The sequence below is a fragment of the Mesorhizobium sp. genome, assembly GCF_965229135.1.
Taxonomy (GTDB): domain Bacteria; phylum Pseudomonadota; class Alphaproteobacteria; order Rhizobiales; family Rhizobiaceae; genus Mesorhizobium.
In genome coordinates this window covers 619759-846951 of sequence record NZ_OZ245860.1, presented here as the reverse complement: position 1 = coordinate 846951, position 227193 = coordinate 619759, and the positions used below count along the sequence as shown (strand labels likewise).

General features: G+C 62.1%; 216 protein-coding genes, 3 tRNA genes, 2 pseudogenes and 1 riboswitch (1 of these 222 only partly in view). Of the genes and pseudogenes, 105 read left to right on the top strand and 116 right to left on the bottom strand.

The window, feature by feature from the left end:
• Positions 1–38: 38 nt before the first annotated feature.
• Entirely contained in the window at positions 39–545 is a 507-nt protein-coding gene (gene ruvX / locus ACO07C_RS04075; protein WP_421912952.1) for a Holliday junction resolvase RuvX, read from the top strand.
• Here ruvX and ACO07C_RS04070 read toward each other — a convergent pair.
• The 3 genes from ACO07C_RS04070 to ACO07C_RS04060 all read right to left on the bottom strand — a co-directional run bounded on the left by ACO07C_RS04070 (position 463) and on the right by ACO07C_RS04060 (position 3140).
• Positions 463–804: a DUF6105 family protein gene (locus ACO07C_RS04070; protein ID WP_421912951.1), complete on the bottom strand. Its 342-nt coding sequence runs from the start codon at positions 802–804 to the stop codon at positions 463–465. The genes ruvX and ACO07C_RS04070 overlap by 83 nt on opposite strands.
• Positions 804–1358 (bottom strand): hypothetical protein, encoded by a 555-nt coding sequence (locus ACO07C_RS04065; RefSeq protein ID WP_421912950.1) that lies wholly within the window; start codon positions 1356–1358, stop codon positions 804–806. The genes ACO07C_RS04070 and ACO07C_RS04065 overlap by 1 nt, the downstream gene beginning before the upstream one ends.
• Positions 1359–1511: 153 nt before the next feature.
• Positions 1512–3140, bottom strand: a complete 1629-nt coding sequence (locus ACO07C_RS04060) for a DNA alkylation response protein (protein ID WP_421912949.1) — start codon at positions 3138–3140, stop codon at positions 1512–1514.
• Between the two features lie 157 nt (positions 3141–3297).
• Between ACO07C_RS04060 and ACO07C_RS04055 the strand changes: the two genes are divergently transcribed.
• The 4 genes from ACO07C_RS04055 to dprA all read left to right on the top strand — a co-directional run bounded on the left by ACO07C_RS04055 (position 3298) and on the right by dprA (position 7337).
• Complete coding sequence (locus tag ACO07C_RS04055) at positions 3298–4263, top strand: aspartate carbamoyltransferase catalytic subunit (RefSeq protein WP_421912948.1); 966 nt, start codon at positions 3298–3300, stop codon at positions 4261–4263.
• Complete coding sequence (locus tag ACO07C_RS04050; RefSeq protein ID WP_421912947.1) at positions 4260–5546, top strand: dihydroorotase; 1287 nt, start codon at positions 4260–4262, stop codon at positions 5544–5546. Before ACO07C_RS04055 ends, ACO07C_RS04050 begins: the two co-directional genes overlap by 4 nt.
• 73 nt (positions 5547–5619) lie before the next feature.
• On the top strand, positions 5620–6207 hold the full coding sequence (gene plsY / locus ACO07C_RS04045) for a glycerol-3-phosphate 1-O-acyltransferase PlsY (RefSeq protein WP_421912946.1): 588 nt from the start codon (positions 5620–5622) through the stop codon (positions 6205–6207).
• Positions 6204–7337 (top strand): DNA-processing protein DprA, encoded by a 1134-nt coding sequence (dprA, locus tag ACO07C_RS04040; RefSeq protein ID WP_421912945.1) that lies wholly within the window; start codon positions 6204–6206, stop codon positions 7335–7337. Before plsY ends, dprA begins: the two co-directional genes overlap by 4 nt.
• A gap of 4 nt (positions 7338–7341) precedes the next feature.
• On the opposite strand, the gene ACO07C_RS04035 is transcribed toward dprA, so the two are convergent.
• Positions 7342–7417, bottom strand: a tRNA-Lys gene (locus ACO07C_RS04035).
• 296 nt (positions 7418–7713) lie between these two features.
• On the opposite strand from ACO07C_RS04035, the gene ACO07C_RS04030 reads away from it, so the two are divergent.
• Complete coding sequence (locus ACO07C_RS04030) at positions 7714–8202, top strand: BA14K family protein (RefSeq protein WP_421912944.1); 489 nt, start codon at positions 7714–7716, stop codon at positions 8200–8202.
• Positions 8203–8273: 71 nt separating this feature from the next.
• Here ACO07C_RS04030 and glpK read toward each other — a convergent pair whose 3' ends face one another.
• The 10 genes from glpK to ACO07C_RS03980 all read right to left on the bottom strand — a co-directional run bounded on the left by glpK (position 8274) and on the right by ACO07C_RS03980 (position 19252).
• A complete protein-coding gene (gene glpK / locus ACO07C_RS04025) occupies positions 8274–9767 on the bottom strand; it encodes a glycerol kinase GlpK (protein ID WP_421912943.1) in 1494 nt (497 codons plus the stop codon).
• A gap of 122 nt (positions 9768–9889) precedes the next feature.
• Entirely contained in the window at positions 9890–11416 is a 1527-nt protein-coding gene (gene glpD, locus ACO07C_RS04020; RefSeq protein WP_421912942.1) for a glycerol-3-phosphate dehydrogenase, read from the bottom strand.
• Positions 11417–11538: 122 nt separating this feature from the next.
• Positions 11539–12306 (bottom strand): DeoR/GlpR family DNA-binding transcription regulator, encoded by a 768-nt coding sequence (locus tag ACO07C_RS04015; RefSeq protein ID WP_421912940.1) that lies wholly within the window; start codon positions 12304–12306, stop codon positions 11539–11541.
• 126 nt (positions 12307–12432) lie between these two features.
• On the bottom strand, positions 12433–13845 hold the full coding sequence (locus ACO07C_RS04010) for a pyridoxal phosphate-dependent decarboxylase family protein (protein ID WP_421912938.1): 1413 nt from the start codon (positions 13843–13845) through the stop codon (positions 12433–12435).
• A 105-nt stretch (positions 13846–13950) separates the two neighbouring features.
• The gene (locus tag ACO07C_RS04005; RefSeq protein ID WP_421912937.1) at positions 13951–14682 is read right to left on the bottom strand and encodes a peptidase; all 732 of its coding nucleotides are present in this window, start codon (positions 14680–14682) and stop codon (positions 13951–13953) included.
• Between the two features lie 28 nt (positions 14683–14710).
• On the bottom strand, positions 14711–15505 hold the full coding sequence (locus tag ACO07C_RS04000) for a transglutaminase family protein (RefSeq protein WP_421912936.1): 795 nt from the start codon (positions 15503–15505) through the stop codon (positions 14711–14713).
• Positions 15506–15569: 64 nt separating this feature from the next.
• Entirely contained in the window at positions 15570–16511 is a 942-nt protein-coding gene (locus ACO07C_RS03995; RefSeq protein ID WP_421912935.1) for an alpha-E domain-containing protein, read from the bottom strand.
• Positions 16512–16641: 130 nt separating this feature from the next.
• Positions 16642–18054, bottom strand: coding sequence for a circularly permuted type 2 ATP-grasp protein (locus ACO07C_RS03990; protein WP_421912934.1), 1413 nt, complete (start codon positions 18052–18054; stop codon positions 16642–16644).
• A 171-nt stretch (positions 18055–18225) separates the two neighbouring features.
• The gene (locus ACO07C_RS03985; protein ID WP_227347143.1) at positions 18226–18462 is read right to left on the bottom strand and encodes an Lrp/AsnC ligand binding domain-containing protein; all 237 of its coding nucleotides are present in this window, start codon (positions 18460–18462) and stop codon (positions 18226–18228) included.
• A gap of 193 nt (positions 18463–18655) precedes the next feature.
• Entirely contained in the window at positions 18656–19252 is a 597-nt protein-coding gene (locus tag ACO07C_RS03980; protein WP_421912932.1) for a DsbA family protein, read from the bottom strand.
• A gap of 232 nt (positions 19253–19484) precedes the next feature.
• Between ACO07C_RS03980 and ACO07C_RS03975 the strand changes: the two genes are divergently transcribed.
• Positions 19485–19904, top strand: a complete 420-nt coding sequence (locus ACO07C_RS03975; protein WP_421912931.1) for a DUF4864 domain-containing protein — start codon at positions 19485–19487, stop codon at positions 19902–19904.
• A 10-nt stretch (positions 19905–19914) separates the two neighbouring features.
• Here the strand turns inward: ACO07C_RS03975 and ACO07C_RS03970 are convergent, their stop codons facing one another.
• From ACO07C_RS03970 to coaD, 7 genes are all read right to left on the bottom strand, one after another.
• Positions 19915–21219: a hypothetical protein gene (locus tag ACO07C_RS03970; RefSeq protein ID WP_421912930.1), complete on the bottom strand. Its 1305-nt coding sequence runs from the start codon at positions 21217–21219 to the stop codon at positions 19915–19917.
• A gap of 255 nt (positions 21220–21474) precedes the next feature.
• On the bottom strand, positions 21475–22605 hold the full coding sequence (gene tgt, locus ACO07C_RS03965; protein WP_421912929.1) for a tRNA guanosine(34) transglycosylase Tgt: 1131 nt from the start codon (positions 22603–22605) through the stop codon (positions 21475–21477).
• The gene (gene queA, locus ACO07C_RS03960; RefSeq protein WP_421912928.1) at positions 22602–23708 is read right to left on the bottom strand and encodes a tRNA preQ1(34) S-adenosylmethionine ribosyltransferase-isomerase QueA; all 1107 of its coding nucleotides are present in this window, start codon (positions 23706–23708) and stop codon (positions 22602–22604) included. The genes tgt and queA overlap by 4 nt, the downstream gene beginning before the upstream one ends.
• A 4-nt stretch (positions 23709–23712) precedes the next feature.
• Entirely contained in the window at positions 23713–24162 is a 450-nt protein-coding gene (locus ACO07C_RS03955; RefSeq protein WP_421912927.1) for a DMT family transporter, read from the bottom strand.
• Positions 24163–24174: 12 nt separating this feature from the next.
• The gene (locus ACO07C_RS03950; RefSeq protein WP_354458722.1) at positions 24175–24687 is read right to left on the bottom strand and encodes a peptidylprolyl isomerase; all 513 of its coding nucleotides are present in this window, start codon (positions 24685–24687) and stop codon (positions 24175–24177) included.
• A 29-nt stretch (positions 24688–24716) separates the two neighbouring features.
• Positions 24717–25214 (bottom strand): peptidylprolyl isomerase, encoded by a 498-nt coding sequence (locus tag ACO07C_RS03945; protein WP_421917434.1) that lies wholly within the window; start codon positions 25212–25214, stop codon positions 24717–24719.
• 110 nt (positions 25215–25324) lie between these two features.
• Positions 25325–25825: a pantetheine-phosphate adenylyltransferase gene (gene coaD / locus ACO07C_RS03940; protein ID WP_421912926.1), complete on the bottom strand. Its 501-nt coding sequence runs from the start codon at positions 25823–25825 to the stop codon at positions 25325–25327.
• 194 nt (positions 25826–26019) lie between these two features.
• Here coaD and ACO07C_RS03935 point away from each other — a divergent pair, with 194 nt between their 5' ends.
• A complete protein-coding gene (locus tag ACO07C_RS03935; RefSeq protein ID WP_421912925.1) occupies positions 26020–26172 on the top strand; it encodes a hypothetical protein in 153 nt (50 codons plus the stop codon).
• A 97-nt stretch (positions 26173–26269) separates the two neighbouring features.
• On the opposite strand, the gene gyrA is transcribed toward ACO07C_RS03935, so the two are convergent.
• Positions 26270–29056, bottom strand: coding sequence for a DNA gyrase subunit A (gene gyrA / locus ACO07C_RS03930; RefSeq protein ID WP_421912924.1), 2787 nt, complete (start codon positions 29054–29056; stop codon positions 26270–26272).
• Between the two features lie 210 nt (positions 29057–29266).
• On the opposite strand from gyrA, the gene ACO07C_RS03925 reads away from it, so the two are divergent.
• The 3 genes from ACO07C_RS03925 to ACO07C_RS03915 all read left to right on the top strand — a co-directional run bounded on the left by ACO07C_RS03925 (position 29267) and on the right by ACO07C_RS03915 (position 32657).
• Positions 29267–30967 (top strand): SulP family inorganic anion transporter, encoded by a 1701-nt coding sequence (locus ACO07C_RS03925; protein ID WP_421912923.1) that lies wholly within the window; start codon positions 29267–29269, stop codon positions 30965–30967.
• The gene (locus ACO07C_RS03920) at positions 30964–31599 is read left to right on the top strand and encodes a ParB-like protein (protein ID WP_421912922.1); all 636 of its coding nucleotides are present in this window, start codon (positions 30964–30966) and stop codon (positions 31597–31599) included. Before ACO07C_RS03925 ends, ACO07C_RS03920 begins: the two co-directional genes overlap by 4 nt.
• Positions 31600–32027: 428 nt before the next feature.
• Positions 32028–32657 carry a MarC family protein gene (locus tag ACO07C_RS03915; RefSeq protein ID WP_421912921.1) on the top strand — a complete coding sequence of 210 codons (630 nt, stop codon included), beginning with the start codon at positions 32028–32030 and terminating at the stop codon, positions 32655–32657.
• A gap of 32 nt (positions 32658–32689) precedes the next feature.
• Here the strand turns inward: ACO07C_RS03915 and ACO07C_RS03910 are convergent, their stop codons facing one another.
• Positions 32690–33115, bottom strand: a complete 426-nt coding sequence (locus ACO07C_RS03910) for an OsmC family protein (protein WP_421912920.1) — start codon at positions 33113–33115, stop codon at positions 32690–32692.
• A 133-nt stretch (positions 33116–33248) separates the two neighbouring features.
• A complete protein-coding gene (locus ACO07C_RS03905) occupies positions 33249–33770 on the bottom strand; it encodes a single-stranded DNA-binding protein (RefSeq protein ID WP_421912919.1) in 522 nt (173 codons plus the stop codon).
• Between the two features lie 226 nt (positions 33771–33996).
• Here ACO07C_RS03905 and ACO07C_RS03900 point away from each other — a divergent pair, with 226 nt between their 5' ends.
• The 9 genes from ACO07C_RS03900 (at position 33997) to ACO07C_RS03860 (ending at position 42534) form a co-directional block, all read left to right on the top strand.
• Positions 33997–34311: an ArsR/SmtB family transcription factor gene (locus tag ACO07C_RS03900; protein ID WP_421912918.1), complete on the top strand. Its 315-nt coding sequence runs from the start codon at positions 33997–33999 to the stop codon at positions 34309–34311.
• Positions 34308–34802: an SRPBCC family protein gene (locus tag ACO07C_RS03895; protein WP_421912917.1), complete on the top strand. Its 495-nt coding sequence runs from the start codon at positions 34308–34310 to the stop codon at positions 34800–34802. Before ACO07C_RS03900 ends, ACO07C_RS03895 begins: the two co-directional genes overlap by 4 nt.
• Before the next feature lie 24 nt (positions 34803–34826).
• A complete protein-coding gene (locus tag ACO07C_RS03890) occupies positions 34827–35432 on the top strand; it encodes an ATP-dependent Clp protease proteolytic subunit (RefSeq protein WP_421912916.1) in 606 nt (201 codons plus the stop codon).
• A 166-nt stretch (positions 35433–35598) separates the two neighbouring features.
• On the top strand, positions 35599–35832 hold the full coding sequence (locus tag ACO07C_RS03885) for a hypothetical protein (RefSeq protein WP_421917433.1): 234 nt from the start codon (positions 35599–35601) through the stop codon (positions 35830–35832).
• A gap of 714 nt (positions 35833–36546) precedes the next feature.
• The gene (gene uvrA / locus ACO07C_RS03880; RefSeq protein WP_421912915.1) at positions 36547–39468 is read left to right on the top strand and encodes an excinuclease ABC subunit UvrA; all 2922 of its coding nucleotides are present in this window, start codon (positions 36547–36549) and stop codon (positions 39466–39468) included.
• Entirely contained in the window at positions 39465–39878 is a 414-nt protein-coding gene (locus ACO07C_RS03875; protein WP_421912914.1) for a DUF302 domain-containing protein, read from the top strand. The genes uvrA and ACO07C_RS03875 overlap by 4 nt, the downstream gene beginning before the upstream one ends.
• Before the next feature lie 13 nt (positions 39879–39891).
• Positions 39892–40362, top strand: a complete 471-nt coding sequence (locus ACO07C_RS03870) for a GNAT family N-acetyltransferase (protein WP_421912913.1) — start codon at positions 39892–39894, stop codon at positions 40360–40362.
• Between the two features lie 25 nt (positions 40363–40387).
• Positions 40388–41200 (top strand): DUF72 domain-containing protein, encoded by an 813-nt coding sequence (locus tag ACO07C_RS03865; RefSeq protein WP_421912912.1) that lies wholly within the window; start codon positions 40388–40390, stop codon positions 41198–41200.
• 185 nt (positions 41201–41385) lie between these two features.
• Positions 41386–42534 (top strand): GGDEF domain-containing protein, encoded by a 1149-nt coding sequence (locus ACO07C_RS03860; RefSeq protein WP_421912911.1) that lies wholly within the window; start codon positions 41386–41388, stop codon positions 42532–42534.
• Between the two features lie 24 nt (positions 42535–42558).
• Here ACO07C_RS03860 and ACO07C_RS03855 read toward each other — a convergent pair whose 3' ends face one another.
• The 6 genes from ACO07C_RS03855 to urtA all read right to left on the bottom strand — a co-directional run bounded on the left by ACO07C_RS03855 (position 42559) and on the right by urtA (position 48733).
• Entirely contained in the window at positions 42559–42732 is a 174-nt protein-coding gene (locus tag ACO07C_RS03855; RefSeq protein ID WP_421912910.1) for a hypothetical protein, read from the bottom strand.
• 225 nt (positions 42733–42957) lie between these two features.
• A complete protein-coding gene (gene urtE, locus ACO07C_RS03850; RefSeq protein ID WP_421912909.1) occupies positions 42958–43653 on the bottom strand; it encodes an urea ABC transporter ATP-binding subunit UrtE in 696 nt (231 codons plus the stop codon).
• A gap of 69 nt (positions 43654–43722) precedes the next feature.
• The gene (gene urtD, locus ACO07C_RS03845; protein WP_421912908.1) at positions 43723–44469 is read right to left on the bottom strand and encodes an urea ABC transporter ATP-binding protein UrtD; all 747 of its coding nucleotides are present in this window, start codon (positions 44467–44469) and stop codon (positions 43723–43725) included.
• Positions 44470–44475: 6 nt separating this feature from the next.
• A complete protein-coding gene (gene urtC, locus ACO07C_RS03840; RefSeq protein ID WP_421912907.1) occupies positions 44476–45705 on the bottom strand; it encodes an urea ABC transporter permease subunit UrtC in 1230 nt (409 codons plus the stop codon).
• Complete coding sequence (gene urtB / locus ACO07C_RS03835; protein WP_421912906.1) at positions 45702–47318, bottom strand: urea ABC transporter permease subunit UrtB; 1617 nt, start codon at positions 47316–47318, stop codon at positions 45702–45704. The genes urtC and urtB overlap by 4 nt, the downstream gene beginning before the upstream one ends.
• A gap of 104 nt (positions 47319–47422) precedes the next feature.
• Positions 47423–48733, bottom strand: coding sequence for an urea ABC transporter substrate-binding protein (gene urtA / locus ACO07C_RS03830; protein WP_421912905.1), 1311 nt, complete (start codon positions 48731–48733; stop codon positions 47423–47425).
• A 322-nt stretch (positions 48734–49055) separates the two neighbouring features.
• Between urtA and ACO07C_RS03825 the strand changes: the two genes are divergently transcribed.
• A complete protein-coding gene (locus ACO07C_RS03825) occupies positions 49056–49451 on the top strand; it encodes a hypothetical protein (RefSeq protein WP_421912904.1) in 396 nt (131 codons plus the stop codon).
• Positions 49452–49512: 61 nt separating this feature from the next.
• Here the strand turns inward: ACO07C_RS03825 and ACO07C_RS03820 are convergent, their stop codons facing one another.
• The 3 genes from ACO07C_RS03820 to ACO07C_RS03810 form a co-directional block, all read right to left on the bottom strand.
• A complete protein-coding gene (locus ACO07C_RS03820) occupies positions 49513–51084 on the bottom strand; it encodes a GMC family oxidoreductase (RefSeq protein WP_421912903.1) in 1572 nt (523 codons plus the stop codon).
• Positions 51085–51132: 48 nt separating this feature from the next.
• The gene (locus ACO07C_RS03815; protein ID WP_421912902.1) at positions 51133–51663 is read right to left on the bottom strand and encodes a gluconate 2-dehydrogenase subunit 3 family protein; all 531 of its coding nucleotides are present in this window, start codon (positions 51661–51663) and stop codon (positions 51133–51135) included.
• A 74-nt stretch (positions 51664–51737) separates the two neighbouring features.
• Positions 51738–52133 (bottom strand): VOC family protein, encoded by a 396-nt coding sequence (locus ACO07C_RS03810; RefSeq protein ID WP_421912901.1) that lies wholly within the window; start codon positions 52131–52133, stop codon positions 51738–51740.
• A 237-nt stretch (positions 52134–52370) separates the two neighbouring features.
• Here ACO07C_RS03810 and ACO07C_RS03805 point away from each other — a divergent pair, with 237 nt between their 5' ends.
• Positions 52371–52673, top strand: coding sequence for a ribbon-helix-helix domain-containing protein (locus ACO07C_RS03805; protein ID WP_421917432.1), 303 nt, complete (start codon positions 52371–52373; stop codon positions 52671–52673).
• Between the two features lie 9 nt (positions 52674–52682).
• Here ACO07C_RS03805 and cckA read toward each other — a convergent pair whose 3' ends face one another.
• On the bottom strand, positions 52683–55256 hold the full coding sequence (gene cckA, locus ACO07C_RS03800) for a cell cycle histidine kinase CckA (protein WP_421912900.1): 2574 nt from the start codon (positions 55254–55256) through the stop codon (positions 52683–52685).
• Between the two features lie 222 nt (positions 55257–55478).
• Between cckA and ACO07C_RS03795 the strand changes: the two genes are divergently transcribed.
• On the top strand, positions 55479–56255 hold the full coding sequence (locus tag ACO07C_RS03795; RefSeq protein WP_421912899.1) for a hypothetical protein: 777 nt from the start codon (positions 55479–55481) through the stop codon (positions 56253–56255).
• Positions 56256–56400: 145 nt separating this feature from the next.
• Here ACO07C_RS03795 and dksA read toward each other — a convergent pair whose 3' ends face one another.
• Complete coding sequence (dksA, locus tag ACO07C_RS03790; RefSeq protein ID WP_006202025.1) at positions 56401–56817, bottom strand: RNA polymerase-binding protein DksA; 417 nt, start codon at positions 56815–56817, stop codon at positions 56401–56403.
• Positions 56818–57068: 251 nt separating this feature from the next.
• Here dksA and ACO07C_RS03785 point away from each other — a divergent pair, with 251 nt between their 5' ends.
• The 4 genes from ACO07C_RS03785 (at position 57069) to ACO07C_RS03770 (ending at position 60895) form a co-directional block, all read left to right on the top strand.
• Positions 57069–57572, top strand: a complete 504-nt coding sequence (locus ACO07C_RS03785) for a SixA phosphatase family protein (protein ID WP_421912898.1) — start codon at positions 57069–57071, stop codon at positions 57570–57572.
• Between the two features lie 78 nt (positions 57573–57650).
• Positions 57651–59129, top strand: coding sequence for a YcjX family protein (locus ACO07C_RS03780; protein ID WP_421912897.1), 1479 nt, complete (start codon positions 57651–57653; stop codon positions 59127–59129).
• Positions 59126–60217 carry a YcjF family protein gene (locus ACO07C_RS03775; RefSeq protein ID WP_421912896.1) on the top strand — a complete coding sequence of 364 codons (1092 nt, stop codon included), beginning with the start codon at positions 59126–59128 and terminating at the stop codon, positions 60215–60217. The genes ACO07C_RS03780 and ACO07C_RS03775 overlap by 4 nt, the downstream gene beginning before the upstream one ends.
• 123 nt (positions 60218–60340) lie before the next feature.
• Positions 60341–60895, top strand: coding sequence for a hypothetical protein (locus ACO07C_RS03770; RefSeq protein WP_421912895.1), 555 nt, complete (start codon positions 60341–60343; stop codon positions 60893–60895).
• Between the two features lie 69 nt (positions 60896–60964).
• Here ACO07C_RS03770 and ACO07C_RS03765 read toward each other — a convergent pair whose 3' ends face one another.
• Complete coding sequence (locus tag ACO07C_RS03765) at positions 60965–61231, bottom strand: hypothetical protein (RefSeq protein ID WP_354458687.1); 267 nt, start codon at positions 61229–61231, stop codon at positions 60965–60967.
• 243 nt (positions 61232–61474) lie between these two features.
• Here ACO07C_RS03765 and ACO07C_RS03760 point away from each other — a divergent pair, with 243 nt between their 5' ends.
• Both ACO07C_RS03760 and ACO07C_RS03755 read left to right on the top strand, forming a co-directional pair.
• The gene (locus ACO07C_RS03760; protein WP_421912894.1) at positions 61475–63322 is read left to right on the top strand and encodes a monovalent cation:proton antiporter-2 (CPA2) family protein; all 1848 of its coding nucleotides are present in this window, start codon (positions 61475–61477) and stop codon (positions 63320–63322) included.
• A gap of 2 nt (positions 63323–63324) precedes the next feature.
• Complete coding sequence (locus tag ACO07C_RS03755) at positions 63325–63870, top strand: DUF924 family protein (RefSeq protein WP_421912893.1); 546 nt, start codon at positions 63325–63327, stop codon at positions 63868–63870.
• A 27-nt stretch (positions 63871–63897) separates the two neighbouring features.
• Here the strand turns inward: ACO07C_RS03755 and folK are convergent, their stop codons facing one another.
• Genes folK through folP form a run of 3 tightly spaced genes read right to left on the bottom strand, consistent with a single transcriptional unit; the run spans position 63898 to position 65616 of the window.
• Positions 63898–64416, bottom strand: a complete 519-nt coding sequence (gene folK / locus ACO07C_RS03750) for a 2-amino-4-hydroxy-6-hydroxymethyldihydropteridine diphosphokinase (RefSeq protein WP_421912892.1) — start codon at positions 64414–64416, stop codon at positions 63898–63900.
• Positions 64400–64759 (bottom strand): dihydroneopterin aldolase, encoded by a 360-nt coding sequence (folB, locus tag ACO07C_RS03745; RefSeq protein ID WP_421912891.1) that lies wholly within the window; start codon positions 64757–64759, stop codon positions 64400–64402. The genes folK and folB overlap by 17 nt, the downstream gene beginning before the upstream one ends.
• 5 nt (positions 64760–64764) lie before the next feature.
• Positions 64765–65616: a dihydropteroate synthase gene (gene folP, locus ACO07C_RS03740; RefSeq protein WP_421912890.1), complete on the bottom strand. Its 852-nt coding sequence runs from the start codon at positions 65614–65616 to the stop codon at positions 64765–64767.
• Between the two features lie 84 nt (positions 65617–65700).
• On the opposite strand from folP, the gene ACO07C_RS03735 reads away from it, so the two are divergent.
• Positions 65701–66321, top strand: coding sequence for a DUF922 domain-containing Zn-dependent protease (locus ACO07C_RS03735; protein ID WP_421912889.1), 621 nt, complete (start codon positions 65701–65703; stop codon positions 66319–66321).
• Positions 66322–66589: 268 nt separating this feature from the next.
• Positions 66590–68056: an MDR family MFS transporter gene (locus ACO07C_RS03730; RefSeq protein WP_421912888.1), complete on the top strand. Its 1467-nt coding sequence runs from the start codon at positions 66590–66592 to the stop codon at positions 68054–68056.
• A 39-nt stretch (positions 68057–68095) separates the two neighbouring features.
• Here ACO07C_RS03730 and ACO07C_RS03725 read toward each other — a convergent pair whose 3' ends face one another.
• From ACO07C_RS03725 to ACO07C_RS03715, 3 genes are all read right to left on the bottom strand, one after another.
• Positions 68096–69124 carry an NAD(P)/FAD-dependent oxidoreductase gene (locus tag ACO07C_RS03725; RefSeq protein WP_421912887.1) on the bottom strand — a complete coding sequence of 343 codons (1029 nt, stop codon included), beginning with the start codon at positions 69122–69124 and terminating at the stop codon, positions 68096–68098.
• A gap of 86 nt (positions 69125–69210) precedes the next feature.
• Positions 69211–69531, bottom strand: a complete 321-nt coding sequence (locus ACO07C_RS03720; protein ID WP_421912886.1) for a 2Fe-2S iron-sulfur cluster-binding protein — start codon at positions 69529–69531, stop codon at positions 69211–69213.
• Between the two features lie 100 nt (positions 69532–69631).
• Positions 69632–70000: an Hpt domain-containing protein gene (locus tag ACO07C_RS03715; protein ID WP_421912885.1), complete on the bottom strand. Its 369-nt coding sequence runs from the start codon at positions 69998–70000 to the stop codon at positions 69632–69634.
• A gap of 269 nt (positions 70001–70269) precedes the next feature.
• Here ACO07C_RS03715 and ACO07C_RS03710 point away from each other — a divergent pair, with 269 nt between their 5' ends.
• Both ACO07C_RS03710 and ACO07C_RS03705 read left to right on the top strand, forming a co-directional pair.
• Positions 70270–77109, top strand: a complete 6840-nt coding sequence (locus ACO07C_RS03710; protein WP_421912884.1) for a kinesin — start codon at positions 70270–70272, stop codon at positions 77107–77109.
• A 153-nt stretch (positions 77110–77262) separates the two neighbouring features.
• Positions 77263–77876 (top strand): annotated as a pseudogene (locus tag ACO07C_RS03705) (3'-5' exonuclease).
• 33 nt (positions 77877–77909) lie between these two features.
• Here ACO07C_RS03705 and ACO07C_RS03700 read toward each other — a convergent pair.
• The 4 genes from ACO07C_RS03700 to ACO07C_RS03685 all read right to left on the bottom strand — a co-directional run bounded on the left by ACO07C_RS03700 (position 77910) and on the right by ACO07C_RS03685 (position 81984).
• A complete protein-coding gene (locus ACO07C_RS03700) occupies positions 77910–78503 on the bottom strand; it encodes an ABC-type transport auxiliary lipoprotein family protein (RefSeq protein ID WP_421912883.1) in 594 nt (197 codons plus the stop codon).
• A gap of 85 nt (positions 78504–78588) precedes the next feature.
• Positions 78589–79962 carry an MlaD family protein gene (locus ACO07C_RS03695; protein ID WP_421912882.1) on the bottom strand — a complete coding sequence of 458 codons (1374 nt, stop codon included), beginning with the start codon at positions 79960–79962 and terminating at the stop codon, positions 78589–78591.
• A gap of 14 nt (positions 79963–79976) precedes the next feature.
• Positions 79977–80789 carry an ABC transporter ATP-binding protein gene (locus ACO07C_RS03690; protein ID WP_421912881.1) on the bottom strand — a complete coding sequence of 271 codons (813 nt, stop codon included), beginning with the start codon at positions 80787–80789 and terminating at the stop codon, positions 79977–79979.
• A gap of 7 nt (positions 80790–80796) precedes the next feature.
• A complete protein-coding gene (locus ACO07C_RS03685) occupies positions 80797–81984 on the bottom strand; it encodes an ABC transporter permease (protein ID WP_421912880.1) in 1188 nt (395 codons plus the stop codon).
• 78 nt (positions 81985–82062) lie between these two features.
• Between ACO07C_RS03685 and dgcA the strand changes: the two genes are divergently transcribed.
• Positions 82063–83046 (top strand): N-acetyl-D-Glu racemase DgcA, encoded by a 984-nt coding sequence (dgcA, locus tag ACO07C_RS03680; RefSeq protein WP_421912879.1) that lies wholly within the window; start codon positions 82063–82065, stop codon positions 83044–83046.
• On the opposite strand, the gene ACO07C_RS03675 is transcribed toward dgcA, so the two are convergent.
• Together ACO07C_RS03675 and ACO07C_RS03670 are read right to left on the bottom strand one after the other, a co-directional pair.
• Entirely contained in the window at positions 83017–84231 is a 1215-nt protein-coding gene (locus ACO07C_RS03675) for an MFS transporter (protein WP_421912878.1), read from the bottom strand. The two genes, dgcA and ACO07C_RS03675, sit on opposite strands and share 30 nt — an antisense overlap.
• A gap of 128 nt (positions 84232–84359) precedes the next feature.
• A complete protein-coding gene (locus tag ACO07C_RS03670; protein ID WP_421912877.1) occupies positions 84360–85175 on the bottom strand; it encodes a UDP-2,3-diacylglucosamine diphosphatase in 816 nt (271 codons plus the stop codon).
• A 120-nt stretch (positions 85176–85295) separates the two neighbouring features.
• On the opposite strand from ACO07C_RS03670, the gene ACO07C_RS03665 reads away from it, so the two are divergent.
• From ACO07C_RS03665 to ACO07C_RS03650, 4 genes are all read left to right on the top strand, one after another.
• Positions 85296–86075, top strand: a complete 780-nt coding sequence (locus tag ACO07C_RS03665) for an SDR family oxidoreductase (RefSeq protein ID WP_421912876.1) — start codon at positions 85296–85298, stop codon at positions 86073–86075.
• 187 nt (positions 86076–86262) lie between these two features.
• Entirely contained in the window at positions 86263–86751 is a 489-nt protein-coding gene (locus tag ACO07C_RS03660) for an AAA family ATPase (RefSeq protein WP_421912875.1), read from the top strand.
• Positions 86752–86990: 239 nt separating this feature from the next.
• Entirely contained in the window at positions 86991–89315 is a 2325-nt protein-coding gene (locus ACO07C_RS03655; RefSeq protein ID WP_421912874.1) for an NADP-dependent malic enzyme, read from the top strand.
• A gap of 109 nt (positions 89316–89424) precedes the next feature.
• Positions 89425–90621, top strand: coding sequence for a DUF2865 domain-containing protein (locus ACO07C_RS03650; RefSeq protein ID WP_421912873.1), 1197 nt, complete (start codon positions 89425–89427; stop codon positions 90619–90621).
• On the opposite strand, the gene gltX is transcribed toward ACO07C_RS03650, so the two are convergent.
• The 4 genes from gltX to ACO07C_RS03630 form a co-directional block, all read right to left on the bottom strand.
• Positions 90539–91912 carry a glutamate--tRNA ligase gene (gltX, locus tag ACO07C_RS03645; RefSeq protein ID WP_421912872.1) on the bottom strand — a complete coding sequence of 458 codons (1374 nt, stop codon included), beginning with the start codon at positions 91910–91912 and terminating at the stop codon, positions 90539–90541. The genes ACO07C_RS03650 and gltX overlap by 83 nt on opposite strands.
• A 132-nt stretch (positions 91913–92044) precedes the next feature.
• On the bottom strand, positions 92045–93850 hold the full coding sequence (locus ACO07C_RS03640) for an ABC transporter ATP-binding protein (RefSeq protein WP_421912871.1): 1806 nt from the start codon (positions 93848–93850) through the stop codon (positions 92045–92047).
• Positions 93851–94298: 448 nt separating this feature from the next.
• Positions 94299–95981: an NAD+ synthase gene (locus tag ACO07C_RS03635; RefSeq protein ID WP_421912870.1), complete on the bottom strand. Its 1683-nt coding sequence runs from the start codon at positions 95979–95981 to the stop codon at positions 94299–94301.
• An 86-nt stretch (positions 95982–96067) separates the two neighbouring features.
• On the bottom strand, positions 96068–96781 hold the full coding sequence (locus tag ACO07C_RS03630) for a DNA-3-methyladenine glycosylase I (protein WP_421912869.1): 714 nt from the start codon (positions 96779–96781) through the stop codon (positions 96068–96070).
• Between the two features lie 190 nt (positions 96782–96971).
• Here ACO07C_RS03630 and ACO07C_RS03625 point away from each other — a divergent pair, with 190 nt between their 5' ends.
• Positions 96972–97574 (top strand): DedA family protein, encoded by a 603-nt coding sequence (locus ACO07C_RS03625; RefSeq protein WP_421912868.1) that lies wholly within the window; start codon positions 96972–96974, stop codon positions 97572–97574.
• Here ACO07C_RS03625 and ACO07C_RS03620 read toward each other — a convergent pair.
• Both ACO07C_RS03620 and ACO07C_RS03615 read right to left on the bottom strand, forming a co-directional pair.
• Positions 97571–98158: a hemerythrin domain-containing protein gene (locus tag ACO07C_RS03620; RefSeq protein ID WP_421912867.1), complete on the bottom strand. Its 588-nt coding sequence runs from the start codon at positions 98156–98158 to the stop codon at positions 97571–97573. The genes ACO07C_RS03625 and ACO07C_RS03620 overlap by 4 nt on opposite strands.
• Positions 98159–98262: 104 nt before the next feature.
• Entirely contained in the window at positions 98263–98622 is a 360-nt protein-coding gene (locus ACO07C_RS03615; protein WP_421912866.1) for a diacylglycerol kinase, read from the bottom strand.
• 380 nt (positions 98623–99002) lie between these two features.
• Here ACO07C_RS03615 and ACO07C_RS03610 point away from each other — a divergent pair, with 380 nt between their 5' ends.
• The 3 genes from ACO07C_RS03610 to ACO07C_RS03600 all read left to right on the top strand — a co-directional run bounded on the left by ACO07C_RS03610 (position 99003) and on the right by ACO07C_RS03600 (position 101283).
• Positions 99003–100073, top strand: a complete 1071-nt coding sequence (locus ACO07C_RS03610; protein ID WP_421912865.1) for a diguanylate cyclase domain-containing protein — start codon at positions 99003–99005, stop codon at positions 100071–100073.
• Positions 100074–100181: 108 nt separating this feature from the next.
• Positions 100182–100556, top strand: a complete 375-nt coding sequence (locus ACO07C_RS03605; RefSeq protein ID WP_421912864.1) for an MbcA/ParS/Xre antitoxin family protein — start codon at positions 100182–100184, stop codon at positions 100554–100556.
• Positions 100516–101283, top strand: coding sequence for an RES family NAD+ phosphorylase (locus ACO07C_RS03600; RefSeq protein ID WP_421912863.1), 768 nt, complete (start codon positions 100516–100518; stop codon positions 101281–101283). Before ACO07C_RS03605 ends, ACO07C_RS03600 begins: the two co-directional genes overlap by 41 nt.
• Before the next feature lie 58 nt (positions 101284–101341).
• Here the strand turns inward: ACO07C_RS03600 and ACO07C_RS03595 are convergent, their stop codons facing one another.
• From ACO07C_RS03595 to ACO07C_RS03585, 3 genes are all read right to left on the bottom strand, one after another.
• A complete protein-coding gene (locus tag ACO07C_RS03595; protein WP_421917431.1) occupies positions 101342–102715 on the bottom strand; it encodes a class II 3-deoxy-7-phosphoheptulonate synthase in 1374 nt (457 codons plus the stop codon).
• Between the two features lie 177 nt (positions 102716–102892).
• Entirely contained in the window at positions 102893–106390 is a 3498-nt protein-coding gene (gene mfd, locus ACO07C_RS03590; protein ID WP_421912862.1) for a transcription-repair coupling factor, read from the bottom strand.
• A 71-nt stretch (positions 106391–106461) separates the two neighbouring features.
• Positions 106462–106749: a succinate dehydrogenase assembly factor 2 gene (locus ACO07C_RS03585; RefSeq protein ID WP_421912861.1), complete on the bottom strand. Its 288-nt coding sequence runs from the start codon at positions 106747–106749 to the stop codon at positions 106462–106464.
• Positions 106750–106841: 92 nt separating this feature from the next.
• Between ACO07C_RS03585 and recG the strand changes: the two genes are divergently transcribed.
• A complete protein-coding gene (gene recG / locus ACO07C_RS03580) occupies positions 106842–108950 on the top strand; it encodes an ATP-dependent DNA helicase RecG (protein ID WP_421912860.1) in 2109 nt (702 codons plus the stop codon).
• On the opposite strand, the gene ACO07C_RS03575 is transcribed toward recG, so the two are convergent.
• The gene (locus tag ACO07C_RS03575) at positions 108902–109660 is read right to left on the bottom strand and encodes a DUF502 domain-containing protein (RefSeq protein WP_421912859.1); all 759 of its coding nucleotides are present in this window, start codon (positions 109658–109660) and stop codon (positions 108902–108904) included. The two genes, recG and ACO07C_RS03575, sit on opposite strands and share 49 nt — an antisense overlap.
• A 93-nt stretch (positions 109661–109753) precedes the next feature.
• Positions 109754–111577 carry a glutamine--fructose-6-phosphate transaminase (isomerizing) gene (gene glmS / locus ACO07C_RS03570; RefSeq protein ID WP_421912858.1) on the bottom strand — a complete coding sequence of 608 codons (1824 nt, stop codon included), beginning with the start codon at positions 111575–111577 and terminating at the stop codon, positions 109754–109756.
• Positions 111578–111937: 360 nt separating this feature from the next.
• On the opposite strand from glmS, the gene ACO07C_RS03565 reads away from it, so the two are divergent.
• Positions 111938–112306 carry an ADP-ribosylation/crystallin J1 gene (locus tag ACO07C_RS03565; RefSeq protein WP_421912857.1) on the top strand — a complete coding sequence of 123 codons (369 nt, stop codon included), beginning with the start codon at positions 111938–111940 and terminating at the stop codon, positions 112304–112306.
• A gap of 3 nt (positions 112307–112309) precedes the next feature.
• Here the strand turns inward: ACO07C_RS03565 and glmU are convergent, their stop codons facing one another.
• A complete protein-coding gene (gene glmU / locus ACO07C_RS03560; RefSeq protein WP_421912856.1) occupies positions 112310–113686 on the bottom strand; it encodes a bifunctional UDP-N-acetylglucosamine diphosphorylase/glucosamine-1-phosphate N-acetyltransferase GlmU in 1377 nt (458 codons plus the stop codon).
• A 531-nt stretch (positions 113687–114217) separates the two neighbouring features.
• On the opposite strand from glmU, the gene ACO07C_RS03555 reads away from it, so the two are divergent.
• Both ACO07C_RS03555 and ACO07C_RS03550 read left to right on the top strand, forming a co-directional pair.
• Positions 114218–114754 carry a hypothetical protein gene (locus ACO07C_RS03555; RefSeq protein WP_421912855.1) on the top strand — a complete coding sequence of 179 codons (537 nt, stop codon included), beginning with the start codon at positions 114218–114220 and terminating at the stop codon, positions 114752–114754.
• Between the two features lie 189 nt (positions 114755–114943).
• Complete coding sequence (locus ACO07C_RS03550) at positions 114944–115267, top strand: hypothetical protein (RefSeq protein ID WP_421912854.1); 324 nt, start codon at positions 114944–114946, stop codon at positions 115265–115267.
• Between the two features lie 58 nt (positions 115268–115325).
• On the opposite strand, the gene ACO07C_RS03545 is transcribed toward ACO07C_RS03550, so the two are convergent.
• Positions 115326–116072 (bottom strand): cytochrome c biogenesis CcdA family protein, encoded by a 747-nt coding sequence (locus ACO07C_RS03545; protein WP_421912853.1) that lies wholly within the window; start codon positions 116070–116072, stop codon positions 115326–115328.
• 171 nt (positions 116073–116243) lie between these two features.
• Between ACO07C_RS03545 and ACO07C_RS03540 the strand changes: the two genes are divergently transcribed.
• The 8 genes and pseudogenes from ACO07C_RS03540 to rpmG all read left to right on the top strand — a co-directional run bounded on the left by ACO07C_RS03540 (position 116244) and on the right by rpmG (position 125374).
• A complete protein-coding gene (locus ACO07C_RS03540; RefSeq protein ID WP_421912852.1) occupies positions 116244–116621 on the top strand; it encodes a hypothetical protein in 378 nt (125 codons plus the stop codon).
• A gap of 440 nt (positions 116622–117061) precedes the next feature.
• Entirely contained in the window at positions 117062–119680 is a 2619-nt protein-coding gene (gene topA / locus ACO07C_RS03535) for a type I DNA topoisomerase (RefSeq protein ID WP_421912851.1), read from the top strand.
• Between the two features lie 6 nt (positions 119681–119686).
• A complete protein-coding gene (gene rnr / locus ACO07C_RS03530) occupies positions 119687–121993 on the top strand; it encodes a ribonuclease R (protein ID WP_421912850.1) in 2307 nt (768 codons plus the stop codon).
• Complete coding sequence (locus ACO07C_RS03525; RefSeq protein WP_421912849.1) at positions 121993–122421, top strand: DUF983 domain-containing protein; 429 nt, start codon at positions 121993–121995, stop codon at positions 122419–122421. The genes rnr and ACO07C_RS03525 overlap by 1 nt, the downstream gene beginning before the upstream one ends.
• 91 nt (positions 122422–122512) lie before the next feature.
• Positions 122513–123253, top strand: coding sequence for an NUDIX hydrolase (locus tag ACO07C_RS03520; RefSeq protein ID WP_421912848.1), 741 nt, complete (start codon positions 122513–122515; stop codon positions 123251–123253).
• Positions 123254–123275: 22 nt separating this feature from the next.
• Positions 123276–124451, top strand: coding sequence for an MFS transporter (locus ACO07C_RS03515; protein WP_421912847.1), 1176 nt, complete (start codon positions 123276–123278; stop codon positions 124449–124451).
• 109 nt (positions 124452–124560) lie between these two features.
• Positions 124561–125004: pseudogene (locus tag ACO07C_RS03510) on the top strand (hypothetical protein); the annotation flags it as partial.
• 202 nt (positions 125005–125206) lie between these two features.
• The gene (gene rpmG, locus ACO07C_RS03505; RefSeq protein ID WP_006201775.1) at positions 125207–125374 is read left to right on the top strand and encodes a 50S ribosomal protein L33; all 168 of its coding nucleotides are present in this window, start codon (positions 125207–125209) and stop codon (positions 125372–125374) included.
• Positions 125375–125461: 87 nt separating this feature from the next.
• Here rpmG and ACO07C_RS03500 read toward each other — a convergent pair whose 3' ends face one another.
• The 8 genes from ACO07C_RS03500 to ACO07C_RS03465 all read right to left on the bottom strand — a co-directional run bounded on the left by ACO07C_RS03500 (position 125462) and on the right by ACO07C_RS03465 (position 134065).
• Positions 125462–126529: an ABC transporter ATP-binding protein gene (locus tag ACO07C_RS03500; RefSeq protein WP_421912846.1), complete on the bottom strand. Its 1068-nt coding sequence runs from the start codon at positions 126527–126529 to the stop codon at positions 125462–125464.
• Between the two features lie 3 nt (positions 126530–126532).
• Positions 126533–127381: a carbohydrate ABC transporter permease gene (locus ACO07C_RS03495; RefSeq protein WP_421912845.1), complete on the bottom strand. Its 849-nt coding sequence runs from the start codon at positions 127379–127381 to the stop codon at positions 126533–126535.
• On the bottom strand, positions 127381–128307 hold the full coding sequence (locus tag ACO07C_RS03490; protein WP_421912843.1) for a carbohydrate ABC transporter permease: 927 nt from the start codon (positions 128305–128307) through the stop codon (positions 127381–127383). Before ACO07C_RS03490 ends, ACO07C_RS03495 begins: the two co-directional genes overlap by 1 nt.
• A gap of 244 nt (positions 128308–128551) precedes the next feature.
• Entirely contained in the window at positions 128552–129829 is a 1278-nt protein-coding gene (locus tag ACO07C_RS03485) for an ABC transporter substrate-binding protein (RefSeq protein WP_421912842.1), read from the bottom strand.
• Between the two features lie 33 nt (positions 129830–129862).
• Positions 129863–131050, bottom strand: a complete 1188-nt coding sequence (locus tag ACO07C_RS03480) for a PLP-dependent transferase (protein WP_421912841.1) — start codon at positions 131048–131050, stop codon at positions 129863–129865.
• Positions 131047–131781 (bottom strand): FadR/GntR family transcriptional regulator, encoded by a 735-nt coding sequence (locus ACO07C_RS03475; protein ID WP_421912840.1) that lies wholly within the window; start codon positions 131779–131781, stop codon positions 131047–131049. Before ACO07C_RS03475 ends, ACO07C_RS03480 begins: the two co-directional genes overlap by 4 nt.
• Before the next feature lie 505 nt (positions 131782–132286).
• Positions 132287–133660, bottom strand: coding sequence for a PleD family two-component system response regulator (locus tag ACO07C_RS03470; protein ID WP_421912839.1), 1374 nt, complete (start codon positions 133658–133660; stop codon positions 132287–132289).
• 33 nt (positions 133661–133693) lie between these two features.
• Positions 133694–134065: a response regulator gene (locus tag ACO07C_RS03465; RefSeq protein WP_421912838.1), complete on the bottom strand. Its 372-nt coding sequence runs from the start codon at positions 134063–134065 to the stop codon at positions 133694–133696.
• Between the two features lie 236 nt (positions 134066–134301).
• Between ACO07C_RS03465 and ACO07C_RS03460 the strand changes: the two genes are divergently transcribed.
• Both ACO07C_RS03460 and ACO07C_RS03455 read left to right on the top strand, forming a co-directional pair.
• Entirely contained in the window at positions 134302–134601 is a 300-nt protein-coding gene (locus ACO07C_RS03460) for a DUF3572 domain-containing protein (protein ID WP_421912837.1), read from the top strand.
• Positions 134598–135251: a hypothetical protein gene (locus tag ACO07C_RS03455; protein ID WP_421912836.1), complete on the top strand. Its 654-nt coding sequence runs from the start codon at positions 134598–134600 to the stop codon at positions 135249–135251. Before ACO07C_RS03460 ends, ACO07C_RS03455 begins: the two co-directional genes overlap by 4 nt.
• Positions 135252–135444: 193 nt before the next feature.
• Here ACO07C_RS03455 and ACO07C_RS03450 read toward each other — a convergent pair whose 3' ends face one another.
• Together ACO07C_RS03450 and ACO07C_RS03445 are read right to left on the bottom strand one after the other, a co-directional pair.
• On the bottom strand, positions 135445–136986 hold the full coding sequence (locus ACO07C_RS03450; RefSeq protein ID WP_421912835.1) for a hypothetical protein: 1542 nt from the start codon (positions 136984–136986) through the stop codon (positions 135445–135447).
• A 102-nt stretch (positions 136987–137088) separates the two neighbouring features.
• Positions 137089–137664 carry a GNAT family N-acetyltransferase gene (locus ACO07C_RS03445; protein ID WP_421912834.1) on the bottom strand — a complete coding sequence of 192 codons (576 nt, stop codon included), beginning with the start codon at positions 137662–137664 and terminating at the stop codon, positions 137089–137091.
• Between the two features lie 65 nt (positions 137665–137729).
• Here ACO07C_RS03445 and ACO07C_RS03440 point away from each other — a divergent pair, with 65 nt between their 5' ends.
• A complete protein-coding gene (locus ACO07C_RS03440; protein ID WP_421912833.1) occupies positions 137730–139058 on the top strand; it encodes a DNA polymerase IV in 1329 nt (442 codons plus the stop codon).
• On the opposite strand, the gene ACO07C_RS03435 is transcribed toward ACO07C_RS03440, so the two are convergent.
• Complete coding sequence (locus tag ACO07C_RS03435) at positions 139055–139558, bottom strand: hypothetical protein (protein ID WP_421912832.1); 504 nt, start codon at positions 139556–139558, stop codon at positions 139055–139057. The two genes, ACO07C_RS03440 and ACO07C_RS03435, sit on opposite strands and share 4 nt — an antisense overlap.
• A gap of 193 nt (positions 139559–139751) precedes the next feature.
• Here ACO07C_RS03435 and ACO07C_RS03430 point away from each other — a divergent pair, with 193 nt between their 5' ends.
• Positions 139752–140633, top strand: coding sequence for a DMT family transporter (locus ACO07C_RS03430; protein WP_421912830.1), 882 nt, complete (start codon positions 139752–139754; stop codon positions 140631–140633).
• A gap of 17 nt (positions 140634–140650) precedes the next feature.
• Here the strand turns inward: ACO07C_RS03430 and ACO07C_RS03425 are convergent, their stop codons facing one another.
• From ACO07C_RS03425 to ACO07C_RS03415, 3 genes are all read right to left on the bottom strand, one after another.
• Positions 140651–141454 carry a potassium channel family protein gene (locus ACO07C_RS03425; protein ID WP_421912829.1) on the bottom strand — a complete coding sequence of 268 codons (804 nt, stop codon included), beginning with the start codon at positions 141452–141454 and terminating at the stop codon, positions 140651–140653.
• A gap of 41 nt (positions 141455–141495) precedes the next feature.
• Positions 141496–145023 (bottom strand): DNA polymerase III subunit alpha, encoded by a 3528-nt coding sequence (gene dnaE, locus ACO07C_RS03420; protein ID WP_421912828.1) that lies wholly within the window; start codon positions 145021–145023, stop codon positions 141496–141498.
• Between the two features lie 153 nt (positions 145024–145176).
• Complete coding sequence (locus tag ACO07C_RS03415) at positions 145177–147189, bottom strand: acetyl-CoA carboxylase biotin carboxylase subunit (RefSeq protein ID WP_421912827.1); 2013 nt, start codon at positions 147187–147189, stop codon at positions 145177–145179.
• Positions 147190–147386: 197 nt separating this feature from the next.
• Between ACO07C_RS03415 and ACO07C_RS03410 the strand changes: the two genes are divergently transcribed.
• From ACO07C_RS03410 to ACO07C_RS03385, 6 genes are all read left to right on the top strand, one after another.
• A complete protein-coding gene (locus ACO07C_RS03410) occupies positions 147387–148514 on the top strand; it encodes an S-(hydroxymethyl)glutathione dehydrogenase/class III alcohol dehydrogenase (protein ID WP_421912826.1) in 1128 nt (375 codons plus the stop codon).
• 162 nt (positions 148515–148676) lie between these two features.
• Positions 148677–149246 (top strand): S-(hydroxymethyl)glutathione synthase, encoded by a 570-nt coding sequence (gene gfa, locus ACO07C_RS03405; protein ID WP_421912825.1) that lies wholly within the window; start codon positions 148677–148679, stop codon positions 149244–149246.
• A gap of 66 nt (positions 149247–149312) precedes the next feature.
• Complete coding sequence (locus ACO07C_RS03400; protein ID WP_421912824.1) at positions 149313–149780, top strand: YaiI/YqxD family protein; 468 nt, start codon at positions 149313–149315, stop codon at positions 149778–149780.
• A 34-nt stretch (positions 149781–149814) separates the two neighbouring features.
• A complete protein-coding gene (locus ACO07C_RS03395) occupies positions 149815–150462 on the top strand; it encodes a DUF1345 domain-containing protein (RefSeq protein ID WP_421917430.1) in 648 nt (215 codons plus the stop codon).
• Positions 150463–150559: 97 nt separating this feature from the next.
• On the top strand, positions 150560–151441 hold the full coding sequence (locus tag ACO07C_RS03390) for a cytochrome b/b6 domain-containing protein (RefSeq protein WP_421912823.1): 882 nt from the start codon (positions 150560–150562) through the stop codon (positions 151439–151441).
• Position 151442: 1 nt separating this feature from the next.
• Positions 151443–152234 (top strand): molybdopterin-binding protein, encoded by a 792-nt coding sequence (locus tag ACO07C_RS03385; protein WP_421912822.1) that lies wholly within the window; start codon positions 151443–151445, stop codon positions 152232–152234.
• 40 nt (positions 152235–152274) lie between these two features.
• On the opposite strand, the gene ACO07C_RS03380 is transcribed toward ACO07C_RS03385, so the two are convergent.
• Positions 152275–153276, bottom strand: a complete 1002-nt coding sequence (locus ACO07C_RS03380) for a hypothetical protein (RefSeq protein ID WP_421912821.1) — start codon at positions 153274–153276, stop codon at positions 152275–152277.
• Between the two features lie 181 nt (positions 153277–153457).
• Positions 153458–153544, top strand: a riboswitch (glycine riboswitch).
• Positions 153545–153693: 149 nt separating this feature from the next.
• Between ACO07C_RS03380 and gcvT the strand changes: the two genes are divergently transcribed.
• From gcvT to gcvP, 3 genes are read left to right on the top strand one after another with little or no spacing between them, the layout of a single operon-like run.
• Entirely contained in the window at positions 153694–154794 is a 1101-nt protein-coding gene (gcvT, locus tag ACO07C_RS03375; protein WP_421912820.1) for a glycine cleavage system aminomethyltransferase GcvT, read from the top strand.
• 5 nt (positions 154795–154799) lie between these two features.
• A complete protein-coding gene (gene gcvH, locus ACO07C_RS03370) occupies positions 154800–155168 on the top strand; it encodes a glycine cleavage system protein GcvH (protein ID WP_421912819.1) in 369 nt (122 codons plus the stop codon).
• An 18-nt stretch (positions 155169–155186) separates the two neighbouring features.
• Positions 155187–157997 (top strand): aminomethyl-transferring glycine dehydrogenase, encoded by a 2811-nt coding sequence (gcvP, locus tag ACO07C_RS03365; RefSeq protein ID WP_421912818.1) that lies wholly within the window; start codon positions 155187–155189, stop codon positions 157995–157997.
• Between the two features lie 61 nt (positions 157998–158058).
• Here gcvP and ACO07C_RS03360 read toward each other — a convergent pair whose 3' ends face one another.
• The 8 genes from ACO07C_RS03360 to cpaB form a co-directional block, all read right to left on the bottom strand.
• Positions 158059–158529, bottom strand: a complete 471-nt coding sequence (locus tag ACO07C_RS03360) for a tetratricopeptide repeat protein (RefSeq protein ID WP_421912817.1) — start codon at positions 158527–158529, stop codon at positions 158059–158061.
• A 226-nt stretch (positions 158530–158755) separates the two neighbouring features.
• Positions 158756–159718 (bottom strand): type II secretion system F family protein, encoded by a 963-nt coding sequence (locus ACO07C_RS03355; RefSeq protein ID WP_421912816.1) that lies wholly within the window; start codon positions 159716–159718, stop codon positions 158756–158758.
• Between the two features lies 1 nt (position 159719).
• The gene (locus ACO07C_RS03350; RefSeq protein ID WP_421912815.1) at positions 159720–160685 is read right to left on the bottom strand and encodes a type II secretion system F family protein; all 966 of its coding nucleotides are present in this window, start codon (positions 160683–160685) and stop codon (positions 159720–159722) included.
• A 2-nt stretch (positions 160686–160687) separates the two neighbouring features.
• Positions 160688–162109 carry a CpaF family protein gene (locus ACO07C_RS03345; RefSeq protein ID WP_421912814.1) on the bottom strand — a complete coding sequence of 474 codons (1422 nt, stop codon included), beginning with the start codon at positions 162107–162109 and terminating at the stop codon, positions 160688–160690.
• A complete protein-coding gene (locus ACO07C_RS03340) occupies positions 162106–163320 on the bottom strand; it encodes a response regulator (RefSeq protein ID WP_421912813.1) in 1215 nt (404 codons plus the stop codon). The genes ACO07C_RS03345 and ACO07C_RS03340 overlap by 4 nt, the downstream gene beginning before the upstream one ends.
• Before the next feature lie 49 nt (positions 163321–163369).
• Positions 163370–163639 (bottom strand): hypothetical protein, encoded by a 270-nt coding sequence (locus tag ACO07C_RS03335; protein ID WP_421912812.1) that lies wholly within the window; start codon positions 163637–163639, stop codon positions 163370–163372.
• A 4-nt stretch (positions 163640–163643) separates the two neighbouring features.
• A complete protein-coding gene (locus ACO07C_RS03330; RefSeq protein ID WP_421912811.1) occupies positions 163644–165089 on the bottom strand; it encodes a type II and III secretion system protein family protein in 1446 nt (481 codons plus the stop codon).
• A 31-nt stretch (positions 165090–165120) separates the two neighbouring features.
• A complete protein-coding gene (gene cpaB / locus ACO07C_RS03325) occupies positions 165121–166047 on the bottom strand; it encodes a Flp pilus assembly protein CpaB (RefSeq protein ID WP_421912810.1) in 927 nt (308 codons plus the stop codon).
• Between the two features lie 236 nt (positions 166048–166283).
• Between cpaB and parE the strand changes: the two genes are divergently transcribed.
• Positions 166284–168338 carry a DNA topoisomerase IV subunit B gene (gene parE, locus ACO07C_RS03320; RefSeq protein WP_421912809.1) on the top strand — a complete coding sequence of 685 codons (2055 nt, stop codon included), beginning with the start codon at positions 166284–166286 and terminating at the stop codon, positions 168336–168338.
• Between the two features lie 45 nt (positions 168339–168383).
• The gene (locus ACO07C_RS03315; RefSeq protein WP_421912808.1) at positions 168384–170450 is read left to right on the top strand and encodes an FUSC family protein; all 2067 of its coding nucleotides are present in this window, start codon (positions 168384–168386) and stop codon (positions 170448–170450) included.
• On the opposite strand, the gene ACO07C_RS03310 is transcribed toward ACO07C_RS03315, so the two are convergent.
• Positions 170447–171568, bottom strand: a complete 1122-nt coding sequence (locus ACO07C_RS03310) for a DUF2336 domain-containing protein (protein WP_421912807.1) — start codon at positions 171566–171568, stop codon at positions 170447–170449. The genes ACO07C_RS03315 and ACO07C_RS03310 overlap by 4 nt on opposite strands.
• 99 nt (positions 171569–171667) lie before the next feature.
• On the opposite strand from ACO07C_RS03310, the gene ACO07C_RS03305 reads away from it, so the two are divergent.
• Together ACO07C_RS03305 and ACO07C_RS03300 are read left to right on the top strand one after the other, a co-directional pair.
• On the top strand, positions 171668–172168 hold the full coding sequence (locus tag ACO07C_RS03305; RefSeq protein ID WP_421912806.1) for a MaoC family dehydratase: 501 nt from the start codon (positions 171668–171670) through the stop codon (positions 172166–172168).
• A 3-nt stretch (positions 172169–172171) separates the two neighbouring features.
• Positions 172172–173053: an HpcH/HpaI aldolase/citrate lyase family protein gene (locus tag ACO07C_RS03300; RefSeq protein ID WP_421912805.1), complete on the top strand. Its 882-nt coding sequence runs from the start codon at positions 172172–172174 to the stop codon at positions 173051–173053.
• A gap of 41 nt (positions 173054–173094) precedes the next feature.
• On the opposite strand, the gene ACO07C_RS03295 is transcribed toward ACO07C_RS03300, so the two are convergent.
• The gene (locus ACO07C_RS03295) at positions 173095–173703 is read right to left on the bottom strand and encodes a flavin reductase family protein (protein WP_421912804.1); all 609 of its coding nucleotides are present in this window, start codon (positions 173701–173703) and stop codon (positions 173095–173097) included.
• Positions 173704–174288 (bottom strand): nitroreductase family protein, encoded by a 585-nt coding sequence (locus ACO07C_RS03290; protein WP_421912803.1) that lies wholly within the window; start codon positions 174286–174288, stop codon positions 173704–173706.
• 167 nt (positions 174289–174455) lie between these two features.
• Between ACO07C_RS03290 and ACO07C_RS03285 the strand changes: the two genes are divergently transcribed.
• Positions 174456–175418: a hypothetical protein gene (locus ACO07C_RS03285; RefSeq protein ID WP_421912802.1), complete on the top strand. Its 963-nt coding sequence runs from the start codon at positions 174456–174458 to the stop codon at positions 175416–175418.
• Positions 175419–175493: 75 nt separating this feature from the next.
• Here the strand turns inward: ACO07C_RS03285 and ACO07C_RS03280 are convergent, their stop codons facing one another.
• From ACO07C_RS03280 to yidD, 4 genes are all read right to left on the bottom strand, one after another.
• The gene (locus ACO07C_RS03280; RefSeq protein WP_421912801.1) at positions 175494–176432 is read right to left on the bottom strand and encodes a lysophospholipid acyltransferase family protein; all 939 of its coding nucleotides are present in this window, start codon (positions 176430–176432) and stop codon (positions 175494–175496) included.
• 86 nt (positions 176433–176518) lie between these two features.
• Positions 176519–178495 (bottom strand): threonine--tRNA ligase, encoded by a 1977-nt coding sequence (gene thrS, locus ACO07C_RS03275; protein WP_421912800.1) that lies wholly within the window; start codon positions 178493–178495, stop codon positions 176519–176521.
• A gap of 167 nt (positions 178496–178662) precedes the next feature.
• Positions 178663–179490 (bottom strand): class D beta-lactamase, encoded by an 828-nt coding sequence (blaOXA, locus tag ACO07C_RS03270; protein WP_421912799.1) that lies wholly within the window; start codon positions 179488–179490, stop codon positions 178663–178665.
• Positions 179491–179644: 154 nt separating this feature from the next.
• Positions 179645–180019 carry a membrane protein insertion efficiency factor YidD gene (gene yidD, locus ACO07C_RS03265; protein ID WP_421912798.1) on the bottom strand — a complete coding sequence of 125 codons (375 nt, stop codon included), beginning with the start codon at positions 180017–180019 and terminating at the stop codon, positions 179645–179647.
• Positions 180020–180358: 339 nt separating this feature from the next.
• Here yidD and ACO07C_RS03260 point away from each other — a divergent pair, with 339 nt between their 5' ends.
• Positions 180359–181273 (top strand): LysR substrate-binding domain-containing protein, encoded by a 915-nt coding sequence (locus ACO07C_RS03260; protein WP_421912797.1) that lies wholly within the window; start codon positions 180359–180361, stop codon positions 181271–181273.
• Here ACO07C_RS03260 and ACO07C_RS03255 read toward each other — a convergent pair.
• Entirely contained in the window at positions 181270–181716 is a 447-nt protein-coding gene (locus ACO07C_RS03255; RefSeq protein ID WP_421912796.1) for an iron-sulfur cluster assembly scaffold protein, read from the bottom strand. The two genes, ACO07C_RS03260 and ACO07C_RS03255, sit on opposite strands and share 4 nt — an antisense overlap.
• A gap of 240 nt (positions 181717–181956) precedes the next feature.
• Between ACO07C_RS03255 and folE the strand changes: the two genes are divergently transcribed.
• From folE to ACO07C_RS03240, 3 genes are all read left to right on the top strand, one after another.
• Positions 181957–182592, top strand: a complete 636-nt coding sequence (folE, locus tag ACO07C_RS03250) for a GTP cyclohydrolase I FolE (protein ID WP_421912795.1) — start codon at positions 181957–181959, stop codon at positions 182590–182592.
• 112 nt (positions 182593–182704) lie between these two features.
• The gene (gene hisI, locus ACO07C_RS03245) at positions 182705–183163 is read left to right on the top strand and encodes a phosphoribosyl-AMP cyclohydrolase (RefSeq protein WP_421912794.1); all 459 of its coding nucleotides are present in this window, start codon (positions 182705–182707) and stop codon (positions 183161–183163) included.
• A gap of 84 nt (positions 183164–183247) precedes the next feature.
• Entirely contained in the window at positions 183248–184219 is a 972-nt protein-coding gene (locus ACO07C_RS03240; RefSeq protein WP_421917429.1) for a patatin family protein, read from the top strand.
• 78 nt (positions 184220–184297) lie between these two features.
• Here ACO07C_RS03240 and recJ read toward each other — a convergent pair whose 3' ends face one another.
• The 7 genes from recJ to ACO07C_RS03205 all read right to left on the bottom strand — a co-directional run bounded on the left by recJ (position 184298) and on the right by ACO07C_RS03205 (position 191101).
• Positions 184298–186082, bottom strand: coding sequence for a single-stranded-DNA-specific exonuclease RecJ (gene recJ, locus ACO07C_RS03235; protein WP_421912793.1), 1785 nt, complete (start codon positions 186080–186082; stop codon positions 184298–184300).
• Between the two features lie 60 nt (positions 186083–186142).
• The gene (glpX, locus tag ACO07C_RS03230) at positions 186143–187126 is read right to left on the bottom strand and encodes a class II fructose-bisphosphatase (RefSeq protein WP_421912792.1); all 984 of its coding nucleotides are present in this window, start codon (positions 187124–187126) and stop codon (positions 186143–186145) included.
• 214 nt (positions 187127–187340) lie between these two features.
• The gene (locus ACO07C_RS03225) at positions 187341–187508 is read right to left on the bottom strand and encodes a Thivi_2564 family membrane protein (RefSeq protein ID WP_421912790.1); all 168 of its coding nucleotides are present in this window, start codon (positions 187506–187508) and stop codon (positions 187341–187343) included.
• A gap of 63 nt (positions 187509–187571) precedes the next feature.
• The gene (locus tag ACO07C_RS03220; RefSeq protein ID WP_421912789.1) at positions 187572–187931 is read right to left on the bottom strand and encodes a hypothetical protein; all 360 of its coding nucleotides are present in this window, start codon (positions 187929–187931) and stop codon (positions 187572–187574) included.
• Positions 187932–188084: 153 nt separating this feature from the next.
• Positions 188085–189398 (bottom strand): homoserine dehydrogenase, encoded by a 1314-nt coding sequence (locus ACO07C_RS03215; protein WP_421912788.1) that lies wholly within the window; start codon positions 189396–189398, stop codon positions 188085–188087.
• 47 nt (positions 189399–189445) lie between these two features.
• Complete coding sequence (locus ACO07C_RS03210; RefSeq protein ID WP_421912787.1) at positions 189446–190663, bottom strand: LL-diaminopimelate aminotransferase; 1218 nt, start codon at positions 190661–190663, stop codon at positions 189446–189448.
• A 45-nt stretch (positions 190664–190708) separates the two neighbouring features.
• The gene (locus ACO07C_RS03205) at positions 190709–191101 is read right to left on the bottom strand and encodes a hypothetical protein (protein ID WP_421912786.1); all 393 of its coding nucleotides are present in this window, start codon (positions 191099–191101) and stop codon (positions 190709–190711) included.
• 97 nt (positions 191102–191198) lie between these two features.
• Here ACO07C_RS03205 and phaC point away from each other — a divergent pair, with 97 nt between their 5' ends.
• From phaC to ACO07C_RS03190, 3 genes are all read left to right on the top strand, one after another.
• Positions 191199–193034 carry a class I poly(R)-hydroxyalkanoic acid synthase gene (phaC, locus tag ACO07C_RS03200; RefSeq protein ID WP_421912785.1) on the top strand — a complete coding sequence of 612 codons (1836 nt, stop codon included), beginning with the start codon at positions 191199–191201 and terminating at the stop codon, positions 193032–193034.
• A gap of 213 nt (positions 193035–193247) precedes the next feature.
• On the top strand, positions 193248–194540 hold the full coding sequence (locus ACO07C_RS03195) for a D-Ala-D-Ala carboxypeptidase family metallohydrolase (RefSeq protein ID WP_421917428.1): 1293 nt from the start codon (positions 193248–193250) through the stop codon (positions 194538–194540).
• A gap of 159 nt (positions 194541–194699) precedes the next feature.
• Positions 194700–194774 (top strand) — tRNA-Glu (locus ACO07C_RS03190).
• 616 nt (positions 194775–195390) lie between these two features.
• Here the strand turns inward: ACO07C_RS03190 and ACO07C_RS03185 are convergent.
• On the bottom strand, positions 195391–195804 hold the full coding sequence (locus ACO07C_RS03185; protein WP_421912784.1) for a hypothetical protein: 414 nt from the start codon (positions 195802–195804) through the stop codon (positions 195391–195393).
• A 113-nt stretch (positions 195805–195917) separates the two neighbouring features.
• Here ACO07C_RS03185 and ACO07C_RS03180 point away from each other — a divergent pair, with 113 nt between their 5' ends.
• Positions 195918–196349, top strand: a complete 432-nt coding sequence (locus tag ACO07C_RS03180) for a hypothetical protein (RefSeq protein WP_421912783.1) — start codon at positions 195918–195920, stop codon at positions 196347–196349.
• A gap of 260 nt (positions 196350–196609) precedes the next feature.
• Here ACO07C_RS03180 and efeO (ACO07C_RS03175) read toward each other — a convergent pair whose 3' ends face one another.
• From efeO (ACO07C_RS03175) to ACO07C_RS03140, 8 genes are all read right to left on the bottom strand, one after another.
• Positions 196610–197431, bottom strand: a complete 822-nt coding sequence (efeO, locus tag ACO07C_RS03175; protein WP_421912782.1) for an iron uptake system protein EfeO — start codon at positions 197429–197431, stop codon at positions 196610–196612.
• A 3-nt stretch (positions 197432–197434) separates the two neighbouring features.
• Entirely contained in the window at positions 197435–198787 is a 1353-nt protein-coding gene (gene efeB, locus ACO07C_RS03170; protein WP_421912781.1) for an iron uptake transporter deferrochelatase/peroxidase subunit, read from the bottom strand.
• 10 nt (positions 198788–198797) lie between these two features.
• A complete protein-coding gene (gene efeO, locus ACO07C_RS03165; RefSeq protein WP_421912780.1) occupies positions 198798–199997 on the bottom strand; it encodes an iron uptake system protein EfeO in 1200 nt (399 codons plus the stop codon).
• 23 nt (positions 199998–200020) lie between these two features.
• Positions 200021–200884, bottom strand: a complete 864-nt coding sequence (gene efeU, locus ACO07C_RS03160; RefSeq protein ID WP_421912779.1) for an iron uptake transporter permease EfeU — start codon at positions 200882–200884, stop codon at positions 200021–200023.
• Positions 200885–201272: 388 nt separating this feature from the next.
• Entirely contained in the window at positions 201273–201596 is a 324-nt protein-coding gene (locus ACO07C_RS03155) for a DUF6074 family protein (protein ID WP_421912778.1), read from the bottom strand.
• A 156-nt stretch (positions 201597–201752) separates the two neighbouring features.
• Positions 201753–202049 carry a DUF982 domain-containing protein gene (locus ACO07C_RS03150; protein WP_421912777.1) on the bottom strand — a complete coding sequence of 99 codons (297 nt, stop codon included), beginning with the start codon at positions 202047–202049 and terminating at the stop codon, positions 201753–201755.
• Positions 202050–202239: 190 nt separating this feature from the next.
• Positions 202240–202476 (bottom strand): hypothetical protein, encoded by a 237-nt coding sequence (locus ACO07C_RS03145; protein ID WP_421912776.1) that lies wholly within the window; start codon positions 202474–202476, stop codon positions 202240–202242.
• Between the two features lie 104 nt (positions 202477–202580).
• Positions 202581–202973, bottom strand: a complete 393-nt coding sequence (locus ACO07C_RS03140) for a hypothetical protein (protein WP_421912775.1) — start codon at positions 202971–202973, stop codon at positions 202581–202583.
• A gap of 222 nt (positions 202974–203195) precedes the next feature.
• On the opposite strand from ACO07C_RS03140, the gene map reads away from it, so the two are divergent.
• Together map and radC are read left to right on the top strand one after the other, a co-directional pair.
• Positions 203196–204023, top strand: a complete 828-nt coding sequence (gene map, locus ACO07C_RS03135) for a type I methionyl aminopeptidase (protein ID WP_421912774.1) — start codon at positions 203196–203198, stop codon at positions 204021–204023.
• Between the two features lie 191 nt (positions 204024–204214).
• A complete protein-coding gene (radC, locus tag ACO07C_RS03130; RefSeq protein WP_421912772.1) occupies positions 204215–204961 on the top strand; it encodes a RadC family protein in 747 nt (248 codons plus the stop codon).
• On the opposite strand, the gene ACO07C_RS03125 is transcribed toward radC, so the two are convergent.
• Entirely contained in the window at positions 204962–205486 is a 525-nt protein-coding gene (locus tag ACO07C_RS03125; protein ID WP_421912771.1) for a hypothetical protein, read from the bottom strand.
• 160 nt (positions 205487–205646) lie between these two features.
• The gene (gene tig / locus ACO07C_RS03120; protein WP_421912769.1) at positions 205647–207137 is read right to left on the bottom strand and encodes a trigger factor; all 1491 of its coding nucleotides are present in this window, start codon (positions 207135–207137) and stop codon (positions 205647–205649) included.
• Between the two features lie 341 nt (positions 207138–207478).
• Between tig and ACO07C_RS03115 the strand changes: the two genes are divergently transcribed.
• Both ACO07C_RS03115 and ACO07C_RS03110 read left to right on the top strand, forming a co-directional pair.
• A tRNA-Leu gene (locus tag ACO07C_RS03115) sits at positions 207479–207563 on the top strand.
• Positions 207564–207708: 145 nt separating this feature from the next.
• Positions 207709–209085 (top strand): tyrosine-type recombinase/integrase, encoded by a 1377-nt coding sequence (locus tag ACO07C_RS03110; protein WP_421912768.1) that lies wholly within the window; start codon positions 207709–207711, stop codon positions 209083–209085.
• Here ACO07C_RS03110 and ACO07C_RS03105 read toward each other — a convergent pair.
• From ACO07C_RS03105 to ACO07C_RS03090, 4 genes are all read right to left on the bottom strand, one after another.
• Positions 209045–209296, bottom strand: a complete 252-nt coding sequence (locus tag ACO07C_RS03105) for a hypothetical protein (protein WP_421912767.1) — start codon at positions 209294–209296, stop codon at positions 209045–209047. The genes ACO07C_RS03110 and ACO07C_RS03105 overlap by 41 nt on opposite strands.
• Positions 209293–209514 (bottom strand): hypothetical protein, encoded by a 222-nt coding sequence (locus ACO07C_RS03100; protein WP_421912766.1) that lies wholly within the window; start codon positions 209512–209514, stop codon positions 209293–209295. Before ACO07C_RS03100 ends, ACO07C_RS03105 begins: the two co-directional genes overlap by 4 nt.
• A gap of 311 nt (positions 209515–209825) precedes the next feature.
• Complete coding sequence (locus tag ACO07C_RS03095) at positions 209826–210053, bottom strand: hypothetical protein (RefSeq protein WP_421912765.1); 228 nt, start codon at positions 210051–210053, stop codon at positions 209826–209828.
• A gap of 484 nt (positions 210054–210537) precedes the next feature.
• Positions 210538–211278 (bottom strand): XRE family transcriptional regulator, encoded by a 741-nt coding sequence (locus ACO07C_RS03090; RefSeq protein ID WP_421912764.1) that lies wholly within the window; start codon positions 211276–211278, stop codon positions 210538–210540.
• 38 nt (positions 211279–211316) lie between these two features.
• Here ACO07C_RS03090 and ACO07C_RS03085 point away from each other — a divergent pair, with 38 nt between their 5' ends.
• From ACO07C_RS03085 to ACO07C_RS03015, 15 genes are all read left to right on the top strand, one after another.
• Positions 211317–211544 carry a carph-isopro domain-containing protein gene (locus ACO07C_RS03085; protein WP_421912763.1) on the top strand — a complete coding sequence of 76 codons (228 nt, stop codon included), beginning with the start codon at positions 211317–211319 and terminating at the stop codon, positions 211542–211544.
• On the top strand, positions 211541–211984 hold the full coding sequence (locus ACO07C_RS03080) for a hypothetical protein (protein WP_421912762.1): 444 nt from the start codon (positions 211541–211543) through the stop codon (positions 211982–211984). Before ACO07C_RS03085 ends, ACO07C_RS03080 begins: the two co-directional genes overlap by 4 nt.
• Positions 211985–212107: 123 nt before the next feature.
• Positions 212108–212593, top strand: a complete 486-nt coding sequence (locus ACO07C_RS03075; protein WP_421912761.1) for a hypothetical protein — start codon at positions 212108–212110, stop codon at positions 212591–212593.
• Positions 212593–212847: a hypothetical protein gene (locus tag ACO07C_RS03070; protein ID WP_421912760.1), complete on the top strand. Its 255-nt coding sequence runs from the start codon at positions 212593–212595 to the stop codon at positions 212845–212847. The genes ACO07C_RS03075 and ACO07C_RS03070 overlap by 1 nt, the downstream gene beginning before the upstream one ends.
• On the top strand, positions 212847–213131 hold the full coding sequence (locus tag ACO07C_RS03065; RefSeq protein ID WP_421912759.1) for a hypothetical protein: 285 nt from the start codon (positions 212847–212849) through the stop codon (positions 213129–213131). Before ACO07C_RS03070 ends, ACO07C_RS03065 begins: the two co-directional genes overlap by 1 nt.
• Positions 213128–213490: an HNH endonuclease signature motif containing protein gene (locus ACO07C_RS03060; protein ID WP_421912758.1), complete on the top strand. Its 363-nt coding sequence runs from the start codon at positions 213128–213130 to the stop codon at positions 213488–213490. Before ACO07C_RS03065 ends, ACO07C_RS03060 begins: the two co-directional genes overlap by 4 nt.
• The gene (locus ACO07C_RS03055; RefSeq protein ID WP_421912757.1) at positions 213487–215148 is read left to right on the top strand and encodes an MT-A70 family methyltransferase; all 1662 of its coding nucleotides are present in this window, start codon (positions 213487–213489) and stop codon (positions 215146–215148) included. The genes ACO07C_RS03060 and ACO07C_RS03055 overlap by 4 nt, the downstream gene beginning before the upstream one ends.
• Positions 215145–215327, top strand: coding sequence for a hypothetical protein (locus ACO07C_RS03050; RefSeq protein ID WP_421912756.1), 183 nt, complete (start codon positions 215145–215147; stop codon positions 215325–215327). The genes ACO07C_RS03055 and ACO07C_RS03050 overlap by 4 nt, the downstream gene beginning before the upstream one ends.
• Positions 215328–215403: 76 nt before the next feature.
• Positions 215404–215601: a hypothetical protein gene (locus ACO07C_RS03045; protein ID WP_421912755.1), complete on the top strand. Its 198-nt coding sequence runs from the start codon at positions 215404–215406 to the stop codon at positions 215599–215601.
• Entirely contained in the window at positions 215594–215902 is a 309-nt protein-coding gene (locus ACO07C_RS03040) for a hypothetical protein (RefSeq protein WP_421912754.1), read from the top strand. Before ACO07C_RS03045 ends, ACO07C_RS03040 begins: the two co-directional genes overlap by 8 nt.
• On the top strand, positions 215899–216204 hold the full coding sequence (locus tag ACO07C_RS03035) for a hypothetical protein (protein WP_421912753.1): 306 nt from the start codon (positions 215899–215901) through the stop codon (positions 216202–216204). Before ACO07C_RS03040 ends, ACO07C_RS03035 begins: the two co-directional genes overlap by 4 nt.
• Positions 216201–216491 carry a hypothetical protein gene (locus tag ACO07C_RS03030; RefSeq protein ID WP_421912752.1) on the top strand — a complete coding sequence of 97 codons (291 nt, stop codon included), beginning with the start codon at positions 216201–216203 and terminating at the stop codon, positions 216489–216491. The genes ACO07C_RS03035 and ACO07C_RS03030 overlap by 4 nt, the downstream gene beginning before the upstream one ends.
• Positions 216488–216781 carry a hypothetical protein gene (locus tag ACO07C_RS03025; RefSeq protein WP_421912751.1) on the top strand — a complete coding sequence of 98 codons (294 nt, stop codon included), beginning with the start codon at positions 216488–216490 and terminating at the stop codon, positions 216779–216781. Before ACO07C_RS03030 ends, ACO07C_RS03025 begins: the two co-directional genes overlap by 4 nt.
• Positions 216778–217332: a hypothetical protein gene (locus ACO07C_RS03020; RefSeq protein ID WP_421912750.1), complete on the top strand. Its 555-nt coding sequence runs from the start codon at positions 216778–216780 to the stop codon at positions 217330–217332. The genes ACO07C_RS03025 and ACO07C_RS03020 overlap by 4 nt, the downstream gene beginning before the upstream one ends.
• Before the next feature lie 2 nt (positions 217333–217334).
• Positions 217335–219407, top strand: coding sequence for a DNA cytosine methyltransferase (locus tag ACO07C_RS03015; protein WP_421912749.1), 2073 nt, complete (start codon positions 217335–217337; stop codon positions 219405–219407).
• Between the two features lie 29 nt (positions 219408–219436).
• On the opposite strand, the gene ACO07C_RS03010 is transcribed toward ACO07C_RS03015, so the two are convergent.
• Positions 219437–220738 carry a hypothetical protein gene (locus tag ACO07C_RS03010; protein ID WP_421912748.1) on the bottom strand — a complete coding sequence of 434 codons (1302 nt, stop codon included), beginning with the start codon at positions 220736–220738 and terminating at the stop codon, positions 219437–219439.
• Between the two features lie 65 nt (positions 220739–220803).
• Between ACO07C_RS03010 and ACO07C_RS03005 the strand changes: the two genes are divergently transcribed.
• Both ACO07C_RS03005 and nusG read left to right on the top strand, forming a co-directional pair.
• The gene (locus tag ACO07C_RS03005) at positions 220804–221934 is read left to right on the top strand and encodes a helix-turn-helix domain-containing protein (protein WP_421912747.1); all 1131 of its coding nucleotides are present in this window, start codon (positions 220804–220806) and stop codon (positions 221932–221934) included.
• Entirely contained in the window at positions 221903–222583 is a 681-nt protein-coding gene (gene nusG, locus ACO07C_RS03000) for a transcription termination/antitermination protein NusG (protein WP_421912746.1), read from the top strand. The genes ACO07C_RS03005 and nusG overlap by 32 nt, the downstream gene beginning before the upstream one ends.
• Positions 222584–222762: 179 nt before the next feature.
• Here nusG and ACO07C_RS02995 read toward each other — a convergent pair whose 3' ends face one another.
• Positions 222763–223482: a hypothetical protein gene (locus tag ACO07C_RS02995; RefSeq protein WP_421912745.1), complete on the bottom strand. Its 720-nt coding sequence runs from the start codon at positions 223480–223482 to the stop codon at positions 222763–222765.
• A 148-nt stretch (positions 223483–223630) separates the two neighbouring features.
• Between ACO07C_RS02995 and ACO07C_RS02990 the strand changes: the two genes are divergently transcribed.
• The 4 genes from ACO07C_RS02990 to ACO07C_RS02975 form a co-directional block, all read left to right on the top strand.
• Positions 223631–223924 carry an HNH endonuclease gene (locus ACO07C_RS02990; protein WP_421912744.1) on the top strand — a complete coding sequence of 98 codons (294 nt, stop codon included), beginning with the start codon at positions 223631–223633 and terminating at the stop codon, positions 223922–223924.
• 89 nt (positions 223925–224013) lie between these two features.
• The gene (locus ACO07C_RS02985; protein WP_421912743.1) at positions 224014–224502 is read left to right on the top strand and encodes an AraC family transcriptional regulator; all 489 of its coding nucleotides are present in this window, start codon (positions 224014–224016) and stop codon (positions 224500–224502) included.
• A 61-nt stretch (positions 224503–224563) separates the two neighbouring features.
• Entirely contained in the window at positions 224564–226198 is a 1635-nt protein-coding gene (locus tag ACO07C_RS02980; protein WP_421912742.1) for a terminase TerL endonuclease subunit, read from the top strand.
• Positions 226195–227193, top strand: partial view of a phage portal protein gene (locus ACO07C_RS02975; RefSeq protein WP_421912741.1) — the 5' portion only. The gene runs 225 nt beyond the window's last position; the window shows 999 of its 1224 coding nt (coding positions 1–999); its start codon is at positions 226195–226197; its stop codon lies off the right edge, out of view. Before ACO07C_RS02980 ends, ACO07C_RS02975 begins: the two co-directional genes overlap by 4 nt.

Sequence of the window (227193 nt, the reverse complement as noted above, 5' to 3'; positions counted from 1 at the left end):
GCTTGAATGCGGGCGGCATCGCAGACGAGGGAAAGCCGTTGAGTATCATCGCGATCGAGGAGTTGCCGGCACGGCTCGGTAGCGGCAAGACGCTGGCCGGTCTTGACCTTGGCGACAAGACGATCGGCGTTGCGATTTCGGACAGGGGTTTTTCCTTTGCCCATCCGCGTCCAGTGATCATGCGCAGGAAATTCTCGCTTGATGCCGCCGCTCTCCTTGCCGTGCTGAACAAGGAGAATGCTGGCGCCATCGTGCTCGGCCTGCCCATCAACATGGATGGATCGGAAGGCCCTCGCGCGCAGAAATCGCGCGCTTTTGTCCGCAACATGGCTGGCATCACCGACCTGCCATTCATTTTGTGGGATGAACGGCTGTCTACGGTGGCGGCCGAACGGACGCTGATCGAGATGGATTTCTCGCGCAGGAAACGCGCCGGCAAGATCGATTCGGCCGCGGCCGCCTTCATCCTGCAGGGTGTTCTCGACCGCCTTCAGTCGCTCGATGCAGCCGCTCGGACGGAACCGGGCCCGTCCACTGCTTCTTGACCCAACCGGCAATGTTGCGACGGCGGCGGAACGCCCACAGCGCCATCAGCAGAAACCCATCGAAAATACACGCCTTGGCGACCATGCCGGGAATGATCGCCGGGTCGATGCCCAGCATCTGCCCATAAAGCTGGAACACCAGATCATGCAGTTGCCGGCTCAACATCACATAGCCGAAATTGATGTCGTTGAGCGACAGGAAGAACCATCCCCAGAACAAGACGAGCGGGGCCGCCCACAGCGCGAACAAATAGCGCATCAGCGACCATCCTTCCGATTCGTATCCGGGCGACCGGAAATGCGCGAGAGCAGCGAATCATGCGCGGCGCCCTTCGCCATCACATGCGCCGCGCGGGTTTCTCCCTTGCCGGGAACGGTGGCCGGGGATGTCGAACGCCGCTCGGCGAGCATGGCGACGTAGGACGCCAGCAGAGCCGCCATCTGGATGGCGATGACCATGAACAGCCCGTTGATGCCCTGCGCGGCGCCGCCCACCAAAATCACGGATAGCAAGCCGAAGGCCGAGATGAATGCGATGCGCATGACGCTGTCGGCGGCATCCAGGCTCATCGTGCTGATCAGTGTTTCGACGAACGCCCAGCAAAACAGCACGGCAACCACCATCAGCGCGGTCGCCAGTGGCGCCACGACAATCGCGTTCTCGAGATCGGCCAGGCCCGGGCTCTGTACGGTGACGCCCAGCATGCCGAGCGCGGCCGAGACACCACGGCTGCCATCGATGCAGATGAACGCCAGCAGGGCGAAAACGAGCGCCCAATGCAAAGCCAAAAGAGAGGTCAAGACGTGACGCATGCCGTTCCTGCTTCGGTATCCTGAGACAGTGGGCTTTGCGGATCACTCCTGCAATCTAAACCATTTGTTAAGGTTAACGGCAATTCACAGGGAGAATGACAGCGCTCGTCACGGGCGTTTCGCGACCTACTCGAGGCGCTGCCGACCTCCGGTTCAGTTCGTTGGCGGATAGAGCGTGTCGATGATCATGCGCGCGTCGTGGCGCGAATCGAGCATGCCATAGGTATTGCGCCATTGGCCGGCCAGCCGGGTCTCGACGAAAGCGTCGGCGATCCGCCCTGCCCCCAGCCGGCGCAGTTCCGCGGCGGCGGCCGACAGCGCCAGTTGCTCGGTGAGCAGCCGGGCCGAGCCCTCGTCAGTGCCCGCTACCTGCATTGCGGCCTTGAGCACGCCGATGGTGCCGCGTCCGCCTGCGCCGAGATCACGATCGATACCGGCCAGCACGTCCTCGAACAGCCCTGGCGCACGGCTGAGCACGCGCAGCACATCGAGCGCCATGACGTTGCCGGATCCCTCCCAGATCGCATTGACGGGCGCCTCGCGATAATAGCGGGCAAGCGGCGCCTCCTCGACATAGCCATTGCCGCCAAGGCACTCCATCGCCTCGAAGAGCAGCGGCGGCGCGATCTTGCAGACCCAGTACTTGACGACCGGCGTCATGGCGCGGGCAAACGCCGCCTCGCCACGGTCGCTCGCCGCCTCGTCGAAGGAACGCGCCAAGCGAAACGACAAGGCCGTGGCCGCGGCAACGTCGAGCGCCATGTCTGCCAGCACGCGCTGCATCAACGGCTGTTCGATCAGATTGGTGCCAAACACCTGCCGGTGACGTGTGTGATGCACCGCTTCGGCCAGCCCGGCGCGCATGATCGCCGATGAAGCGACGGCGCAATCGAGCCGGGTCAGCGTCACCATGTCCATGATCGTCTTCACGCCGGCGCCGGGTTCGCCGACCATTTCGCCAATGGTGTTGACGAATTCGACTTCGGAAGAAGCGTTGGAGCGATTGCCGAGCTTGTCCTTCAGCCGCTGGAAGCGGAAGCCATTGCCCGATCCGTCGCCAAGAACGCGAGGTACCAGGAAGCACGACAGCCCCTCCGGAGCCTGGCCGAGCACCAGGAACGCATCGGACATCGGCGCCGACATGAACCATTTGTGGCCGGTCAGGCGATAAAAACCGCCACCGGCGCGCTCGGCCCTGGTGACATTGGCCCGCACATCGGTGCCGCCCTGCTTTTCCGTCATGCCCATGCCCAGTGTCAGGCCGGTCTTTTCGACAGGCGGCTTCTGACTCTGGTCATATTTTCGGGTCGTCACGCGCGGCGCCCATTCGCGGAACAGTTTCGGGCTGGCCATCAGCGCCGCCAGCGACGCACTTGTCATGGTGATCGGGCACAGATGCCCGGTCTCCAACTCGGCTGTCAGGTAGAATCGGGCCGCCCGCACCTGATGGCGACGGCCGATCTCGGCATCGCCATTCTCCCAGATGGATGAATGCAGCCCATTCGCGACGGAACGGCGCATCAGCGCATGATAGGCGGGATGGAATTCGACCAGATCGATGCGCCGGCCCTGCCGGTCATGTGTCCTGAGCTTTGGCGTCTCGACATTGGCGAGGCGCGCAAGCTCCTGTGCTTCCTGGGTCAGCACGAAACGGCCGAGGCCGTCGAGGTCCTTGCGCACAGGATCGGAAAAGCGCTCGGCAAGCTGGATCAACAACGGATCGCCCCGCCAGGCATTCCCGCCTGTCAACGGCGGCGGCTGGTTCGTCACGTCGTCGGTCACGCCTTGTCCCTATCATCGCAGGCCACGAATCCGAAGCCATCGGCGGTTTATAGCTCAAGCTTTGCCGCGTGCGCGATGAAAATACCGGGGAGAAAGGCAGCAATCCAAAGCTGGCGCTTGCAGCCGCCGAATCCGCACCCTATAGCAGCGCCTTGAGATGACTGACGCTTCGTCCCTGCCGCTCTATCCTCACCGCCATCTACTGGGCATCCGCGACCTTTCCCCCGCCGACATAGAGCTTTTGCTCGATCGCGCGGATCGGGCGGTCGCCATCTCGCGGCAATCGGAAAAGAAGACCACGACGCTGCGCGGACGCACGCAGATCAACCTCTTCTACGAAGCCTCGACCCGCACGCAATCTTCCTTCGAGCTTGCCGGCAAACGGCTCGGCGCCGACGTCATGAACATGTCGGTGGCAAGCTCTTCGGTGAAGAAGGGCGAAACGCTGATCGACACGGCGATGACGCTGAACGCCATGCGCCCCGACATATTGATCATCCGCCATCAGTCGGCGGGTGCGGCGGCGCTGCTGGCACAAAAGGTCGGCTGCTCGGTGGTCAATGCCGGCGACGGCGCCCACGAGCACCCGACGCAGGCGCTGCTTGACGCTCTGACCATCCGGCGCGCCAAGGGTCCACTGTCGAAACTGATCGTTGCCATCTGCGGTGACATCCTGAATTCGCGCGTGGCGCGCTCGAACATCATGCTGCTCAACGCGCTCGGGGCGCAGGTGCGTGTCGTCGCTCCCTCGACGCTTCTGCCCACCGGCATCGAGAAGATGGGCGTCATTGTCACACGCTCGATGGCGGAAGGTCTGAAGGACGCGGACGTCGTGATGATGCTGCGCCTGCAGCGCGAGCGTATGGAAGGCGCCCTCGTGCCTTCGGTGCGCGAATATTTCCGATATTTCGGTCTCGACGCGGAAAAGCTGAAGGCCGCGAAGGACGATGCATTGGTGATGCATCCCGGCCCGATGAATCGCGGCGTCGAGATCGCCTCGGAAATTGCCGATGGTCCGCAAAGCGTCATCCAGGAACAGGTGGAGATGGGCGTTGCCGTGCGCATGGCGGTGATGGAAGCGCTTCTCGATCCGCGCCGCAACCTAGAGGGGCGCGGAGCATGAGCACGACAGTCCTCGAGCGCGCTCGCATCGTCGACCCGTCGCGCGGTATCGACGAAGTCGGCACCGTTATCGTTGATGGCAGCAGGATCGCGGCCGCCGGCAAGGCGGCACTGAACCAGGGCGCACCGGAAGGTGCGACCATCATCGATTGCGCCGGCAGTGCTGTCATCCCTGGCCTCGTCGATGGTCGCGTTTTCATAGGCGAACCCGGCGGAGAGCATCGCGAAACCATCGCTTCGGCCAGCATCGCGGCTGCCGCCGGCGGCGTCACCTCCATCGTCATGATGCCCGACACCGATCCGGTGATAGACAATGTGGCATTGGTCGAGTTCGTGCTGCGTACCGCCAAGGACACGGCAAGCGTCAATGTGTTCCCCGCGGCTGCGATCACCAAGGGTCTCGATGGGCGTGAGATCACCGAGTTCGGCCTGCTACGCGAGGCCGGCGCGGTGGCCTTCACCGACGGACGCCATACCATCGCCAGTGCGCTGGTAATGCGCCGTGCCCTGACCTATGCACGCGATTTCGGCGCTACCATCGTGCATGAAACGCAGGACGCCGCCCTTGCCTCCGCCGGCGTGATGAATGAAGGACTCTATGCGAGTTGGCTCGGCCTTGCCGGCATTCCGCGCGAAGCCGAATCCATCCCGCTGGAGCGCGACCTTGCACTGGCGCGGCTGACGCGCGGCTCCTATCACGCGGCAAAGATATCGACAGCCATGGCGGCCGCGGCGGTAGCGCGCGCGAAAGCCGACGGCGCGACGGTGACTGCCGGTGTATCGATCCACAATCTCTCGCTCAACGAAAATGACGTTGGCGAATACCGCACCTTCTTCCGCCTGACGCCGCCGTTGCGCGCCGAAGAGGACCGCCTAGCGATGATCGAGGCGGTCAAGGATGGCACCGTCGACATCATTGTGTCCTCGCACGATCCGCAGGATGTCGACACCAAACGCCTGCCCTTCGCCGACGCCGCGGCTGGCGCCATCGGACTTGAAACGCTGCTGGGCGCGGCACTGCGGCTCTACCACAATGAAGATTTGACGTTGCTGAGACTGGTCGAAACGCTGTCCACCGCGCCGGCAAAGTTGTTTGGACTGCCCGGCGGCACGCTGAAGCCGGGAGCATTGGCCGATCTGGCTGTCGTCGATCTGAACGAGCCATGGATCGTCAGCGAAAGCGGCATCCGCTCACGCTCGAAAAACACCTGTTTCGAAGGCGCGCGACTGCAAGGCAGGGTCTTGCAAACCATGGTTTCGGGTCGCACAGTATTTTCAGCCTAGTCCGGCAGACAGGAAGAATGGGGAGCAACTCGCGCTCCTTTCCGGTCAGCCGGGCGGGGTTCAGGGGGAAACAATGACCTACGGCCTCATCGTGGCACTGGTGTTCGGCTATCTGCTCGGCTCGATCCCGTTTGGGCTATTGATCACCCGGGCAGCCGGCCTAGGCGATGTGCGCAAGATAGGCTCCGGCAACATTGGCGCCACGAATGTGCTGCGCACCGGCAACAAGGGCTTGGCCGCCGCCACGCTGGTTCTCGATGCGCTGAAGGGCACCGCTGCTGTCCTGATCGCCGGTCATTACGCGCCGGAATTCGGCCTGTGGGCCGGCCTCGGCGCATTCCTCGGCCATCTTTTTCCGGTCTGGCTCGGCTTCAAGGGCGGCAAGGGCGTGGCAACGTATCTCGGCGTGCTGATCGGCCTCGCCTGGCAGGTTGCGCTGGTCTTCGCCGTGGTCTGGCTCGCCGTTGCCTTCCTCTTTCGGTACTCGTCACTGGCGGCACTCATTGCGGCGATCGTCGTGCCGATCGCAGTCTATTTCCTCAGCACGCCGCGGATTGCCGGATTGTTCGTGGTCATGAGCATCGTCGTCTTCATCAAGCACCGCGCCAACATTTCGCGGCTCCTCGCCGGTACCGAGGGCAAGATCGGAGCCAAGGGGTGAGCAACCGGCTCGTCGGGCCGCGCCTCAGCGACCGGCAACGGCTGAGCTGGCTTCGTTTGATCCGTACCCAGAATGTCGGTCCTGCCTCTTTTCGCGATCTGATCAACCGCTTCGGCTCCGCCGAGGCCGCGCTGGAAATATTGCCCGAACTGATGATCTCCGGCGGCGCCAACCGGATAGCCCGCATTCCATCAGTGGCTGAAGCCGAGGCCGAACTGGAAGCGGCCCGAAGGGCTGGCGCCCGCTTCGTGGGCATTGGTGAACCCGACTACCCCCCGCAGTTGAAGAACATGGACCACCCACCGCCGCTGCTCGCGGTCAAAGGCGAAGGCGCGGTGTTTCGGCTGCCGGCCCTAGCCATCGTCGGCGCCCGCAATGCCTCGCTCGCCGGCATCAAGATGGCGCGCACGCTTGCGACGGAGCTTGGCCGCGAAGGGTACAGTATCGTGTCCGGCCTTGCGCGCGGTATCGACACGGCGGCGCATCAGGGCAGCATCTCCACGGGCACGATCGGCGTTCTGGCGGGTGGCCTCGACATGCCCTACCCGCCGGAGAACGTCGGCCTCTGTGACGAGATAGCCGAGCGCGGCGGCGCCATCGTTTCCGAGATGCCGTTCGGTTGGCAGCCGCGTGCCCAGGACTTCCCGCGTCGCAACCGGCTCGTCGCAGGCATCGCGCTGGGACTTGTCGTGGTCGAGGCCGCAAATCGTTCCGGATCGCTGATCAGCGCGAGGCTTGCCGCCGAGATGGGCCGGCTGGTCTTCGCTGTTCCCGGCTCGCCGCTCGATCCGCGCGCGGCCGGCACCAACGGCCTGCTCAAGGACGGCGCCACCCTTGTCACCGAAGCCGCCGACATTTCCGGAGCCATCGCGCCGCTAACCGGCCTTCACGCGCCTAACAACACGCCGCTTGAAGACCCCATCGATTTCTCGGCACCGCCACCCGGCGAGGATGACCGCGCAAGGGTGATAGAGACATTAGGCCCGACGCCGGTGCCGGTCGACGAAATCATCCGCCACACCGGTCTGCATCCCGCGCAGGTTTTCATGGTGCTGCTGGAACTTGACCTCGCCGGCCGGCTGGAGCGACATGCCGGCGGAAATGTTTCGCTGCTGTTCGGAGAGTCCTGAAGGCTGGTGAGCGCGATGGGATTCGAACCCATGACCTACTGATTAAAAGTCAGTTGCTCTACCGGCTGAGCTACGCGCTCCCGCGGGCGCGAAAGGCTGCCCTCGAAATTGCGCGGAACATAGGGAGAGTGCCTCGACGGGTCAACCGGAAAAGATCGCCAGCACGTGGAGAATTCCAACGATTTCATGGAGAAGTTCGGAACGGTTCGCGAAACATGGAATCGCCTCCGCAAAAATCATGGGAAACCGGTTTCAAACAAAGATTCCGACAGGAGAAACATTACAGATCAGCAACTTGAGCATTTTTCTGGAACAATAGCGCCCCCTATCCGTTCTCCCGGCACAAGGGACGTAACCACCTCTCAAGGAGAATATAATGAACAAGGTCATGTCGGGCTTGCTGGCCGCCACTTTGTCAATTTCATTCGCGGCCACCGCCGCCATACCTGCCGAAGCCTCACCGATATATGTGCCTCAGGCTCCGGTCGTCGCTCCATCCGATATCCAGGCAGTAGATTTCAATCCGCAGTTGAAGAATCGCAATTTTCGCGGCAACCGCAATTTCGGTGGTCACCGGAACTTCAACGGCAATCGCAACTTCGGCAACAGGGGAAATGGTGGCTACTGGAACGGGCACCGTGGCTATAGCTATTACCGCCCCGGCTACCGTCGCCATGGTGACTTCTGGTTCCCGCTGGCCGCATTCGCCGCTGGCGCGGTCATCAGCGGAGCTATCGTAAACAGTGAGAATCGCGGAAATTCGCATGTTCAGTGGTGCTACGACCACTACAGGTCCTATCGCGCTTCGGACAACACGTTCCAGCCGAACAACGGCCCTCGTCAGCAGTGCCGTTCGCCCTACTGATAGACCGCCCTACTGATCGACTTTGCTGATCTAGCCGACCTGAAGACCCGCGCCGGACACGGCGCGGGTCTTCATTGTTTGCTTAAGGTTCTGCGCACCGCGTCGCGCCAACCGGCAATTTTTACTGCACGGGTGGGGGCATCCATTTCGGGTTGGAAACGACGCTCAAGCACCCACTTTTTCGCGAATGTCTCAGCCGCCGGCCAGACACCGGCTTGCGAACCGGCAAGCCACGCGGCACCCAGCGCCGTTGTCTCGAGAATTGTTGGTCGGTCGACCGGCGCGTCGAGAATGTCGGCCAGACGCTGCATGGTCCAGTCGGACGCAACCATCCCGCCATCGACGCGAAGCACAGTCCTCGCCGAGGCACCCTTCCAGTCCTTGCGCATCGCGTCGAGCAGATCGCGCGTCTGAAAGGCTACCGATTCCAGTGCAGCACGGGCAAACTCCGCCGGGCCGGAATTGCGGGTCAGCCCAAAAATGGCGCCCCTTGCATTAGCGTCCCAGTGTGGCGCGCCGAGCCCGACGAAGGCGGGCACCAGGTAGACGTTCTGGGTCGCATCCGCCGCCGCCGCCAATTTGCCGCTCTGCTCCGCCTTGCCCAGCACCTTCAGCCCGTCGCGCAGCCATTGTACAGCCGCACCCGCGATGAAGATCGACCCCTCCAGCGCATAGGTAGTCTTGCCGTTCAGCCTGTAGGCGATCGTCGTCAGCAATCGGTTTTTTGAGCGCACGAGATCGCTGCCCGTGTTCAGCAGCGCGAAGCACCCCGTGCCGTAGGTCGATTTCATCATGCCCGGTTCGAAGCAGGCCTGGCCGATTGTCGCGGCGTGCTGGTCGCCGGCCACGCCTAGAATTCTTATCTCGGCACCGAACAGGCTTTTTTCCGTGCGTCCAAAATCATCGGCGCAGTCCTTCACCTCCGGCAGCATTCTCGCCGGTATCTTGAGGACGGCCAGAAGCTCGTTATCCCAGGCATTCTCCTGGATATTATAGACCAATGTGCGCGACGCATTGGTGGCGTCGGTGGCATGAACCTTTCCACCGGTCAGCCGCCAGATGAGGAAGCTGTCGATCGTGCCGGCTAGCAGTTCGCCCTTCTCCGCACGCTTCCTGGCGCCCTTCACCCTGTCCAGCATCCAGGCGATCTTGGTGCCGGAAAAATACGGATCCAGCAGCAGCCCGGTTTTCCTGGTGAATGTCTTCTCCAGCCCCTGCTTCTTCAGTTTTTGGCAAAGCGGTGCGGTGCGCCGGTCCTGCCAGACGATCGCGTTGTGGATGGGCTTGCCAGTCGCCCTCTCCCAGATGACAACAGTTTCACGTTGATTGGTGATGCCGAGCGCTGCAACCTCCGAAGCGTTGCGTCCGGCCTTCTTCAGGGCTGCCTTCGCGGTCGTCACGACACTCGACCAGATCTCCTCTGGATCATGCTCGACCCAACCCGAAGCCGGATAGTGCTGGGCGAATTCCTTCTGTCCGCTGCCCGCTATCCTCATCTCGCCATTGAACAGGATCGCCCGCGTCGATGTCGTTCCTTGGTCGATTGCCAGGACAAAGCCACTCATTCCCACCCCCGCTGCACGAGCCCCCACAGGACCAATTCTTGCTGGGGTTCGGCCGGCCATGCAACCGGTAAGAACAACAACAGCCTGCCCTCGGGATTTTGCCGATGCAATATCGGCGTCCGCTACTCGACTGCCGCAATGTGCTGGCTGCTCATACCCCGCATGAAATCGTCGAGTGCCGCCGCCTGTTCACGGCTGAGATGCAGACCGCGCTTGGTCCTGCGCCACAAAACATCATCGGCGGTCACGGCCCATTCATTTTCGGCGAGATAACGCACCTCGGCCTCGTAGAGGTCCTCGCCAAAACCGCGGCCAAGGTCGGCATTCGATTTTGCGGATCCAAGCAGCGATCGTGCCCGGGTTCCGTAAAGCCGGGTCAGCCGGCGGGCAAGGCGGGCATCGAGAAACGGATAGGCCGTCTTCAGTTTCGTGACCTCGGCATCGAAACCGGTCGCCGGGAAATCGCCCCCTGGCAGCGGTGCGGTTGCCGTCCACGGTTCGCCGCGCTTGCCAAGAAAGCCCTCGATCTTCTCGAGCATCGATTCCGACAGCCGCCGGTAGGTGGTGATCTTGCCGCCGAAGGCATTGACGATTGGCGCGGCACCCCCACTGCCCTCGCCCTTCAGAACATAGTCCCGCGTCGCCTCCTGCGCCTTGGAGGCGCCATCATCATAAAGCGGCCGCACCGCCGAATAGGTCCAGACGATGTCCGAACGCTTGACCGGTTCGGCGAAATATTCGCTCGCAGCCGCGCAAAGATAGTCGATTTCAACATCGCTGATCTTCACGTCATGGGGATCGCCGGGATAATCCCGGTCGGTGGTGCCGATCAGCGTGAACTCTTCCTCGTAAGGAATGGCAAAGATGATGCGCCCGTCCCTGTTCTGGAAAAAGTAGGCGCGCGGGTCATCGAACTTCTTGTGAATGACGATGTGGCTGCCCTGCACCAGCCGGACATTGTGCACGTCATTCATGCCAACCGTGTCCGTCAGCACGTGATCGACCCACGGACCAGCCGCGTTGACCAGCAGCCGCGCCTTCACCTCCTCGGTCTCGCCGGTCGCCGTGTTCTTGAGGCTGACCCTCCAGACATCGCCCTCACGGCGGGCACTGACCACCTTGGTGCGGGTCCGGATGACAGCGCCACGGTCGGCCGCATCGCGCGCGTTCAGCGCAACCAGCCGCGCATCATTGACCCATCCGTCAGAGTATTCGAATGCCTTCCGGAACAGTGGCTTGAGCGGCCGCCCGGCTGGGTCGTTGGCCATGTCCAGCGTCCGCGTTGCCGGCAGCAATTTGCGCCCGCCGATATGATCATAGAGGAAGAGCCCAAGCCTGATCAGCCATGCAGGCCGCAGCCCCTTGGCGTAGGGCAGGACAAAGCGCATGGGCCAGATGATGTGCGGCGCGTTCCTCCATAGGATCTCACGCTCCATCAGCGCTTCGCGCACCAGGCGGAATTCGTAGAATTCGAGATAGCGCAGGCCGCCATGGATAAGCTTGGTCGAACCGGAGGAGGTTCCGCTGGCCAGATCGTTCATCTCCGCCAGGAAAACCGAAAAACCGCGTCCGACTGCATCACGGGCTATGCCGCAGCCGTTGATGCCGCCGCCTATGACGAAAATGTCATGGATGGGAGGTGCGTCCACGAGAGTCTCCACCGATTTCGCAATGCAATAGTCTTGAGTTGCAACGAAACCGTGGCGGAATTATTCGAAATGATAACGAATGTCAAACGAATACGAATGCCCTGCATCTGTCTCCGGGAGCATCAGACCGCGGAGGTTTCTATCAGTTGAACCTCGGCCTCCTGGCAGATCTTGCGCACCGACGGGATGTCACAGCGGTCGGTGATGAATGTGTTGACCTGCGACAGATGGCCAATGCGCACCGGCGCAGTGCGTTCGAACTTCGTCTGGTCGGAAACCAGGATGACATGGCGGGCATTGGCGATGATCGCCTGCGCCACTTTGACCTCGCGGAAATCGAAGTCGAGCAGCGCGCCGTCGTGGTCGATCGCCGATGCGCCAATGACAGCGTAGTCGACCTTGAACTGCCTGATGAAGTCGACCGCGGCCTCGCCGACAATGCCGCCATCGGAGCCACGCACGACACCGCCGGCAATTACCACCTCCATCGAAGGATATATACGCATCCTGTTGGCAACATTGATATTATTGGTAATGACCATCAGTCCGGTGTGATCGAGGAGCGCCGTGCTGACGGCCTCGGTCGTAGTGCCGATGTTGATGAACAGTGAGGCGTTGTCCGGAATGAGCCTGGCCGCCGCGCGGCCGATCGCATCTTTCTCCTCGGCTGCAATCTTGCGCCGCGCCTCATACTCCATGTTCTCGATGCCGGAAGGAAACAGCGCACCGCCGTGAATGCGCGACAGCAGCCGTTGGTCGCAGAGATCGTTCAGATCCTTGCGTATCGTCTGCGGCGTCACGCTGAAATGCGCTGCCAGTTCGTCAACCAGCACCCTGCCATTGTCCTTGGCCATCTGGATGATCTCGGAATGGCGCGGCGACAGGTACATTGGACAGGCTCCCGTTTTCGTTTTCCTTGTTCATACCCGAAAACGAAAGTTATGAAAAGGCAGGAGCCCTTGAACAGAAATGGATGATTGCAAAAGGAAACCGTGTCGCAGGTTCAGAAAATCGGTTCAGGTCAGGGTGCGTGCGATTTCGGTAATGATGCCGAATGCGGCATCGACGTCCGCCGCTGTCGTCTCGAACTGACCGACCTGAAAGCGGATCGCAACCCGCCCATTAACGCGCGTTTGCGTCAGATAGATACGGCCATCGTCATTGATGGCGTTGACCAGCCGCAGATTATGCTCATCCGGATCGACGCCTGGAGGCGCCTGATGCTGGAACGAAAACAGCGACAACATCGGCTCGGTGACAAGTTCGAAACCCGGCTCGCCTCCGATCCTCTCGGCGAGGCCTTCGCTCCATGCGACATGGTTGCGAATCATCGTGCGCAGATTGTCCAGCCCGTACGCACGCAGCAGGAACCAGAGTTTCAGAGCCCGGAAGCGCCGTCCGAGCGGCACCGACCATTCGGAATAGTTGATGATGCCGTCATGGCCATGGGTCTTCAGGTATTCAGGCTTGATGGCGAGAGTCCTCACATGGCTTTCCGGATCGCGCAGGAACTGGATCGAGCAGTCGAACTGCGCGCCCAGCCATTTGTGGGGATTGAAGACGATGGAATCCGCGAACGCCGCACCGGCCCAGAAATGTCGGTATTCCTCGCAGATCATGGCCGATCCCGCCCACGCCGCATCGACATGCAGATACAGACCATGCCGTTTCGCTATCGCGGCAACGCCAGCGATATCATCGGTTCCCCCCGTGCTGGTGCCGCCGACGCAAGCGATGATGCCAGCTGGCAGCAGCCCGGCTTTTTTGTCCGCGAGGATCGCCGCCTCGAGAGCCGTGGTGTCCATGGCGCGAAAGCGGCCAGACGCGGGAATCCGGACCAGATTATCCTCGCCAATGCCCGCGACCCAGATCGCCCGGTCGATGGAGGTGTGGACCTGATCGGAGGAGTAAATTCGCAGTCTTGCCTGCCCGCTTAGCCCCTTCTTGTTTCCTTGCCAATCGAGGGTGCGTTCACGCATGGTCAGCACGGCGGCAAGCGTGGCCGAGGACGCCGAATCCTGGATGACCCCCGAAAAGCCTTCCGGCAGGCCGAGCGCCTGCCGCATCCAGTCGACGACCCTCGTCTCCAGCTCGGTCGCGGCCGGCGAGGTCTGCCAGAGCATGCATTGCGCGGCCATCGCCGAAACGAGGTATTCGGCCACGACGGAAACGGGTGCTGCATTGGCCGGGAAATAGGCGAAAAAGCGCGGATGCTGCCAATGGGTCATGCCGGGCAGGATCTTTTCCTCGAAATCGGCGAAGATCGTATCCATCGGCTCCGCCCTCTCCGGCGGCGAAACCTCTATGCTCTTGAAGATGTCGCCCGGCTCGACAAGTGGCCGCACCGGCCTATCGGGAAGGCCGGCTCGGTAATCGGCGCCCCACTCAGCCGCGCGCAGCGACCATTGCCGGAATTCTTCGTTGTTCATCGCCCCCCCAGCCTTGTTCAGGCGCCGCCGTTTGAAAAAGGCGCTTCAAGCACGCTAATTAACAGGCGAAATATCGACCCGCAACCATCCACGAGGGTGCGGCAGCTATCCCGGAAAATCCGGCAGGCTGGCAAAGGCGGTCTTCAGGGCGTTCGACCATCCGTCGGAAATCGTGCGGTAATACTGATCGTCCTGGCCGATGCGCTTCTTCAATCCAACCTTGAAGGCGTCCTTCTCATAGAACAGCAGGTCAAGCGGCAAGCCGACCGACAGGTTCGACTTCAGCGTCGAGTCGAACGACACCAGCAGCAGCTTCACCGTCTCGGCAAGACTCATCGTCTTTTCATAGGCGCGAATGATGATCGGCTTGCCGTACTTGGTCTCACCGATCTGGAAGAACGGCGTATCGTCGGTCGACTCGATGAAATTGCCTTCGGGGTAGATCATGAACAGGCGGGGCTCGCTGCCCTTGATCTGGCCGCCGAGAATGAAGGAAGCATTGAAGTAGGAATCCGCCTTTTCACCGGCAGGAGACGAATGGGCGATGACCTCCTTGACGGTGTCGCCCACGAGCCGCACCGTTTGATACATGGAGGGCGTTTCCAACAAAGTCGCATGACGATCGGCAACCGCCTTGGTGCGCTCTTCCAGCAGGCTGACCACTGCCTGCGTCGTCGCCAGATTGCCGGCTGACATCAGCACGATGACGCGCTCGCCCGGCTGTTCCCAGACATGCATCTTCCTGAAGGTCGAGATCGAATCCATACCGGCATTGGTGCGCGTGTCCGACATGAACACGAGCCCGCGATCGATCTTCAGGCCAACGCAATAGGTCATGGAATCTTTTCCGGCGGCAATATGGGGATTACTGCTCCACCGTGACCGTGACCGCAAGCTGTTCTTCCGCCTGTCCCAGCCGAATTCCCGACACCGGCGTGGCATCGCGGTAGTCGCGGCCGGTTGCCACCTTCACATAGCGCTCATCTGGGGAAATGCCGTTGGCGGCATCGAAGGCAACCCACCCAAGGCCGGAAACATGCGCCTCTGCCCAGGCATGGCTTGCCGCCTGCTCGATCGCCGCGTCCATCATCAGATAGCCGCTGACATAGCGGGCCGGAAACCCCATGGCGCGCGCGGCGGTCGCAAAGATATGGCTGTGATCCTGGCAGACGCCGGATTGGAGCACCAGCGCCTCCTCTGCCGGCGTCGCGGCGCTGGTGGTGCCTGGCGTGTAGGCTACACGTTCACCGATCACAGCCATCAGCCGATGCAATCTTTCGATATCGGTGCCCTTGCCGATGGATGCCGCGAGCTCGCGAATGCTGCTGCCGATCGTTGTCAGGGTTGTTTCCTGGCTGAACAGCCAGAGCGGTGCAAAGCCTTGGTGCGGTCCGCAGACACCGGCGGTGTCGCGCGTCACCACTTCGCCGGCCGCCTCGACCGTGATGAAATCGCGTTCGCCCTCGACGCTTAGAAGGCGCGTGTCATTGCCGAAATGGTCGACAAAGCGAACCTCCTCGCGCGCACCTTCGATATTCAGCCCCCAGGACAACACGGTCTGCGTCGGTCCGCTGGCAGGAAGCAGCCGCAGCCGCTGCAACAGATACTGTACCGGCGTATCGTAGCGGTATTCGGTGCGGTGGGTGATCTTCAGCCGCATGCTTGTTGTCCGTTGGTGAGCATGATCTCGTCCGAAAACCGCGTTCCGCTTTCCGGGATCATGCTCAGTTGAACCGATAGTCTTGCGCGATCTCATCGCCGAGCTTGGTGTTGTCGAGTATGAAGCTGGCCAGGAACTCATGCAGGCCGGTATCGAATATGTCCTTGATCGAGCCGGTTCTCAACATGGCCTGCGTCTTCTCCGCCGTTGCGTGGCAGGCATGCCGCTCGCCGTAATCGTCGCCCAGGAATTTCAGATGCTCCGTAAGGAAGCGGTAGCAGAAGGTCAGGGAGCGCGGCATGCGGACGTTGAGGATCAGGTAATCAGCGATATTGGTCGGCTTGTACTCGGCATCATAGACCCAGCGATAGGACCGATGCGCCGATACCGAGCGCAGGATCGATTCCCACTGGTAATTGTCGAGCGTCGAGCCGACCCAGGAGATCGATGGCAGCAGGACATAGTACTTCACATCGAGAATGCGTGCCGTGTTGTCGGCCCGCTCGACATAGGTGCCGAGTTGGGAGAAGTCGAAAATCTCGTTGCGCAGCATGGTGCCGTAGAACGAACCGCGGATCAGGGCCGTCTCGCGCTTGATGGCATCGAGCACGCTGGGCAGGTCGCGTTCGTCGATCGGCCTGGCCAGCATGCGCTTCAGTGACATCCAGGCTTCGTTGATGCTTTCCCAGGTTTCGCGCGTCAACGCTGTCCGCACCATGCGGGCGTTGTTGCGGGCCGTCTCGATCGACGACATCGTGCTCGATGGGTTCGTCGTGTCACGCAGCAGGAAGTCGGCAACGTTGGCGGCCGTATAATCCGAGTATTTCTGCGTGAAGGCGACATCGGAGCCGGCGCTCAGCAGCACCGAATTCCATTCCTCCGACGCGCTCTGGGTACGGGTCAGTGCCATGCGCAAGCCGGCATCGACCAGCCGCGCCATGTTCTCGGCCCGCTCGATATAGCGGTTCATCCAGTATAGCCCGTTGGCGGTGCGGCCTAGAAGCATGAAATGGCCCTTCGGGCTAGTGAGTGGGGAATAGCGGGTAGGGAATAATAACTGATTGAATCTCAACGGAATATGGCATTTCCCTGTCCCTTTTGCTTCCCACTACTGCCTATTTCCCTACTCACTGGCCTCAATCATCCAGCACCCACGTATCCTTGGTGCCGCCACCTTGTGAGGAGTTGACGACCAGCGAGCCCTCCTTGAGCGCGACACGCGTCAGGCCGCCCGGTACGATCTGGATGCGGTCGGACACCAGCACATAGGGGCGGAGATCGACGTGACGGGGCGCCAGACCCTTGTCCGTCAGTATCGGACAAGTCGATAGCGCCAGGGTTGGCTGGGCGATGTAGTTCGAAGGTTTTGCCGCGAGTTTCTTGGAAAAATCGTCGCACTCCTTCCTGGTTGCCGCCGGTCCAACCAGCATGCCGTAGCCGCCGGACCCATGCACTTCCTTGATCACCAGTTCGTCTATGTGTTCGAGCACATATTTCAGGCTGTCCGGCTCCGAGCAGCGCCATGTCGGGATGTTGCCGAGGATCGCCTTGCGGCCTGTGTAGAATTCGACGATCTCGGGCATGTAGGAATAGATCGCCTTGTCGTCGGCGATGCCGGTGCCCGGCGCATTGGCGATGGTAATGTTGCCCGCGCGATAGACATCCATGATGCCGGGAATGCCCAGTGCGGAGTCCGGGCGGAAGGTCAGCGGATCGAGGAAGGAATCATCGACACGCCTGTAGAGCACGTCGATCTGCTTGTAGCCTTCGGTGGTACGCATGGCGACATGGCCGTCGACGACACGCAAATCCTGGCCCTCGACAAGCTGCACTCCCATCTGGTCGGCGAGGAAGGCGTGCTCGAAATAGGCGGAGTTGTAGCTGCCCGGCGTCAGCACGGCGATGGTCGGCGCGCCCTTTGTGCCTTGCGGCCGCACCGCCGCCAGCGACTGGCGCAGAAGCTGCGGATAGTTTTCGACCGGCCGGACCTTGATCTGCTGAAACAGCTCGGGAAAGAGCTGCATCATCGTCTCCCGGTTCTCCAGCATGTAGGAGACACCCGATGGCGTGCGCGCATTGTCCTCCAGCACATAGAATTCGTTCTCGCTGATGCGCACGATGTCGACGCCTATAATGTGCGTATAGACGCCCGCTGGCGGCCGCACACCAATCATCTCCGGCAGGAATGCTTCGTTCCTGGCGATCAGTTCCTTGGGAACGCGCCCCGCCCGCAGGATTTCCTGGCGATGGTAGATGTCATCTAGAAAGGCATTCAGCGCCTGCACCCGCTGCTCGATGCCTTGCGTCAGCCGCCGCCATTCCTGGCCGGAAATGATGCGGGGAACGATGTCGAACGGGATCAGTCTCTCTGACGCATCCTGCTCGCCATAGACGGCGAACGTGATGCCCGTCTTGCGAAAGACGCGCTCGGCGTCCTGCATCTTTTCGGTAAGCCTGGCCGGATCCTGCTCTTTCAGCCAGCGATCGTAAGCCGAATACGGTTTTCTCAATCCGGAAACTTCCGGAAGCATTTCGTCGAACGCTGCCAATCGCATACTCCCCTGTGACACCATTTCACTGACGTCTCTGGAGAAAATCAAGCGCAATCGGTGATTTGGGCGGGTTGGGCGGTCAGTATATTGCGACTGCCTAAAATTAAGGCAGTGCCAATATGGCCGGGATCAGCCTTTGCCTCGTCGTCGGGCATTTGGCGGAAGCGATCAGAACGCTCGGAAAGTGACGACGGTAAACGTGTCCTTGATGCCCGGAAGAATCTGCACCTTCTCATTGACGAAGTGACCAATGTCTTCTTCGTCATCGACGTAGAACTTGGCGAGCAGATCGTAGTTGCCGGCTGTCGAGTAGATCTCTGAAGCGATCTCGGCATCAGCGAGCGCGCTGGCCACCTGATAGGCCTTGCCGAGGTCGCATTTGATCTGCACGAAAAACGCTCTCATCGCTCCGTCCCGCCCAAGCTCGTACCGACAACGCCACGCGGCCTCAGAGGCGCGAAGGATGTCGTAGCACGTTGATTGCGCATGATCTCCGCCGAAAATCCAATCCGACTTTCGGGTCATGCGCTCGACGCGGCCCTTGTCGCAGACTGCCGCCCGGCTTTCAAGCTTAAGGACTGTCTCGGGCACCCCTTGCTCAGGCAGCCCGAGCCTTTGCAACCGCGACCTTGAGGTCCGCCACGGACATGCCGTGCCGGTACAAGGTACCGCCGATCACAAGCGCCGGCGTACCCCGCAATCCGAAGGCACTTGCTTGGGCCCCGTTGCGAGACAGGACCGCATCGATTTTCGGCTGACGGACAGCGAGGCCGGCACGCACCCTGGTCACATCAACGCCGGCCGACGCGAGAATCTCGTTCGTGCGGTGTTCGGAAAGTCCTTGCCCACTGGCCATGAGGGCATTCACCGCCCTGGCATAGTGTGGGCCGGCGGAGAGCGCCATGCGGGCCGCGTCGCGCGAGGCATCACCAAAAATCGGCCAATCCTTCATCACCAGCCGGATGCCATGATCCTCGGCGAGAAGCTTTTTCAACTGGACATAGGTGAGCTTGCAGATGGGGCACTGATAATCGACGAATTCAGCGATTGTCACATTGCCTCGGGGGTTGCCGAGTGCGGGGATCGCCGGATCAAAGGGCACTTCGGAAGCACCCGCCCATGCGGGCAAGGGAGCCAGAACCGCGAAGCTTGCGGCACCTTTCAGGAAGGTACGTCGATGAATCTGTCCAGACATTGTTCGTCCCGTGGGTTGTAGATTTAATCCCCCTCGCCCCGAGGATGAGCGCAGCCTCTTAAACTATGCTTAAACTCGCGCGTTTGGCCATTCTTTGGCCGTTCTGGGGCGAATGTTTGCGGGCACTGAAACCCTCGGGCGCCGAGATACGTAAGATATTGCGTATGTTATGATATGTGCCCGGACAGCAGTTTTTTGGGGATAACTTTTCGAGGAACAACGGAGACAGACCATGCGTCGCGCATTTCTCGCATTCGCGCTCGTTTCACTCCTCCTTGATTCGCCGGCAATGGCCGGGGATGCTGAAATCAAGGCAGCACAGACGGCAATCGACGGTCAGCTGAAGGCCTTCATCGCCAATGACGGCGCGCGCGCCTACAGTTTTGCCGCACCGAATGTGAAACAGACCTTTCCGACTGTCGACCTGTTCATGAACATGGTCACCAACGGCTATCCGCCGGTGCGCAAGCCGCAGACCTATTCCTTCGGCAAGGTGCAGGAGACCGGTCCGACATCGATTGTCCAGCAGGTTCTGATCGTGGGGCCTGACGGCAAGGACTACGAAGCGGTGTACACGCTCCAGCAGCAGCCCGACGGCTCCTTCCAGATCACCGGGTGCAGTCTGCGCGCGGCGAACTCATTGAGCACCTGATCAGGCTGGCTCAGTCCACTCGACGATACAGCGTCCAGCCCAAACCCGACAGGCCCCAGCTTGCCGACGCCGCGACGCGTTCATACGCCAAGGTACAATTTGCCTCTGGCGTTACATGCTGTGCTTGATTGTCGGGCGGCCCCTCGAGGATCAGCCATGCCGGGCGTTCGGCACACACTTTGCCCTGCGGGACCAGCGATGCCTGGCGATCCAGCCTTGCGGCAAAATGGTCAACAACCATGCCGGTTCGGAAATCATGATTGCTGGCGTAGGTGGCCGAGCCATCTCGTGTCATCCGCTCGACGATCGCTGAATAGGAGCCGCGGCCGTATTCGTAGAACGACAGCAGCGACACCGCCGTGCCCATCAAAACCGCAACGAGCCCTCCCGCCGCCAGCAGCCTGTGCTTTCCCCCGGCGTCCAAACCACGGCCAAGCACCTCTCCGGCCCACAGTAGCAGCAGCGTGGCGCTGACGAGAAAGTAGCGCGGGAATTCCAGGTTCGGAAGCCGTGCGGCCGCCATGAGCATGGGCAGGCCGACGATCCCGATGACATAGAGGCCGGACCGCCGATCACGCCAGATGACCGCCGAGACGCCGACAGGGACCCACGCGGCAAAAATGCAGGCCCAATTACCTATCCAGGACGGCAGGCCGAACAGATAGCGGATCATGCCGCCATACCCATCGGCAAAGGCTGGCAACGTGAAAGGCGAAACGCCACCGACACTGAAGCCGAACAGCTTGGCGCCGACAACCACTCCGATAGCCAGCGGCAGCACGGCGAGCCCGGCCGGTATGAAGATCCAGCCTACCTCAACGACAGTCCGCGCAAGGCGCCGGGTCCGCAACCAGACCATCCATGTCGCCCATACCGCAAGGACAACAGCTGCTTCGAGCATGGTGAGATGCGACAAGAATCCGAGCAGGATCGCCGCCGCGAAGGCGAGAGTGGAGCCGCGCCCGTCCAGGCGGCGCTCCAGCAGAAGTACGCAGGCCAGCGTGAACAACACAAGGCCTGCATAGCCACGCGCTTCCGAGCCGTAATGAACCATCGGATAGCTCACCGCGAACAGCAGGCTCGTCGCGATCATCGTCCATCGTCCGCGCGCGGCGGCCGTCATCGCGGCTACGGCGATCGTGGCCACGCCGAGTGCCACCGAGAGTCCTCGCTGGATCAACGGCGAAGCATCAGGGCCGACCAGATAGAGATAGATCGAGTTGAGAAAGTGGTTGTTGTCATGGTTGACCCGCCAGAATATCTGGTCGATCGAGGTCAGCGGCCTCAGTAGTTCAAGGCTCCAGATCTCGTCCAACCAGAGATCGCCGCGCGCACCCATCAACCGCAGGGCGAGACCGACCGCAACGATCAGCAGGATTGGCAGGTATGTGGCCCATCGCTTCGGGACCGCCACCGAATGGCGGGACCCTGCGACTTCTTGCGTCCGCGCCTCTATGGCCGGAATGGAAGCTTGCCCCGAGAGGAACAGGTTCTTGGCCCTTGCCTGAAAACACCAGGGGCATGGTTACCCTGCAGTCGTTTCAAAACAGTTCGCGAGCGAACCTCGGCCTCAAAGCGGCGGCAGGTCGCCCTTGGCCCAGGCCTCGGAGATTTCTCCGGCTCGCGCTTCGAACGCGCCGACCTCGAGCGCTGCACGAATGTCCTGCATAAGCGTCTGATAATACGAGAGATTGTTCCAGGTGAGAAGCATTGCGCCCAGCGCCTCCTGCGAACGCACCAGATGATGCAGGTAGGCACGCGAATAATCGCGCGCGGCCGGGCAGTCGCTTTCCTCGTCGAGCGGGCGCGGATCATCGGCATGGCGGGCGTTGCGCAGATTGACCTTGCCGCGCCTTGTGTAGGCAAGGCCATGGCGGCCGGCTCGCGTCGGCATCACGCAGTCGAACATGTCGATGCCGCGCGCCACCGATTTCAAAATGTCATCGGGCGTCCCGACGCCCATCAGATAGCGTGGCTTGTCCGCCGGCAGTTCGGGGCAGGTGATGTCGAGCATCTCGAGCATCACGGCTTGCGGCTCGCCCACGGCCAGGCCGCCGACAGCGTAACCTTTCAAATCCATCGCGCTCAAAGCTTGCGCCGAACGCACACGCAAATCGGCGTTGTCGCCGCCTTGCACGATGCCGAACATTGCCTTGCCGGGTTGATCGCCGAACGCCGCCTTGCAGCGCTCGGCCCAGCGCAGCGACAGCTCCATGGCACGCTGGATCTCTTTCGTCTCGGCCGGCAGCGCGGTGCATTCGTCGAGCTGCATCTGGATGTCGGAATCGAGCAGCCCTTGGATCTCGATCGAACGCTCCGGCGACATTTCGTAAGCGGCGCCATCAATATGCGAGCGGAAGGTCACGCCTTTTTCGGTGAGCTTTCTCAGCTTCGACAGCGACATGACCTGGAAACCGCCAGAGTCGGTCAGGATCGGATGCGGCCAGCGGGCGAACTCATGCAGGCCGCCGAGCCGCGCCACGCGCTCGGCACCGGGCCGCAGCATCAAATGGTAGGTGTTGCCCAGGATGATATCGGCGCCGACGCCGCGCACCTGGTCCATATACATCGCCTTGACGGTGCCGCCCGTACCGACGGGCATGAAAGCGGGCGTGCGGATTTCGCCGCGCGGCATGGTGATCGCACCGCGACGCGCTTTCCCATCGGTCGCCAGAACCTTGAAGGTGAACGCGTCGGTCATTGAATTCCTTGCAACGGCGGGTCTGGAGAGTCCTCCGCTCGATAAAGCAGGCTAGCGTCTCCATAGGAGTAGAATCTGTAGCGGTTCTCGATGGCATGCGCATACGCCGCGCGCATCGTCTTGAGGCTGCTGAACGCCGAGACCAGCATGAAGAGGGTCGAGCGCGGCAGATGGAAATTGGTCATCAGCATGTCGGCGGTGCGAAAGCGGTAGCCTGGCGTGATGAAAATATCCGTCGGGCCCGACCAGGCCGGCATGGTGCCATCTGGGCGTGCGGCACTCTCCAGCAGGCGCAGCGACGTCGTGCCGACGGCAATGACGCGCCCGCCCCTCGCCTTTGCCGCGTTCAGCGCATCGGCGGTTTCTTGGCCCACCGAACCCGTCTCGGCATGCATTTTGTGATCGGCGGTATCGTCGGCCTTCACGGGAAGGAACGTGCCGGCGCCGACATGCAGCGTCACGAAACGGCGCTCCACACCCTTTGCATCGAGCGCCGCGAAAAGCTCTGGCGTGAAATGCAGGCCCGCCGTGGGGGCGGCAACGGCCCCCTCCTCCCTTGCATAGATGGTCTGATAGTCGCTGCGGTCACGCTCGTCGTCGTGGCGCTTGGAGGCAATATAGGGCGGCAGCGGAATGTGCCCGACCGCATGCAGCGCCTCGTCGAGGAATGCACCGGAAAGGTCGAAGCCGAGCAGCACTTCGCCGCCCTCGCCCTTCTCGATCACCGTAGCGTCGAGCTGGCCGAGCAAGCATGAATTGCCGTCATGCCCGAAATGAATGCGATCGCCGGCGGCGATCCGCTTGCCCGGCCGCATGAAAGCCAGCCAGCGATCGCCAGCCATGCGCATATGCAGCGTGGCTTCGACCTGCGCGACGGCTTCCCCGCGACGCCTTATGCCCTTCAACTGGGCAGGAATGACCTTGGTGTCGTTGAAGACCAGCACATCACCGGCCCTCAGCAGCGAAGGCAGGTCGCGAACGATCCGATCTTCCAGTCCTTCACCCGGCCTGACGACAAGCATCCTGGCGCTGTCGCGCGGTTCCGCCGGTCGCAGCGCAATGCGCTCCTCCGGCAGTTCAAAGTCAAAGAGATCGACGCGCATGGAATTAAAACAACCGGACGAGCAGCGCTCCGGCTAAGAGCAGCACCGCGCCCGCGATACGGCCGAGTGACATCTCGCGCACGGCGACGCCGAGGAAGCCGACGCGGTCAATGAGCATGCCGGCCAGCAACTGGCCAGCAACGAGGAACGCCATCAGGGCGGCAGCGCCGATGCGCGGCGTCAGGATCGTGGACAGCGTGACGTAGAACCCGCCGAGCATGCCGCCGGCCACAAACAGCCAGGGCGCCGGCGCCTTCCAGTCGAGCGATATGCCCTGCAGCTTCACCACGGTGACGGAGATGATGCCGAGCACGACGGCCCCCGACAGGAACGAAAACGCAGCCGCTGCGACCGGGAGACCCAGACCGCGCGCCAGCTGCGAATTGATCGGTGCCTGAATGGCAATGAAGGCGCCGGATAGGATGCCGAGAAGCGACCAGACGACGCCCATCATTGTCGTTCCACCTTACTTGACGTCGGCCGCGACCTTCAGCGACACGATCTTGTCGGGGTCGACGACCGGTTCGCCGCGCTTGATCTTGTCGACATTGTCCATGCCTTCGATGACCTGGCCCCAGACCGTGTACTGGCGGTTGAGGAATGCGGCATCGTCGAAGCAGATGAAGAACTGCGAGTTAGCCGAGTTCGGGTTCTGCGAACGCGCCATCGAGCAGGTGCCACGGCCATGATTGGCGTTGGAGAATTCAGCCTTCAAGTCAGGCTTCTCCGAGCCGCCCATGCCGGCACGGGACGGAGCAAAAGTGGATTTGCTCGAATTGCCGAACTTCACGTCGCCGGTCTGCGCCATGAAACCCTCGATGACGCGGTGGAACACCACGCCGTCATAGGCGCCTTCGCGCGCCAGTTCCTTGATGCGGGCGACGTGGCCAGGCGCCAGATCGGGAAACAGTTCGATGACGACATTGCCCTTCGTCGTCTCCATGATGAGCGCGTTCTCGCGGTCCTTGATCTCAGCCATGTCAGATATCCTTTTGAAAATGAACAGATTTACTTGCCATCAGCGGCGATGCGCACCTTGATCATGCGATCGGGATCCGTGACGCTCCCATTGTTGGCCTCGTCGCCCTTCTTGATCTTGTCGACCAGATCCATGCCGCTGACGACATTGCCCACGATGGTATACTGGCCATCGAGGTTAGGCGCTGGCGCGAACATGATGAAGAATTGCGAATTGGCCGAGTTCGGATCCTGCGAACGGGCCATGCCGACCGCGCCGCGCTTGAAGTGCTCGGTGTTGGAGAATTCCGCCGGCAGGTCCGGAAGGTCGGAGCCGCCGGTGCCAACCGCATCGGCGCTGAAACCCTTCTTCATGTTGCCGAACTTGACGTCGCCGGTCTGCGCCATGAAGCCGTCGATGACACGGTGGAAGGCGACGTTGTCGTAAGCGCCCTGGCGCACCAGCTTCTTGATCTGCGCGACATGCTTCGGCGCGAGGTCGGGCCTGAGCGCGATGGTCACGTCACCGTCCTTCAGTGTGATGATCATGGTGTTCTCCGGCTCGGCGGCAAAGGCTGAGACGGACGCCGTCACGAGACCGGCGAACACGATAAGGAACGAGGCGAGCCTTTTGAGCTGCATTTGTTATCTCCGGGATCTTATTTCGCGAATTTTGCGGTGAGCGCGCCGGCAACCGCCACCGGCACGAAGGGGCGGATGTCGCCGCCCATCGAGGCTATCTGGCGGACAAGTGTGGCGGTAATGGTGCGCACCGAGGGACTGGCGGGCAGAAACACAGTCTGCAATTCCGGCGCCATGGTTTCGTTCATGCCGGCCATCTGCATCTCGTAGTCGAGGTCGGTGCCGTCCCGCAGGCCGCGGATCATGATCGATGCGCCCTCTTTTCTGGCTGCATCAATGACCAGGCCGTCGAAAGCGACCACCTTGATGCGCGCCCCGTCAGCGCCGAATTCCGCTTTTGTCGCTGCCTCGATCAGCCCGACACGTTCCTCGAAGGAAAACAGCGGCTTCTTGCCCGGGTGGATGCCGATCGCGGCATAGACGATGTCCGCCACGGCCAGCGACGCCTTGAGCACATCGAGATGGCCATTGGTGAGCGGGTCGAAGGAGCCAGCGTAAAGGGCGATGCGTTCAATCATGGGAGGTGCTTCTAGCGAGCCTCTCTCGCAAAGGCAAATCCGATTGGCGAGTAGGGCGTGAACCTTTTCGCCCGCATGAACGACAGATGAACGGGCTGATCACGAATGCTTCACGCAGCGTTCACTAGATTGCCGCTTCATAGGATGAAACCAAAGTCCCATCTAACCGTTATAGGCTGCAGGAGAACACGCAAATGCTGATCTACATGCTCGCCACCGCAATGACCGTCGCCATGCTGATCGCCACCGCATTCGGGCTGCATCAGGAAGCGCAGAGGGTCCGCGCCAGGGTTAACTCGAAGCGGTTCGAAGGGTTCGGCATACGCAAGCCGTATCGCCACTTCTGAACCATCAGAGTTTGTGCCGGTAGAGTTTTGTTGCCGTTAGAGTAAGTTGCCTTATTGCCGCGCCGGCCCCCTGGGGCCGGCGTTTCCGTATCCGGAATTATTGCGCGCCATCCGGCGCGGCACCGTCAGTCGGCCCACCTTCGGAAGCAGAGTTGTCTTCAACCTCTTCTTCCGATTGCGGCTCGGAAATCCGCTCCACCGACACGACCTTTTCACCTTCCGCCGTATTGAAGATGGTTACGCCCTTGGTGGCGCGGCTGGCGAACCGGATGCCGTTGACCGGCACGCGGATCACAGTACCACCATCCGAAACCAGCATGATCTGGTCATCATTGCCGACCGGGAAGGTCGCCACCAGCCTGCCGATCTCGGCTGTCTTGGACACGTCGGTGGCACGAATACCCTTGCCGCCGCGACCGGTCAGACGGAAGTCATAGGACGAAGACCGCTTGCCGTAGCCGTATTCGGTCACTGTCAGCACGTACTTCTCATGCTGCTTCAGGAACTCGTAGCGTTCGTCGGAAAGCTCCGTCTCCTCGCCAACCTCTTCGTTGGTCAGCGCGATCTCCTCCTCTTCGCCGGCGGCAAGCCGCCGTTCAGCCGCCGCCCGCTTGAGATAGGCGGCGCGTTCGGCTGGCGGGGCATCGACATTCTCGATCACCGCCATGGAAATCACCCTATCGGTGTCCGCCATGGCGATGCCACGAACGCCCACAGAGTTGCGGCTCTGGAAGACACGCACGTCGCCTACCGGGAACCGGATGCACTGGCCCGAGCTTGCGGTCAGCAGCACATCGTCATTGTCGGTGCAGGTCTCGACGCCGAGAATTTCGTCGCCTTCCTCCTCCAGCTTCATAGCGATCTTGCCATTGCGATTGACCTGGACAAAATCCGAAAGTTTGTTGCGGCGCACCGTGCCGCGCGTCGTGGCGAACATGACGTCGAGTTCGCCCCAGCTCGTCTCGTCCTCCGGCAGCGGCATGATCGTGGTGATGCGTTCGCCCTGTTCCAGGGGCAGCATGTTGATCAACGCCTTGCCGCGCGATTGCGGGTTGCCTATCGGCAGCCGCCAGACTTTTTCCTTGTAGACGATGCCGCGCGAGGAGAAGAACAGCACCGGCGTGTGCGTGTTGGCCACGAACAGGCGGGTAACGAAATCCTCCTCCTTGGTCGACATGCCCGAGCGACCCTTGCCGCCACGGCGCTGTGCGCGGTAGAGCGACAAAGGCACACGCTTGATGTAGCCGGAATGGCTCACCGTCACGACCATGTCCTCGCGCTGGATCAGGTCCTCGTCTTCCATGTCCGATCCACCGTCGGTGAGTTCGGTGCGGCGCGGCGTGCCGAACTCGTCGCGCACGGCGGCGAGTTCGTCCTTGACGATCTGCTGGACGCGGGCGCGGGACGACAGGATGTCGAGATAGTCGATGATCTCGGCGCCGATCGTGTTCAACTCGTCGGCGATCTCGTCGCGGCCAAGCGCGGTCAGGCGCTGCAGGCGCAGTTCGAGGATGGCGCGGGCCTGCTCCTCGGACAGATTGTAGGTGCCGTCCTCATTGATACGATGACGCGGATCGTCGATCAAAAGGATCAGCGATTCGACGTCGCCGGACGGCCAGCGCCGTTCCATCAACTGCTCGCGCGCCGTTTGCGGATCCGGCGCGGTGCGGATCAGTTTTATGACTTCATCGATATTGGCAACAGCGATCGCAAGGCCGACCAGCACATGGGCGCGGTCGCGGGCCTTGCGCAGCAGGAATTTCGTGCGCCGGGTGATCACCTCTTCGCGGAAGGACACAAACGCCTTCAGCATGTCGGTCAGCGTCATCAGTTCCGGCTTGCCACCGTTCAGCGCCACCATATTGGCGCCAAAGGACGTCTGCAGCGGTGTGAAGCGATAGAGCTGGTTCAAGATGACGTCGGCGACGGCGTCGCGCTTCAACTCGATGACGACGCGGTAGCCCTGGCGATCGCTCTCGTCGCGAATATCGGAAATGCCTTCGATGCGCTTGTCACGCACCAGTTCGGCCATCTTCTCGATCATCGACGACTTGTTCACCTGGTAGGGAACCTCGGTGATGATGATCGACTCGCGGTCATTGCCGCGTTGTTCGATGTTGACCTTGCCGCGCATGACGACGGAGCCGCGGCCGGTCGAATACGCGCTGTAGATGCCGGAGCGGCCAAGCACGATGCCGCCGGTCGGGAAATCGGGGCCCGGGATGATCTCCATCAGTGCCGGCAGGTCGATCGCCGGATTGTCGATGATGGCGATCGCGCCGTTGCAGATCTCGCTGAGATTGTGCGGCGGGATGTTGGTGGCCATGCCGACGGCAATGCCGCCCGAACCGTTGACCAGAAGGTTGGGAAACCGCGCCGGCAAAACCTTCGGCTCGGTGTCGGAAGCATCGTAAGTGTCTTGGAAATCGACGGTGTCCTTGTCGATATCCTCGAGCAGTTCATGCGCGACCTTGGTAAGCCGCGATTCCGTGTAGCGCATCGCCGCCGGCGGATCGCCGTCGATCGAGCCGAAATTGCCTTGCCCGTCGATCAGCGGCACTCGCAGCGACCAGTCCTGCGCCATGCGCACCAAGGCGTCATAGATCGAGGCGTCGCCATGCGGATGGTACTTACCCATCACGTCGGCGACCGGGCGCGCCGACTTCACATATTTGCGATTCCAGTGGTAGCCGCTCTCATGGGCGGCGTAGAGAATCCGGCGATGCACCGGCTTCAGTCCGTCGCGCACGTCCGGCAGCGCGCGGCTGACGATCACGCTCATCGCGTAATCGAGGTACGAGCGCTGCATCTCCTCGATGATGGATATCGGCTCGATGCCTGTGGGGCCGCCGTCGGCGCCGCGCGGTGTTTTTTGGTCGGTCAAATCGGATCACAATCTAATCAGGAATCACTTTCCGCTTATATAGGAAGCGACGCCGAAACTCCAACATTCCCGGCACTTTTCCAGTGTCCATTTCGGTGGTAAATTCAAAAGGATACCGCTCATTGCGACGATATGGCCAAGGCGTTTTTCATGGCTCTCGAAGCAAAGCATGGAATTGAGCGTGCTTCTCGAGTGAAAGCCAACAGCGCGATGACTCTATCCCCGTGGCTGCCGTTCCGATCGTTGAGCGGCTGGGTCCCGAAGGATATCAATGGCGACATCGTCGCGGGCATCACGCTGGCCGCCATAGCCATTCCCGAACAGATGGCGACAGCCCGTCTTGGCGGCTTCGCGCCGGAGATAGGCTTCTTCGCCTTTGTCGCCGGTTCGGTCGCCTTTGCCGTGTTCGGAGCCAACCGCCACCTGTCGGCGGGGGCGGATTCAACCATTACGCCGCTGTTCGCGGGTAGCCTCGCGCTGCTCGCCACGACCGGCTCCCCGCATTATCTGGCGCTTGCGGGAGTGCTGGCCCTGCTGGTCGGGCTGATCGTGGCGGTCAGCGGCGTCTTTCGTCTTGGCTGGGTTGCCGACCTCCTGTCGGTGCCGGTCACCACCGGCTTCCTGGCCGGCATCGCGATCCACATCATCGTTTCGCAGTTGCCGGGCTTGCTCGGCCTGCCGGCGGAGACCGGGGAAACCCTGCGGCGCGTCGGCGAGATCGCCGAAAACCTTCATCTCACCAATCCCTACAGTCTCGCGCTGGGCTTTGGCGTGTTCGCGATCGTGTTCGTCGCCGAGCGTATGAGTGCCCGCATACCCGGCGCCCTGATCGGCGTGGTGCTGGCGACCGCGGCCGTCATCGCCTTCGGTCTGGCAGATCGCGGCGTGGCGGTGCTCGGTGCCTTGCCGAACGGCCTGCCGCGGGCCGGCTTGCCGCTGGTCAGCCTTGACGACGCGCGGGCATTGATCCCCCTGGCATTGCTGATCGCCATCGTCGTCATGGTGCAGACAGCGGCCACTTCACGCTCTTTCGTCTCGCAACAGGGCGATGCCCCTGACGTCAACCGGGATTTCATTGGCGTTGGGGCAGGCAGCATCGCCGCGGGCCTGCTTGGCGCATTTCCGGTCAATGCCAGCCCGCCGCGCACCGCCATCGTCGCACAGACAGGCGGTCATTCGCAGTTGGCAAGTATCGTCGCGGCCGCAATCGTGCTCGCTCTCGGCGCCTTTGGCGGCAACCTGCTCGCCAATGTTCCGCAGGCGGCTCTTGCTGGCGTGCTGCTGTTCGTCGCCCAACGGATCCTGCGATGGCAGGTGTTTGCCAATGTCTACCGGCAGGCGCCGGTCGAGTTCGCCCTGATCATCGTGACCATGGTCGCCATCGTCGCATTGCCCATCCAGACCGGCGTGGCGATCGGCATCGGCCTTTCACTGCTGCACGGAATCTGGAGCGCAACGCGCACCCAGCCCATCGAATTGGCGAAGGTTCACGGCACGTCGATCTGGTGGCCACCGGCCGCCGCCAATATTGGCGACCAACTGCCTGGTGTCCTGGTCGCCGCATTTCAGGCGCCACTGTCCTTTGTCAATGCTGACCGCTTCAAACTAGGCGTGCGCGGCATGATCGACGCAAGGCGCGGTAGCCTGAAACTGGTCGTTCTGGAGGCCAGCAACGTCGTCGAAATCGACTATACCGCCGCGCAGGCACTGATCGAAACGATTGCCTACTGCCAAAGCGAAGGCGTGACCTTTGCCATCGCCCGGATGGAATCGCTGCGGGCCCAGGCTGCGCTGGCGCGGTTCGGCATCACCGACCTGATCGGCCCGCAGCACGTCTTTCACAGCGTTGATGACGCCGTCCGCACATTGCATTCCAGCCAATCGCCGGAAAAACAGGGAAGCCCGACATGACACCCTCCAGCACCGCAATCCAGAGGGAACCCCTGCTGAAACCCGTTCCGGTGAAAGAACTGCGACCGACGCAGATCACCGTGGGCATGCGCGAAGTGGCGCTGAAGCGGCAGATGATCCGGGCGCAGAGCGTCAGGAAGACCAGCACGTTCCTTGGCTCCCATATGGTGCCGGCAGTGATCGGGCCTAAGGGACGCCATTATGTCACCGACCATCACCATCTGGCCCGCGCCCTGCTTGAGGAGGGCGTCAGGGATGTGCTTGTGACGGTGATCAGTGATCTGTCGGCGCTCGACAAGGACGCCTTCCTTTTCGTGCTCGACAATCGCGGCTGGATGCACCCGTTCGATGAAAACGGACAGCGCCGCGACTACGCCGCCATTCCCAAGACCATCGCCGAGCTTGTCGATGATCCCTACCGAAGCATGGCTGGCGAATTACGCCGCCTCGGTGGCTACGCCAAGGACACGACACCGTTCGCCGAGTTCATCTGGGCCGATTTCCTGCGCCGGCGCATCACCAAGGACGAAGTGGCGAAAAACTTCGACAAGGCCATGAAGGGAGCTTTGACCCTGGCCAAGGGCAAGGACGCGGATTATCTGCCCGGCTGGTGCGGCCCGACATCGGATTGAGCTTCGTGCGAAACGACCACGGGCACCGTCTTCAACGCCATGACCGACGGTGGCCTCGATAGCCAGCTGATGTCTCCCCGTCAGTTGTCGGAAGCGGCGGTTGAAGATCGGCAGCCCGGTCAAGCCAGCATGCGGAGAGATCGACGAGGTCGCATCGTCCGAGGCACGCAAGCGAATGGCTGCCTTGTCCGGGCGTGTCCACAGCGGCAGTTGATAGGGCGTCATCCCCACGACCTGCCGGAATGTGCGCGGGGAATGGTAGCGGCTGGTCACGGCCTCACCCGCGCGTTCGGCAAGCGAGATCGGCCGGTCGCTATCAGTTCGGCGCCTATGAATTTCCGCCACGCTCACAGTTTCCCCTGAACCAGCTTTGCTCTACCAATAGGCTGGTTCGGGCCAGTTCTGGCGCGGCCCGGTGGGGAGATCAGATGCCGAGCTTCGACAGCCTGTTCAATGCCTTTGTCACCATTCTCGTGACCATCGATCCGCCCGGCCTGGCGCCTCTGTTCCTTGCCGTGACGCGCGGCATGAACCGCGAGGAGCGCCGGCAGGTTTCCGTCCGGGCCTCGATCATCGGCTTCCTGGTGATGGCGCTGTTCGCGGTCGCCGGTGCGTCGATCCTGTCGGTGTTCGGGATCACGCTGCCTGCCTTCCGCGTCGCCGGCGGCTTCCTGCTGTTCTTCATCGCCTTCGAAATGGTGTTCGAGCGCCGGCAGGACCGCAAGGAGAAGATCGGCGACGTCGCCATCACCAAGGATATGATCCACAACATCGCCGCCTTCCCTCTGGCGATCCCGCTGATCGCCGGCCCCGGCGCGATCTCGGCCACGGTCTTGTTGTCGGGCTCATTCCAGGGCTTCGCCGCCCAGGCGGCGCTGGTCGGCATCATCTTTGTATGCTTGGTCATCACCTATCTAGTGTTCGTGCTGTCGGAACGCATCGACCGCATCCTCGGACAGACCGGCCGCTCGATCCTGACGCGGCTGCTCGGCGTCATCTTGGCGGCTCTGGCCGTGCAGTTCGTCGCCGATGGGATCAAGGCGCTGATGGCAGGCTAGCGCACTGTCTTGTGGGCGAAGCTGCTGCCCAGCTACTTGGCCGTCGTGTCGATCACTTCGAAATCGTGGGTGAGCGTGGCGGTCTTCGCCATCATCGCCGAGGCCGAGCAATATTTCTCGATCGACAGGTCGATCGCCCGTTTCACCTTGTCGTGCGAAAGCGCCCGGCCCTTGACGACGAAATGCATGTGGATACGGGTGAACACCCTGGGCTCGGTCTCCGCCCGGCCGGCGTCGAGTTCGACGACGCAGTCCTCGACCGCCTCGCGGCCCTTTTCGAGGATATGAACGACGTCATAGGCCGAACAGCCGCCCGTGCCGATCAGCAGCAATTCCATCGGGCTCGGTCCCGGCGTCTTGCCGTCCGGTCCGACCGCCGTGCCAAGAACCAACTTGTGGCCGCTGCCGGACTCGCCGACAAAGGTACGCTCCTCGACCCATTTTACCCGTGCCTTCACCGAACTCGCCCTTCCCTCAATTTCCTTGATCGCTCAGACGCCGGTCATCAATGCAAAACCCCGAAAGTCCATAGGACTCTCGGGGCACCATGCTTAACCAAAGTTGCACTCGCCGTTCAGGATCGCATTGCGATCAGAACGGGATTTCGTCGTCCAGCTCGCGCGACGAACCGCCACCGCCGCCACCCCTGGGGGCGCCGCCGCCACGGTTGAAGCCCTCATTCGGGCTGGACTGGCCGAAGTCGGAACCACGGCTGCTGCCGCCACCGGAATACCCGCCGACCTGGCCGCCCTCGCCTTGTCCGCGCGCGTCGAGCATCTGCAGCTCGCCACGGAATTTCTGCAGCACGACTTCCGTCGTGTACTTGTCGGCACCGGTCTGGTCCTGCCATTTGCGTGTCTGCAACTGGCCCTCGACATACACCTTCATGCCCTTCTTCAAGTACTGCTCGGCCACCTTGGCGAGTTGGTCGTTGAAGATGACGACGTTGTGCCACTCGGTCTTTTCCTTGCGCTCGCCGGAATTCTTGTCGCGCCAGCTTTCGGACGTCGCAATGCGGATGTTGACCACCGGTTCGCCCGAGTTCAGGCGCCGGATCTCGGGGTCCGCGCCGAGATTGCCCACCAGAATGACCTTGTTGACGCTACCCGCCATGATACTTCTCCGCGCTCATCCGAAACACATTTTTGTTGGCGTACCTTACAGGCTGCGGACAATCCTCGCCTGCCGTGGCTGCCTTTTCCCACAAGGTTTTTGTTCTCTTTTCGTTCCTATATGCATAGCCGCTTATTGTCAAGGAATGGCGGCAGTGCCTGGCAAACTCATATGGGTTCGAAAAGAGCGCTTGCCAAATCGATAAGTATACACTTATGCTTTCATCATGATCGAAGCTGAGATTTTCCGGGCCCTGGCGGACCCCACACGCCGTGCCGTATTCGAGCGTCTCGCCACAAACGAGATGAGCGTGTCCGAGCTGCGCAACGGGCTGACGGTGTCGCAGCCGGCCGTGTCCCAGCATCTGGCTGTGCTAAGAGGCGCCGGCCTCGTGATCGAGCGGCGAGCCGGCCGCAACGCCTATTACCGCGCCGACCCGCGGGGGCTCGCTCCCCTGCTCTCCTGGATCGATCGCTACCGCGCCTTCTGGCCGGAGCGGATCGAAAAGCTGAAGACGGTTTTAAAGGACATGGATCAATGAGGGACACGAAATCAATGATCGCCGAAAGCCAGGACAAGAACGCCCAGGATGCGATCGAGTTCGAGTACGACCTTCCCGAGCCGCCGGAAAAGGTGTGGCGGGCGCTGACCGTGCCAGAACTGCTCGCAGCCTGGATGATGCCGAACGACATCAGGCCCCAGGCCGGCAGCCGGTTTTCCTTCGCCGGGCCAGAGGCAACGATAGAATGCGAAATCCTCGACGCCGAGCCCGGGCGGCTGTTGCGTTATTCCTGGCGGGAGCGGCACCGCGATGCCACGCGCCAGGACGCACTCGACAGCACCGTTACGTTCACACTCGCGCGCACCGTTACCGGCGGGACGCATCTGCGCATTGTCCATGACGGGTTTGGCCGCAAGGCGATGCCGGCTGTTGCCATGGCCGGCGCCAACTGCCGGCTTTCGCTGGGGTTGGGCAATTCCAGGAAGCCTATCGCCGCGAACACCCATCCGCCGATGCTGCGCGCGGCTTGAACAAGGACAATGGAGATGAAGGCCATGAGTGGTGTCGCCAGTCTGGTGCCGATGGTGATCGAGCAGTCGAGCCGCGGCGAACGCGCCTTCGACATTTTCTCGAGGCTTCTGCGCGAGCGCATCATCTTCATCAACGGAGAGGTCAACGACGACATGTCGGCGCTGGTCTGCGCCCAGCTGCTTTCACTCGAATCGGACAATCCCGACAAGGAGATATCGCTCTACATCAACTCGCCTGGCGGCGTGGTGACCAGCGGCTTCGCCATCTACGACACGATGCAATACATCAGCTGCCCGGTGTCGACGGTGTGCATGGGATTTGCCGCGTCGATGGGTTCATTCCTGCTCATGGCCGGTACACCAGGGCGCCGCATCTCACTGCCCAACGCCACCATCCTGCTGCACCAGCCGTTGGGCGGCTTCCAGGGCCAGGCCTCCGACATCCAGCGTCATGCCGAGCGCATTGGGCGGACAAAGCGCCACATGACCGAGCTCTACGCCCGGCATTGCGGGCGCACCTATGAAGAGGTCGAACGCACGCTGGACCGCGACCATTTCATGACCGCTCGCGAGGCCAGGGAATGGGGTATCGTCGACCATGTTTTTGACACGCGCAAACAGGCGGCATGACGACCGAGAGCTCGCGAGCTGAGCAGAAGTCGATCAGCTGGCTGCCTTTTTTGCCGACGCCGCTCTGGTTTCGCTCCGGTCACGGCACTATAGTTCGCCGATGCTCGGAAAAACGTCACACATTGGGTTGAACCGACTGATCGTTGGCATCGCCGTAACCGCAACCATGGCTTGCGGCGCGGCATATGCCGAAGACGGTCAGGCGCCGGCTCAGAACGGCGCCCTGCCCGGTGTGACCGGCGACTATCGTATCGCCAAACCCGCACCTCAGCCTGAACCCGACGACGCGCTCCCCGGCAGTGGGAACGGCCAGTTCAGGATCGGCAACACGGATGTCAGGATCTCCGGCAGCATCACCGTGGATGTCGGCGCCGGCGGAATCAAGCCTTCCAACCGGTAGGCCAAAGCCTGCGGCGCTTCGATCTCCCGCATCAAACAAAGCAAGCTTCAAACAAACGACCCCGCCGCTGCTTCCGCAAACGGTCGGGGCCTATTGGATATCGAATCCAATTTGTCGGAGGGAGTCCTTCCGACTTTCACTTCGGATGCTTCGCGGCGTTCAGCCGACGACCCGACTAGCAGTCTTTGATTTTCGTGGGGACCGGCAGGTCACGGTTTGTCGGGCGGCGCAAACGCTGAAGCCCTGACACTTATGCCTGCCGCGGTTCCAGTGATACCTGGAACCCATGGGGACTATCCGGTGGCGTCATGGCTCCGCTCCTCTGTCCGTTTCGACATTTGTCGTTCGAAGCGCAAATCGCGGATGCCTGCGGCGTCTCGCAGGCCGCCCCCTGGGCGGCGAGGCCATCGAAAGACGGCCGGCTTCGTTGACGTTCGGAGTCTGCTCCCCTGACGCGGGGACGTCAACCTTTCAATAGCCGGTTATGAAAAATGTGATCGTTGAGACGCTTAGAGAGGCCGTTTGACAAGCCGCTTTTGTCAGGAGCGTGTTCGGCCTTTGTTCTTTCCGCTTGCCCCTTCGCAGGAAAGACGGTTAAACGAATTCGTCGAGAACCGCGGTGTCCCTCGACGTTGCGGCAATAATACCTACATAGGGGATGGTCGGGAAAACCCGCCAATCCCACGAATTCAAAATTTGAGGCGGCGACCGGCGATGGCCGACCATAAATATCTTTCCATTCGCGGGGCGCGCGAACACAATCTGAAGAACGTCGATCTCGACCTGCCGCGTGACAGCCTTATCGTCATGACTGGCCTGTCGGGATCCGGCAAGTCATCGCTCGCCTTTGACACCATTTATGCCGAAGGTCAGCGGCGCTATGTCGAAAGCCTTTCGGCCTATGCGCGGCAATTCCTCGAAATGATGCAGAAGCCGGACGTCGACCAGATCGACGGCCTTTCTCCCGCCATCTCCATCGAGCAGAAGACCACCTCGAAGAACCCGCGATCGACGGTCGGCACCGTCACCGAGATCTACGACTATATGCGCCTCCTTTTCGCGCGTGTCGGCGTGCCCTATTCGCCGGCCACCGGCTTGCCGATCGAGAGCCAGACAGTCAGCCAGATGGTCGACCGCGTGCTGGCCGTCGAAGAAGGCACCCGCCTGTTCATCCTGGCGCCGATGGTGCGCGGCCGCAAAGGCGAATACCGCAAGGAACTGCTGGAGCTTCAGAAGAAGGGATTTCAGCGCGTCAAGGTCGATGGCGTATTCTACGAGATCGCCGACGTGCCGGCGCTGGACAAGAAATACAAGCATGACATCGACGTCGTCGTCGACCGCATTGTCGTGCGCGGAGACCTGGCGACGCGACTTGCCGATTCCATCGAAACCGCGCTGAAGCTGGCCGAAGGGCTGGCCGTGGCCGAGTTCGCCGACAAGCCGCTCGATGCCAGCCAGACCGGCGCGGACTCGGTCAACAAGTCCAAGAACGAGACGCATGAGCGCATCTTGTTCTCGGAAAAGTTCGCTTGTCCGGTATCCGGCTTCACCATTCCGGAAATCGAGCCGCGGCTTTTCTCTTTCAACAATCCGTTCGGCGCCTGCCCGACCTGCGATGGTCTCGGCAGCCAGCGAGCCATCGACGCCAGCCTGATCGTTCCCGACGAAAATGTCTCGCTGCGCGATGGCGCCGTCAGCCCTTGGGCAAAGTCGACCTCGCCCTATTATTCTCAAACGCTGGAAGCGCTTGGCAAGGCCTATGGCTTCAAGCTCGGCGACAAGTTCAAGGACCTGACCGCTGAGGCCCAGGAGGCCATCCTGCGTGGCACCGGCGAGCGTGAAGTCACTTTCCAGTATGATGACGGCTTGCGCTCCTACAAGACGACAAAGACCTTCGAGGGCGTCATTCCCAATCTGGAGAGGCGCTGGAAGGAGACCGAATCCGCATGGATGCGCGAGGAGATCGAGCGCTTCATGTCGGCCACGCCCTGCCCTGTCTGCAAGGGCTACCGGCTGAAGCCCGAGTCGCTGGCCGTGAAAATCGCAGGCAAGCACATTGGCGAGGTCACCGAGTTGTCGATCCGCAAGGCCGACCAGTGGTTCACCGACCTGCCCGGCGCTCTCAACGACAAGCAGAACGAGATCGCGGTGCGCGTGCTCAAGGAGATTCGCGAGCGGCTGCGCTTCCTCAACGATGTCGGGCTCGACTACCTGACCTTGTCGCGCAATTCCGGCACGCTCTCGGGTGGCGAAAGCCAGCGCATTCGCCTGGCGTCGCAGATCGGCTCTGGCCTCACCGGCGTGCTCTATGTGCTGGACGAGCCGTCGATCGGCCTGCACCAGCGCGACAACGCACGTTTGCTCGAGACGCTCAAACATTTGCGAGACATCGGCAACACGGTGATCGTGGTCGAGCATGACGAGGACGCCATCCTGCACGCCGACTATGTCGTCGACATGGGACCGGCAGCCGGCATCCATGGCGGCGAGATCATCGCGCAGGGAACTCCGCGGCAGGTGATGGCCAATCCCAATTCGATCACCGGCAAATATCTGTCGGGCGAACTGGAGGTGGCAACGCCGGGCGTGCGGCGTGAAGCGAAGAAGGGTCGTCGGCTGAAGGTGGTCGGCGCGCGCGGCAACAACCTGAAGAACGTCACCGCCGAAATCCCGCTGGGTACCTTCACCGCCGTCACCGGCGTGTCGGGCGGCGGCAAGTCGACCTTCCTGATCGAGACGCTGTTCAAGGCGGCCTCCCGCCGCATCATGGGCTCACGCGAACATCCGGCCGAACACGATCGCATCGAGGGTCTCGAATTCCTCGACAAGGTCATCGACATCGACCAGTCGCCGATCGGACGCACACCGCGCTCGAACCCGGCCACCTATACCGGCGCCTTCACCCCGATCCGCGACTGGTTCGCCGGCCTGCCCGAGGCCAAGGCGCGCGGCTATCAGCCCGGCCGTTTCTCGTTCAACGTCAAGGGCGGCCGCTGCGAGGCTTGCCAGGGCGACGGCGTCATCAAGATCGAGATGCACTTCCTGCCCGACGTCTACGTCACCTGCGACGTCTGCCACGGCAAGCGCTATAACAGGGAGACGCTCGACGTCCTGTTCAAGGGCAAGTCCATCGCCGACGTGCTTGACATGACGGTCGAGGAAGGCGTCGATTTCTTCGCCGCCGTGCCTGCCGTGCGCGACAAGCTCGACACGCTCAAGCAGGTCGGCCTCGGTTACATTCACATCGGCCAGCAGGCGACGACGTTGTCGGGCGGCGAGGCGCAACGCATCAAGCTCGCCAAGGAATTGTCGCGCAAGGCGACCGGCAAGACGCTCTACATTTTGGACGAGCCAACCACCGGCCTGCATTTCCACGATGTCGCCAAGCTGCTGGAAGTGCTGCACGAACTGGTCGATCAGGGCAATACCGTGGTGGTCATCGAGCACAATCTGGAAGTCATCAAGACTGCCGACTGGGTGCTCGACCTGGGCCCCGAGGGCGGCGACGGTGGCGGCGAGCTTGTCGCCTCCGGCACGCCGGAAGCCATTGTCCGCGAGAAGCGAAGCTACACTGGCCAGTTCCTCAAGGAACTGCTGGAGCGGCGCCCCGGAGGCAAGCGCGAAGCGGCGGAATGATGGCCGACAAGGGTCTCATCACCATCCAGGCCCGCTTCGGCGTGGCCGAAACCATCGACCGGCTGATCGAGACCGTGCAACGAGCCGGCTTTCTCGTCTTTGCGCGCATCGATCATGCGGCCGGCGCACGCGATGTCGGCTTATCGCTGCGTCCCACCGAATTGCTGATCTTCGGCAATCCCAAGGGTGGCACACCGCTTATGCTGGACAGGCAACTAGCCGGCATCGACCTGCCGGTAAAGGCGCTTGCCTGGGAAGACGAACAAGGCACGGTCTGGCTTTCCTACAACGATCCTCACTGGATTGCAGAGCGTCACGCCCTGGGCGATGCAAGTCGCGATGCCGTCACTGCGATGTCTGAGGGGATGGAAAAGGTCATCCAAGCCGCTGCGGGCACCAGCCAGCCATGAGCATCAGCCAGCCATGAATATCAGACCCGCACTTGCCGACGATCTCGCCGCCATCGTCCGGCTGACAGAGGCTGCCTATGGGCACTACATCACCTTGCTTGGCGGTCCGCCACTCCCGATCACCGAGGATTACGCCCCGCGAATTGCGCGGGGCGAAGTCACCCTCATCGAAGAAGACGGATCCGTGGCGGGCCTGCTGGTTCTCGAACGGCATTTGGATTACAGCCTGATCTTCAGCGTTGCGGTTGCGCCCGGCTTTCAGGGCAAGGGTTTCGGCGTCTCGCTGCTCAGGCAAGCGGACGAGCAAACGCTACGCTGGGGCTTGCCGGAAGTGCGGCTCTTCACCAACGCCAGGATGGAACGGAACATCGCGATCTATCAGGCATACGGCTATCGGGAGACCGGTCGCGGTCCCAATCCGTACCGGGCAGGATGGACGCTCGTCCACATGGCAAAACCCGTCGATCAGATCACGACGGTCTGATTTTTCTGAATTCGGGAGGACGACAATGAGCAAATCGGGAACAATCCGCTCCGGCATGGGTGGCTGGACCTTCGAACCGTGGGACACGTCCTTCTACCCGGACAAGTTATCGAAGGCCAAGCAGTTGCAATATGCCACTCGGCAGGTGCCGAGCATCGAGGTCAACGGCACCTATTATTCCAGCTTCAAGGAACCGACCTTCGTCAAATGGGCAAGTGAGGCGCCGGACGGTTTCGTCTATTCGCTGAAGGGCAACCGCTTCGTCACCAACCGGCGCGTGCTGGGGGAAGCCGGCGAATCCATGATGAGGTTCCTGGGCTCTGGCGTTGCGGCGCTTGGTGAAAAACTAGGGCCGATCCTCTGGCAGTTCGCGCCGACCAAGAAGTTCGATCCGGATGATTTCGAGGCCTTTCTGAAACTGCTGCCGGAAAGGCAGGACGGCGTCGCGCTCCGCCACGCGCTTGAGGTGCGTAACGACAGTTTCATCGTGCCGGAATTCGTGGCTCTGGCGCGCAAGTACAAGGCGGCCATCGTCTATGCCGATCACGCCAAATATCCTGATATCGCGGATGTCACCGGTGATTTCGTCTATGCACGGCTGCAAACCGGCAGCGACGACAATCCCGATTGCTACACGGCGAAGGGCCTCGATGAGTGGGCCGAGCGGGCCAAGACCTGGGCGCAAGGCAAGCAACCGGACGACCTGCGGCGTGCCGACCCCTCAACCGAGGCGCCAGTCCAGCCGCGGGACGTGTTCGTCTACTTCATCACCGAGGGCAAGGTTCGGGCGCCATTCGGGGCGATGGCGTTGATGAAGCGCCTAGTCGACTGGCGATAATTTGCCGGCTATCGATCCTTTTTGTGCCGCGTAGCGAGCCTGTCTCATACGCTTTTAAAGCGTAGCAAGGCAGCTATTCGTGGCATCTTCCGCACCATCGTAACCTTATCGACACTTCCTTGCTGCATGAATGCGCGACGCCAAGCCGCAACGCTGGAGCCGCCGCCGGCAGGGAAAAGAGGGGCATGTCGCTCGACTACACTTCACTTCTGCTGGCTGTCGGTTTCTCCGCTGCCTGCCTGGGCCTGACATTGTTCGGCATGTGGCTGACGGCGCGCTCGGAGCGCTTCCTGCTGACATGGGCGATCAGCCTGTTGTTGGTGGTCGGGGACATCTTCGTCTATGACGCCTATATCGACATGCCCGGGCGCCTGCTCGGCGTTGCCAGCATTGCCTTTCTCCTGCTTGGCTTTTCGACCATGCTGGGCGCGGCCCACCAGTTCAGAACCGGCGGATCGCCGACACGGCGAACGGTACTTGGCGGAATGTCCCTGGTCGTGGCGCTGCCCCCCATGGCTCTTGGCTATGACGGGCTGGGCTTTATGTTTGAAAACAGTTTTGCGGCCTTGCTGCTGTTTGCAACGGCACGTGAATACTGGAAAGGCCGCGACGAAGCACCAGCGCTGACGATAGGCATCTCCGCACTCTATTCCGCCACCGCCATGTCCTTCGCGCTTTGCGCGATTGTTCTCGCCTGGGATGGAAAGCTTGTCCTCGGACATGCGCCAAGCAATTGGGCCGAGGAATTGAGCCTCATCATCGTCATCGCCAGCATGACCGGGATCGGCGCGCTGTCCCTGGCGCTCAACCAGGGACGCCTTGCCAGGCATCATCGCCGCAATGCGCTGACCGACCCGTTGACGGGCCTGCTCAACCGTCGCGCCTTGTTTGACCTGCACGGCAATGGTCCTGTCGGTGCGTTTACGGCGGTGGTTGTCTTCGACCTCGACAGCTTTAAGGCGATCAACGATGAATTCGGCCACGCCACCGGCGATGAAGTTCTGAGGGTGTTCGCCAGGGAACTTACCGGCAATCTTCGCTCGACCGATGTCGCCGCGCGGATGGGAGGAGAAGAATTCGCGCTGGTGCTCAAACGGACCCTGCCTGAGACTGTCGAGGCAGCCGCGGAGCGCATACGCACCGCTTTCGCCGCGTGCAGGATCGAAACGGAGGATGGTCCCCTGACATGCACGGTCAGCGCGGGATTCGCCTTCGGCACGAACGAAGGCATGAGCTTCGACAAGGTGCTCAGCGCGGCCGACAAGGCGCTCTATGACGCCAAGCGCGACGGCCGCAACCGAGTTGCCGCCTCTGCGTTTCGCCGCGCCAGCTGACGCAGTTCGAGCGAAGGCCAGCCCTTATGTCGAAACGACCTCATTGTAGGCGTCGAGGTCTACATAGAAGACCTTGGTCATCTCCTCGATGACCTCGTCCTGATCATATCCCTGAGATCTTAGGATATTGATGGCTGTCATGATGTCGACACGCTCGGTGAGCCGTCGTTTCTGATGGTCTTCGACGAAATGTTCCATAGGCTGTCCCTGGCCTGTGTGCCTAACGCGCTGAACAACAATCAGATCACAGGAGGGAAGCTAGGAAAGCTTGCTTGCGTGGAACTTGCCGGCTCTGCCCGCGCCGTCCCCTGATCTGTCACGCTGAGACTGTTACGGAAAGCGGCCGACTCACCAAGGCCAAGCAAAGATTAACACGCAACTTGCGGCACACCAGAGTTGCATGACAATAGATAGGCAGAAGGCCTATACGGTCAGGAATTTCCGCACATCCGCCCGGTCGAGATCTGCCGCGGGGCCAGTATGGACGATCTGGCCACGGTCCATGATGTTGACCTCGTCGGCAAGCTCACGGCAGAAATCCAGATATTGCTCGACCAGCAACACGGCGATGCCCGCCTGGTCACGCAGATAGCGAATGGCGCGGCCGATATCCTTGATAATCGACGGCTGGATGCCTTCGGTCGGCTCGTCCAGGACGAGCAGTTTCGGTCTCATTACCAAGGCTCTGCCAATGGCAAGCTGCTGCTGCTGCCCTCCGGACAAGTCGCCGCCGCGCCGCGACAGCATCTGCTTAAGCACCGGGAACAGTTCGAACACATAGGCTGGCACATTGCGGTCGGCACGCCGCAGCGGCGCGAAGCCCGATTCGAGATTTTCCCGCACCGTGAGCAGCGGAAAGATCTCCCTGCCCTGCGGCACGAATGCGATGCCCGACTGGGCGCGGTCATACGCCGCGCTCCGGTCGAGCGCCTTCCCCTCGAAGGCAACGCTTCCGCTCGTCAGCCGGTGATGGCCAACGATCGATCTCATCAAACTTGTCTTGCCGACACCGTTGCGGCCCAGCACGCAAGTGATCTTGCCGGCATCCGCTTTCAGAGACACGCCACGCAGCGCCTGGGCGGCGCCGTAGTGGAGTGTGGCGTTCGACACTTCGAGCATGTCAGCGCCTCTTCCAGAACCGAAGAAGCCGCGGATCGAAGCGATGAAATTGAACCCGCCAGATCATGCTCATCTCCCCAGATAGACTTCGACGACACGCTCGTCGGCTGAAACGAAATCGAGCGAGCCTTCGGAGAGCACGGAACCCTCATGCAGGCAGGTGACTTTCACCCCCAATTCGCGCACGAAATGCATGTCGTGCTCGACCACGATGACCGAATGGTCGCGCGCGATGTCCTTGAGCAGCCGCGCGGTCTCCTCGGTCTCGGCATCGGTCATGCCGGCGACCGGCTCGTCGACCAGCAGCAGCTTCGGGTCCTGCGCCAGCAGCATGCCGATCTCCAGCCATTGCTTCTGGCCGTGGCTCAGATTGGCGGCCATCTCGTGGCGTTTGTCGCCAAGCCGGATGATGCCGAGAATGTCGTCGATCTGCCGCGCCTCTGTCACTGTGCGGCGGTGGAACAGCGCGGGAAAAATCGAGCGCGGCCCCTTCAATGCCAGTAAAAGATTCTCCTCGATCGTGTGGTTTTCGAAGACGGTCGGCTTCTGGAACTTTCGGCCGATGCCCATCATGGCGATCTCGGCCTCATCGTGCTTGGTCAGGTCGACCTGGCCATCGAAGAACACCTCGCCCTCGTCAGGGCGCGTCTTGCCGGTGACGATGTCCATCATCGTCGTCTTGCCGGCGCCATTGGGTCCGATGATGGCGCGCATCTCGCCCCTGTCGAGCACCAGCGACAGGCTGTTGATGGCACGGAACCCGTCGAAGGATACAGAGACTCCGTCGAGATAGAGAATGGTGTTCGACTTGCTCATGGTCACCTACTCCGCCGCCTGCGGTTCAGGGTCGGACCAGGACCATTCGCCTGGGTTTCTCGCTGGCGAGAGGGCAGGCTTCGATGTCGCGGACACGGTTTCAACCTCGGTGCCTTCCTCTTCAGCGACCGAGGCGGCACGCAACGCCCTCGCATTGCCGCGCCAGCTATCCCACATGCCGATGATGCCCTTCGGCAAGAGCAAGGTGACGGCGACGAACAGGCCTCCAAGCGCGAACAGCCAGAATTCTGGCAGCACCCCGGTGAACCAGGATTTGCCGGCATTGACCAGCAGGGCGCCGACGATCGGTCCGACGATGGTGCCGCGTCCGCCGACGGCGGCCCAGATGACGATCTCGATCGAGTTGGACGGCGCGAACTCGCCAGGGTTGATGATGCCGACCTGTGGCACGTAGAGCGCTCCGGCAATGCCTGCCATCACGGCCGACACGGTGAAGGCGAACAGCTTGACGTTCTCCGCCCGCCAGCCAAGGAACCGCGTGCGGCTTTCGGCGTCGCGCACCGCCATCAGCAGCTTGCCGTATTTGGAACTGATGATGGCCCAGGTGGCAAGGACCGCAAGTGCGAGCGCCAGGGCGCTTGCCGCAAACAGCGCCGAGCGGGTGGCATCCGCCTGCACGTTGAAGCCGAGGATATCCTTGAAATCGGTGAGGCCGTTATTGCCGCCGAAACCCATGTCGTTGCGGAAGAAGGCAAGCAGCAGCGCATAGGTCATCGCTTGGGTGATGATGGACAGGTAGACGCCGGTGACGCGGCTTCGGAAGGCGAACCAGCCAAAGACGAAGGCGAGCAGGCCGGGCACGGCCAGCACCATGATCGCGGCGAACCAGAAATGGTCGAACCCGTACCAGAACCACGGCAGTTGCTTGTAGTTCAGGAAGACCATGAAATCAGGCAGCACCGGATTGCCGTAAACGCCGCGCGAGCCGATCTGGCGCATCAGATACATGCCCATCGCGTAGCCGCCGAGCGCGAAGAAAGCGCCGTGGCCGAGCGAAAGGATGCCGCAATACCCCCAGACGAGATCCAGCGCCAGGGCGAGCAGCGCATAGCACAGATACTTGCCGGTCAGCGCCACGATGTAGGACGGCACATAGAAGGCGCTTGCCGGCGACACCGCCAGATTGAGGACCGGCACGATGATGGCCGCCGCCAGCAGCAGAAAGATGGTGATGGCAATGCGGCGGTCCGCGCCGAAGAAGCGGCTGGTGATCATGCTTCCACCGCCCTGCCCTTGAGCGCGAACATGCCGCGCGGGCGCTTCTGGATGAACAGGATGATCAGCACCAGCACGACGATCTTGCCAAGCACGGCGCCGGCGTATGGCTCGAGGAACTTGTTGAGGATACCGAGCGAGAAGGCGCCGACGAATGTGCCCCAGAGATTGCCGACGCCACCGAAGACCACGACCATGAAACTGTCGATGATGTAGCTCTGGCCGAGATTGGGCGAGACATTGTCGATCTGGCTGAGCGCGACGCCGGCTATGCCGGCGATGCCGGAGCCGAGCGCGAAGGTCAGCGCATCCACCCATGGCGTCCTGATGCCCATCGACGCCGCCATGCGCCGGTTTGCGGTGACGGCGCGCATCTGCAGGCCCCAGGGGGTGCGTTTCATCACGTAGAGCAGCACGCCGAACACCACGAGCGCGAACACCAGGATCCAAAGCCGGTTCCATGTGATGGCAAGCTGTCCGACATCGAAGGAGCCCGACATCCACGACGGATTGCCGACCTCGCGATTGCTGGGGCCAAAGATGGAGCGCACCGCCTGCTGCAGGATCAATGATACGCCCCAGGTCGCCAGCAGCGTTTCGAGCGGCCGCCCGTAGAGGAAGCGGATGACGCCACGCTCGATGACAAGACCAACCAGCGCCGCGACCAGGAAGGCGAGCGGCAGCGCGATGACCAGCGACCAATCGAATAGGCCGGGATAGGACGTGCGGATCACCTGCTGGACGACGAAGGTCGTGTAGGCGCCGAGCATCACCATCTCGCCATGCGCCATGTTGATGACGCCCATGACACCGAAGGTGATGGCAAGCCCGATCGCCGCCAGCAGCAACACCGAGCCCAGCGAAATGCCGTACCAGATGTTCTGTCCGGCATCCCAGAAAGCCAGCGTCGAATTGATGTGCGCGATCGCGGCCGTCGCCGCTTCCTTGACTGCTCCAGAGGCGTTGGCCTCGACGGAGGTGAGGAGCGACACCGCGCCGCGGTCGCCACGCGTACCGATCAAGGCAATCGCGGCGAGCTTGTCTGGGTCTGGCTTGTCTGAAACCAGCACGGAGGCGGCACGCGCCTGCTCCAGCAAAGCCTTGACGCTCGCCACGCTTTCACTGGCGATCGCTGCGTCGAGCGGCCCGATATTGGCGGCGTCCGGTGTCTTGAACATGGTGTCGGCGGCGGCGATGCGGACAGTCGGATCCTTGGAGCCAAGCGTCAACGTGCCCAATGCATCGCGGATGGTACGGCGCAAGGTGTTGTTGACGCTGATCTGGGTTAAGTCGTCCGCTGAAGCCTCGCCTGCCGCCTCGCCGCTGAGCGGATCGAAAAGCTGGACGTTCTCGTCGCCTTCCTTACCGACAAACACCATCGAGTCGGCCGTACGAATGTAAAGATTGCCTTCCGCCAATGCAGCAAGCGGCCGTTCGACAGCCGGATCGCCCGTGGCCGTCAACTCTTGGACGACAGCTCCTGTCTCGGAAAAGTCCGCCGCCGTTGCGAATTTGCCGATGATGGCACGCAAATCGGCTTCCGCGGCGCCCGAAGACGACAGCGTCGTCAGCAGGAGCAACAGCGTCAGTCCCATCGCGTGGATAATCTTCATCGGTTTTGTTGACCCTTGAAGGTTAAGTGAGCGTCCGGACAGTGAATCCACCGTCCGGACGCGCGCGGTCGTGGACAGGACCCGAAGGGCCAGTCCGGGGAGGATCAGTTCGTGCCCTTGCCGCCGCACTTGCCGGTTTTGACGTTGAAGTTGCCGCAGCTGAGCGGCGCGCGCCAATCGGAAATCAGGTCCTTGGAATCGGGCAGATAGTCTGACCATTCGTCGCCCATCACCAGGCCCGGCGTCTTCGAGACCGTCTGGAACTGGCCGTTGGCCTGGATTTCACCGATCAGCACCGGCTTGGTGATGTGGTGGTTCGGCATCATCGTCGCGTAACCGCCGGTCAGGTTAGGCACCGCAACGCCGATCATGGCATCGATGACCTTGTCCGGATCAGTGGTGCCGGCCTTTTCAACCGCCTTCACCCACATGTTGAAGCCGATATAGTGGGCTTCCATCGGGTCGTTGGTGGTGCGCTTGTTGTTCTTGATGAACTTGTGCCAGTCGGCAATGAACTTCTTGTTCTCGGGCGTGTTGACGCTCTCGAAATAGTTCCAGGCGGCGAGATGGCCGACCAGCGGCTTGGTGTCGAGCCCGGCAAGCTCTTCCTCGCCAACGGAGAATGCCATCACCGGGATGTCCTCGGCCTTGATGCCCTGGTTGCCGAGTTCCTTGTAGAACGGCACGTTGGCATCACCGTTGACAGTCGAGACGACGGCGGTCTTCTTGCCGGCGGAACCGAACTTCTTGATCGCCGAAACTTCGGTCTGCCAGTCGGAGAAGCCGAACGGCGTGTAGTTGGTCATGATGTCTTCGGCGGCAACCCCCTTCGACTTCAGATAGGCTTCGAGGATCTTGTTGGTGGTGCGCGGATAGACATAGTCGGTGCCTTCCAGCACCCAACGCTTCACCGAGCCGCCGTCCTTGCTCATCAGATAGTCGACGGCGGGGATGGCCTGCTGGTTCGGAGCCGCCCCGGTGTAGAACACGTTGCGCTCGCTTTCCTCGCCCTCATACTGGACAGGATAGAACAGGATGTTGTCGAGTTCCGAGAACACCGGCAGAACCGATTTGCGCGACACCGATGTCCAGCAGCCGAACACCACCGCCACCTTGTCCTTGGAAATGAGCTCGCGCGCCTTTTCGGCGAACAGCGGCCAGTTGGATGCCGGATCGACGACGACAGCCTCCAGCTTCTTGCCGAGCAGGCCGCCCTTGGCGTTCTGCTGCTCGATGAGCATCAGCATCGCGTCCTTCAGCGTCGTCTCGGAAATCGCCATTGTACCCGACAGGGAATGGAGAATACCGACCTTGATCGTGTCGTCAGCCGCCTTCGCCGGAACGGCCGTCAAAAGTCCCGCCGCGACCACACTTGCTGAGATCATTCTTGTTATCGTCGAAAAACTGCCCCTCATATTCGTACACTCCAACCATGTTGTTGCACCGCGATGGGCCATGCAACCGCCATGCCAACCGGTTGAGTGATCTCGAGGCATCAAAAATACCATATATATATCAATTATTTAGATATATTAGATTGCCCGCATTAAATGAGACGGGTTAGAATCAGATTGAGAGAATTTTACGCAACGCACAACGCTTATGCCTAATTTTCGCACAAACTGGAAAAGTGCCCAAACTTTGACCTTGGCAGGCGCACTTTACGTGGCCGCTGACATCAATCATTGCGGCGCCGCCAAAAAATAGGGCAAGCTCAGGTCTCAAGCGAGCAACGTCATGGCATCCATCATTTCACGCATTTTCGGCATATTGCTTCTGCTCACGACGACCACCAGCGCGCGAGCCGACTTCACGGATGGCAAGCTGCCGGACGGCGTCTATCACTGCGAGGTCTATCTTCTGGGACTGTTCCTGAATCTCGGCGACATCACCATCAAGGGCAGCGTCTACAGCGGACCTGTGACGTTCGGTCCTCCCCAGCAGGGCTACAACTACCAGATGGATGCAAACGGCGTGATCAGCTGGCTGGGTCCACTCGGCGGCTACACAAGCGGCGGCAACTCGATCTCGCTTACCCAGGCAACGCTGGATGGCACAAGCGCCCCATCCTTCGACATCATCATGAAGCAGTCCGACGGTGCCTTTACCGCGTCGACCTGCACCAGGCGCTGAGCCAAAAAAGAAAGCGCGGAACCCATGGGGTTCCGCGCCTCAGTCACTCGGGAGGCCTGCTTCAGATGGTCTTGGCCGACATTTGCCCGGCGATGTAGTCGGCCTGGCGGATTGCCAGCGAAACGATCGTCAGGGTTGGGTTTTCAGCGGCACCCGTGGTGAACTGGCTGCCATCCGACACGAACAGGTTCTTGATGTCGTGCGCCTGGCCGTGCTTGTTGACGACGCCGTCCTCCGCCTTCTCGCTCATCCGGTTGGTGCCGAGATTATGGGTCGACGGATAGGGCGGCGTTGGAAACGTGCGCGTCGCGCCAACCGCCGCGTAAAGTGCCGAACCCTGCTTGTAGGCGTGGTTGCGCATCGCCGTGTCGTTGGGATGGTCGTCGAAGTGCACATCGGCGATGGGCATGCCGTGTTCATCCTTCATGTCGGCATGCAGCGTGATGCGGTTTTCGGCGCGCGGCATGTCCTCGCCGACAATCCACAGGCCGGCCATGTGGTCGTAGTGATCAAGCGCCGTCGTGAAAGATCGGCCCCAGGCGCCCGGATCGAGGAAGGCCGCCATGAATGGCAGGCCGAGAGAAAGCGTTTCGAACTCATAGCCGCCGACAAAGCCGCGTGATGGATCGTGACGCGCCTCGTCGCGGATGATGCCGGCCATGGTGGTTCCGCGATACATGTGCACCGGCTTGTCGAAGATGGCGTAGACCGAGCCGGTGGTGTGGCGCATGTAGTTCTTGCCCACCTGCCCCGACGAATTGGCAAGACCATCGGGAAACCTTGCCGATGCCGAGTTGAGCAGCAGCCGCGGGCTTTCGATGGAATTTCCGGCGACAGCGACGATGCGCGCTTTCTGCTCCTGCAGCTTGCCGTCCTTGTCGGCGTAGACGACGCCGGTTACCTTGCCGGACGCGTCATGGTTGATCTTGATTCCCATGGCGTTCGGGCGGACCTCGAGATGTCCGGTCGCCTCGCCCTTGGGAATCTCGGTGTAGAGCGTCGACCACTTCGCGCCCCATTTGCAGCCCTGGAAACAGAAGCCGGTCTGCTGGCAGGAATTGCGGTCGTCGCGGGGCTCCGAATTGATCGCCATACGGCCGGTGTGGCATTCCTTGTAGCCAAGCTTGTCGGCGCCGGCCTTCAGGACCTTGAAGTTGTTGTTGCCCGGCAAGCCTGGAATATTGTTGGTGCGCGTCACGCCCATCTTGTCCTCGGCCTTGGCATAGTAAGGCTCGAGATCCGCAAGCGTGATCGGCCAGTCAAGCAGGCTTGCTCCCTCCACCTTGCCGTAGGTCGAGAGCGTCTTGAATTCGTGCTCCTGGATGCGCAGCGACGCCCCTGCCCAATGGGTGGTCGAGCCGCCCACCGATTTGACGATCCAGGCCGGCAGGTTGGGAAAATCCTTCGCCACCCGCCAGTCGCCCGACGTTGTGCGCTTGTCCTTCCAGGCGAGTTGGGCGAACGAATCCCACTCGTCATTGATGAAATCCTCGAACTCGTGGCGGGCGCCCGCCTCCAGGATCACGACATCTATGCCCTTCTGGGCGAGCTCATTGCCGAGCGTGCCGCCGCCGGCGCCCGAACCGATAATGACGACCACGCCATCGTTCTTGAGATCAAATGGTGCTGCCATGGTTTCCTCCCATGATGTCCTGTTTATGGGTTGCCGAGACGAAGGGGCTCAGAGCCACTCGATGTCACTGAACCCGCGCGATATGTAGCCGCCCTTGGAATAGGACTCGCCCTCGTAGCCGAAGATCGGCCAGACCTCCTTCTGGTTGTAGAGGCCGACGACGAGACCGCCGCGAATGGCCTGGAAGAACGGCGTCGCCTCGACCTGCTTGAGCACGGCGACGCGCTGGTCTTCCCAGCCGAGGTTGCGATAGCCACCGGGCCCGGCCTTCGTGTCGAGGTCGGCAATGCCGTTTTCAATCATGGTCTTGTAGGCGGCATCCTTGCCGGCCTGTTCGTCATGACCCTTGACGGCGATTGCGTAATGTTTGTCGGGGACCTGATCGTGCGGATAGATGTCGCGCGCCATCTGGATCAGCGTCGCCATCGTTTCGGGCTTGAGCGTCGACGTCTCGAGACCCCAGGCATGCTCCGGGCTGATGACCGCGCTGCCGGAGATGACCAGCAATGCCCCGACACCACCACGTTTCAAAAGCTCCCGACGGGAAAGCCCAGGCTTCCTGTCATAGATCGTGACCATATTTTCCTCCCTGCTTGCTATTCGCACCTTGAGGTGCCGTTGCTGGCGCCGCGCCTCCTGGCGCGGCCCGCCTCCTATTTGAACCTGCCGCGACGCTCCAGGACCTCGATCTTGTAGCCGTCGGGATCCTCGATGAAGAAAAAGCGGGCGATGAATGCGCCGTCGCGGTTGAACTCGACGATTTTCTTGGGACTGAGGCCGAGCGCGCCAAGCCGGTCGTGCTCGCCGTCGAGATCGGCAACGGAAACGGCAAGGTGGCCGTAGCCATCGCCAAGCGCATAAGGCTCTGTCCGGCCTTTGTTGACCGTCAACTCGACCTCGAAATCGGATGCCGTATTGCTGAGATAGACAAGGGTGAAGGTCTCGAAATCCAGCCTCTCGGCCACATCGAGCCCGAACGCGTTTTGGTAGAAACCGACGGAGCGGCTCTCATCGAGAACCCGGATCATGCTGTGGATAACCTTCGCCAAATCAGTCTCCGTCGCTGTATGCTTCGAAGCGATTATGAGCGGCGCGGGCAAAAGGTGGTGGCAGCCGGTTACCACGCCCAAAACCGTGATCGGCCCTGAGGGCCGATAGAGGACGAAAGTCCGATTGCCCTAAGGGCATTTTTGCCGGAAGATGGCGGCGGGGACAGGATGCACGACGCCAACGGCATCCGCGACCTGTCCACCCAAGAGCAACAATCGATAATGGGAGGTTTTCGGATGTGCAGGGTTTTTGCGGGCCAAGACCCCGAAGGCTATCGCCAGATCAACCGTTCGATCCGAATTGACGGACATTCGACGAGCATACAGCTCGAAGCGACTTTTTGGGCATTGCTCGATGAAATCGCCGAGAGCCAGGGCCTGACGACGCCGAAATTCATCTCGAAGCTCTACGATGAAGCAATCGAGATCAACGGCGCAATTCCAAACTTCGCCTCCATGCTGCGCACGACTTGTGCTCTCTATCTGCGCGGCCACCGGCCGGAGATGGACGAGTTGACGCCGAAGCGGGAAGCCGCCTGATCGGCGGCCCTACGATTCGAGAACGTCCTTGACGATCGTTGCCAGTTGCTTGAGCGAGAACGGTTTGGGCAGGAAGCCGAAATGCGCGTCGGCCGGCAGGTTCCGGGCGAATGCGTCCTCCGCATAGCCGGATACGAAGACGAACTTGATATCCGGCTGCCGTTTGCGCAGTTCCCCGAGCAGGGTCGGCCCATCCATTTCCGGCATCACCACGTCGGACACCACGATGTCGACCTTGCCGCCAAGCGCCTCGAAAACCTCAAGCGCTTCCACGCCCGACGACGCCTCGTGCACGGTATACCCGCGTGATGTCAGTGCCCGCACGCCGCCCATGCGCACCGCGTCCTCGTCCTCGACCAGCAGCACGGTGGCCGATCCCGACAGATCCTTGCCGGCGTCCGGGATCTTCACGGGCGCAACCGGCGCCTCCCCGGGCTCGCCAGCCTTCTTCACCTCAGCGATGTGGCGCGGCAGGAAGATGCGGAACGTCGACCCCTTTCCGACCTCGGAATCGCAGAAAATGAAACCGCCGGTCTGCTTGATGATTCCATAGACCATGGAAAGGCCCAGTCCCGTGCCCTTGCCAACTTCCTTGGTGGTGAAAAAGGGTTCGAAAATCTTCTTGAGCACATCCGGCGCGATTCCGCTTCCGGTGTCCTCGACCTCCACCACGACATAGTCGGCAGGCGTGAGCTCGCGGTATGAGAAGGTCTTGCACTCCTCGGCGGTCACATTGCGCGTGCGCACCGTCAGATCGCCGCCAGCCGGCATTGCGTCGCGCGCATTGACGGCCAGGTTGACCACCACCTGCTCGAACTGGCCGATATCGACCTTGACCGGCCACAGGTCGCGACCATGGTCCACCTTGAGCTTGATGTCGTTGCCGACCAGCCGGGCCAGCAGCATCCGGAGATCCGCCAGCACGTCGGTCAGGTTCAGCACCTCCGGCCGCAGCGTCTGCTTGCGCGAAAACGCGAGCAGCTGCCGGACCAGCGAGGCCGCACGGTTGGCGTTCTGCTTGATGTTCATGATGTCCGGGAAAGACGGGTCGGACGGCCGGTGGTTGGTCAACAACAGGTCCGACGCCATGATGATGGCGGTCAGCACATTGTTGAAGTCGTGCGCGATGCCGCCCGCGAGCTGGCCAACGGCCTGCATCTTCTGGCTCTGCGCCATCTGCCCTTCGAGCGCCTTCTGCTCGGTGGTCTCGACCGCATAGACGATTGCCGATTCCTCGGCTCCTTCGCCGCCTGTACCGTCTGCGACCGCATTGACGTAAAAGCGTATATGCCTCTCGTCATTGCCGGGCAGCAGCGTGTCGATCGGCTCGATGTCGGCCTGCCGCTGCCGCGCCTTCTCGAAGGCCGCGGCGAAAGCCGGCCGGTCGCGCTCATGAATCACCGTGTCGAGCCGCACGCGGCGATCGACCGCATCGCGATCGACGACGGAGGAAAACAGCGACAGGAATGGCGCATTGGTGCGCAGGATTCGGCCATTGTGATCGACGCCCGCGATGGCCATCGGCGTCGAATTGAAGAAGCGCGTGAAGCGAACTTCCGACGCACGAAGGTCGGCCGATGCGTCCTCGCCTTGCGTTCGATTGAGCACGATCGTCCGCGTCGGGCCATTCAGCCCCTCGCGGCTCGCCGAAACGCGGTGCATGAAGCGCACCGGCAGGGCCTCGCCGGTCATCGTCGTCAGATCGAGATCGATGACCGCGTTGCGCGTCGAGCCGGGGTCGGCCTTGACGGAACGAACCAGCGCCATGCCGTCACCGGCGACGATCTCGGAAAGCGATACCGCGCCCGGCGTGAAACTGGCGAGATCAATTCCCAGCCACTCCGCCAGCGTGGCGTTGATGTAGGTGACGCGACCGTCCTGGTCGGCGGAAAAGAAGCCGGCGGGCGCATGGTCGAGATGATCGATAGCCTGTTGCAGGTCGAGAAAGAAGCGCTCCTGCTCGGCGCGTTCCTGCGAAATATCGGCAAGTTGCCAGGCCAGCATCGGCAGCCGCTGCCCGGGAACACTGAAAGCACGGGCGCGGGCCCGGTACCAGCGCGCGCCCGGTTCGGCGCCTGGTCGAATGGACTGCGCCAGGCGAAACTCGCCGTCACCGGGCTGTCCGTCGCGCAGCCCGGATGCAAGCCTGTATATGGTGACCGAGGCCTCCGACACATCCGAGAGCAACCCTTCGACCGTCTTCAGATCCGTGGCGGATGACGCCCCCGTCATGTCGGCATAGGCACGGTTGGCGTAGATGACGCGGCCTTTGGTGTCTGTGACGAGGAGCCCTTGCGACATCGAATCCACAAACGCCTTCGACAGTTCGTCACCCGTCGAGCGCGGCGTGATCTGAACGAAGCCGATCGCGGTGGCGAACAGGAAGCCAACGCCGATCATCGCCAGAACGCCCAGCATGCCGAGCAGGAAGGGGTCGCCCAGGCGATCGCGAAAAAGACCGAAGACAATCGCCGCGCCGGTCAGGACGACGATGAAGACAACGAGCCGAATGACCGCTCCCGGTCGCGTATTCTGGTCGACGATAGGTACCGGATAGAAATCGCCGCGCGCTTCCTTGGCCATGTGCCCCCTGCTCGTGAATTCCGGTGTTCCGACACCTGCCCCTAACGGGTTGAATCATATTCTCCTAATCCGGAAAAGGCCTCGGTCGCAAATGTCCGATAAAAATGATGTTGTTCAGCGATCAATGTTTCAAGCTGTTCACGACAGGTGAAAGGCAACTTGCGGTAGCCTGCCGCAACGGTCTAGTGTCGCGTCACTTCAAGGACCGCTCAGGGGGAACCAATGCTGCAATGGCTCGATAGTGTGGCGGGTCCCGGCTATGCCGCGGCACTTCTGTGGACGTTTGCCGCGCTCGTCCTGCTGGTCATCGTTCTCCTCATCATCAAGCTTGTCCGCAACCTGACGTTCGGAACCTTTGTCGCCGGCGGCAGGAACCGCAAGACGAGGCTGGCCGTCATGGATGCCACCGCTGTCGACAGCCATCGACGGCTGGTGCTGGTGCGCCGCGACGATATCGAACATCTGCTGCTGATTGGCGGCCCTACCGATGTCGTCGTCGAACGTGACATCAGGCTGTCGGCGCCACGCCGCCCGGCACTGACCGGAGATGGCGGTCACCAGCCGGCTCCTCCCGCGCCCAGGCCCCGCGCGCCTCAACCGGCTCCAGCCCCCGCTCCCGCGCCGGTAAGGCAGGCGCCGGCTGCGCAGCCAGTCAACGTGGCCCCTGCTCCTCCGCCCGCACCAGCGCGCCCTCGCCCCGCAACACCCGCACCTGCATCGGCGCCAGCACCAACACCGGCACCCGCTCCGAAACCCACACAGAACCACCAGCCGGCCAAGGTGAGCCCGCTCCCCGTCTATGGAGCGAATGCAAACCGGCAGGCGCCGATGGCAACACAGGATTCAATCGACGACACGCTGATGAAGGAACTTGAAGTTTCGCTTGAGCAACCTCGGCACGCCGCCCCCACTGGCAAGACAGCGCCAAAGGCGCCGCCGTCTCTCGATGACGAGATGACGAAACTGCTGGGCGAACTCTCCAGCCAGAAACGGAGCTAAAGGCCCGTCACCGGGAGTATCGCACGCCGGCAACTTGCCGCCGTGAGCCACTCCGCACAACTGGCTTCACAGATACAAAAATGGCCGGGCGAACCCGGCCATTTCAAATCAATGTCGCCAATGCAGCGCCGCTGCAAATCCCGACTTAGTCGTCGCGATAGACTTTCTCGCGGCGCTCGTGGCGTTCCTGCGCTTCAATGGACAGGGTCGCGATCGGGCGGGCGTCGAGGCGCTTCAGCGCGATCGGCTCGCCGGTTTCCTCGCAATAGCCGTAAGTGCCTTCATCGATGCGTTGCAAGGCGGAATCGATTTTTGAAATCAGCTTTCGCTGGCGGTCGCGGGCACGGAGCTCGATGGCACGGTCGGTTTCCGAGGAGGCACGGTCGGCAAGGTCGGGGTGGTTGGCGTTTTCCTGCTGCAGGATTTCGAGAGTTTCGCGCGCTTCGCGCAATATGTCGTTTTTCCAGGTGACGAGCTTCAGGCGAAAGTAGGATTTCTGCCGTTCGTTCATGAACGGCTCGTCTTCGGAGGGTACGTAATCGGCGGTAACGATGTCGTTCATTCGACTCACCCAAACAGCCCCAAATTTCGCGCTTATATATTCGCCGTCCGACGCCTGCACAAGCGCAATCGGCCCCGGTCTCACGCAATTGTTAGTGCCTGGCGCGCAGGCCTTTTACAGTGCCGGTGAGAGCAAATTCACGCATGATTCCTCACGTACCAAGGACAGCGCCATTGTGCGCAAGGCCTTTCTGATGGCTAATCCTGTTTCGACTTCGGCGCCTTTCGCCGCTCAAGACCAACGGGGGTTCGGTGAGCAGACTTTATCTGTTGAGGCACGCCAAGGCCGGATGGGCGCTCCCCGGCGTCCGCGATTTCGACCGTCCGCTCGACGCATCCGGCCTCGCCGACGCCGAAAGGATGGGGGCCGCGATGCGTGCCCGCTCCTTTGTGCCGGACGTGACCCTGTGTTCCAATGCACGGCGGGCGCGCGAAACCCTGGAGGGCCTGGCCGGGCAGGCGGACACCGGACGGGTCCTGTTCCTGGACACGCTCTACAGCGAGGATGCCGCCGGCTATCTGGCGATCATCCGTGATAATGGCGGGCCAGGCTCCCTGCTCGTCATCGGCCATAATCCGATGATGGAGGACCTCGCCATGGCGGTCTCGGGCAATGGTGACGAGGCGGCCTTGGCGATGCTGAACCATGGTTTTCCAACCTCAGGTCTCGCGGCGATCCGTTTCCCCGGCAATCTTGCCGATGCGACCCGGGGCTTGGGCTATCTCGAGGCATTCCTGACGCCCGCCGATCCCTGATGCCATTTCAAAGCCGGACTCCATTGCCTATATCGGAGCGTATCAAGGGGTCACGGCCCAAGCCCGAGAGAGCAGATTTTGGCATCATCGCTGACCACCTTCACCGACGAGGCGAGAATTGCGCTCGACACACTGTCGGGCCGCGCGACGGGGATGTTCTCACCGTCGTTGCGGCTTGGCGTAACAGGACTGTCACGCGCCGGCAAGACAGTGTTCATTTCGGCGCTGGTGCACAATCTGATCCATGGCGGACGCCTGCCGCTATTCGAGGCGCAGAAGTCCGGGCGCATCGCACGCGCTTTTCTCGAGGAGCAACCGGACGACGCCGTGCCACGGTTTCAATACGAGGATCACATAGCGGCATTGGTGAACGACCGCGTCTGGCCGGATTCGACGCGCGCCATTTCGGAACTTCGGCTCACTATCGAGTATGAATCGGCCTCGGGCTGGAGCCGCATGTTTTCGGCCGGCAAGCTGTCGGTCGACATCGTCGATTATCCCGGTGAATGGCTGCTCGATCTTCCGCTGCTTGGAAAATCCTACACCGATTTCTCGCGCGAGGCCTTCGAGATGGCGGCGCTGCCGGTGCGCGCCGACCTGTCACAGGAGTGGCGAGCCTTGTCGGGCGAGGTCGCCGCCAATGCGGATGCCAACGAAATGACCGCACGGCGCCTTGCCGAAAGTTTCGCTGCCTATTTGAAAGCATGCAAGCTCGACGAGCGCGCGCTTTCGACCTTGCCACCTGGCCGCTTCCTGATGCCGGGCGACCTGGAAGGCTCACCCGCGCTGACGTTCGCCCCGCTTCAGGACCTGGGCGACAAGCGGGCCCGCCCCGGGTCGCTGCACGCCATGATGGAGCGGCGCTACGAGGCCTACAAGACCCATGTCGTAAAACCGTTTTTCCGCGAGCATATTACGCGCCTCGACCGCCAGATCGTCTTGATCGACGCCATGCAGGCCCTGAACGCCGGCCCGGGCGCCATGGCCGACCTGGAGCGGGCCGTCACCGAAATCCTTTCCTGTTTCCGGCCCGGGCGCGGTAGTTTCCTGACGGACCTGTTTTCGCGGCGCATCGACCGCATACTGGTCGCGGCGACCAAGGCCGACCATTTGCATCATGAAAGCCACGACCGCCTGCAGGCGATCGTGCGGCGGCTTGCCGACCGCGCCGTGGCGCGGGCGAACTTCACCGGCGCCGATGTCGATGTGGTGGCCATGGCCGCGGTGCGCGCGACGCGGGAAGGTACGGTGAAGCAAGGCAGTGAAACGCTGCCGGTCATCATCGGCACGCCCCTCAAGGGCGAAAAGATCAATGGCGAGACATTCGACGGCAACACCGAAACCGCCATTTTCCCCGGCGACTTGCCGGAGAAGATCGACGCGGTGTTCGACGTTTCCGAACCTGATCATCGACAGAACAGCGACGATCCCGCCATCCGCTTCGTGCGCTTCCGCCCGCCCAAACTCGAACGCACGGCCGAGGGCGTAACGCTGTCGTTGCCACACATCAGGCTCGACCGCGCCCTGCAGTTCCTGATCGGAGATCATCTGGCATGACCGCGCCCCGCAAACCGGCGGCATTCCGCATCGAGCCGGAAAACGCGCCCAAGCAAGAAGCGCCGGAACCCCGCCGCGCCCATGCCGAGGTCACGCGAAAGCCACGGTCCGTCAGGACCGATGTCGCCGTTGTCGTGCCAGCCGAGATCGATGTTTTCGACGAACCGGACATCATCGCCTCCGAGCCGCCGCCATCGGTCGCACCGAGAAAACGTTCGCTGCTCGCCAGCATCTTCTTCGGTGCATTCGGCGTGCTGGTTTCGCTGGCCGTGGGATTGTGGACCGACCAGTTGATTCGCGATCTGTTCGAACGCGCCGCATGGCTGGGCTGGCTGGCCGCCGGAATGGCCGCCATCGCCGTACTGGCGCTTGTCGTGATCCTCATCCGCGAGTTCATGGCGATCGCCCGCCTCGCCGAGGTCGAGAAGCTGCAGAAGAGGGCGCTCGACGCCATCGCCCGCGACGATCCAAAGGCCGCCCGATCCGTCGTCGACGAATTGTCAGCCTTTGTCGCGGGCAAACCAGAGACCGCTGCCGGTAGACGTTCTCTGGCGGAACTGCGCGGTGAAATCATCGACGGCGGCAATCTGGTGCGGCTGGCGGAGGCCGAAATCCTCGGCCCCCTCGACGCCCGCGCCAAGGTGATGATTCTCGAGGCTGCAAAGCGCGTTTCGCTGGTGACGGCGGTCAGCCCGCGCGCGCTCGTCGACGTGGCCTATGTCGTGTTCGAGGCAGGCCGGCTGATCCGACGTTTGTCGGAACTTTACGGCGGAAGGCCAGGCACGCTGGGCTTTTTCCGCCTGGCGCGAAGCGTCCTTGCCCATCTGGCGGTTACCGGATCGATCGCCGTCGGCGACAGTTTCGTCCAGCAGATCGTTGGCCATGGCCTGGCGGCGCGGCTCTCCGCAAAGCTCGGCGAGGGCGTCGTCAACGGCATGATGACGGCGCGCATCGGCATCGCGGCGATGGAAACGGCACGCCCCCTGCCCTTCAGCGCCTCCCGACGGCCTGGCCTGGGTGATTTCCTGTCGGCATTGACATCTTTTGCAACGAAGAAAGACAACGAAACAGCGACCCCCGGCAAGTGAGCGGCATTGCTGTTCAAAGGCCTCGAGGATGCAAGATGACGGCTCGCCAGTGACGAAGCATTAACCAATCTTGTTCATGGTCAGCTGAGTTCCAAACAGCCTCTTTGTTGCCGGGTGTCGTCGATGAAAAGCGTATTATTGTCCAGCGTTCTGCCGATGGCGATCGCTGCTGCCACGACGGTCAGCCTGGTCGAAAAGGCTTACTCGGCGGAGCCCGACAAGCAGTTCTTCCAGACGGCCGAAGGCAAATGGGTCGGCCCGGGCGAAATCATCGCCGGCAAGTACAAGGGCACGAAATTCACCTGCACGTTTACCGGCACGACGCCGGGCAGCAAGCTGGGCATGACGCTCGATGGCGGTTGCCGCGTCGGCGTGTTCACTCAGGCCATGTCGGCAACAATCGAACACAAGGGCCGCGAGGGTTACAAGGGCAGTTTCATGGGCGGCGCCGCCGGCTCAGGCCTAGATATCATCGGCGGTAACGTTGTCGATGCGCGCAAGGTCGTCTTCACCATCAACCGCAATCAGTTGCGCGGCGTCATGCAAGCCCGCATTCCCGACGACAATTCGATGACCGTGACGATCGCGGTGCGCGTCGACGAACAGTTGGTGCCCGTCATCGGCATGAGCCTGAAGCGGGTCGATACGGTCGAGGTCGGCTCGATCACGCCAAACTGAATATAGTCGGTCGAGTTCAAAAAAAGCGGCGGCCATTGGCCGCCGCTTTCGCATTGTCAGGCTTCCAGCTCAGCCTTTGACCGCCGCGATCATGTCATCATACGCCTTGCAGGCTTCGGCCGCCGTCGTGGCGCCCTGATACTTGGTTGTCACCGCCTGGACCTTGGCCGTGAGGTCGGCCGCCTTGGACGGATCCTTGGTGATCGCGGCCTGCAGTGCAGCGGTCAGATCCTGCCCCTTCTTGGTCAGCATTTCGGTGGTGCACTCCGGCGCCTTCGAACAGGCCGAACCGGCGAGTGCCGCAACACCAACGGCAACAAGCAAAAACTTCTTCATGTCAGTCATCTCCTCAGAAAGGGCCGCGACTTGATCGTCGTCCGCCCTTCAATGGCCAAAGCCGAGCGTCCATAACCCTCGATTGCGGCAACAAGCAACGCAACCCCCGCGTAAACTTGTGTAACGCGTCTGCAATATTGCCGGGCCTGGATTTCGCACTGTTCGATTTCCAACGAAGCCCCTATCTTTGCCACCTTGTAGGGCTGCATGCGCGGCTATCCTCGAACGAACGGAATGACCGGCATGGCGGCAGAGGCAGCGGGCAGCGATCTCGTCCAGGTGGTGGCGTTGCTGGCTGCCGGCGTTGTCTCCGTACCCATCTTCAAACGGCTTGGGCTCGGTTCCATCCTCGGTTACCTCGCCGCCGGGGTGGTGATCGGCCCGTTCGGTATCGGCATCTTTTCCGAATCACAGGCCATTCTTCATGTCGCCGAACTCGGCGTCGTCATGTTCCTGTTCATCATCGGGCTGGAAATGCAGCCGTCGAGACTCTGGGGCCTGCGCCGTGAGATTTTTGGCCTCGGCGCGCTGCAGGTCGGCATGTGCGCCCTCTTGCTGACCGGCGTCGGGCTGGCGGGAGGTTTCTCGATATCGCAGTCCTTCGTCGCGGGCGCCGGCTTCGTGCTGACGTCGACCGCCATCGTCATGCAGATTCTGGAAGAGCGCGGTGAGCTCTCTTCTCCCAAGGGACAGCGCATTGTCTCCATTCTTCTGCTCGAAGACCTGGCAATCGTGCCGCTGCTGGCACTGATCGCCTTCCTGGCGCCGGGCGGCGCCGATACAAGCCTGACCGAACGGCTGACGGAAGTCGGTATTGGTCTTGGCGCGATCGTCGGACTGGTGGTGGCCGGACGCTATCTGCTCAATCCGTTCTTCCGTATCCTGGCGGATGCCCGCGCCCGCGAGGTGATGACGGCCGCGGCGCTTCTGGTCGTGCTGGGTTCGGCGCTCGTCATGCAGCTCAGCGGCCTGTCCATGGCGATGGGCGCCTTCCTGGCCGGCGTGCTCCTGTCCGAATCGACCTTCCGTCATCAGCTCGAAGCCGACATCGAGCCGTTCCGGGGCATCCTGCTCGGCCTGTTCTTCCTTGCGGTCGGCATGTCGCTCGACCTGCATGTGGTCGTCGAAAACTGGCGGCTCATCGCCATCTACGTCGTCGCCTACATGGTGATGAAGGCCATCGCCATCTACGCCGTCGCCCGCGTGCTGAAAACCAGCCACAAGGAGGCCCTCGAACGTGCGGTCTTCATGGCGCAAGGCGGTGAATTTGCCTTCGTTCTCTATTCGGCCGCCGCCGCCGTCGGCATCATCGACAGCCAGGCCAACGCGACGCTCACGGCAATCGTCATCATCTCCATGGTGTTGACCCCGCTGGCGATCGTCGCATTGCGCCATTTGACTCCCCGCGATGAACAGTCTCTCGAAGGTGTCGACGTTGCCGAAGGGCTTACCGGCAGCGTTCTGATCATCGGCTTCGGTCGCTTCGGACAGATCGCCAGCCAACCGCTGCTGCTGCGCGGCATCGATGTCTCGATCATCGATAATGACGTCGAAATGATCCAGGCAGCGGCCGATTTCGGCTTCAAGGTCTATTACGGCGATGGCACGCGGCTGGATATTCTCCATGCGGCTGGGGCTGGGCGGGCGCGCGCGGTGCTCATCTGCGTCGACAAAGCCGATGTCGCGGTGCGCATCGCCGAACTCATCAAGGCGGAGTTCCCGCTGCTGACCGTTCTGGCGCGCGCTTTCGACCGCGGGACCGCATTGCAGCTCATTCGTGCCGGCGTGGACTTCCAGCTTCGCGAAACATTTGAATCGGCGCTTGTGTTCGGCGGTTCCACTCTCGAGGCGCTGGGCGTCGATCCGGAGGAAGTGGCTGATGTGATCGAGGATGTGCGGCGGCGGGATGCCGCCCGCTTCGAGTTGCAACTCGCCGAGGGCATCCGAGCCGGGCAGCGCTTCCTGAAAGGCAATATCGGCACGCCGATCCCGACACCTCTTGCCCAACCACGGCGCCCTGGTCAGGCCCTCAATGAAGAAACCGCGGGTGTGCTGCACAAATCCACGCCTGCGAACGAAACAAGGCCCTGATCGTGAAACGGGACGCCAACGCCCTGTCGGTCACCAAATTCTGGCGCGACGCCGGGCCGGACGCCTGGTTCGAGAAGAACGACGCCTTCGACGCGGCCCTTCGCGAACAATTCCTCGACCTGCACTACGCCGCCGCGCGCCGCGAGTGTGACGCCTGGTCCGAGTCGCCCGAGGGTTCGCTGGCGCTGATGATTCTGCTCGATCAGTTTCCAAGGAACTGCTTTCGCGGCACGGCCCACATGTTCGCCACCGATCCCCTGGCACGGCATTTTGCTGGAAAGGCAGTCGCTGCCGGCCACGATATGAGGCTCGATGCGCAAATCCGCATCTTCCTCTATTTGCCTTATGAGCATTCCGAGCTGTTGGCGGACCAGCTTGAATCGATGAGGCTCATGACCGAAAGGGCCAAGGACTATCTCGAATATGCGGTCCAGCATCGAGACATCATCCAGCGGTTCGGCCGTTTTCCGCACCGAAACCGCATGCTCGGCCGCGAAACCACGCAGGAGGAACAGGCCTTTCTCGATGGGGGCGGCTTCTCCGGCTGAACGCTCTCACGCCTTTGCCGGTATCGCCTAGGCCTGCCACCAGCCGCGGCCGGTAGGCAGCCGCTCTATGCCGGCGGCGTCAACGGCAACGGCGTCGAGCCGTTCCGCCACGCTCTTGCCGCCAACCGCAAGGCCGGGCGCGATCTCGGCCAGCGGCGCCAGGACGAAGGCACGCTCCAGCATGCGCGGATGTGGCACTTCCAGCCCTGTCTCGTGAATGATGCGCTCGCCATACACAAGGATATCGATGTCGATCAGTCGCGGTCCCCAGCGCTCCTCGCGCACTCGCTTCAGCCTGCGCTCGGCGTCGAGGCACAGCTCAAGCAGGGGGCGCGGCGCCAGCGTGGTGGATATCTCGGCGGCCGCATTCAGGAAATCGGGTTGGTCGAGCTTGCCCCAGGGCGGCGTGCGATAGAGCGATGAAACCGCGACAACGCGTGTGTTGTCGTCGGCATCGAGTATCCGCAACGCAGCGCCCATTGATTGCTCGGGATTGCCAAGGTTGCCGCCCAGGCTCAAATAGACAGTGTTACTGTGGCCAGGCAACGGTCACCTCGACATAATCGAGCACACCGGGCACCGGCGCATTCGGCTTGCGCACCGTGATCTCGGCTTTATTGATCTGCGGAAAGCGATCCGTCAAAGCTTTTGCCACTTCGAGCGCCAGGGCCTCGATGAGAAAGCGCCGGTGGCCGGTGACGATCTTCTCGATCACCGCGAAGGCAATGCCGTAATTGACGGTCTCCTCGATGGAATCATCGACGAGCGCCCGGCCGGGCTCGACCGTGAGCGCGGCATCGACATAAAAGCGCTGGCCAAGCGTCTCCTCCTCGTCCAGCACGCCATGGCGGGCAAAGAAGGCGCAGTTCTTCATGCGGATGACGTACATCGTGCTCAGCGTCCTGCCGGGTTGGGTTCACGCGCCAGCATAGCATCCGCCACGGCCAGCGCGTCCACGTTGATTGCGACATCGTGGACGCGAAACAGATGCGCGCCCTTGAGCCTCAGAATGACGCTTGTCGCGACGGTGCCAGCTCCCCTGCCCGTCGGCTCGCGACCTGTAACCGCGCCGATGAAGCGCTTGCGCGACGTGCCGGCCATCAGCGGAAAGCCCAGCGCATGCAACTCGGAGAATCGCGCCATCAGGTCGAGATTTTCTTCCGCCGTCTCCTTGGCGAAGCCAAAGCCGGCATCGAGCACGATCTGCTCGTCGCCGATGCCGCTGCTGGCCGCGATTTCCAGGGATTTCCGCAGGAACAGCAACTGATCGTCGATGACATCGGGGAGCTTCTGGCGGCCACGCCCGGTATGCATGATGATAAGGCCGGCACCGGTTTCGGCCGCGACGTTGGCGATACCGGGCTCGCGCTGCAGGCCCCACACGTCATTGACGATGTGCGCGCCGGCAGCGACGGCGCGCCGGGCGGTCTCCTCGCGGTAAGTGTCGACAGAAATCAGCACGTCGCCAGAGCGGGCCAAGGCCTCGATGATCGGCAGGACGCGGTCCTGCTCCTGGCTTGCGGAAACCGGCTCCGCGCCGGGCCTTGTCGATTCGCCGCCAATGTCGACGATCAAGGCGCCCTCCGCCGCCATGCGGCGCGCCTGGATCATCGCCTGATCCGGGACATCGAACAGGCCGCCATCGGAAAAACTGTCGGGCGTGACGTTGAGGATGCCGACAACCACGGCCTTGTCACCAAGGTCGAGATGGCGTCCATGCGCCAACCGCCATCGCCTCGTCATCATTGCCAATCAACCATGTCTGATCCAACAAGGATCAATTCCGTTGCGCCGGCAACGGCCGTAAAGCAAGGTGACCGAAGAGGCAACATGATGAAACGACCCCTGCTCTGCGCGTTTATGCTCGGTCTTGCCGCGGTTCCAGCGAACGCGGCGACACTCGTGAAGACCTACAGCTACTTTGCCATCCGTGGCAGCACGCTCGACGAGATTCAGAAACAGCTTTCGGAGCATGGTCCCGAGGTGAAAACCAGCGGCGGGACTCGGCATCCCGGCGCCACGCAGATGTCGTTCACCACCCGTACCAGGTATGCGGAAAGAGCGGACTCTTGCCGGATTGTCGACGCCAGGGTGACGGTCAAGGTCAAGGTGATCCTGCCGCGGTGGCGTCAACCGAGAAAGGCCGATCCGGATGTGAAGCTGTTCTGGGACACCTTATCGGCCGACATCAAGCGCCATGAGGAACGCCATGTCGAGATCGCCAAGAACCACGGCCGCGAACTCGAGGATGCGCTCAAGGCCACCTACCCGCGGAAGACTTGCAAGGCCGTCAGGGAGAAAGCCGCGGAAATCACCGCCGCGATACTGGCCGAGCATGACCGGGCCCAGGTGCAATGCGACCGCGTCGAAAGCGTCAATTTTGAAAGCCGCATCGTGCGGCTGATGCGTTATCGCCTCGAGCGTATGCAGAACGGCCAGTTGCCAGGTTGACTTGTGCCAGTCGGTAACGATTTAGGCACTGGCGGCGCCCTTGGCTCGACACTTTACGGGCCGTCTGCTATTTCCGCGCCGCTGTTGAAGGAAACGCGTGCCGGTCGGTAGTCCGGCGATCCCGCGAGGCGGGATCCGAAACCCCGTCGTCCCAACGAGGTCCACAGCTGAATTCCAAGGCTCCGACATGCGTCGCCGGCAACGGCGCGGCGGCAGCATGAATTGGCCTTGGAGAAGATGCCCGGCAAAGGCCGGCTGGAGTGAATTGATGGATCAGGTCGTCAACAAGGAAGCACCTCCTCTAACGGAGAGTGAGAAGAACGCCATCATCGGCGGCGTGCTCCTGTCGATGTTGTTGGCGGCGCTCGACCAGACGATCGTTGCCCCGGCCATGCCGACCATTGGCCGCTCGCTCGGCCATGCCGAATACCTGCCGTGGATCGTCACCGGCTACCTCTTGACCGCCACCGCCGTGGCGCCGCTCTATGGCAAGATTTCCGACGTCTATGGGCGCCGGCCAACCGTCTATGCGGCAATCCTAATCTTCCTCGCCGGATCGCTGGTCAGCGCCATGGCCCCCAACATGTTCGCCCTCGTCCTGGGACGTGCCATCCAGGGCGCCGGCGGCGGCGGCCTGTTCGCGTTGACGCAGACCGTGGTCGGCGACCTTGTTCCGCCGCGCGAGCGGGCGCGCTACGCGGCTTGGTTCTCGGGTACGTGGGCCGTCGCCAGCGTCGCCGGGCCGCTGCTCGGCGGCACCTTTGCCGAGCATCTGCACTGGTCGCTCATATTCTGGATCAACATTCCGCTTGGTTTCGTAGCAATGGCGATCATCAACAAACCGCTCAAGAAGCTTCCGATCGCCGCAAAGAACCACAGTATCGATGGCCTCGGCGCGCTGCTTCTGATCGTCGCCACGGCACTGCTGCTGCTCGCCCTGAACTGGGGCGGCAGCGCCTATCCCTGGGTATCGCCGGAAGTCATTGGCGTGCTGGCCTGCTCGGCGCTGTTTTGGGCCGCCTTTGCCTTGCGGCTGATGCGGGCGGCCGAACCGCTGATATCGCTCGAAGTGTTGGGCAACCCGATCGTCCTGGCAGGCACGCTGTCGATGTTCCTGCTCCAGGCCTCCAGCGTCGGCCTTGCCGTCTATCTGCCCGTCTATCTGCAGTCGATTCTTGGCCTGACGGCCAGCGAGTCGGGCATTGCCATGCTCGGCCTTCTGCTTGGAACCGTCGGCGGCGCGGCCTCCAGCGGCCGCCTGATACCACGCTTCACGCATTACAAGCGCATCGCGATGGTCGGCGTCATCTTCGCCACGCTATGTCTTGGCCTGCTGGCCTTTTTCGCCGGCCATGCATCGCTGCTTGTCGTCGAAGTGCTGACCATCTGTATCGGATTGGGAACCGGGACGACATTCCCGGTGACCACTGTATCGGTACAGAACGCCGTCGACCGGATGCATCTTGGCGTCGCCACGGGCGTCCTGACCTTCCTGCGTTCGCTGGGCAGCGCGCTTGGCGTCGCGATACTAGGCGCCGTCGCCCTGGGCTTTGGGCTGCCTCTTGCCGGTGAAGGCGTGCGGATGACAGGCCACGTGGCGTCCGCCCTGCCGTTCGAGATGATCTTTCTGGTCGCGGCGGCCACTTTGGTGCTGGGGCTCATCACGCTGACGCTGATGCCCGAAAAGGAACTGCGCGGCCACATGGACAATCCGGCGCCGATCCTGGCGGAGTAAGAACGGAGCTGATCCCGCAAGGCGAGACGCGAGCAGGTTCTAACCCGAAACGCCGAGCTTCTTCTGCAGGCTGGTGGAAGAGGTCGTGTACTGGAACACGATCCGCTCGCCGGGGCTGACGATGCGCTTGGCGGCCTGCGCCATCAGCGCCACCTCATGGAACCCCGACAGGATCAGCTTCAGCTTGCCTGGATACCAATTGATGTCGCCGACAGCGAAGATGCCGGGAACCGACGTCTGGAATTTCTCGGTGTCGACAGGGATCAGGTTCTCATGAAGATTGAGCCCCCATTCCGCGATCGGCCCGAGCTTCATCGTCAAGCCGAAGAATGGCAGCATGCGTGTGCACGGCACCTCGATGTCGCCGTCAGTCCCCTTGATCGTTGCGGCTGAAAGCTGGCCGTCCGCGCCAACCAGCCCCGTCACCTGGCCGACCTGAAACTCCAGTTGCTTCATCTCCTGCATGGCGTACATCTTGTTGACGCTGTCGGGCGCGGCGCGGAACTCCGGCCTGCGATGGACCAGCGTGACGCTGCGGGCCACCGGCTGCAGGTTGAGCGTCCAGTCCAGCGCCGAGTCGCCACCGCCGACGATGACGAGGTCATGTCCGCGAAAATCCTCCATCCGGCGCACCGAGTAGAAGACGCTTTTGCCTTCATAGGGCTCAATACCCGGGATCGGCGGCCGCTTGGGCTGGAAGGAGCCGCCGCCGGCGGCGATCACCACCACCTTGGCCTCGAACACCTCATTCTCGTCGGTGGTCGCGCGAAAACCGCCGTCCTCGAGTTTCTCGAGGCTGGAAACCATTCGGTTGTAGGTAAAGTCGGGCTTGAATGGCGCGATCTGCTCAAGCAGCTTGTCGACAAGACCCTGAGCCGAGATCGATGGCCAGCCCGGGATGTCGTAGATCGGTTTTTCCGGATAGAGTTCGGCGCATTGCCCGCCAGGCCGGTCGAGTATATCGATCAGATGGCACTTCATATCGAAGAGGCCGAGTTCGAACACGGCAAACAGGCCGACGGGCCCTGCCCCGACAATGAGCACGTCTGTCCTGATGATATCGGTCATGCTGTTCGCCTCGCTGCGGAACCCCGGCGAGACTGCATGACCTGGAGCCCGCTGCCAAGCAGCAATGGCAAAAAAGGCCGGAAACGTCAGCCCTGGCGTTCGGGAACGCGAACGACCAAACCGTCTAGCGCATCACGCACCTTGATCTGGCAGGACAGCCGCGAATTCGGCTGAACATCGTAGGCGAAGTCCAGCATGTCTTCTTCCATCGCCTCAGGTTCGCCGACAATGGCCGTCCATGCCTCGTCGACATAGACATGGCAGGTGGCGCAGGCGCACGCGCCACCGCACTCGGCCTCGATACCCGGCACTGCGTTGCGGATCGCGTTCTCCATGACCGTCGAGCCGTTCTCGGCGTCCATGTCGAAATGTGTGCCGTCATGGGCGATGAAAGTCAGCTTGGTCATTTGTCACCTGAAGGGAGTTTCAGCCGAGATAATCACTCCGGCAGACAAGTCAACTGCCGCGTGAAAACGCCACCGGATGACGTTTTTTCGGAAACAGGACTTATCGGCTGATGGCGGCGATGAAATCGCGCACTTCGTCGATCAGTGCGCCAAGTCGCTTGATCGTACGATTGTCTCCAGGTGCGTGCTCTATATCGGTGGCACAATCGGCAACCGCAAAGGCGCCAACGCCTCGCGCCGAGCCTTTCAGGCCATGCGCCAGCAGAAGTCTCTCGTGGATATCGGCGTCGGTGATCTTGTCGCGCACGGACAGGGCGTGCTGTACAAAGAGCGCCAGCACCTCTTGCTCGAGGCCCCTGTCACCCATTGTCTGGCGAGAGAGATGGGCCATATCCACCGGCCTCGATCGACCCCTTCCCGACGCGTCGCCGCCGGGCATTGAAAAGGCAATGCCGCTTTCGCCGCGCATAATCTGCACTCCGTTCATCTCTTGCCCGCAAAACTAGGCGAATCCCATGGACAACGGGTTAACGATTGAACCGGAAAAATGTTGCGAAAACGGCGCCCAGATCACGGTTCCGTTAACCTTATATTTAAAGTTTTACGTATCCCGCGGAATGCATGTTTTCTTTACCCCCCTGTGTCATTACGATACGAGGGTCCATTTTCAGCCTCCTGCGTGGGATAAGATAACCAGAATCATAAGTCCCTCGGCAGCTAGTACAGGGTAGCGAAGGCATGGCGAAGAAAACCACCACGACAAGAACTCTTGACAGCGACGTAGCAAGGGAACTCGAAAAGGCGCTCGATCTCGACCTGAGCGGAGACGGAAGCGGCGATCTCGATATCGCGGCTTCCATGGAGGATCTGGAAGCGCAGATATCGCAGGCCGCGGACGAATTGGCGCGCGAAGGTCGCAGCCAGAAAGCGGCGCCTGTTTCAACAGCACCTGTGGCGACCCAGAGCCAGCCCGCGAAACCCCAGCCCGCGAAATCAGAGGCCAAGCCGGCTGAACTGCGGCCCGTGGAAACCCGCAACGCCTCGCAGCCGACCGGCTTCGCGCCAGCCAATGACGATCGCCAAAAAGATTACAAGACGCTCCTGCACACACTCAACCGTCGCGCATCGAACACGATCTATTGGGTCGTGGCATTCGTGTCGCTCGCCTGGATCGCCGGTGCTGGCGGGTTGGCCAATCTGTTGTTCGGACCGGATATTTGGAGGATCCGCACGGTCGACCAGTTTTTCGCGCGCCCCGAACTGATCGGTCTGGCGATCGCGGCGATCGTGCCCGTCATCCTGTTCTGGGCATTCGCGGCCATGATCCGTCGTGCGCAGGAAATGCGGATTGCCGCGCAGTCGATGACCGAAGTGGCCTTCCGCCTCGCCGAGCCCGAAAATCTAGCCCAGGACCGCGTGATGATGATCGGCCAGGCCGTTCGTCGCGAAGTGGCGGCCATGGGCGAAGGCATCGAGCGGACACTCGCCCGTGCCGTAGAGCTTGAGACGCTCGTCCACAGCGAAGTGAACCAGATCGAACGCTCCTATTCCGAAAATGAATCCCGCATCCGCTCGCTGGTCGACGGACTTGGCAGCGAGCGCGAGGCGGTGGTCACCCATGCCGAGCGCGTTCGCGCCTCGATCACCGGCGCTCACGAGACGCTGAAGGAGGAAATCGGCGCCGCCAGCGATATCATTCGCGACAGCATCCTCAACGCTTCGACCAAGCTGTCCATGACGATCACCAATTCGGGCGACACGTTGATCGACCGCATCAACGAAAGCTCGATGTCGATCTTCGATTCCGTCGAGGGCCGTCTCGATTCGATCACGGACCGGCTGTCGACGTCGGGTGAAGCCTTTGCCAGCCTGCTCGATACGCGCATCGCCAAGCTGACGGACACAACCGACGGCCTGACCCGCTCGCTCACCGACCTGCTGGACGACCGCACCACCGGCATGGTCTCGCTGCTTGGTGGCGCCGCGCGCACCCTCAATTCGGAATTCGAGGCCAGCCTCAATGGCATCGAGCGCACGCTGGCCGAGCGCGGCCAGGCGCTGATCAGCGAGTTTCAGACCCGCGCCGAAGCGCTGGATACCGGCACGCAGAAACTCAATGCCGCGCTCGAAGCCCGCGCACGCCAGATCAACGAGACGCTCGTCGAGCGCGCGCGCGAAATCGCCCACACATTCGCCGAAAGCAGGGACACGCTGTCGAGCATGATCGATCAGGGCAAGGCCCAGATCGGCGCCGACATGGCCGATATCGTGACGTCGACCTCATCCATGCTCGAAGCTCGCGCCAGCGACTTCGCCGGACGCATGGAGGCGGCGCGCCATGTCGTGTCCAGGTCCTTCGACAGCGACATCCAGCGGCTTGCCGATGCACGCGTCGGTATCGAGGAAGCGGTCGAGAATCACAGCCGCAAACTTTCCGAAAGCCGCGAGCGCATGGCGGAGGCAATGCAGGCCGACCTGGCCAAGTTCGCCGAAGGCCGCGCCGGCATCGATGCCGCTGTCACCAACCAGGTGCAGAAACTGGCCGAAGGCCGCAACCTGATCGCGCGCGCGCTTGAAGAAGACCTGCGCAAGGTCAACGAGTCCCGGGCAGCCATAGACGCTTCGCTGGGCAGCCATCTCGAAAGGCTCGAGGAAGGCCGCAACCGGCTTGCCCAGGCATTGAACGAAGACTCCGGAAAACTTGTACAAGCCAGGACAGTCATTGATGAAATGGTCGCTGGCCATGTCGGGAAACTCGCCGAAGGCCGCAACATTCTTTCGCGTGCCCTGGAAGCGGATCTCGGCAAGCTGTCCGACAGCCGCGCCAGCATCGACGGTCTCGTAGCCGGTCAGGTCGAGAAGATCGCCGAAGGCCGCGCCGTGCTGGCAAGGGCCCTCGAAGCGGATATCGCAGGCATCAAGAGCCTCATCGAAACCCACTCGTCGAAACTGGCCGAAGACCGGGGCCAGCTCAGCAATTCGCTCGAAAACGACCTGTCTGGAATACGCAACCTGCTGGAAAACCATTCGGGTCGGCTCGCCGAAGACCGTAGCCTGCTTTCCCAGACGCTTGAGGCCGACCTCGCCAAACTGGCCGAGAGCCGCTCCAGCATCGACGGGTTGGTCGCCGGCCAGGTCGAGAAGCTGGCCGAGGGCCGCGATATCCTCAAGCGGGCTCTGGAATCCGATCTCAACACGATCAAGAACGTGATCGCCAGCCAGTCCGACAAGCTGGTGGAAGACCGTGGCCAGCTTTCGCAGGCGCTGGAAACCGACCTGCTCAAGGTGAAGGACGTCGTCTCCGATCACATGCACAGGCTTGCCCAGGATCGCTTGATCCTGTCCAAGGCACTGGAAGACGATCTTGCCAAGCTCGCCGACAGTCGTACCAGCATCGATGGAATGGTCACCGGCCAGGTGGAGAAGCTGGCCGAGGGCCGTGATATCCTGAAGCGGGCTCTGGAATCCGATCTGAACGCGATCCGGGGCACCATTGCCGACCAGTCGCAGAAGCTTACAGACGATCGCGCGCAGTTCGCCCGCGCGCTGGAAGCCGACCTCGAAAACGTCAACAGCCTTGTAAACAGCCACTCCCAGAGGCTGGTGCAGGATCGTTCGACGCTGTCCAAGGCGCTCGAGGATGACATTGCCAGGCTCGCCGACAGCCGTTCGAGCATCGACGGTCTTGTCGCCGGCCAGGTCGAGAAGCTGGCCGAGGGCCGCGATATCCTCAAGCGCGCGCTGGAAGCCGACCTCAATACCATCAAGGGCGTCATCGCCGAGAATTCCCAGAAGCTGGTTGAGGATCGCTCGAACCTGACCAGGGCGCTGGAAGACGATCTTGCCAAGCTGGCGGAAAGCCGTTCGAGCATCGACGGCCTGGTTGCCGGCCAGGTAGAGAAGCTGGCCGAAGGCCGCGATATCCTCAAGCGCGCGCTGGAAGCCGATCTCAACACGATCCGGGGGACCATTGCCGACCAGTCGCAGAAGCTGGTCGCGGACCGCTCGAGCCTGACCAGGGCGCTGGAAGACGATCTTGCCAAGCTGGCGGAAAGCCGGTCGAGCATCGACGGCCTCGTTGCCGGCCAGGTCGAGAAGCTGTCCGAGGGTCGCGATATCCTCAAGCGCGCGCTGGAGGCCGACCTCAACACGATCAGGGGCACGATTGCCGACCAGTCGCAAAAGCTCACCGACGATCGCGCGCAGTTTGCTCGGGCGCTGGAAGCCGATCTCGAAAGCGTCAATGGCCTCGTAAACAGCCATTCGGAAAAGCTGGTGCAGGACCGCTCGACCCTGTCCAGGGCGCTTGAGGACGATCTCGCCAAACTGGCGGAAAGCCGTTCGAGCATCGACGGTCTCGTGGCCGGCCAGGTCGAGAAACTGGCCGAGGGCCGCGACATCCTGAAGCGCGCGCTCGAGGCCGATTTGCAGAAGATCGCGGCGAGCCGCACCGATGTCGACGACATCATCGCCGGACATGTCGGCAAGCTGGCCGAAGGCCGCAACATGCTGACACGTGCGCTGGAAGAAGACCTCTCCAAGCTCGCCGATACCCGCAAGGATGTCGATCGTTCGCTGTCAGGCCATATCGACCAGATCGCGGCCAGAAGCACCGACATTTCCGAGGCGATCGCCGCGGACGTCCAGAAGATCGAGCAGGCGTTCAGCCGTCAGACCGGGATCATCGAGGAACGCGCCGGAACGATGGAACGTGCGCTTTCGACTGGCGTCGACAACGTTCGCAGCGTGCTCGAGAAAAGTGCCGTGTTCGTCGCCGGCGCCTTGCGCGAAAAGGTCATGGAAGTCACCAGCGCCCTGCATGAACAGGCGGGCGCGGCCTTCAGTGATGCCGATCGCAAGATTGCCGAACGCGCCGAGCAGACCTCAGCGGCGCTGCTGGCGAGAGCGGAAGACATCGCTCGCACCTTCGAGGAGGCGGACCGCCGCTTGGCGGCACGTGCCGACGACACGTCAAGCGCCCTGCTCGCACGGGCCGACGACATCGCCAGAACCTTCGAGGATGCCGATCGTCGTCTCCACGCCCGCGCCGAAGACACGTCAAGTGCTCTTATCGCTCGCGCCGACGACGCCTCCAGCACGTTGCTGGCCCGCGCCCAGGAAACGGCCGACCACCTCGCCGCTCGTGCAGGCGAAATCGCCAGCACGTTCGACGTGGCGGACCAGAAGCTCGTTGCCCGCGCGGTCGAGACGGCACAGTCGCTGGCCGCCCGCGCCGGCGACATCCTGCGCAACTTCGAAGGCGCCGACCAGCGCCTGAGCGTCCGCATCGGCGAATCGGCCGAAGCGCTCGCCGCGCGTGCGTCTGACCTCGGCCGTATCTTCGATGCGGCCGACCAGCAGCTGATTTCGCGCATAGCCGAGGGCTCGGAAGCCCTGTCGGCGCGCGCGTCCGAAATCGGCCGCATCTTCGATGAGGCGGATAACCGTCTGGTGTCGCGTATCGCCGACAGCACCTCGACCATCGGCGGCCACGCCGAAAGCATCGTCGGCGCCTTTGCCGATACGGAGCAGAGGGTCGCGGACCGTGCCCGCAAGACCGGCCAGGAGCTCGCTGTCCATACCCGCGAAATCGAGCAGGCGCTTGCCGGCGTCGATGAGAGGCTGGCATCGAGCGCGGCGGCAACAGCTGCCCGTGTCGAAGAGCACGTCGCCAATGTCGAGAACCGACTCGTCGGCGTCGACGAACGGCTGGCATCAAGCGCCGCGGCCACGGCTGCCCGTGTCGAGGAGCAGGTCGCCAGTGTCGAGAACCGCCTTGCCTATACGGCAGAGTCAATGAGCCAGCGCCTCAACGAACAGGTGTCGAATGCCGAGGCTCAGCTGGTCTCGCGCGCCAACGTCATTGCGGAAACCTTCACGGCCGTCGGCCAGCATATCGGCCAGAGCACCAACGACGCGGCCAAGACCATTGGAGCCAACACCCGCGAGCTGAATACGATGCTCGCCGCGCGCTCGGCCGAAATGTCGAAAATCCTGGACGAGACGGCACGGCCACTGGTCGAGCGCTTCGCCCAGGGCGGTTCTGAACTGCAGAGGAGCATGGAGGAGGTCACCGAGCGCGCGACAGAGAAACTGCGCAGCGAAAACGCCGCCCTCGTCAACGCGCTTGCCAGCCGCACCGCCGAGACGCTTTCGGCCGTGGAAGGCGCGCGCTCATCGCTGTCCGACAGCGTCGCCGATCTCATCGGCCGCATGACGAAGTCCAGCTCGCAGCTCGGTCAGTTGATCGAGCAGGCTGCGATGAATCTCGGTCAGGTCGACGAACGCTTGACCGGCAGCACGCAGAGCTTCGCGGCGACGACGGAAAAGGCCGCGCAGACCTTCGCCAGTTCGGCACGCCTGGTCGACTCCAACACGACCCGGCTGACTGAACTGTCCTCCTCGACCCTGCGTGAGGTTGCCTCGATCGCGACCAAGTTCGATGAGCACAGCCGTCTGCTGTCCAGTGCCTCGGATCTGTTGAGCTCGGCCCAGAGCAACCTGGAGCATACGCTGGAGAGGCAGTCCTCACTCGAGGATCTCGCCGTCGGCCTGGTCAAGAAGTCGGAAGATCTCGAAAGGGTCATGCGCTCGTTCGAGAACCTTGTCGGCCAGACGCTGCAGAATGCCGAAGGCAAGACACTGGAGTCGGCGGATAAGATCCGCACCGCCATCTCCGAGGTCGTCGATTCGGCGACAAGGCGCTTCGCCGACGCGACCGAGGAGATGCGGCGCACAGCGGGCTCCATCAAGAGCGAGCTCGACCTTACCCGCGCCGAGCTCAAGAAGGGCGTGATCGAGATGCCCGAAGAGGCAAAGGAATCGACCACGGCCATCCGCCGCGCCGTTTCCGAGCAGATCAACGCCCTGAAGGAGCTTTCGGATATCGTTGCGAAATCGGGCCGCGGCGGCGCGGACAATGCGGAGCAGCGCAACCTACGTCCAGCGCCGCAAGCACCGGTGGCACGCGCGCCTGAGCCTCAGCGTCGTCCACCGGCGCCACAGCCGGAGCGTCTGGCCCCTCAGGCGCCGTTGGGCGGTACCGCGCTACGCGGCGCCCTCGACCTTGAGCGTCCGTCCGAGACCGCGCCGCGTCAGCGTGATCCGAATGGCCGTGCGCCTCAGGGCGGCTGGGTGCGCGATCTCTTGACCGGCGCGTCGCGCGAAGAGGAAGCGAGGCCCGCGGCCCCGGTGGAAGCGCCGCGTCCTGTCCCGGCCCAGCGCTCGCCGCTTCACGTCGTGGAATCGCTGAACTCGCTTTCGGTCGATATCGCTCGCGCCATCGACCACGATGCCTCGATCGAGTTGTGGAACCGCTACCGGCGAGGCGAGCGTGACGTCTTCACGCGCAGGCTCTACACGTTGAAGGGTCAGCAGACGTTCGATGAAATCCGCCGCAAGTATCAGAGCGAGGCGGAGTTCCGCGGCGCGGTCGATCGCTACTGCGACGATTTCGAGAAGCTGCTCAAGGATGTGTCGCGCAACGACCGAGACAACATCATGGCGCAGACCTATCTGACCTCCGACACCGGCAAGGTCTACACCATGCTGGCCCATGCCAGCGGACGCCTGCACTAGCTTGGCGGGCCACTATGGCGGAACTGAAAGGGCGGGGCCAACACCCCGCCCTTGACGCTTTGAGACTTTCAGTGCGAAGTCCGCTTTCCCCCGGATAAGTGCGAGACCACGGGCAAGCCCACTGCCCTGACCGTCGATACAAAGGGGCTGATAGTGAAAACGGCAATCATATTCGACTGCGAGTTTCTTTGCCTCGAGGGCTCACAGCGCAGATTTTGGTGCGCTGCCCACGATCCCGATCCAGTGATTGCGCAGATCGGCGCGGTCAGGCTTGGCCTCGAAGACGACTTTCCCCTGTTGGGTACCCACAAGGCTTACGTCGCCCCGTCGACCGGTTTGGCGACAGATACACGCTCGATCCGTTCTTCACCAAGCTCACCGGCATCACTGAAGAAACCATGGACGCCGAAGGGGTCGCGCTTGGGGAAGCTCTTGCTGAGGTCGACCGCTTCTCCGGCGCGGCTCGCCTCTGGTCCTGGGGCAAAGACGAACTGAACATGGTCGCCATAAGTTGCTATGTCGCAGGCATTCAGCCTGCCATCCCCGCCCACCGGTTCGACAATGCCGTCAAGCTGCTGATTGCGGCCGGGATGCCGATCGAGGATCTGGCAAAGACGCCAAGCAACAAGCTTGCTGAGTATTACGGCGTCGAGCATCCGCCATTGCGAGGGCACGACGCACTCGACGACGCGCTGTCGGTAACCTACGCACTGCGGCATCTCATGAGGGCTGGAAAGTTGCACCCAGACGCCTTCGATCCGCTGTAGTCTAGAAGATCGCGCCCCCCGCGAGCCTTGCGCTCAGATAACGGAATCTGTCCAGCGCACAATCTGCTTGGCCGCGTCGCCGAATGCGGCGTCAAGCGCACCGACATAGGCTTGGTTGCCGCTGCCCGAGACAGGCGCGGTTGCGGTGAAGCTCTTGGAAGAGCGCACCTCGCCATTGCGGTCGTTCAATATGCGCACGAACAGGTCGACCTCGGCATGCGAGCCACCGTCAACACGGACTTCGAAGGAGCGGATCTCGACGATCACCTGATAGTCGATCGCCAACCCCTCACCCGGCTTGCCGACCCCGGCGAAGCTGCCGGAACGCTGGAACGTCTCGGCCAGCCGCGCCTGCACGATCAGCGGCAGCCGATCGGCCCACTGGGCGCCCTTGAGGTATTGGATCGACCGTGCCGATGGCTTGATGACGATGTTCTGGCTGTCCAGCGCTTTCAGCGCCGACGGCTGCGCGATCAGGATCTGGCGGCGGCTGTGGCCATGCGCCTCGACCGCCGGCGCCGACAGTTCGAATGTGTCGAGGGGCGCGGGCCCTCCGCCTGGCAACGCCGCACAACTGGCGAGGGTAAGGGCAAGAAATGCCACACCCGATTTGAGCGCGATCTTCACGTGCGATCCCCATTGTCCCCGGATCGCAAAACCGATCCTCTGGGTTGCATCTGCCTTACGTTCTTGGGGCGAGCGCAAGCCGAAGTCAACGCCGCGCCCTGCCATCAAACTGTCGAACCTCGCCGTCACCGCCGGAAAGGATCCGCTGTGGGTTGCGGCTGAGGTCGGTCACGGCGTCTTCGATGCGGCCGATGGAACGGCGGCTGTCCTGCACCAGCGCCTCCACGTTCGACAGGCCCTGGCCCGAGAACCGTGACACATTGTCCAGGATGGCGCCGAGGCGGCCGTTCAGCGTGTCGGCAACCTGCTTGAACGACTTCAGCGTATCCCTGGCGTCCGCCATGACGCCGTCAGCTTGACCAGACCCCAGCAACGTATCGACCTTGGCGAGGATGCCGTCGACCCGCACGGAAGCGTCGTTGAGGCGTTGCGCCAGCTGGCGCGCGTCCTTGACGGTCTGGTCGATATCATCGGACCGGTTGGCGATCTTGCTGGTCACCTGGGCAATGTCGGCGGCCGCCTTGTTGGCGTTCTCGCTCGCCTGCTGGATATTGGCCAGGGCGGATCGAAGCTGCGCCGGATCGACACCGTCGAGCACGCCATTGACCTTGGTCAGGGTGCCCTGCGTCTTCTGGGCGAAATCGTTTATCGATCCAACCGCCGTATCGACATTCTTGATGACCGTATCGAACTGCTTTGATGTTTCCTTGAGATTCGCTGTCACCGTATCGACATTGGCGACGATGCTCTTGATCTGATCCTTGTCGACGGCATTGAGCAGCCCTTCCGCCGCCTTCAGCGTCCCGTCGAGCTTGCCCGAAACACCCTTCAGCTCATCGGAAAGCGAGCTGACGCTGGAGAGGAACTTGTCGATGCCGTCCGAATTCTTGGCAAGGGCGTCAGAGAATGTCTGCACGTTCTGGACGGTCTGCGTCAGCGGCCCGCGTACATCCTTGGTGAAACCTTCGAGATCCGAAAGAACCTTGTCGGCACGGCTGAAGATGGTCTGCGCGGTCTGCAGCAGGTTGGTGACGGCCGACGGGTTGGCGATGATCTCGGCGACCTTGCCTTCCTTTTCGGCCTGGTCGAGGAGCTTCACCTCCTTGGGGTCGGCGCCCTTCAGTTCGATGTTGGCCTGTCCTGTCAGACCGGCAAGGCCGATATCGGCCTGCGTCGACTTGGTGATCGGCGTCATCCGGTCGATTTCGGTGTCGGCGATGGCGACGGTCGGATTGTCGACATCGATGTAGACGCGCTTCACGTCACCGACCTTGACGCCGTTGAACAGCACGAAACTGCCGCGGCCGAGCCCTGAAGCCGAGCCCGGGATGCGCACGCGCAGCAAGGTGGTCTCGCCCTTGTCGCCGATCGCCGCTGTCCAGTAGACGAAGGCAAAAGCCGCCAGGATCGCAACCAGCGTGAATATGCCGACAATGACGTAGTTGGCTCTGGTTTCCATTGCTTCACTTATGGCTATGCGCGTGCCGCAAGATCAAGTTGTCGGGCGCGTTTTCCGCGGAAATACGATTTTACCCACGGTTCTTCACTCTTCATCATGTCATCGATGGTGCCTTCGACCAGTACTTTCTTGTTGCCAAGCACCGCAACGCGGTCGCAGGCCGTGAACAGCGTGTCGAGATCATGCGTGACCATATAGACTGTCAGGTCCATCGTATCGCGCAGTTTTACGACCAGTTCGTCGAATTCCGCCGCGCTGATCGGGTCGAGACCGGATGTCGGCTCGTCAAGGAAAACGATGTCGGGGTCCAGCGCCAACGCCCGCGCCAGCGCGGCGCGCTTGATCATGCCGCCGGAAAGTTCGGACGGGAATTTCCACGCCGCGTCCGGCGGCAAGCCGACCAGCTCGACCTTGAGCATCGCCAGTTCGTCCATCAGCTTTCGCGGCAGGTCGAGATATTCGCGCATCGGCACCTGCACGTTTTCCAGAACGGTGAGGGCGGAAAAAAGGGCGCCGTGCTGAAAGAGAACGCCCAGCCGCATGTCGATGCGCAGGCGTTCCTTGTCACTGGCCTTCTCGATATCGACGCCGAACAGCTTGATCGTTCCCGACTGCTTTCGCGTCAGGCCAAGGATGGTGCGCAAGAGAACGGACTTGCCAGCACCAGAGGCGCCGACAAAGCCAAGAATTTCACCGCGCCTGATATCGAGCGACAACTTGTCGAGAATAACCTTGTCCGCGAAGGAAACAGTGACGTCGTGGGCGGAGAGCACGATGTCGCTCTCGCCCTTCTGCTCCATGATCTCGGCGGCTGTGTCGCTTTTCATCGCCATGTCAGAACGCAATCGCCGCATAGAAGATGGCAAACATGCCATCAAGGATGATGACAACGAAGATCGACTTCACCACCGATGCAGTGACGTGGGTGCCGAGCGATTCGGCGCTGCCGCCGACCTTCATCCCTTCGACGGAAGCGATCGTGCCGATGATGATGGCCATGAACGGCGCCTTGATCAGGCCGGCGAAGATGGTGCTGAGGTCGATGGCGACGCGCAGCCGGTCGAGGAAGGCAGCCGGCGAAATACCGGAGTAGAGCCAGGCGGCGGCGATGCCGCCACCAAGTGCCGCGAAATTGGCGATGATGGTCAGGCAAGGCAGTGCGATTACCAGCGCGACAAGCCGCGGGAAGACCAGCACGCCGATCGGATTGAGCCCGATGACCTTGAGCGCGTCGACCTCCTCGCGCATCTTCATCGAGCCGATCTCGGCGGTGATGGCGCTGCCGGAGCGGCCGGCGATCATGATCGCCGTCATCAGCACGCCAAGCTCGCGCAGGATCAACACCCCGACCAGATCGACCACGAAGATGTCGGCGCCAAAATAGCTGAGCTGATAGGCGCCTTGCTGGGCAACGATCGCGCCAACGATAGCCGACATCAGCACGACCACCGGAATGGCCCCGACGCCCATGCGATCGATCTGGTTGAAGATCGCCGCCATGTTGACGCCATGACCGCGGCCAAGCTTCATCTGCGCGCCACGGATGGTGGCGCCAAGAATATTCATCGACGAAAGGAAATCGTCGCGCATTTCGTAGACGCGCCGACCGACGGCCTCCAGAGCGCGTATTATGACGTTGGGCGGCCGGGCGGGTGTGGAATCAGGCGCACGCCGAACGGCATCGCTGACGGCGCCAAGCAGGATTGACGCGACATCGCTTTGCCCTTGCATCTTGATCTCGGCGCCCTGCTTTTCGAAGGCGCTGACGAGGCGGTCGATCAGCCAGGCGCCGGCAGTATCAATTTTCTCGATCTTGGAAAGATCAAGCGCCAGCGTCTTGAATCCGCTTCGCTTTTCGATCTTGCGCATCTCGGCGTCGATCAGCGCGACGGTGCGTGTCGTCCAGATTCCGGAAAAGGCGCAGCCGAGAACGCCGCCCTCATCGCCCACAGCGACGCAAGGCTGGTGGTCAGCCTCCTTGGCGGTCGTGCCGCTTGCGTCGCGTTTGCCGATGGTCAACATGGCGTCCTGTTTAGCCTGACGAAACCAGCCTGTCGATTTGCCGACAGGCTGGTTGTCACATAGCCGGAGCAGAAAAATATGGCGCGTGTCATTTCGGTTGAGGCCGAGCGCTTTCCCATAGCAGGGATCTTCACCATTTCGCGCGGCTCGAAGACCGAGGCCGAAGTCATCACCTGTATTATCCGCGACGGCGGCCATACCGGTCGCGGCGAATGCGTTCCCTACAAGCGCTATGGCGAGACCATGGACGGCGTCCGTGACGCGATCCAGGCGATGAGCGGCCAGATCGCCGATGGCATCAGCCGGGCTGGCCTCCTCGACGCCATGCCTGCGGGAGCGGCCCGCAACGCCATAGACTGCGCCTTGTGGGACCTGGAAGCAAAAGGGAGCGGAACGTCGGTTGCCTCCGCGATTGGCGCGGTTCCCACAAAGGCACTCGAGACGGCCTACACGCTTTCGCTTGCTGAGCCCGATGCAATGGCGGCCCAGGCCCGCGCCAACGCGGCGCGGCCACTGCTGAAGGTCAAGATCGGTGGCGACAATGACATCGCCCGCATCCGCGCCGTCAGGCAGGCCGCACCCGACAGCCGCATCATCCTCGACGCCAACGAAGGCTGGACCGACGAGACCATTGTCGCGAACCTCGCCTTCGCCGCCGAGCAGGGCATCACGCTGATCGAGCAGCCGCTGCCGGCTGGCCATGACGAGATCCTGCGCCACATCGCGCATCCTGTGCCGATCTGTGCCGATGAAAGCGTGCACGAGGCGAAGAACCTGGCGGCGCTGGTCGGTCTCTACGATGCCGTCAACATCAAGCTCGACAAATCGGGCGGCCTGACCGCGGCGCTTGTCCTGCGCGATCGCGCCCGCGATCTGGGGTTCGGCGTCATGGTCGGCTGCATGGTCGGCACATCGCTGGCGATGGCGCCTGCCGTCTTGCTCGCTCAGGGCGCCGAATTCGTCGACCTCGACGGTCCGCTGCTGCTTGCCCGCGACCGCGTGCCCGGCCTTGTCTACGAGGGATCGCTGGTTTCACCGCCCGAGCCGGCGCTGTGGGGCTGAGCGCGCGGCGAGCCCGATCAGCGCCAATCCGATCAAGGCAACCGGAATCATGGCAAAGAACCCGTCCACGCCAAAACGGTCGTAGAGCGGGCCGGACGCCAGCGTCACCACCGCCATGAAGAAGCCGTTGGAGAAATAGGCGATGCCTTGCGCGGCGCCCGTACGCTCCTCGGAGATCGTCTCGCCGATCATCTTCTGCAGACCGATCAGCACCAGCGCCACCGAGACCGAATGCAGCGACTGCACGGCAAAGAAGCCGGGAATGCCGAGGCCTAGCGGCCATACCAGCGGAAAGGCGATCCAGCGCACAATGGCGCCAATCCCTGCCATCACCATGACCGACACGACGGAGAACTTATTGAAAAAGCGGGTGAACATCATGAACATGCATACTTCGGACACCACGCCCCATGCCCACAGAAGGCCGACCACCGAATCGCTGATGCCAATCGATTTCCAGTAGATCGAGACGAAGCCGTAGAGGAATGCATGGCTGGCGGTGATGACGCCGACGCCAATGGAGAAATACAGGAAGTAGGGATTCAGCAGCTTTGGTGCCGAATGCTGGATGTCGGTGGCCGAAAGCGGCGACGAGCGCCTGGGACGGCCAAGCCGCGGCGCGAACAGGCCGGCGACAAGCGCCGCCGCCAGCGCTACGAAGATGATCACCGGGACGGCCCGCGAGCCGGTCGCCGAGAGGATGAAACCACCGGCGACATTCGCGCACAGATAGGAGATCGATCCCCATTTGCGCATGCTCGTGTAATTCGAGCCGAAGCGGCGCACGCCCGACAGCGCCAGCGAATCTGCAATCGGCGAATGCGGCGTCCAGACGGTGGTGAGCACCAGCGATACCGCCAGCACGATGGCGTAGGTCGGAGGCAGGAAATAGCCCGCCGACAGCAGCAATGACGCCGCGACCAGCGCGATATAGACATCAGCGCGGTCGCCAGCCTTGTCCGCCAGCGCCGTCAGCAAGGGCGTCGTCACCACGCGCAAGAACATCGGAGCCGCCAAGATGACCGCGATCTGCTCGGCGTGAAATCCTTTCGCCTGCAGCCACAGCGGAAAATAAGGCAGATGGGTCCCGAGCGGCACGAACAGCGTCGCGAAGATCAGGCTCATGCGCAGTTCGAAATGGCTGGGCTTGACGAGCTGTTCAGGCGAGAGCGGCGGCAGGGACATGAATCGATCCAATCACGTCGCCCACGACCGGCTGGTCAGCAACGCATATCGATCCCATAACATGTAGAAAAACCGGACGAAACCGGCTGGACCAGTCGATTGATGCTGAAAACTCAGGGAATTCCGCGTCAGGCCGCCTGCCCTACACGATCTTCGATAAGCATCGGGACGAAAGCCTGGTCCGGCGCCTCCGGCAGCACCTGCGCCCAGGTCAGGATTTCCATCCGGCCATCGAAATGCTCGACCACCGCCGTGCAGCTTTCCACCCAATCGCCGGTGTTGATGTAGCGCACATCCTCGAAGTTCTCGATAGCGGCATGGTGGATGTGACCGCAAATCACGCCATCGACGTGCGAACGGCGCGCTTCCTCGGTCAGCACGGTCTGGAACGAGCCGATGAAGTTCACCGCTTTCTTGACCTTGACCTTCGCCCAGGATGAGAACGACCAGTATGGCAGGCCAAGCAACTGCCGAAGCCGCGTCACCACCCGGTTGACGATCATGGCCGCGTCATAGGCATGGTCGCCGAGATAGGCGAGCCAGCGCGCATTGTGCACGACGGTGTCGAATTGGTCGCCGTGGATGACGAGCAGGCGCTTGCCGTCGGCGGTTTCGTGTATGGCGCGGTCGGCCACGACGATGCCGCCGAAATGCACGCCCTGGAACTGGCGCGCGAACTCGTCATGATTGCCCGCGATATAGGTGATGCTGGCGCCCTTGCGCGCCTTGCGCAGCAGTTTCTGCACCACGTCGTTGTGGCTTTGCGGCCAGTGCCAGCTTCGCCGCAACCGCCAGCCATCGACGATATCGCCGACGAGATAGATGATATCGGCGTCGTGATATCGAAGGAAATCGATCAGGAATTCAGCCTTCGCCGCCTTCGACCCAAGGTGGACGTCGGAGATGAACATGCTGCGGAAAGTGCGGGGCTCTTGGCCGGACATCGATTTGTCACCGTTGCTTTCGCCCAGCCTATGCCCCGATTCATGCAACAACCGTATGACGGTTGCGATTGGTCCAGCCCCAAGGGTAGGTTGCCGCCAACTCACCAGGAGAAAATCGTCATGGATCTCGGTATTCGCGGCAAGAAGGCCATCGTTTGTGCATCGAGCAAAGGACTTGGAAAAGGCTGCGCCATGGCGCTGGCCGAGGCCGGTTGCGATATCGTGGTCAACGGGCGCAACGCCGAACTGGTGGCCAAGACCGCCAAGGAACTGCGCGAGCGCTATGGCGTCACCGTGACTGAAGTCGTCGGCGACGTCTCGAAGCCGGAGGTGCAGAAGGCGCTGCTTGCCGCCTGCCCCGAGCCCGACATCCTCGTCAACAACAACGGCGGCCCGCCGCTGCGCGATTTCCGCGAACTGGATCGCGCGAAAATCCTCGAAGGCGTCACGCAGAATATGGTGACACCGGTCGAGCTGGTCCAGGCGGTCATCGACGGCATGGCGGCGCGCGGCTTCGGTCGCATCGTCAACATCACCTCGCTGTCGGTCTATGTTCCCATTCCCGGCCTTGACCTTTCCTCCGGCGCGCGCGCCGGTCTGACCTCGTTCCTCTCCGGCGTGGCGCGGACGGTGATCGCGCGCAACGTCACCATCAACAACATGCTGCCGGGCAAACTCGACACCGACAGGCTGCGCGGCCCCCACGAAGCCGGCACGGTGGAGGATCCCAAGGCGGCTGCCGAGCGCAAGACCCGCATCAGCGCCGACGTTCCCGCCAAACGGCTTGGCACACCGGAGGAATTCGGCCAGATCTGCGCTTTCCTGTGCTCTGTCCATGCCGGTTACCTGACCGGACAGAACATACCGGTGGATGGCGGTCTCTACGTCAGCGCTTTTTGATCAACACGTTTGAGACAAAGCGGCACTCGGCAATGTCTCGGTTGGAATGTTCATGACCTTGCTTGTTGACCACGCGGATTGCGCCTTTGGCGGCCGAATTAATTGCCCGGCCTGACACACGTTAGGCCGGGTCTTCCCGCATGTGAGCATCAATGGCGCGCAACACGCCAAACACAGGTCCATCCATATGTCATCGAACGAAGCGACGCTGCATCTCCTGTGCGGCAAGATTGCCGCCGGCAAGTCAACGCTTGCAGCCCAACTTGCCACCCTGCCCCACACTGTCGTTGTCAGCGAGGATCATTGGCTTTCCCGGCTTTACCCGGGCGAAATGACTTCCGTCGCCGACTACGTCCGCCGCTCTGCCCACCTTCGAAACGCGATGGGATCGCATCTGGTCGATCTGCTGAAATCAGGTGTATCGGTTGTGTTGGATTTTCCCGCCAACACGCCGGCAAATCGCGCATGGATGCGAACGATGTTTGAGGAGGCGGGAGCTTCCCACCAACTGCATTACTTCGACGTTTCCGATGCCGTCTGCAAGGCGCGTCTTCGGGCGCGAAATGCCAGCGGGGATCACGAGTTCGCGGCAACAGACGAGCAATTCGATCTCATCACGAGCCACTTTGTAGCGCCGACCGCCGATGAAGGCTTCACCATCGTGATCCATCGGTAAAAACGTGGTCTTTGTGTGCCGTCGTGGCCTTGCCGCGCGATCGAGACTGGCGTCAATCCATCCCTTGGAAAATCGAGCGGTGCCAAGGCCCAGAATTCAGCTGACCGGCATAAGTGGCTGATATATATCGATTTTCTATCGGTCAGCGCGTAAAGCCGCCGGCGCGTCATTTAGCGTCGCGAAAAACGCTGACCGCATGCTAAAAGGAATCTCTACGCAGGTTTCGATGGAGCGGCCGCATGGAAGGCGATAACAAGAAAACGGCACGTTCGGACCTCGACGAAGCCGCCCTTTACTTCCACAAATACCCGACGCCGGGAAAGCTTGAGATCCAGGCGACGAAGCCGCTCGGCAACCAGCGCGATCTGGCGCTCGCCTATTCGCCGGGCGTCGCCGCTCCCTGCCTCGAAATCCGCGATGATCCTGCGACCGCCGCCGACTACACGGCGCGCGCCAATCTGGTCGGCGTGGTTTCCAACGGTTCGGCGGTGCTCGGCCTTGGCAATATCGGTCCGCTCGCCTCCAAGCCGGTGATGGAGGGAAAGGCGGTGCTGTTCAAGAAATTCGCAGGCATCGACGTGTTCGACATCGAGATCGATGCGCCGGGGATAGAGCGCATGGTCGAGACGATCTCGGCGCTGGAGCCAACCTTCGGCGGCATCAATCTCGAGGACATCAAGGCGCCGGAATGCTTCGAGGTCGAGGAGCGGTTGAAGGCTCGCATGGCCATACCTGTCTTCCACGACGACCAGCATGGCACCGCCATCATCGTTGCCGCCGCCGTGCTCAACGGGCTGGAATTTGCCGGCAAGACGATCTCGGACATCAAGATCGTCACCTCCGGCGCTGGCGCGGCGGCCCTTGCCTGCCTAAACCTCCTGGTCTCGCTCGGCGTGCGCGTCGAAAACATCTGGGTCACCGATCGCTTCGGCGTTGCCTATAAGGGCCGCGTCGACGAGATGGACCGCTGGAAAGACCCTTATGTGAAGGACACCGACGCCCGCACGCTGGCCGACGTGTTGCCGGGAGCCGACGTGTTCCTCGGCCTTTCGGCCGCCGGCGTCCTCAAACCGGAATTGCTGGCGCTCATGGCGCCAAAGCCGCTGATCCTGGCGCTGGCCAACCCCAATCCCGAAATCATGCCGGAGGCCGCACGGGCGGCACGTCCCGACGCCATGATCTGCACCGGCCGTTCCGATTTTCCCAATCAGGTCAACAACGTACTGTGTTTTCCTTACATCTTTCGTGGAGCGCTCGACTGTGGCGCCAGCGCCATCAATGAAGAGATGAAGATGGCGGCGGTGCGGGCGATCGCAGCCCTTGCCCGTGAAGAACCATCCGATGTAGCGGCCCGCGCCTATTCCGGCGAGACGCCGATCTTCGGGCCGGATTTCCTGATTCCCTCGCCCTTCGATCCGCGCCTTATCCTGCGCATCGCTCCAGCTGTCGCCAAGGCGGCCTGCGACACCGGTGTCGCCACCCGGCCGATCGCCGACTTCGCCGCCTATATCGACAAGCTGAATCGCTTCGTCTTCCGCTCCGGGCTTGTGATGAAACCAGTGTTCTCTTCGGCGAAAGCATCAAGCGCCAAGCGCGTCATCTATGCCGACGGCGAGGATGAGCGCGTGCTGCGCGCCGCCCAGGTGGTGCTGGAAGAAGGCATAGCCGAGCCGATCCTGATTGGCCGCCCGCACGTCATCGAGGTGCGGTTGAAGCGCTATGGCCTACGCATCAAGCCGGGCGTCGATTTCGGCCTGATCAATCCCGAGGACGACCCGCGCTACCGCAATTATGTAGACCTGCTCATCGAGCTTGCCGGCCGGCGTGGCGTGACGACGGAAGCCGCGCGCACCATGGTGCGCACCGACAACACGGTGATCGCCGCGCTCGCCCTGAAACGCGGCGACGCCGACGCCATGATCTGCGGCCTGGAGGGACGCTTTGCCCGCCATCTGCGCAATGTCACGCTGATCATCGGCCCCCGCGCCGGCATCAAGGATCACGACCTGTCGACGCTATCCATGCTGATCTCGCAGCGCGGCGTTATCTTCCTGACCGACACCTACGTTTCCGTCGACCCTACTGCCGAGGAAATCGCCGAGATGACGGTTCTGGCGGCCGAAGAGATCAGGCGATTTGGCATTGAGCCAAAAGCCGCCCTGCTCTCATTCTCGGATTTCGGCTCTCGCGACGCACCGAGCGCGCTGAAGATGCGGCACGCAGCAGCGATCCTGGCACGGATCGCGCCAGACCTGGAATGCGACGGCGAAATGCATGCCGACTCCGCCCTGTCGGAGTCTCTGCGCCAGCGGGTCTATCCGCATTCGCGGCTGAAGGGTGAAGCCAATCTTCTGGTGTTCCCCAACCTGGATTCCGCCAACATCACGCTCACAGCGCTGCGCACGATGATGGATGCCCTTCATGTCGGCCCGATCCTGCTCGGCACCGACAAACCGGCGCACATCCTGACCCCGTCGGTGACATCGCGCGGCATCGTCAACATGACGGCGCTTGCCGTTGTCGAAGCCGCGCAGAAGGCGCAGGCGACGGTCAATCTGGGCTGAAGTATATCGACCACTGTGGATCGCATCGGGCCCGTCGGCAAGCTTAAGAAACAGTTAACCGCGAGCGCGGTAGGTTTGGCGGCGAACAGGCAGGCGGAGTTCGGGGCGGATGACCAGCGGAGGGTGGAAGCAGGCGCATACCGCCGTGCTGCTCGGCGCTCTGGTGCTTTCCTGTCTTGTCATGTCCCAGCCGCAGGCGGCATCCCGTTCCTGCCGCCAACTCGAAGCCGATCTCGCGGCAGCCTCGACCGGTGGGGGCAAGCCGGCGCTGCTCGGCAAATACGACGACGCGATTGCCCGGCAACACGAGCAGATTTCGAAGGCCCGCAGCCAGTCGAGCAGCGCTGGCTGCGGCTTTTCTCTGTTCGGCAGCAATGTCACCGAATGCGCGGCGCTCAACGCCAGCATCGACCGCATGAATGCCAATCTCGACGCGCTGCAGAACAAGCGCGCCAGGCTTGCTGGCGGCGGCTCCCGCCGAGATCGGGCGCGCATATTGGCGTCCCTTGACGCCAATGGCTGCCGGGACGGAGCGGCGCCTCAAAGAAGCAACCCCGTCGAGGCTGCGAACACCGAAAACGACAAGGGAAACCTGTTCAATCAGCTGTTTGGTGGCGACAGAACCCAGCCAGACGCACTCGACCAGCCGGACAGCCGCGATGAACAGCAGACCGGCCGCCAGGTGCTCAACCAGCCCGTCATGGACCCGCCGCGCTCTGGCGGCGAGTTTCGTACATTGTGCGTTCGCACTTGCGACGGGTATTTCTTCCCGATGTCGAACGCGGCTTCGGCCGGCGACTTCGAGCGCGACCAGAAGAATTGCGAATCGAGCTGCCCGGGCACCGAGATGCAGGTTTTCTACTCGCGCGGCATGGAAGACGATTCGGCATCCATGACCTCATCGGTGACCGGCAGGCCCTACAGCGAACTGCCGACCGCCTATCTCTACAAGGCGCCCAACATATCGCGCCCGCCGGCCTGCGGCTGCAATGCCGCGCGGAATTTCCAGATCATCGCCGGCAATCCGCCAAACCCGGAACAATCGCAGCCGACGACAGACGTCGCGCCGTTTGTTCCAGTGCCTCTGACGAAGCCCGATCCGGGCGCCGACCCGGAGACCCTGGCCAATGCCGAGGGAAAGCTCGATCGCGAAGCGATCAAGCGCCTGACCTTCAGGCCCGCCACCTCGCCCGTATCCGCGTTGCCGCCGGACCAGCGCAGGATCAGGGTCGTCGGGCCATCGTTCCTTCCCGACCCAGCAGCGGCAATAGATCTGCGAGCTCCGGCCCCGAAGGCAGTCCAGTAAGCGCCAGCCGAAGCGGCATGAACAGCGACTTGCCCTTGCGGCCTGTCGCCTCCCTGACCTTGGTCGTCCACTCCTTCCAGATCGCCCCGGTCCACGGGTCTTCAGGCAGCAGATCGAATGCCTGGCGGAGGAAGTCGCGGTCGTCGTCGGAAAATTCCGGCTGTTCCTGCGGCCCGTCGCGCAGGATGCGCCACCAACTCGTCGCGTCGGCCAATCGATCGAGATTGCCACGGACCGCCAGCCAGAACGGCTCGGCCTGTTCGCCGGATATGCCAAGCACCAGAAGCCGGTCATGTGCCTCTGAGAACGGCATGTGATGGAGCAGCGTCCGGTTCAGGACGAGAAGCTCATCCGGGTCGAACTTGGCTGCTGATTTCGACGTCGCGGCCGGATCGAAGCGATCGGAGAGCTCGCTCATCGTCGGCACGGCCGTGACATTTTCAGACGTACCGACCAGCACCGCCAGCGAGGCGACCGCCATCGGCTCGATACCGCTCTCGCGCAGGCTCTCGATAGACAGCGCACCGGTCCGCTTCGACAGTCCCTCGCCCGAGGTCGTCGTCAGAAGATTGTGGTGACCGAACACCGGCGGCTCGGCGCCCAGCGCCTTGAACAGCGCTATCTGCACGCCCGTATTGGTGACGTGGTCGTCACCGCGAATGACATGGCTGATGCCCATGTCGATATCGTCGACCACCGAAGGCAAGGTGTAGAGATAGGTGCCGTCCTCGCGCACCAGAACGGGATCGGAAAGCGACGCGAGGTCGACGGTCTCCTCACCCCGAACCAAGTCGTTCCAATGAACTTCCGTACGCTCCGGCTCCTGCGGATCCCCGGCGAAATTGGGCAGCAGGAAGCGCCAGTGCGGACGGCGGCCATCGGACTGGTATTCGGCGATCTGCCGCGGCGTCAGCGTCAACGCCTCCCGGCCATAGACCGGCGGCAGGCCGCGCGTGCGGCGTACCTTGCGCCTCAGATCGAGTTCCTCCGGCGTCTCGTAGCAAGCGTAGAGAACGCCGGCTGCCTTCAGCTTTTCCACCGCGGCATCGTAGATTTCGAAACGCCGCGACTGATACTCCGTCGCGTCCTGGAAGATGCCGAGCCAATGCAGGTCGTAAAGTATGGCGTCGGAAAACTCCTGCTTCGAGCGCGCAAGGTCAGTATCGTCGAAGCGCTGGATGAAGCGGCCCTTGTTCTTCATGGCGAACAGCCAGTTGAACAGGGCGGTGCGCGCATTGCCGATATGAATGCGGCCTGTGGGCGACGGAGCGAAACGTACAGTAACTGTCATGAGCGGGGCGTACCGGATGCTTTTGTTGTTGACAAGACACGCCCCCGCGCCGAGCGGCAGACATAGAACATGCCGAAAGGAATGAAAAGGCTACAGCGCCGCGCTGGATGCGCGGCGCTGTGCACAGCTCGATCAGAGCACAAGACCCTTGGTCAGTTCCAGCGCCTGGCGTTCGAACAGGCGGCGGTAGATGCCACCCTTCAGCCGGATCAGCTCGTCATGCGAGCCTTCCTCCACGATGCGGCCGCGATCGAAGACCAACAGCCGGTCGAGTGCCCTCACTGTCGAAAGCCGGTGCGCGATGACCAGGGTTGTACGACCGACCATCAAGCGCTCCATCGCTTGCTGGATCAGCACCTCCGATTCCGAATCGAGGCTTGATGTCGCCTCGTCGAGGATAAGGATTCGGGCGTCGGCCAGGAAAGCGCGTGCGATCGCCACCCGCTGGCGCTCGCCGCCCGACAGTTTCACGCCGCGTTCACCGACCAGCGTGCCGTAGCCCTTTGGCAGGTTGACGATAAAGTCATGCGCGCTGGCAAGCCGGGCGGCGTGCTCGATCTCCGCCTGCGTGGCGGCAGGCCGCGCATAGGCGATGTTTTCCGCCAGCGAACGGTGGAACAGGATCGGCTCCTGCTGCACGATGGCGATCTGGCCGCGCAACGACGCCTGCGCCACCATGGAAATATCTTGTCCGTCGACAAGAATTTGCCCGGCGTTCACGTCGTAGAGCCGCTGGATGAGCTTGACGAAGGTCGTCTTGCCCGAACCGGAGTGACCGACCAACCCGACCCGTTCGCCTGGAGCTATGTCCACCGAGAAGTCGCGATAAAGCGGCGATCGGTGGCTGCCATAGTGGAACGTGACATTGTCGAAGGTGATGCGGCCATCGGTGATCCGGATCGGCTTGGCGCCGGGCTGATCCTCGATGCCCAGCGGTTCGGACCCGAAATCGACCAGTTCCTCCATGTCGTTGATCGAGCGCTGCAAATTGCGGATATGCGTGCCGATGTCACGCAGATAGCCCTGCAGCACGAAGAACGAGGTGAGCACGAAAGCCACGTCGCCGGCGCTTGCCTGCCCCCATGACCACAGGAACAGGACAAGGCCGATCACCGCCGCTCTGAGCAGCAGCAACATCGATCCCTGCGTCGTGCCGTTGACAGTGCCGCGCACCCAGGTTCGCCTTGTACGGGCGCGCCATTTGGCGACAACCTTGGCAAGGCGGGCTTCCTCACGCGCCTCCGCGCCAAAACCCTTCACCACCGCGTTGCAACTGACGGCGTCGGCGAGCGAGCCACCCATGCGCGTATCCCAAGCGTTGGCAAGCCGGGCCGCGGGGGCGACATAGCCCAAGGAAAGCATCGCGGTGACGATGATGAAAAGCACCGAGCCGGCAGCGACCACCACGCCCATCATCGGCCAGAACCAGCCGAGCAGCAGCGTCGAGCCGACCAGCATCACCAGCGAAGGAAACAAGGCAATGAGAATCGTGTCGTTGAGCAGGTCGAGCGCCCACATGCCCCGCGTCACCTTGCGCACTGTCGAGCCGGCGAAGCTATTGGCGTGCCAGTCGGTGGAAAAGCGCTGAACGCGGTGGAACGCATCCGCCGCGATATCCGCCATCATCTTCAGGGTCAGGTCGGTGATCCCCATGAAGGCGAGATTGCGCAACACGACGCCGGTCAGCGCCAATGCCACCAGCACCGAGAACGCGGCCATCGCGGCATTCCATGCCACCTCGTCCGCGGACGCACTGCTGGCAACGGCGTCCACCAGCCTGCCGGAATAAAGCGGCGTCATCACGTCGGCCAGCGTCGACAACAGGAAAGTGCCCATGATCAGCGAAAGCCGCCACGGCTGGCGCCGCCAGTGGGCGAACGTGAAACCTAGAACGCTGCGAAAGGCGCTCGCGCGCAGATCGATTCGAAAACGAGCCATGATGTCATTCGGGCGCAAACGAGCCCGGTCCCAATAAATTCGGAAATTGAAAAACCGCTCAAAGGCTAAGAAATCGCCCGGAATGCGGCGTGGCGTATTTGGCGACCAGCCCTTGCTCGGGCGGCGACCGGCATCGGCACAAGCCTGTTCTCAATCCGGCATCTGCACGAAGGAAAAGCCCTCGCGTTGCGCCGGCAGAGACCTAAGCTTCGCGGCCTCGCATTACCATTTCAAATACTGCCATTCGGACCTCCCGCAAAGAATCGCGGAAAGGTTCTTATAGAGATGGCCGCGGACGTCGCCAAGGCGAACCAACGCCAAAACGGCAACTGGGCCAACCACTGGGATTATTTTGCAACAACGACGGGTTGTATACCGACGTGGTCTGGCCTGGTTCATCAGTGCAGTCATGCCGGACGGCGACGGTTTGAAACTTTAAGGAAAGCGCCTATCCGCGATCCCTGAACCGGTTGGTGATCGGATAGCGGCGGTCGCGGCCGAAATTCTTCCTGGTGATCTTCACACCGGGCGCTGCCTGCCGGCGCTTGTACTCGGCGATGTAGAGCAGATGCTCGATGCGCGTCACCGTTGCCCGGTCATGGCCGCGCGCGACGATCTCGTCGACGCCCATCTCGTTCTCCACCAGGCATTCGAGAATATCGTCGAGCACCGGATAGGGCGGCAGCGAATCCTGGTCTGTCTGGTTCTCGCGCAGTTCCGCCGACGGCGCCTTGTCGATGATATTCTTCGGAATCACCTCGCCGGAGGGGCCGAGCGCACCCGGCGGCACATGCGAATTTCGCCAGCGCGACAGGGCGTAGACCTGCATCTTGTAGAGGTCCTTGATCGGATTGAATCCGCCATTCATGTCGCCATAAAGCGTGGCGTAACCAACCGACATCTCGCTCTTGTTGCCGGTGGTGACGACCATCGATCCGAATTTGTTCGAGATCGCCATCAGGATGGTGCCGCGCGCCCGGCTCTGCAGATTCTCCTCGGTAATGCCTTCCTTGGTGCCCTCGAAAAGCGGCGTCAGCGCGTGCACGAAACCCTCGACCGGCTCGAAGATCGGCACGATGTCATAGCGGCAGCCGAGCGCGCGGGCGCAATCCTCGGCGTCCTTCAGCGAGTCCTTCGACGTGTAGCGATAGGGCATCATGACGGCGCGTAGCCGCTCCTCGCCAAGCGCATCGACGGCAAGAGCGGCGCAGATCGCCGAATCGATGCCGCCGGACAGTCCGAGCACGACATTCTTGAAGCCGTTCTTATTGACGTAGTCGCGCAGGCCCAACATGCAGGCGCGATAATCCGCCTCCTCCTTGTCGGGTATTTTCGACATCGGCCCTTCCGAGCAGACCCAGCCATCGCCCTGTCTTTTCCAGGTGGTGACGTCGAGGGCTTCCTCGAACTGGCTCATCTGGAAGGCAAGCGTCTTGTCGGCGCCTATGGCAAAAGACGCACCGTCGAAGATCAACTCGTCCTGACCGCCAAGCTGGTTGGCATAGATGATCGGCAGCCCGCACTCGATGACCTGTCGAATGACAACCTGGTGACGGACGTCGATCTTGGCCCGATAGTAGGGCGAGCCGTTCGGCACCAGCAGGATTTCGGCCCCGCTCTCAGCCAGCGTTTCGCAGATGGCGACATCGCCCCAGATGTCCTCGCAGATCGGAATTCCCAACCGTACACCGCGGAAATTGACCGGCCCCTGGATCTCCGGCCCGGCCTGGAAGACACGCTTCTCGTCGAACTCGCCGTAGTTCGGCAGGTCGAGCTTGTAGCGCTCGGCAAGAATCTTGCCGCCGTCCGCGACGATGATCGAATTATGCGTCCCGCTCTTGCGCTTCAACGGCGTGCCTATGATGAAGCCCGGCCCGCCATCCGCGGTATCCCCGGCGAACTCTTCCGCCGCCCGCTCGCATGCCCGCAGGAACGCCGGCTTCAGCACCAGATCCTCCGGCGGATACCCAGCAAGGAAGAGCTCGGTGAAGAGAATGATGTCGGCGCCCTGGCGGGCGGCGTCCGCCCTCGCCTCACGCGCCTTGGCGAGATTACCGGCAATGTCGCCGACAGTCGGATTGAGCTGGGCGACGGCGATGCGCAGGATGTCGGGAGCGGTTTGCTTGATCATGTCAGCGGGTTTAGCGCGACGGAATTCGCCGGGCAATGACGTTCGTTTGGACCACCCGGACCGGTCGAAGGAATGTCGGTCACGGACTATTCGCCCATATATTCGCGCAGCGAGTCCGGCGAATGGTTCTCGCCGATCGACATCGCCAGGATGCGTGAAATATGCCGGCGCGGCAGGCCGGATTCCGCTGCCCAGATATTGATCTGGGTCTGGATCTTGTCGAGGTCCTTCTTCGACGTCGGGCTGTCGGCGATGTCGAGACCGGCATCACGGAGCGCCGCCGACATATCGCCCGAAATGATGAAAGCGTCCCACTCCAGCCACCTCAGGAAATACTGCCCGGTATTGCCGCCGAGCCGGCTGCCATGCTTGCCGAGATAGGCCATCAGACCGACCTGGTCGTCGGCCGGCCAGTTGGCGAGGAATTTGCCAAAACCGCCATGTTCCTTCGACATACGCTCGACGAAGGCGGCATTGTCACGAACGGATTTGATCTTCTGGGGATTGCGCACGATGCGCTTGTCGGCTGTCAGGTCGTGCCAGAAATCATCGGGCTGGAACAACAGCCGCTTCGGCTCGAAGTGGAGAAAGGCCTCTTCGAAGCCCGGCCATTTCTGCTCGATGACCCGCCAGACGAAACCTGCCGCAAAGACGCGCTCGGCCATTGTCGAAAGAATTCGGTCGTCCGCGATGCCAGCCACCGCCGCATTGTCGGGCGCAGGTCCCAGAAGCGAGGCAAGTTGGGCTTCGCCATCCTTGCGTTTTGCGGCGCGCTGACGAATTTTCTGAAAATCGGCCATCGCACCCTCGCCAGTTGCCGCGAATGTACCACTTCCCGTAGACGCCGGCAGCCTCTACGTCTGTCGTGGACATAGCTGTGGGAACAAGCATGAACAAGGTAAAAAGAGGTCTGCCAAACCGTTGGGCGAGACCACGGACGAACGATCCTGACGCGCTCGACGGTATGCCGTCGCAACACCGGTCAGCTTCATGACAGAGTTCATCCATCACCTCATCGAACAATACGGGCTTATCGCTGTTTTTCTCGGTTGCGTTGCCGAAGGAGAGAGCGCGGCGATCCTGGGCGGATTTTTCGCGCACCAGCATCTCTTCATTCTGTGGCATACCGTCCTTGCAGCCGCGCTGGGCGCCTTCGCGGGCGACACTTTGTTCTTCATTCTTGGAAGAAGCTTCGCCGAACATCCATTCGTGGTCAGGCTGAGAAAGCGTCCCGGCTTCAGGCGCGCCTATCGGCTGGTCAACACGCACCCCAACATATTCGTCCTGTCGAACCGCTACATCTACGGCCTGCGTCTCGTCGGCGGTATCGCGGCAGGCCTCTCGCGCATAGGCATGATGCGCTTCGTCATCCTGAACGCCATATCATCGGCGATATGGGCGGTGCTGTTCAGCGGCATTGGTTACTTCTTCGGGTTGGGGGCGGAGCAGCTGGTCGGCAAGGCCCTGGCTCGCCACGAGAAATTGCTGATCGGCCTCGCAATCGGCCTGACTGTCGCGGTCATCGCCTGGCTGATCGCCCGCTACGTGTCCAGGAAAGAACGCGCCAAGGAAGCCAGGGAAACGGTGTCCTAATCGATACCGAGAAGGCGGTCGCCGCGATCGAGGATCAACGGAATGATAAGGTCCTCTTCGTCGGCAAGATGCCGGGTGAGCATGGCAATCAGCCGGCTGTTTTCGTCGGCATAGGCATCCGCCGCGAATCGCTGCTTGTCCTCGCTCTCCTGGAGCGTACGGATAAAGGCGTTCGCCGCTTCGGCATTGCGTTCCAGTCCCTCATGGATCGTGTGATGATCGGCATCGAGTATCTCGAAGCCATGCTTCAATCGGGTCTCGGCCTTAGCGAAAACCGGGAAATAATGGTGGTCCTCGACATTGTGATGGCCGTCGAGATTGCCAAGGAAGTGGTTGAGACGCGGCGAGAACCAGCGCGCGAAGTCCGGTGCCGTCAGCCTGCCCTCGCGATAGTCGCCAATGCCCTTGGTCAGCATGCCGCCCAACTCGCGGAACATGTCGTGCCGCTGCAGCCACATGTTGGCAATGCCGTGGATGTTGGCATGTCCCTGCCAATTCTCACGCGGGTATTTTTCGGCGAGCCAGCGCAGATCGTCGGGCAGCCCTGCTCGCTCAAGCAACAGAAAACTGGCGGCGTCGCTCATGACGGTCTCCTGGACCACGATCCATCCCGAAAAGTGGATACCGGTTTTCGGGATGCATCATGTCCGGATCAGGTTGGGATAACCGCCATATAGGGGGTGAAACGCTAGATCGGTAGTCCCGTGATCCGTTCGATCAGAGCGATCCCCCAGACACCGGCAACGATCACGACCGAAATCAGCACCGCCAGCGAGCCACAGTCCTTGGCTAGCTGTATCTCTATGTGGAATTCGCGGGAGACGGCGTCGCACGCGGCCTCGATGCCCGTGTTCAGCACTTCCACCATGAGCAGGAGCAGCACCGCGCCAATCAGCAACGCGTAGCCTCGCCAGGAGGTCGAAACAAACCAGCCCAGCGGCAAAGCGAGGATGAGCAGCATTAGTTCCTGCTGGAAGGCCTTTTCGGTTGCAGCCAGCTTGCGAAACGCCCGCACCGAATTGAAGAACGCGTCGATCAGCCGTTGCATGCCAAATCCCCGTCAGAATCACCGGCCCGGGATAATGCAATGGCCGCATCAATGGAATAAGGTGGTTTGTCCAAAACTCACGCGTTTGCAAACAAGGGTTACGGCTAGTGATCTTGTTTAAATGGTGAAAGACCATCTTCCACATGCGCCCGCCTCAAAAACCGGCGCATGGTTTCTACAGCCTGAGGTAGAAAAAGCTTGCGAAGCTACGATAAATTAAGGAAACTTTAGCGCGCCTGCATTTATTGTGCGGTGAGCGAAAGTCGCGGGTGGGGACGCGTCTCTTCGCAAGATGCTCTGGAATGTCGAATCGCGTTCCCCCGTCGGAGATATCCGGCACTCGCAGTCCGCGATGGCTCCTAGGGTAGAGTGAACAAAAAATGCAACCGGCAACCGCCCCGACCGAACGAAACACCGACATCGCAAGCACGGTTGTGGCGACCATGCGACAGTTGGGTGTCCTGGGCTTGCCGCGCAATTACGAGATCTTCTACGAAGCGTTGAGCGGTACCAATCACGAACTCAGTCTTGCCGTCGTATCGCTAAGCAATCGCCCGACCCAGGACGAACTGGACAAGATCGGACGCGCCTTCTTCGCGCAGAACCATGGCCCGAGCATCGTCGAACACGCCAGGGATGTCATCGCCAGGGAACTGGAGGACGTTGCTTCGCTGCTGAGAAGCGAACGCAGTCATATCGAGAAATATGGCAGGATCCTCGATGAGACGTCGAGCGGACTGAGCGGCCGCAGCCTTCTTTCGCAGGACCTGCTACAGAAGATCGCCAACGCCATGGCCGCCGCAACCAATTCCACGATCGATCATGGCAGGCAGGTTGCCACCACGCTCACTGACAAGACGGCCGAACTCGAGAGCGTGAAGTCGAAGCTCGAGGAGTACAAGCGGCTCGCGGACACCGATCCCCTCACCCACATCTGGAACCGCCGCGCCTTCGACAAGGAAATCACTCGGATCTACAACAGCAACAAGGGCATCCTTTTCAACGCCCTGATCCTTGCCGACATCGACCGTTTCAAGGACATCAACGACCGCTATGGCCATCCCGTTGGCGACAAGATCATTCAGATCATCGCCGACATCCTGCGGACCAGTATTCTTGGCGACATGTTCGTTGCCCGCACCGGCGGCGAGGAATTCGCGCTGATCATCGAAGGCGCCAGCGAGGACACGACCTACGAGATCGCCGAGCGTATCCGCGCGCTGATCGAGCAGACACCTTTCACCAGCAGCCAGACCGGTATGAATTACGGCACAGTCACGGTTTCCATGGGTATCTGCATGGCATCGGAGGCCGAGAACCCCGAGGATCTCTACACAAAGGCCGACCGCGCGCTTTACCGCTCGAAGGTCAGCGGCCGTAACCGTGTGACCAAGCATTCGACCATGGCCGGCCGTTCCGGCAAGAGCTGGCTGCTCTACAAGAAGGACTGACGCTCAGGATGATCGTTTTTTCCGCTTCTCGAATTTGACCGGCCCTCCCCTTTCCATATGAATTTTCATGGCCTATATTTTCCATGGAAACGGAAAGGTGAAGCCACCATGCAGCCCCGCGCTGCTGCCGACGCAGCCGAGAACGCAGTTCTAACCAAGGCCACGCTGCGCGCCGCTGACCTTCTGGACATAACCGCCAGGATGCTCGCCTCCGTCATCGGGGTTTCCGAGGCAACGATTTCGCGCATGCGCAGGCAGGAATTCCTGCTGGAACGCGGCACCAAGCCATTCGAGCTTGCGGTGCTGTTCGTACGCCTGTTCCGCTCGCTTGACGCCATTGTCGGCGGCGACGAGACCGTTGCCCGCGCATGGTTGAAGAACCCCAACACCGCGTTCGACGCCACGCCGCTAGAGAAAATCCTCACCATCACCGGGCTTGTCGATGTCATTGCCTATCTGGACTCCCGCCGCGCTCTCGTCTGAAGCCGTACAGCTCGAAGGCAGATACTGGCGGATGGTCGAGGCGCAGCACCGTGTCTCGACGCTGAAAGTCGTCGACACGCTGGATGAGCAGTCGCTGCTCGAGGACCTGATCGAGGAAACCAAGCCGCAAATCCCGCTCGAATGCCGGCATCTCCATTATCTGCTGGCAACGCCCTTCCGCTACGGGTCGGTCTATCCGCACGGCTCCCGCTTCCGCCGCGCCGGCAGGACCAAGGGCGTCTACTACGCGGCGGAAACCATGATGACCGCCGTGTCGGAAATGGCCTTCTACCGGCTGCTGTTCTTTGCTGAATCGCCGGATACGCCCTGGCCACGTGACGCTGCCGAATACACCGCCTTCGCCGCCGCGATACGCTGCGCGAAAGCCGTTGACCTGACCCGACCGCCGCTTGACCGCGACGAGGCGAGCTGGGCCCATCCCACCGACTATGCGGCCTGCCAGGGCATTGCCGACGTCGCGCGCGAAGCCGGACTGGAGGCGATCCGCTATCGCTCCGCGCGCAATCCGAACGGTGCCAACATCGCGCTGCTTACATGCCGTGGTTTCACCAAGCCGAAGCCGCTCGAACCCCAGACATGGCGCATCCGCCTCGGCGCCTTCGGCGTGCAGGCGATCTGCGAATTTCCGGAAAAGCGGATCGAGTTTTCGAGGACGGCTTTTGCCGATCCAAGGCTCAAGGACCTGCGTTGGGAACGCGAACGCTGAAACTGAAAAGGCGCCGGATTTCTCCGACGCCTTTCGATCCCAGAAATATAGAAAGAGATCAGCCGTTGACGGCCTGCTTGTGCTGCACAGGGTGGCTCTTCTTGAGCAGGTCGGAGACCAGGAAAGCCAGTTCGATCGCCTGGTCCGCGTTGAGGCGCGGGTCGCAATGGGTGTGGTAGCGATCCTGCAGCTCCTCGGCGGTGATGGCGCGGGCGCCACCGGTGCACTCGGTAACGTTCTTGCCGGTCATCTCGACATGGATGCCGCCCGGATGCGTGCCTTCGGCGCGGTGCACCTCGAAGAAGGTCTGCACTTCCTTCAGGATGCGGTCGAACGGCCGCGTCTTGTAGCCCGCGGCCTCGATGGTGTTGCCGTGCATCGGGTCCGACGACCAGACCACGCTGCGGCCTTCCTTCTTCACCGCGCGCACCAGCTTCGGCAGATGGTCCGCGACCTTGTCGGAGCCGAAGCGTGCAATCAGCGTCAGCCGGCCCGGCTCGTTCTCCGGGTTGAGAAGGTCGATCAGCTCCAGCAAACCGTCCGGTGTCAGCGACGGGCCGCATTTCAGGCCGAGCGGGTTCTTGATGCCCTTGCAGTATTCGACATGCGCATGATCGGGCTGCCGGGTACGATCGCCGATCCAGATCATGTGGCCCGACGTGGCGTACCAGTCGCCTGAAGTCGAGTCGACGCGGGTCAGCGCCTCCTCATAGCCCAGCAGCAGCGCCTCGTGGCTGGTGTAGAAATCCGTTTCGCGCAGCGCGTAATTGGTTTCCGAGGTGATGCCGACAGCCTTCATGAAGTCCATCGTCTCGGTAATGCGGTTGGCGAGCGACTCGTACTTCTCTCCCTGCGGGCTGTCGGACACGAAACCGAGCATCCAGCGATGCACATTCTCCAGGCTGGCATAGCCGCCCTGGGCGAAGGCGCGCAGCAGGTTGAGCGTCGCCGCCGACTGGCGGTAAGCCATTTCCTGACGGGCGGGATCGGGAATGCGCGACTTGGCGTCGAACTCGATGCCGTTGATGATGTCGCCGCGATAGGACGGCAGCGTCACGTCGCCCTTGGTCTCATTGTCGGACGAGCGCGGCTTGGCAAACTGCCCGGCAACGCGGCCAACTTTAACCACCGGCTGCGCGCCGGCGAAGGTCAGCACCACCGACATCTGCAGGAACACGCGGAAGAAGTCGCGGATGTTGTCCGCGCCATGTTCCGCGAAGCTTTCGGCGCAATCGCCACCCTGCAGAAGGAATGCATCGCCGGCCGCGACCGCGGCAAGCTGCTTCTTCAGCTTGCGCGCCTCACCTGCGAAAACCAGCGGTGGAAAGGTCGCAAGCTGGGCTTCCGTGTTCTTCAGCGCGGCAAGGTCCGGATAGGCAGGAACCTGCTTGATCGGCTTTGCTCTCCACGAATTCGGCGACCATTTCGTCATCGCTGCACCCAACGCTCTTTCCGAGCAATTCCAAACAGCTTTCCGTTCGGAATTGCTTCAAACAAACTGGCAGACGCCATCGTCCACCAAACCCGCCCCATATGGGGTCGCGGCTCCATACACGAAGCCGATTTCCTATTCTAGACCGGATTCGGCCGCATGGCGAATGGGGCTGCCCTAAGCGGCCTTGTCCACCAGCTTGGCCAGTTGCGTCATCACCACGGCAGAGCCAGCCAGCCGTTTTTCCGGTGTCGGCCAATCCCGGGCGAAGACGACGCTGTGGTCCGGCCTGATCTTGGCCAGCGAGCCCTGCTCGCCGATGAACTTGACGAGCCCGACCGGGTTGGGGAACTCGCGCTTGCGGAAATGGATGACAACGCCCTTTGGTCCGGCATCGAGCTTTTCTACATTGGCCTTGCGGCAGAGCGCCTTGATGAAGACGATCTTCAGCAGGTGCTTCACCTCTTCCGGGAGCGGCCCGAAACGATCGATCAGCTCGGCGCCAAAGGCGTCGATCTCCTCGGTGTTTTCGAGATCGCCAAGGCGGCGGTACAACGCAAGCCTGAGCTGCAGGTCGGGAACATAGCTTTCCGGGATCATAACCGCCGTGCCGACCGCAATCTGCGGCGACCAGCCGCCATCCTGCACCTCGCCAGAATCCTTCACTTCGGCGACGGCCTCTTCCAACATCTGCTGGTAGAGTTCGAAACCGACTTCCTTGATATGCCCAGACTGCTCTTCGCCCAGAAGGTTGCCGGCACCGCGAATATCGAGATCGTGGCTGGCGAGCTGGAAACCGGCGCCCAGCGTGTCGAGCGACTGCAGCACTTTCAGCCGGCGCTCGGCGGTGTCGGTGAGCTTGCGGTTGGCCGGCAGCGTGAACAGCGCATAGGCGCGCACCTTCGAGCGGCCAACGCGTCCGCGCAACTGATAGAGTTGCGACAGGCCAAACATGTCTGCGCGATGGATGATCAGCGTGTTGGCGGTTGGGATGTCCAGGCCGGATTCGACGATGGTGGTCGACAACAGCACATCGTACTGGCCGTCGTAGAAGGCGTTCATGATGTCGTCGAGTTCGCCCGGCGGCATCTGGCCATGCGCCACCGCCACTTTCAATTCCGGGACGGATTCCTTCAGGAAATCATGGATCTCAGCCAGATCGCTGATACGCGGAACCACATAGAAGGAATGGCCGCCGCGATAGCGTTCCCGCAGAAGCGTCTCGCGGATGACCAGCGGATCGAAAGGCGAGATGAAGGTTCGCACCGCCATGCGGTCGACCGGTGGCGTGGCGATCAGCGACAGTTCTCGCACGCCCGTCAGCGCTAGCTGCAGCGTGCGCGGGATCGGCGTCGCCGACAGCGTCAGCACATGGACGTCGGTCTTCAGGTCTTTCAGCCGCTCCTTGTGCTTGACCCCAAAGTGCTGCTCCTCGTCGATGATCAGCAGGCCGAGGTTCTTGAACGAGATCGACGAGCCGAGCAGCGCGTGGGTGCCGACGACGATGTCGACCTGACCTTCCGCCAGGGCTTTCTTGGTCTCGGCCAGTTCCTTTGCGCCAACCAGCCGCGAGGCCTGGGCGACGCGGATCGGCAGCCCTGAAAAGCGCTGCGAAAATGTCTTGAAATGCTGGCGTGACAACAGCGTCGTCGGCACCACCACGGCGACCTGGAAGCCTTCCATGGCCGCAATGAAGGCGGCGCGAAGCGCCACTTCGGTCTTGCCGAAGCCGACATCGCCGCAGATCAGCCGGTCCATCGGCTTGCCGGCGCCAAGATCGTCCCGTACCGAATCGATCGCCGTCTGCTGGTCGTCGGTTTCCTCATAGGGAAAGCGCGCCGCGAACTCGTCATAGAGCCCGTCCGCCGGCACCAGTGCCGGCGCTGCACGCATCTGCCGTTCGGCGGCGATGCGGATCAATTGGCCGGCCATGTCGAGCAGGCGTCGCTTCAGCTTTGCCTTGCGCGATTGCCAGGCACCGCCGCCAAGCTTGTCGAGCGTCGCCTCGGCCGAATCCGAGCCGTAGCGCGACAGAAGCTCGATATTCTCGACCGGCAGGAACAGCCGGTCGTCGCCAGCATAGTGGATTTCGAGGCAGTCATGCGGCGCACCGACCGCTTCGATGGTGCGCAGGCCGATGAAACGGCCAATGCCGTGATCGGCATGAACGACGATATCGCCCGACGAAAGCGCGGAAGCCTCGGCGATGAAGTCGGAAGCGCGCTTCTTGCGCTTGGAGCGCCGGATCAGCCGGTCGCCCAGAATGTCCTGCTCGGCGACGACGACCAGCTTTTCGGTCTCGAAGCCGGATTCCAGCGGCAGCACGGCAAGCGCTGCCTGCCCTGGCTCGAGCCTTTCCGCTTCGGCCAGCGTCGCGACCTGCTTGAGATTGCCGAGATGATGCTCGGCCAGGATCTGGCCGAGCCTGTCGAGCGACCCTTCGGTCCAGCCGGCGACGACGATGCGCCGGCGCGCTGCCCGCTCATCGGCGATGTGTTTTACCACCACATCGAAGACGTTGATGTTGGGGTCTGCGCGTTCCTCGACAAAGCTGCGGCCCTGGCGTGAACCGGCGTGGTAGACTTTTTTCGCGCCGGCATCCGGCGCGTCGAAAGGCGTGAAGTCGATCGCTTCGCGCGGTCCCAGCGACGCGACCAGATTCTCCGGCGACAGGTAAAGCAGATCCGGCGGCACCGGCTTGTAGGGAACGGCGTCCTTCAACGCGGCGTCGGCCTGCTTCTTGCGCGCCTCGTAATGATCGAGGATCAGCGTGTGGCGTTCGGCCAACGCTTCATGCGCCAGATGATCGAAGATGACGGGTGTGTCTGGCAAATAGTCGAACACGGTTTCCAGCCGCTCGTAGAAGAACGGCAGCCAGTGCTCCATGCCGGCGAAACGCCGGCCTTCGCTGACCGCCGCATAGAGCCCGTCGTCGCGCGAGGGCGCGCCGAACGCCTCGATATAGGAGCGGCGGAAGCGGCTGATGGTTTCGGGCGTCAGCGCCACCTCGCTCATCGCCTGCAGCGCCATCGACTTGCGCTGGCCGGTGGTCCGCTGCGTGGCGGCGTCGAAGACGCGGATCGATTCCAGCGTGTCGCCAAAGAAGTCGAGGCGAAGCGCCTCGGTCCAGCCCGGTGCCAGGAGATCAAGAATGCCGCCGCGCACCGCGAACTCGCCGACGCCGCGCACGGTTGGAACCCGCTCGAAACCTGAAACCTCCAGGCGCGAGATCAGCGCGTTCATGTCGATCTGATTGCCGGGCTTGGCATGGAAGGTCTGCGCTTCCACCAGACCCGCTGGCGGAATCCGCTGCAGCAGCGCATTGGCGGTGGTCAGGATGACCGCGCGATGCGGTTTCCTGGCCAGCGCGATCATCGCGGTCAGCGCATCGAGCCTCCGCGCCGCGGCATCGGAGCCAGGCGATACGCGGTCGTAAGGCAGGCAGTCCCATGCCGGCAGCTCGAGCACCGGCAGGCCGGGCGCGGCGAAGGCCAGCGCCTCGACGATAGCCGGCAGCCGCTGGCCATCGCGCGCCACGAAAAGAACCGGCTTGTCGTGGGCGATCTCCAACGCCGTCTGCACCAGCGCGAAGGCCTCATAGCCGTCGGCGACGCCGTCAACAATGAACTGGCCGGCGCGGCCCTTGGGCAGGCCGATTGTTGGAATGAGGGTCATGAAATCACGGTCTTGTTTGTCGCAATTCCGGACGGAAAACCGCTTCGCACTTTTCCTGGAATTGCTTGTGTTCAGAATGTCATGGAACGGCGCGAAGCCAGGATTTTTTGTAGAACGATGCAATCAACGTCCGCTGTAACCGGTCGCTCTCCGGTGATCATCGGCAGGAATTCGGTGTCGGGAATGTCGAGGAGCCTCTCATATTGGTCGATTTCATCACCGGTCAAGGCGTGGATCTCGGCGTCGGCGAAGCCGCCGAGGATGAGGTCCATTTCCCGCATGCCGCGATGCCACGAGCGGAACAGGAGTTTGCGGCGGCGGGCGTCGAGCCCTTCGCTTGATCGTGTCGTTCCAGTCATCGTGCCGCATCCTCACTTGCTGCGGCGCATATAGCGTGGATAGAAGGGGCTGTCAGCCTTGCGCTGTGACCGTCTCGACATAAGCTGACATCATGCGCCCTTCCCTGCTCGATCCATTGTTCGTCCCGATCACATCGCTTGCCGGTGTCGGACCGAAGGTCGGCGCGCTGATCGAGAAGGTGGTGACCGCCGATCTCGGCGATCGCGCGGCGCGCGCCGGCGACCTCCTGTTCGTGCTGCCGCACACTGTCATCGACCGCCGCAACCGGCCCGGCATCGCGCTTGCGGCCGAAGGCGCCATCGTCACACTCGACGTGCGCATCGATCGCCACCAGCCGCCGCCGCGCGGTAACCGATCGGTGCCCTACAGGGTCTATGCCCATGACGAGACCGGCGAGATCGCGTTGACTTTCTTCCACGCCCACGCCGCCTATCTCGAAAAGGCGATGCCGGAGGGCGAACACGTCATCGTTTCCGGCCGGATGGAATGGTTCAACGGCCGCCCGTCCATGGTCCATCCCGATCACATCGCCTTGGCCAGCGAAGCCGAGAACCTGCCTCTGGTCGAGCCCGTCTATCCGTTGACGGCGGGGCTGTCGGGCAAGGTGCTGCGCCGGGCGATCGGCCAGGCACTCGGTCGCCTGCCTGTATTGCCCGAATGGCAGGATGCTGAATTTCTGCGCCGCCGCACGTTTCCGGCCTTTGGCGATGCGCTCGCCCGCATCCACAATCCGGCCGACCCCATCGATGTTTCCGTCGATGGCGCGGCGTGGCGCCGGCTTGCCTATGACGAATTGCTGGCCGGCCAGGTGTCGCTGGCGCTGGTGCGGGCAAAGGTCCGCCGCTTGTCTGGCCGCCCATTGATTGGCGACGGCAGCATCGTCGAAAAGCTGCGCGCGGCCCTGCCCTATTCGCTGACGTCCAGCCAGGAATTCGCGCTGGCCGAGATCAATGCCGACCTCGCCGATCCCGAACGCATGCTGCGCCTGCTTCAGGGCGACGTCGGCTCAGGCAAGACGGTGGTGGCGCTGCTCGCCATGGCCCGCGCGGTGGAGGCCGGCGGCCAGGCGGCATTGATGGCGCCGACCGAAATCCTGGCGCGGCAACATCTAGCGACCATCGCGCCCCTGGCGGAAAAAGCCGGCATGCGCGTCGCGATCCTGACCGGCCGCGAAAAGGGCCGTGAGCGTAACGACACATTGGCTGGGCTGGCGAACGGCGACATCGACATCGTCATCGGCACACATGCGCTTTTCCAGGAGACGGTAGCGTTCCACGACCTCGTCTTCGCCGTCATCGACGAACAACATCGTTTCGGCGTCCACCAGAGGCTCGCCATGACCGCCAAGGGCGACGCGCCCGATATGCTCGTGATGACGGCCACCCCAATCCCGCGCACGCTGGTGCTGACCGCCTTCGGTGACATGGACGTGTCCAAGCTGACCGAAAAACCTGCCGGGCGCCAGCCGATCCGCACCGTCACCTTGCCGCTGGAGCGGCTGGACGAGCTGGTTGGCCGCATGCGCGACGCGGTGGCTGAAGGCCAGAAAATCTACTGGATCTGTCCGCTGGTGGAAGAATCCGAAGAGATCAAGCTGATGTCGGCCGAGGACCGTTTCGCCTCGCTGCAGCCGCTGTTCGGAGACCGGATCGGCCTCGTTCACGGCCGCATGAAAGGCGCCGAAAAGGACGAGGCGATGCGGGCCTTCAAGCAGGGCGAGACGCGCATCCTGATCGCCACCACGGTCATCGAGGTCGGCGTCGACGTGCCGGATGCGACGATCATGGTCATCGAACACGCCGAGCGTTTTGGCCTTGCCCAGTTGCATCAGTTGCGCGGGCGGGTCGGGCGTGGCGACAGGCCGTCCTCCTGCGTGCTGCTCTACAAGGACCCGCTCGGCGAAACGGCAAAGCGCCGCCTGTCTGTGATGCGCGAAACGGAAGACGGCTTCCGCATCGCCGAGGAGGACCTGAAACTGCGCGGCGAAGGCGAACTGCTGGGCACCCGCCAGTCGGGCACGCCGGGTTTCCAGGTGGCTGATATCGAGGCGCATGCCGATCTGCTCGAAGCCGCCCGCGACGACGCTCGGCTGATCCTGTCGCGCGATCCCGACCTGCAATCCGAACGCGGCGAAGCGCTTCGGCTGCTGCTCTACCTGTTCGGCCGCGACGAGGCCGTGCGGCTGCTGCGCGCCGGCTGAGGCCCCGTGCCGAGCGGCGGATTGGCAAGCGTTCCATTGATCGGCTCGCCGTTCGCCGTCAGAAGCTTCGCCTTGACCTCGGGCGCCACAAGTCCGGCGGAGACGATAAGCTTGGCGCCATCCTCGATCGTCATGTCGAGCAGTACGATGTCCGACTTCAGCACATACATCAGGAATCCGGTGGTCGGGTTGGGCGTGCACGGCATGAAAACCGCGATCAGCGGGTCGCCTTCCTGATCGAGCTTCTCGTTGATCTCGGTGTGCCTCTCGCCCGCGACAAAGACCAGCGACCAGATGCCCTTGCGCGGATATTCGACCAGCCCGACCTGGCGGAACATGTCGCCCTTGTTCGACAGCACCGTCTCGAAGATCTGCTTCAGCGAGCCATAGATGCCACGCACCAGCGGCATGCGGCCAAGCAGCCGTTCGCCGAAGGAGACGATGGCGCGGCCGACGATGTTGGCGGTCAGGAAACCGATGAGGGTGATCAGGAACAGGGCTACGATCAATCCGAAGCCGGGGACCGGAAACGGCAGATAGGTATCGGGGCTGTAGCGCGCGGGAATATAGGGTTTGACCCAGGAATCCACCCAGCCGATAACCGACCAGGCGATATAGGCGGTGATCGCCAGCGGCGCGCAGACGATGAAACCGGTCAGGAAATAGTTTCTGAGCCGGGTCATGCCGGAGGTTTTGGGGGCATCGGACATGATTCACCGCGGCGCGCTGTTGCGCCGCAACATTAGTGAACCGCCGCCCGGTTTGGAACTGCGAAGTTTTTAAAGACGGCGTGTTGCCCGCGGCTATTCCACCGTCACCGACTTCGCCAGGTTGCGCGGCTGGTCGACATCCGTGCCCATGAACACGGCGGTGAAATAGGCGAGCATCTGGATCGGCAGCGCATAGATGATCGGTGAGATGATTTCCGGCACATCAGGCAGGATGATCGTCTCCATCGTCTTGACGCTCGACTGCGCCGCGCCCTTGGCGTCGGTGATCAGGATGATCTTGCCGCCGCGCGCCGCCACCTCCTGCATGTTCGACACGGTCTTTTCGAAGATGCGGTCATGCGGGGCGATGACGATGACCGGCATGTTCTCGTCGATCAGGGCGATCGGGCCGTGCTTCAGTTCGCCCGCGGCATAACCCTCGGCGTGGATATAGGAGATTTCCTTGAGCTTCAGCGCGCCTTCCATGGCCAGCGGGAAATTGGTGTCGCGGCCAAGATAAAGCACGTTCTTGTAATGGGCGAGATCGCGCGAGACCTTCTCGATCTGATGGTCGAGCTTCAGCACCTGATTGGCAAAACGCGGCGCTTCCGAGAGCTCGCGCACCAGCGTCTTCTCCTGCTCGGCTGAAATCGTTCCCCGCGCCACGCCCGCCCGCACGGCCAGCGAGGCAAGCACGGAAAGCTGGCAGGTGAAGGCCTTGGTAGAGGCGACGCCGATCTCCGGCCCGGCGAGCGTCGGCAGCACGACGTCGGACTCGCGCGCCATCGTCGATTCCCGCACATTCACCACGGCGCCTATCTTCATGCCAGCCTTGCGGCAATAGCGCAGCGAGGCCAGCGTGTCGGCGGTTTCGCCCGATTGCGAGATGAAGAAGGCGGCATCATTCTTCGACAAGGGCATTTCACGGTAGCGGAACTCCGAGGCCACATCGATGTCGACAGGCAGCCGCGCATAGCGCTCGAACCAGTATTTGCCGATCAGGCCGGCGAGATAAGCGGTGCCACAGGCCGAAATCGCCAGCCGGTCGATCTTGGCGAAATCGAACGGCAGGTCGAGCGGCTTGGAGACGCCGCCGACGAAGTCCAGATAATTCGCCAGGGTGTGAGAGATAACCTCCGGCTGTTCATGGATTTCCTTTTCCATGAAATGACGCCGGTTACCCTTGTCGACCATGAAGCTGGTCGAGAGCGACTGCTGACGTTTGCGGACGACCTTCTTGCCGTCAATATCGAAGATGCTGACGCCGCCGCGGCGCACCACCGCCCAGTCGCCGTCTTCCAGATAGGTGATCGAATTGGTGAAGGGTGCGAGCGCGATGGCGTCGGACCCGAGGAACATTTCACCATCGCCATGGCCTACGGCCAGTGGGGGGCCGTTACGGGCGCCGACGATCAGGTCTTCATCGCCCTTGAACATGATGGCGAGCGCAAACGCACCTTGCAGGCGCTTCAGCGCCTGGTGCGCGGCCTCGACGGGATTCAGCCCCCTGGCCAGTTCGCGCGCCACCAGGTGCGCGACGACCTCGGTATCGGTTTGCGAAGAGAACTTGTAACCGTCGCGGATCAGCTCTTCGCGCAGTTCGGCGAAATTCTCGATGATACCGTTGTGAACTATGGCGACGCCGTCCGAAAAATGCGGATGCGCATTCGCCTCATTCGGCACGCCATGGGTTGCCCAGCGCGTATGGCCGATGCCGATAGTGCCGTCGAGCGGCTCGTCCTTCAGACGGCGTTCCAGATTGACCAGCTTGCCTTCCGCGCGGCGGCGGCCGAGCTGGCCGTGTTCGATGGTGGCGACACCGGCGGAATCATAGCCGCGGTATTCGAGCCGTTTCAGAGCGTCGACGATAAGCGGCGCAACCTGTGACTGGCCGACAATTCCAACGATACCGCACATAAAGACAGCCCCCGATTCCCCATGGAAAACCAGCGTTACTTAGGGATGGCCGGCCCGCCACGAAAGTCACATTGCATTTCGTCCCGTATCAGCCGGAACGCTCGTGCACGCATGCATCATGACAGACCGCTCTTGCAATCCCGTTACCAGCATCACCAGGATTTTCTCGATTTTCCCGGGCGTTCGCCTGGTGTTGCCCAACTGCCGTTTCCGGTAGAATGGCGCGACGAAGCTCGCCCGCTGAAGGGATCAAACGATGGAACGCTATCATCCGGTGGCCATGGTCGCCTTTCTTTGTGGCTTAACCACGTCCGCGGCCTGCCCTAGAGACTGCAGGCACTTCGATCAGGCCGCGAACCGATGAGTGGCATCAGAGACGTCGTGACGCTGTGGCGCCCGGTGGGCCCGCGGGAGCTTAGGCTTATTGAAGCGGCGGAAATGCGGGCATTCCCGCCGCGCCTGCCGGACCAGCCCATCTTCTATCCGGTTCTGTCCGAAGCCTATGCCGTACAGATTGCGCGCGACTGGAATGTGCCGGCCAGCGGCGCCGGCTATGTCACGCGGTTCGATGTGCTGAAAAGCTTCCTCGACAGGTACCGGGTCGAGCATGCCGGCAGCAGGGCACATCTGGAATATTGGATCCCGGCCGAAGACCTTGCCGATTTCAACCGGGCAATCGTCGGCAGGATCGAGGTGACCGCTGCTTTCGGCAAGGATGCCGCCGGCTAGCCGCTAATGGTCCGCGCCAGCCGCCTTCTTCTTCGCCGCGGCGGCCGAAGCAAAGCGCTCGCGCAACTCCTTGCCCTTGCCCGGGATCGTCTTCTGACGGGCCCGGCCGAAGGCCAGCGCATCCTCGGGCACGCTTTCGGTGATGACGCTGCCCGATGCGATATAGCCGCCCTTGCCGATGGACACGGGTGCCACCAGCGAGGAATTCGAGCCGACGAAAGCGCCCTCGCCGATATCGGTGAAGAATTTCGAGTAACCGTCATAGTTGCAGGTGATGGTGCCGGCGCCGATATTCGCGCCGGCGCCGACCCGGGCATCGCCGATATAGGTCAGGTGGTTCACCTTGGCGCCCTCCTCGATCACGGCCTGCTTGACCTCGCAGAAATTTCCGACCTTGGCTTTGTTCCTGAGGTCGGCACCCGGTCGCAGGCGCGCGAACGGTCCGACATCGCAATTTTCAGCGATGCTGGCGCCTTCTATATGGCTGAAGGCATGGATCTTGGCGCCGCTGGCGATCTTTACGCCGGGTCCGAACCAGACGTTGGGCTCGACAATCGTGTCAGCACCGATCTCGGTGTCGTGCGAGAAGAACACGGTGTCCGGTGCGATGAGCGTAACGCCTGACAGCATCGCCTCACGCCGCCGGCGCGCCTGCCAGATGCCTTCGGCCTGGGCGAGTTCGGCTCGGTTGTTGATGCCCAGCGCGTTCTCGAAGCTTGCCTCTGTACCTACGACATCAAGCCCCCGTGCGCTGGCGATCTCGACGATATCAGTGAGATAATATTCGCCCTTGGCATTCCTGTTACCGACCGCATCGAGCAGCTTCAGCACCTGGTCTCCGGCCACCGCCATCATGCCGGCATTGCAGAAAGTGATCTTCTTTTCTTCCTCGCTGCAGTCCTTTTCCTCGCGGATGGCGATCAGATTGCCGCCTTTTTCAATCAGGCGGCCATAGCCGGCAGGACTGGGCGGACGGAAGCCTATGACCACGACGGCCGCACCCTCGGCAAGCCTCTGTCGCGCCACGGCAAGCGCCTCCGGATCAATCAGCGGCGTATCGCCAAACATGACGAGGATATCGTCATATCCCCTTGATATCGCGTCGCGCGCCGCAAGCACGGCATGGGCGGTGCCCAAGCGCTTTTCCTGCACGAAGGTCTCCGCCTTCGGCGCGAACCTCGCCGCCGCCTTGCGCATCTCTTCCGCGCCATGGCCGATCACCAACGCCTGGCCGCCGGCACCTGCGGCTTCGGCCGCCTTCACCACGTGAGCCACCATCGGCAGCCCGGCGATCTGGTGCAGCACCTTCGGCAGCGCACTCTTCATGCGAGTGCCTTCGCCGGCAGCGAGGATGACGGACAGGCAGGATCTCTGGCTCATGGACGGGCAACCATATGAAAGGGATTTGGAATCAAGGCATGCTAGCAGCGGCGCAATGCTTCACCAATGCGGTTAAATTCCGGTGAGTTTGCGGAGCAGGTGACACTCCATCGGCGGGGCCTGACGTCGGCCTGTCGCGCTCATCACGATAAAATCTGGGATTTGATTTCCTGCGGGGTCGGCCACGGCCTGGCGGCATGAAACCAACGTTGGAGCGGCAATCGACGGGATGCCAACGACCCAATATCAGCATGCCCCGCCCTGGCTACGCAAGAAGCGCGGGTATGGCCGCAACGCTGCAATCAGGGCGAATGAATACACCTTTTTGCCCGGCTTGCTTGTCAGGCTTTTCCCGGCTCTGGGCGGATAAACCGAAAGGGGATGCCAGCTTAAAACCTGACTCAGTACGTGGGTGAATCACAATTGTTTAAATCTCGTATCGACGGATTATGAGATCGTTAACTTTGCCATCACGGATTGGTTGTTGGCAAGATGTAATCAGTACGCACATCTCAGAAAGAGGATGCGGTTATGAAAAAGATCCTTCTCGTCGCAACAATTCTGGTTGCCTTTACTAGTTATTCCGACGCCATGTCTGTCGGAAGTGGTAACGGCAACGGCAATGGCAACACCGGCATTGGCAACGGTAACGGCAACGGCAACGGCAATTCCGGGTTCGGCAACGGCAACGGTAATGGCAACGGCAACACCGGCATCGGCAATGGCAACGCCAACGGTAACGGTAATTCCGGCATCGGCAATGGCAATAACAACGGCAACGGCAATGCCGGCGTCGGCAATGGCAATGGCAATGGTAATGGTAACGGCGGCACCGGAGGTACTGGTGGTACCGGCGGTACTGGTGGCACCGGAGGCACGGGCGGTACCGGAGGCACTGGTGGCACCGGCGGTACTGGTGGCACGGGCGGTACTGGTGGCACGGGCGGCACTGGTGGCACTGGTGGCACCGGAAGCAACAGCCGGGCCGGCGCCTCCCAGGCGGCGGTGACAACTGTCTGCGGTGGCCTGCACTCTGGCGCTCAGCTCAACAGCATTTGCCCAAAGTAATTAGCAAGCGTACGAGTAAGTACGAGTAAGAATGTAAGTGTAAAAGTAACGTTGGCCGGCAACGATTGAACCGGCAACGGCACGCCGCCGGCCAACGGAAATTGAGTTATCACAACAACCGGACCAGCCTATTGGAACCGGCATACCGGGGGCGTCAAGGACAAACCGCAACTCTGCGCGAGGTAGACGATGGCCGACAATGTATCAGCACCCGCTGTCTTTCTGATCGTTGCGGCATTGGCGGTCGCTTCGTCCGTCACTCCCGCGATGGCGGGGACCGGTAACGGAAATGGCAACGGCAACGTTGGCAATGGCAACGGCAACGGCAATTCCGGAAACAACAACGGCAATTTCAACACCGGCGACAATAACGGCAACTACAATACCACCAATGGGAACGGCAACGTTGGCAACGATCAGGGCAATGGCGCGACTGCCAATGACGACTCGGCGCGACTGAAGGCCTGGCTTGAGGCCTTGCGGAACAACCTTTCCGGCAATCCGCCTCAGTGAGCAATCCGCCTCAGTGACAAAGGCCGCAATTGGCCTGCTGCCAGCTCGATTTCCTTGCCTATCCCAGCCGGCCTAGCACCGGAAAATTCTCCAGCAGCCAGTAGGATACGGTCTGCACGCCACCCGTTAGGAAGAAGATGCCGGCGACGACCAGTAGCGCGCCGATGGCCTTTTCGACGCGGCCGAGATGGACACGGAATTTTCCGAGGAAACGCATGAAGGCCCCGGAAAACAGCGCCGCGATGAGGAACGGAATGCCGAGGCCGAGCGAATAGGCGGCGAGCAGCAATGCGCCCTCGCCCACAGTCTCGCGTCCGCCGGCCAACGTCAGTATCGGCCCCAGCACCGGGCCTATGCAAGGCGTCCAGCCGAAGGCGAATGCCAACCCCATGACATAGGCGGCGACAGCGCTGGCCGGTTTTCCCTGCGACTGGAAGCGTGCCTCGCGCGACAGCAGCGGAATGCGCAGGATACCGAGGAAATTCAGGCCCATCAGGATGATGAGCACGCCGGCCCCCATCGCCAGCGGCTCCTGCCATACGCGTAGCAGCCGGCCGATCGTCGAGGCCCCGGCGCCGAGCGCCACGAAGACTGTCGAGAACCCGAGCACGAAGGCGAGCGAGGAATAAAGCAGCGCGCCGCGCGTGCCCTCCCGTGCCGCCAAACCCGCATTGCCGCGAAAATCATCGACCGACACGCCGGCCATGTAGCAGAGATAGGGCGGCACCAGCGGCAGCACGCAAGGCGACAGGAATGAGATGGCTCCCGCTCCTACCGCACTGACGTAGCCGATATCCAATGCCATTTGCCAAGCTCCATTGAAGTCCGCGCCGATATAGAGACGCCAGGATCTGTCTGCCAATCACCATTGCGTGGCAAGTCGTCAGGCGAACTGTCCGGAAGAAACAGTATCGTGCAAGCGTTTGCACCGGGAGGCCGCGATTTGCCGCGCCTCTTCGTATCCAGGGAGATTTTCATGAACACGACGATCGTTGGACTTGCCGCGCTTTTGCTTGGCACCGTTACATCCTACGCCGCCGACGCGTGGAAGGAAGCCGATGTCGGCGGCACCAAGATCTACACCGCCGCAAGCGGCATGACGCTCTATTCCTACGACAAGGACGAAAAGGGCAAATCGAACTGTTACGACAAGTGCGCCGCCAACTGGCCGCCGCTGAAAGCCGAAGCCGGTGCAAAGGCTGACGACGAATGGTCTGTTGTCGACCGCACCGATGGCAGCAAGATGTGGGCCTATGACGGCAAGCCGGTCTACACGTTTGTGAAGGACACGAAGGCCGGCGACATGAACGGCGAAGGCGTTGGCGGCGTCTGGCACGCTCTGAAGGCCGATTGAGCCCGACCTGAACAACCCGCCGTGTCTGGCGGCTGCGGTCGCCGGACAGAACTCGAAATCCGGCGCCCACCTATCCGATCCGTTCCCGTGGCGGGTTTCGCAAGCCCAGGCCTGGGCGCAACCGGTCCAGCCTCAACCGAGAACTTGCCGCCGCGGATTTTCACAAAGGCTGGCGCTGGATCGATGTCCCCCTTATATTCGATGTGATTTGTTCCTCCTCCCGGCTTCGTTGGCGGCTTGCCCTGTCGGCGGCAACAACCCGGTTCTTGCCCTCGGATTTTGCTCCGCATCGGCCGATTGCATACATTGCACAAGAGATGCATTTTGGGCGTTCGCCCTTGACCGGATGCAAAAGCGCGGCCATGTGAGCGACAAATTGAACGAGATTTCGTCGCGCGCAGCGGAATTCTTCTGCCGCATCACAGCTGATATGAGACCTCATGGACGTAGTCGTCGTCGAATCGCCGGCCAAGGCGAAGACAATCAACAAGTACCTCGGAAAGAACTACAAGGTTCTGGCCTCGTTCGGCCACGTCCGTGATTTGCCGGCCAAGGACGGCTCGGTGCGTCCGGACGAGGATTTCGCCATGTCCTGGGCTGTCGACACGGCCTCGGGAAAGCGCCTTGCCGACATCGCCAAGGCGGTGAAGGATGCCGACGGCTTGATCCTTGCCACCGACCCGGATCGCGAAGGCGAAGCCATTTCCTGGCACGTGCTGGAAGTGCTGAAGCAGAAGCGCGCGCTGAAGGACAAGACGGTCAGCCGCGTCGTCTTCAACGCCATCACCAAGTCGTCGGTACTGGAAGCGATGGCCAATCCGCGCCAGATCGATGCGCCGCTGGTCGATGCCTACCTCGCCCGCCGTGCGCTCGACTATCTCGTCGGCTTCACGCTTTCCCCCGTGCTCTGGCGCAAATTGCCGGGCGCCCGCTCTGCCGGCCGAGTCCAGTCGGTGGCGCTGCGCCTGGTCTGCGACCGCGAATCCGAGATCGAGCGTTTCATCCGAGAGGAATACTGGCAGATCGCCGCATTGCTCGGCACGCCGCGCAACGAGACTTTCGAGGCGCGGCTGACCGCCTTCGAGCGCAAGAAGCTGCAGAAACTCGATATCGCCAACAAGGCGCAGGCCGACGACATCAAGACGATGCTCGAAGGCGCGACCTTCAAGGTGGCTTCGGTCGAAGCCAAGCCCACCAAGCGCAATCCCGGCCCTCCCTTCACCACTTCGACGCTGCAGCAGGCGGCCTCATCGGGCCTGGGTTTTTCCGCCAGCCGCACCATGCAGGTGGCGCAGCGCCTGTATGAAGGCATGGAGATCGGCGGCGAAACCACCGGCCTCATCACCTACATGCGAACCGACGGCGTGCAGATGGCGCCAGAGGCGATTTCCGCCGCTCGCGATGCGATCGCCAAGGAGTTTGGCCCGAAATACCTGCCCGAAAAGCCGCGCCAATATACCGCGAAAGCCAAGAACGCCCAAGAAGCGCACGAAGCGATCCGCCCGACGGACTTCATGCGCACCCCGGCATCGGTCAGGCAGTATCTCGATTCCGACCAGATGCGGCTCTATGAACTGATCTGGAAACGGGCCATCGCCAGTCAGATGCAGTCGGCCGAGATCGAGCGCACCACCGTCGAGATCGAAGCCGTCAACGGCGCCCGTACCGCCGAGTTGCGCGCCATCGGCTCGGTGGTCCGCTTCGACGGCTTCATCGCCGCCTACACCGACCAGAAGGACGACGACGCGGAAGACGAGGAAAGCCGCCGCCTGCCCGAGATCCGCCCTGGCGAACAGTTGGCACGACAGGCAATCAACGCCACCCAGCACACGACAGAACCGCCGCCGCGTTACTCGGAAGCCTCCCTGATCAAGAAGCTCGAAGAACTCGGCATCGGCCGCCCGTCGACCTACACGGCGATCCTGAAGACGCTCGAGGACCGCGACTACGTCACCATCGACAAGCGCCGGCTGGTGCCGCAGGCCAAGGGCCGTTTGCTCTCGGCTTTCCTCGAAAGCTTCTTCGAACGCTATGTCGAGTACGACTTCACCGCATCGCTTGAGGAAAAGCTGGACGAAATCTCCGACGGCAAGCTCGCCTGGAAAGACGTGCTGCGCGATTTCTGGAAGGATTTTTCAGGCGCGGTCGCCGACATCAAGGAACTGCGTGTCACCGACGTGCTCGATGCGCTCAACGAGGAACTGGCGCCGCTGGTTTTCCCCGCTCGCGAGGACGGCTCCAATCCACGCATCTGCCCCAAGTGCGGCACCGGCAACTTGTCGCTGAAGCTTGGCAAGTTCGGCGCCTTCGTCGGCTGCTCGAACTATCCCGAATGCTCCTTCACCCGCCAGCTCGGCGACGCCGCCAACCCGAATGGCGAGAATGGCGGCGGCGATGACGGCACCAAGGTGCTCGGCAAGGACCCTTACACGGCCGAGGAAATAACGCTGCGCAGCGGCCGGTTCGGCCCCTATATCCAGCGTGGCGATGGCAAGGAAGCAAAGCGCTCCAGCCTGCCGAAGGGCTGGACGCCGGAGTCGATCGACCACGAAAAGGCGCTCGCCCTGCTGGCGCTGCCGCGCGACGTCGGCCAGCATCCGGAATCCGGCAAGATGATTTCCGCCGGGCTCGGTCGCTACGGTCCGTTCGTGCTGCATGATGGAACCTACGCAAATCTCGAAAGCATCGAGGACGTGTTCTCGATCGGCTTGAACCGCGCGGTCTCGGTGATCGCCGAGAAGCAGCTGAAGGGCAAGGGCGGACGCAACGGTGGTACGGCGGCCGCCCTGAAGGAGCTTGGCGACCATCCCGATGGCGGCGGCAAGATTGTCGTGCGCGATGGCAAATACGGGCCCTACGTGAACTTCGGCAAGGTCAATGCCACATTGCCCAAGGGCAAGGATCCGCAGTCGGTGACGATCGAGGACGCGCTGGCGCTGATCGCCGAGAGGGAAGCCAAGGGCGGCGGCAAGAAGCCTGTCCGCAAGGCTGACGCGGCCAAGGCACCGGCGGAAAAGAAAGCGGCTGCCAAGAAGCCGGTAGCGAAGAAAAAGGGATAGGTCAGCGTGGCGCGAAGGATCACCGGTAGAAGGCACGGCGATCCGCGCACCGCCGACAACAGGGCCAAGGTCAAGGACGACTACAAGCCCTCGCGCGACGAAATCCTGCGCTACATCGCCGAAAATCCGGATCGCGCCGGAAAGCGTGATATCGCCAAGGCCTTCGCGCTGCGTGGCGAAGATCGCATCTGGCTGAAGGACATCTTGCGCGACCTGCAGGACGAGGGCCTGCTGACCAAGGAGCGCAAGAAACTTGCCCGCGTCGGCGCCCTGCCCCATGTCGCCGTGCTCGACATCTTCGGCCGCGACGGTGACGGCGTGTTGCTGGCCCACCCCGCCGAAGCCGTCGGCACCGGCGAGCCGCCCGTTGTTTCCATCCGCGTCTCGCGTAGCGGCAACGCCCCGGCGCCTGGCATCGGCGACCGCGTGCTGGCCAAGACCTTCCCGACCGACGACGCGACGGGCCCCGCCTATACCGGGCGGGTGATGAAGATATTCGAGAAGCGCACGGATGCGGTGCTCGGTGTGTTTCGCATCCTGCAGGACGGCACCTTCCGCATCGAACCGGTCGAACGGCGCCAGCCCGAACTGATCGTCGACAAGGAGTTCCAGAACGGCGCCAGGAACGGCGATCTGGTCGAGGTCGAGCCGGCGCGGGCCTCCCGCTATGGGCTGCCCAGGGCCAAGGTGCTGGCGGTTCTGGGGTCACTGACCAGTGAAAAGGCGGTCTCGATGATCGCCATCCACGCCCACGATATCCCGCACATCTTTCCAGCCGACGTCATCGCCGAATCCGAAGCCGTCAAGCCGGCCACGATGGCCCATCGCGAGGATTGGCGCGACCTGCCCTTGCTCACAATCGATCCGGCCGACGCCAAGGACCATGACGACGCGGTGTTTGCGGCTCCGGACGAGGATGAGAAGAACCCCGGCGGCGTGGTCGCCACCGTGGCGATTGCCGATGTCGCCGCCTACGTCCGCTATGGCACAGCGCTTGATCGCGAAGCCTTGAAACGCGGCAATTCGGTCTATTTCCCCGATCGTGTCGTGCCGATGCTGCCCGAGCGAATCTCCAACGATCTCTGCTCGCTACGCGAAGGCCAGGAACGGCCCGCTCTGGCCGTACGCATGGTGTTTTCGGCCGAAGGGCGAAAGATCAGGCATTCCTTCCATCGTGTCATGATGAAGTCGGCGGCAAAACTCTCTTACCAGCAGGCTCAGGCGGCAATCGACGGAGCGCCGGATGACAAGACCGGCCCGATCCTCGATACCGTGCTGAAACCGCTCTGGGATGCCTACGCCGTCCTGAAGCGCGGCCGTGACGGACGCCAGCCGCTGGAACTGGATTTGCCGGAGCGCAAGATCATTCTGAAGCCGGACGGAACCGTCGACCGCGTCATCGTTCCGGAGCGGCTCGACGCGCACAAACTGATCGAAGAGTTCATGATCCAGGCCAACGTCGCGGCCGCCGAGACATTGGAAGCGAAGAGACAGGCGCTTGTCTTCCGCATCCACGATGCGCCGTCATTGGCCAAGCAGGAATCGCTGCGCGAATTCCTGCAGACACTTGGCCTGTCGCTGGCTCGCGGCGCACAGATGCGCCCTGCCCAGTTCAACGGCATTCTGGAGCGAGTTCGCGGCGACGACAATGAAGGGCTTGTCAACGAGGTGGTGCTGCGCTCGCAGAGCCAGGCCGAATACTCGCCCAAGAACATCGGCCATTTCGGCCTCAACCTGAAGCGCTACGCGCATTTCACCTCACCTATACGCCGTTATGCAGACCTCATCGTGCATCGTGGTCTGATTGCCGCACTCGGCCTTGGCCCGGGCGGGCTTACGCAGGAAGAGGAGGCCCGGCTCGAAGATGTCTCGGTGCTGATTTCCGGCACCGAACGCCGCGCCATGGCCGCTGAGCGCGATACGGTCGACCGGTTGATCGCCGCCTATCTCGCCGAGCGCATAGACGACCGTTTCGACGCGCGCATTTCAGGCGTCACCAAATCGGGGCTTTTTGTCCAATTGCCGCAGTTCGGCGCGGATGGCTTCATCCCGGTGTCAACCTTGGGCGGCGATTACTATATATACGACGAAGCGGCCCGCTCGCTTTTCGGAGAACGCGGCGGCAAGGGGTACCAACTGGCTGACCGTGTCGAAGTCCGGCTGGTGGAGGTGGCTCCAATGGCCGGATCGATGCGATTCGAGATGTTGACCGACCCGAAGCCTTTGGCAGGCTCCAAGCGGTCGTTTCACAAGGCTAAGGGCCGTGCCCGCGCGTCGCAATCGCGTCCAGGGACGCGCGGCAGGAGACGATGATGGAACAGCAGGTTTTCGGTGGCGAACACCACTCGGGCCGGACAGCCCGTCCGTTGTGGACTGCCATGAAGCGCGGCATGCTTGGCCGCTGCCCGAATTGTGGGGAAGGCAAGTTGTTTCGCGCCTTCACCAAGACTGTCGATACCTGCAGTGTCTGTGGCGAGGAAATTCATCACCATCGCGCCGACGACCTTCCCGCCTATCTCGTTATCGTCATTGTCGGCCACATCATTCTCGGCGCCTTCATGGGGGTCGAGGCGACATCGACGCTCTCCACCTGGCAGCACATCGCCATCTGGGTGCCGCTGACCATCCTGCTCTCCGTGGCATTGCTGCAGCCTGTAAAGGGCGCCGTCATCGGACTGCAATGGGCCTTCTATATGCACGGGTTCGGTGACGAACACGACGTGATCGAGCCCCATTCCTGAGCCTGGGTTGCGGCCATGATGCCGCCTGGCGCAACATACCGACCGTGAAAGGCCACTTTCGCTTGCCAGAAGTTTCCGCTAGGTCCTGCGCATGGACGGTATGACCAAGGTGGAAGTCGACAGGATCGAGCGGGGCGTGATCGCTCCTAGAGACAGGCCGATTCGCCCGCGCGACGCGGCGACCCTGATCCTGCTGGATCGCAAGGGCGACAAAATCCTTGTCCTGATGGGACGTCGCCACGCCAGCCATGCCTTCATGCCCGGCAAATTCGTCTTTCCCGGCGGCCGCACGGATCCTGCCGATAGCCGCATCCCCACAGCAACCGCGCTGCATCGCGATGAAGAAGCAAAGCTGCTTGCAGGTCCAGGCCGCACAAGCACAATCCGTGCCCGCGCCATCGCGCTGTCGGCAATCCGCGAAACCTATGAGGAAGCCGGGTTGCTGATCGGCCAGAAAGGCGCGTTCGCGACCGACGTCAGCGACTGGCAGGGCTTTGTCGAACACGGTGTGATGCCTTCGCTGGACAGGCTGCGCTTCGTCGCACGCGCCATAACCCCACCCAACCGCGTGCGCCGTTTCGACACCCGGTTCTTCAGCGCCTGGCGCGACGACGTTGCAGTGGAGTTGCCGGATGGCGGGCCGACCAACGAGTTGGAAGAACTCGTCTGGCTGCCTCTTGCCGACGCCAGGCAAGCTGACATTCCTGACATCACTCGATCGGTTCTGGAGGAACTGGAGAAGCGCCTCGCGCACGATCCGCTTTTGAACCCCGGCGGTTCGGTGCCGTTCTACAGGCTCATCCGCAACCGTTTCACCCGCGAAATTCTATAGAACACAGAGTGCCTAGCATCCCATGACGGTCGATACCCAACCACAGGGCGACGAGCGCGTACACTGGCTTCCGATGGTCGCTGCGATCTCGTCGATCAGCGTCGTCGGCATTGCCATCGGCCTTGGCATGCCACTGCTCAGCGTCATCCTGGAAACACGCGGCCATTCGGCGTCGATGATCGGCCTTAATACGGCGGTCGCCGGCCTTGCCTCGATCGCGGGCGCACCGCTCGCCACGCCGCTCGCCACGCGCTTTGGCGTCGCCTGGACAATGGTTGCCATGATTGCGGCGGGCGCGCTGGCGTTTGTGGGCTTTCATTTCGCACCTGATTTCTGGATGTGGTTTCCACTGCGCATCGTGCTGCACATCGCGCTGACGGTGCTGTTCATCCTGTCGGAATTCTGGATCAGCACGTCGGCGCCGCCACACCGGCGCGGCCTGGTACTGGGCATTTATGCCACCGTCTTGTCCCTGGGCTTTGCCGCGGGGCCATGGCTCTTTGCCCATCTGGGCAGTTCCGGCTTCAGGCCTTTCGGCGTCATCATCGTGTTGGTGACCTTGGCCGCGATCCCGGTTCTGGCAGCGCGCAATGAGAGCCCGACAATCGTTCAGGACGGCGAAACCAGCAATTTCCTGCGCTACATCTGGCTGGTACCGACGGCGACCGCCGCCGTTCTGGTGTTCGGCGCCGTCGAAACCGGCGGCTTCGCGCTTTTCCCGGTCTATGGCAACCGCATCGGCTATTCCGAAGCCGACGCGGCGCTTCTCCTGACCATGATCGGGCTCGGCAACGTGCTGTTGCAGATCCCGATCGGCATGATCAGCGACCGCGTCAGCGATCGACGCTATCTGCTGCTGGCTTGCGCAACAGTCGGCCTTGCAGGCACGATCTTCATGCCCTTCTTCGCGCAGAACTGGCACCTTATGGCGGCACTTCTGTTCGTCTGGGGCGGCGTCGTCGCGGCCATGTACACGATCGGCCTGGCCCATCTCGGCTCCCAGTTGTCAGGCCACGAACTGGCCTCTGCGAACGCCGCCTTCGTGCTCTGCTACGGCGTCGGCATGGTGCTTGGGCCGCAGGCGATCGGCATCGGCATGGATGCGTTCGGACCGTCCGGATTCGGCTGGTCGCTGGGCATATTCTTCGCCGCCTATATGGTGCTTGTCGGCGCGAGGCTTGTCCGAAAAATTCTCTAGAGCCAGCCCCTTACGTTCAGGCTGATGCGGTGACAGGCTGCTGACAGAACCGTGTCAGGAGCTCCCCTATATAAGGAGACCTCAAAACTCCCGAGTTGAGGACACTCCGATGATCGACAGCGGCTTTGAAACCACTTCGTTGCGCATGACACTGCTCCTGCTTGTGACCTTCCAGGCACCCTCCGCCGATGTCGACCGCATCATGGAATCAGTCGTTGCGATCACGCCGCTGCGCATGGGCAAGTACGACCGCAACGCCTATCAGTCGGCAGATGGCATCGAGCGCTATCGGCCGCTAGAAGGCGCCGCCGCCGGTCCGGAGACCGAATTGCGGCGACGGCCGGGTACCGTCGAGATTTCGTTCGAATTGCCGGACGATCAGGCGCTGGCCGCCCGCGTCGTCGAAGCGATCTTCCAGGCACATAGCTACCAGGAACCGGTAATCCGCATTCAGCCGATACTCGCCAGCCGCTCCAAGGGACTGGACGATCGCGCCAATCCGAATCGCTGGTGGAACACCACCGGCGACTGGAAAAAGGCCGCCGCGCCGGCCAGGATTGACGCGACCCCAGGGACATTTTCGGCTGACGAGGCCTCGATCGGCGTGGCGAGGTCGCCTGCCGCCGACCAGTTCCAGGACCATCGGGCTTGACTTTCCAGGCACGTTCTTTATGTGTCGCGCCAAGTTTCCCGCGTCCGGGTGTTTGCCCGTGCTCCAGCGGCCAAAACTCCACGAACATTAATGGACTGATATCATGGCCAAAGCCGCAAACATCAAGATCAAGCTTCTGTCGACCGCCGACACCGGTTTCTTCTACGTGACCAGCAAGAACAGCCGCACCAAGACCGACAAGCTGTCGTTCCGCAAGTACGACCCGGTCGCCAAGAAGCACGTCGAATTCAAGGAAACCAAGATCAAGTAATCTGGTTCTTCCGGAATGCCAAAACGCCGCCCGATGGGCGGCGTTTTTCGTTGTGCGTTGGTCGTTGCAGGCTTCTCGCGAAGCGCCCTATCCCACGCGATCGCCGCTCTTGGGATCAAACAGGTGCAGCGCGGCCGGATCGGCCGATAGCCGCACGGTGTCGCCCGGCCTGACATTGCTGCGCCCCATGGCGAAGACGCAGACCTGTTGATTGGCGAGCTTGACATAGAACTGAGTCGACAGGCCCAGCGGCTCGACCACTTCGACCTCGGCCTTGATGGCGCCGTCGTCGACCAGTTGGATATGCTCCGGCCGCAACCCGACGGTGAGCGCATCACCGTCCTTCAGCGGCAATCCATCGGGCAGCGCGAGCGCCTGGCCATCGGCCAGGACCGCGCTGGTCTTGCCGTCCTTGCGCACCGTCGCCGGCAGGAAGTTCATGCCGGGGGAGCCGATGAAGCCGGCTACGAAAATGTTGACCGGACGATCGTAAAGTTCCAGCGGCGCGCCGACCTGCTGTACGAAGCCGTCATGCATGACGACGATGCGGTCGGCCATGGTCATCGCTTCGATCTGGTCATGGGTTACGTAGACCGAGGTGGTTTTCAGTTGCTGGTGCAGCGCCTTGATCTCGGCGCGCATATGGACGCGCAGCTTGGCATCGAGGTTGGAAAGCGGTTCGTCGAACAGGAAGACCTTTGGGTCGCGCACGATGGCGCGGCCCATGGCGACACGCTGGCGCTGACCGCCGGAAAGCTGGCGCGGCAGGCGCTGCAGGTAGCTGTCAAGCCCCAGCCGGCTGGCGGCGCTGCCGACGCGCTTGTCGATCGTTGCCTTTTCCGCCTTCTTCAGGAGCAGGCTAAAGCCCATGTTCGACGATACGTCCATGTGCGGGTAAAGCGCGTAGGATTGGAACACCATGGCGATGTCGCGGTCCTTGGGGGCGACGTCGTTGACCAGCCGTTCGCCGATTCGGATTTCGCCGCCCGAAACCTCCTCCAGACCGGCGATCATCCGCAGCAGGGTCGATTTCCCACAGCCGGACGGACCGACCAGCACGACGAACTCGCCATCGGCGATCTCGAGGTCGACACCATGAAGGATACGCAGCGAGCCGTAATCCTTCTGGACGTGTTGCAGCGTAACGGAAGCCATCGGTTATCCTTTGACCGCGCCGGCGGTAAGGCCGGTCACGAGATAGCGTTGCAGGAAGGCGAAGAAGATGCAGACCGGGATCAAAGCCAGAATGGACGCGGCCATCATCTGTCCCCAGTCGACGGCGAACTTGCCGATATAAGTGAGTAGTCCGACCGCGAAGGTCTTCTTGTCGTCGCTGGAAATCAGCATCAGCGCAAACAGCAGTTCGCTCCACGCCGCCGTGAAGACGAAGCCGAGCGTCGCGCCCATGCCGGGTAGCGTCAGCGGTACGATCACCTTGCGCATCGCCTGGGCGCGCGTGCAGCCGTCGATCATCGCCGCCTCTTCAAGGTCCTTCGGGATGCCGTCGAAGAAGGACTGCATCAGGAAGGTGGCAAAGGCCGTGTTGAAGGCGGTGTAGATGATGATCAGCCCGATCAGGCTGTTGGTCAGGCCAAGCTCGCCCATCACGCGGTAGATCGGCGGAATGACCATCACCAGCGGGAACGTCTGGGTCAAAAGCAGCATGATGGCGAGCGCTGCCTTGCCGCGAAAGGTGAAGCGCGACATGGCATAGCCGGCCAGCGTGGCGATCACCGTCACCAGCGCCGCCGTCGCCACCGAAACGATGACGCTGTTCAGGAAATAGCGCGGGAAGTCGGAGGCCTCCAAAACTGTGAAAAAGTTCTGGAACGTCGTCTGCGACGGCCACAAGGTGATGCCCTCGGAATAGAGCAGCCGCTCGGGCGTGACCGATATCTTCAGCGTCCAGAAGATCGGAAACAGTGCGAAGACCATGTAGGCAGCGATGGCGCCGTAGAGGCCAATGCCGCCGACAATGCGCGACGAGGTGGAACGACCGGCGATCATCAGACATGCCTCACAAGCGTGCGCCGGATGGCGATCAGCGCCACGGCGTAGAGGATCAGCAACCCAAGCAGCAGCACCGCCACCGCCGAGGCATAGCCCTTGTCCAGCGACTTGAAGGCGCTGACATAGACGTAAACCGGCACGGTGTTGGTCGAGCCGGCGGGCCCCCCTCCCGTCATCACGAAGATCAGATCGGCGAATGTGGCGATCCAGATCGTGCGCAGCATGACAGTGATGACGATGGTCGGCGCGAGGAACGGCAGCGTCACCTTGCTGAAGCGCTGCCACGGCGAAGCGCCATCTATCGCCGCCGCCTCATGCAATTCTGCGGGGATCGACTTGAGCGCGGCGAGCAGCGTGATGGCGAAGAACGGAATGCCGAACCAGATGTTGGCGATGATCGGCCCCCACATGGCCGTGGCCGGATCGGACAGGATACTGGTGGACGGATCAGACCTGAGCCCCAACGCGAAAAGCCAGTGCGGCAGCGGCCCGATGATCGGGTTGAACAGCCACGCCCATGTCAGGCCCGAAAGGAAGGATGGCACCGCCCATGGCAGGAAGACCACGGCCTGGACGAACTTGCGCCCGATGAACGGCTTGTCGAGAAGCAAAGCCAGGCCGAGGCCGAGAAAGAACTGAAAGAAAAGGCTGGCGACCGTCCACCACAGCGTGTTGACAAGCGCCTGCCCCAGCACCGCATCCGACAGCATGGCGTGGTATTGGCCAAGGCCGACATATTCCGATTTGAAAGCGGAGAACTTGCGGAACGAATAGCTGATGCCGATGATGAGCGGGACCACCAGCACCACGATCAGAAGCACGATTGCCGGGCTGAGATACAGCCAGGGCTCGATGGTCGCATAAGACAGCCGTTTACGGCGCGAGGCGCCGGCGGATCGCATTTCAGGGACGGCATAGGTCATAGATGGCTCTGCGTTGAGAGGTGAATGCCGCCTGGGCGACAGCGCCCTTCTCCCCGTTTTGCGGGGTGAGCATGATCCGCGTAGCGGATGAAAGCGAGTTGGTTGGAACGGCCGGAGCGCCAGCGAAACACCGGTTACCGAGGGCAGATGAGGGGCAGCGCGAACCTTGGGGTGTTGGCGCCGCCTCTCATCCGGCCCTTTCGGGCCACCTTCTCCCCGCGAACGGAGAGAAGGAAAGCCAGGCCTATTTCTTGTTCTTGGCCATCCAGTCCTGCTGCTCCTTGGTCAGGAAGGCAGCCCATTCGTCGGCAACATCCTTGGCCGTCTTCTGGCCAAGGAGAACTTCCTGGAAGTTCTTGATCGCGACCTGGTCAACGAAATTGCCGAGATTTTCCAGATGGGTCGGCGGCGTGACCATTTCGTATTTGCTGGTGTCGCTCAGTTCCTCGAACCAGCCCTTGAACTGCTCGGTCTTGAAGTGCGCGTCCTGATCGGCGCCATTGTGGATCGGAATGACACCGACTTCCTTGGCCCATTCAAGATTGTCCTTGGGCGACAAAAGCGTCGCCATCAGCTTCCAGGCGTCGTCCTTGTGCTGCGAGTTGGCGAACATCGCCCAGCCGCCGTAGCCCAGCGTCGGGAACGACTTGCCCGTTGGCCCGACCGGCATCGGCGCCACCGCGAAATCATCGGCGCTCATCTTGTCGGCAATGCCGAGCAGCGCATCCGGATCCTGGTTGATCATGGCACAGGTGCCCGAATAGAAACCCGTGACGGTTTCGTTGAAGCCCCAGCTGACGGCATCCTTCGGCGCCAGACCGTCCTTGTACATGTCGGCCAGCATCTGGAGGCCCTTGACGGAACCCGGATCGTTGATGGTCGACGTGCCATCAGCGTTGAAGTAGCCGCCCTTCCCGTCCGCGATGTTCATGAACATGTGCATTCCGTTGAAGCCGCCCGGGCCGCCGCGCAGGCAGTAGCCATATTTGCCCGGCAGTGCGGAGATCTTCTTGGCGTCGGCGATGAATTCGTCGAGCGTCGCGGGCGGACCGTCCAGGCCAGCCTGCTTGAACAGCTTCTTGTTCCAGAACAGCGCGTTCACGTAGTAGCCATAAGGGATCATGTACTGCGTGTTGTTGACGGTGGAGCCGAACTCCTTGGCCCGCTCGCCCAGCGTCTTGGCATCAGGCCATTTGGCCATGTAGGGACCGAGATCCTCGAGCTGGCCGTTGTTGGCGTAGAGCCCCATCCAGCGCTCCGGCATCTCGACCACATCAGGCGTGTCGCCGGCCTGCACCATGGTAAGGAATTTTTCAAAAGCCTGGCCCCAGGGCAGAGAGACCAGGTCGACCTTGACGCCCGGATTGGCCGCCTCGAACTCGGCGATCTGCTTCTTCAGGAATTCCGTGCGCGGCGGACTGGTGATAACCTCGACCATCTTGAGGGTCGTATCCGCCATCGCGGTTCCGGCGGAAATCGCCAGTCCCGCGGCGGCTGCAAGCATTACGCTCAGACGTTTCATCTTGAACACTCCCATTTCAGTTTGCTGCTCCAGTTATTTTTTTGCTTTTTCGAAGGCCTGGGCCACATCCGCCCAGAGGTCCTCGACATTCTCCAATCCGACATTGAAGCGGATGGTCCGGGGGCTGACGCCGAAGCGCGCCATCGAATTCACGCCAGGCGTCTGCTCGAGAGACGCCTTGGCAGGCACGACAAGGCTCTCATGCCCGCCCCAACTGACGCCGATGCGGAAATATTTCAGCGCATCGACGAAGACGGGGATGTCGATGTCCTCGGTCACCTCGAACGAGAAGAGGCCCGCATAGCCGGCCAACGTCGCCTTGCCCGGATGGTTCGAATAGACGGGATGGTTGACCCGCTCGACATTGCCATGCGCCTTCAGCCGTTCGGCGATGGTCAGCCCGCTCTTCATGTGGTACGGCAGGCGCAGCGGCAACGTGCGCAGCCCGCGCAACAGCAGCCAGGCCTCGAACGGAGACAGCTTGCCGCCAAGAAACGAATAGGTCTGCTCATTGATATGCTTGATATGAACCGCTGACCCCGCCACGACGCCGGCGACCGTATCACTATGACCGCCCAGATATTTAGAGGCCGAGTGCAGGACCAGGTCCACGCCGTGCAGGATCGGCTTCTGGAAAACCGGCGTCGCCCAGGAATTGTCGATCGTGGTGATGATGCCCTGCTCCCTGGCCAAGCGGGTCAGGTGCGGCAGATCCTGCAGCTCGAACATCATCGACGTCGGGCTTTCGAGATAGAGCAGCTTTGCGCCGGGCAGTGCGGCCGCGACCGCGTCGGGGTCGGAGCCATCGACGTAGTCCACCTTGATGTTGAGCCGCGGCAGGAGCCGCTCGAACAGCCGGTAGGCGTCACCGTAGCAGTTGCGCACGGCCACGATGCGTTCGCCCGCGCCGACAAATGCAAGCACCGTGGCGCTGATGGCCGCCATGCCGCTGGAAAAGCCGCGTGCCGCCTCGGCACCCTCGAGCGCCGCCACGCGGCCCTCGAACTCCATCACCGTCGGATTGTCGCCGCGCGAATAGATCGGCTGGCGCCGTCTGCCGGCGAACGTATCGGCCATCTCGGCGTAGTTGGCGAAGGTGAACAGCGAGGTCTGGTAGATCGGTGGCACCACGGCGCCGCCAGGAAACGGCTCGTCGTGAGCCAGAAGCGTTGCCGCCTCGGCGAGATAGTCGTGATCGAAACCGGTTGGATGCTCGTTCATTTCAGGTCCAGGAGTTTGAGTTTGGCGGCGCCGAGCTTCAGGTCGTTCTCGACCGTGGCGATCAGCTTGAGCGCTTCGGCGCGTGCGCCATCAGGATCACCGTCGGCGATGCGCTCATAGATGGTGCGATGGTAGGGAAAGCTGGCGTGGCCAAAATCGCGCACGCCGAGCGGATGCTCCCAGAAGCGGTGGAACAATTCGTGCATGGCGGAGATGATCTGCTCGAACAGCGGGTTGCCCGAAACCCGATAGATTGCCTGGTGGAACTCCCAGTCCTCATCCGACGACATTCCATCACGCATGAGAAAGGCCTGTTCCATGGCTTCCAGCTTGCGGGATATCTCCGCGATATCCGCCAGGCTTGCGCGCTCGGCGCAAAGCGCCGCGGCCTCCGCCTCCAGCGCGCGGCGAATCTCCAGCGTGTGCATCAGGCTGGTGAAATCATGGCCGCCCGCCAGCGTAAGCGGCATATGCAGCATGTCGGCCGATACGGCAGCCTTGAGATAGGTACCGCTGCCTTGCCTCCGCTCGACGAGGCCCAGCCCCTCCCAGCGCGTCAGCGCCTCGCGCACCGTGTTGCGGCTGACCTTCAGCCGCTCGGCAAGGATGCGTTCGGTCGGAAGTCTTTCACCCGGCTGCAGGGCCTCGGCGCTGACAAAGCCCACCAACGCCTTCAGCACGGCGTCGTCGCGCGCCGTCGTCTGGATGGGTGGCAGGCTGTTCTGGTCCACATCTCCTCCAAGTGGTCCAATGGTCCAACCAATTTCTGCACAGAAGGAAACTCCTGTCAACCGACCGTCAGGAGCGAAGACTGCTTTCACCGGAAATTGTGCGCCGGGAGTTGGGCGGCTGGGGTCGCGTATATCCGTTGCACCGAGGCGGCGGTGCTTCAAGGTCATTCCATGAACCGCCAGCGTCTTCAACGGCCTGGCATGGAATCCTGATGTGTTTTCAAAAAGGGGGCCGGTCGGCGTTTGGCAGCGGTACGAGGAGGCCACTATGTGCCAGCGCCGGCCGGCCGACCCCACGGACCCAGGAGATGCGGCGGACCTGAGACATGGGGTATTCTTGGGATTGACCGGCGATCTACCCTCGTGCCGGCCATCTCTTGTCTACCCGCACACTCGCCCAAGAACTGATGAAAATCAACAGTTTCTTAACCACGGCTCGCGAATCGCTTGGATTAAGGTAAATTCGTAACCCTGTCGGCCTCGCTGGATAATCGAGCGATTGCCCCTACGCCGCCTTGGCGACGACGCGGTTGCGGCCGCCGCTCTTGGCTTCGTAGAGCGCGAGGTCGGCGCGCTTCATCAACGCCGCGACGCTGTCCACGCCCTTCAGCACGGATGAGACGCCGACACTGACCGTGACTTCAATCGTCTTGCCATCGTGACCGACCGCGAACGGAAGCTGCGCGATCTCCGCACGGATGCGCTCGGCGACCTTTTCGGCCACGGAGCCTTCCGTATCCGGCATGACGACGACGAATTCCTCGCCGCCAAAACGACAGGCCAGATCAATGCCGCGCACATTCTTGCGCAGTCGCCGCGCGAATTCGCGCAACACCTCGTCACCGCCATCATGGCCATGCGCGTCGTTGATGCTCTTGAAGCGATCGAGATCCGTGATCATCACCGACAATGGCCGGCGCCGCGCCACGGCACGCTCGAACAGGGTCTGCAGGTGGCTGTCCAGATAGCGGCGATTGTGCAACCCGGTAAGGCCGTCCGTGACCGCCATCTCGATCGTCTGGGTGACGCTGGCGCGCAGATGGTCGTTGTAACGCTTGCGGCGCACCTGCGTGCGCAGACGTGCCGTCAGTTCCTGCTGGTCGATCGGCCGCATCAGGTAATCGTTGATGCCAAGTTCAAGGCCACGGATGATGCGGGCCTCATCGCCCTGCTCCGCCAGCAGGATGATCGGTAGGAACCGCGTGCGATCGAGCGATCGCAATTGCGAGCAGAGCCTGAGCGGGTCGAAATCCGTGAAAGCCGTCGAGATCAACACGCATTCATAGGGAAGTTCCGCAGCCTGGAAGAAGCCGGCATGCGGATCCATGGCAAGGTCGATATCGGCGCTGCCGCGCAGCATTTTCTGGATACGATCGAACGAAGATTTGCGCTCGTCGATCAAAAGCACTTTAGGCGTCGTGTCATCGGAGGCGAAATTGCGGCTGAGGAGCTCCTCGATACCGATGTTGCGCGTCGTCGAGGCGCGCAGCCGCAACTCGTCCGTCAGCGACTTCAGCCGGACCAGGCTTTTGACGCGCGTCATAAGCTGCAGGTCATTGACGGGTTTGGTCAGGAAATCGTCGGCGCCGGCCTCGAGACCGCGCACCCGGTCCGAAACCTGGTCCAGCGCCGTGATCATGACAACCGGTATGTGCGAGGTCGCTGGGTCGCTCTTCAGCCGCCGGCAAACTTCGAACCCATCCATGTCCGGCATCATCACATCGAGCAGCACGACATCGACCTTGCCGTTTTCGCAGGTCTCGATCGCGTCCGGCCCGTTGGTGGCCGTCAGCACCTCGAAATATTCGGCCAGCAACCGGACCTCGAGCAGCTTCACATTGGCAGGGATATCGTCGACGACGAGAATCCGCGCGGTCATGTCACAACGCTCCGGATTGGCAGGGAAGGCACATCATACATCGCCTAGGTAGGATTTGATGGTTTCGATGAAACGCGGCACGGAGATCGGCTTGGAAATATAGGCCTCGCAACCGCCCTGCCGGATACGCTCCTCGTCGCCCTTCATGGCGAAAGCCGTAACCGCTATGACCGGTATGGTGTGAAGGTCGTCATCCTCCTTCAGCCATTTGGTCACTTCCAGGCCGGACACTTCCGGCAGCTGGATATCCATCAAGATGAGGTCTGGCCGATGCTGTCGCGCCAGATCCAGCGCTTCCAGGCCGTTGCGCGTGCGCACCGTCTCATAGCCGCTGGCTTCGATGAGGTCCCGAAAGAGCTTCATATTAAGCTCATTGTCCTCGACGATCATGACCTTCTTTGGCATTTATTTCCCGTCCCGGCCGGCCTTCCATTTGAAGGCTGCCGTCATGCGTTCCCGCCGGAGCGCACCAAACCCTACTTCACTTTACGGCAATATGATTGACGAAACGGAAATCCGCCGCGGGAAAAGCTGTCCGGATTCCACCTCGAACGCCGCTTGGGAGGGGTTGGTGGCTTGCCGCAAGCGACGCTTGCCATTACTGCGGAAACAGACTCATCCCGCACACCCTGAAGGTAGTGATGGCAAACGTAGCGTCAATGCGCGAAGAAGCGGAAACCATTGCCGTCAAGGCACTGGCCTTCGTCGCTTCGGATCCGGAGCTGTTGCCGCGCTTCCTGGCAATCACCGGCATCGAGGCCCATTCCATCCGTCAGGCTGCCGGCGAACCCGGGTTCCTGGCCGGCGTCCTGCAATTCATTCTCGCCCATGAGCCGACGCTCATGCGTTTCGCGGAGGAAACGGGCACGCCGCCTGCGTCGGTCGGCAAGGCTCTGCGGGCGCTTCCCCTAGGCGACGACAACCATGAGCATTCGATATGAGCGATGATCCCGAAACCGCAAGACAGATCGCCGAACTCGCGGCCGACGACCGGCCGTTGCTGATACTCGACGTCGACGATGTCGTGCTCGAATTCATCCGCCCCTTCCCCAATTTCCTCAAGGCTCGCGGCTTCGGGCTGACGCTGGCCTCCTTCCGGCTGACCGGCAACATTGCAGAGCAGGCCACCGGCAGGCTGATCGAGCAGGCGGAAGTGACGGCGCTCCTGGACGATTTCTTTCACACCCAGGCCGACTGGCAAAGCATCACCGACGGCGCGGCCGAGGCGCTGTCGGCGCTCGGCGACAGGGCAGAGATCGTCATGTTGACGGCGATGCCGCACAAGCATCGCGCGGTTCGCCGCGCCCATCTCGATGCGCTCGGACTGAATTACCCGCTCTTGACCACCGAAATGGCCAAGGGACCGGCAGTGGCCAAGCTGCGCGGAGACAAGGGGCGCCCTATTGCCTTCGTCGACGACCAGCCACCAAATCTGGTGTCGGCACGCCATTCAGTCGCCGACGCGCATCTGTTCCATCTGATGGCCGATAATTCGCTGCGCGAATTCCTGCCCCCGATACCGGATGACATCGTCGTCGTGCAGGACTGGCCCGAGGCGGCGCCAAAGATCGCGGCGGCGCTTGGGCTTTAGTGCATGATCCCGAAAATTGGAATCCGGTTACAGATAGAGCCCCATCCCGTTTCCATCGAGATGGAACCGACTCTAGTGTAAGTGCCTGCGCATAAACCCGCCAAATAGCGCGGGCTGTCGTTGCCATCGCAATGAGAACAGGGCCGATCGATATTCATCGACCGGCCCTGTGTTTGATCAAATCTCGGATCGCTTATTTGCTCTCCTGAGAAGGCTGCCCCATCTGGGCGCCCGAATCGCCGCCATCATCGTCGCCACTGTCGTCGGTCGCACCGCTGTCATCGGCAACCGGGTCGGCCGGCTTCACCATGACGCCGTTCACCGTCACCGAGCCATCGGCCTTGGTGTTGACGGCCCATTCCAGGCGACCATCGGGCAGAGTCTTGGCAAATCCTTTGACGACGAGCACTGCTGGCACGTATTGCGCCGCATCCGGATCGGATTTTGCCGCCTCCTGCAGGCTTTCGACAATCTTGTCGAAGCCCGCTACATCGACCTTCAGATTGGCCTCGGGCTTTTCGTCGGGGAACGTCATCTCGCCTTCCACGGCGACTTCCATATTGGCGTTCTTCACGACGCTGTGCCCGATCACGACCTTCGGCGTCTTGGCCATGAAATCAGCGGTCAGGGAATCGCCAAAGTCAGCCGACAGTGGCGGATCCTGGTTGAGATCAAAGGCATCGATCGCCTTCTTCGCCATGCTGTCGAGATCGATGTTGGCGCCGCCGAAATTGAGGTCGATATCCGTGGGCAGCAGCGCGACGCTCCAGCCAGGCAGGACCTGCGTCGGGATGGTCAAGCCTGACGCCTTGATCGCATAATTGACCTTTCCGCTCTGCGCGATCCCGTCCATTCCGAACGCGGTGCTGAGCTGCGCCGCGCCGAAATTGCCGACGGGGCTTTCGACGGTGAAATTCTTGAAGCCGTAGCTTCCGTCGACCCGCTCCCACAAAGGCAAGGCGGCGCGTAAGAGCGTCTTGAGCTGCGCCTGGTTGGCCTTGAGCGTGGCCTCGTCTTCATTCGCCACGGCAAATGCCAGCAGGTCGAGCAGCGGTCTTGTCTGGACGCCCTTGCCGGCTGCCTCGAGCGACACTTCCGGCGACTTGATGGTGACCGGGAATTTCAACCCGCTTTCCGCATCGTCGAAATTGATCGCTTCGACAAAGCTCGAAACCCTTTGCGAGGTGGTAAAATCGACGCCGCCATTCGCGGACTTGGTCCCGGCAATGGTCGCCGTGCCGGCGCCGGCACTGAAATCCACGTGCTGCTTGGCGTCCTTCGAGGTCATCGTCATGCCAGCCATCGAACCGGCGCCGCTGGTCAAGGCCGCCAGATTGGGATCGTAGACGCCGGAGGCCTTCCCATCCTTGATCGAGAATTGCGTGCTTTGCAGGCCCTGGGGCCCGTTGAACTCGAAGGATGCGCTTTGCGAAAAATCCATCGAAACATCCCAGGACCCATCGCTGCGCGGCTTGACCAGCAAGGCATAGGGAGCAAAGTCGAATTTCAGCAGCTTCTGGTCCGGGAACGCCGCGGCGAGGGCCTTCAGATCAAAGGCGATCTTGTAGGCATCGCCTTCCACGGAGACCGTGAGCACCCCCTTGTCGATTGCCTGCTTGCCGACATAGCGGGACAGATTCTCGGAAAGATGCGTCGCCCCCTGGCTGTCGACCGTTTGACCGAAAGCAGGCGCGCTCAGCGCAAGAAGGAAAGCAAATGGCAGGGCACGGTTCACGCGAATTCTCCGTTTGGCCTCGGATGGCAAAAACATTTCGCTGCTCTGGTAGGAAAATACCATCACAGCCGCAAGACGGGCATGAACATTCAGCCGTCTGACTTAAAGAAACAACCGCATCAGCGGTCGACCGGCCTTGCGTTCGACAAGCCGTTCGAAACCGGCCTTCTCGAAAACCCGCGACGAGCCGACGAAAAGTCCTATCGAGCGTGAATCCTTGGACAGATCGATTGGACAGGCCTCGACCAGACGCGCGCCATTCTGTCGGGCGAACGCAATGCCACCTTCCACCAGCCGATGGGTCACGCCCCGGCCTCGTGCCTTGGCGCGGATGAAAAAGCAGGAAATTGCCCAGACGCCAGGATCCATTGCATCGGAAGGGTCTACCGGCGCCGAGCCCCTGCCCTTGTTGTTCCATTCGGGCACGTCGGCGCGCGGGCCGATCTGCATCCAGCCCACTGCCTGGCTATCCTCGAATGCCAGCAGGCCTGGGGGCGGTCCAGCCTCGATACGCGACTTGATATGATCCTTGTTGCTTTCGCGGTCGCTCGCCCGGCGCGCCGCCGGCGCCAGCCGGAAATGCGTGCACCAGCAGCCGTAGCAGGCGCCTTGCTTGCCGAAAAGATCCTCGAAATCCGACCAAAGCTCGGGCGTCAGTGGCGCGACCGTCGTGCTCATACGTTCTCCCCAGGCCAGCCTTGTCGCTGGCCTTGCACTGTCGTACCATTGCTTTTGTTCTTCTTATGTTCGCAGCGATGGCGGCCCCTGTCAACAATCCCGATCACGGTTTTTGCCGCGACTGCCTGACTCTTCAGCGCGGCGAAACACGCCGGTGCGAGCGGTGCGGTAGCCCTCGCCTCACCCGCCATCCCGAGCTTTACCGGCTGCATCTTGCCCATATCGACTGCGACGCCTTCTACGCAGCCATAGAAAAACGCGACAATCCGGCCCTGAAGGACCGGCCCCTGATCATCGGCGGCGGCAAGCGCGGCGTCGTCTCCACCGCCTGCTACATCGCCCGCATCCAGGGCGTTCGCTCGGCAATGCCGATGTTCAAGGCCCTCGAAGCCTGTCCCGAAGCCGTCGTCATTCCGCCGAACATGGAAAAATATGTACGTGTCGGCCGCGAGGTGCGCGCCATGATGCAGGCGCTGACGCCGCTGGTCGAGCCGCTCTCCATCGACGAAGCGTTCCTGGACCTTTCCGGCACTGAACGGCTGCACGGCTTGCCGCCGGCGGTGGTGCTGGCGCGGTTCGCGCTTGCCGTTGAGAAGGATATCGGCATCACGGTTTCCGCTGGCCTCTCCTACTGCAAGTTCCTGGCCAAGATAGCGTCGGACTTCCGCAAGCCGCGCGGCTTCTCGGTGATTGGCGAAGCCGAGGCGGTCGGCTTCCTGGCCGGGCAACCGGTGACAATGATCTGGGGTGTCGGCAAGGCATTCAATGCAACGCTGGAGCGAGACGGGATCCGCACCATCGGCCAGTTGCAGCGCATGGAGCGCGGCGACCTGATGCGCCGCTACGGCACGATGGGCGACCGGCTCTATCGCCTTTCGCGCGGCGAGGACGTCCGCCGCGTCGATCCCGACCAGGATGCCAAGAGCGTATCGGCCGAGACCACCTTCGACACCGACATCGCTTCGCTGGAAGAGCTTGTCGCGGTGCTGAGGGGCCTTTCGGAAAAGGTCTCGGCGCGATTGAAGAAATCACGAATTGCAGGACGCACCGTGGTGCTGAAGCTGAAGACCCAGGATTTCAAGCTCCGCACCCGCAACCGGCAGCTCGGCGACCCGACCCGACTCGCCGATCGCATCTTCCAGACCGGGGTGGAGTTGCTTCGCAAGGAAACGGATGGAACAAAATATCGGCTGCTCGGCATCGGCGTCAGCGACCTCTCCGACGACGACAAGGCTGATCCGCCCGATCTCGTCGATGTCCAGGCGCGCAAGCGCGCCATGGCCGAAGGCGCCATCGACGCATTGCGCGACAAGTTTGGCCGCAAGGCGGTGGAAACCGGCTACACGTTTGGCAAGGGCCGCGGCGCCCATCCGCCGGAGCCCATCGAAGATTAGCTGCGCCGTAGGTCTATCAGGCTTGTCACCACGTTCTTGCGTGTCCGCGGATCCATATCAGTCACGGTGAGCCGCATGCCATTGGCCGTCTTCTCGACGGTCAACTGGGCCTTGCGGTCGCCATTGATCTCCTTGGCCCAATGAATGACGAGATTGATGGCGTTTCCCGAACGGGTGCCGCTCAACTGTGCCGGCCCGCTTCGCGACCCGATGTATGTTCCTGAATATCGGGTCCCGGCCACCTTCAAATTCGCACTGATGTTGCGGGTCACCAAAACCAGGCCACTGCAGGTCCCAACAAGGGACAAAGCGTTGGCCTTCGCATTGGACTTGAAGCTGCACGTCACGTTCACCGTCGGTGTAGTCGTTCTGATCTTGACTGTGCCGTTGCCGGCAAAATTTCCCTGGAACGACTGCAGGAATTTGCTCTCATCCGCATGCGCCGCACCTGCCGCGACCAAAAAACAGCCTGCAAGCGCCAATCGTGCGAATGACCTCATCGAAACTCTCCTTACTGGCGTCGGGAACAAAATACGTCTCGTGATACGCGGCGGATCGAGACTCAATGCGCCGCGCCTCGGCAGGTTCCACCAACGATATGATGGTTTTGCAACCTCTGGCCACCCCGGCTGGCCCAGTCGAATGCGTTGTCTCATGGTTGCGGTGATGGCTCCAGCTTGCGACATAGCTCCGATGTCAGCCACACCTTCAATCCCCAAGGCAGCCTTCTGGATGGCGCTTTCGGTCACCTCGTTTCTCGGGATGTCCATCGCCGGCCGCGCCACCACGGCGGAACTCAACGTGTTCCAGGTGCTGGAACTGCGTTCGGTGATCGGCTTCTTCATCCTGTTGCCGCTGGTCATGGCGAGCGGCGGCTTTGCGGCGATGCGCACCGAACGCCCCCTCGCGCATATCGCCCGCAACGTCGTCCATTACACTGGCCAGGCGGCCTGGCTTTACGCGCTGACCCTGATACCGCTGGCGGTGCTGATCTCCATCGAATTCACCACGCCGATCTGGACGGCGATCCTGGCGGTGACATTTCTTGGCGAGAGACTAAACCGCGCGAGGCTCGCGGCGGTGGTGCTTGGGCTGATCGGCGTCGTGATCATCGTGCGCCCCGGCATGGGTTCGGCCGATCTCGGGCATGTCGTGGTCCTGGGCGCGGCCGTCTGCTTTGGCGTGTCGCTGGTGCTGGTGAAGTCTCTGACCCGAACCGACAGCGTGGTGCGCATCATCTTCTGGATGCTGATCATCCAGTCGGCGGTCGGCCTTGTCCCGGCTCTCTACGAATGGCGCAACCCGCCATTGGAGCTCTGGCCATGGATTCTGCTGATCGCCTTCACCGGCATGTCCTCGCATTTCTGCATGGCCCGTGCGCTGACATATGCCGACGCCACCGTCATTTCGCCGATGGATTTTCTTCGCGTGCCGCTGTCGGCGCTGGTGGGCTGGCTGCTCTACAGCGAGCAGATCGACGTTTTCACCGCTGGCGGCGCGCTGCTCATTCTGTTGGGCAACCTGCTCAATCTTCAGCGCAAGCCGATCAAGCCGGCCGAAGTGGCGGCGTCCTAGCACTCCGCCATGTGTGCCTAGTTTCCGTCATCCGGTATGTTGAGGACATGACCGCAAGCCTTGCAATGCACGGCGTCGGGTTCATGTCGCCGCAACCCGCATTGTGGGCAGGGGAAATACACCTTGGGCGGCCGGAAGATCGCCTGCGCCAGCCTGACGAACAGTGATATGCCGATGATCATCGTGACGATGGCCGTCAGCTTGCCGGCGATACCCGGCAGCACGATGTCGCCGAAGCCGGTCGTCGTCACCGTGGCAACCGTGAAATAGAGCGCGTCGACGTAATTCTCCACACCTGTGCCGGTTCGGAAGAAGAATGTGTAGACGAAGCCGGTGATGACGAACAGGAAGGTCACGAGATTGATGACCGCCTGGCTGGCCTCGCGCCAGGGCCTCAGGCCGCGCATTTCGAAATGCCGCCAAAGCGAGCCGCTGCGCGACAGCGACCACAGCCGCAGGATGCGCAGGAAAGCCAGGTTGGCCAGCGCCGTCGGCATCAGCAATGTCAGCAGGATGAAGATATCGACCCATGATGTCGGCTGTTTGATCAGGCGCAGCATGTCGTTGGAGGCCAGCAGCCGGGCAGCCATGTCGGCGGCGACGAGCGCCGCCACCGCATAGTCGAGCCATAGGAACGAGGGCGACTGCTGAATGACTGGGCTGGCAATGAAGAAGGCGATGATGGCCAGATCGATGATGATGGCCGCCACCTGAAACCGGAAGGCCGCGGGCGTGCGCCCGTGATAGAGCTTGCGCAGCCTGTTGCGCAGCCGCCTCAGCGCCGCATCGTTCTGCAATCTGCCCCCGGCGTCGCTGTTCATGGTGATTGCGATAGCGTCCGTGTCGAAACCAGTCCAGCCGGTTAGACGAGTTCGACCTCGACCACACCCGGCACCGCGCGCATGGCCGACGCGATCTGCGGCGAGATGCGGTAGCGGTTGGGCAACTCGATCTCCACCTCGCCCGCGCCCTCTTCCTTGATCAGCACGAAGCTGACCTGGCCCTCGCCCTTGACGGTCAACTGGTTGGCCAGCGTGTTGATCGGCGTGGCGTTGCGCACGAAGATGCGCAGCGCCTTCTGGATGCGGCTTGCCTCGTCCTCCAGCGATTGCACCGAATTGATGCGCAGATTGACGCCTTCCGGCCTGTCCTCGGCCGCTACGGTGATTACGACGGAGCGGCCGGCTTCCAGAAGGTCGCGATATTGCGCGAGCCCTTCCGAAAACAGCACGGCCTCGTACTGTCCCGAAGTGTCGGAGAATGCGATGACGCCCATCTTGTTGCCGGTACGCGTCTTGCGCTCCTGCTTGGACGTTACCGTGCCGGCAAGACGCCCCGCTGCGGCACCGCGCTTGACGGCCGCCGAAAATTCCGCCCAGTTCTGCACCCGCATCTTCTGCAGCGCCGCCTTGTACTCGTCGAGCGGATGGGCCGAGAGATAGAAGCCGACCACCTGGAATTCTCGATGCAGCCGATCGGCGGCGAGCCACGGTTCGGCCACCGGCAGATTGAGCGCCTGCGACTGCGCGCCAAGCGATGCGCCGAAAATGTCATGCTGGCCAGAGACCGCGTTCTGCTGCGCCAGTGACGCCAGCCCCATCATGCGTTCTACACCCGCCATCATGGAAGCGCGGTCATGGCCGAAGCAATCGAGCGCTCCAGCCGTGATCAGGCTTTCGAAGACGCGCTTGCCGACGATCTTGGGGTCCACGCGTTCGCAGAAATCGGCGAGGTTCTTGAACGGCTTTTCACCACGCATGGCAACGATGTGCTCGACCGCCGCGTCGCCGACGCCCTTGAGCGCGGCCAGCGAATAATAGATGCGGTTTTCACCAACTTCGAAGGGGCGGAAGCTGGTCATCACCGACGGCGCCAGCACCTCGATGCCGAGGCGCAGCGCATCCTGGCGGAAATCGGCCAGCTTGTCGGTGTTGCCCATGTCCAGCGTCATCGACGCCGCCAGGAACTCGACCGGATAGTGCGCCTTCAGATAGGCGGTCTGGTAGGAAACGACCGCATAGGCGGCGGCGTGCGACTTGTTGAAGCCGTAGTCGGCGAACTTGGCCAGCAGGTCGAAGATGAAGTCGGCTTGCGGCTTGCCGACACCGCGTTCGACCGCGCCCGAGACGAAGCGCTCGCGCTGCTTGTCCATTTCGGCGCGGATCTTCTTGCCCATGGCGCGGCGCAGAAGGTCGGCTTCGCCGAGCGAGTAGCCGGACAGCTCCTGCGCGATCTGCATCACCTGTTCCTGGTAAACGATGACGCCCTGCGTCTCCTTCACCAGATGGTCGATCTTGGGATGGATCGAGGCCATCTCCTCCTCGCCATGTTTTCTGGCGTTGTAGGTCGGGATGTTCTCCATCGGACCGGGACGGTAAAGCGCGACCAGCGCGATGATGTCCTCAATGCAGTCGGGCCGCATGCCGATCAGCGCCTTGCGCATGCCGGCGCTTTCAACCTGGAACACGCCGACCACTTCGCCGCGCGACAGCATGGCGTAGGTTTCGGCATCGTCGAGCGGGATATTTGCGAGGTCGATCTCGATGCCGCGGCGCCGGATCAGCTTCACCGCTGTTTCCAGCACCGTCAGCGTCTTCAGCCCAAGGAAGTCGAACTTCACCAGCCCGGCCTGCTCGACATATTTCATGTTGAACTGGGTGACAGGCATGTCCGAGCGCGGATCGCGATACATCGGCACCAGTTCGGAGAGCGGCCGGTCGCCGATGACGATGCCGGCGGCGTGTGTCGAAGCGTGGCGATAGAGCCCTTCCAGCTTCTGCGCCATGTCGAGCAGCGTCTGCACTATCGGCTCGCGTTCGGCTTCCTCGGCAAAGCGCGGCTCGTTGGCGATGGCTTCGGCCAGCTTGACCGGATTGGCCGGGTTCTGCGGCACCATCTTGGAGAGCTTGTCGACCTGGCCGTACGGCATCTGCAGCACCCGGCCGACGTCGCGCAGCACCGCGCGGGCCTGCAGCGTTCCGAAGGTGATGATCTGGCCGACCTGGTCGCGGCCGTATTTCTGCTGGACGTAGCGTATCACCTCTTCGCGCCGATCCTGGCAGAAGTCGATGTCGAAGTCGGGCATCGACACGCGGTCTGGATTGAGGAAGCGCTCGAACAGCAGCGAGAAGCGCAGCGGATCGATATCGGTGATGGTCGTCGAATAGGCCACGAGCGAACCGGCGCCCGAACCGCGGCCCGGCCCGACCGGTATGCCCTGCGCCTTGGCCCATTTGATGAAGTCGGCAACGATCAGGAAATAGCCCGGAAACTTCATCTTGGTGATGATGCCGAGCTCGAAATTCAGCCGCTCGCGATATTGCTCGACCGTATAGCCCTTCGTCGGGCCATGCGCGGCCAGTCGCGCGTCGAGCCCTTCATGCGCCTGGCGGGCGAGCTCGTCGGCTTCCGCCTGCACGGCGGCGGCGTTGTCGGCGACATCGCCGCCGGTAAAGCGCGGCAGGATCGGATTGCGGTTCTTTGGATAATAGGAACAGCGCATCGCGATCTCGACCGTGTTGTCGATCGCTTCCGGCAGATCGGCGAACAGCCGCGCCATATCGGCCTGGCCACGCAGGAAATTGTCGGGCGTCAGCCGCCGGCGATTGTCGGCAGCAACGACCGATCCCTCGGCGATGGCGATGAGAGCATCATGCGCGTCATAGTCGTCGCGCGCGGAGAAGAATGCCTCGTTGGTGGCGACCAGCGGCAGTTCATGGGCATAGGCGAGATCGATCGACAATTGTTCGATTACGCGGTCATAGCCGGAGACACGGTCCAGCTCTACATAGAGCCTGTCGCCGAACATCGCCTTGAGCGTCAAAAGCCGCGCCTCGGCAAGGTCGCGACGATCTTCCTTCAGCGCGATGCCGATCGGGCCGCGCGGTCCGCCGCTGAGGCAGATCAATCCATCGCAATAGCCTCGCATCATTTCGGTGGTCAGATGCACCGGTTCGCCCGGAGGCGTTTCGAGATAGACGCGGCTGACCAGCTTGACCAGATGGGCATAGCCAGCCTCGGTCGCGGCGATCAGGACGACCGGCCGCATGTCCGGGCCTTGGCGGCGGCGATCGCGCTGGCCGTCGCTGTTCTCACCGGAAAAGGCGAGCGCGATCTGGCAGCCGATGATCGGCTGGATACCGTCCTTGACCGCCTTCTGCGCGAATTCCAGCGCGCCGAAAAGATTGTTGGTGTCGGTGACGGCAATGGCCGGAGCCTCGTCCTTCACCGCATGGCCGACGATCTTGCCGAGCTGGAGGGCGCCTTCGAGCAGCGAATAGGCCGAATGCACGCGCAGATGGATGAACGGACGCGACGGTGCCTCTGGCCGTGCAGCCTGGATCGCTGCTTCGCGCTTCAGGGGATCGCGTGGAAGTCTCTCATCCGCCATGGTTTTCTTAGCGCCGTTCGCAAGGACTCAGTCGGTAAGGATGTATTGTCCGGGACGGCCGGATGCGAGTCCAGCGATTGCCTGTTCACAGATAGGTCGCGAACGGGCAAATTCGGTCTCACCGACATGAGGCCGGAAATCTGGCCTCGGTCTTTACGCAAACTCCATGATCACCGCGTCGACGGCCAGGCTGTCGCCAGGCTTGGCATTGACTTTCGATACGGTGAGATCGCGGTCAGCGCGCAGCACGTTTTCCATCTTCATCGCCTCGACAACGGCCAGCGTTTCGCCGGCCTTGACCTCCTGCCCCTCGGCAACGGCGATCGACACGACGAGCCCGGGCATCGGACAGAGCAACATCTTCGAGGTGTCCGGCGCCACCTTTTCAGGCATCAGCCTTTCAAGCTCGGCAATACGCGGCAGCATGACGCGAGCGGTCACCGACATGCCCTTCCATGCGATGCGAAGGCCGTTCGGAACCGGCCTGATCTGCGCCGCGACCAAACGCTTGCCGACGTTGCCCCGCCAGATCAGGTCGCCCGGCCGCCAGTCGGATGAAATGGTCAGCGCCTTGCCACCTTCGATCGACAGATCGATTTCCATCGGGATCGAAATCATGCCCTCGAGGATCGAGGCCGAAAGGTAATCCTCGCCAATCTTCACCACCCAATCGCGTTTCAAGGCACCGGAGTGCGGCGCAAGCCGGCCGCCCAAGCGGTCGAGCCGGTCGCGGCGCAGCAACTCCACGGCGGTTGCGATCGACGCCAGCACGGCCTTCTCATCGTCATCCGGCACGATCGGCGCGAAACCGTCGGGATACTCCTCGGCGATGAAGGCGGTGGAAAGCCGCCCTTCCCGCCAGCGCGGGTGCTGCATCAACGCCGCCAGAAACGGGATGTTGTGCTCGATGCCGTCGACGACAAAGCTGTCGAGCGCCTCCGACATGGCGTCGATCGCCTCGATACGAGTCGGCGCCCAGGTGCACAGCTTGGCGATCATCGGATCATAGAACATCGAAATCTCGGAGCCTTCGGTAACGCCGGTATCGTTGCGGATCACGATGTCGCCGAACTGTCCTTCCTCCGGGGGGCGGTAGCGCGTCAGCCGGCCGATCGAGGGCAGGAAATTGCGATAGGGATCTTCCGCATAGAGCCGGCTTTCCACCGCCCAGCCGTTCAGCTTCACGTCACTTTGCTTGATGGCAAGCTTCTCGCCGGCGGCGACGCGGATCATCTGCTCGACCAGATCGATGCCGGTAACGAGTTCCGTCACCGGGTGCTCGACCTGCAATCGCGTATTCATTTCAAGGAAATAGAAGTTCTTGTCCTTGTCGACGATGAACTCGACCGTGCCGGCGCTCTGATAGTCGACGGCCCTGGCCAGCGCCACCGACTGCTCGCCCATGGCCTTGCGCGTCTCGGCGTCGAGGAACGGCGACGGCGCCTCCTCCGCGACCTTCTGGTTGCGGCGCTGGATCGAGCATTCGCGCTCGCCGAGATAGAGAGCGTTGCCATGCGCGTCGGCCAGCACCTGGATCTCGATGTGGCGGGGATCGACGACGAACTTCTCGATGAAGACGCGGTCATCACCGAATGAGCTCTTGGCTTCCGAGCGCGCCCGGTCAAAACCGTCGCGCACTTCCGACTGGCTCCAGGCAATGCGCATGCCCTTGCCGCCGCCGCCGGCCGAAGCCTTGATCATGACGGGATAGCCGATCTGGCCGGCGATCTTTTCGGCGTGGTCGGCGTTCTCGATGACGCCGAGCCAGCCAGGCACCGTCGAAACCTTGGCGGCGTTGGCGAATTTCTTCGATTCGATCTTGTCGCCCATCGCCTTGATCGCCTTGGGCTTGGGACCGATGAAGACAATGCCTTCCGCTTCGAGCGCTTCACAGAAGGCGGCGCGCTCCGACAGGAAGCCATAACCGGGATGAACTGCCTGCGCGCCGGTCGCCTTGCAGGCCGCGATGATCTTTTCAGGCACGAGATAGCTTTGAGCCGCGGGAGAAGGCCCGATATGCACGGCTTCGTCGGCCATCTCGACATGCACGGCGTCGCGATCCGCGTCGGAATAAACGGCGACGGTGGCGATACCCATCTTGCGCGCGGTCTTTATGACGCGGCACGCGATCTCGCCACGGTTGGCGATCAGGATTTTCGTAAACATGCTGAGGTCATTCCCCTCCGGTCGGCCGTTCCTTTTATGGCTTGTGCTTGTGGGGTCAAGCCGGCCGTGTAATTCACCGCCTTTCAATCGATTTGCGATTCCAAATCGTCGCCGTGGCAAAGCCGCCGCCAGCTTCCAGTTGATCGTGTCGACAAAACCTGAAACCTTGGAAAAAAATTCGCATTGGAGGACGCCCCATGAAAACCCGCGCCGCAGTCGCTGTCGCCGCCGGAAAACCGCTTGAAATCATGGAGGTCGACCTCGAAGGTCCGCGCGAAGGCGAGGTGCTGGTCGAGATCAAGGCAACCGGCATCTGCCACACCGACGAATTCACGCTGTCGGGCGCCGACCCCGAAGGCCTGTTTCCGGCCATCCTTGGCCATGAGGGCGCTGGCGTCGTCGTCGATGTCGGCAAGGGCGTTACCTCGCTCAAGAAGGGCGACCATGTCATTCCGCTCTACACGCCCGAATGCCGCTCGTGCCCGTCCTGCCTGTCGCGGAAGACCAACCTGTGCACCGCCATCCGCGCCACGCAGGGCCAGGGCCTGATGCCCGATGGCTCGTCGCGCTTCTCGATCGGCAAGGACAAGATCTTTCACTATATGGGCTGCTCGACCTTCTCGAACTTCACCGTGCTGCCGGAGATCGCGCTGGCCAAGGTCAATCCAGACGCCCCCTTCGACAAGATCTGCTACATCGGCTGCGGCGTCACCACGGGCATCGGTGCGGTGATCAACACGGCCAAGGTCGAGATCGGCGCCACGGCGATCGTCTTCGGCCTCGGCGGCATCGGCCTCAATGTCATCCAGGGCCTGCGCCTTGCCGGCGCCGACATGATCATCGGCGTCGACCTCAACAACGACAAGAAGGCCTGGGGCGAGAAGTTCGGCATGACGCATTTCGTCAATCCGAAGGAGATTGACGGCGACATCGTTCCCTACCTCGTCAACATGACCAAGCGCGGCGCCGACCAGATCGGCGGCGCAGACTATACGTTCGACTGCACCGGCAACACCAAGGTGATGCGTCAGGCGCTGGAAGCCTCGCATCGCGGCTGGGGCAAGTCTGTGGTCATCGGCGTTGCCGGTGCCGGCCAGGAGATTTCGACCCGGCCGTTCCAATTGGTCACCGGGCGCACCTGGATGGGCACCGCCTTCGGCGGCGCGCGTGGCCGCACCGACGTGCCGAGGATCGTCGACTGGTACATGGACGGCAAGATCGAGATCGACCCGATGATCACCCACACGCTGAAGCTCGAGGACATCAACAAGGGCTTTGACCTGATGCATGAGGGCAAATCGATCCGGAGCGTCGTGGTTTACTAGGACGCGCGGCCAACAGGAGCGGATGCAAGTCGGCGTCCGGTCGCGTTCCACCGAATCTGCGTAGGACCAGCCAAAACTTTGCGGGTCATACGCTGGAAGAGCGACACGCCGCGGACCAATCGGCCCGCGACCTCTGTGGTTCACAACATGGGAGGAGAAGACATGGCGGAAAAACTGCATCCGAAGATCGACAACGGCCTGCCCAAGGAAAGCTCGGGCTTTGCCGGCGGCACTCTGGTCTGCGCCTGCACCAGCAAGCCGGTGAAGGTGAAGGTCAAGGGCCAGATCGCCCACAACCACGCGTGCGGCTGCACCAAGTGCTGGAAGCCCGAGGGTGCTGTGTTCTCGGTCGTGGCCGTGGCCGGCACCGGCGATGTCACCGTCACCGAGAATGGCGACAAGCTCAAGGTGGTTGACCCCTCAGCGCTCATTCAGCGCCATGCCTGCACCGGCTGCGGCGTCCACATGCACGGCCCGGTCGAGCGCGACCATCCGTTCAAGGGCCTGACCTTCATCCACCCCGAGCGCTTCGTCGAGGATGGCTGGTCGCCTCCGGGTTTCACTGCTTTCGTCTCGTCGATCATCGAATCCGGCGTCGACCCGAAGCGGATGGACGGTATTCGCGCTCAGCTCAAGACGATCGGGCTCGAACCGTACGATTGCCTCAATCCCGGCTTGATGGACTACATAGCCACCTGGACCGCGAAGAAGTCCGGCGCTTTGCCGGCCTAGCAGCCGATCAGATTGTACCCATGGGGCCGGAAGAAATCACCGGCCCCATCTTTCTTGGAATGAATGATGCCCGCACCCGCCATCTACGTCGACGCTGACGCCTGCCCGGTGAAAGCCGAGGTCGAAAAGGTCGCCGAGCGTCATGGCGTCATCGTCACCTACGTCTCCAATGGCGGCCTGCGCCCGTCCCGCGACCCGATGATCCGTAACGTCGTCGTCTCCAAGGGAGCCGACGCCGCCGACGACTGGATCGTCGAGAATGCGCGGGCCAACGACATCGTGGTGACGGCCGACATCCCGCTTGCCGCCCGTTCCGTGGCGCTCGGCGCGCATGTGCTGGGACCGACGGGACGCCCCTTCACGCCGGAAACGATCGGCATGGCGGTGGCCATGCGCGATCTCAAGCAGCATCTGCGCGAGACCGGCGAGAGCAAGGGCTACAATGCCAGCTTCGCGCCTCAGGACCGCTCGCGGTTTCTCGGCGAACTCGACCGCATCTTGCGGCGCGCGCTGAAATCCGCCACACCAAGCTGAAGCCATGGTGACAAAGCCCCCCGTCAGCCCCCCTATGCAGCGCCATATGCTGTTCGCGGTGTCTGCTTGCCTGGGCATCGCGGCGCTCGTCGTTGCGTTGCTGCTTCATGCGCCGCTCGCCTACTCTGTTGGCGCCAACGCATTCTTTGCCGCTTACGTCATCCTGGTCGTTGCCCAGATGCCGAAGTTGACCGAGACCTATCTCAGCAAGAATGCGCGCGCCGCCGATCAGCCTGTTCTGGTCATCTTCGCCGTGACGCTGGTCGTCGTCTGCGTTGCCGTCGTGTCACTGTTCCTGCTGATCAATCAGAAGGACAAAGGCCACCCCATCGAACTCGCCTTCGCGCTGCTGTCCATCCCGCTTGGCTGGTTCACCATCCATGCCATGGCGGCGCTCCATTATGCTCATGTCTACTGGATGGACGGCGATACCACCGATACCAAGACCAGGAAGAAGGCCCCTGTCGGCGGCCTGCTTTTTCCAGGCGACAAACGGCCCGAAGGCTGGGATTTCCTTTACTTCTCGGCGGTCATAGGCATGACGGCGCAGACCGCCGACACGAACATTTCGACGACGCATATGCGCTGCGTCGTGCTTGTCCATTCGATCCTGTCGTTCTTCTTCAACACCGTGATCGTCGCCGCCGCGGTCAATCTCGCGGTCAGCCTGGGCGGGCCGTAATAAATCCGTGATCGGATGAAACATTGGTTTGGATCGCGACGTATCAGGAGGACAATGAGCACGCAGGCCACGTCGCGAGGCCGGGAGACCAGACAAGATGGAATCGGTTGCCAGAAACCAATCCGCCACCGGGCCAGATGCTCCCGTGTCGAACGAAAAAACGCTGATCTACCGACAGTCGCGCTGGACGCGGCTGACCCACTGGCTTTGGGCTATCTCGCTGTTCTTCATGCTGCTTTCGGGCCTGCAGATCTTCAACGCCCGACCCCAGCTCTATATCGGCAAGCAGTCGGGCTTCGAATTCAACAACACGGTCTTCGCCATTGGCGCGGAAAACACGGCGAACGGCTCGCGCGGCTATACCGAAATCCTGGGGCATCGCTTCGACACGACCGGCGTGCTCGGCTGGTCCGGCCCTGCCGGCCAGGAGACGGCGCGCGGCTTCCCGTCATGGGCGACAATCCCGTCCTACTATGATCTCGGCACGGCTCGCGTGGTGCATTTCTTCTTCGCCTGGATCTTGGTGACCACGCTGATCGTATGGCTGGTCGCAAGCCTGATCAATGGCCATATCCGCCGTGATCTCGCACCGCGCATCGATGACCTCAAGCGGTTGCCGCAAGACATCATCGATCACGCGAAGCTCAAGTTCCACCACACCCGCGAATACAACACGCTGCAGAAGATGGCCTATGGCGGGGTGCTGTTCGTGCTCTTGCCGCTGATGATAATCACGGGGCTGGCCATGTCGCCGAGCATGAATTCGGTGCTTCCGTTCCTCAACGATCTGCTTGGCGGCCGGCAGACGGCGCGGACCATCCACTTCAGCGTGATGGTGCTGCTCGTGCTCTTCTTCGTCGTGCACATCCTGATGATCATTGCCGCCGGTCCGATCAATGAACTGCGCTCGATCATCACCGGCTGGTACCGCACGGATCCGCCCGCGCATGTTGACGAAGCGTCCAAGAGGAGTGCCTGACATGGCAAAGTTTCAGATCAGCCGCAGGAAATTCCTCACCGGGGCAAGCCTCGGCGTATCCGGCATCATGCTGTCGGGCTGCGACGCTTTCGACAGCCAACTCGGCATCGGCGATGGCCTGCGCGGTTTCCTGGAAAACGCCAACGGCCTGACATGGCGCGCGCAACGTCTTCTTGCCGGGCGCGATTCGCTGGCGCCGGAATTCACGGAGGCCGACATCCGCCAGCCGCAGCGGCCGAATGGCGTCACGGCGCCCGACGATGACGCCTACAAGGCCCTGCTCGCCAACAACTTTGCCGATTGGAAGCTGGAGGTTACCGGCCTTGTCGAGAAGCCGTTGTCACTCACGCGCGACCAGATCATGAACATGCCGGCCCGTACCCAGATCACCCGCCACGATTGCGTCGAAGGTTGGAGTTGCATCGCCAAATGGACGGGAACTCCGCTGTCGTTGCTGCTTGACCAGGCGGTGGTCAAGCCGCAGGCGCGTTACGTGATGTTCCATTGCCTCGACACGATCGACCGCAGCCTTGCCGGCGACGTCAAATATTACGGCACGATCGACCTGATCGATGCCCGACACCCGCAAACGATCCTTGCCTATGGCCTGAACGGCAAGCCGCTGCCGGTCGAGAACGGCGCGCCGCTGCGCGTCCGCGTCGAGCGCCAGCTTGGCTACAAGATGCCAAAATATCTTTCCAAGATCGAACTCGTCGACGGCTTCGCCGATGTCGGCGAAGGCCGCGGGGGGTATTGGGAAGACAATGGCTACGACTGGTATGGCGGCATCTGATGCCGCCAGCCATACCTTCGCACTGACCTGCCCTTCCGGCTCAGGCAACCTTGTCGAGCAGCGGTTTCAGAACCGGATGGATCTCCGGCGACGCGTGCTTGATCAGGCTGAGCAAGGCGCGTTCGTTGTCGCGCAACGGACGATCGCTGCCAATGCGCTCGGCCAGCCATTTCGCTTCGCTGGCATCGATCGTTTCGGCGCGGCGCGCCAGCGCCTCGGCTGCCCTGTTCTTCGATTCCCAATCGGCCTCGATGTCGCCGGGCGAGTTGTACGCTTCCATGATGCCGGAAAGCCCGCCCGACACCATGCGGCTGAAGAAGCCGCCGATCTCCGGCTCGCTTTTCTCGAAAAACTCGTCCCGGCGCAGCGCCACATCGCGGGTCGGCGGTTCGTAGCCGGCCGAGCACATGACGAAATTGGCGATCGCCTTGACGAACAGGTCGTTCCAGGACGGGTCGTTGTTGGCCGCCACCGTCTGCTCGTTGATCCTGAACAGTATTTCGGCCTCGGCGCGGGTGATCGCGATGTTGCCGTCGCCGCCATAGGCATGCAGGATGCGGCGCAAAAGCTCGACCTCGGACTTTGCGATCAGCCCCGGAACCAGCGCGCCGCCCAACATCAACGGCCCCTTGCCGTCGACGACGGCGTGCGCGACCTGCTCCAGCGCATAGGCCGAAAGCCTGCTCGGCGACGACTTCGCCTCTTCCAGCACATGCACCAGCAGTTCAAGTTCCGTCAGGCTGTCGACCATTCCGTCACGCGAAATCGTCCGGATCAGCCATTCGGCATTGTCCTGCGAGATGTAGCCCTCCGGCTTCTCCTGATGGACGATGTAGTCGGTCACGGCCTCGACGAAGAATACCGGCCATTCAAGGCATTTGTCCCTGGCGGTTGCATCCAGCGCGAACAGCGCCTCGGCCTCGCCGCGCGTTACCACGCCATCGGCGAACACCTCGCGACGCAGCATGAGCACATCCTCGGCCGCAATGCGATTCTTTGAAGTCAGCCCCGCCACCGGCGCGGTCATGATCAATTCGCCCATTTTTCTTCCCCGTTCGCCGCCACGGTAAATCCCCGTGACATCAGCCAGAATATCAGCGTTCTCTTGAGAAACCGGCAAAGGGCGTGGTTAGCGAAGACTTGTCGCTGATGCGTCGCGGACAGGTGACAACGTGTCGTCGAGGGGCTATGGATGGTGCGTCGAGGGCTCATGCTTTGAGTCCTACCTGTTTGCGGGAGAGAGCAGCGAGAGCTGTCGCCGAAGGGGAAATCGCCCGAAATCTCTCAGGCAAAAGAACCGTGGACGGGAAAGACACTCTGGAAAGTCGGGGCTTGCCCCCGCGCCGAAGGTGTAAGCGCCGCTGACAGAGTTCCGGTTGCGCGAGTCTCTCAGGCTTCAGACAGAGGGGCACGGACTGGTCGCCATTCGCGGCCGCTTGCGTGCGACTCTGGAGATGACATGACGGGCGACGACACAAGACACCTTCCCCTCGAAGATATGCATATGGCCGCCGGTGCGCGTTTTGGCGCCTTTGCCGGCTGGTCCATGCCGCTGACCTATCCGGCCGGCGTCATGAAGGAGCACCTGCACACTCGCGAACATGCCGGCCTGTTCGACATCTCGCACATGAAGCTGTTCGAGGTCAGTGGACCCGGTTCGATTGCGCTGCTCAATCGCGCCTGCCCGCTGGATGCCGGCGCGCTCGAAATCTCGCAGTCCAAGCTGACATTCTTCCTCAATGAAGCAGCGGGCATTCTCGACGACCTGATCGTCACAAGGCTCGGCGATACCAGGTTCATGGTGGTCGCCAACGCCGGCAACGCCGTGGCTGATGAGAAGCATCTGCGTGCGCTGGCCGGGGATTTCGATGTGAGGGTCGAGCCGCTCGACCGCGTCTTCCTGGCCATCCAGGGCCCGGAGGCCTGGGCAGTGCTGTCCCGCGCCGGCATCGAGACCGGTTCGCTGCTGTTCATGCATGGCATCGAGCCGCGCAAGAACTGGTTCATGAGCCGCTCCGGATATACCGGCGAGGATGGCTTCGAGATCGGCTTGCCGGAGGCTGACGCGCGCGACCTCGTCGCCAAACTGCTTCAGGACGAGCGCGTGCTGTGGATCGGCCTTGCCGCCCGCGACAGCCTTCGGCTGGAAGCCGGCCTCTGCCTGCACGGCCAGGACATCACGCCGGAGACCGATCCGGCAAGCGCGGCGCTGATGTGGGCGATCCCCAAGGAAATCCGCGCCACCGGCGCTTTCATCGGCGCCGATGCGCTGCGCGCCGCCGTGGAACGAGGCCCCGCGCAGAAGCGCGTCGGCCTGAAGCCCGAAGGCCGCCAGCCGGTGCGTGCCGGCGTTGCCCTTTTCGACGCCGACGGCAATCCCGCCGGCCATGTCACATCAGGCGGATTCGGCCCCTCCGCCGGCCATCCTGTCGCCATGGGGTATGTCTCGGCACCGCTGGCCAAGCCCGGAACACGGGTGTTCGCCGATGTGCGCGGAACGAAAATCCCCGTCGATATCAACTCCCTGCCCTTCACTCCCCATCGCTACCGCAAAGGATAATCCTCATGGCAAAGACCTATTTCACCGCTGATCACGAATGGCTCAGCGTCGAGGGCGGCGTCGCCACCGTCGGCATCACCGACTACGCCCAGGAACAGCTCGGCGATCTCGTCTTCGTCGAGTTGCCGGACGTGGGAAAGAAGCTGGCCAAGGGCGATACGGCCGTCGTGGTCGAATCGGTCAAGGCGGCGTCGGATGTCTATGCGCCGGTCGACGGCGAGATCACCGAGGCCAATGGCGCTCTTTCATCCGACCCTTCGCTCGTCAATTCGGCGGCGACCGGCAATGGCTGGCTCTGGAAGATGAAGCTGGCCGATGAAAGCCAGCTCGAAGGTCTCATGGACGAGGCCGCCTACCAGGCCCATATCAGCTGAAATCAGGACTTGAAGACGATGACCACAGCACTCACTCCCTTCTCGGCCCGCCACATCGGTCCGGGCATCAACGATGTCAGAGCCATGCTTGCCGTGATCGGCGTTCCATCCGTCGAGACGCTGATCAGCCAGGCCGTGCCGCAGTCGATCCGCCTCGACGTGCCGCTGAGCCTGCCAGCGCCTGCCAGCGAAGCCGAAGCGCTGGCCGAATTGTCGGCGACCATGGCGAAGAATACGGTGCTGAAGAGCTTCATCGGCGCTGGCTATCACGGCGTCCACGTGCCGCCGGTCATCCAGCGTAACCTGTTCGAGAATCCGGCCTGGTATACCGCCTACACACCTTACCAGGCCGAGATCAGCCAGGGTCGGCTGGAAATGCTGTTCAATTTCCAGACGCTGGTCACCGAATTGACCGGACTGCCCGTGGCATCGGCCTCGCTGCTCGATGAAGCGACGGCGGTGGCGGAAGCGGTCGGTATCGCGCTGCGCCATCACCGCGACAAGCGCACAAGGGTCGCGTTCGCCGGCACTCCCCACCCCCAGACATTAGACGTCGTGCGCACCCGCGCCGAACCGCTCGGCATCGAGATTGACGGCGAAACGATCGATGACAACACCGCCGCCTTGCTCGTCTCCTGGCCGGATACGTTTGGCGTCTATGGCGACCACAAGGCCGCGATCGACAAGGCCCGCGCCACCGGCGCCATCGTCGTCTTCATCGCCGACCCGCTTGGTCTGACACTGACCGATCCCCCGGCGAAACTCGGCGCCGACATCGCCGTAGGCCCGATGCAGCGCTTTGGCGTGCCAATGGGCTTTGGCGGCCCGCATGCCGCCTATTGCGCCGTCTCCGACAGGCTGACGCGCCTGATGCCCGGCCGCCTCGTCGGCCAGTCCACCGACAGCAAGGGCCGCCCCGGCTATCGCCTTGCCCTGCAGACGCGTGAGCAGCATATCCGCCGCGACAAGGCCACCTCCAACATCTGCACCGCGCAGGCGCTGCTTGCCAACATGGCGACGGCCTATGCGATCTGGCATGGCCCCGCCGGACTTCAGGCGATTGCCGGGCGCATCCACGCGCTGGCAAATCGCCTGGCGAACGGCCTCGAGGCTGCCGGCGTTTCCGTGCTCGGCGCCAGCCGCTTCGACACGGTGACGGTAGAGGTAAAGGGCAAGGCCGCGGCGATTGCCGCCTCGGCCGAGAAGACCGGCAGGCTGCTGCGTATCATAGACGCCGATCATGTCAGCGTGGCCTTCGACGAGACTTCCACCGATGCCGATCTCGACGCGATCGCGGCATTGTTCGGGGCCACCGCCGGCGTTTCCGCCGACAGCACTGTGCCCGGCAAGCCGCGCGGCAAGGAATTCCTCACCCAGCCCGTGTTCCACGAGAACAAGTCGGAAACCGACATGATGCGCTTGCTGCGCCGGCTGGCCGACAAGGACCTGGCGCTGGACCGCACCATGATCCCGCTGGGATCCTGCACCATGAAGCTCAATGCGGCGGCGGAAATGATGCCGGTGAGCTGGCCGAGCGTTGCCAACCTGCATCCTTTCGCGCCGGCCAGCCATTCGGCCGGCTACCGTGCCATGGTCGACGAGTTGGAGGGGTGGCTGTCTGAAATCACCGGATTCGACGCTGTCAGCCTGCAGCCCAATGCCGGCAGCCAGGGCGAATATGCCGGCCTGCTCGCCATCCGCGCCTATCACCGGGCGCGCGGCGAGGGCCATCGCACCGTCTGCCTGATCCCCTCGTCGGCACATGGCACCAATCCGGCAAGTGCTGCGATGGCCGGCATGAGCGTTGTCGTCGTGCGCTGCCTGGAGGACGGCAATATCGACATGGACGATATGCGGGCGAAGGCCAACGAGCATTCCAGGAATCTCGCGGCGCTGATGTTCACCTATCCCTCGACGCACGGCGTCTACGAGGAAGGTGCCCGCCACCTCTGCGCCCTCATCCATGAGCATGGTGGCCAGGTCTATTTCGACGGCGCGAACCTCAATGCGCTGGTCGCCCTTGCCCGCCCTGCCGATATTGGCGCCGACGTCTGCCATATGAACCTGCACAAGACCTTCTGCATCCCGCATGGCGGCGGCGGTCCCGGCATCGGCCCGATCGGCGTCAGGGCGCATCTGAAGCCTTACCTGCCCGGCCATGTCGCCGAAGGCTCGGCCCACGCCGTCTCCGCCGCACCGTTCGGCAGCGCCTCCATCCTGCCGATCACCTGGATGTACATCCGCATGATGGGTGCTGCCGGCCTGAAGCAGGCGACGGAGACCGCCATCATCTCGGCCAACTACGTGGCGACACGGCTCGCGCCACACTTCCCGCTGCTTTACAAGGGCCGCCACGATCGTATCGCGCATGAATGCATCCTCGACACACGCGTCCTCAAGGAAAGCGCTGGCATCAGTGTCGACGATATCGCCAAGCGCCTGATCGACTATGGCTTCCACGCGCCGACCATGTCGTTTCCGGTGGCCGGCACGCTGATGGTCGAGCCGACCGAGTCCGAGCCCAAGCGCGAGCTGGACCGCTTCTGCGAGGCGATGATCGCAATTGCGGGGGAAGCCGCGAAGGTCGCCAGGGGCGAGTGGCCCTTGGCCGACAATCCGCTGGTCAACGCGCCGCATACCGCCGCCGAGGCGCTGGCCGGCACATGGAACCACCCTTATTCGCGGCTCGAGGCAGCCTACCCGGCGGGCGATGCGGACACAGCAGCCAAATACTGGCCGCCCGTGTCACGCATCGACAACGTTGCCGGCGACCGCAACCTGGTCTGCTCCTGCCCGCCCCTGTCGGAGTATCTGGGGGCTGCGGAATAACTAACAATCAATGGGTTGGCGCCTCCCGGTGCCGACCCTTTTGCTCAATTGAGGCTTTGCGTCACCCCTTGTTCAGGAGCGCCAGGTTGGCGTCGACGACCGTGGGGTCTTTCATGCCGGCCCTGGCTTCCAGCAACAGCGCCTTGGCCTTCTTGCGGTTGCCGCGCAGCAGTTGGGAATAACCCATGTTGTTGAGGATCCGCGGCTTGCGACCGGCGACTTTGAGGAGCTGGTCATAAGCGCGATCGGCAAAGTCGAAGCGGCCAAGCTCATCATAGGAGGCTGCCAGGCCCATCCAGGCTTCGGCATTGTCAGCCTTCAATTCCACCGCCTTGCGGAAATGCTGTTCGGCAAGACCGTAATTTGCCTCGCGGAACTGCACCTTGCCCTGCGCCAGATCCGAGGTACCGACGTCTTTCGCCACGGGTGGAATGGCCGTCGTCCTGGTGGTGTCGACATTGTTGGTCGAACAGCCGGTTACCATCAAGATGGCCGCCATCGCGGCCGTTGCCGTGAAAACTCTGTGACGCATGCCCTGCCCCGATAGCCCGGTTTACCGGGTCGTTGTTCAGCACCACAGTATCGTCGCGCGATTAAACTTCAGTGCCGAAATACATCCAATATTTCGAGACCGGGCAAAGAGCCCATTAACTTTTCGGGTGTGCTTCACGCTCCCTCGACGTGGAATTCGTCTTGGCAAAAGATCATGCTCGAGCAAGGTGGCTGGAACTTTACCCAGGTGCGCAATGGAACTGGCGCTAGTGCCCTGTCATCTTGACGATGATCGGAATGACCGCGATCATCAGCACCACCGGCAAGATGCAGACGACCACCGGAACCGACATCTTAGCCGGCAAAGCATGTGCCTTTTCCTCCGCCAGGGACATCCGCTTGTGGCGCATTTCATCGGAGAAAACCCGCAACGCCCCCGACAGGCTGGTGCCGAGCTCCTTCGACTGCTGCAGCAGGGTGGCGAAAGAACGAACCTCGTCAAGGCTGAGGCGATCGGCAAGCGCTTTCAGGGCATCGTCAAGGCTGCGGCCGGCCCGCAGCTCCAGTGATACGAGCTGCAGGTTCTGGCTGAGCGAAGGATAGGTCTTGGCGAGTTCCTTGGATACGCGCTCGATACCGGCTTCCATGCTCATGCCGGCATCCGAACAGACGATCATCAGGTCCATGAAATCGGGAAAGCCGTTGCGATATTCGCGCATCTTTTCGCGAACCTTCTGGCTCAGAACCAGGCCGGGCAGAAAATAGCCCGCGGCTCCCGCCAGGATAATGAATGTCCAGCGGCTCGTCATCGTCGCGTCCGCGCTTGCCATCCATCGGTTGACCAGGTATGCGCCGATCGCGCCGCCAACCAGGGCCGCGAATCGGACCAGGAAAAACATGCCGACGGCGCGCGGTTCCATATAGCCGGCCTGAATGAGCTTCAGGCGCAGCCGGGCGACATTCTCCGGATCGCTCTTGGCGTAGAACTCCTGGGCGCGCTTGACCGCCTTCTCGCGCACGGCGCCCGGGTTCTTCTTGAGCGCGGGCCCTGCCTTCTCAACCATACGGCTGTCCTCGACCTTGAGCCGGCGCCTGAGGTCGTTACGATCGCCTTTTGCCGTGACCAGCGGCCACGCCACCGCCCCGCCACCCAGCACCATCAGCAAAACCGCCAGCGGCATCGGCGAGGTCGGAGCGAGCGAGGCGAGGAATTCGATCACGCTGTTCATGTCAGAACCGGAAGTTCGACATCTTGAACATGATGACGTTGCCCAGCATCAGCCAGGTGATGGAGCCGCCGAGCAGATACCAGGTCTTCGCCTCGTTCCAGACGCTTCGATAGAATTGCGGCATCAGCACCATTATGGCGGCAAACAGCAATGCAGGCACGGCGGTCAGGATATAAGCCGACATGCGGCCTTCGGTGGAGATCGCCCGAACCTTGCGGCGCAGCTTCCCGCGTTCGCGGATTGTCAGCGCAAGCCCATCGAGGATCTCGCGCAGATTGCCGCCCGAGCTGGTCTGGATCGACACGGCGGTAAGGAACAGCGGCAGGTCTTCATGGCCAACCCGCTCGAACAGCGAATTCAAGGCCGAGACCAGATCGGAGCCATAAGTCACCTCATCGGCGATGACGCCGAACTCTGTGCCGATCGGATCGGGCATTTCCCGGGCCACCATGGCGATAGCGACCGGGACGGGATGACCGGCCTTCAGGCCGCGCGTGATCAGCTCCAGCGCCTCGGGCAGTTGCATGCCGAACCGCTTCAGCCGTCGCCCTCGCTTGAAGCGCATCGTCATCACCGGCACGACCGGCAGGAGAACGACGAACAGGACGAGGCCGAACAGCAGTGACAGGCCGTACCATATGGCGACACAGGCCAGGCCAAGAGCCACGCCCGAGGTGATCAACAGGAATCGCGGCAGCGGCATGACCATGCCGGACTGCGTGCGCAACGCGCGGAACCGGTCCAGCGAGAACCGCGATGTGCCCGCATCGATGCCGCGCTCCTTGCGCAGCTGGAGCAGAACCTGTTCCTGGCTGATCTTGTTTTCCTGGAGCTTCATGCGGCGGTTGATGGCTGTGCGCTTGTCGCTGCGGCCAGCGTAGAGCAGATAGCACGCTTCGGCGATCATGATGCCGGTGAGCGCGGCACTGGCATAGACGACGTATACGGCGCTGACCCCCTCGAACATTGTCAGTCCTGCGGCCTGCCGGGTTCAAAATATTTCCCGGGAAATTCGATGCCCATGGCGCGCAGATCTTCCAGGAAGCGCGGCCGGATGCCCGTCGCCTCGAAGTGACCGAGGATCTTCCCATCGGCCTCCATGCCGGTGCGCACGAAGCGGAAAATCTCCTGCATCTGGATGACATCGCCTTCCATGCCTGTCACCTCGGCGACGCTGGTCACCTTGCGCTTGCCGTCGGACAGGCGCGTCAGTTGCACGATGAGATCGAGAGCGCTTGCGATCTGGCTGCGGATCGACTGCACCGTCATCGGCATGCCGGTCATGCCAAGCATCTGTTCGAGCCGCGAGATGGCGTCGCGCGGCGTGTTGGCGTGGATGGTCGCCATCGAACCTTCGTGGCCGGTGTTCATCGCCTGCAGCATGTCGAAGGCTTCCTCGCCACGACACTCACCGAGAATGACGCGGTCGGGGCGCATGCGAAGCGCGTTCTTGACCAGGTCGCGCTGCTTCAGTTCGCCATGGCCCTCGATGTTGGCTGGCCGCGTCTCCATGCGCGCGACATGCGGCTGCTGCAGCTGGAGCTCGGCGGCGTCCTCGATGGTGATCAGCCGCTCGTCTTCCGGAATGAACGCCGACAGTGCGTTGAGCATCGTCGTCTTGCCGGTGCCGGTGCCTCCCGAGATGATCGTCGTCTTGCGGGCATGCACGGCCGCCGCCAGAACTTCCGCCATGTTCTGGGTGATGGCGCCGAACTCGACCAGCTTGTGCAGGCCAAGCTTGTTCTTCGAGAATTTGCGGATCGATACCAGCGGCCCGTCGACGGCGACCGGGCGGATGGCGGCATTGAAACGCGAGCCATCCAGCATGCGCGCATCGACCATCGGCTGCGATTCATCGACTCGGCGGCCGACCGCGGCAACGATCTTGTTGATGATTCGAAGCAGGTGCGCCTCATCCTTGAATGGGATGTGGACCTGCTGCAGCTTGCCCTTCTTCTCAACGAAGCAGTTCTGGTGGCCGTTGATGAGGATGTCGTTGATATCCGGGTCTTTCAGCAGCGGTTCCAGCGGGCCGAGGCCGACCATCTCGTCGACGATGTCGTCGACCAGTGCGTCGAGCTCGGCGGTGTTGATCGCCATACGCTCCTGACGGGTCTTTTCCGACACGAATTCATGCACCTGCCGGCGCATCTCGTCCTTGGGCAGCCGCTCCAGGGCGACAAGATTGATTTCCTCAAGCAGCATCCGGTGGATGCGCACGCGCGCATCCAGAACCTTGTTGGCGTTCTTCGCCGGCGCCGCTTCCGGCTTCGACGGCACATGCTTGCGGGTCGTGGGAATGACGACGGCATGATGCGCCACCGGCGCTGCATCCAGCGGACGCGCTGGCTGCACGTCACGGTTCTGCAGGGCGGAAAAGCGGCTGGTCATCTCGCTTTCCTCCGCAGCAGGCCCTTGCCGATGCCAAAGAACGAGCGTGATTTCGAAGGCGCGGCGATCTGCTCCTCGGGCAGGATGATCTTCTTCAAATCGTTGATGACATTGGCATTCGGGTCGATCTCGTGAAGCGGAACGCCGCGATCCACGGCCTCGCGCACGAGACGGTAATTGTTGGCGATACCGCCAACGAAATGTTCGCCAAGGATCTCCTGCACATCGGCCTGCTTGATGCCGTTGTCGAACATCTTCTGCTCGAAACGGTTGACGATGACGTTCGGCTTCACCTCCTTGCCGGCGGTCTCATAGACCGCCTGGATGAGACGCTGCGTGTGGCGCAGGCACGGCACCGTCATTTCGGCGACGATATACAGCTTGTTGGAGCCGAGCAGTACCGTCTCGGTCCACGGAAACCAGGTGCGCGGCATGTCGATGACGACATTGTCGAAATAGGCCGAGACCAGGTCGAGCATCCGCACCACGACATCGGTCTTGAACGAGCGCATCTCCGATGGATGCGTTGGCGCCGCCAGCACGCACAGCCCGCTCGCATGTTTGGACAGCATCACGTCGAGCAGTTGCCGGTCGAGACGCTCGGGCTGGTTCTCGATTTCGGTGATGTCGAAGCGGGGCTCAAGATCGAGATATTCGGCGCAGGCGCCCTGCTGGAAATTGAGGTCGACCACGCAGGTGGACGCGCCGCGCGTCACCGAATGATGGAGCTGGAAGGCGGTCTGAAGCGCCAGCGTCGTGGTGCCGACGCCGCCGGCTGCCGGCATGAAGGTATAGATCTGCGACTCCGTGTTTTCCTCGCGTCCGGGCCCCTGCAGCGCGCGGATGACCGAACGCACCAGATCGGCCGTGGTGATCGGCTTGACGAGGAAATCGGCGACCTTGAGCTGGACCAGGATACGCACCGCCGCCGCGTTGAACTCCTGCGTCACGACGACCACCGGCACCCGCCCTTCCAGCCGGCGCATGATGCGCTGCAGCGACTCGACCTGCTCGAGCTTGGCGGCGTCCATGTCGACGATGATGGCGCCGAAGTCGGTTTCCTGGATTTCGCCGCGCAACTCGATGACGGACTTTTCCACCGTCGAGAGCTGGATGATTTCGGAGGCGGCGAATGCCGTCCGCGTGTCCTGGAGGAACGCCCTGTCGGTCGATACGAGCAGGATCTTCCTGGATTTGGTGCCGCTTGCCATTCTGTCAGCCCGTCAGGTCAGTCGCCAGTTTAACAAATCACCGATCAGATCAATCAGTGGTGGTCGATTGCGAAGTCGGCGCAGCCGCCGTCGGGTTCGTGGCGCCTACCGCCGGGGTGTCACGTTTTGCCGGCACCAGCAGCTTCGTGTTCTGGACGCCGTATTTCCATGGGTCGACCATCTGCATGACAGTGTTGGACGCCTGCGCGTTGCCGGCGGCCAGAGTCGGCCCCTCTGTGCGCTGATAATCGTCGCTGGTGCAGCCGCCGGCGAAGCCGGCCAGCAGCAGGGCGATGCCCGATCTCGAAATCCCGCGCATGGCTTCAGTCCTTCGGCAGGTCAAGGAAATGACCGACGGTGGTGACGGCTGCCGGCCGCTCGACACTGCTGTCCGCCATCGCCACCGACCGGCCGGCGTCGGACGCCTTAACTTCGTCGGTGTTGTTGACGAAGTAGTCGGCGTTGCTCGGCGGCAGCGTGCCGTCGGTTGGCTCCAGCATCTTCTTCGACGGGTCGACCGGCTTGACCAGATAGGGCGTGACAATGATGACCAGATCCGTCTCGCGCCGCTGGTAGGACTTCGAGGAGAACAGCGCGCCAAGCACCGGCAGCTTGCCAAGGCCGGGTATGCGCGAGGTCATGATGTCGTTTTGCGATTGCAGCAATCCCGCGATCATGAAGCTCTGACCGTTCTTCAGGTCCACCGAGGTCCTGGCGCGTCGCACGACGAAGGCCGGAATGGAGATCGTGCCGACACTGATGGAGGCGGATGTGTCGATCGACGAGACTTCCGGGGCGATGTCCAGGCTGACCAATCCGTCCTTCAGAACGGTCGGCGTAAAGTCCAGGCTGACGCCATACTTCTTGTAGCTGACTGATATCTTGCCGTTGTCGTCCGAAACCGGGATCGGGAATTCGCCACCGGCGAGAAAGCTCGCGGTCTGCCCGGAACGGGCGATCAGGTTCGGCTCGGCCAGCCGCCGGGCAAGGCCTTTGTTCTCCAGCGCCTGGATGGCAATGTCGATTGAAACCCCATTTGACAGCAACTGCCCGATGATTTGGCCGGAGCCTGCCGTCGGGACCGTACCCGGTTCGATCTGGACGCTGCGGCCACCCAGCCCATAGGCGAAATTGGCGGCGTATGTCGCGCCCAGTTGCTGCCCAGCCTGCCTGTTGATCTCGACGAAACGGACGTTGAGCTGGACCTGCTGCGACGACGAGATGTTGACGGAATTGATCACTTCCTCCTTGCCGGAGAAGCGCGTCGCGATCTTGTTGGCCTTGTCGGCGGCAACGGCATCGTCTGCCTCTCCCGAAAGCACCACGCGGCCATTGGCGGACCCGACCTTGATGTTGGCATCCGGCACGCTGGCGCGGATGGTGCTTGCCAGTTGATCGGTATCAAGGGTGACTTCGATGTCGATCGTGCCCACCAGCCGCTTCTGCTCATCGAACAGCGCGATGCCGGTGGTGCCCAGATTGTTGCCGAGCACATAGAAGGACTTGTCGGTCAACGGGTTGACGTTGGCGATTTCGGGGTCGCCGATCACGATCTGGTAGAAGGCGGCACTGGTGATGATGGTCTTCGGCTTGCCCTTGGCTACCTTGACCGAGGCATTCTTGGTCGACGAGACATAAACGACATCGTTGCCCGCACTGGCGGGCGCACCGACAGCGAGTATCCCGGCGGCCGCCACCGAGGCCGCAATCGCCAAGGTACGCGCCAGGCGCAGCCGTTTCGTCACCCGATGTATGATCAGCGCCAACATTGTGTCGTCCCTGTCCGGCACAAGCCGGCCTCTATTTCTGGTCCCGCGAAGGAACCTGATACTCTTCAACCTGCGTGCCGCGCGTTACGATGACCTTCTTGAACTTCGGCCCCTCGGGCTCCTTCGCCACGGCGTCGAACGCAGATGCCGCGGCCGCCTTGACGCCGGACGCGACCGAACCGCCGAACGCGGAGATGGTGGTGACGCCGTCCTTGCCGACAATGCTGTCGCTGGCCGAGCGAAGCGACAGCGAAAGCGTACCGACGGTGCGGGCAAGCGCGACCTTGCGCGCGCCCTCGGTCGTCACCTCGATGGTCACGGAATTGGCGACCTGCGGCGTGGTCTGGCGCACGTCGGCGCCCTGCCCGACGGTCAGCACCTTGGCATCGGCCACGACGATCTCGGAGGTGATGGTCGACCCTGCCGCCCCTTGCGCGTTCTTGGCCACTTCCTGGATTTCGCCGGCGTCACGGATCAGAACCACATCGACCCGGTCGCCGGGCGTGACGAAACCGCCGACGCCGGCGATCTCGTCGGTGCGTATGGTCACCGCCCGCATGCCGGGCGAAAGCATGTTGGAAAGCGTCGCGCGGCCATTCGGCCCCGACAGTTTGGCGAGCAGCACCGGCTCATTGATTTCAATGGGCGACAGCACCACGCGATTGCCGTCCGCCATCAGGGCGTCAACCGTGGCGAACGCGCCCTGCGGCAGGGAGTCCTGCGGCCAGGGAATTTCGACAACTTGTCCCCGCTCCAACGGCATGCCGTAACGCAGCGGGGCATTCGCCACCACGATGGTCTTGAACTCGATTTTCGGTGTCTCGGGAGCGGCGATCGACGCCGTTCTTTCCTCAATGCCGGTCCTGGCCTGGCTCTTGACCCAGAAATCGGCGGCAAAGATCGAGATCGCGCCGAAAACGGCGGCGATGCCGATCATCGTTATGGCCTTGCCCCTCACGCCGAAACCCCTGATGCCCGCAGTCTCTTGTTTTGTTGGGCTCACGCTAGGCGGCATTGTTAAAGAATCAGGAATCCTGCACGGCGGCATTCGACCTATTTCCGCCTGCTTGGTTATCGAATGGTTTTGAGTTAAGAGGGGTCAAATCCTCGAACGTAACAGGAACCTCCGTCGCTTGGCGCTTAAAAGCGTGGCAGTATCGCGGGGTGATTCGCAGCATCGGTACCCAGACAGGCATGGACGACAGCAACGATCTTTTCGGCGATCTGGACAAGCAGCCGCAAGCGGTTCGCGCACCGGCGCGCCCGGCCGACCCGCTGGTGCAGGCGACGAAACGCCCAGCGCCAGCGCGTGATGCCAGCGACAGCTATAGCGCCGCCGACATCGAGGTGCTCGAAGGACTTGAGCCGGTACGGCGTCGACCGGGCATGTACATCGGTGGCACCGACGACAAGGCGATGCATCACCTGTTCGCCGAAGTCATCGACAACTCGATGGACGAGGCGGTGGCCGGCCACGCGACCTTCATCGATGTCGAGCTGTCGGCCGACGGCTATCTCGCCGTCACGGACAATGGTCGCGGCATTCCGGTGGATCCGCACCCGAAATTCAAGAAGCCGGCGCTCGAAGTGATCATGACGACGCTGCATTCCGGCGGCAAGTTCGACTCCAAGGTCTATGAGACCTCGGGTGGTCTGCATGGCGTCGGAGTTTCTGTCGTCAATGCCTTGTCGGATCATCTCGAGGTCGAGGTGGCGCGTGGGCGGCAGCTCTATCGCCAGCGTTTTTCACGCGGCATTCCGGTGACCGGCCTGGAGCAACTCGGAGAGGTGCACAACCGGCGCGGCACCAAGATCCGCTTCCATCCCGACGAGCAGATTTTCGGCAAGGGCGCCGCATTCGAACCGGCGCGGCTCTACCGCATGACGCGGTCGAAAGCCTATCTTTTCGGCGGCGTCGAAATCCGCTGGACATGCGACCCGTCGCTGATCAAGGAAAAAGACACGACGCCGGCCAAGGCGACGTTCCATTTCCCCGGCGGCCTCAAGGACTATCTGAAAGCCTCGCTGGGCGACGAGTTCCAGGTGACCCGCGAGATCTTCGCGGGGAAAAGCGAAAAGCAGGGCGGCCATGGCTCGCTGGAATGGGCGGTGACCTGGTTCGGCGGCGACGGCTTCATCAATTCCTACTGCAACACCATCCCGACCGGCGAAGGCGGCACGCATGAGGCGGGTTTCCGCAACGTGCTGACGCGCGGGCTTCGTGCCTATGCCGATCTCGTCGGCAACAAGCGCGCCTCGATCGTCACCTCTGAAGACGTCATGATCTCGGCGGCGGGCATGCTGTCGGTGTTCATCCGCGAGCCAGAATTCGTCGGCCAGACCAAGGACAGGCTGGCAACGATCGAAGCCATCCGCATTGTCGAAAGCGCGATCCGGGACCCGTTCGACCACTGGCTGGCCGACAATCCGCAGGAAGCCTCGAAGCTGCTCGAATGGGTGATCGCGCGCGCCGACGAACGGGTGCGCCGCCGCCAGGAAAAGGAAGTGTCGCGCAAGAGCGCGGTGCGCAAACTGCGGCTGCCCGGCAAACTCGCCGACTGCACCCAGAACGCGGCGGCGGGTGCCGAACTCTTCATCGTAGAAGGCGATTCGGCCGGCGGCTCGGCCAAGCAGGCGCGCGACCGTGCCAGCCAGGCCGTGCTGCCGCTACGCGGCAAGATCCTCAACGTCGCCAGCGCAGGCAACGACAAGCTGGCGGCCAACCAGCAGATTTCCGACCTGATCCAGGCGCTTGGCTGCGGCACGCGCTCCAAATACCGCGACGAGGATCTGCGCTACGACAGGGTCATCATCATGACCGACGCCGACGTCGACGGTGCCCACATCGCCTCGCTGCTCATCACCTTCTTCTACCAGGAAATGCCGTCGCTGGTTCACGGCGGCCATCTCTACCTGGCGGTGCCGCCGCTCTACTCGATCCGGCAAGGCGGCAAGGTCGCCTATGCCCGCGACGATGCCCACAAGGACGAGCTTCTGCGCACTGAATTCACCGGTCGCGGCAAGGTCGAGCTTGGCCGCTTCAAGGGACTGGGCGAGATGATGGCCTCGCAGCTCAAGGAAACCACCATGGACCCCAGGAAGCGAACCTTGCTGAGGGTCGATGTGATCGATGCCGAAGCGGCGACCAAGGACGCCGTCGACGCACTGATGGGCACCAAGCCCGAAGCCCGCTTCCGCTTCATCCAGGAACGTGCGGAATTCGCCGAGACGGAAGTGCTGGATATCTGAGCGCTCGCTGCTCTACCTTGTCCGTAACGGTGCGGAGACAAGCGTGTGATCTGGGCGCGTCTTAAAGACTATATCGGGACGAGATTCGCCGACCTGACGCGCCCGACGCGTTCGGACTGGATTTTCGCCCTTAGAACCGTTTCGGCCGGCCTGATCGCACTTCTGGCCGCCTACAGCCTCAAGCTCGATCATCCGCAATGGGCAATGATGACCGTGTTCATCGTCGCTCAGCCCGTCGCCGGCATGGTGCTGGCCAAGGGTTTTTACCGGCTGCTCGGCACATTGGCTGGCGGGTTGGCGGCGATCGCCATCACCACGGTCTTCGGTTCCAACCAGTGGCTGCTGGTGACGGTGCTTGCCGTCTGGATCGGCATCAGCACCTTCGTCTCGTCGCTGCTGCGCAACCCGGAGGCCTATGGCGCGGCACTGGCCGGCTATACGGCGATGATCATCGGCCTGCCTGCCTTCGGACAACCCCATCTCGTGGTCGACCTTGCCGTGGCCCGCTGCGCCGAAATCGTGCTTGGCATCGTCTGCGCCGGCGTGACCAGCCGGCTGATCCTGCCCAAGCTGGCGGGTGAAGCCATCATCGAACGGCTGAAGCGCAGCATTCTCGACCTTGCCGTCTATGCCGGCGGTGCCTTCTCGGGCCGTGATGCCACAACGCTGGCCGATCTTCACCGCAAGCTGATGGCCGAAGCCGAGACGCTTGGCGAAATGCGCGTCTATGCAAGGCTGGAAGCGCCAAGCCTGGCGACCCGCGCCCATCCTGTCCGGCGCACGATCGGCCAACTGCTGTCGGCACTTTCAGCGGCACGCGCGCTACATGCTCATGCGGCGCCGAAAAACGCGGCGCTGATTCCCGTGCGCGCCGATCTGTATGCCCTGGTCGGCGAACTCGCAAACAAACCTGACGCCCTGGACGATACGGCGCCATGGCTGGCGCGGCTCGACGTCATCGCCGCCAGGGCGCGGCAAATGCCGGACATGCCGGACGGACAAGCCGATGAAAGGCTTGGTACCATCACCCGTCTCACTATCGCCGCCGATTTCGCCGAAGCGCTGAAACAGGTGCTGCGGGGCCTCGATGCCATGCGCGCGCCGGCCTCACGCGCCGCCCGCGTGCGCAAGCAGCCCGCGCTGGTGGTGCACCGCGACTACCAGGCGGCCTCGCGCAACGCCGTGCGCGCGGCGCTCGCCACATTGCTGGTCGCGGCCTTCTGGCTGACAACGAAATGGTCGGAGGCGGCAGGTACGGTCATCCTCGTCTCCGTCGTCTCCAGCCTGTTTGCCGCACGGCCAGACCCGGTTCAGGTAGCCTGGGGCTTCTTCAAGGGTACGCTGCTGGCCCTGCCCTTTGCCTTCCTGGTCGGGCAGGTCGCGCTGCCCGCCTTGCCCGGCTTCGGCTGGTTCATGGTCTTTGTCGTGCCGATCCTTGTGCCCGCCGCGCTGGCGATGGCCAATCCGCGCTTTGTCGGCGTGGCCACTGCCTTCGCCATCAATTTCCTCGCTTTTCTCAGCCCGCATCAGGGCATGACCTATGATCCCGGGCCCTTCCTGGCAGGTTGTGCGTCGATCCTGGTCGGCATCCTGCTGGCGATCGGCGTCTTCATCGTCGTGCTGCCGTCTGATCCGTGGGTCTTCGTCAATCGCATCGTGCGCGTGATGCGCGAGGACCTGGCCCGCCTTTGCCTGCACGAGCGTGTGCCAAGACGCACCGCTTTCGAGAGCCTTGCCTATGACCGGGTCAACCAGCTCATGTCTCAGACGCAGCGGACCGGAAAGAAGGGCGATGCGGTTCTGGATGGCAGCATCGCCGCTGTCACCGTCGGTATCGAAATCCTGCGCCTGCGCCACGCGCTGCAGAGTTCTGCCCTGCCAGCGGAGACGGCCCTTTCGATCTCGAACTTTCTGCGTGGGCTGGCGCGGGAACTGCTGTTCCGGCGGTCCAATGAAGCGCAGACATCCACGGTCACTGTCGCCAGGCAATACGCGGCCAGCATTACCCAGCGAAGCAGCGCGGCCGAAATGCTGCAGGTCGCGGCTTCGCTGCGCATCATCGCCGCGGCAATCGAGGATTTTCCGGATTTTTTCGCGAAAGACCGGGGTTAGGCGGCGGCTATAGCCAGCGCATGGCCCCTGGCGTTTTCACGCAGCGCGTCGAGATGGATCGACTTGACGAGGGCGGCCAGATCCCCTTCCGCGGACTGCCCACCCAATTCCTTGAGCATCAGCCAGCTGACTTCCTGGACGCCTGCGATCCGCTTGCCGTTGGCGACCTCGCGCCAGATCTTCAGCGCCCGCAGGATGATGGCATGCGTGGCGGCGGCAAGGCCCGCGCCGCGAAACAGCGCCTGCAACGCAACGTCGTGCCCGCCGGCCAGCAGGGCCCTCACCCTTTGCTCGGGCTGCTGCGACAGCGCGACCAGCGTCGAGCCGAAGAAATCGACCTTGCCATGCGCAATGGTCCTGATGATGAAGCTGGCGGTCAGGTCGCCGCGCAGGCGCAGATGCTCGATCAGCGCCGCATGCTCTTCCTGGCGCGTGCCTTCGATCAACGTCACCGAGGCCTTCACACATGCATCCCGCAGGACGCGATCGGCCCTGGCGGCGCCCATCAGCGCCATCACCAATGGCGAGCCCTTGAGCGTTTCGCCGAGCTTGACCAGAAGCATGTGCCGACAGTCGGCGGGCAGGCGCGAGTCGGCGATCAACGCCTCGCGCACCAAAGGCAGGTGCCCATGGCGTTCAGCCATGCGGCGGAAGCTGAGCGACGCGATGTCGGCGCCGCTGTTGGCCAGAAGCACGGCGCAGGCTTCGGCTTCGCCGATCTCCGCGATGGCCGCCGAAAGCGCCATGGAAACAACCGGCCGATCAGCGATGAGTTTTTGTGTCGCCTTCTGGCTCGAGGCCACACGATCGATCAGGTCGGCATCGGTAAGCAGCGGCGAGCGCGCCAGCACCAGGCTTGCGACTTCCGGCTGGTCGGACGCCAGCGCGCTGATGATCTGCAGCGGGGCGTGGTGGCTCATGGAGAGCGCTTCGGCGATCGCCAGCCGAACCTTCGATGACGCGTCGTCGAGCAGCAGCGTCAGCGCCGCCTCGGCGGCGCAGCGATCCTCGAACGGCAAGTCGGAACTGATATAGGCACGGGCCAGCGCACTGGCGGCGGCGGCTCGCTCCGAGACCCTTGCCGTGTAGATCCATTTCAAAAAATGCGAAACAACCATGCCGCCTGCTTACGCCCCCTGCCAGATGTTTCCGGCCCCTTAGCGGAGGGTAGGCAAAAATGGTTTACGAACGGTTCACCATATTCATTAACCCGCTTGATGGCCCGGTTTGCAACGCCTATCAAGCAACGCGAACGGAGGACATCGACCATGGCTGGCCTGTATCTGGATGAATTTGTCGTCGGCCATGTCTTCCAGCACACGCTGCGCAAAACAGTCACCGAAAGCGACAACATGCTGTTTTCAGTCATGACGCTGAACCCGCAGCCGCTGCACATCGACTTCGATTTCGCCGCCAAAAGCGAATGGGGCAAGCCGCTGGTGAATTCGCTGTTCACGCTGGGCCTGATGATAGGCATTTCGGTGAACGACATCACCATGGGCACCACGATCGCCAATCTCGGCATGAAGGAAACGGTGTTCCCGCATCCGGTCTTCCATGGCGACACGATCCATGTCGAGACCACCGTCATCTCGGTTCGCGAATCGAAGTCGAAGCCGGACCGCGGCATCGTCGAACTTGAGCATCGCGCCTACAACCAGCATGGCGATCTCGTCGCCAAATGCACCCGGCAGGCAATGATGAAGAAGGCGGCGTGACCGGTGCGTTCTTTGCTGTTTGTCCCCGGCGATTCGGAAAAGAAGCTGGAGAAGGGTTTCGGCGCGGGCGCCGACGTCGTCATCGTCGACCTTGAGGATTCCGTCGCGCCGCAAAACAAGCCGACAGCGCGCGACATCGCGGCGCGCTTCATCATCGAACACAGGCAACGAACCAGCTCGGCGATCTATGTACGGGTCAACGATCTGTCGACCGGTCTCACCGACGATGATCTGGCAGCGCTGGTTGCGGCGAGACCCGACGGCATCATGCTGCCGAAATCGAACAGCGGCCAGGACGTGCAGCACCTGTCGGCGAAGCTAAGGGTTCACGAGGCTGAAAACGGCCTGGCTGACGGCGCGATTCGGATCCTGCCGATCATCACCGAGACGGCGGCGGGTGTGCTGGCGGCGGCAACCTATGCCGGAACGAGCGCCAGGCTGGCCGGCCTGACCTGGGGCGCGGAAGATCTTTCGGCCGCGATCGGCGCGCGATCGGCGCGCGACGAACGAGGCCGATACACGGATGTGTTTCGTTTTGCCCGCACCATGACGGTCCTTGCCGCAGGGAGCGCCGAGGTCGCCGCGATAGACACGGTATTCCCGGATTTCCGTGATATGGCCGCCTTCGAGGCGGAATGTGCCGAGGCCGAGCGCGACGGTTTTACCGGCAAGATGGCGATCCATCCGGCGCAGGTGCCGGTCATCAACGCGGCCTTCACACCGTCGGGCGAGGCCATCGCGCATTCGGCCGCCGTTGTAGCGGCATTCGAAGCAGCCGGAAATCCCGGCGTCGTCGGCATCGACGGCAAGATGTATGATCGCCCGCACCTCAGATTGGCGGAACGGCTCCTGGCGCGGGCCAAGGCTGCCGGACTGTCCGACTGAACGCCCGAAACCCCTACCGGACCCGTGGAACCTGCAACTGTCTAGCCCTTGTCCCAACGCGGCCGCCGCATCGAGAAAATCTCGTTGACGCTGGCGTAGTCCATATAGCCGAGGCGGGCGACATTGCCGGCCATGGTGATGTCGAACATGCCGTCCTTCAGGAAGGCGTCGTCGATATGTACGCCGACCACCTCACCGGCGACGACCACGGCGCTTGCCGTCGTTCCGTCGAGTGCCTTTGGCCGGAAGACTTCCGTCACCCGGCATTCGAGCGCGGCCGGCGCCGCCGCCACGCGAGGCGGAGCGACCAGACGCGACGGCGCCATGGCGAGATCGGCGTAGACGAATTCGTTGACGCCGCGCGGCGCGTTGACGGAAGTAAGGTTCATTTTCTCGGCAAGATCGCGGCTCACAAGATTGGCGACGAACTCTCCCGTCTCCTGGGCGAAACTGGCACTGTCCTTCTCGCCTTCCGATGAAAACCAGACGATGAAGGGCCGCGTCGAAACGGCGTTGAAGAAGGAATAGGGCGCGAGATTGACCTCGCCTGCCCCGTTCACCGTCGAAATCCAGCCGATCGGCCGTGGCGCCACGATCGCCTTCGAAGGATCATGCGCCAGGCCGTGACCTTTTGATGGTTCGTAGAACATTCAGCCGTTCCATGGCCCGGCGTAGTCGGCATAGAGCTTTGCCGGATCAGGCCGCGGCCGCTCCGGCGCCGCTCCTGCGTAGGAACCGATATGGATGAACCCGACGACACGCTCATCCGGCGCCAGGCCAAGGATGGCCCTGCCCTCCGGCACGTCGGAGTACCAGTTGCTGATCAGGTTGGTGCCATAGCCAAGCGCATTGGCCGATATCATCAGGTTCATTGCCGCCATGCCGCCGGACAGGAACATTTCCCATTGCGGAATCTTCGGATTCTCCTTCGGCACGAACACCACACCGATCACCAGCGGCGCGCGCGAAAACCGCGCCAGCTCCTGGTTGCGGCGGCCTTCCGGCAAAAGTCCCTCACGCTGTTCGGCAAGGGCGGCCAATTGCTTGCCGACCTCGACCCGCGCCTCGCCGCGATAGAGGATGAAGCGCCAGGGCTCCAGCCGGCCGTGATCGGGAACCCGGGTGGCGGCGGCCATCATCGTCGCGATATCCGCGTCGCTGGGTGCCGGTTCCTGCAGGTCCAGGATCGGCGCGGAATTGCGGGTCAGCAGGAAGTCGATGATCGGCGACGCCATGGGCGCAATTCTCCTAAAACACTCAATTTTGAGCTGAAGCGCGCCTTGCGGGAATTTGGGCGGCTCGGGCATTGGCGCGAGACACGCCTGAGAAAGTGTCCTCTACCAGAAGTGTATCGGACTCTTAAGCCTTGAAATTGCCACCGCCATGGGCTTCAACGCAAGGCATGTTTGAGGGGACTCTGCGCCTTTTCCTGGTCTGGCTCGCCGCCGCACTGTTTCTGGTGCCGGTTTCGCTCACCAACGCGCAGAACGCGGACGGCATCAACAACCTGAAACTTCCGGGGATTTCGAGCTATGCGACGCCCAAGGGCGAAACCACGCTGGCGACCGGAAGCAGTGGTCAGATCACCCTCTCGGCCCAGTTGACGGACAAGGGCGCCGACATCACGCGTGGCATCGTCTGGCGCGTCTTCAAGCCTGAAACGGTCAACGGCAAGCTGCCAATGGTGGCTTCGGCCCATGGCGGCACTGCCGTGTTCCAGCTCGAACCGGGCAGCTATCTCGTCCATGCCTCCTATGGCCGGGCCGGCGCCACCAAGCGCATCACCGTCAGCAAGGAAGCCAAGCGCGAAAGCCTCGTGCTCGATGCCGGAGGATTAAAGCTCGATGCCGTGTTGTCGGGCGGAGCACATATCCCACCGAAGAAGCTTCGTTTCTCGATCTATGAAGGCCATACGGAGCCCAATGGCGACCGCGCGTTGATCATCCCCGACGTCGAGCCGAACAGCGTGGTGCGCCTCAATGCCGGTATCTACCATGTCGTGTCGACCTATGGCGCGGTGAACGCGGTCATCCGCTCCGACATCCGCGTCGAGGCCGGCAAGCTGACCGAAGCGACCGTGGAGCATCACGCGGCCGAGATAACGATGAAGCTGGTGCGCGAGACCGGCGGCGAAGCGATCGCGGACACGTCTTGGTCGCTGCTGAACGAATCCGGCGATCCCATCAAGGAAACCGTCGGCGCCTTTGCCTCGATGGTGCTCGCCGAAGGCGACTACACCATCATCGCCAAGAATCGCGACCGCATTTATCAGAAGGATTTTACCGTCGTGGCCGGGCAGAACCAGGAGATCGAGGTTCTGGCCAACGAAGCCGCGGCGATGGACCCGGAAGAAGGCGCGGACTAGCGCTCCGCGGTTCTTGGTTGCCGTGTGGCCATGACTGCGACGTGAGGGTCAATTCGTCAGGCGAATAATCACCCTTCAGGCGGCCAGCTTGGTCCGCGCCGGCAGGAACGGCAGCCGACGGCGCGGCACGGCGGGCGCCAGATCGAAAACCCCACGATAAAGCCGATCAAGCAGCGCCTTGCGGTCGCGCAATGGCTCCAGTTCGTTCCACCTCAGCACATCGCCGACGCGAACGTCGATCGGCTTGCCGGACAGGCGTGCGAATTCATGGATGAGCAGGGAAATGCGCAAGGTCAGCGACGCCTTGCCTACGAATTTCGCCACGCGTCCGTCGCGTTCGGCCATGTTCATCGGACCGCTGACCAGATGGAAGAGCCTGCCGTTCTGGCCGGAAAAATGCATGGGAATCACAGACGCCTTGGCGTCCTGGACGAGACGGGCCGGAAACATCTTCCATGGCAGATCGCGCGCCCGGCCAAAGCCCTTCGGCGCGGTGGCGACGCCGCCGGCCGGAAACACCACAATGGTGACACCTTCCTTGAGCAGCCGCACCGCCTCGTGGCGCACCGCCAGATTGTTCTTCAACGCTTCCTTGGTTTCGGAGAAATCGACCGGCAGCGAATAGGGTTCCATCTCGCGGATCTTGAGAAGGTCCTTGTGGATCATCACCCGGAACGGACGCCCGAGTTGCTCGGCCAGCGACAGAACGGCGATCCCGTCGCCGATCCCGAAGGGATGGTTGGCGACGATCACCAGCGGCGTGTCCGGCAATTGCGCCGGCGGCCACTGGTCGGCGGTCCGTATCCGCACGTCGATCAGGTCGAGCATGCGGCTGAACACCCGCTCACCGGTCGGCACCACCTGCCGGCGCCAGAAATCATAGAGTGCGGTGTAGCGGTCGCGGCCCGAAAGGCCTTCGATGGAATGAATCACCCAACGCGCCAGAGCCGGCTGACACGGATTGGCATAGGAAAGCTCTGGGAACGGTTTTTCACGCATTTTCAGCTTGAGCATGGGGATTCGTTACAAGATTGGCGTGACAGGCATATGAAAATGGCGGTGGATCACTCCACCGCCATTTCGCTGGAAATTCAGCTGGTTCAGGCAGCGCGCTTGCGTCTGCGGTCAGGCGTGACCGCCTCTTCCGTAAGCTGTGCGATAGCCTCGCCAAGACCAAGCGATTCCTGGTCGCGCGAGCCGAGCCGGCGGATGTTGACCGTCTCCTCTTCAGCCTCGCGCTTGCCGCACACGAGAATGACCGGAACCTTGGCCAGCGAATGTTCGCGAACCTTGTAGTTGATCTTCTCGTTGCGCAGGTCGGCCTCGGCCAGCAGTCCCGCCTCCTTCAGCTTTGCAACCACCTTGAGCGCGTAGTCGTCGGCGTCGGAGGTGATCGTCGCCACCACGACCTGCAGCGGCGCGAACCAGAGCGGGAAATGACCCGAATAGTTCTCGATCAGGATGCCGAGGAAACGCTCCATCGAGCCGCATATGGCGCGGTGGACCATGACCGGGCGCTTCTTCTCCGAATCAGCGCCGATATAGAAAGCGCCGAAGCGTTCCGGCAGGTTGAAGTCGACCTGCGTCGTGCCGCATTGCCATTCGCGACCGATGGCGTCCTTGAGCACATATTCGAACTTGGGACCGTAGAAGGCGCCCTCGCCCGGATTGATCGACGTCTTGATGCGATTCCCCGACTGAGCGCGGATCGTCTCCAGCACGCGGCTCATGATGTCCTCGGCGTGATCCCATGCCTCGTCGGTGCCGACACGCTTGTCAGGGCGCGTCGACAGCTTGACGCTGATCTCGTCGAAGCCGAAATCGGCATAGGTCGAGAGGATCAGATCGTTGATGCGCAGGCATTCAGCCGCGAGTTGCTCCTCGGTGCAGAAGATGTGCGCGTCGTCCTGGGTAAAGCCACGCACCCGCATCAGCCCGTGCAGCGCGCCCGACGGCTCGTAGCGATGGACGTTGCCAAACTCGGCGAGCTTCACCGGCAGGTCGCGGTACGACTTCAGCCCGTGCTTGAAGATCTGCACATGGCCCGGACAGTTCATCGGCTTCAACGCGAACACACGGTCGTCATCGGTATCGTCGCCGGCGACCGTCACCTTGAACATGGCATCGCGATACCAACCCCAGTGTCCGGACGTTTCCCACAGGCTCTTGTCGAGCACTTGCGGCGCGTTGACCTCCTGATAGCCCTGCTCGTCGAGCCGGCGGCGCATGTAATTGACCAGGTTCTGGAACATCCTCCAGCCCTTGGCGTGCCAGAAGACGACGCCCGGCCCCTCTTCCTGGAAATGGAACAGATCCATCTCGCGGCCGAGTTTGCGATGGTCGCGCTTCTCCGCCTCCTCCAGCATCGTCTGGTAGGATTCGAGCTGCGCCTGGTCGGCCCATGCGGTGCCGTAGATACGCGTCAGCATCGGGTTGTTGGAGTCGCCGCGCCAGTAGGCGCCGGCCACCTTCATCAGCTTGAAGGCGTTGCCGATCTGCCCGGTCGAGGCCATGTGCGGCCCCCGGCAAAGGTCGAACCAGTCGCCCTGCGCATAGATCTTGAGGTCCTGACCCTCGGGAATGGCGTCGATCAGCTCAAGCTTGTAGCGCTCGCCCTTGTCGGCAAACACTTTCTTCGCCTTGTCGCGCGACCAGACTTCCTTGGTGAACGGCTTGTTGCGCGCGATGATCTCGCGCATCTTCTTCTCGATCACCGGGAAGTCGTCAGGGGTGAACGGCTCGTTGCGAGCGAAATCGTAATAGAATCCGTTCTCGATCACCGGACCGATGGTCACCTGGGTTCCCGGCCACAATTCCTGCACGGCTTCGGCCAGCACGTGCGCGGTGTCGTGGCGGATGAGCTCCAGAGCACGCGGATCGTCGCGGGTGACGATCTCGACCTTGCCGGACTTACCCAGAGGATCCGAGAGATCGCGGACCACGCCGTCGATGCTGTAGGCGACCGCCTTCTTGGCCAGCGATTTCGAGATCGATTCGGCCAGGCCAGAGCCGGTCATCGCCGCGTCGTATTCGCGGACGGAGCCATCGGGAAACGTGAGGGAAACGGAATTCAACATGGTTTTCTCCTATCCAGTCCCGCAAACGAGCGCGGGTGGTTGAAATGCATGGAGCCCAGGACGAGCGTCTTGGGCGACAGGCACGGGTAAAAGCCGGATGCGTCCGGCGGCGGGCTGTCTTTTATGGGCAGATCCCGTCGCGGTAAAGCCGGGTCAAACGTCATTCTTTACTTGATGAGCCCAGGCAGGTCCTTCAGGAAACCGGCCCGTGTCTTGAGCCCCTTTGGCATATCGGTGCGCTTGGTGTCGACAACAAGACGGGCAAAGACGATCCGCCGATCCCCCTTCTTCGCCCAGCCGACGAACCAGCCCAGCGAGCGATTGTCCTGGACCTTGTCGGCATCGTTGCGAAGCCTGGTGCTTCCGGTCTTGCCCTGCACGCTCCAGTCACCGGCCTGGAATGTCGGTATGATCGCCTTGGTCATGTCATAAGCTTTGGCCGAAACCGGCAGCTTGCGGTCAAGCAGCCGGCGCAGGAAATTCACCTGCTCGATCGGCGTGATCTTCAGCGAGGAGTTCACCCAGGAGTGCGTCAGGCCATCATTCTTGCCGGGATTGCCGGAAACATCATTGTTGCCATAGTCGAATTTTGACACATAGCCGGCAAAGTTCTTCTCTCCAAGCCTGCGGGTGATCTCGCGAGAAAACCAGATAATCGAATCCCGCTCCCAGATCGTCGGATCGACGGCCTTCTGATCTCGCTTCACCGCGTTGAATTCGGGCTTGTAGTCCCAGGTCGGCGTATGCTCGTCGCCCAGGATGCCCGCGTCATAGCCAATCAGCGACAATGGTACCTTGAACGTCGAGGCCGGGCTGAAGCGCTGGTCGCAGACACCGTCCTGATAAAGCGTCTTGCCGCTCGCCGCATCGAGGATCACCGTGCACTGGACATCGTCCAGCGGCGCCGACTGAGCGCGCATCGGAAATCCCAGCAGCCAGGCAAGCAGGAACAGGATACCGGCAAGGATGAAGGGAAGACGGTCGATCTGGCGCATTTTAAGCTCGCTCTTGAGAGGATGTTGGCGAGCGGCTTAACGAGGTCTCTTGTCTCGATTTTGTCTCAAATGAGCAGTCTTTGTGCAGGTTTGTGTTAACCCTACCGGATCGTAAATTGCCAGATGCGAGGCTCCTCGTCCCGAGCCGACGCGATCAGTTGTGAGGATCGCTCCGCTTTCTTCCGATCCGCCAGTACCGCCAAGGCACGAACCAACGATAGTACCCAGCCAGTACCTCTGGCACGAGGTCGATACCGTGCGTACCGAATGGCCCGCAGCGCAGCACGCGAAACAAGCCCATCCAGCCGCCAGCCCATAACCCGTGACGGGCGATCGCCTCATGTGCGTACTCGGAACAGGTCGGCAGATGCCGGCACGAATTGCCGACAAAGCCTGAAAGCGTCAGCTGGTAGAGGCGCACGATGGACGTGCCAAGGACACGCCCCGGCGTCCTGCGCCAGGGGCCGGGCCAGTTGCGCCCGCGCTGGGGTGGCCTGGCGGCATGCGCGTGCGGATGGTCGTCACGCATCGCATTCTCCGCATCGCGTTCCCCGGCATAGATGTGAGTTTCAGCCAGGGAACGCAATCCCCTGCCCTTCACCGATATCTCGAACAGCACTGGTCAGCGGCGAGAGGGAACCGTGCGTCGACCAGGACGGGGGACCCAGCGATGAGGCACCGGGCTGTCTTCATGCAGCCGAGACGGGTTCTCGCTCTGCCTCTGGAACGTCACGATCCGCATCATGTCGCCAAAAATCTCCATGAACTGGAACATGGCCATATCTCCTTTGAAGGCCCATTAGACCGCCGCTGGCCTTTGTCCTCAAACGAGTATAATTTCGACGTCGTATAACTTGAGATTATGCGAATGAAACGTGGACGCCTGCCGCTGACGGCTTTGAGAAGTTTTGAAGCGGCCGGCCGGCATCTGAGCTTCAGCCGCGCGGCCGAGGAGCTTTTCGTCTCGCAGGCGGCAATCAGCCGTCAGGTGCGCGAACTCGAAGTCTTCCTGCGCCAGCCCTTGTTCGAGCGCCACCACCGCCGCGTCGAACTGACCGACAACGGTCAGCGCTTACTGGGCCAACTGGTGGAAAGTTTCGACGCCATCGACGGCTTGCTTTCGGATCTGGTGGCAACGCCGGCACAGGCCGTGGCCTGTGTGAGCGTCGACCCCTCGCTTGCCACATCCTGGCTGGTGCCAAGGCTCAATCGCTTTCGTCAGTCGCGGCCGGACATCGATATTTCCCTCGACGTCGACACGCGTCTGATCGACTTCCGCGGTGATCAGGCCGAACTCGCCTTGCGCTTCAGCGCACGCGCCACATCATGGCCGCGCAGCGAGGCGGAGCTGATGGCGCCGGTGATCGATTCGCCGGTGCTGTCTCCGGCGCTCTTCAGGTCCGGCCCGCCGCTGGAAAGCCCGGCAGACCTGCGCCACCACACATTACTGCACGAAGAGAACCGCCAGGACTGGGCACGATGGTTCGAAGCGGCCGGCGTCGCCGATGATGCGATGCCCGAGCGCGGTCCGCTGCTGGCGGATGCCTCGCTGGCCAAACAGGCGGCCATGCTCGGCCATGGCGTTGCCCTCGGCGACCTCCTGCTGGTGCAGGAGGAGTTGGCCTCGGGCACACTGGTCAAGCCGTTCGATACCAACGTCAGATGCGGCGCCTACTGGCTGGTGGCCAGGAGCCTACGCAACCTGTCGGAACCGGCAAGGGCTTTCGCCGATTGGGTGAGGAAAGAGTTCGCGGAAAGCAGGCGTTTTCTGGACAGGGCCTAGGCTGCCTGTTCGGCGTGCTTCTTCTCGATCTGGCCGATCGCGTCAACCACGGCGTCGAAGGTCAGCATCGTCGAGGCATGGCGCGCCTTGTAGTCGCGCACCGGCTCGAGGTACTTCAGGTCGGCGAAGCGGCCATCGGGCGGCATGCCACCCTCCTTCAACATCTTCAACATTGTCTCGCGCAGGGCGCGCAACTCGTCCGCCGTGGCGCCGACCACATGTTGCGCCATGATCGAGGATGACGCCTGGCCAAGCGCGCAGGCCTTCACGTCATGGGCGAAATCCGTGACCACGCCGTCTTCCATCTTGAGGTCGACCGTAACGGTCGAGCCACACAGCTTGGAATGCGCCTTTGCCGTCGCGTCGGGATGATCGAGGCGGCCGATCCGCGCGATGTTTCCAGCAAAACCCAGAATTTTCGCATTGTAGACGTCGTCGATCATATTTTTCCAATCCGTCGCCGCCAAGCGGACAGCAATTGCCGCTGTAGCGTCTTCCTTTCGCTCGGCACGATCTTATATAATGATGGCAGTCAGGTATCGACAAGGCAATCGCGGGCCGCGTCCTTGCCAAATCTGTTCACGCCGCTTACGGGGCAGAAACCGGGCGAGTTTCTGACACCGAAAGGTCGTGGTCCGTTCAACTCGTTCCTCCGTCGAGAGGGACTACGGGAGACGCCTTTTATGGATGCCGTCATCAAGAAACTCATGCCCCAGTCGGCCTACATGGAAAAGCCGGTCACCGACCGTCCGAGCGAAGCCGAAGTCGAGGCCGCCGTGCGCACGCTTTTGCGCTGGACTGGCGACAATCCGGACCGCGAGGGCCTGATCGATACGCCGAGGCGCGTGACGAAGGCTTTTCGCGAGATGTTCGGCGGCTACGACATGTGCCCAGCGGAGGAGCTTGGCCGCACTTTCGAGGAAGTGGCAGGCTATGACGATCTCGTCATCGTCAAGGACATCCAGTTCCATTCGCATTGCGAGCACCACATGGTGCCGATCATCGGCAAGGCCCATGTTGGCTACCTGCCTGACGGCAAGGTGGTCGGTCTCTCCAAGATCGCGCGCGTGGTCGACATCTTCGCCCATCGCCTGCAGACCCAGGAAGCGATGACCGCGCAGATCGCCGGCGTCATCCAGGACGTGCTCAATCCGCGCGGGGTCGCCGTCATGATCGAGGCCGAGCATATGTGCATGGCCATGCGCGGTATTCGCAAGCAGGGCTCCACAACGCTGACCTCGACGTTCACCGGGGTGTTCAAGGACACGCCCGAGGAACAGGTTCGCTTCGTCACCATGGTGCGCGGCGGCAGGGCCTGACCGCCCTCGCCGGTCAGCCGGACCATGATCCCGAACCGAAGGGCCGCGTCAGCGAAAAACGAAGGCCGGTTTTCGGATAAGATCATGGCCAAGACAGGAAAATAGACCGGCGATGTCGGCACTGGAATTCCCGAAAGCTTCATCGGACAAGAAGGCACTGGAAGAAGGCGCGGTCTTTTCGCCGCGCTTCGATGCCAGCGGCCTCGTCACCGTCGTCGTTACCGATGGCGAGGACGGCATGCTGCTGATGGTAGCGCATATGAATGCGCAGGCATTGGCGCTGACGCTGGAAACCGGCATCGCCTATTACTGGTCGCGCTCGCGCAATGCGCTTTGGAAAAAGGGCGAGACCTCGGGCAATTTCCAGCATGTCGTCGAGATGCGGACCGACTGCGACCAGGACGCATTGTGGCTGCGCGTCAAAGTCTTGGGCCACGATGCAACCTGTCACACCGGCCGGCGTTCATGTTTTTACAGGACGGTGGGGCTAGTCGACGGCACGGCGACGCTTGCCGACGACGGCAGCAAACCGCTGTTCGATGCGGAAAAGACGTATCGGAAACCTTTGTGAACCATTCCATATTCACAAACCACTCATCTTCACTATTCTCAAACGTCCTTCCGGTACAAAGGATGCGGGACAAGGGAGATCATGATGCTCGAATGGGCGTCATTGCGTAACAGGTCAGACGTACGGGAAGCCAGCGGCCTCTCCTCGTCCGGCGGCGCGCCCGATCCTGAACCTTCCAGGAAAACAGGCATCTCCCTGGCATTGGGTGGCGGCTGTGCCCGAGGCTGGGCCCATATCGGCGTGCTGCGTGCACTCGACGAAGCCGGCATCGAAGTGTCGATGATAGCCGGCACATCCATCGGCGCGCTGGTCGGCGGCTGCTATCTTGCCGGCAAACTGAACGAACTGGAAGAGTTCGCGCGCAGCCTGACCAAGCGACGCATCTTCGGCCTGCTCGATCTCAATCTGCGCGGCAGCGGCCTTTTCGGCGGCATGAAACTCGATGCGCGCCTGCGCGAGCATATGGCTGGCATTCGTTTCGAAGATCTGCCCAAGCCCTTCGTCTGCGTCGCCTCGGAGATCCGCACCGGCCACGAAATCTGGCTGTCGAGCGGCTCGCTCATCACCGCCATGCGCGCTTCCTATGCGCTGCCAGGCGTGTTTGAACCGGTCAATTGCAACGGTCGCGTTCTGGTCGATGGAGCGCTGGTCAATCCGGTGCCGGTTTCGGTCTGCCGGGCCTACGAGCAACCTCTCGTGGTGGCTGTCAATCTTCATTATGACCTGTTTGGACGCGCCGCCGTGATAAAGCACAGCGCCGGCGAGCTTGTCATTGAAAAGGACGCGCCGCGCACTGGCCGCGCAAATCCTGATCACCAGCCGCACCAGACGCGGCTCGGCATCACCGGCGTCATGGTCGAAGCCTTCAACATCATCCAGGACCGCATATCACGGGCACGCTTGGCGGGAGATCCTCCGGACATGTCGCTGCAGCCCAAGCTCAGCCATATCGGCCTGACCGAGTTCCATCGCGCCGACGAGGCGATCAGCCTCGGCTACCAGGCAACGATGGCCCAGATCGGCGAACTGACCCGATTGCAGTCGGTTCTTGCCTGACCCACGCAAAGCCCTGGCCCGGTTGTGACGCTGCTGCGTTACGTGCCTGCCAGCTGAGTTGCGGAACCTCGAACGCGGCTAGGCAAGGGCAGCATCGGTGATGCGAAACTGCACCGTGCGGTTGCCATTCCAGTAATTACCGGACAGAGACCCGGCAACGTGCATCGTCTTGCCCCGGTTCTTGAACAGGAATTCGCCAAGCGCGGTGTCGATGGCGCGAAACGCGATCGCCTGGATCCTGCCGCCGCTTTCCGACTGCAGATCGGCGCGGATGTGATTTGTGCCGACCGGCCGCGCGTCGGCGAGCCGGTGGCGCGGCAGTGCGAAGACCGGCGCGACATGCCCGGCGCCGAACGGACCTGCCTTTTCCAATGCATCGAGCAGGCCGAGCGTCGCCCCCTCGGCCGCCAGCGCCCCGTCGATGGCCAGGCTTTCCTCGTCCTGCAGCCGGAACACATCGCCGGCGGCACGCTCCTCGAAGAAGGCCCTTAGCTCGCCGAGTTTCGCGCGCTCGACGGTGATGCCCGCCGCCATGGCATGGCCGCCGCCCTTGACGATCAAACCGGCTTCCGCGGCCTCGCGCACCAGTCGCCCGAGATCGAATCCCGACACCGAGCGGCCTGAGCCCGTGCCGACGCCATTGGCGTTGAAGGCAATGGCGAAGGCCGGCCGGCGCGCATGGTCCTTCAGCCGCGAGGCAAGCAGGCCGACAATGCCCGGATGCCAGTTGTTGCTGGCGGTGACGACGATTGCGGGACCATTGCCGCCGGCAAGCTCGGCGTCGGCCTCGGCGCGCGCCGAGGCCAGCATCTCCTGCTCCATCAGCTGCCGCTCCTGGTTGAGCCTGTCCAGCGTCTCGGCGATGGTGCGCGCCTCCACAGGATCGTCGGTGGCGAGCAACCGGCTGCCAAGTGCCGCGTCACCAATGCGTCCGCCGGCATTGATGCGCGGCCCGATCAGATAGGCCAGATGGAATGTGCTGACCGGCTCGCCGATACGCGACACCCGCGCCAGGGCCGCCAGGCCTTCATTCTTCTGCTGGCGCGCCACCTGCAGTCCCTTGACGACAAAGGCGCGGTTGACGCCGACAAGCGGCACCACGTCGCAGACAGTCGCCAACGCGACAAGATCAAGCATCGAGAGCAGGTCCGGCGGCGGCGTGTCCGTCAGGCGGCTGCGCAGGATCTTCGCCGTCTGCACCAATGTGAGGAAGACGACGCCCGCCGCGCAAAGATGGCCTTGTCCGGAAAGGTCGTCCTCGCGGTTGGGATTGACGACAGCGATGGCTTCCGGCAGCGCCCCACCGACCTGGTGATGGTCGAGCACCACGACATCCGCGCCGGCCTCTATCGCCGCATCGACGGACGCCGCGCTGTTGGTGCCGCAATCGACCGTGACGATCAGTGTCGCGCCGCGCGAGACCAGTTCACGCATGGCATCGGGATTGGGACCATATCCCTCGAAGATTCGATCCGGGATATAGATTTCCGACGGCACGGAAAAATGCGCGAGAAACCGCTTGAGCAACGCCGACGAAGCGGCACCGTCGACGTCATAGTCGCCGAATATCGCCACCTTCTCCTTGGTCATGACCGCCGCCGCGATGCGTGCCGCAGCCCTCTCCATGTCGGTCAGCGACGTCGGATCGGGCAGAAGGTCCCGGATGGTCGGGTCGAGAAAGCGCTCGGTCTGTTCCGCCGTCACGCCGCGCCCGGCAAGCACGCGGGCAACGATGTCGGGAACGCCATGGCCCTGCGCGATGGCGAGCGCCGTCATGTCCTGCCGCGCCGTCAACCGGTGTTCCCAGGAAACACCGGTCGCCGACTGCCTGACATCAAGAAAAGTTCGTCTCTCGCCCGTCATGCGACGCGCCGTCTGCGAATTGTCATTTCTCACAATATGCGACGGCTAAACAGGAAGGTATCAAAACTTTTCCAGATCCTGGTGACGCGCCTTGATCTCGCGCACGGTGCGCGATGACGAACGCAGAACGATCGTATGCGTGATGATGTAGTTGCGGCCGAACTTGACGCCCGCCAGCATATTGCCGTCGGTGACGCCGGTCGCGGCAAACAGCACATCGCCTCGCGCCATGTCTTCGGCCCGATAGACGCGCCTCGGATCGGAGATGCCCATCCTGGCGGCGCGTTCGACCTTTTCCGGTGTATCGAGGATCAGCCGGCCCTGCATCTGGCCTCCCGTGCAGCGCAAGGCGGCCGCGGCCAGCACGCCTTCCGGCGCGCCTCCGGTGCCGAGATAGATGTCGATGCCGGTTTCCTCCGGGTCGGTGGTGTGAATGACGCCGGCAACGTCGCCGTCACCGATCAGCCGGATCGCCGCACCCGTGGCGCGCACGGCTTCGATCAGCCTGGCATGACGCGGCCGATCGAGAATGCAGGCCGTGATATCGGACACGGCGACACCCTTGGCCTTGGCAAGGCTGGCGATGTTCTCCGCCGGCGAAGCGTCGATGTCGATAACGCCGTCGGCATAGCCGGGACCGATGGCAATCTTGTCCATATAGACGTCGGGAGCAAACAGCAGGCTGCCCTTCTCGGCGATGGCGATGACGGCAAGTGCATTGGGAAGGTTCTTGGCGCAGATCGTCGTGCCTTCGAGCGGGTCGAGTGCGATATCGACGGCCGGTCCTTTGCCGGTGCCGACCTCTTCGCCGATGTAGAGCATCGGGGCCTCGTCGCGCTCGCCCTCACCGATCACCACCGTGCCCTTGATCGCGAGGCGATTGAGCTCCTGGCGCATGGCGTCGACGGCGACCTGGTCGGCCGCCATTTCATCACCGCGCCCACGCAATCGGGCGGCCGCGACCGCGGCCCGTTCGGTGACGCGCACCAGTTCCATGGTGAGTATCCGGTCGAGACCGGCGACAATGTTGTGAGCCACATTCATATGGTGGAAATCCTCGTTGGCATGCGGCCTCCCGCCGGAGGCGCGTCTCTTTTGTCAAACGAGCATGACAACGGCAAGACCTGCCGGGGGAATTATCGAAAAGGCAACAATATCAATCGATTGAAGTCGGCTCTGCAAAAGAAAACGCCCGGCGCTAGTGGCGCCGGGCGTGCTTGGATTGGTTCGGATTTGCCCGCTCGCGCCGGGCGAAGCCTCAGAACACCGCGAGATACTTTAGCAGCGAGATGATGCCGATGATGATGACGATGACTTGAACGATCTGCCGCATCTTGGCATCGAGCGGAAGACGCTGCACCAGATAAAGAACCAGAACGATCACCAGAAAGGTGATCAGAATGCCTATAAGCATGGATGATGCCATAAAACCCTCCTTGAAAATTGACGTGCCGAGACGAAAAGGCCGGCTGAGCCGGCCTCGAATAACTTACTGATACCAGCGGCGCGGCGTGTCGCTCAGGGCCTGCCCAACGGCAATTCCAGCCAAGAAGCCGATCAACCCGATGATCCCGACCACCGCCGTGGTCGTGCCCGGGTTGTCGCGTGCGACCTCGGATACGGCCTGAGCCTGTGTTCGCAACTGCTGCGCGGTTCGGGACGCGCGCGCCGCGGCTGTATCATACAGGTCGGACGCCTGTTCCCTGGCATCGTCGACCAGTTCGGCGCCCCGCTCCGAAATGCTCTTGTTGATCTTGGTGATCTCCTTGCGCAGTTCAGCAATCTGCTTTTCGAGCGTCTTCTGGATATCGTCGATGTGAGGGACGTCGGACTTGTTTGCTTCGGCCATTGAGGGGTTCCTTCAGTTGTAGACCAAGAGAACGGCGAGCGCGCAAAATCGTTCCCGGTCAAATGGCGTCGTTTGACCGGGCACTCAAGGGACATGTTTCGGAGTCTGGCGTCGAAGACGCTCTGCATCGCCGGATGCCGGCAGCGCTGTTTTCTACCCTGCCCGCTCGATGCGGATGACCTGAGGCTTGTCGGTCAGGTGACCGTCCTTGGTGATGCCGTCGACGGCCTTGCGCACTGCAGCTTCCGTGGTCTCGTGGGTGACCAGGATCACCGTCTTCTGCGCCTCGGCCTCGCCATTCACGGCATGCTGCACGATCGATTCCAGCGAGATGTCATTGTCGGCCATGCGTTTGGCGATCGCCGCGAACACACCGATACGGTCATGCACGGTCAGCCGGATGAAGTAGCCGCCAGCATGGCTGCGCATCTGCGCTTTCTTGTAGGGTTTCAATTCCTTGGCAGGACGGCCGAATACCGGGCCGTGCTGGAAGCCGGGCCGGCTCTTGGCGATGTCGGCGATGTCGCCGATGACAGCCGACGCGGTCGCGTTGCCGCCGGCACCCGGTCCGGAAAGCAGCAGCTCGCCCAGTATGTCGGTCTCGATCGCCACCGCATTGGTCACGCCATGCACCTGCGCGATGACCGAGGCAGTCGGCACCATGGTCGGATGCACGCGCTGCTCGATGCCGCTCTCGGTGCGCTGGGCGACGCCAAGCAGCTTTATCCGATAGCCGAGATCGGCCGCCGCGCGGATATCGGCCTGGGTGATGTTGGAAATGCCTTCCATGTAGATGTCGTTCGCCGCGATTCTGGTGCCGAAGGCAAGGCTGGTCAGGATCGACAGCTTATGCGCGGTGTCCTGCCCTTCGATGTCGAAGGTCGGGTCAGCCTCGGCATAGCCCAGCCGCTGCGCGTCCTTCAGGCAGGCGTCGAACGAGATGCCCTCTGCCTCCATGCGGGTGAGGATGTAGTTGCATGTGCCGTTGAGGATACCGAAGACCCGGGTGACCGAATTGCCGGCCATCGCTTCGCGCATCGTCTTGATGACGGGAATGCCGCCGGCCACCGCCGCTTCGTAGTTGAGCAGCACGCCCTTCTTCTCGGCGATCTCGGCCAGCGCCACTCCATGCTTGGCCAGCAGCGCCTTGTTGGCCGTGACGACATGACGGCCGGCATCGAGCGCCGCTTTCACGGCGCTGCGCGCCGGCCCCTCGTCGCCGCCGATCAGTTCGACGAACACATCGATGTCGGCGGTCTGCGCCATTTTCACCGCGTCGTCGAACCACTGCGTCGAGCTCAAATCGATGCCACGGTCGCGCTTGGGGTCACGCGCCGAGACGGCGGTGACGACGATATCGCGCCCGCACTGCCGGGTCAGTTCCGCTGCCTTGTCGCGCAGAACGCGCGCCACGGACGCGCCGACAGTGCCGAGACCGGCGATTCCAACACGCAATGCTTCAGCCATGTCCGGCGACGTCCCTCAAAAATTCGATCGATATGATGTCTGGCAACTCAGCGGTGGGCGGAGAGCGGCACCACATTGTTGGGCTGCTTGGCGCTGGACGACAGGAAGCGCTTGATGTTGCGCGCCGCCTGCCGGATCCGGTGCTCGTTTTCGACGAGCGCCACGCGAACGAATTCGTCGCCATATTCGCCAAAGCCGATTCCTGGCGCCACCGCCACGTCGGCGTGCTCGATCAGCAGCTTCGAGAATTCGAGCGAGCCGAGATGGCGGAATTGTTCGGGGATCGGTGCCCAAGCGAACATCGAAGCCGCCGGCGCCGGAATGGTCCAGCCCGCGCGGCCGAAGGAATCGACCATCACATCGCGGCGCTTGTGATAGACGTCGCGCACTTCGTCGATATCGGCGCCGTCGCCATTGAGCGCATGCGCCGCGGCAACCTGAATCGGCGTGAAGGCGCCATAGTCCAGATACGACTTCACCCGCGTCAACGCCGAGATCAACCGCTCATTGCCGACGGCGAAACCCATGCGCCAGCCCGGCATGGAGAAGGTCTTCGACATCGAGGTGAACTCGACGCAGACATCGATCGCGCCCGGCACCTGCAGCACCGACGGCGGCGGATTGCCGTCGAAATAGATTTCCGAATAGGCAAGGTCCGACAGGATGATGATGTCGTTCTTCTTGGCGAAGGCCACCACGTCCTTGTAGAAATCGAGCGAGGCGACCAGCGCGGTCGGGTTCGACGGATAGTTGAGGATCAGCGCCAGCGGCTTCGGGATCGAATGGCGGATGCCACGCTCGACCGCCGGGATGAAACCGTCGTTCGGCTCGACCTGGAGCGAACGGATGACGCCGCCCGACATGATGAAGCCGAAGGCATGGATCGGATAGGTCGGATTTGGGCACAGGATCACGTCGCCGGGAGCCGTGATAGCCTGCGCCATGTTGGCGAAGCCTTCCTTGGAACCCAGCGTCGCCACGACTTGCGTATCCGGATTGAGCTTCACGCCAAAGCGGCGCGCATAGTAATTGGCCTGAGCGCGACGCAGGCCCGGAATGCCGCGCGACGACGAATAGCGATGGGTGCGCGGATCGCGCACGACCTCGCACAGTTTATCGACGATGGCCTTGGGCGTCGGCAGGTCCGGATTGCCCATGCCAAGGTCGATAATGTCGGCGCCGCGCGAACGGGCGCTGGCCTTCAGCCGGTTGACCTGCTCGAAGACGTAAGGCGGAAGCCGGCGAACCTTGTGAAATTCTTCCATGGCAGTTCCAGACAGCGAGGGGGTTTCTGGGCGCGCGATATAGACCTATTTGCAGGTAGGGTCGAGGGTAAGGTCACATTTGCCTTCGATCTGCTTAAGCGTGTCGCCGCCGTGCTGCTTCGCCAGCGCGGTCAGTTCGGCCGGGTTGGTGGGCTTGGCCCCGCGGTTCTTCGCGGCCTGGGCCCGCTCGTCAGCCTTCAACTGCGCAAGCTTGGCGTTCTTTTCAGCTTCGGTGAATTGCGGCGCAGCCACCTTCGGCGGAATGTTCAGGTTTGGGAAGGTGGCCGTATCCTTGGGGCCTTCCACACCAGCGACAGGCGTCGAGCCTTCCATATTGGTGCTAGAACAACCACTTATGGCCAGCAGCACGATCGCAAGGCCCGCACGGCAAAAACGACCAGTCCCGGAAAAAACGGTATCGCCAATATCAATCGTCATATTGTTTCCCTGGCAACCGGGTTACAGCATATTGGACCCGGTCTGATGTCCCGTGATAATATGTCAAGAAAACGCTTCGGGAGGAACCCCGCCAGCCATGTCCAAAACACCCGATTCGGGCAAAGCGGAAGATGACGAGCGTTCGACCGTCGAGCAATATCTGGTGAAGGACCCGGAACGCTTCGCCCTGAACATGGCGCGCATGATCGAGCAGGCCGGCAAGGCCGCCTCCGCATGGGCCGAACCGCGTGAAAAAGGCGAAGTGCGCGACACAGTCGCCGAGCCGGTTGTCGACATGGTGAAGACCTTCTCCAAGCTCAGCGAATACTGGCTTGCCGATCCGCAGCGCGCGCTGGAAGCCCAGACGCGGCTGTTCTCCGGCTACATGACCGTCTGGGCCAACGCCATTCAACGCACCGGCAATGCGGCCGAAAGCACGGAAGACGCCGTCAAGCCCGAGCGTGGCGACAAGCGGTTCCTCGACCCCGAATGGGGCCGCAACGCCTTCTTCGATTTCCTGAAACAGGCCTATCTCGTCACCTCGCGCTGGGCGTCCGAACTGGTCGAGCACGCCGAAGGTCTGGACGACCACACTCGCCACAAGGCTGGCTTCTACGTCAAGCAGGTGTCCAACGCCATCTCGCCGTCGAATTTCATCCTCACCAATCCCGAGCTGTTTCGCGAAACCGTTGCCTCGAACGGCGAGAACCTGGTGCGCGGCATGAAGATGCTGGCCGAGGATATCGCCGCCGGCAAGGGCGACCTGAAACTGCGCCAGGCCGACTATTCGCCCTTCGAGATCGGCAAGAACATCGCCACCACGCCTGGCAAGGTGGTCGGCCGCAGCGATGTCGCCGAGATCATACAGTATGATCCCTCGACCGAGATGGTGCTCAAGCGGCCGCTTCTGATATGCCCGCCATGGATCAACAAATTCTACATCCTCGATCTGAACCCGCAGAAATCCTTCATCCGCTGGGCGATCGAGCAGGGTCATACCGTGTTCGTCATCTCGTGGATCAATCCGGACGAACGCCACGGCGCCAAGAACTGGGAAGCCTATATTCGGGAAGGCCTGCAATACGGCCTCGACACCGTCGAGAAGGCGACCGGCGAACACGACGTCAACGCGATCGGCTATTGCGTCGGCGGCACGCTGCTGGCGGCGGCGCTTGCGCTGATGGCGCGCGAAGGCGATGACCGTATCAAATCTGCCACCTTCTTCACCACGCAGGTGGACTTCACTCATGCCGGCGACCTGAAAGTGTTCGTCGACGAGGAGCAGGTCGCGGCCGTTGAGAAATCGATGAGCGAGAAGGGCTATCTCGACGGCACCAAGATGGCGACCGCCTTCAACATGCTGCGCTCCGGCGACCTTATCTGGCCCTACGTCGTCAACAACTACATGCGCGGCAAGGATCCCCTGCCCTTCGACCTGCTCTACTGGAATGCGGATTCGACCCGCATGGCGGCGGCCAATCACTCTTTTTATCTGCGCAACTGCTATCTCGAGAACAACCTGTCGCAAGGCACGATGGAATTGGCGGGCCAGACGGTGTCGCTCGGGGATGTCACCATTCCCGTCTACAACCTCGCCGCCAAGGAGGACCACATAGCGCCAGCGCTTTCGGTCTTTCTCGGCTCAAAATATTTCGGCGGCAAGGTCGAATACGTGATGGCCGGATCCGGCCACATCGCCGGCGTGGTCAATCCGCCAGCATCCAACAAGTACCAGTATTGGACCGGGGGAACGCCGACAGGGGATTTCAACCAATGGATCGCCAAGGCCACCGACCATCCCGGTTCCTGGTGGCCACACTGGCAAGGCTGGGTCGAGGCCAAGGACAATACCCGCGTACCCGCACGCGTCCCGGGCAAGCATATGAAAACCCTGGGCGATGCTCCCGGCACCTATGTCAAGACGCGTGTGTAACGGACTGTAATGTCTGGTGAGTTGACGGCCCGGTAAAAGCGGGCGAAATGTGGCGTCAACCACGAAGCAGCCTTAATTCGTCCGCAACTGCTGAATTTCCGTCAGGCTTGCGGATTTGACACAGGTCTCGTTTCCGGGTCGGGGACAAGAATCATCGCGACGCAGACGTTCAGTCGCCGCGCCACGATGCACCGGCCGGACACCGAGGGGGAAATTGTTTTGAAATCAGCAGGATCGTGCCTGGCGAAGGGAGAAAGTCGCGCTATCGCGGCCGCGCTCTTCTCCGTGCTTCTGGCATCCTGCACCTCGGCCGGCGACCCCACAATGTCGGTCGGCATGCCTGGTTACAATGCATCGTCGACGGAAATGGGCACTGCCTCGGCCATGCATCAGGTGGCGACGGCTGATTCTTCGGCACAGTTGGCGGCTCATCCTCAGATGATGATGACCGCCGAAGGTGACGCCGCGCTGCCCGAGGAAGTTGCCTATGTGCCGATGGCCAAGCCGGAGGTGGCCTTTCCGATCACGACGCCCGCGGCCGCCGAAACGATTGCCGGCACCACGCCGCAACCGCTGACGCAACCCACGCAGACGAAGCAGGAAACGGATGCGGTCGCCGCGAAGATCGCCGCCGCCGATGCCGAGGTGACCGCGCCCACACCCGAGCCCAAGCCCGCGGCTCCCGCGATGAACAATCCAGTCTATGTGACGGCCGCGCAGACACCACCACCGCAGGCCGACGCACCGAAGAAAAAGGGCTTCCTGGCCTCGTTGTTCGGCGCCACGCCGGCTTCGGCCACCCCTGCTCCGCTTGTCAACGCGCGTCTTGGCGAACAGCCCTCGACGGCTCAGGCGAAGGCAACCCCGCCCGCACCACAGCCGGCCGCGGCAAAGCCGATAATTACCCTGGCAACAACCGATTCCGCTTCAAAGCCGGTACAACTCGCCTCCGTGGGCGGCGATACCAGCCACTACTCCAGCGATGCGCTGCCCGGCGTGCGCCAGACGGCCTTGTTCGAGATCAAGCGCAAGTCCGGTCTCGACGACGAAAGCGACGTCGACCTGAACGAGGATGAAGGCTCGGGCGGCCCCTATCAGGTCGCCTCGGCCGCCGGTCTAGCCCGGCTGGCGCCGAATGGACTTCTCAAGCAGAACGAGACCGTCGATGTCGCCTGCCTGAAACCCTCGCTGGTGCGTGTGCTGAAGACGATCGAGGGCCACTATGGCCGCAAGATGGTCGTGACCTCTGGCTATCGGGATCCGACCCGCAATCGCCGTGCCAACGGCGCCAAGAATTCGCTGCACATGTATTGCGCCGCCGCCGATATCCAGGTGCCAGGCGTGTCGAAGTGGGAGCTGGCAAGCTATATCCGCACCATGCCCGGCCGCGGCGGCGTCGGCACCTACTGCCATACCGAGTCGGTGCACGTCGATGTCGGCCCCGAGCGCGACTGGAACTGGCGGTGCCGCCGGCGCAGTGGCGGCAGCGATGGCGGTGACGGCTAACCCGGTTCAGCGCCTCCATCTGGCGCTCGCAAGGCACGGCCACCGCCAGAATTAGACCGCTGAAAACACTCCTGTGAAACAATCGAAAAAAGTTGTCGCAGGCAGCGACAGACGGGTTGCCGGCTGCGAACAACGCAACTATAAGCCCCACATCTGAGCGCGCCCATCGTCTAGCGGTCAGGACACCGCCCTTTCACGGCGGTAACAGGGGTTCGATTCCCCTTGGGCGTACCAGACATTTCAAGATGTAAAGCGACGCAGCGAAAATGTCAGACAAATCATTCGTGTCTTGTCGCTTTGACGATTAACATGCGCGGCCCCGTGTGTGGCCTCACCTGGAGTCTTGAGGTTCGACAATCGGCCCGTCGTTTTATGACTACGATGGCATCGGCCCTTGCCGCCTTGGATTTTGGCGACACGCCGGTTGATGCATCCTTCGTCGCGGCGGCAACGCCCTGATCCGCGAATTTGAAATCGCTCGTTCTGCCGCTGACTACGCGGCGGCCCTGTTGTCAGATTCTCCCAGCCACCCCATGCCGGCACACCCGACGCATGTGACCGTCTTTCCCGGACAACCGGTATGGTGGGTCCCTTGCGGACAGCAATGCCCGTTTGACGCGCACCATCGCGAGCAATCAAAAACCCTGCCGCCACCATGGCAGCGCGGGCACTCCGTCTTCACCGCAGTCATTGACTCAACCCAATTCGGAGCTTCCGCTCGAAGCGCAGCACTGCCCGCAAGTAACAGAGGTCCCTGCGTTTTCAAGCACGAAGCCCTGACTTAAATTGGGTCAATCCGGGCGCGGCTTCCGGCGTGACGGGATGGTCGCGCGGCCGGCGAGCGCCCTGGTCAAAGATTGAAGACATGCGACGCGATCAAGCCGGCGAGCAGCACGCCCGAAAGGAGAGCGATGATCGATGCAAGAAACCAGCGCAGCGTGACCTGATAGACCGGCTCGTCATCGTCTTGCGGAAGCAACGCCCGCCACAGGGCGACGAACTGAAGGGCGATGGCCAGTGCGAGCAGGAGCGTCGCCAGGATCGAGGCGACCGTCCATCCGCCTTCGGCTTCGAAGTTCCAGTACCGAAGGAAAAGGAGCGAAAATCCGAGCAGCACGGTGATCGCGGAGATGACACCCTGCCGGTAGCCGCCGGGCAAGGGAATCTTGCGCGCCCTTCCTGCCTGAAGACCTGGCTCGATGGTTTCCGGGCGATCGATCTGGCGATCGGGATGGTCGTCCTGGCGCTCGGGCGGGTCGATCATGCCTTCACCATACCGCCGGCGTCGGCATCGTCAAATGGTGATGGTTTGCAAGGGTATCGCTCTCAGGTGGCCCGCAAATCCGGAGCTAATCAGAAAACCCACCGATAAAGTCCTTGGAGCCCGGCCATGACAAGAACGATGAGTCCGTTCGAGATAACCCCGACCGCCGCCAACGTCCATGCGGCATCGCCAGTCTGGCCGAAGATGACGAACGGGAAAAAGCCAGCAATAGCAACAAGCGTGGCGACAAGTGCGAGCCATCCGGCGCCCTGACGCTCAACCAGCCTGCAAACGAAAAATGCAATGCCTACCAGGATGATCCTGATCGGATCGAGTATTTGTGCGAGAACGATAGCGGTCAAAAGCATGGCCGCGCACTGAACTTCAAAACCCTCGGCCTTTCAAGGTCCAAGGGTCACAAGTCTGCCGATGCAACGCAAGCCTTCGAGAGCCGGCACTATACCTTCGGACAGGCGGCTATACCTTTGGAGGCCGCCCCCTGGCTGGACTTGACCGCGATTCGGCCTGATGTTGACTGCGGCTAGTCCCTCCCACCCCCCCCGCATAGACGGGGCTAGTCATGCAAAGAGCCCGCTGTCCACCAGAACGGACAGCGGGCTTTTCAGTTGTATCGATGACCAAGTGCCCGTCCACTCCGGGACTGGGCATTGGGCAAAATGGCGAAACATTTCGCGAGCAACAGGTCGACCGGGGGTATCGCGCCGGCCGACCCGCTTCGTAAACGCTGTGGTCATTTCGAAGATGGCACCGAACGCGGAAAAGCCTCGTCCACGGTGCCTCGATCCTACTTCAGCCCGAGCGTGCCCTGCAGCGTCGAGAGGTCCTCGGCCAGGGCGGTCACCGGCCCCTGCAAAGCCTTGCGGTCATCGCCGGTAAGCTTGTCATAGGCGGCGAACGATCCATCGGCGGCGCGATACTTGGCCAGGATGTCATCGACGGTCTTGAAGTTGCCGTCGATCTTGTCCGACAGGCCCTTGTCGGCCTGGGTGGTCAGCGGCCGCAGCAAGTCGACGATCTTCTCGGCGCCGTCGACATTGGCCTGGAAATCCCACAGATCGGTGTGGCTGTAGCGATCTTCCTCGCCACTGATCTTGGACGATGCGACTTCCTCGATCAGGCCGGCGGCGCCACCCACCATCTTGTCCGGCGCAATGGTCAGCGTCTTTACGCGCTTCTGAAGGTCGAGCACATCGGCATTCAGCTTGTCGGCAAAGTCGTGCATGTCCTTCGTCGAGCCCTGCACGAAGAGCGCGTATTCTATGCGATGAAAGCCGGTGAAACCCGGATCCTGTTCCGCTTTCTCATGGTCGCTGGCGCGCGAATCGATCGATCCGTCGAGATCCGAAAAGAGTTCGGCGATCGGCTCGATTGCCTCGTAGTGGACGCGTGTCGGCGCGTAGAGCGCCTTTGCCTCATCAAGCCTGTCGGCCTTCACGGCCGCCGTGAATTTCTCCGTCTGGGAGACGAGATCGTCGACACCCTTGGACACATAGACCTTGTAGTCGGCGACTGGTTGGACGAGCGCCATTGGATCGATGGCCCCCCAGGCGAAATTCGACAGCGCGAGGCCACAGACGCCGGCAAGCGCGATGGAACGGAAATTCATGTTTCAGGCTCCTTTCTTTGTTGCTGAAGGACTTTCTTCCGATTGATCGAAACGTTCGGCCGCCTCCAGCATGGATTGACCAAGATAGCTGTGCTGATCGGGAACGCCGGGAAGGGCGAAGAAATAGCCGCCGCCGACGGGCTTGATGTATTCCTCAAGGGGCTCGCCATTCAGCCGGCTCTGGACGGCGATGAAGCCGGCATCGAGATCAGCCTGGAAGCAGATGAACAGGAGGCCCATGTCGAGTTGCCCCGCCTTGGTCACTCCGCGCGAGAAATTGAACGGACGCCGCAGGATCAGATTGGCATCGGTCGCCGCCGTGCGCGGGTTTGCGAGCCGGATGTGGGCGTCCAGGGGAATCTTGTCTCCCTTGGGATCGTCAGCATATTGGGGGACGTCTTGCTCCGCCTTCATGGTCAGCGGCGCGCCTGAATACTTTTCGCGGCCGATGATCGTCTGCTGTTCGACAAGCCGCGTACGGTCCCAGCGCTCGACGAAATTGCGGATGATGCGCACCACCTGGTAGGTGCCGCCGGCGGCCCAGTCCTGTTCGTTCGCACCCTGGCGCGCCCAGACGATCCGGTCCATCAAGGCCGCATCGGACGAATCGGGATTGGCGGTGCCATCCTTGAAGCCGAGCAAGTTGCGGGGCGCTTCCTTGCGCTCGCCGGGCTCGCGCGGTGCCGGCACGAACCCATCCTGCTGCCAGCGCACCATCAGGAGATCGGGCGTGTGTTTGACCACGTCACGCAATGCGTGGATGTTTGTCTCCGCCGTGTTCGAGCAGATCTGCAGCAGGAGGTCGCCATGACAGCGATCAGCCTCCAGCGCATCATTGGGAAACTGGTGCATCGTCCTGAGTCTTGCCGGCTTGACGCCAGCAAGGCCGAAACGATCATCAAACAGCGACGCGCCGACGGCGACCGTTACGGTAAGATTGTCCGGCGAGACGACCGGCCCCAGCAGACCGGAATCAGGAGGCGGAAAATCCAGCTCACCTACAGGCGCCACACCGCCTTCCATCAGGAACGCGAGCCGCTCGGTCAGAATGCGCATGAGGCGCTGAAGATCGGATCTCTTCCTGGCCAGAACATCAAAGGCGACCACCAGTCCCGCGGGCGGTCGCGACGAGGTGATGCCGGCCTGGTGAATTCCGTAGAATGGTTGGCGGTCGTCAATGGCTGCCAGAGGTGAAGCCGCAACGCCGGCGGCCGCCATCGGGCAACTGTCTGCACGAGCCGCGGAGGCGCTGACGATCGCCCCACCGGCAGCGCCCAGGCCAAGGAGCAAACGACGGCGGTCCAGCGACGGGCCGATGCCCGACTGTTTCGTGGCGTCGACGGATTTCCCTGCCATTGTCATCACCTCAAGACAGACCGAGGGCGCCGGACAACGCGGCCAAATCGTTCGCAAGCGTGACCATCGCCTGCTGCAAGGCAGCGCGATCGTCTTCTGTCATCTTGTCGTAGGTTGCGAAGGAACCGTCGGCGGCGCGGTATCTGGCCAGGATCGCGGCAACCGTCGAGAAATCGATATCGAGGCGGGTCGTCAGCGCATTGTCGGCCTTGGCCAGCACTGGCCGCAAAAGATCGACGATCTTCCTTGCGCCATCGACATTGGCCTGGATGTCCCACAAATCGGTAAGGCTGTAACGACCGCCCTCGCCTGCGATTTTCGAGGACGCAACCTGTTCGATCAGGCTGGCGGCACCAGCCGCCATCTTGTCAGGAGGAACGGTAAGCGTCCTAAGCCGTTCGCCAAGTTGGGCGACATCGATGGAGAGCTTGTCGGCCAGCGGCGCCAGGCTGGTGGTATTCGATTGCGCGAACAGCCCATATTCAATGCGGTGAAAACCACCAAAGCCGGGATCGGCTTCCTTCTTCTCATAAGCGCCTGCGTTCGCATCGATGGCGGCATCAAGATCGGCGAAGAGTTCGGCGATCGGCTTGATGCTCTCATAGTGCGCGCGCGCCGGCGCGTAGAGCTTGCGGGCGGTGTCGAGATCGCCGGCCTTGATGGCATTGGCGAATTTCACGGTCGCCTCGCCAAGCCCCGCCGCTTCCCCGCCAAGATAGACCTTGTATTCGGCCATCGGTCCGATCAGGTCGACCAGTTTCGGCTTCACGGAAGCCGGCATGGCGCCGGTGACATGGAGCTTGCCCTTGGGATTGGTGAGCAGGCCGCAGGTGATTTCGTAATCGCCGGGCTCAAGCGTGGTCGTCAGCTTCTGTGTAAAACCTGGCGCGATGTTCTCGCGCTCGTCCACCACCATGACGCCGCTGAGAATCTCCCACTCCAGCGCGCGCGTGCTCTTGTTGACGATAGAGAAGGTCACCTTGCCCGCCGGCACGGTCATGTTCTCCGGGTCGCATGCCCTGGCGCTGACCGTGACCGTCGCCTCGGCGACCTTGCCGGGGGCCGCACTGGACGGTTGGACGGGCGGAGCCGCGGCTCCGGCAACGGGCTTCGACGCGCCCGTGTCACCGCCCTGTTGCCAGGCGTAGTAGCCGCCACCCGCCGCGATCACCAAGAAAGCCACGACGGCCGCGATCTGAGATTGTTTCAATCGGCCAGACATCGCCCCTACCCTCAAACGGCGCCGGGACGGCGCGAACCGTCCGGTGCAGGCTTGGAAGAAACTGGACGAGGAGGCGCGGGCACAAAAAGGATCAGCGCGGGAACCAGATAGAGCAGATAGACCAGGACCTCGCCGACGGTTGGCTGGTCCTGATAGCCGAGGATGCCAGCCAGCACCGATCCAAGCGCGCTGTCCATGGGCAGGATGGAGCTGAGGTCGAAAGCCGTGGCCTGCAGGCCGTTCCACAGCCCGGCCTCGTGCAAGGCGCGCAACGAGCCGGCAAGCAACCCCGCCGCGACAAACAGGATGAAGAAGCCGGTCCAGCGGAAGAACATCCGCAGATTGAGCTTTACGCCACCATGGTAGATGAGCAGGCCGACAATCACGGCAACCGCCAGGCCAAGCACCGCGCCAAGCGGCGCGCCGATGCCCACTTCGGCGCCTTGCTGGAAGGTGGCGAGCAGGAAGAACACCGATTCCAGTCCTTCACGGGCAACGGCGAAGAACACCATGCCCAGCAAAGCCATCGATTGATGATCGCCGGTGCTTAACGCGTGGTCGATCGAGTCGTGGAGTTCGGCCTTGATCGAGCGCGCCGCCTTCCGCATCCAGAACACCATCGAGGTCAGGATAATGACGGCTACCAGCCCGACAGCTGCCTCGAACATCTCCTGGATTCGCTGCGGGAATTCGCCGCTCGCAAGGTCGAACGCAATGCCGACTGCGAGTGACATGGCGACCGCAAGACCGACGCCCACCCAGACCAGCGGTAGCCAGGCGCGACGGCCCGTCTGGCGCAAATAGCTCGCGATGATACCGACAATAAGCGCGGCTTCGATGCCCTCGCGCAGCATGATGAGGAAAGGAACCAGCATTCAAAAGCCCTGGAGCCGTTCATCCAATTTTCCGGCTACGTGGGCTGCACCTACACCCTTGCGAATGGAGGCAACAAGAAAAATGCAGAAACACGATCAGATCGAAACATCACAAATTCGCGAGCACACACACTTTATAATTATTCTAAGGTGGAATGGACAGTATACGTTCCGCACTTACTAAATTTGTCAAAAATAATTTTGAAATGAATCATGAGTCTTTGGCGAACGCAGCGCAAAAATCCCGACATGCCCGAACTTCACCTTAGGTCACTAGGAATATATAACATCCAAGGAACCTGATCTTCGGGGCCACAGGTCTCGAAACGATACGCCCGAACAAACCTGAGCCTCAATTTCATCATTAAGCGACGATTGGGCTGACCGCTTAAACTTGACCAAAGACAGAAAGATTGGTGATCGGCTGCGCCGCGAACAAAGGTGCCGACTGCCGTTTCGGCGTCGACTCAGGCGACGTCACGGTCAACGTGTGCATCTCTCTTTGAACCGCAGCGAAGAAGCGCCGGACCTCATCGCTTGCCGAGGCTCTGTCCTTGCCCGATCCGACGACGCGATCGAGGAGCTCGCCCGCCGTGGCCTTCCAGAACGATGTGGCGGTATCGCCGTGCAGCTTGTCTAGCTGGGCCGCCACCTCGCGAACCAGGACGATCTGACGGTCTATCGGAAAAACTCGCACTTCTGCTGAATGCATCTTTCACACCATGAGACTGACGCAACGAATCGAACGCTGCCCTACAGTCGCTGGCGTAACCGGGAAGGTGAAAACGGACCCTTAACGACGATTCACGAAACGTGATCGACGCTTGCGCCCACTGCCTCCAGGCCGAAAAAACCGGGGTTGTCAGCGCTAGACCCGCAGCGCCCTGGCCTCGCCACCACGCTTGCGGGTCACCATCATGTCGCGGGCCATCAGGCCGCTTACCCGGCAGAACGCCATGAAGGCGCGGCATGCATCTTCCGTCTTCACTACATCGACAGTGGCGCCAAAACACGCGTTAAAGGCCTTCTGATAGACCGGCCCCTGCTTGCGCGCCGGCCAATCCTGCAGGAAATCCAGCGCCTGTTCGACGCCATAGATCTCCTCGACAGCCATGCCGGGCTCGAGTGCGATGCGCACCGGAACCTCGAATTGCAATCTGTCCATTCCAAGTCTCCCAAACCAACCTCGAGAGCCTAACGCGGTTCGTCTTAAAAAGTTGCCTGAAGCGGCTTTTCGGCAAGGAAATGTGTCGCTACTGCGACCACGGCAATGCATGCCGTGGTCGTCCACAGTCATCCGCGGGCGTCACGCCAGTCCTCCAGCAGCTGAGGCCGGACCGTGCCCCCCCACAAGTTCACTGGTTTGCCGGATCGGTCTCCGCTTCATAGCTCATGCGGGCGACCACCAGCAGGAGGTAGGCCGACGGCACCGCGAAGATAGCGCCGAGAACCATGGCTCCCGTTCCTGAAAGCCTGAGCGTCTCGGCGGCGGCCCAATAAACAGTGCCGATACAGATGATCGCCTGAACCGAGAGAAACAATGCGGCCATCGCCGCGCGCGAAAGTGTCTTGAATGTCCTGATACGTTCCATTGAAAACAGTCCGAATGACGCGTCACGTCGCCGATGCACGGCCAACGGCCGCCGCAGCGGCGTGCGACGCGGAAGGATTTATGGATGAAAGCTGAAAGTGCCGGTCAGACGGACGGCGGCGCGCGTGGTCGGTTGGCGTTGGACCGCGGTACGGTAGAGACCGCGGGTACGACCAAGCGGTCAACCAGCGACGTGCGATCGAGCAGGAGGAAATCGGGTGCCGGAGACAACAGGGCGGGGTTGCCACCAGCAAACTTTGCAAACACCGGCCGGCCGGAGCGGACTTCGAGTGCCTGAACCTTGCCGGCTACGCGCAGCAGCGCGGCCGCTTCGCCGCTCCGTTCAAGACTGAGGCTTGGGCCGTCCGAGCCGGCACCCGAAAATCTCGGCGCGCCCGGCTGGCCTAGACACAGCAACGCGAACAGCAGCAGGCCCACAAGACATGAGCAGGCTGCCGTCATCGGCGTGTCGAATGACCTGATACGCTTGAAACCCAAGGCGCGTGTCTCCAAAATCGTCAACCCGCCCTACCGCGGATGGACAAGAAAGGAAAGGAACGCGGGCAGCGGCGAGAACATCGAATTGGCAGGCGCGAATCTCCGCCATCTTCGGTCGTCACGAACAGTTCTTCCTTGAACCTTTGGCCTTCAAGTGCCAAATCTGGAGGGATTTTCACGCCGGCTCATATATAAAGGGCCTTACCCGCCAAAACGGACACAATGGTCACCTATCTCGACGCAGCCACCGCACCGCTCAGAAATACCGGGCAGATCCGCCTCTACGGCGAAGAGGGCTTTGCCGGCATGCGCAAGGCCTGCGATCTTACCGCACGTTGCCTCGACGAACTGGTGCCGATGGTCGAACCTGGCGTCACAACGGACACAATCGACCGTTTCGTCTTCGAATTCGGCATGGATCACGGCGCGCTGCCGGCAACGCTCAACTATCGGGGCTACACGAAATCGTCCTGCACTTCGATCAACCACGTCGTCTGCCATGGCATTCCCGACAACAAGCCGCTGAAGGATGGCGACATCGTCAACATCGACGTTACCTACATCCTCGACGGCTGGCATGGCGACTCCTCGCGCATGTATCCGGTCGGAAGCATAAAGCGCGCAGCCGAGCGTCTGCTCGAAGTTACCCATGAATGCCTGATGCGGGGCATCGCCGCGATCCGGCCGGGAGTCCGCACCGGCGCCATCGGCGCCGCCATCCAGAGCTTTGCCGAAGGCGAGCGATGCTCGGTGGTGCGCGATTTCTGCGGCCATGGCGTCGGCCAGCTGTTTCATGACGCGCCGAACATCCTGCACTATGGCAACGCCAATGAAGGCGTGGAGATGCGACCAGGCATGATCTTCACCGTCGAGCCGATGATCAATCTCGGCCGGCCGCACGTCAAAGTTCTTTCGGACGGCTGGACCGCCGTAACGCGCGACCGGTCGCTGTCGGCGCAGTATGAGCACACGATTGGCGTGACCGAGACCGGCTGTGAGATTTTCACGCTGTCGCCCAAAAATCTCGACCGCCCCGGCCTGCCTGCCTAGCATTTTGCCGTCGCCGTATATGAGCGGCCCAGGCTGAGCGCGCTCGCCCCCAGTCCAAAAACACATGGCCATCGAAGGCGGCCCCGTCAAATCCTGATTGTAACAAGCCTTGCTGCGGCCAGGGGTCTCGACCGCCCAGTGCTGCCGGACTAGTGTCTGCGTCTGGGGTGAACACGGGCGGCAACGGGACAATGAGCGACGACGAACGGAGTTTCTTCTCCGAAGCACCAATCCGACCGCCGGCAAAGGCCTCGGCGGTTCCGGAAAAGCCGCACTATCTCGGCCATCGCGATCGATTGCGCGAGCGCTTTGCCAGCGCCGGCCCGGATGCCCTGCCCGACTACGAACTTCTGGAACTCCTGCTTTTTCGTCTGATTCCGCGCGCGGATACCAAGCCTGTCGCCAAGGCACTGCTGGCCCGCTTCGGCACGCTGGCCGAAGTGCTTGGCGCCCCTGTTGGCCTTCTCCAGGAGGTCAAGGGCATCGGACCCGCGGTGGCGCTCGACCTGAAAGTCGTCGCGGCGACGGCACAGCGCATGGCGCGCGGCGAGGTCTTGGGCCGCGAGGTGCTATCGTCCTGGACGCAGGTGCTCGAGTATTGCCGATCGGCCATGGCTTTCGAGCACCGCGAGCAGTTCCGAATCCTGTTCCTTGACAAGAAAAATGCACTGATTGCCGACGAAGTGCAGCAGCGGGGTACAGTCGATCACACGCCGGTCTATCCCCGCGAAGTCGTCAAGCGCGCGCTTGAACTCTCCGCCACGGCGATCATCCTGGTGCACAATCACCCATCGGGAGACCCGACGCCGTCGCGCGCCGATATCGAGATGACCAAGGAAATCATCGATGCCGGGAAGCGGCTGGGCATCTCCGTCCATGACCACATCATCATCGGCAAGAAAGGCTATGCAAGCATGAAGGGCCTGCTGCTGATCTGATCAAGGTGGATCGGTCTTGCAACTGCTCGCGATCCGGCCGACAGCCTGATCAAAGCCAGCAAGATCGAAATCGGCCTGGCCGCGTCCAGAAAGCAATCCGAACCGCCAGGAAAGCAGGAGCCGGTTTGCGGCAACCAGGCGCTTGACGCCATCGGCTCCGTCCCGAACGAGCATCCTGCCGCGCGGACTGACGGACCAGCTCTCATCGAGTTTTTTGCTGCCGTCGATCGCAACCGACATGGTGATCTTGCGGCTGGCGGAGACTGCATCGTTCAACTGCAGCCATTCGGTCCAGCGCGGCTCGCCGTCGGGCCGGCAAGCAATGGTCAATACGGGACTGTAGCTCAGGGCTCCGCCGCCCGTGACAAGCTTGTTCGTGGCATAGAGCGACGCCGTGACCAGGCCATCGCCGTTCTCGGCGAAGCGCCACTCGCCAACAGCGGCCTCGGCACGCGCAACACCGCACGCCCCGGCAAGAACAAGCGTCGCCGCGACGGCTAGCCCAGTATCGAAGAACAGCCTCAACGATCTCTCCACCAACCCTGCACCGCGCATCCTAGCGCAGATAATGATCAAAGCTTGGTGTCGCCATCGCGCCAGCCCGCAAGATGGCCATCTGTTGCAGTTTCGCAACGAAAAAGGCCGCCTCAAGGGCGGCCTCTCTCAATCCATCGGAAAATCGCTGTTACTCGGCGTCCTTGGCGGCCTTCTTCTTCGGCGCGGCCTTCTTCTTGGGCTCTTCCACGTCGTCGCCAGCCTTGTCGTCAGCCGCCTTGGCCTCTGCCTTTTTCGACGCGGCCTTCTTGGCAGGCTTTGCCTTGGCGGTGGTTTCGGCCTCCTCGTCGTCGGCCATCAGCTCTTCCTTGCTCACCTTGACGTCGGTGACGGAAATCTGGCCGAGCAGGTGATCGACAACCTTCTCCTCGAACATCGGTGCGCGCAACGTGTTTAGCGCTTCAGGGTTGCTGCGATAGAATTCGAAGACTTCCTGCTGCTGGTTGGCCGGATAGCGGCGGACCTGCTCGAACAGGCCGCGCTGCAACTCCTCATCGGAAACGGTGACGCCGGCCTTCTCACCGATTTCAGCCAGAACCAGACCGAGGCGCACGCGACGCTCGGCAAGGCGCAGATACTCGGCACGAGCCTCTTCTTCCGTCGTCTCTTCGTCGGCGAAGGTCCGGCCAGCAGCTTCCAGATCGCGATTGACCTGGGCCCAGATGTTGTTGAACTCGGCTTCGACGAGCTTCGACGGGGCTTCGAACGAGTAGGACGAATCCAGCTGGTCGAGCAGCTGGCGCTTGACCTTCTGGCGCGTCATGGCGCCGAACTGGCTCTCTATCTGGCCGCGCACCACGTCGCGCAGGCGCTCCAGCGACTCAAGACCGAGATTCTTGGCCGTCTCGTCGTTGATTTCCAGCGCGCCGGGCTGGGAGACTTCCTTGACGGTGACATCGAAGGTGGCTTCCTTGCCGGCGAGATGGGCTGCCTGGTAGTTGTCCGGGAAGGTCACGGTAACCTGCTTCTCATCACCCGCCTTGCTGCCGACGAGCTGGTCTTCGAAGCCTGGGATGAACTCCTTGGAGCCCAGCACCAACGGCTGGTCCGTGCCGGCGCCGCCGTTGAAGGCCTCGCCGTCGATCTTGCCGACATAGTCAATGGTCACGCGGTCGCCATTGGCGGCCTTGCCGGTCTTCGGCTCATAGCTGCGCGCCGATTCGGCGACACGCTGGACCTGCTCGTCGATCTCGGAATCCGGCACCTCGAAAACCTGACGCGTCACCTTGATGTTGGAGAAATCCTTGATCTCGATGGCCGGAATGACCTCGTAGTTGAGACGGAATTCGAAATCGACGCCGCCAGCCAGGATCTTCTCGGCTTCCTTCTCGTCCTCGGTCATGATGACTTCAGGCTGCATGGCGGCTTTTTCACCGCGGCCCGAAATGATCGAACGGGTCGAATCATTGAGAATCTCGTTGACGACTTCGGCCATGAACGACTTGCCGTAGACCTTGCGCAGGTGCTGTACCGGCACCTTGCCGGGGCGGAAGCCGTTGATGCGAACCTTGTTCCTGGCGTCGGAAAGCCGCGCCATCAACTTGGCCTCCATGTCACCGGCCGGCACGGTGATCTTGATCTCGCGCTTGAGACCGGAGTTGAGGGTTTCGGTGACCTGCATAGTAAAACCTTTGTTTTCACCAATGAGACTGCCAAACGGCTCCTGCCGTTCACAGCCTGCCGGTATATTCTTGCCGGGAATGGCTTTTGGTACGGAACCTGGCGATTTGACCGGAAATACGGCCAAAATCCTCCCAAACTGCGCCCCAAAATGTGAATAAGTCTTTGTTTTTCCTACTTCTTATCACATTCTGCAGAAGCGGATCGTCGCGTCCCGTCACATTCGACACGCCTTTTGTCACAGGCTAGGCCAATTTTCAACCATCTTCGCGTTTTCACACATGGCCGTCATATTGTCCCCGACATTGACAGAATGATGGCTACGTGGGATTGCCGGTCCATGCGGATGTGGCGGAACTGGTAGACGCCCTGGATTTAGGTTCCAGTGCCGAAAGGCGTGGGGGTTCGAGTCCCTTCATCCGCACCACGACCAAAGCGCACAATTCCCCGTAACAAGCTGATTTTGCTCCATAAAATCGCCTGTTGGAAAAGTTCGATTGCGCATGCAGTCGATATCATGCCACAAATCATGCCACCTAACCTGTCGCAACAGGGCTTTTTCAGGGTGCGCAATGGGTCGAAATCGTAAGCAGTCCGACACCGAAACCGACGACGATCGGTATCTCGCGGTCATCAATGGGTACTATTGGTACAAACGTCGCGTTCCGAAACTCCTGGCTCATTTGGACGCACGTGCGCCGCAGATCCGCATGACGCTGAAGACCAAGGAAAAGACCCTGGCTCGGCGCAAGCGCGACCAGCTCGAGGCAGCCGACAACAATCTCTGGTCATCCTATGTGGTCGACGGCAAGAACGATCCTGCCCGCCTGCGCTACGATGCGGCGGTGCGCCGGGTCGAGGCCATGGACTTCACTTTCCATTCGGCGGCCGTTCTGGAGCACGTCGACAATTACGATGATCTGCGCCGGCGCTTTGCCGCGGTGAAGGAAAGCAGCCAGCGCGGCGAACTCGGCCCTGCCCTGCTCGGCGCGATCGAGGTTCCCAAGACCAAGGTCAGCGATGCCTTCGATACCTATTGCAATGAGATTGTCGCCGATGAGCTGCTCGGCAAGAGCGAGGTCCAGAAGGCGCAGTGGAAGAAGGTGAAGCAGCGCGCCGTCAACAATTTCATCCTGCTGGTGTCCGACAAGCCCATGGATGAAATCACACCTGATGACGCACGCACGGTCTACAAGCACTGGCTGGGCCGCATCGTGCCGAAGAAGGGCGAGAAGGCGACGGCGTCGGCCAACTCCGGCAACCGCGACCTGGGCAACATGCGGGTGCTGTACGAGGCCTTTTTCAAATACCAGGGCGATGCGCAGCGGCCCAACCCGTTCGACGGCTTCAGCTTCTCGCAGAAGAACAAGAAGTCGCGGCCACCTATCCCGACCGAATGGATACGCGACACGGTAATGAAGCCCGGCAACCTCGCCACGCTCAACGATGAGGCGCGTGGCATCCTGCTTATGATGATCGAAACGGGCGCGCGGCCAAGCGAGATCTGCAATCTGGACCCGGCCAATATCCGCTGGTCGGCCAAGGTGCCGCACTTGTCGATCGAGCCTCGCGAAGATCCGGACGATCCGCGCGAGATCAAGACGGAATCATCGCGGCGCCTGGTGCCGCTGATGGGCGTGGCGCTGGAGGCGGCGGAGCGGCACAAGGGCGGCTTCCCGCGCTATCGCAATCGCGAAAACGATCTCTCGGCCGTGCTCAACAAGTTCCTGCGCTCAAACGGCCTGTTTCCGACGCGCGGTCACACCGTCTATTCGTTCCGGCACTCATTCGAGGACAGGATGAAGGAAGGCGGGATAGAGGATGAATTGCGCCGGATCCTGATGGGTCACACTGTCGACAGGCCGAAATACGGATCGGGCGGTGGCCTGGAGTGGCGTCGGCAGCTGCTTATGCGGATCGTGCTGCCGTTTGATCCTTCGATCGTGTGAGGCGGGCGCGCGCCTCGGCAAGGATGGCATCGGTCTCCTTGCGCTTCTTCAGCTCAAGCTGCGACCGCCGCCACAACGGAAGATAGAGGTCGGCCTTGCGGCCGGCCAGTTGCATCAGTTCCGCCAAGAGGTCGAGGTGGCCCTCGATCTCCTCGACGGTAAGCGGCGGCAGCGGTCGCGTCGCCCAGGACTGGCGCGGCCGGGCTGTCATTCGATTTCGACCGGTAGCCCCAGATAGAGCAGCACGCCGTCGATGATCGCGGTGGCGATCAGCAGGCCGAACAGGACGCGGCGCACGATGGCCGGGTCGGCGGGGACGGCGTCGTTGCAGTCGTCGCCGCACATGCATTCGGGAAAGTTCTGGCATCGCACCAGCGGCTTGCCGTCCGGCGGGATGGTAATGATTTCGAGATGCGGGCGCGTTTCCATCAGCGCACCCCCACGGCAAGGCTGACGAAGGTCATGCCGAAGGTGAAGGCGGTCGCCAGGGCAAGGCGGATGCGCATGTCGGCGAGTGCATTGCAGGCGCGGTCAAACATCGGCGTGACCTCCCTGCCCCAGCTCGGCCAGGATCTGGGACGGCTTCTGGCCGGCTGAAAGCTGGCGGGAAATCCAAGCTTCGGTGTCGGGTGACTTCTCAGCCGCCGCCAAAAGAGCGGAAGCGACGTCGAGTGCCTCCTTACGAATGTGCGCAGTCTCGCGACCGTGAACGGTGTACGTGACAAGAGAAGCCATGGCCGTCAACCGACGTTGCGGATGGCGCGGGCCTTGGCGAGGTCGCACGCTTCCTTGGCGTGCTTCTCGATTTCGGCCAGCGTGAATTCGGTGTGCTCAGACAGGACGTCCTTGGTGACGGCGGTGCCGTTCATGCCGAGTTCAAGGACGCGGTCAGCCATACGCTCGACGATAGACCGGCCGATGACGGCGCGTGATGGCGCGCGGGATTGGCGGGGCTGCGTGGTGATCATGAGACTTTGCCTCCATCGCTGAATTGCGAATGGCGGCGAACATCACATATCAACATAAAACATGTCAACATGTATCGTGTTGATGCGAGCACGAATCGTACTGCTCGACGAACGCGTCGAATCAATTATCCGTGAATTTGTTCTTGATGTGTTCTCTTTACTGAGTCATGCTGTCGCACATAAAACAGGCAGGGAGCCGATAAGAATGAGGGTGCAGTGCGTCCATGGATGGGCATCATGAGAGCCGCGGCTTGCAATGATAATCCCCACGCGTCGCGACTGATCATTGAACTGGCCAGCGTCTACGTCGCCTGCGACGACTGCGGACACTCAAGGATCCTACGGCTGTCAAATCTGGCCAAGGCCAACGAACTGGGCGCTCATACCTACCAGGCTTTGTGCCGGCACCTCAGTTGTAGCGAGTGCCCGCGAAAGCCTCCTCGATCACGCAATCTCACGATCCGTCCGACATGGATCGAGGTGCCTACAGGCTCGCCTGAAACACAATCTTATGCACCGAGAAGACCCGCTTTGTCGGGAAATCTAGCATCTCGCTTTCGCCTTCGTCCGGATTCAGCTGACGAAGCCGCACCAGGCTGCTCGAACGGGAGACAAACTGCTTGATGTAGCTCTCGCGAGTTTCATCGTCGTCGTCGCCGACCACCTGAACCACCACGAAATCGCCGGAACGCACGGGTTCGTGCGGATTTATCCAGATGGTTTCTCCCGCAAAATACCGGGGCTCCATGGACGTCCCGAACACGCGCACCGCATAGGCGCCGTCGACGTTCTCAAGCATGGGAGGGCAAAAGACGCGCCCTGCCTCCTGGCCGTTGAGAACGAATCGCCCGTTTGGCCCGCCGACGGATTGACCCAGCACTGCGATCGTCCCGACCTGGGGAAACTGTTCGTACCGGGGCGGGAAGCTGGCGTTCGGCTTTGGCATCGCATCCTTGCTGGCGACAGGAAGGCGCTGAACGGTGGCAGGCGTTCCCGTCAGCAGATGAGCGGCCGTAGTGCCGAAACGCTTCGCATACCGCTCGGCCTCGACAGGGCCGAATTCGTTCTGGCCGTTTTCGTGGGCGCGGAACGTCGACGCTGAAATGTTCATCGCTTCCGCCGCCTTGGCGGCTGACGTGTAGCCAGCATTCTCCCTGGCTGCACGCAGCCGCTCACCCATCGTTTCCATAGGCGCGACAATCGCAAATGCTTCAACACTAATCATGTTGACATGCAAACACGATTGATGTTGTATCCGCGACCATGCAAACGGTGCACGACATATTCGAGGCGTTGGGCGGAACAGGCGCGGTGGCCAAGGTCATCGGCGTGAAGCATTCCGCCGCCTCGGAGATGCGCCGCCGCCAATCGATCCCCGTCAAATACTGGCCGGCGCTGATGGAGCGAGCGTCGCAGGATCGCCTTGCCATCGACAGCGACGTACTTGTTCGCGTGCATGTCGCCGCGTTTACTGAAGGCAGGGCCGCATGAAACACCGCCTCGACTCTTCCTTCCTCGCCGACCGTGGCGCGCGCTTCGCGCAAGTCGGCGCCTATCCTCTCGCGTCCTCCCATGTCGCGAAGCCTGCCGCGCCGGCGGTCAACCCTTCCCCCGCCGGCGCGGCTTTTTCCCGTTTCACCGAAACCTGTCCGGTTGCCCCCGTTGACGGACAGGCCACGGGGCGGTCGGCTGCCCCCACTCCGGCCGGCCGCCCCGTCACCCTTTCGGAGGCCTCGGCCTTCATCCTGTCGCTGATCGCCGCCCATGAGGGCCGCAGCGAGCGCGACGTGCTTGCCGAGATGATCGCGGCCGCCGGCAAGGCCATCGGCCTTTCCGCCCTGCTTTCGCGCGATGCCGAGGGCATCGACCTGGCCGAACTGCCGGGCTTCGCCCGCGCGGCGGCGAACCGGTTTCGAGGTGGCGGACCATGAGAACATCTGCTTGCGGGCCTCCGTGAACTGACGCCCGCACATTGAATCCAAAAAACCCTTCCCGCCACGGGAAACGACGCCGGGATTTCCCGGCGCGGGAAACCTTTTGCCGCGAGGACAGCCATGGTTCCGAATGCCAACGCCCGCCACTTCCTGCTCAAGGCCAAGCAACGCGACCTGATCGCCGCCGCCGGCGGCATCGAGCGCGCGGCGATGATCTGCTCCTATTCCAAGAGCGTCGTCGGCCGCTGGTACAATCCGGACAGCCCGGAGTTGATGGAACTGCCTGCGATCTTCGCGCTGGAGGAGGAAACCGGCCGCTTCGACATGAGCGAGGCGATCGCCTCGTCGCGCGGGCGCCGGTTCGCCGAAGACGAGGCGACGCCCGTCAATGGCTGCGTGATGTCTGCCCATGCCGAGACGGTGGTGCGCATGGGCGAGCTGATGACCGAAGGCGCCCTTGCCTTCGCGGACGGCCAGCTGACGCCAGCCGAAAGCCAGCGCATCGACCGGGCCCTGTCGAAGGTCGAGGCCGGCACCGCCGAGTACCGCAAGATCCTGGCCGGCGCGCGCGCCAGCGGCGGGCTGAAGATCGTCGGGGGCGAATGATGAACGCGCGCTTCCTCTGCCTTTCATGCGTGCAACCGATCGAAGACGGCGAGCCTACCTATCCGGACGTGTCTGGCACGCTCTGCCAAGTCTGCGCGCCGACCTATTCGATGCTGCTGGACGAAAACGAGGCTTGCGGCTTCGTCAATCTGGATGACGAAAGCCCCATGTCGGCTGAACAACGGCGCGCGCTTTATGACGCGCACATCTCGGCGGGCGACAAGCCCAACGATTCCATGGCGACGGTGGACTGATGCGCACCGTGCTCGACATGATCGCCGGCCGCGACGCGCCGCAGCCGCATGGCCAGACCGGCCTTGGCAGGATCCTCGCCGATCTCGAAAGCCATCAATGCCGGTTTCCGCTGCGCGGCGAAGGCGCGGCGACGCGCTTCTGCGCGGCCGAAGTGAGTGACGCCGCGTGGCTGCCCGGCAGTCCGGGCCGCTGTTACTGCGCCTTTCACCAGCGTGTGACGGTCGGGCGAGGCACCGAAGCGGAGCGCTCGGCGCCGCGCGTGCTGGAAAGGCTGGCGGGATGATGGACAGGCGTGCCGCCATTGCCGAGCGCATCGCCGCCGCCGTCGAAGTCGTCGACGGCGGCTACATCACGTTGTGCTGGCTGTGGACCATGGGCGACAGCGGCAAGGGCCGTGGCGGCGGTTATCCGCGCATGAAGCTGAACGATCGCACCTGCGCTGCGCATATCGTCAGCTACACGAACGAATTCGGCTACGTGCCGCGCAACAAGCAGATCGACCACAAGTGCCACAACCGGCGCTGCGTCAATCCCGACCATCTGGAGATGGTCAGCCACATCGAAAACCAGAAGCGCCGCGACATCGCCAATGGCGTGGTCCGGCGCAAGCGCAAGCGTCGGCGGAAGGCAGTGGCGAAATGAGCGACCTGCAGCCGCACCCGCTGGCCGAACTGTTTCCGATGCTGCCGGAACAGGAGATGCGCGAACTGGCCGACGATATCGTCACCTATGGCCAGCGCGAACCCATCGTGCTGCTCGACGGCATGGTGCTGGACGGGCGCAACCGGCTGGCGGCCTGCCGCTTCGCCGATGTCGAGCCGGTGCTTGTCGACTTCGAAGGCGATGATCCGCTTGGCTTCGTTCTGTCGCTCAACCTGCATCGCCGGCACCTGAGCGAAAGCCAGCGCGCCATGGTGGCAGCTCGGCTGGTCGACTGGGATCGCGGCATCAACCAGGCCACTGCCGGGTCAGCAAATTTGCCGACCCGGGAAGCCGCGCGCCGGCTGTCGATTTCGGAACGCGCCGTCATTGCCGCCAAGCGCATTCGCGACCACGGCACGCCCGAACTGGTCGAGGCCATCCGCGACGGCCGCGTTTCCGTTCATGCCGGCGAGGCGCTGTCCGACCTGGCGGTCGAGGCGCAACGCGAGGTCCTGGCGCTGGAGGAAAAGCGCATCGTGGCGCGGGCCAAGGAAATCCGCGCCGCACGGCAGAAGCTGCGCCATACGGTGCGCCTGGCGCATATGGACATGGTGCGGGAAACTGGCCGCGCCACCTCGCCGGGCAAGCTGCCGCGTAGATATTCGGTCGGCTATGCCGATCCGCCGTGGAAGTTCGGCGTCCATTCGGAAGTGACGGGCCGCGAGAAGAGCGCGGAAAACCACTATCCCACGATGACGACCGACGAGATCATCGCGCTGTTTCGCGAGCTCGATCCGTTCGCCGACAATGCGGTGTTCTTCTGCTGGGCGACGAACCCGATGCTGCTCGATGGGCTGCGCCTGCTGGATGCGCTGGGCTTCACCTATGTGCATCACTGGATCTGGGACAAGGAAGTCGCCGGCACCGGCTATTGGGGCCGCGACCGCCACGAAATCCTGCTGATCGGTCGCCGCGGCGACGTGGCCGCGCCCCTGCCCGGCTCGCAGCCGGAAACCGTGCACCGCGAGCGCAAGACCCGCCATTCCGCCAAGCCCGATTTCTACGCCGAGACGATCGAGCGACTGTTCCCCGGCATCGCCCGGCTGGAACTGTTCTGCCGCTCGCCCCGGCCGGGCTGGGACCATTGGGGCTTTGAGGCGGGTCCATCGGAAGGTCCAGTGGACCTTCCGCCCGCCGAGAAGGCCGGGGAGATTGCGGAGCAATCGGGGCCCCCGGCAACGGATGACGCGCGCCCCTCGGTGACCGCTGCGGATTTTGCCGAATTCAGGATGCTTGGCGCGATTGCCGACGGCATCGGTGTTTCCGGCCCTCTGTTCGAATCTCTGCAAGAACAAGGCCTGATTTGGGCCGGGAAAGAACTCTCCGTCGGCGGAGCCAAGCGCCTCGCGGAATTGGGTAGGTTGGTCGATGCGGCCTCCGATGGCGATGCCGTGAACGTGCAGCCCAACAAGCGCGGTTTCAAGGACGCCCTGAGTGACTGGACCGAACTCAACAAGCTCAAGGCTCGCGGCGACGATCTGACCGCCGATGAAGCCGCGCGGCTCGCGGAACTCACGCCTGTTGTGGAAGCCGAACTGGCGGCCGGAGCCGACAAAGCACCAAAGCCGAAGCGCGCGCGCAAGGCGGTGCCGGCATGAGCGACCTCAAAAAATTCGTGGCCTTCGCTAGTGCCGATACCCTCGAAATGCGCCGGCTGCTGAAGCGGATCGACGAAGTGCCCGCCAATGACTTGGCGGCGCATATTTCGGCGTTGCGCGTTCAACACGCAATGATCGGCCGCGACCCCGACAGGCTGCAGAAGGCGGTGCCGGCATGAATGCGCCCGTCACCATCGCTTTTGAGGATCCGTATCTCACCTTCCTGCGCGGCAAGATGCAGGCGGAGGCGGCGGAGTGACAAAGCGCGCCAAATACGACCCCGACAAGAATTCCGCCGGCTGCTACGCCGCCGCGATTGAGGCCAAGCGGCTGCGCGGCGACACGCACTACCCGACGCCGAAAGAGCGCGCGCCGGATCCTGAAACCGAACGCGCGATGCGGCGGCTGAAGCGTGCGCTGGACCGCAAGCTGCGGGAGGCCGGCCATGGCTGATCCGTTCGACCGCGACCGCTTTGCCGCGACCGTGCGCCATCGGCTTGGCGGCGTTTCCGTTCGCCAGGTGGTGGATGCATTCCCGGCGCTGAACGTGGCGATGATCACCCGCGCCAAGCAGGGTCGATCGAACCTGTCGATCGGCAGCTTCCTGACCATCTGCAAGGCGCTGCGGCTGCGCCCGCTCGACTTCTATGTGGCCGGTGTGAAACGCGCGCGCGTGACGCGAAAAACCATTTTGAAACAGACTGTTACACGCCGCGTCCCATGTGAAACGCGCGTGGGAGGCGACGTGCGATGACGGGCAACACTTGGAAGTCAGAGCAGGATCGGCAGTCGCAGGAGCTATCCCAAATCCTCCAGCGCGAGATCACGGAATTCGGCAAGCGCCTTGCTGCCGAGGGGCACCAGCCCATGCTCAATGCCGTGGCAAGTGCCCTGGTTTCCGTCACGGGTTCGATGCTCGCCTCGGTGAAGGATAGACGCATTCGTAAGGAACTTCGCCGGGTCATGGATCGGGGCCTGCCGCAAGCGATTGCAGCCCATGAGGATAGAACCGGCTCAGTCGAAGTCGTCTTCGCGAACCGGAGGTTGGATGCATGACCGATACTATGCTGCCGATCCTGCGCCAGCTTCACGATGCCGATGGCGACCGCGCCCGCGCCGACGTGTTGCTGCGCATGCCGGATGCGGTCGCGCTCAAATACCATCCGGTCATCGACGCTGCCTGCCGCAAGGCAGGTTTCGAGGCAGGATGGAAATTCCTGGCGATGCGCGTCTCGCTCTGCCTGGCCGTTCGCGACCAAGCCGGCCAGCCGCCGGCGGACCTTGCCGATATGGCCGAGCGGTTCCGGGCCGCGTTGGCCGAATTCGTGGCTGGTGTGTCATGAGCGCGATCGGAAAACAGGTCGATCCCGTCGCGCGTGCCCTAGCGCCGATCGTGCGGGAAATGCTCATGGCCGAGGTCGAGCGGATGGCGGCCGCCATCCAGCCCGTCGCCAAGGCCAAGCCGAGCAAGGCCGATGACGAGATCATGGAAGCTTGCCGCCAGGTGGCCGTGGCCGCCGACAGGCTGGCGCAGGCAAAGTACACCGCCGGCGAACCCGCCGCGCACCGGGCGCTGGAGCGTGCCGGCAAGCTGCTTGGCCGCGTCATGCGCAAGCACGGGCGCATGGCATGAACGCCGTCGCGCTCTCGCCCGATGCGGCCAAGCTCAAGGCCATCCGCGAAAGCCTGGACGCGATCGCGCCGGCCGACTGGACGCGCGCGCATGACGAGAGGGGCGCGCTGATCGAGGCGCGCGGCGAGATGGGCGAACTGCTGGTGCTGGCGCGCTTCGATGCCGCCAGCGTCGACGAGATCGCGTTCGCCGCCGACGCGCCGGACACGGTGCGCTTCCTGCTTCGGCTGCTGGACAAGGCTTTCGGTGAAGTCCGCGCGCTGCGCGGGCTGCCCGCGCAACGCCAACAGGTCGAGCCGCGCGGCGAACCTGCGGCCAGCAAGGCCAAGGACTTCGCCGCCGAATGCGCCATGAAATGCCAGGAGCCGGCGTTCATGGTGTTCCTGCATGAGCAGCATGGGCTGGAAAAGCCCCTGACCCCTGAGCGCGTCGAACAAAAGGTGCGCTCGCTGCTCGGCGTCACCTCACGGAAAGAACTCAACAATGGCGGCAAGACCGGCGACGCGTGGAAAGCGCTGCGCGGCGCCTATGCCGCATGGAAGAAGGCGTGACGATGAACGCACCATTTTCGCTCGACAATCGCATGACGGTCGTTCTGTTCGCCGGCATGGGTGGCGGCTGCGACGGGCTGGAGGATGCAGGCTTCCATGTCCATGTCGCCATCAACCATGATCCCATCGCCGTCGCGGTCCATGAGAAGCGGCACCCGCATACGCGGCACCTGCGCTGCGACGTGTTCGAGGCTGATCCATACAAGGTGACCAATGGGCGCGGCGTGCGCGCGCTTCATGCTTCTCCAGACTGCACGCACTTTTCCGTCGCCAAGGGTTCGAAGCCTGTCAGCAAGCGGCGGCGGTCTCTGGCGTGGGTGATCTGCCGCTGGGCGGGCACGGTGCGGCCCGAAACCATCACCATGGAAAACGTGCAGGAGATCACGACATGGGGACCGCTGATCGCCAAGCGCGACCCGGCGACCGGCCGCGTATTGCGGCTCGACGGTAGCGTTGCGGCCAAGGGCGAGCGCGTGCCGGTGCAGGAGCAGTGGCTTATCCCGGATCCGCGTCACAAGGGCCGCATCTGGCGCGCCTGGCTGAAGCATCTGCTGGGCCTCGGCTATAGTTTCGAGCACCGCGTGCTTGTGTGCGCCGACTATGGCGTGCCGACCATCCGCAAGCGCTTCTTCGGCGTCGCCCAGGCTGACGGCAGGCCGATCATCTGGCCGGTGCGCACGCATGCGCCGCGTAAGGACGCGAAGCGGCTTGGCCTGAAACCATGGGTCGGCGCGCACACGATCATCGACTGGTCGCTTCCGGTGAAATCGATCTTCGGGCGCAAGAAGCCGCTGGCCGATGCCACGCTGCGGCGCACCGCGCGCGGCGTCATGCGCTATGTGGTCGAGGCGGCGAAGCCGTTCATCGTGCCGATCACGCATGCCGGCGACAACCGTGTGCATGACGCCGAAGAACCACTGCGCACGCTGACGACGGCGCACCGGGGCGAGTTGTCAGTTGTGACGCCGGCACTGATCCGCACCGACCAACAGAGCGCCGCAAAGCGCAACGGGGTCCATTCGGTCGAGGAGCCGATCAACACGTTGCATACCTCGTCGGGCTTGGCTGTGATGGGCGCAACCATCGTCGGCGCCGGCGGTCGCGCGGCACAATCGCCGCCACGCGATATGCGGGAACCTCTAGGCACGACGACGGGCAAGGAAGATCGCGTGCTCGTCGCCGCGCACCTGGTCGATACCGCGCATGGCGAAGGCATGGGGCGTGGCGTCTCGGAATGGTCGCTGGATGATCCCCTGCGCACCGTTGGCGCAAGCGGCGGTAAGGCTGTCGTGGCAGCGGGCCTCATTCAGGCCGGTTATGGCGAGCGCGAAGGGCAGCTGCCGCGCAGCCTCGACATCGAGGAGCCGATCGGCGCGCAAGTCGCCGGCGGGGGCAAGCATGCTCTCGTCGCGTCGTTCCTCGCGCAGCATAGCGCAGGCTCGCACCCGGGCCAGCCCGCCAAGGATATGCTCGATCCGGTGCCGACGATCACCAGCACAGGATCGCAGCAGGGCGTCGCGGCGGTCAGCCTGCAGCGCCAGTTCGGTGCCAGCGTGGGGGCTGATGTCGGGGATCCTGCACCGACGTTGACGGTCGGCGGGTCGGGAAAGTCCGCCCTTGTCGCTGCGACGCTGGGCAACATGCATGGCACGAACGAGCATGGCAGGCCGATCGAAGAACCTCTGGCGACGATCTCTGCCGGAGGCAGCCACGCGCATCTGATCCTCGGCTTCCTGCAGCACTATTTCGGCTCCGGAAAGCAGGATGACGACGTGCGCCAGCCGCTCGGCGCACTGACTGGCAAGGCTCGCTATGGCCTTGTCGAGGTCATGGTGAAGGGCGTCCCGCACTACATCGACGACATCGGCATCCGCATGCTTGAGCCGGAGGAAGGCGCTGCCGCGCACGGCTTCAAGCCCGGTGCGCTGCCGTCACAGATCATCATCGACGGCACGACGCGCGCCCTGACCAAGACCCAGAAATATCACCTGGTCGGCAACAGCGTGCCGCCGCACATGATCAGGCTGCTAGCCGAATGCAACGTGCGCCACGCCTTCGCGGAGGCGGCGGAATGAGCCCCAATAATAGCAAAATTCCGAGGGTGTCAGCCTTTCCCGCCGGCCAAATTCAGTACGCTGGAAATGAGAGTTGGCGGCTCGCCGCTGTCAGCCTCATATCCAGGCGTGGGGCGGAACAACGCAGCAAGGACAAGCGCTCGATCGGCATCCTTGGCTGCGTCCTTAGCTACCATTCTGTAGTAGGTCTCCAGCATCGTAGCTCGCGCACGGCTATCATCCATAAGCATCATCGAGCGGGAGTTGAATTTGACTGCCAAGCGTATGACCCAAAAATAGAGGATAAGCGGGATACCGATCAAAGCGAGGCGCGTAGCTGCGACAACCGCGGCAAGCCCAGCGTTGGGATTCACACCGAGCTCGTCCTTCGTCAGCGATCCCACTTGCTTGAGATAATCCATAACCGCCGTATAATTCAGAACCAGGCAAATGACAGGCGTGACGATCAAGATCAGGATAACGGCGTAGGACAACCAGACAGCCCACGTGGACGATCTAGCACGGTTACTCCACTCAATCTTGAGCTGATCAAAATTTCCTCTCGCCCTCGCCTCATTCGTGAACGCGACGAGATTACTTTCTGTCGTCTTTGTCTTCTCGTCTATTGCCTTTGCGCGGCTTTGACCTTCCTCGGCCTCACGAACTGCGTTCTCTGCAGTGGCACGGCCAATGGCGGCTGTTTCCGCCGAGGCATCTACGATTTTCTGTATTTCGGTTATGGCCGCAACGAAGTGATCGTTAGCCCTAGATATCCGCTCGTCCACTTGTTGATAGAGTCCGGCGTACAAATTGGAAATCTTGACTTCTTCATCTTTTATAACCTTCGACAGCGCATCCCTCAAAGTCGTTTCGGCAGCATCAAACATCGCCCTCAGATCAGCTCTCGGCGGAAAGCTTGCCGCCAACCGCGCATAACTGTCTTTGTAAAGATGGCCTATTTCGCTGCTGATCCGGTAATTCGGTGCAATATCTTTGCACTCATACTGGATTCCAGCAACGAACGCTCTAAGCATTCCGAAGTCTTCTCCGTCCTCCATATCAGGGATTATCTTCGGCCTCAAACCGTCTATTTCGTCCTCTATGATTGGCAGACTACCTGCGATTTCTATACTGTCGTCAATGACGGAATTAAATCTACTTATGAATTCGAGTTCGCTCTCATAGAGACTTTGCTCCCCTGTCGATCTTCGAATTTCCTCAATTTTGGCTTCGAGCATAGCTATTATGATTCTGTACTTAGACACATTTTCATCACGGCGCTTTCTGCTCAGGTTCATTGCGCGACGATTATGTATAAGTCCAAATATTACACTTACGTCTTCTTGCAACATATTTGCGACCCCTCAGACCCCAGACTTTGTTTGCAGCGACTATTTGACGAGGATCGACAGTTATCATGAGTGGGCCTCGCCTTTCCATCATTCCGGCGCGTGCGGCAACGGATCGCTCGCTCAAGCCACGCGACCTGCAGGTCCTGTGCGTGCTTGGGCGTCATACTGACGATCTCGGCTGGTGCCGTCGCAGCCAGGTCAAGATGGCCGACGAAATGGGCTGCGCGCGCTCCACCGTGTTCGATGCGATCGAGCGGCTGGTGAAGGCCGGCTATCTTGAGCGGCATCTGCAGGAAGAGGTCTCCGGCCGCGACAGCGCGCATGTTTACCGCGTCATCCTCGATCCCGTGCACCATGGCGTGCACGCCGTGAAGGAAGTGGACGAACCGGCTGATTTCGTGACGGAAATACCCTGCCGACCTGTCGGCACCCCTGCCGGTATATCGGCACCCCCTGCCGGTCCAGTGTCGGCACCCCCTGCCGGTCCTGGACCGGCACCTATTAACGACCCTTCTCTAACGACCCCTTCCAACGTCGAGAGAGAGCGTGCGCGGGAGGACGAAAAGGCGGTCGAGCGCTGGCTGAAGAAAACGCACCCGAAATGGCCGAGCTTTGTGAACGATTCGGAGCCCAAGGCCAGGGCCGCCGCGCGCCGGCTAACGGCAGACGAGCGAGAGATCGCCGCCGACCGCATGGCCGATTACCTGATCAGCGCCAAGGTCGGCGGGCGCACGACGATTTGCGCCTTCGGGGTGTACCTCACCGAGAAGCGTTGGGAGAAGCTGCCGCCCAAGGCCGAGGCGCTGACGCGCCCCGACGACGCCGCCCCGCCCTTCGGGCCGACATGGATGGCGTTCGTGGTCGGCCGGCTGCTCGATGGCCCGGAGAACCCGACAGCAAGCACGCTGAGCGCCAAGTGGCCATCGGTGGATGTGCTCTACCGCAAGGCACGTGCTGGCCTCGGCTATCGCTTCGGCGAGCGCTGGCATGCGCTGAAAGGGTCCATGGTGGCCGTGCCCGTCGACACGCCGCTGTGGATCGAATGGCGCGACCACTTCACCCGGCAAGGCTGGCCCTGGCTGCCGGACCCGGGACGCGTGGCTTACTTCCCGGCTGGCGGGCCGGACGGACTGGAAGCATTCGAAATTGCCATGCGAGGGAACCATGATGCGGGTCGATCAGAAGCGGCTGAATGAGGCTGGCAAGGTTTGGCTCGACGATGCGGGCGAGCCCATCAACATCGACCGCGCCTGGCAGAAGAGCGACAGGCGAATCGCACTGTCGCGGCGCGAGCAGGCGATGCTCGCGGCGGCTGGTCAGGATGGCCCGGAGGCGCGCTGGTACGTGCTGCAGGTGAAACACGGTGCCGATATTGCTGTGGATAAGTCGCTCGCCGATGCGCGTGTCGAGCACTGGATGGCACAGCAAACTGTGGTCGTTCGGCGCCGCGGTCGCTTCGGCATGATGCGGCCGAAGGCGAAAACAGTGCCGTTCCTGCCCGGCTATGTCTTCGTCAAAGTGGTGTGGTGCGCGCCGTGCTGGCATGCCCTGTTCAGCATCAAGGGCGTTGTCGACATCCTTGGCGGGGCCGAACGCCCTGCTCCCGTTCCCGTCGATAAGATGTTGAAATTGCGGGCGGATGTCGAGCATGACCCGGAAGCGATCAAGGCAATGATCAAGGCGTTCAACGTGGGCGACCAGATCAGTGTCGACGATGGTCCCTTCGCGTCATTCCCCGGTGTGGTGCAGGCTGTCGGGGACAAGGGTCGGGCGATGATCGAGGTGATGATCTTCGGGCGTGCGGTGTCGGTCGACCTCGATCTTGCGCAGATCAGCAAAGCGTAATAGCTGATTCCACTCAGGACGAGTCGAAAGTGTCGCACGCCTCAAAGGTGGAAGCGCCATCGGCCCCTGGTGAAGCGGATCAGCTTCACCGCAATGGAAATCTATAGCCCCTCTTCGAATGTACCTACGCGAGGCGGTAACGACCTAGCCTAACCTGGCTTGCGGCGAATGAGAGGCAACTATTTGAGCGTTTCCTCAAATGCTTCTGGCGTTACGCGCGTTGGGGCTCCCAGAGGGTTGGTGCCGGCAAGGCCGGAGGATTGTCCTGCAACTCCCCAATTTGGGCCGTATCGCAACAGCCGAAAGCCGACCATGAAATCAAGACCTTCAAACGATAGCAGTGCGACACGCTCCGTTTGCGCATCTGCACCGTACGTAGCTGCCGATCTAGCCAAGTTTCTCTGATTGATTTCACCGTTCATAACGGTCGGGTTGGGTATGCCAACCTTGACAAGTTTGAGTTCAACCAAGCGGTCTGCACGAACCACACTCTTGAAATCCTCAGCGCCCGCTGCGTCCATCTGGACCTGGTTCCCTTCAATGACTTTGCTCGTAGTCATCAGCCCATAGGCCAAAAACTTAACCGCAGAAGCTGTCTGCGCCTCAAATGCTTCCTTATTGATCCTAACAAAAAATGGGTCGCTTGCCGGAGCTGGCGCGTAAACCGAAAGCGTCTTAAGCCGATTAATATTGTTAACGAAATCAAATTTCTTGCTCATGTCATCGGCTGCGGTCGCCGCCAAGACAGCATCAAAATCGCGTCGCGCTACACCGTCAATGTAAGCAGCAATCACGCTCTCAGGCGTCGAACGGTCCAAGTCGGCGGCCAAAGAGGCAATCGTTGAAAATAAAAGCGCAGATATTCCCAAGACAATTGGCAGCAATCGCGAATGAAGCATTTCTAGCCCCCGAGGCTGGTTTGATTGTGACGTCCACTAGGCACGTATAGTGCACGGCCTGTGCGTGACGCAATAACGAGCCGTCACATCATCTTTTGCAATTCGAGGTTTATAAAAGAGTCCGGCCGCAGGCGACCGAGGTGAGGCAATGAGCAGCAACACAGCGCCATGGCGGCGCTGGTATAAGACCGCACGTTGGCAGCAGGTGCGGGAACGGATATTGCTACGCGACATGTACACATGTCGAAAGACTGGCGTGCTTCTGATCGGCAAGCACCCTGCCCCGAACAGCCCAGTCATCCATCACGACAACGAACATCGCGGCAATGAACTGCTGTTCTGGGATGAGGCCAACCTCGTGGCCGTGTCGAAGGAATGGCACGACAGCGATGCGCAGAAGGCCGAGCAGACCACCCTGCAGCAGCGCGGCATCTGGCACTGACCCTTCACCTCGACCGAGGGGGGTGGTCGAAAGTCTGGAAGCCCTCCCACCCCGGACCCGCGTCCCCCACATTCGGAGATTTTTTTCTGATGGAGCCGCATTTTGACCTGTTCGGTCATCCGGTTCGTGAGGGCTTCGGTAATCGTGGCCGTCCGCCGTATGAGCCGACCGAAAAAGATCGCAATAAAGTCAAGCTGTTAATGGCTCTCGGCTGGGTCAATAGCCGAATTGCGAACGCGATCGGCGTCTCGCCAGCGACGTTGAAACGGTATTTTAGAGCCGACATGAAGGAACGCGATGCAATGCGCGACCGGCTTGACGCCAGGCGGTTCGAGATTGCCCTCGAGCAGGCCAACGCAGGAAACGTCACGGCCTTGCGCGAACTCGGCGCCATGATCGACCGCAACGACCGCATGACGATCGAAGCTTCGATGGGCAAGGGCCGCGACGAGCAGCCGCCGGCATCGAACGACAAGGTCGGCAAGAAAAAGATCGACGAGCAGCGCGCCCATGCTGCCGATGCCGATCTGATGGCCGAACTCGAGAGCGAAGCGGCCGCGCAGAATGCTCGCCACTGAGGCGTTGCCGCGGTTCGCCTGCCCCGATTGGTGGGAGCGCATCAAGGCCGGGCAAACGCCGATGGCCGATGTCCCTCTCAACCAGGAGAAGGCGGCCAAGGCACTGGCGTTTTTCAACCGGCTAAAGCTGCCGGACGTGCCTGGCAATCCGCCGCTGTCGGAGGCATGTGGCGAATGGTTCCGAGAGATCCTGGTCGCCTTCCTGGCCAGCGAGGATCCGGACACCAAGCAACGCTTGGTCTGGGAACTTCTCTGCATGGTTCCCAAGAAGAACTCGAAGACGACCTATGTTGCCGCGCTCGGCCTCACCGCGCTGTTCATGGAGGAAGCGCCGAACCGGCAGATGCTGATCGTTGCGCCCAGCCAGAACATTTCGGAGCGGTGTTTCGAACAGGCGCAGGGCATGATCAGGCTGGACGTTCGGCTCGACGCCATCTTCAAGGTGCAGGATCACCTGAAATGCATTGAGCGGCGCAAAACCGGCACGCAGCTCGACGTCAAGACGTTCGACACCTCGATCGTCACCGGCGAAATACCGATCTTGACGATCATCGACGAGCTTCACGAACTGGGCAAGAAGGCGAAGGCTGCCGCCGTGATGCAGCAGATACGCGGCGGCGGCATCACCATGCAGGGCGGCCAGGTGCTGATGATCACGACACAGTCGGACGAGCAGCCGGCCGGCATCTGGAAAACCGAACTCGACAAGGCAAGGAAGATCAGGGACGGCAAAGGCGGCAGCGAACCGATCCTTCTCCCTGTTCTCTACGAATTTCCGGCCGAGCAGCAACGCGACCAATCCTTTTGGCGCAACCAGCGGCACTGGAAGTACCTACTGCCGAACATCGGCCGCTCGATCGACCCGCAGCGCTTGGTTGCGGACTACGAAAACAACGGTTCCGCGACGGCCGAAACCGAGCAGATTTGGGCCAGCCAGCATCTCAACATAGAGATCGGCGTCGGCCTTGCCGGCGATGGCTGGCGCGGTGCCGAGTACTGGGAGCAGTGCGCCGACGAGACGTTGACGTTGGAATTGCTGCTTGCGCGCTCGGAAGTAGCAGTGGTTGGAGCCGACGGCGGCGGCCTGGATGATCTTTTCGGCATTTGCGTCATAGGGCGTGAGAAGGTCACGCGCCGCTGGTTGGTCTGGACGCATGCCTTTGCGCATCCGAACGTGCTGAAAATCCGCAAGGAGATCGCGCCTCGGCTGCTGGATTTCGTCGCGGAAGGGTCGCTGACCCTGTGCCAAGTGTCGGAGTACATCGAAAAAATCGCCGAGATCGCCGCCCAAGTGCGCGACGCCGGCCTTATGCCTGAAAAGAACGCCGTCGGCTTCGACCCGAACAACATCGCCGCCTTCGTCGATGCACTTGCGCTGAAGAACATCACCGGCCTGATGCTGCATCGTCTTCGTCAAGGCCCGGCGCTCTCACCGGCGCTCTGGGGCCTTGAGCACAAGCTGAGCGACGACACGATCAGCCATGACGGATCGGCCATGATGGCCTGGTCGGTCGGCAACGTGAAGATCGAGGTCAAGGGCAATGGCAACATGGCCACCAAGCAGGCGGCCGGCCGCACAAAGATCGACCCAGTGATCGCCATGCTTTGCGCGGCGATCCTGATGAGCTGGAACCCCGAGGCGTCGCCCGATGGCAACATGGGCGATTACTTCAAATCCCTGGCAGGTGCCGCTTGAATCTGTTTCGCAAGATGGCCGATATCGTTGTGCGCTCTCTCACCGTGCGCCAGCCGGATGGATGGTATCCGACAGGGCAGATCGGCGATGCCGGCGAGCCTGTGACCGGAAACAGTGCGCTCGCTCTCTCGGCCGTCTGGGCTTGCGTCAATCTCCTCGCCGGCACGATCTCATCGTTGCCGCTCCAGGTCTACCGGACAAGCGCCGGCGGCACACGCACCATAGCCAAAGATCATCCGCTCTACCGGATCCTGCATGACAGTCCAAATTTCGATCAAACCGCCGTCGACTTCTGGGACTTCATCGCGGCTTCCGTTGAACTGTGGGGCAACGGCTACGCTCGCGTCGTGCGGGAGGGCGGTAGGATCAAGGGGATCGTGCCCATCCGTCCTGACCTAGTGTCGGTTCGCCGGCTCGCCAATGGCACCCTGGAATACAGATGGTCGTTCGAAGGCAACGCCTTTGTCGAGACGGACCAGACGATGCTGCACATTCGCGGACCTGGCGGCGATCCGCTTGGCGGCATGTCGACCTTGCACTTCGGTCGTCATGCGTTCTCCCTGGCAAGGGCGACCGACAAGGCGGCCGGCAAGACCTTTGCCAACGGCCTTCGGCCGTCGGGTGGCCTGAAATTCGACAAGTGGCTGACCGCCGAGCAGCGCGACATCGCCGAAAAGAAGCTGGCCGACAAGATCGGCTCCGACAATGCCGGCAAACCGCTGGTGCTTGAGGGCGGTACCGACTGGGTTCAGTTCACGCTGAACCCGGAAGACGCCCAGATGCTTGAATCGCGCGCCTTTTCGGTCGAGGAAATCTGTCGCTTCTTCGGCGTTCCGCCGGTCATGATCGGTCACACGTCGAAGACCACCAGTTGGCCGACAGGCGTCGAGCAGCAGGGTCTGATCCTGCAGAAATTCACGCTCCGCCGGCGTCTCAAGCGCATCGAGCAGGCGTTGGAGCAGCAACTGCTCACTCCACAGGATCGCGCCGCTGGC

Bases quoted from the DNA above. Each gene is read 5' to 3' on its own strand.
- ACO07C_RS03460 (WP_421912837.1), top strand. From the start codon at position 134,302: ATGGCAAACGTAGCGTCAATGCGCGAAGAAGCGGAAACCATTGCCGTC.
- ACO07C_RS03515 (WP_421912847.1), top strand. From the start codon at position 123,276: ATGACGGTCGATACCCAACCACAGGGCGACGAGCGCGTACACTGGCTT.
- ACO07C_RS04050 (WP_421912947.1), top strand. From the start codon at position 4,260: ATGAGCACGACAGTCCTCGAGCGCGCTCGCATCGTCGACCCGTCGCGC.
- ACO07C_RS03935 (WP_421912925.1), top strand. From the start codon at position 26,020: ATGCTGATCTACATGCTCGCCACCGCAATGACCGTCGCCATGCTGATC.
- gfa (WP_421912825.1), top strand. From the start codon at position 148,677: ATGGCGGAAAAACTGCATCCGAAGATCGACAACGGCCTGCCCAAGGAA.
- ACO07C_RS03430 (WP_421912830.1), top strand. From the start codon at position 139,752: ATGTCAGCCACACCTTCAATCCCCAAGGCAGCCTTCTGGATGGCGCTT.
- ACO07C_RS03355 (WP_421912816.1), bottom strand. From the start codon at position 159,718: ATGAACAGCGTGATCGAATTCCTCGCCTCGCTCGCTCCGACCTCGCCG.
- urtE (WP_421912909.1), bottom strand. From the start codon at position 43,653: ATGCTCGAAGTGTCGAACGCCACACTCCACTACGGCGCCGCCCAGGCG.
- ACO07C_RS03950 (WP_354458722.1), bottom strand. From the start codon at position 24,687: ATGGCTGAGATCAAGGACCGCGAGAACGCGCTCATCATGGAGACGACG.
- ACO07C_RS03670 (WP_421912877.1), bottom strand. From the start codon at position 85,175: ATGTCCGGCCAAGAGCCCCGCACTTTCCGCAGCATGTTCATCTCCGAC.
- ACO07C_RS03865 (WP_421912912.1), top strand. From the start codon at position 40,388: ATGAGCAAATCGGGAACAATCCGCTCCGGCATGGGTGGCTGGACCTTC.
- ACO07C_RS03915 (WP_421912921.1), top strand. From the start codon at position 32,028: ATGCCGAGCTTCGACAGCCTGTTCAATGCCTTTGTCACCATTCTCGTG.
- ACO07C_RS03415 (WP_421912827.1), bottom strand. From the start codon at position 147,189: ATGTTTACGAAAATCCTGATCGCCAACCGTGGCGAGATCGCGTGCCGC.
- ACO07C_RS03285 (WP_421912802.1), top strand. From the start codon at position 174,456: ATGTTTGAGGGGACTCTGCGCCTTTTCCTGGTCTGGCTCGCCGCCGCA.
- tig (WP_421912769.1), bottom strand. From the start codon at position 207,137: ATGCAGGTCACCGAAACCCTCAACTCCGGTCTCAAGCGCGAGATCAAG.
- ACO07C_RS03860 (WP_421912911.1), top strand. From the start codon at position 41,386: ATGTCGCTCGACTACACTTCACTTCTGCTGGCTGTCGGTTTCTCCGCT.
- ACO07C_RS03955 (WP_421912927.1), bottom strand. From the start codon at position 24,162: ATGATGGGCGTCGTCTGGTCGCTTCTCGGCATCCTATCCGGCGCCTTC.
- efeB (WP_421912781.1), bottom strand. From the start codon at position 198,787: ATGGCAGGGAAATCCGTCGACGCCACGAAACAGTCGGGCATCGGCCCG.
- ACO07C_RS03340 (WP_421912813.1), bottom strand. From the start codon at position 163,320: ATGGCAAGCGGCACCAAATCCAGGAAGATCCTGCTCGTATCGACCGAC.
- ACO07C_RS03675 (WP_421912878.1), bottom strand. From the start codon at position 84,231: ATGTCCCTGCCGCCGCTCTCGCCTGAACAGCTCGTCAAGCCCAGCCAT.
- ACO07C_RS03710 (WP_421912884.1), top strand. From the start codon at position 70,270: ATGGCGAAGAAAACCACCACGACAAGAACTCTTGACAGCGACGTAGCA.
- ACO07C_RS03445 (WP_421912834.1), bottom strand. From the start codon at position 137,664: ATGAGCACGACGGTCGCGCCACTGACGCCCGAGCTTTGGTCGGATTTC.
- ACO07C_RS03080 (WP_421912762.1), top strand. From the start codon at position 211,541: ATGAAACACCGCCTCGACTCTTCCTTCCTCGCCGACCGTGGCGCGCGC.
- ACO07C_RS03035 (WP_421912753.1), top strand. From the start codon at position 215,899: ATGACGGGCAACACTTGGAAGTCAGAGCAGGATCGGCAGTCGCAGGAG.
- yidD (WP_421912798.1), bottom strand. From the start codon at position 180,019: ATGCGTGACGACCATCCGCACGCGCATGCCGCCAGGCCACCCCAGCGC.
- ACO07C_RS03110 (WP_421912768.1), top strand. From the start codon at position 207,709: ATGGGTCGAAATCGTAAGCAGTCCGACACCGAAACCGACGACGATCGG.
- ACO07C_RS03065 (WP_421912759.1), top strand. From the start codon at position 212,847: ATGCGCACCGTGCTCGACATGATCGCCGGCCGCGACGCGCCGCAGCCG.
- ACO07C_RS03015 (WP_421912749.1), top strand. From the start codon at position 217,335: ATGAACGCACCATTTTCGCTCGACAATCGCATGACGGTCGTTCTGTTC.
- ACO07C_RS03395 (WP_421917430.1), top strand. From the start codon at position 149,815: ATGCAGCGCCATATGCTGTTCGCGGTGTCTGCTTGCCTGGGCATCGCG.
- recJ (WP_421912793.1), bottom strand. From the start codon at position 186,082: ATGACGGGCGAGAGACGAACTTTTCTTGATGTCAGGCAGTCGGCGACC.
- ACO07C_RS03980 (WP_421912932.1), bottom strand. From the start codon at position 19,252: ATGTCTGGACAGATTCATCGACGTACCTTCCTGAAAGGTGCCGCAAGC.
- ACO07C_RS03345 (WP_421912814.1), bottom strand. From the start codon at position 162,109: ATGACCAGCCGCTTTTCCGCCCTGCAGAACCGTGACGTGCAGCCAGCG.
- ACO07C_RS03205 (WP_421912786.1), bottom strand. From the start codon at position 191,101: ATGACGATTGATATTGGCGATACCGTTTTTTCCGGGACTGGTCGTTTT.
- ACO07C_RS03185 (WP_421912784.1), bottom strand. From the start codon at position 195,804: ATGATCGACCCGCCCGAGCGCCAGGACGACCATCCCGATCGCCAGATC.
- ACO07C_RS03240 (WP_421917429.1), top strand. From the start codon at position 183,248: ATGCTCGAATGGGCGTCATTGCGTAACAGGTCAGACGTACGGGAAGCC.
- ACO07C_RS04005 (WP_421912937.1), bottom strand. From the start codon at position 14,682: ATGACCTATTGCGTTGGCCTGAAGATCGATCGCGGGCTCGTGTTCATG.
- radC (WP_421912772.1), top strand. From the start codon at position 204,215: ATGAGCGACGACGAACGGAGTTTCTTCTCCGAAGCACCAATCCGACCG.
- ACO07C_RS04015 (WP_421912940.1), bottom strand. From the start codon at position 12,306: ATGTACCTGTCGCCGCGCCATTCCGAGATCATCCAGATGGCCAAGGAC.
- ACO07C_RS03380 (WP_421912821.1), bottom strand. From the start codon at position 153,276: ATGGGCGAATTGATCATGACCGCGCCGGTGGCGGGGCTGACTTCAAAG.
- ACO07C_RS03440 (WP_421912833.1), top strand. From the start codon at position 137,730: ATGTTCGCAGCGATGGCGGCCCCTGTCAACAATCCCGATCACGGTTTT.
- ACO07C_RS03615 (WP_421912866.1), bottom strand. From the start codon at position 98,622: ATGCAACGGCTGATCGACGCGTTCTTCAATTCGGTGCGGGCGTTTCGC.
- ACO07C_RS03605 (WP_421912864.1), top strand. From the start codon at position 100,182: ATGCAGCCCCGCGCTGCTGCCGACGCAGCCGAGAACGCAGTTCTAACC.
- ACO07C_RS03255 (WP_421912796.1), bottom strand. From the start codon at position 181,716: ATGATCGACGACGTCTACAATGCGAAAATTCTGGGTTTTGCTGGAAAC.
- ACO07C_RS03660 (WP_421912875.1), top strand. From the start codon at position 86,263: ATGTCATCGAACGAAGCGACGCTGCATCTCCTGTGCGGCAAGATTGCC.
- ACO07C_RS02990 (WP_421912744.1), top strand. From the start codon at position 223,631: ATGAGCAGCAACACAGCGCCATGGCGGCGCTGGTATAAGACCGCACGT.
- urtC (WP_421912907.1), bottom strand. From the start codon at position 45,705: ATGATCACCAGCCGCTTCTTCGGCGCGGACCGCCGCATTGCCATCACC.
- ACO07C_RS03885 (WP_421917433.1), top strand. From the start codon at position 35,599: ATGGCTTGCGGCGCGGCATATGCCGAAGACGGTCAGGCGCCGGCTCAG.
- mfd (WP_421912862.1), bottom strand. From the start codon at position 106,390: ATGACCCTCATTCCAACAATCGGCCTGCCCAAGGGCCGCGCCGGCCAG.
- urtA (WP_421912905.1), bottom strand. From the start codon at position 48,733: ATGAGGGGCAGTTTTTCGACGATAACAAGAATGATCTCAGCAAGTGTG.
- folE (WP_421912795.1), top strand. From the start codon at position 181,957: ATGGATGCCGTCATCAAGAAACTCATGCCCCAGTCGGCCTACATGGAA.
- ACO07C_RS03825 (WP_421912904.1), top strand. From the start codon at position 49,056: ATGGCATCCATCATTTCACGCATTTTCGGCATATTGCTTCTGCTCACG.
- thrS (WP_421912800.1), bottom strand. From the start codon at position 178,495: ATGTTGAATTCCGTTTCCCTCACGTTTCCCGATGGCTCCGTCCGCGAA.
- folP (WP_421912890.1), bottom strand. From the start codon at position 65,616: ATGATGACGAGGCGATGGCGGTTGGCGCATGGACGCCATCTCGACCTT.
- ACO07C_RS03720 (WP_421912886.1), bottom strand. From the start codon at position 69,531: ATGACCAAGCTGACTTTCATCGCCCATGACGGCACACATTTCGACATG.
- ACO07C_RS03330 (WP_421912811.1), bottom strand. From the start codon at position 165,089: ATGTTGGCGCTGATCATACATCGGGTGACGAAACGGCTGCGCCTGGCG.
- ACO07C_RS03640 (WP_421912871.1), bottom strand. From the start codon at position 93,850: ATGGCTCGTTTTCGAATCGATCTGCGCGCGAGCGCCTTTCGCAGCGTT.
- ACO07C_RS03385 (WP_421912822.1), top strand. From the start codon at position 151,443: ATGGCAAAGTTTCAGATCAGCCGCAGGAAATTCCTCACCGGGGCAAGC.
- ACO07C_RS03075 (WP_421912761.1), top strand. From the start codon at position 212,108: ATGGTTCCGAATGCCAACGCCCGCCACTTCCTGCTCAAGGCCAAGCAA.
- gcvP (WP_421912818.1), top strand. From the start codon at position 155,187: ATGACCACAGCACTCACTCCCTTCTCGGCCCGCCACATCGGTCCGGGC.
- blaOXA (WP_421912799.1), bottom strand. From the start codon at position 179,490: ATGCGCCAGATCGACCGTCTTCCCTTCATCCTTGCCGGTATCCTGTTC.
- map (WP_421912774.1), top strand. From the start codon at position 203,196: ATGGTCACCTATCTCGACGCAGCCACCGCACCGCTCAGAAATACCGGG.
- queA (WP_421912928.1), bottom strand. From the start codon at position 23,708: ATGCGCGTCGATCTCTTTGACTTTGAACTGCCGGAGGAGCGCATTGCG.
- ACO07C_RS04055 (WP_421912948.1), top strand. From the start codon at position 3,298: ATGACTGACGCTTCGTCCCTGCCGCTCTATCCTCACCGCCATCTACTG.
- ACO07C_RS03030 (WP_421912752.1), top strand. From the start codon at position 216,201: ATGACCGATACTATGCTGCCGATCCTGCGCCAGCTTCACGATGCCGAT.
- ACO07C_RS03770 (WP_421912895.1), top strand. From the start codon at position 60,341: ATGAAAAGCGTATTATTGTCCAGCGTTCTGCCGATGGCGATCGCTGCT.
- ACO07C_RS03210 (WP_421912787.1), bottom strand. From the start codon at position 190,663: ATGGAAGAATTTCACAAGGTTCGCCGGCTTCCGCCTTACGTCTTCGAG.
- efeU (WP_421912779.1), bottom strand. From the start codon at position 200,884: ATGCTGGTTCCTTTCCTCATCATGCTGCGCGAGGGCATCGAAGCCGCG.
- ACO07C_RS03290 (WP_421912803.1), bottom strand. From the start codon at position 174,288: ATGGCGTCGCCGATCATCGACTTCCTGCTGACCCGCAATTCCGCGCCG.
- ACO07C_RS03280 (WP_421912801.1), bottom strand. From the start codon at position 176,432: ATGCTCAAGCTGAAAATGCGTGAAAAACCGTTCCCAGAGCTTTCCTAT.
- ACO07C_RS03600 (WP_421912863.1), top strand. From the start codon at position 100,516: ATGTCATTGCCTATCTGGACTCCCGCCGCGCTCTCGTCTGAAGCCGTA.
- cckA (WP_421912900.1), bottom strand. From the start codon at position 55,256: ATGGCCAAGGAAGCGCGCGGCGATTTCTATCCGGTACCTATCGTCGAC.
- urtB (WP_421912906.1), bottom strand. From the start codon at position 47,318: ATGAAGATTATCCACGCGATGGGACTGACGCTGTTGCTCCTGCTGACG.
- ACO07C_RS03520 (WP_421912848.1), top strand. From the start codon at position 122,513: ATGGACGGTATGACCAAGGTGGAAGTCGACAGGATCGAGCGGGGCGTG.
- gcvH (WP_421912819.1), top strand. From the start codon at position 154,800: ATGGCAAAGACCTATTTCACCGCTGATCACGAATGGCTCAGCGTCGAG.
- ACO07C_RS04030 (WP_421912944.1), top strand. From the start codon at position 7,714: ATGAACAAGGTCATGTCGGGCTTGCTGGCCGCCACTTTGTCAATTTCA.
- ACO07C_RS03565 (WP_421912857.1), top strand. From the start codon at position 111,938: ATGAGTGGCATCAGAGACGTCGTGACGCTGTGGCGCCCGGTGGGCCCG.
- ACO07C_RS03525 (WP_421912849.1), top strand. From the start codon at position 121,993: ATGGAACAGCAGGTTTTCGGTGGCGAACACCACTCGGGCCGGACAGCC.
- ACO07C_RS03685 (WP_421912880.1), bottom strand. From the start codon at position 81,984: ATGTTGACCATCGGCAAACGCGACGCAAGCGGCACGACCGCCAAGGAG.
- ACO07C_RS03005 (WP_421912747.1), top strand. From the start codon at position 220,804: ATGAGTGGGCCTCGCCTTTCCATCATTCCGGCGCGTGCGGCAACGGAT.
- ACO07C_RS03925 (WP_421912923.1), top strand. From the start codon at position 29,267: ATGACTCTATCCCCGTGGCTGCCGTTCCGATCGTTGAGCGGCTGGGTC.
- folB (WP_421912891.1), bottom strand. From the start codon at position 64,759: ATGTACGTCATCCGCATGAAGAACTGCGCCTTCTTTGCCCGCCATGGC.
- ACO07C_RS03150 (WP_421912777.1), bottom strand. From the start codon at position 202,049: ATGGACAGATTGCAATTCGAGGTTCCGGTGCGCATCGCACTCGAGCCC.
- ACO07C_RS03815 (WP_421912902.1), bottom strand. From the start codon at position 51,663: ATGGTCACGATCTATGACAGGAAGCCTGGGCTTTCCCGTCGGGAGCTT.
- ACO07C_RS03495 (WP_421912845.1), bottom strand. From the start codon at position 127,381: ATGATCGCCGGTCGTTCCACCTCGTCGCGCATTGTCGGCGGCATTGGC.
- ACO07C_RS03260 (WP_421912797.1), top strand. From the start codon at position 180,359: ATGAAACGTGGACGCCTGCCGCTGACGGCTTTGAGAAGTTTTGAAGCG.
- ACO07C_RS03635 (WP_421912870.1), bottom strand. From the start codon at position 95,981: ATGATCAAGCAAACCGCTCCCGACATCCTGCGCATCGCCGTCGCCCAG.
- ACO07C_RS03555 (WP_421912855.1), top strand. From the start codon at position 114,218: ATGAAAAAGATCCTTCTCGTCGCAACAATTCTGGTTGCCTTTACTAGT.
- ACO07C_RS03820 (WP_421912903.1), bottom strand. From the start codon at position 51,084: ATGGCAGCACCATTTGATCTCAAGAACGATGGCGTGGTCGTCATTATC.
- ACO07C_RS03725 (WP_421912887.1), bottom strand. From the start codon at position 69,124: ATGACCGATATCATCAGGACAGACGTGCTCATTGTCGGGGCAGGGCCC.
- ACO07C_RS03805 (WP_421917432.1), top strand. From the start codon at position 52,371: ATGTGCAGGGTTTTTGCGGGCCAAGACCCCGAAGGCTATCGCCAGATC.
- ACO07C_RS03410 (WP_421912826.1), top strand. From the start codon at position 147,387: ATGAAAACCCGCGCCGCAGTCGCTGTCGCCGCCGGAAAACCGCTTGAA.
- ACO07C_RS03155 (WP_421912778.1), bottom strand. From the start codon at position 201,596: ATGCATTCAGCAGAAGTGCGAGTTTTTCCGATAGACCGTCAGATCGTC.
- ACO07C_RS03870 (WP_421912913.1), top strand. From the start codon at position 39,892: ATGAATATCAGACCCGCACTTGCCGACGATCTCGCCGCCATCGTCCGG.
- ACO07C_RS03485 (WP_421912842.1), bottom strand. From the start codon at position 129,829: ATGAAACGTCTGAGCGTAATGCTTGCAGCCGCCGCGGGACTGGCGATT.
- ACO07C_RS03090 (WP_421912764.1), bottom strand. From the start codon at position 211,278: ATGATTAGTGTTGAAGCATTTGCGATTGTCGCGCCTATGGAAACGATG.
- ACO07C_RS03305 (WP_421912806.1), top strand. From the start codon at position 171,668: ATGGCCCGGTTTGCAACGCCTATCAAGCAACGCGAACGGAGGACATCG.
- ACO07C_RS04010 (WP_421912938.1), bottom strand. From the start codon at position 13,845: ATGAACAACGAAGAATTCCGGCAATGGTCGCTGCGCGCGGCTGAGTGG.
- ACO07C_RS04065 (WP_421912950.1), bottom strand. From the start codon at position 1,358: ATGCGTCACGTCTTGACCTCTCTTTTGGCTTTGCATTGGGCGCTCGTT.
- ACO07C_RS03335 (WP_421912812.1), bottom strand. From the start codon at position 163,639: ATGCGCGGGATTTCGAGATCGGGCATCGCCCTGCTGCTGGCCGGCTTC.
- ACO07C_RS03215 (WP_421912788.1), bottom strand. From the start codon at position 189,398: ATGGCTGAAGCATTGCGTGTTGGAATCGCCGGTCTCGGCACTGTCGGC.
- rpmG (WP_006201775.1), top strand. From the start codon at position 125,207: ATGGCCAAAGCCGCAAACATCAAGATCAAGCTTCTGTCGACCGCCGAC.
- ACO07C_RS03050 (WP_421912756.1), top strand. From the start codon at position 215,145: ATGAGCGACCTCAAAAAATTCGTGGCCTTCGCTAGTGCCGATACCCTC.
- ACO07C_RS03995 (WP_421912935.1), bottom strand. From the start codon at position 16,511: ATGCTTCTAGGCCGCACCGCCAACGGGCTATACTGGATGAACCGCTAT.
- ACO07C_RS03465 (WP_421912838.1), bottom strand. From the start codon at position 134,065: ATGCCAAAGAAGGTCATGATCGTCGAGGACAATGAGCTTAATATGAAG.
- ACO07C_RS03040 (WP_421912754.1), top strand. From the start codon at position 215,594: ATGGCTGATCCGTTCGACCGCGACCGCTTTGCCGCGACCGTGCGCCAT.
- ACO07C_RS03695 (WP_421912882.1), bottom strand. From the start codon at position 79,962: ATGGAAACCAGAGCCAACTACGTCATTGTCGGCATATTCACGCTGGTT.
- ACO07C_RS03920 (WP_421912922.1), top strand. From the start codon at position 30,964: ATGACACCCTCCAGCACCGCAATCCAGAGGGAACCCCTGCTGAAACCC.
- phaC (WP_421912785.1), top strand. From the start codon at position 191,199: ATGTCCAAAACACCCGATTCGGGCAAAGCGGAAGATGACGAGCGTTCG.
- ACO07C_RS03390 (WP_421912823.1), top strand. From the start codon at position 150,560: ATGGAATCGGTTGCCAGAAACCAATCCGCCACCGGGCCAGATGCTCCC.
- dnaE (WP_421912828.1), bottom strand. From the start codon at position 145,023: ATGGCGGATGAGAGACTTCCACGCGATCCCCTGAAGCGCGAAGCAGCG.
- hisI (WP_421912794.1), top strand. From the start codon at position 182,705: ATGTCGGCACTGGAATTCCCGAAAGCTTCATCGGACAAGAAGGCACTG.
- glpK (WP_421912943.1), bottom strand. From the start codon at position 9,767: ATGAGTGGCTTTGTCCTGGCAATCGACCAAGGAACGACATCGACGCGG.
- ACO07C_RS03470 (WP_421912839.1), bottom strand. From the start codon at position 133,660: ATGACCGCGCGGATTCTCGTCGTCGACGATATCCCTGCCAATGTGAAG.
- ACO07C_RS03435 (WP_421912832.1), bottom strand. From the start codon at position 139,558: ATGAGGTCATTCGCACGATTGGCGCTTGCAGGCTGTTTTTTGGTCGCG.
- ACO07C_RS03895 (WP_421912917.1), top strand. From the start codon at position 34,308: ATGAGGGACACGAAATCAATGATCGCCGAAAGCCAGGACAAGAACGCC.
- recG (WP_421912860.1), top strand. From the start codon at position 106,842: ATGCGCCCTTCCCTGCTCGATCCATTGTTCGTCCCGATCACATCGCTT.
- gltX (WP_421912872.1), bottom strand. From the start codon at position 91,912: ATGACAGTTACTGTACGTTTCGCTCCGTCGCCCACAGGCCGCATTCAT.
- ACO07C_RS03225 (WP_421912790.1), bottom strand. From the start codon at position 187,508: ATGGCATCATCCATGCTTATAGGCATTCTGATCACCTTTCTGGTGATC.
- ACO07C_RS03020 (WP_421912750.1), top strand. From the start codon at position 216,778: ATGAACGCCGTCGCGCTCTCGCCCGATGCGGCCAAGCTCAAGGCCATC.
- glpX (WP_421912792.1), bottom strand. From the start codon at position 187,126: ATGAATGTGGCTCACAACATTGTCGCCGGTCTCGACCGGATACTCACC.
- ACO07C_RS03095 (WP_421912765.1), bottom strand. From the start codon at position 210,053: ATGATCACCACGCAGCCCCGCCAATCCCGCGCGCCATCACGCGCCGTC.
- ACO07C_RS02985 (WP_421912743.1), top strand. From the start codon at position 224,014: ATGGAGCCGCATTTTGACCTGTTCGGTCATCCGGTTCGTGAGGGCTTC.
- ACO07C_RS03650 (WP_421912873.1), top strand. From the start codon at position 89,425: ATGACCAGCGGAGGGTGGAAGCAGGCGCATACCGCCGTGCTGCTCGGC.
- ACO07C_RS03730 (WP_421912888.1), top strand. From the start codon at position 66,590: ATGGATCAGGTCGTCAACAAGGAAGCACCTCCTCTAACGGAGAGTGAG.
- glmU (WP_421912856.1), bottom strand. From the start codon at position 113,686: ATGAGCCAGAGATCCTGCCTGTCCGTCATCCTCGCTGCCGGCGAAGGC.
- ACO07C_RS03100 (WP_421912766.1), bottom strand. From the start codon at position 209,514: ATGGAAACGCGCCCGCATCTCGAAATCATTACCATCCCGCCGGACGGC.
- ACO07C_RS03855 (WP_421912910.1), bottom strand. From the start codon at position 42,732: ATGGAACATTTCGTCGAAGACCATCAGAAACGACGGCTCACCGAGCGT.
- ACO07C_RS03690 (WP_421912881.1), bottom strand. From the start codon at position 80,789: ATGAAAAGCGACACAGCCGCCGAGATCATGGAGCAGAAGGGCGAGAGC.
- glmS (WP_421912858.1), bottom strand. From the start codon at position 111,577: ATGTGCGGTATCGTTGGAATTGTCGGCCAGTCACAGGTTGCGCCGCTT.
- ACO07C_RS03295 (WP_421912804.1), bottom strand. From the start codon at position 173,703: ATGTTCTACGAACCATCAAAAGGTCACGGCCTGGCGCATGATCCTTCG.
- ACO07C_RS03310 (WP_421912807.1), bottom strand. From the start codon at position 171,568: ATGGTTGTTTCGCATTTTTTGAAATGGATCTACACGGCAAGGGTCTCG.
- ACO07C_RS04070 (WP_421912951.1), bottom strand. From the start codon at position 804: ATGCGCTATTTGTTCGCGCTGTGGGCGGCCCCGCTCGTCTTGTTCTGG.
- ACO07C_RS03400 (WP_421912824.1), top strand. From the start codon at position 149,313: ATGCCCGCACCCGCCATCTACGTCGACGCTGACGCCTGCCCGGTGAAA.
- uvrA (WP_421912915.1), top strand. From the start codon at position 36,547: ATGGCCGACCATAAATATCTTTCCATTCGCGGGGCGCGCGAACACAAT.
- ACO07C_RS03905 (WP_421912919.1), bottom strand. From the start codon at position 33,770: ATGGCGGGTAGCGTCAACAAGGTCATTCTGGTGGGCAATCTCGGCGCG.
- ACO07C_RS03665 (WP_421912876.1), top strand. From the start codon at position 85,296: ATGGATCTCGGTATTCGCGGCAAGAAGGCCATCGTTTGTGCATCGAGC.
- ACO07C_RS03360 (WP_421912817.1), bottom strand. From the start codon at position 158,529: ATGCGTCACAGAGTTTTCACGGCAACGGCCGCGATGGCGGCCATCTTG.
- efeO (WP_421912782.1), bottom strand. From the start codon at position 197,431: ATGAATTTCCGTTCCATCGCGCTTGCCGGCGTCTGTGGCCTCGCGCTG.
- ACO07C_RS04000 (WP_421912936.1), bottom strand. From the start codon at position 15,505: ATGCGGCTGAAGATCACCCACCGCACCGAATACCGCTACGATACGCCG.
- ACO07C_RS03715 (WP_421912885.1), bottom strand. From the start codon at position 70,000: ATGCGCGGCGAAAGCGGCATTGCCTTTTCAATGCCCGGCGGCGACGCG.
- ACO07C_RS02980 (WP_421912742.1), top strand. From the start codon at position 224,564: ATGGCCGATGTCCCTCTCAACCAGGAGAAGGCGGCCAAGGCACTGGCG.
- ACO07C_RS03585 (WP_421912861.1), bottom strand. From the start codon at position 106,749: ATGACTGGAACGACACGATCAAGCGAAGGGCTCGACGCCCGCCGCCGC.
- ACO07C_RS03985 (WP_227347143.1), bottom strand. From the start codon at position 18,462: ATGAGAGCGTTTTTCGTGCAGATCAAATGCGACCTCGGCAAGGCCTAT.
- ACO07C_RS03575 (WP_421912859.1), bottom strand. From the start codon at position 109,660: ATGTCCGATGCCCCCAAAACCTCCGGCATGACCCGGCTCAGAAACTAT.
- ACO07C_RS03630 (WP_421912869.1), bottom strand. From the start codon at position 96,781: ATGGCCGATTTTCAGAAAATTCGTCAGCGCGCCGCAAAACGCAAGGAT.
- ACO07C_RS03545 (WP_421912853.1), bottom strand. From the start codon at position 116,072: ATGGCATTGGATATCGGCTACGTCAGTGCGGTAGGAGCGGGAGCCATC.
- ACO07C_RS03875 (WP_421912914.1), top strand. From the start codon at position 39,465: ATGATGGCCGACAAGGGTCTCATCACCATCCAGGCCCGCTTCGGCGTG.
- ACO07C_RS03595 (WP_421917431.1), bottom strand. From the start codon at position 102,715: ATGACGAAATGGTCGCCGAATTCGTGGAGAGCAAAGCCGATCAAGCAG.
- urtD (WP_421912908.1), bottom strand. From the start codon at position 44,469: ATGAGCAAGTCGAACACCATTCTCTATCTCGACGGAGTCTCTGTATCC.
- ACO07C_RS03620 (WP_421912867.1), bottom strand. From the start codon at position 98,158: ATGAGCGACGCCGCCAGTTTTCTGTTGCTTGAGCGAGCAGGGCTGCCC.
- ACO07C_RS03490 (WP_421912843.1), bottom strand. From the start codon at position 128,307: ATGACCTATGCCGTCCCTGAAATGCGATCCGCCGGCGCCTCGCGCCGT.
- ACO07C_RS03735 (WP_421912889.1), top strand. From the start codon at position 65,701: ATGATGAAACGACCCCTGCTCTGCGCGTTTATGCTCGGTCTTGCCGCG.
- ACO07C_RS03350 (WP_421912815.1), bottom strand. From the start codon at position 160,685: ATGTTCGAGGGGGTCAGCGCCGTATACGTCGTCTATGCCAGTGCCGCG.
- coaD (WP_421912926.1), bottom strand. From the start codon at position 25,825: ATGATTGAACGCATCGCCCTTTACGCTGGCTCCTTCGACCCGCTCACC.
- ACO07C_RS03025 (WP_421912751.1), top strand. From the start codon at position 216,488: ATGAGCGCGATCGGAAAACAGGTCGATCCCGTCGCGCGTGCCCTAGCG.
- ACO07C_RS03220 (WP_421912789.1), bottom strand. From the start codon at position 187,931: ATGGCCGAAGCAAACAAGTCCGACGTCCCTCACATCGACGATATCCAG.
- ACO07C_RS03500 (WP_421912846.1), bottom strand. From the start codon at position 126,529: ATGGCTTCCGTTACGCTGCAACACGTCCAGAAGGATTACGGCTCGCTG.
- gcvT (WP_421912820.1), top strand. From the start codon at position 153,694: ATGACGGGCGACGACACAAGACACCTTCCCCTCGAAGATATGCATATG.
- ACO07C_RS03795 (WP_421912899.1), top strand. From the start codon at position 55,479: ATGCTGCAATGGCTCGATAGTGTGGCGGGTCCCGGCTATGCCGCGGCA.
- tgt (WP_421912929.1), bottom strand. From the start codon at position 22,605: ATGACCGACGCGTTCACCTTCAAGGTTCTGGCGACCGATGGGAAAGCG.
- dksA (WP_006202025.1), bottom strand. From the start codon at position 56,817: ATGAACGACATCGTTACCGCCGATTACGTACCCTCCGAAGACGAGCCG.
- ACO07C_RS03010 (WP_421912748.1), bottom strand. From the start codon at position 220,738: ATGTTGCAAGAAGACGTAAGTGTAATATTTGGACTTATACATAATCGT.
- ACO07C_RS03070 (WP_421912760.1), top strand. From the start codon at position 212,593: ATGAACGCGCGCTTCCTCTGCCTTTCATGCGTGCAACCGATCGAAGAC.
- ACO07C_RS03550 (WP_421912854.1), top strand. From the start codon at position 114,944: ATGGCCGACAATGTATCAGCACCCGCTGTCTTTCTGATCGTTGCGGCA.
- ACO07C_RS03775 (WP_421912896.1), top strand. From the start codon at position 59,126: ATGACCGCGCCCCGCAAACCGGCGGCATTCCGCATCGAGCCGGAAAAC.
- ACO07C_RS03765 (WP_354458687.1), bottom strand. From the start codon at position 61,231: ATGAAGAAGTTTTTGCTTGTTGCCGTTGGTGTTGCGGCACTCGCCGGT.
- ACO07C_RS03540 (WP_421912852.1), top strand. From the start codon at position 116,244: ATGAACACGACGATCGTTGGACTTGCCGCGCTTTTGCTTGGCACCGTT.
- ACO07C_RS03975 (WP_421912931.1), top strand. From the start codon at position 19,485: ATGCGTCGCGCATTTCTCGCATTCGCGCTCGTTTCACTCCTCCTTGAT.
- parE (WP_421912809.1), top strand. From the start codon at position 166,284: ATGGACGACAGCAACGATCTTTTCGGCGATCTGGACAAGCAGCCGCAA.
- ACO07C_RS03610 (WP_421912865.1), top strand. From the start codon at position 99,003: ATGCAACCGGCAACCGCCCCGACCGAACGAAACACCGACATCGCAAGC.
- ACO07C_RS03455 (WP_421912836.1), top strand. From the start codon at position 134,598: ATGAGCGATGATCCCGAAACCGCAAGACAGATCGCCGAACTCGCGGCC.
- ACO07C_RS03055 (WP_421912757.1), top strand. From the start codon at position 213,487: ATGAGCGACCTGCAGCCGCACCCGCTGGCCGAACTGTTTCCGATGCTG.
- ACO07C_RS03085 (WP_421912763.1), top strand. From the start codon at position 211,317: ATGCAAACGGTGCACGACATATTCGAGGCGTTGGGCGGAACAGGCGCG.
- ACO07C_RS03625 (WP_421912868.1), top strand. From the start codon at position 96,972: ATGACAGAGTTCATCCATCACCTCATCGAACAATACGGGCTTATCGCT.
- ACO07C_RS03900 (WP_421912918.1), top strand. From the start codon at position 33,997: ATGATCGAAGCTGAGATTTTCCGGGCCCTGGCGGACCCCACACGCCGT.
- ACO07C_RS02995 (WP_421912745.1), bottom strand. From the start codon at position 223,482: ATGCTTCATTCGCGATTGCTGCCAATTGTCTTGGGAATATCTGCGCTT.
- ACO07C_RS03060 (WP_421912758.1), top strand. From the start codon at position 213,128: ATGATGGACAGGCGTGCCGCCATTGCCGAGCGCATCGCCGCCGCCGTC.
- ACO07C_RS03480 (WP_421912841.1), bottom strand. From the start codon at position 131,050: ATGAACGAGCATCCAACCGGTTTCGATCACGACTATCTCGCCGAGGCG.
- ACO07C_RS03945 (WP_421917434.1), bottom strand. From the start codon at position 25,214: ATGATCATCACACTGAAGGACGGTGACGTGACCATCGCGCTCAGGCCC.
- ACO07C_RS03425 (WP_421912829.1), bottom strand. From the start codon at position 141,454: ATGAACAGCGACGCCGGGGGCAGATTGCAGAACGATGCGGCGCTGAGG.
- plsY (WP_421912946.1), top strand. From the start codon at position 5,620: ATGACCTACGGCCTCATCGTGGCACTGGTGTTCGGCTATCTGCTCGGC.
- dgcA (WP_421912879.1), top strand. From the start codon at position 82,063: ATGGCGCGTGTCATTTCGGTTGAGGCCGAGCGCTTTCCCATAGCAGGG.
- ACO07C_RS03655 (WP_421912874.1), top strand. From the start codon at position 86,991: ATGGAAGGCGATAACAAGAAAACGGCACGTTCGGACCTCGACGAAGCC.
- nusG (WP_421912746.1), top strand. From the start codon at position 221,903: ATGATGCGGGTCGATCAGAAGCGGCTGAATGAGGCTGGCAAGGTTTGG.
- ACO07C_RS03145 (WP_421912776.1), bottom strand. From the start codon at position 202,476: ATGGAACGTATCAGGACATTCAAGACACTTTCGCGCGCGGCGATGGCC.
- ACO07C_RS03890 (WP_421912916.1), top strand. From the start codon at position 34,827: ATGAGTGGTGTCGCCAGTCTGGTGCCGATGGTGATCGAGCAGTCGAGC.
- ACO07C_RS03105 (WP_421912767.1), bottom strand. From the start codon at position 209,296: ATGACAGCCCGGCCGCGCCAGTCCTGGGCGACGCGACCGCTGCCGCCG.
- ACO07C_RS03760 (WP_421912894.1), top strand. From the start codon at position 61,475: ATGGCGGCAGAGGCAGCGGGCAGCGATCTCGTCCAGGTGGTGGCGTTG.
- topA (WP_421912851.1), top strand. From the start codon at position 117,062: ATGGACGTAGTCGTCGTCGAATCGCCGGCCAAGGCGAAGACAATCAAC.